Raw genomic sequence first — 230686 nt, 5'->3', positions numbered from 1 at the left:
CAAGATAAAAATGCTCCTGCCCACCCAGCTCAATCGCTCCTGAAAGTTGATGGGCTGCGTTTTGAAATGCCTGCTCAACTTCACCATGGCTAAATTCAACAGGCGGTAACACCCACGATTCTTTTTCAATTGCATCTTGAATCGTTAAAATTGGGGTTTCGGGCACATACTCAATTTTTGCTAAGCGAACTGCCTTACGAGCTTGCTGATAACTCTCGGCCACAACCACAAATAAAGCTTGTCCATAAAATTCGACCTGCTCCTCTGCAAAAATTGGGTCATCTTTAACAATTGGTCCCCAATTATTTTCAACCTCAATATCTTTTGCCGAAAAAACTGCATAAACACCTTCAGCCTGACGTACGGCATCCAAATCAAACTTACTGATTTTGCCTTTGGCACAATTTGAAAATCCGACTGCCAAATGCATGGTATTTTCAAGCTCGGGTAAATCATCAATATAAGTTGCCTGCCCAGTCACATGTAAATGTGCACTTTCGTGTGGAATCGAGTCGCCTGCTTTAGCTGATTTTTTAGAAATATTTAAGTCAATGGTTTGATTCATATTAGATCTCCACCATAGCAATCAGGTCATTCACACGAGTGAGTGTTTGAGACAGAATTTTTTCTACATAAAAACGCTGTAAACAGTTTTTCGCGACGTGTAGACGATATGCCGAGCTAGCACGTCCATCATCTAAAGGCTGATAGTCTTTTGACAAGGCCTCTTGTGCCAGAACGATCAATTCTGCTGTAAGTTGCTGACCTTCCAATATGGCTTCTGCATATTTTGCACGTTTAGGAATAGCTGCCATACCACCAAAAGCAATTCTTACATTGTGAGCGACATCATAATTATCTAAATCGCATGAAATAGCTGCACATACCGCAGAAATATCTTGCTCAAAACGTTTGGCAATTTTATAGCTGGCAAATTTAAAACGTGTCTGCCCTTCGCGAAGCGGAATAACAATCGCCTCAACAAACTCACCAAGTCGTAATGCTGTTTTTTGATAGTCTAAATAAAAGTCTTCCAAAGCAATTTCACGGGTCTGCTCACCTACACGCAAAATCAATCGTGTACCTAGCGTAATTAATGCCGGCATTGAATCACCAATAGGCGAACCATTAGCAATATTTCCACCTAGTGTTCCTGCATTTTTAATCGGCATGGAAGCAAAACGGCGCTGTAATTCTTGAAAGTCAGGATAAACATCTGAAATTTTGATGAGTGCATCACTCAAACTTACATTTGCCCCAATAGTTAAAGCATGATCTGTGACTACAATTTTTTTGAGTTCTTCAACCTGACCGATATAAAGCATATCTCCTAAATTACGGCCTTGCTTTGTGACCCACAAACCAACATCTGTGCTACCAGCAACAATACGTACCTGCGGCAACTGTGACCGTAAAGCGGCAAAATCCTGCAAAGTCTTTGGTGCAAAAAATTGCTGACCATGATCATTCAAATGCAATGCAGGTAATGCTTTGATCTCTTTTAATACTTCAATTACTTTTTGACGTTTTAATAAAATACGTGGATAGTCATATGCTTTTTGTGCTGCATCGAAAATAGGGCGATAGCCTGTACAGCGGCACAAATTTCCAGAAAGATAATTACTGACTTGATCTTTGCTTGGACAGTGTTGTTCATTTTCATACATTGCCCATAACGACATGATAAAACCAGGAGTACAAAACCCGCATTGTGAACCATGCATATCGACCATCGCCTGTTGAACCGGATGAAGTGCCCCATCCTTTTTAGGCAATAATGTATGAAGATCTTCTACTGTAAATAAAGCCTTACCATCTAAAGTAGGTAAAAACTGAATGCAAGCATTCACACTGCGTAATTGCAAGTTTTCATTGACCAACTCACCAATCACTACCGTACATGCACCACAATCGCCCTCAGCACATCCCTCTTTTGTACCAGTCTGCCTAGTCTTACCAGTTTGGGTATATTCTCGTAGAAATTGTAAAACCGTCATTGTAGGTACTACATTTTCTACTTGCTGCTGACCACCACGGAAAAAGAAGGTGATTGGACGTTCTAACATGTTTTATCCTTATGCTTTATAATAATGCTTCTGTGCAAATATGATGCCATTACGCGATCATTTAGAACTTACCAATATTAAGCGCACATTTCATGTCCAAACACTTGACTATTAACGATAAAAAACATGAAATTTATTCATCTTTTATTAAGCTTGCGCAAAACCAAAATAAATATAGTGCGAGGATTTATGAACATCAGGTCATGTTTCTGATACAATGCCGAGCTTGTCTAATAGAGTAAATTTATACGTCTTATGTCAATGCAGCAATCGTACGCAAATATCCTGACTGCCGTCGGTGAAGATCTTGATCGTCCCGGCCTTAAAGATACGCCTGTGCGTGCGGCTAAAGCTTTTTCATATTTAACTTCTGGCTATAGTAAAACTTTAGAAGAAGTCACCAATAATGCTGTTTTCCCATCAGATAACCATGAAATGGTATTGGTGAAGAATATTGAATTCTATTCGCTTTGCGAACATCATCTCCTCCCATTCTACGGTCGTGTTCATGTTGCCTATTTACCGGAAGGCAAAGTTCTCGGTCTATCTAAATTTGCACGAATTACCGAGATGTTTGCTCGCCGTTTGCAAATTCAGGAAAATCTGACTCAACAAATCGCAGAAGCTGTCGCAGAAGTGACTGGTGCTCGCGGTGTTGCTGTAGTCATCGATTCAGCACATATGTGTATGATGATGCGTGGTGTAGGTAAACAAGAGTCTACAACCCGTACAGTTTCATTTGTCGGCGATTTTAAAACCGACAAAGAAGCACGTCGTGAATTTTTAAGTGCAGTACCAGAAAGCTATTAATCCGGTTTTACTGCCAAAATAAAAGCCCGACGAAGTTGGGCTTTTTTTATATCTATTTAAAGCACTTAACCAATAAAACATAACAATTAAATTTGGTGATTTTTGTTATAAAAGTACGCATCTTTATTTTTAAACGATTTAGAGTTAATCATGCGATTTAAAAAAATTTCTTGTCTACTTTTATCCCCGCTTTTTATTTTTAGTACCTCAATTTATGCGGGCAATACACCAAAAGACCAAGAAATTAAAAAACTGGTAGATCAAAATTTTAAACCTTTATTAGATAAATTTGATGTGCCGGGTATGGCCGTGGGTGTTATTCAGAATAATAAAAAGTATGAAATGTATTATGGTCTACAATCTGTTCAAGATAAAAAAGCCGTAAGTAGCAGTACCATTTTTGAGTTAGGTTCAGTTAGTAAATTATTTACCGCGACAGCAGGTGGATATGCAAAAAATAAAGGAAAAATCTCTTTTGATGATACGCCTGGTAAATATTGGAAAGAACTAAAAAACACACCGATTGACCAAGTTAACTTACTTCAACTTGGTACCTATACAAGTGGCAACCTTGCTTTGCAATTTCCAGATGAAGTACAAACAGACCAACAAGTTTTAACTTTTTTCAAAGACTGGAAACCTAAAAACCCAATCGGTGAATACAGACAATATTCAAATCCAAGTATTGGCCTATTTGGAAAAGTTGTAGCTTTGTCTATGGATAAGCCTTTTGACCAAGTCTTGGAAAAAACAATTTTTCCAGAGCTTGGCTTAAAACATAGTTATGTAAATGTTCCTAAAACTCAGATGCAAAACTATGCATTTGGCTATAACCAAGAAAATCAGCCAATTCGAGTTAATCCTGGTCCACTCGATGCACCAGCATACGGCGTTAAATCTAACTTACCCGATATGCTTAAGTTTATTAATGCCAATCTAAATCCACAAAAATATCCAGCAGATATTCAACGTGCAATTAATGAAACACATCAAGGTTTCTATCAAGTCGGCACCATGCATCAAGCACTTGGTTGGGAAGAATTTTCTTATCCAGCGCCTTTACAAACTTTATTAGACAGTAATTCAGAACAAATTGTGATGAAGCCTAATAAAGTGGCTGCCATTTCCAAAGAACCTTCAGTTAAGATGTTCCACAAAACTGGTTCGACCAACGGTTTTGGAACATATGTCGTGTTCATTCCTAAAGAAAATATTGGCTTAGTCATGTTGACCAATAAACGTATTCCGAATGAAGAACGCATTAAAGCAGCTTATGCCGTGTTAAATGCAATAAAGAAATAATCACATTAGCTAAACACAAAAAAAGAGAAATGAATAATCTCATTTCTCTTTTTTATACACTTATTCTTTAAAAGAACCAAATATATCCTAGACTTGATTTCATCCAGTCTTGATGATTTTGTTGTTCATAATCCCAGTTTAATCGAACAGCATTATTGCGATTAATCAGATATTGCCACTGCGTATTGACTCTCAAATTCCATTGATTTTGGTCTTCCCAATAGGGCAATTCGATTTGCACGACAGAGTTGAAACGCTCAAACCATTGGTTCATACAACCTAAAGTCGGACCCATTCCCACACGCCATCCTTTATCTAGATTTGAACCTGTTTGTACGTAGGTCTGTAGTTGCCCATAGCAAATATGTTTGCGCTCATAGTCAGCAAGGCTGTAACCAACTTGTGCATTAAAGCTTGCGACGCCGTGTTGTTTGTCTTCACTAAAACGTCCATCATGAATGGCTTCCTGACGCCAACCTAAATTAAATCCCCAACTCAGCGGTATTTTAAAAGGTTGAATCGGGTTATAAGAGTTCACTTCTAACAAATCAAGACGTTCTAGTTTTAAATGATCATCTCGCCACTGTGCATTACCATTTAAAAATAGTAATTGAGTACCTGCACGATATCCGCCTTGAGGATCTATTAAGTCATGGTAGGCTTGCCGATGACCAAGTTCGATAAACTTATCACCTTGCACCTCACCAGCTTTCACGGAAAAGTTACGCGCGTTATGGCCTTGAGTCGGTTCCTTTGTTGGTCTTTTGGGTTCTTGACGCTGTTTGTCTAAATCAATCTGACTTCTGAGCGCTAAAAGCTGACGTAACTGCGGCTGAGCAACACTTTCTTCTATTTTTCGGCTAATAAATTGGAGGTATAAATCATCGTAAGCCATCTCTAAAATCTTAGCCTGATCTTGCTCACTAAATGATTTTAAAATCTGAGAAGACTGCTGTGTCGGCATCATCGTAATTTGATGAGCCACCTTCGCCAGTGAAGCACCATGCTGATGAGCTTGTGCCAATAATTGAGTTTCTAAAGCAGGTCGATACACAGGAGCTTTGGTAAGTCCCTCCTGCTGGATTGATTTAATAGTTTCCATTGGAATGGATGCATAGGTGAATTTTTCTTGCAAGTTAGACTCAGGTTTTACTAAATCCACTAATCCCAACAATCGATAGGCACAGTTATCACTCACAAAGTAATATGGGAAACTCACATGTTGCATTTCCCAAATGTGAGACACCAAGAAACGTGTTTCCTCAGGAGTTAAATTTAGCTCATATTCCCATAAATCACGGCTTTCAAAATCGCCATATTCTTTTACTTTACGGTAATAAGGCATTAGTGAATATTCACCCGGATACTGCCCTGTTAAACCTTTCCATGCATATGACCAGTTGTCGTTGCCTGCCACCGTTGCTGCATAATTTACAGCATAGGAAACTAAATTTAATTGTTGCTGATCTTTTGGGTCTAAACGCAATAAAGTATGGCCAAACATCGAGCTTGGATTGCCCATAAAATCGGTCGCATAAATTAATGTCGCTTTGTAGGGCTTAATTTGCCCAATCCAGTTTTCAAATTCGGTACACTTTACTTGAGGCAATTCATTTTCTTGAATGCCTACTTTTTGTATGAGCCATTGGCTACGTGCAGGGAACTTACAACGAATCGACTGATTATCTTGAGCCGGCATAAATAATGCCGAGATATCCGCTTTCAGTTCTTCTTTTAAATTATTTTTCCCATTTTCCGACATGAAATAGCCACCGTAAGTGACATCACTTTTATGGTTTTTATTGGCATACATGAGCCTTTGCCATGTAATGTTTTGATCTAGATTTTGTTGTTCTGCGATTGACCAATATTTTTGAATAGATAGATTTATATCTGCTGAATACGCAATATTCACTGCCAAAGAGGCAAAAACTAAAACAACTGACTTCATTAAGCTCATCAATTTTTATCATTAAATATAAGAAAAACCCTGCCATACGACAGGGTTCTCAGTTTCAAACTTATACGTAAGCTTTTAAAACGTCGTCTTTAGCCATTACAGTTTGTAATGATGCTAAAACTTGAAGCGTATTTTGGTTATTTGCAGAATAGATTTCACCAAAGTTTGCTTTTGAAACTTTAAAGAAACGGTCTTTGTCTTGAGGTTTAATTTGCATTAACTCAGCAAGTACGTTCAGGCTTTCACCTTGGCCTACTGCCATATCACGTGCTAAAGCTTCAGCATTTTCATTTGTGAATGTAACCACTTGAGCAGTTACTGTTCCGCCTTGACGGCAGCCTAAAGTACCGAAAGTGATCCCTAATAATTGGTTAGTAAAAATACCGTTTGTTGTTGCAGCAAGAATTTTAGGCGCTACTCCTTTTTTACCAGCCCATACTTGTGTACCCACACCACAACCTACGTCGTTGTCAGCCATTGCAACACTTGAACCAGCCGCTAATAACGCAGCTAAAGCTAATTTTTTTAACATAGATGTAAATCTCCAAAATCATTATTGATTGTTTCTTATGTGTTGTATTGTTATGTGTAATTTTTATTACACGCTATTAAAGATAGCGAGATGATTGTGAATTAGCAATTAAAAAATAAACAATATGATAAAAAGTGCAAAAGAAAAATTTATCTTAAATTCCAGTTACCTTGATTATCTCGATGACCCAATATTTTAAGTACCAGTACTAAACTTAAGAGTAATAATAAATACCATGACCCCAGTTTACCCCAACCCACCATATGCCAAGCATCTACCTGACTTGGATAGAGCCAGATTTTATAAAAAGTACTAATATTTTCAGCAATCCAGATGAGAAAAGCGAGGGTAAATAATACAGGTAACATCGGAATTTTAAATTTATATTCATTTAACTGAAAATAAAGTTTGGTATTCCAAAAAATAAAAATACTGATCGCAAATAAAATATATCGGATATCAGGTACAAAAAATTTACTCATAAAGTTTATATATGAGAAAAATGCCAGTAAAAGCATACTTCTAAAACTAGGAAGCTTTTCAAAAGAAACTTGAAACAGTCGGATTGACCGTGCAAAAAAACTACCGACAGCCGAATACATAAAGCCTGCAAATAAAGGCACAGTTAAGATTTTAAATACCGCAGGCTGAGGATATTGCCATGACGCAATCGCGGGATGCGTTAAAAATATTTCCATGACCATCGCCATGACATGAAATAAAGCAATAACTTTGGCTTCTGCCCATGATTCAAGCTTTAAATAAAGTAAGCAGATCTGGATTAACAATGCATAGATAAGTAAATAATCATAGCGATAAAAACCCATATATTCATGGCTTCCCATCGGCGCTGTTAAAGCAAAAGCAATTAAAAGCAGAATACCAAACAAGGCTGCCGAAACAGCCTTGCCGATAAAATGAATGGGTAAAATCAGATGGCGCACAAAAACTATCCTAGATATTTAGCACTATACTCATGCACTGTATCTACAAAGATTTTTGGTTGCGCAGGGTCTACCCACTGGGTAATACCGTGGCCTAAGTTAGCAACGTAACCTGTTTTTTCGCCGTTTGCGTAGGCATCGTCTAACATTGCTTTTACTGCTTTTTCAATTGAAGCAGCCGAGCCATATAAAACAGCAGGATCAAGATTGCCTTGTAACGCTACACGCCCAGACACAATATTTCGAGCTGTATTAAGCGGAGTAGTCCAGTCCAAACCTAATGCATCCGCACCAGTGGTAATCATTGGTTCTAACCATTGACCGCCACCTTTCGTGAACACAATAACAGGAATACGGCGGCCATCTTTCTCACGCTGTAAACCAGCAATGATTTTATTCATGTAGTTTAAAGAGAATTCGACGTATTCGCGGTGTGCTAATGCCCCGCCCCAGCTATCAAAGATCTGGATGGCCTGAGCACCTGCATCAATTTGAGCATTTAGATAGTCAATCACTGAATCTGCTAAATGATCAAGTAAGGCATGCAAAACTTCTGGTTGTGCATACATCATCTGCTTGGTAAAACGGAATTCTTTACTTGAACCACCTTCAACCATATAAGTTGCTAGCGTCCAAGGGCTACCAGAGAAACCAATCAGTGGAACTTGACCACCTAAAGCTGAGCGAATTGTACTTACCGCATTCATTACATAATCAAGGTCTGATTTTGCATTTAACTTAGGTAAATTCGCGACATCTTGTTCAGTACGTACCGTTTTTTGAAACTTAGGACCTTCTCCTGTTTCAAAATAAAGCCCTAAACCTAATGCATCAGGAATTGTTAAAATATCTGAAAATAAAATCGCTGCATCTAAGTCGTAGCGGCGTAAAGGCTGCAAAGTCACTTCGCAAGCAAATTCTGTATTTTTACATAGAGATAGAAAGTCGCCTGCTTTTGAACGTGTTTCACGATATTCAGGCAAATAACGTCCCGCTTGACGCATCATCCATACCGGTGTGGTATCTACAGGTTCGCGTAACAAAGCTCGTAGGAAACGATCATTTTTCAAAGTCGTCATTACCAATCTCTATATTCTTTATGTGGCAGCATCATATCAAAAACATAAAGATTTTTATAATTTCAATTTCACACAAAAAACTCGTCAATCTACTAAAAAATGCATATTTACACAAAAGTCTACTGCAAGCAGCAAGGTTTTCTGCAATACTTGCAACATGTTACATCGGGTCTATTGATATTCTTTTAACCACTAAATTGCCAATCTTGAACTCATAGAGATGAGTTATTGGTAGTTTTATGCACTTTTAGATTAGATCAAGCCCCTATTGCTTATATGAAAATTCTTAAGGTTGAATTACATGTTTGTTCGCTCATTACTCGCTATGAGTTTAAGTTGTATTATTGCTAATGTTGCTTTTGCTGCTTCAACAACTGAGCAACCCCTGAACCCTAAAAAGGTATCAGCTCCTGTAGAAGATCCGATTGATCCTTTAGCAGTAGATGCAGCTTCAACTGTAAAAGCTCAAGCTTCGACACAAATTACCGCTCAAGAACAAAATGACCTAAATCGAGCGTCAACAACATTACAAAATTTGCAAAAAACTGAAGACCCAAATGCCGAGTCTGGTATTGCTACATCTACACCAGTAGCAGCTAAAACCACAACTGCCTCTGCTACAGCACAAGTACCTGCTGCATCATGGACTTTAGATAGCTTAAACTCGGCTGAATGGTCTGAAAATATTGGTAAAGGCCAGCTTCCAGTTTACGCACGTGCGCATGTTATGCTCAATAATGCACATGCATCGCCAGGTGCGATTGACGGCATGAGCGGTAAAAACACATTAAAAGCGATTTCTTCATTCCAACAAATGAATGGTTTATCACCTACTGGTGAACTGACTAAAGAAACTTGGGATGCATTAGTTGCTAAACAAACAAAACCAGCATTTATTGAATACACAATTTCTGATGCTGATTTAAAAGGTCCATATGCTGAGTCAATTCCTTCTGACTACGCATTACAGGCCAAAATGAAAGGTTTGTACTACACTCGTGTTAGCGAAATGTTGGGTGAGAAGTTTCACATTGATGAAGCTTTCTTAAAGAAAATTAACCCAACTTCGACATTCAAAAAAGCGGGTGAAAAAATCATTGTTCCAAACGTACGCAATGATTTACCAGAAGACATTCATTTGATTATTGCGCATAAAGGTGCAAAACAACTGTACCTCTTCAATAGTCGTAACCAAATGATTGCGTCATTTCCTGCAACAATTGGCAGTACTGATACGCCTTCTCCGACCGGTACTTACAAGGTAGTTGGTGTAGCACGTAACCCTTGGTATAGCTACTCACCTTCTAACTTCGTCCAAGGTAAAAACTTAAAACCGCTTTCTTTACCACCTGGCCCAAATGCTCCTGTAGGTAATATCTGGATCGGTTTAAGTAAAAAATCATTTGGTATTCACGGTACACCAAACCCGTCTTTAATTTCTAAAACTGCATCACATGGTTGTATCCGTTTAACTAACTGGGATGCTAACGATTTAGGTAATAAAGTACGTTCAGGCGTAACTGTTAAATTCTTAGAATAATCCTCTTAAATAAAAGAGCCTGCTTTATGCAGGCTTTTTTTATTAAATTTTTAATATATCTCAGTGGAATATTTAGTTATTGTTTTGACTATAAACATAACACCAGCCTAAGTTTAATAATTACACAGCAATTTTTGTATTTAGAATATTCAACATGGTTTGCATTTTAGCTTCTGTTTCTAGCCATTCAGCTTCAGCATCTGACCCTTCAACAATTCCAGCACCAGCATATAAGCGCATTTTATTTTCACTGAGTAGACCACAGCGAATCGTTACTACCCATTCTCCATTACCCTCGGCATCCATCCAGCCTACTAACCCCGTGTAATAATGTCGGTCATAACCTTCATGATCTAAAATAAACTGCTTAGCAACATGAGTTGGTGAGCCACAAACCGCTGGTGTTGGATGTAATTCTAATGCAAGGTTTAATGCATTCGGTGCCTGTTGTTTGAGCACACCTTGGAACTCTGATGATAAATGCAACATTGTTGATGTTTCTAAAATATCTGGAAATTCAGAAACCTTAAGCTCTACACAATGAGTGGCTAAATTTCTAATAATATTTTCAACCACAATTCGATGTTCATGCTGGTCTTTCTCAGAATGATTTAATTCTTGTTGGCTGACGAAATTTTTTTCAGAAATTTGAGATTTGGGTCTAGAACCGGCCAAAGGATTACTGGTTACAATACGACCTTGTTTTGATAAAAGCAGTTCTGGGCTTGCGCCTAGAATATAATCATTATGTTCTACTGGAATCACAAAATTATAAGCATTTGGATTTTGTTTTAATAAAGCAGCCAATAAATTTTCTGGCTCTTGATGATGGTTAAACTCATATTCAACAGCCTGAGAAAGAACAACTTTTTCTACCTTCTTTTTCTCAAAAGCATCTAAAGCTAACTGCACTGTACCTTCAAATTTTTGGCGTTGAATAAGTAATGATTTATTAATTACCTCAATGTTATTACGTTTTTTTAATGAGTTAATCGTAGAAGATGCTTGTGTTATTTTTTTATGATCAGCATAAAAATTTAAGCTACTTTTCTTTGTAATATCAAAAGGTATAGCACCAATTAAAACTGGATTTTGATGGCCTTGCTTTTTAATTTCTTCAAAACATTTTGCAATCCCCTCATTAAATAGTGCGGTATTTGCTGCAGGTGTATTTAGCGTTTTAACGAATTCGTTCACTTCGAGATAATAATTTTTCGTAGAGAAACATGAAAATTTCTTTTGACCGATATGATCTAAATTTTGCTCTACTGATATTTGAGTCTGCATCATCTGTATATCACCTCTCACATTGATTTTTTTCAAGCAAATTCTGTAGTACTTCTTTTTAAATATAGGAGTATAAAAATACTGAAACACACATTAATGCAAATGATTATTATTATCAATAATAAAATTAGTTTTCAATGCAAGAAATTGTAATTATCTCGTTATTTGTATAAAAAAATTGAACTTTAATCTCTAGATTTATCCCGATTGAACTTTCTTGACTAAGATAAAAATAAAGAAACTCGCCATCTAGTTGTTTAAAATTTATATTTTTAAAATCAATAATTTGCTTATATTTTAAATAAATTACTTTAATGATACTTTCTTTAGCAGAGAATATTACCAAATATAAATATGCTTGTTTTTTTTGCAGCTTTTCAATTTCTGCTTGTTCATTTTTATTTAGAAAAACATCATAAAACTCATCTTTCTTTTGAAAAAAAATATGATGTTTTTGAGACTCTATATCGATTCCAAATATTTTTTCTCTAGGGGTATTATTTCTAGCATATGCGATGGCATGACATGATTTTTTTGATCCAACATGACTAATCCCACCCTTCACTCCTTCGGGCCATAGGGGTTCCCCATGTCTACCTTGATGGACAATAGAATGTTGTAAATTGAGGCTTTGTAATGCATGTTTTGCTGCTAAGCGCCCCGTCAAGAACTCTAATTGACGAATGAAGCGTGAGCTTTTTATCTTCGGTGGAAGAAATATATTCAGCTCCTGATAGATATGATCAAGCTGAGATATTTCTTTGATTTCACTGAGCTGGATTTTATGTATCTCTAGCCCGAAAGCTGTTAGCTTTTCATATTGAATATTTATTTCATCCAGACATGAGTTAGCCCTTCTACTTAACTGCTTCTCCGTATTCATAGCCCGCACTTTATTCAATATTCACGGTCAATGTTTCAACGATGGCAGCAATGTTTTTAAGCATCTTTACTCGGGTCTCGGGATTGAGAAAGTAGAAATGGTCCCCTTCAAACTCAATACTTCCTAACCAATTTTCTGTGTGTTGTTGCCATGCATCCATCATTCTTTTGTTAGGAATATCAGGATCCTGTTTGCCATAAAATGCAACAATCGGAACCTCAGTCTTGTGTATGTTCTCCCTTAGTAATTGATCACTAAGATAGAAGTCGTTACGAATGATTTTGAGAAAGAATGTGAGTGCATCCTGATTATTTAAAATTTCGTCAGGAAAGTTATTGTATCGCTTTAATTCATCAATAATTTTTTCATCAGTTAGCTCATGCTTATACCGCATATGTTGAATATAGTGATGCTCAGGTCGGCTACTTATAACGATTAATCTCAACTGATCAATTATGGTTTTTTCATTCAAATAATTGAGTACTTTCCAAATCAAGCCACCTCCTACACTATGTCCAAATAAAATAAACGGTGTGTCTGAATAAGCTTGTATTTCATTGGCAATTTGCATAGCCAATAGATCAGTATCATCGATCAGTGGTTCATTTATTTTTATACCATGCCCCGAATATTCAATGGGAATAATACGAATATTGTCAGAGATCTGCTTTTTCCATGGATGATAAATACTCGCGCTACTCCCCGCAGGCGGTAAACAGAACATATTATATTGAGGTTTATTCATTTAAGAATTCTCCAAATATTAAGCATTTTTCTTTTATAAAAAATGCTTAAATCAGGTTTCTGCGCTATTTTTTAAACAGAGGTTGAAGCTAAATTTATAGTTTGAGTCGGTTGCCAAATGGCTGAATCACGATGTGTGACAAAAATAACCGTAGAAGAAAGAGCACGTATCGTTGCAACAATTTCCTGCTCAGTCTCTTCATCCAAGGCAGAAGTGGCTTCATCAAGTATTAAAATCGGCGCATTTTTGAGTAATGCTCGCGCAATTGCGACTCGCTGACGTTCACCACCGGACAATGCGGTGCCTTGTTTACCAACCGACTGATTAATTCCTTCTGAACTGCGGTCAATCATTGCCCCTAATGCGGCATCTCTTGCAGCTTTTTCTAATTCATCATCAGTTGCATCAGGTTTTCCTAAACGGATATTTTCAGCCAGTGTTCCTGTGAACAAAATAGGTTCTTGTGTGACATAAGCAATATTCGAGACCAAATCTTCATATTTCATTTGATCAAGAGCTATGTCACCTAGGGTAATTTTTCCTCTTTGTGGATCATCAAACCGTGTAAGCAATTCAAGTAAAGTGCTCTTACCACTACCGCTTGGTCCGGTAACCCATACTCTGCTCCCCAATGCGATGTCGAGAGTCATATTTTCAAGTGCTGGCGCATAGCTAACGCCTTGTACCGAAATATGATGGCCAGTAGGAATTTGAGGATGTAATGGCTCAGGCAACTCAGGTGGATGTGTGATCTGATTAAAGTTGCGCAGTGCAGCAAACAAATCATTGATATGTAATCCAGCGGTAGCAAGTTCACCTAATGGCGCTGCTGCACGTCCAATTAAGACGAGTAATGCCAACACCAAAGCAGCATGATTGACACCAGCAAGTACCAGATAAGTTGCCATCCCAGCAATCGGTAAAACACTTGCCAAGGTTGCAACAAAACTTGCAAATGCAGCAGCACGGTTGATCCGTACTAATGTCTCTTCTTGCTCTTCCCAACGATGTTCTAGCCTTTGGACCGCACGTTCTGGTCCCGCGGCTGTGCGTAATAACTCAACATGATCAACCAATTCCAACGTTGCTTGTGAAGCAGCTAAATCGGCAGTATTACGTTTTTTATCAATATGCATGAGTGCACGTTGTGCTAGGGATTGAGCAAATAAAGAGAGTAAAAGTAAGCCTAAAGCGACAAATGCTACGCCTGCTCCAGCAAGCAGGCCTATTCCTATTGTTAGAAATAAAGGCATAAAAGGCGCATGTAAAAAGGTTTGCAATTGATGAGCAGGAATACTCATAAACCCAGGAATTCCCTGTCCAGCAATTGTCTTAATCTGAGCACGCTGTTCATTGGTAAACCAAGAGAGCTTGGCACGAGCTAAAGATTTGCCTAACTCAGCAAATAGGTCGCCTGCTAAACGCACACCAGTAAGGAAGCCAGCACGAGTGACCACCACTGTCACTAATATTGCTGCAATTGCACTGATGAGAACCCAGCTTGGTGACCATTGATTGACAATTGCAAATGCCAATACGGTATATGCGATTGCTTCAATTGCTGCAACAATGATCCATCCGATACCAACAATAATTAATTTTTGCTTGGCTGCACGAGGAAGCATCGAAAAAATCTGATCTTTATTTAATTTAGCAGGAGTATTCATAAAGATTTCCCTGAGTCAGTTGGGCCTTTAAGCACTAACCTGTTGTCGGCATGAGCAGCTAAGGCAAGATCATGAGTGACCATGACGATGGTTTTATTCTGGTTTTTAGCTAAGTGGCTTAATTCCAATATTATTTTTGTCGCATTGGTCTGGTCGAGTGCGCTCGTTGGCTCATCTAATAAAATAATAGGAGCTGAGGATAAAAAAGCACGCGCTATACCTATGCGCTGTTTTTCACCGCCTGAAAGTAAAGTTGCATCTGCATTTAAATCTACTTTTAATTGGGCCTTGAGTAATGCCTGCTCAAGTTGTTCATCATTTGCATTAATGGCAGATAAGGACAAGTTTTCTCTTACTGTGGCCGGTAATACATCTCCACCTTGTGGAATAAACAAAACCTTTTCATGTCTTAGTTTTTCATGTAATTGCAAAATATCTGTTTTTGCTAATTGAATAACACCTTCTTGCAATACGGCGAACCCAGCAAGGGCTCGCAGTAAGGTTGTTTTGCCAACTCCACTTGGCCCTGTAATTGCAGTCATTGAATTTTTTGGAAATGCATAACTTAATCGATCCAATACTTTTTGATTTTCGATTGCAAAGCTTGCATTAACTATTTCAAGTGTTACATCTTGCTCAATCTGTTGTAGATTGCCCGATGAGAGTACTGGCTCTTTTAAGAATGCAGATAAACGACTAGCTGCAGCTCGCCCAGCAGCGACATAATCAAGACCATGCCCTAAACGTAGTGAAGGTGTCACGATGGCCAAACTAAAGAAAAGTGTTGCAGCCAAGGTCATGCTGTCGTATTGATAAGCCACGAGATAGGCTATGGCAAAGGTTGCAACAGCTTGTAGTAATGCAGTGGCAACAGCAGCGAGTGTTGCGACTTTACTCACCCAAGACACCATATTTTGAGTGAAATTTTGTGCTGATTGAGTATAGGCTGTTAAAGCGCCAGATTGTTGCCCATATATTCGGTTATCACGAATGCCGCGTGCATAATCATCAGCAGAACCAATAATATCTAACATGACCTGCATACGTGCAACGCCATCCCGTTTTGATACATGGGGAACAATAATTAAATAATAAAGTGAAGCAATTGCCCCAGGTAATAATACCCAAAGGGCCATCGGGCCAACCAACACAATTAATAAAACAATAGAAACTAAAGGGATTACAGCAAAAATCGCAATTTCCGACGGTAAATGTGCCACCATATGATGTAAGGTTGCGATATCATCTGAAACCAGTCGTTTTAAGCTTTGGTCACCCTGTTTTGATAGGGTTGTGGTCGGTAACCGAATTAAATGATGAGCAATTTGACGACGTAATCGTGCCGAAAATCCAGCCTCTGCATCATGCACTAACCATGAAGCCAGTGCTGCCAATGCCGCCCCGACTATCCAAAAAACCGCTGAAAAGATCACCCAATAAGAAGATAAATAACCAATCAACTGAATCATGCCCCACAGGGCAGTTAAAATGGCTAAACCCGAAAATACGGCAGCAAACGTTCCTGCAAATAATTTAGGAAATGCTGGCTTGAGTGCAGGTGCCAAGGAAGAGTCTGTCATCAGATGAGATAACTTTAAATCAGACATGCTTATCTCTCTTTATATTCATAGAAAAAGCGGTACTTAAAATAAAATCTCGCTTCAATTGACCAGCAAGAATTGCCATTTCTGGCTTTAAAAAAGCATGAATAAGAAAATCATATAAAAAGTATTTTTTAAAAAACTTTAATTGCATCAAAAACTTCCCAACCGCCCTATCAAAATATTTTTAGATCATTTTCTAGACTGTAAAATTAATATGGATTTGTCTAAATCATTTTGGTTGATATGACTAAAAACCAACTGTACGTTTAGAGGCACCTTGTAAATCAAAAATAACGTCATCAATTAAGCTATCAATCTGACGTGTATCTCGGTGATGTGCCGTAGTAATTAAATGAGCCATATTTCCAGAGGTTGCCAGATAATGCTTTTTCCAGATGTGCTCTGAAGGACACGGAAATACCACAGTGATTGAATTTGGATTCCGCCAAGCAGGAATGCCCACTGCTTGAAAGCGATCAACCGCGTACTGGGCCATTTTTAGACAATGTTGAATTCTCTGCCGTCTTTGTAAATTGGTTTGGCTACGTATTGCCGCCCACATCAACAAGACAGTATGGCCATTGCGAGAACCACTAATGGTTTGATCACGTGTAGAGATATAGTCAACATCTACTGATATACGCTCTACATTTTGGCGTTTGGCCACAACAATGCCACACGGAATCGGTGAGCCAATCATTTTATGACCAGACACACAGATTGAGTCGATACCATGAGCAAAGGAAAACGCTTGAGGATGATCAACAAAAGGTAAAATCATGCCACTTAAGGCAGCGTCGGCATGAATATAATAATCTCGGCGCATGATTCCGATTTGCGCTAAGCGCTCTTGAATCATTTCAATATCATCAATTGCGCCGGTCATGGTCGTACCAATATTTGCAAAAATAATGGGGTGACTTTCTTTATTGGTTTTTATTTTATGGATTAAATCATCATAGTCGATTTCACCATTATCCAATGATTCAACCACGCAAGATTTCATCTGCAATAATTTGGCGATTTTTCCCACCGAATAATGCGTATCTTTTGAATAATATAATGTTGAATCTGGAAATAGCTCACGCGCCAGATAGCAGCCAAACATATTACCTTCTGTGCCACCATTAGTTACGTATCCCCAGCTTTCTTCAAAAGGAATTTGAAAAATTTCAGCAAAATACGCCATCACATCTTTTTCAAAATCAAAAGAATTCAATGCGTAATTGCTATAGTCTTTCCAATCACCACAATTATTAATAGAGAATTTGAAAAAACGGAATAAAGCGGAATAATCAAAATCTGCAGACTCAGGATATCCAATATTGAAATATTGATGTTTTAAACAGTAATTCCAGAATGTCTCTATTTTCTCTTGATCAGCAGGCGATAAAATCATTTTTTGCTCCGTTAATATGACGATTACAAGTCGTCTAAGGAGTCGCTATCAAAGATATAAATTTTATGTATAAATTTAGCGACCAGGATTTGTCGTATGCCTTATGATGGCAACCCTCTACCCTGCAATCCTTTGCCGTGCATCCACCAATGACCACCAATTTGATAAAGTGGGTGTACGTCCTAATTCTTCAAAACTAATATTGATTCCCTGCGCTTTGAGTTCCGAAGAAAACTGCATAATTCGTAATGAGTCCAGTCCATAAAGAATCAGGTTTTCTTCTGGATCTAATTCATCTTCTTCAATAAGCTGCTGGACCTTTTGCTCTAACCAAGGTCGTGTAATGCCTGTTGCTACCTGCCCCACTACAGATTCGGTATCAATGACTTGACCGCAACGTGAAGACACATATTTCAAAGCTAAGCGATGTTCTTCTTCTGAAAAATCGGCAACTGCATCCCCAACCAGAAAGGATTGTATGTCACTCATAAAGGCTTCAATTGCCGTAACCATACAACCGATATGGGCATAGACACCGCCAATAATGAGCTGATCACGATTCCAGCTTTGCATTCTTTCAAGCAAATCCGAACGTTTAAACGCGCTATAACGCCATTTCGTTAAGACAATGTCATGTTCAGCAGGAGAAAGTTGATCAATAATTTTTTGCTGATCGATTGTTGAGGCTGGCAAACCCGGTCCCCACATCGCATTCAGTAATGCTCGATCTGCCGCTGGTTGTTCATAAGGCTGTGCTGTATAAACAACCGGAACATTGTTCTGATGTGCCCAAGTTCTTAGTTGAACTAAATGATTAACAACCGTTTTAATTAATTCACTTTCAGCATCGTAAAAATTTAAAAAGTAGCGTTGCATATCATGAATTAACAAAACTGCTCGAGAAGGATCTAACTGCCAGTCTGTTTTGTTCTTTGGATAACTCTCTCTTTTGGGCATGAGATAAGTAGAAATTTTTGAAATGGCCATATGCTGCTCAATATTTATTAAGATGTTGTAGATATATTTAAAATGCTGCGAAGTTGTTTTTTGTCCACCTTACCGACTGCAGTCAGTGGCAAACTTTCGATTAATTTGATCTGATCTGGAAGTTTGTATTGTGCAATACCCAATTCCATGAGATGGCGTCTGAGCACAACAGCCTTAAGTTCAGGATTCCGAGAAACAATAAAGGCACAACTCTTTTCACCAAACTGTTCATCAACAATTGCGACCAAAGCTGCGTGCATAACTTCCGGATGTAGAAGAATAAGTTTTTCTATTTCTTCCGAAGCAATCTTTTCACCACCACGGTTAATCTGGTCTTTAATTCTTCCTACTACACGTAAATTACCATCCGAAGTACGCTGCACGAGATCGCCCGAATAGTAATAGTTGTCCTCATCAAAGACCTGTGAATTATGTTCAGGGCTTTGGTAATAACCACAAAAGGTATAAGGCCCCCGAGTCGCAAGCATCCCTATTTCGCCTTCTGGGACTTCTTTATACTGCTCATCTACAATTTTGATTTCATCATCAGAACTGATAGGACGCCCTTGGGTGGTAAAAATTTGCTCATCGGAGTCATCGAGTCTGGTGTAATTGACCAAGCCTTCGGCCATTCCAAATACTTGTTGTAATTTACAATTGAGGACTTCAGGAACTTCACGCGCTAAAGATTCAGGAAAACTTGCCCCCCCCACTTGAAGCAACTTTAAAGACTGGATTTGATCTTTATATTGAGCTGCTTTTTCTAGCCACATAATGACAGCACTCGGCACTAAAGATGCCATATTGACTTGATGTCTTTGAATAATAGAGAAGCAATTGAGCGGTTCAGGATTTGGTGCCATCACAACACATCCACCTGCATGTAAAACGCCTAATGCACCGGGTGAACTCAACATAAAGTTATGCGGAGCTGGCAGAGCGCACAATAACCGGGTATTTGAGTTTAAACCGCAAATCTCGGCACTGGCCCGCACACTATAGTCGTAGTCATTATGCGTTCTTGGAATAAGTTTTGGTGTTCCCGTACTTCCACCTGACAACTGAAAGAAAGCAACTTCATCAGCAGGTGTAGATGAAAAATCGACTAAGGTCTCTGCTGGTGTTTCAATCCAGTCTAATAGTCCGAAATCGGTAGCTTGATGATTGAGCATCAAAATAATTTCAGGACTTAAATTTATATCATGAAGTGAGTCAATGAACTGATTATTGCTAAAGACTTCATGCTGACGCGAACCAATTAAAAGCTTAGGTTGAATCTGTTTAATAAAGGCATTTAGTTCATATTGGCGATGGCTATATAGCGCATTGAGTACGACCACACCAGCCTTAAGCAAGGCAAAAAAGACAATATAAAACTCTGCAACATTGGGAAGTTGTACTAAAGCAGTATCACCCTTGCCCAAGCCTTTCTCAGCTAGTCGAGAAGCTAAATTTGTTGATAGCTGGTCCAGCTCGATATAACTCAACTGACGCTCACCACAAATAATTGCCGGCGAATGCGGATGCGATTGAACCCCTACCGTTAAAATGCGCGTCAAAGGTTGGTCAATCCAATAACCTTTATTTCGATAGTGTTGCGCTCTCTCTGGAGACCAGCGAACAAACTCAATCAACTGTTTTTTCATGACATTCTAAATATTCAATTTAATTTAATGGTTATCAAGCTATTGATTCTTCGTAAATTTTCTTACATATCGGCATAAATATTTAATTTGAATACCGACAAAAGAAAACTCTTAAGACGGACAAGCTATATATTCACAGCAAAATTGGAAATGATTAACAAATGCAACTGGTAATCATTTTCATTTGTTTGTATGATGCTGAAACAAGATTAATTTGTCAACCGAGTTATCGTTCAATGTGTGAATTAACTTCGATGCAAGCGGCCTGCTGGTTTGGTCGCTCTGGCAACGCAACTTTAGGTGGGGTTGCTGCCCACCTCTATGCAGAATTTGACGGTCAATTTATTGATCTACAAAAATTACATTTAGCACTTCAACGACTTTATAAAGAACACGCTATTTTGAGATTAAGTTTGAGTGCCGATGGCATCGCAAACATCATGGCTGAGAAGGCTCAACAGATATTAGAAGTCGATGATTTTTCAAAGCTTAGCGATCATCAAATTGAGCAAATGCTCATGCAAAAACGGGAGCAATGGACCCATCAAAAACTTGATTTAAGTCAGGGCCAGACTGTAAGATTTTCTGTAAGTGTTCTTAAAAAGAATATTTTTCGTTTTCATATAGATACGGACATGATTGCTATAGATCCGTCCAGCTTCTTGAATTTAATGGAAGATCTTTCTTTGTTTTATGAAGACCTAGAAATATCATTCTCCCGTCCGCCTAATTTTTTTGACTGGTATCAAAAAATACGGACAGACCCTAACCTAAAAAAATTAAACCAACGAGACCGCTTATGGTGGAAACAACGTCTGCCTCATATTAGCCCTGCTCCGTCTCTACCTTTCATTCATCAAGAATTCAAAACAGCAAAAAGTGATCGTTTAAGTACGTGGTTATCGCCGGAAGAACGAAAAGCATTACAACAACTTGCTAGAGAACAACACATTACTGTGACTAACCTGATATTAGGTTTATTTGCCTATACGCTTGGTCATGCAACCAAAGATCACAGCTTCCGATTGAATATTCCTACTTTTTGGCGTGAGCCGGTTTTAAAAAATGTCGAAGGCACTATTGGCGATTTTGCTAATTTAGTCATCCTTGATGTCGATATGAAAGGGACAACAACCTTAGCCGCATTCTGCAAACAAATAGCAAATCAAATGCTTGAGTTATTAGAGCATTCACATTATTCGGGTGTGAATGTTCTACGTGACCTATCCCGTTATCATGGTAGTGCACAGATTGCTCCTGTGGTATTTACAGCGGCACTCGACTTAGAAAACGATAATTTGCTTTCCGAACGTGTCCGCCGTGTTTTTGGCTCAATGAATTGGGTCATTTCACAAGGGCCACAAGTTGCACTTGATGCACAAGTTGCTCATGTAGATGACGGTATTTTAGTTAACTGGGACATCCGTTTAGATGCTCTACCCAAAGAATGGATCACGAATTTATTTAAATCTTTCATTCATTTACTTAAAAATCTTGCAGCGCACCCTGAACAACTTAATACACAAATTATAAGCCCAGCCCAAAATACTCCATCAGATCGTACATCCCAAAAATCATTAAACGCGTTACAGCAAGCCTACCTATTAGGCCGAACTCAAGCCCTTCCTTTAGGTGGTGTTGCCATGCAAGAGTTTAGGCAGTATCACGGCGAAATGGATATTGTTTTATTAAAACAACGATTGACAGAAATGGTACGGCGGCATGACAGCTTACGAACATATATTGATAAAAATAGGTTAGTACAATATGTAAGCAATCAAGTGAGTATCAATTTAAAAGAAATAGACCTAACTACATGGGAACCTGAACGTGCTTCTCACCACATCGAGTCCTATAAAAATAGTTATACGCATGAGCTATTTGATTTAAATCAGTCGCCTTGGAATATCACCGTCTTTTTATTAAAAAATAATCTACTAACGATTTTTGTCCGCTTTGATGCATTGATTTTAGATGGCCGATCTATAGCTTCACTAATGTTAGAGCTATTCGATGGACAACAACATGATATCCAAACGCAAATAGAAGAAAATGAAGTTGAAAATAGCTTGTCTGTTCATCAGGCAGATATGGCTTACTGGGAAAGAAAATTTTCTAAATTATCTGCTATTCCTGCGCTTCCGTGGAAAACACCCTTACAGCATTTATCGACTTCACATTACCAACGTAACAGTCTGGTTATAGAAAAAGATCAATTTAAACAGTTGTCTAAAATTGGAGCGAAACATTCACTGTTTAAAAACTCAGTCATCATGGCGATTATTTTGGAAGTGCTATCTCATTGGAACACTGACAAATCTCTATGTGTTGCTGTTCCTACACTTCCCCTCTATGCCGGACCATTTTCCAATAGTTCTACGTTTATTGCTGTTGAGTGGAAAACTGCAGATCAATTTGCTGAACAAGCAAACCGTTTGCAAACTGAAGTTTTAGAGGGTTTACAGCATCTTTCATTTTCAGGCGTTGATCTCGCTCGACTATTATTTGAAAAAGTTGGCACTGCTCCAGTATTACCGATTGTAATTACAAATGGTTTGTCATGGCCTGTATTATCTGAATCTCATCCTATTCAGCAACAAGATGGACTAACCCAAACTCCTCAAGTTGCAATTGATATTCGCTTTAGCACAAGAAATGACGGCGCTTTAATTTTCGATATTGATTATGCCCAAGAAGCATTCCCCCCCCACATGATTGACGATTTCTTGGATGCGCTACAATTGGCAATCAAGCAAATTATTGGTTCAGAAATATTCAGTTTTGATCTCAGTAATTTTTTCAGTGAGCTTCAAAATAAACGACCATATTTTAAGAATAATGAGTCCGATCATTCGTCTATTCCACTTGATAATAATGCTAAACAGCAAAATCAACTACTCGACATTTATTTAGAAGTAATAGGTCATACGCCAAATAAGGAAGTGGACAACTCAACTCATTTTACTCATCTCGGGCTACGTCCACATCATTTAAAGGTTGTCTCAAAACGTATTAATGAAACATACGCGATTCAGCTCTCACCGGTTCAACTTATTCAATGTCGCAATATTGCTGATGTAGAGAAACTACTAACACCACATTAATTCGTATTTTGAACTTTCATCATTTTGGAAACAGATAAAGTATAAACATGAAAAAAATAGATATTACCGGAATTGGTATTGGGCCATTCAACTTAGGTTTAGCTGCTCTTTTGTCTCATCATCCCGAAATCAAAAGCGTATTTTTAGAACGTAAACCAGAATTTCGATGGCATGAAGGGTTGCTATTGCAAGGCACAACATTACAAGTTCCTTTCTTTGCCGACTTGGTTACTATGGCCAACCCTTGCCATCCTTTAGGCTATATTAATTATTTACATCAACATGATCGCTTACATCAGTTTTATTATTACGACAGTTTTTTAATTCCACGCCGTGAATATGATCATTATTGCCGTTGGGCTTCAAAACAATTACCCGATTGTCGATTTGGAGAAAACGTAAGTCATGTGGAATATGACGCCAAACTCGATAAATTTATTATAGAAAGTGAATCAGCTTCGGGCGAAAAACAAAAATATATAAGCCAAAATCTGGCGATTGGTATTGGGACTAAACCTCGAATTCCTACGTGGCTTGAAACATGCAAACACCCTTTAGTAAAACATTCTGCGGAGTTTGCGAAAATTCAGGAACAACTCAAACAATGTAAACAAGTCACGGTTATTGGCTCGGGCCAGAGTGCGGCAGAATGTGTACTTGCTTTATTTAATTCACTTACCCCAGAACAAGTAAAAGCAGGTGCATCTATTCGTTGGATCACACGTTCTGCCGGCTTTCACCCAATGGAATATTCTAAACTTGGACAAGAGTGCTTTACCCCTGCATATATGCAATATTTCCAAAGCCTGCCTAGAGATAAACGTCGTGACATTGCTGCTAGTCAGGGCCTGATCTATAAAGGAATTAGCTTCTCAACCATTGGCGATATATATGATGTACTTTATGAGCGTTCAGTGGCTGGTGAAAAATCCGGTTTAAGCCTATACACAAGTTGTGAGGTTGAATCGGTTGAAGAACTTGAATCGGGTTCTCTGCGTTTAACCTGTTTGCATACTCAACTCGATCAACGTTGCGAATTAGAAACTGATGCCCTTGTTGCAGCTACAGGCTATGTTCATGATTGGCCTGAATGGTTCCAAAATATGAAAGGTTCTATTTTAGCGGTTGATGATAAAAATGATTGTATTGTTCAAGAAGACTTTACCGCTTTACGTTGTGATCAGGGACAAGGTCGTATTTTTATTCAAAATGCCGAGATTTTTCAGCAAGGTGTAGGTTCTCCTGACTTAGGGATCGGAGCAACCCGAAACTCAGTAATTATTAATCAATTACTAGGGCGTAATGCTTATCGAATTCCTAAACAGTCTTCTTTCCAGCACTATGGTTTACCAGAATAAAATATGAATATCATAAAAAAACCCGCGATTGCGGGTTTTTTATTCGGTTGAAGATTACAACAAATTAAAAGTCATATGATACAGATAGCATATACGTTCTTGGTGCGCCTAAAGCCAAATTCGTCAATTGTGGCTGTGCCCAATACGCTTTGTTGGTTAAGTTGTAGATATTGGCACGGAAAGTAACTGGGTGGTTCTCAACTTTCGTGCTATAGCGTGCGCCAACATCTAAGAGCGTACGCCCTGGTACGGACAAGGTATTTTCTGCATTAATATATTGCTTGGAAACTGCATTGATATTTCCTGATAAGGTTAAAGTCCCTTGTGCTACTTGAGTATCCCACTCTGCTCCAAGCTTAGCCTGATTTTTTGGCACAGCAACTGCTGTATGACCATCGTTTTTTCCACTCTTAGTCTTGGTAAGTTCAGGATCAAGATAGGTAAAGCCACCCATTAAACGCACATGTTCAATTGGTGAACCAAAGAATGACCATTCAATACCACGATTTCGTTGTTCTCCATCCGAAACAAAGGTAGATAAGTTATTCACAAGCTTTGAAGGATCTAAATAACTATTTGGTTTGGTAATTTCAAATGCACTCAATGTATGCGCAAATGTCCCCAAATCAACCTTCAAACCAAGTTCCTGTTGTTTGGTTTTTTGAGGCGGAAATATTTCCCCTCGATTTGATGCATTTGCAGGCGCCTGATCACCCTTTGTCAAACCTTCAATATAGTTTGCATAAACAGAAATTTTATCATTCGCTTTAATCAGTAAGGCGACACCAGGCGTAGTTGCTGATTTAGCATTTTCAGGTAATGTATTAACAGAACTTGTTGCTTTTACATTCTGATGACGAAGTCCTAAAGTCAACTGTACTTTATCTTGAGCAAACGACAATGTATCGGCTAAACCGAAGCTAGAGGTAGAGAGTGTCGAATGCAATAGAAACGGCGGTGTAAATTCCGGTTTAGGCCCCCAATTTGGATTGGGATCATAAATATTCGTAAAAACAGGATCACCAAAACCTGGGATAATTCTATAACCATAATCATCTTGTGCATGATTATAGTAGGTTGCGTTGGCGACCCATTGATGTTTCACAGGCCCTGTCTCAAACTTGCCTTTAAAACCTGCATCTGCTGATTTTTTATCGACTTCAAAAGCAAGTTGTCCAAGTATTGAACTCAGTGTTCCAGTGCTACTCGTAATCGTCCCTGCACTTGCCCCATTATATTTATATTTGGTTGTACTTTGTCCATAAGCCGCATATGCCATCAACTGATCAGAAAAATCATATTCGCCACGAATCATGGCACCTTTATCTTTGGTTTCCACAGAGCCCCAATCCGGACTAAGCAAGGTATCCGCTTTCGGTGGTTTCGGAATTCCAACTGCTGTAGAGACGTTAACACCACGTGTCACACCATCAACATGATCTAAGGCATCGTAAGCATCAACAAAAACACGTGCTTTTTCACCTTGCCAATCTAAGCCAAGCGAAAATAAACGACTTTCTTTCGATTGATCATTAACTGCTGCATCTCCATTTCTATACATCCCATTGATACGAACGCCGAATTCTTTATTTTCACCAAATCTTCTTCCAACATCGACATGTCCACCAAACTGAGCATCCGACATATATGTCGTAGTCAATCGTGCAAACGGTTCATCAGCCGCATATTTGGTCACTAGATTTACCGTTCCACCCACCGATCCTGCTGGCGGCATCCCATTTAACAAAGCGGAAGGACCTTTCAACACCTCAACGCGGCTAAACATTTCCGGAGAAGTTCGATAAAATGGTGTGATACCGAAAAGTCCGTTCATTGACATATCATTCGTGCTCGAAGCATATCCACGAATATAATAGTTTTCACTCCAACCACCACTTGCACCGTTGGTATATATCGATGGATCAGTTGCTGCAATCACTTCTGTAATATCTTTTGCCTGTTTATCTTCGATATATTTATCTGTATAACTAATCGTATTAAATGGCGTATCTAGAAATTTTTTACTACCGAGAAATCCAACATTGCTCGATGTTGCAACTTGTCCACCTGCATAAGTATCGTCTTGTTCAGCTTTTACGGTAATTGCTGGTAAAGCTGCTACATTTGTTTGAGCAGCTTGTTGTTCTAGAGTTTTTGTTGAATTATTAATAACAGCAGCATAGGTATTTGATGCACATAGTACAAATACAGTGCCTAATGCATAGCCTAATCGAAGGGCCATTTGTGCAGATGCAATACCATTTAATACAAAAGAACAGTGATTAATTCTTTGATCATTCCCACTTTTAAAATTACGGTTATCGCTAACGTTGTTCATTGAAAGACCTTTAATGTTGTGATTCATTTTTTATTAACTATCTGCTTAAAATACAAAGCAAAATAGTGAAAATTTATGCTGTAAAATTTGATTAAGTGATGTACCTAAAAATTTATTGGTAGCCTTTTTTTACATCTTCCATCACTATTTTGAGCGAGGTTGGGCTTGCAGCCGTGGTGTACCACGCATCGGCATCGACAAAAATGACACGACCGTTTTTCCACGCTTTGGTTTGACGTAATAATGGATTTTCAACACTGGCGGCATTAATTTTTGAGCGATGTTCCATCACAGCAGTTCGGTCCACGATATAGAGAATATCTGGGTCCGCTTTTTTGATGAATTCACTCGAAATAGGTTGCCCATGTAGACTTGTATCCATCACACCACTTGCAGGCTTTACCCCAAAGGCATTAAAAATAAAGCCATAGCGTGACTGAATACCAAAATTACTAAATGCCCCATTGTTATGAAGAACAACTAACGCTCTTTCTGGGCGATTGGCCGTTACGGCTTGTACTTGCTTCACCTGTTCATCAAGTTCAGAAACTTTCTGGCGGGCTAAATCTTCTTTATTAAATATTTTTCCTAAGGTCATCATATGGTCTTTAACCAAACCAATATGATTACTCGCGCTATTGTTGAAGTTAATATCGTAGTGAATGGTCGGGGCAATTTTTGACAGTTCCTGATACTGATTAACGTGTAATGGCGTCATCAAAATCAAGTCTGGTTTTAATGCATATATCCGTTCCATATTGGGTTGTACAATTGCACCCAAATCCTGAATCTGTGCATCTTTTTTATATTTTTCCAAAAAGTGTGGAACATAATCTTTTGGCATTCCCATAATCGGGACATTGAGTTGATCTAGAAAGTCAGCTTCATTCATATCAAGTACGGCAACGCGTTGCGGTAGATGATCTATCACCGTAGTTCCAAGCGCATGTTTTACCGTAATCGGTTCTGCTAGCTTCTGAGAAGCTTGAGTGGTGTCTGCAACTTTTTGGTCACATGCTTGTAGAGTAACAGCTGCCGCTATGATGAGGGCTACTCCCCCATACTTTTTCTTCCAGTTCATATGTATTCAAGCTCCAGATGAGTTGAAGTAATTACACATACAGCCACGCTCACTGTATGTAATTTCAAAATCAAGCTCGTACAGATCATTTAATTGCGTCTCTGTAATCACTTGTTCGGTTAACCCACTGAAATGAAGCTTGCCGTTCTTGAGCGCGACAATATGGTCCGAATAATTCGTGGCAAAATTGATGTCATGAATGACTAAAATCACAGTGCGCCCTTGTTCATCACATAAGCGCCTGAGTGCGCGCATAATTTGAACGGCATGTTTCATATCAAGGTTATTTAAGGGTTCGTCTAATAAAAGTACGTCTGTTTGCTGTGCGATCGTCATCGCCAAAAAGGCCATTTGCCTTTGACCACCACTAATTTCATCTATGTAAGATTTGCGCAGTGGTTCTAAAGAAAGAAACTCAATAGCCTCATCAACCACCTGACGATCTTGCTCGGTTAAAACACCACGGCTATAGGGAAAGCGTCCAAATGAAACCAGCTCTTCTACGGTTAAGCGCAAATTAAAGCCGGGTGCTTGACGTAAAGTCGCGACATGCTTGGCGTAAACAGCGGTTTTAATATCCGCAATATTTTGATGATTAAGAAAAATCTCGCCTTTATCCGGCTCAATTAAACGTGCCATCATCATGAGCAAAGTCGATTTTCCGGCTCCATTTGGACCAATGAGTGACGTCACCTGACCTGTAGGAAATTCAACATTTACGTCAGTCAGTACTGGCTTATTTCCATATGACTTATTGATATTCTTGACATGAATCATGCAACACCTCGGGTACGAACCGTCAGCGCAAGGAAATAAATGCCACATACCAGATTGACCAAAATGCTGACGGTCGTTTTGTAATTAAAAACGTGCTCAACTAGAATTTGAGCAGCAATAAATATGGCAATCGTGATGGCACAACCCATGGGCAGCGTTAATTTATGCTTATAACTTCTTGCTAGTGCATAAGTAATGTTGGCAATGAATACGCCCATAAATACTGTCGGGCCAATCAGACTGGTAGATACCGCAACCAAAATAGCGATTAGGGCTAAATAGAAACTGACATAGCGGTGATGATGAATGCCTAATGAAATGGCTTGCTCACGCCCTAAAACCAGAACATCCAAAACAGGAAGTGCTTTCCTACCGAGGAATAGAACAATGACTACAGCTAAGCTGGCATAAAATAAAGTTTCTGGTTGAGAGCGATTAAAAGAAGCATAGCTAAGGCCTTGGAAAACAGAAAATTCACCAGGATTAATTTTGAGTTGAATAAATTGAGTAACCGTCCCGACGACCATCGTAAGGACTAAACCTAAAAGCAACAGGAGAAAGACATCATTTCTGCCATATGGCAATAACCACTTATGGATTACCCACGAATAAAGCAGCATTAAAACGATAGAGATAAAGAAATTGCCGTTTACCCCTAACTGACTTAATCCATGTGTTCCCCAAAAAAACAACAACAAAACTTGCCATAAGAGATAAATCGCTTCATAGCCCATAATTGAGGGAGTCAAAATACGATTACCGACCAGTGTCTGAAAAACAATCGAGGAAAAAGCAACGCAAATACCGGCTATCACAATCGTGGCAAGACGCAGAAGTCGGTTAGGAATGACGTAATCAAAATCTAGTCCTGAGTTTAAAAATAAAAAACCTACTGCTAGACAGATGACAATCAGATAAATCGTCCATAGCTTTGTAATACGCATTATCTAAACTCCCTCAAAATGAGGATGAGGAAAATAATTCCCCCCACACCACCTGCGGTAAGTCCGATTGGCACTTCAAATGGATAAATAATCGAGCGACCAAGAATGTCGCAAACCAGTAATAGAGACGCCCCACCCAAAGCCACAATGGGCAAGGTTTTAGCTAAGTTTTCTCCGTATTTCAGTGCGACCAAATTGGGGACCACGAGCCCGACAAAAGGAATGGCACCAACAGTAATTACTGTGGTTGAAACTGTAATGGCAACCAGTATTAAACCAATGGCGGCTATAGCTGCATAACGAAGTCCCAAGCTAGAAGCCATCTCTTCACCCATACCAATCACGGTAAAGCGATGTGCGAAAAAATAAGTCAGGACAACAATCGGAAAAATAATGTAAATAACTTCATAGTGACCTTGGACAATTTTTGAAAAATCTCCTAAAAGCCACCCTTGCATACTTTGTAAAATATTAAAGCGATAGGCATAAAACTCAGCTAAGGCACTCAGTACACTGCCGTACATCAAGCCAATAACCGGTACTAAAACCGTATTTCTAAAACGGATTCGACGGATAATTGCGATATAAATTAAGCTGGCAATAAAACAAAAAATGATCGCAAATATCATTTTACTCAGCGTGCTGGTTACCGGAACTAAAGTTAACGACACTAAAATTCCCAGTTTGGCAGCATCTAAACCGCCCGAAGTTTCCGGTTCAACAAACTTGTTACGCACAATATGCTGCAAGATGACACCACAGACCGCCAACCCGATTCCGGTGAGCACAATGGTAATTAAACGAGGGATACGGCTGGCTGTAAGAGTGAGCCAACTCTCATGAGAAAAAGAAAATAAGGTAGACCACTGTATTTGCTCAGCCCCGAGCAATAATGAACAAATACATAAAATGATAAAAATACAGAATAAGCCAAATCGCATCAGTGGCGTGCCCCACTTGAGCGCAATAAAGCCAATGCAAATTGCAAATTTAGTCCCATCAAACCAAAGCGAGGGAAAATTTGTTCAACATTTGATGGGCTTATTAACCTTTCATGATTGAATATTCTCATGAAAATTCCTCAATTTTATCGAGACAACAGAATCATTTCCTTTTGAATAGGCAAAATCACAGCCCTATTCTTAGGATCGTTTTTTTCATCTTTAAATTATTCTTGCTGAACCAATTTCGAATTAAATAAATATTAATCAATCACTTATTATTTATTTTCTATTTTAAAAATTCGTCATTCTCAATTGGCACCATCTTCTTGCAAATAATAATCTTGATGTAAATGAGAATCAATTATAGTATGTTTAAAGGTAAAATGTAACCCTACTGTTACATCAGTACAGTTCATGTGGACATCAACTCATTAGAAAAAGGTCAATTTTTGCAAACAAGCAAATCTATAACATTATGAATTATATGAAATTTAATCTAATGTAAAAAATTTGCGAAATAAAAATTGATGAAAATAGCCATTTGATAAACCAGGATTCATTTATGTTGGAACAATTTTCCAAATCGCCCTCTCTCCTTTCGGTTACTGATTACGAAGAACATATCTGGATGTTGCAATTACAGCAGCCTGAACAAGTTAATCGACGTTTTAATCTGTGGAAAGTTAATCAAGGTTTAGATATTCAACTGCTGATTAAAGCAATTCAAGACATTATTAAAACTACGCCTGACTTAAATGTCCGCTATACATTTAGTGACGAAGGCGATTTATACAAATATCCATTTGATGATCATTCAGCTTGCCTAGAATTAAAAAAGAGCAATACAGAACAAGTATTTGAGCAGATAGCTAACTTAAAAGCGCAACCATGGAATGCAGAATTTCATCCCCCTTTTTTTACAAGTCTGGTAGAAACTGAACAAGACTATTTCCTGATTTTAGCGCTCCACCCGATTCTTGATGAAAGCTATCAAAAGTCAGATTTCATTCAGGCCATACAAAATCGCTATCGACAATATTCACCCAATAATATGCCATTGGTACTGACGGAAATTGATATCTCACATCATCTAGATACAAGTTTCACAAAAGCGTCAGAACAACCTAACCAAGCTTATGTTTCGGAAATTATTTTAGAAGAGTTCCGAAATACTCTCGCTGAGCCAGAAATGAGCCAACATGATGACTTTTTTGATTTTGGCGGCCATTCACTATTAGCAACACGAATTATTGGAAATCTACTCAATAAACATGGAATTGAGATTCAATTTAATGATTTCTTTAAATCTCCATCTGCTGCTGACTTAGCCCAATATGCTTTCGTTAAATCTGCAAAAACTGAAAAATCCACCTTACAAAGTGTCGATAAAGCCCCACTTACTTTAGCTCAAGATTTCCTGTGGCAAGCTTATTCTGCGTTCGATTTTAGCCCAATTTATAACTTGCCATTTGCCGTAGAATTCCTTGAAGAAATTAATGAAGATATTTTCTTTCAAGCCTTTACAGATATTGTTGAGCGCCATGCAGGTTTACGCACAATTTTTAATAGCGCCAATGGTCAAACCTATCAACAGGTGGTTCCTACGTCTGAACTTCAACAATTCAAATGGTTTTGGAACAGTGCCGAAAGTAAAGATGCAACGCTTGCCAGTGAAGCTTCATATAAATTTGATTTAACCCGTGAACTTCCCTTAAGAATTCGTTTAATTCGAAATGCCAAAGGTCGCCAAACTCTATCGTTCTTAGTTCACCACATGGTGATTGATGAATGGTCTTTAAATACCATTATGGCTGACCTTGCGCATGCTTATCTTGCTCGCTCAAATGCTCAAGCACCAAACTGGAAGGCACCTGCCCAATCTATTCTTGATTTTTCTTTACTCCAGCAAAAGCAAGGCATCAACCAAGACCATCTAAATTATTGGACTAACCTGCTAACAGGAGCAACCAAAGGTCTAAGTCTCCCTGTTTCAGAACATGAATTAAATGCTGAAAAGGAAAAACCTCCAGTCCAATGGCTCGAACTTAAATTTGCACCAGAAATGTATGAAAAGCTCCTCGCATTTTCGAGACAACACAGCTCTTCTATTTTCGCAGTTCTCTATACTGCTATCGCCAATGCGTTACAGCAACAAGGCGATTTAAAAGATATTGTGATTGGTACTTCTGCATCTGGACGAACTGATCCTGAGTTTTTTGATACGGTGGGTTACTTTACGACCATGGTTGCGCATCGCACACAGTTTAGCAATTCAGATTCATTCCAATCGTTGCTCCATAATATCAGCACAATGATTAATACTTCGATGGCCTATGCAGATATTCCAATCAACCATATTCAAAATGCATTAGGGATGAGCGCCGATGAAGGACTGTTATTTGATGTGTTTGTTCATATCCATTCAAATAACGCTTTAAACGGCGCGCTCAAAACACATCAGGGACAAGACCTTCCTTATCGCCAGATCTTGCCGGAACGTGATGAATCGATGTTCGGATTGCATTTTGAAATTATGGAAAATGTGATTAATGGACAACATCAGTTAAGCATGATCATTACTTATCAAGCCCACCGCTTCCCGACTGCAATAGTGGAAAATATCTGTGAAAAAATTAAGGCAACCTTAGCTCAAATCTAGTTGCCCTAAAACCAACCATGTGCTTAAAAGCCAACATCTCGGCTCTGCTTTTAAGCACATTCCAATTTTTCTATTTTATTTGCTGCTCTACTTTATTCACCACATCCTGAATTGTTTTGCAGCTAATAAGTGTATAAAAATCAATTTCTGTATTGAGCTTCTGAGAAAGTTTCTGAGCAATACTCATGAGTTGTTTCGGACGAATTCCTATCGCTAATATTTCACTTCTATAAAAAATATCCATTCTTTCAGCTTGGCTGTCAGCTATGCATTCACGGAAAACCGATAAAACCGAGTCTCCCACCTCAGCGATTGATGACTGTGTTTTAGTGGAATTTGTAGCCAACGTAGAAGATACATAAATTTTCCCCTGAGCGATTTCTTGCACAGCTTTACGATCAATTTTTCCATTTCGGGTCAAAGGTATGGTTTCGATGCTCAAATATTTCGAAGGAATATGTGAACTCGGCAAATGCACTTTTAAAAAGTTCTTTAATTCGGGGCTATTTAAGCGAGTAGTTTTGTATTTATTTTCTAGGTTATAAACGGCGACTAACTCTTGAGTTTCAGTCGTTGGATGTACACAACTTACCACCACACAATTATGAATATACGGGTTCTTGGTTAAAGCATTTTCAACCTCGGCCGCAGAGATTCTCACGCCTTTTATTTTTAAATAACCTTCCTCACGTCCAGCAAAAATAATATTTCCATCTTCCCTAAAATATCCTTGATCACTCATGCGAAAAGCAGTTTGAGTTTCATTTTCGCTCACTTGAATTTCAACGAAATCTTTATAATAAATCTCCCCATCAAGTAAATAACCATTTGATAAATTCAGGCCGGTCATATACATCGTACCGACCTCGCCCATTTGGCAAGGTTTTAGATTTTCATCCAAAATATAATAACGGTTATTTTCTAAAGCTTTTCCATACGGAATAATTTCCTGATCTTGCTCATTTATTTCATGCCATATACTCCAAATCGTGGTCTCAGTAGGCCCACCTAATGAAAATAAACGAGCGTTAGGCAATTGTTCTCTTAACTTCGAAATGAGTGAAGGTTTGATATAGTCGCCGCCTTGGGCAATTAAACGCAAAGACTGTAATTGTTCTTTTTGAGCTACACTGAACAGCATATCGACAATGGCAGGCACACTGCTCCAAAGCGTAACCTTGTAACGATCTACTAAATTGGCCCAGACAACAGCATTTTTACTTTGCTCAAAGGATGGCACCACCAAAGTTGCACCCACTGCCATTGAAGCAAAAACATCAAATACCGACATATCATGATGAAACGGTGTTACCGCCATAATCACATCATCCGCAGTAATTCGCCATTCCGAGATCGTCTGTTGTATCGTGTTTTCAGTGGCTTGGTTATTTAAGACCACACATTTCGGAGTTCCTGTACTTCCCGAAGTATATAAATAATATGCTGGAAGTCGGTTAATTTCGGCGTTAAAGCTCGGTTCAAACTCAGTTGTAGCCGATAAAATTTCATTAATATTTAGGTTTTGAACACCTGCAATGGATGAGTCACTCACCACAACATCTGCCCGGCTATTCGTCAATAAATAGTTCAGTCTCGACGGCGGTGAATCCATATCTACAGGTAGCAAAATGATGCCTGTGAGCGCACATGCCAAGGCTGTATAAATATGCTCAGGACTTTTTCTCAAGCAAATTGCAACCACAGACCCTGTCGCCAAATCTTGCTTTTTTAGCGCATACATAACTTTGGCGACCTGAGTCCCTACCTCAGCATAACTAATGCTACGGTCTTCAAAAATGAGTGCTGTTCGATTGGAATTTTGTTCAAAAATATTTTCATAAATTCGCTTTAAGAAATTTTCTACGTTGTTATTTTTATCATTCGTTTGCCCTAAATTTTGACTCAAATCTTTTAGCATTTATGTTGGTCCTCACCCTATTCTTTATGCAATACCACCCAACCTAATATTCAAAACAAAGTTATAAAATGTCGTCTTTATCGCTGTTTGTTCGAATAATAGATATCCCAGCACAATAATACAAATGATAATCATTTACAATTAATATTGTGAGAAATATCTATTTTCCTCCTTTAAAAGCACTTTATAAAAAATAATAAATATCAAAACAATAAGATAATTTTTAACCTTAGGCCTAATCATTTAAAGGGCTATATTTATGAACTAAAAACCACAATTAATAATGATTATTATTTACATTTAGAGCTAATTTAGTTATCGTAATGAATAGAGAGACTACATCTATATCAATTATTACGCTCTATAGTAATCATGAAGCTTGGGTTATATGTATGACAAAAATTGCAGAAAAATCGAAACAAGAATATGGCGACTTACTAAAAGAAAAAGACCATTTACAAGATATGGAACAACTTGAGATGACCATCGTCTCGATCCATACGCCATACCCATCCATTGTAAGAATTCAAGGAAAAATCAACACATTACAACCAGAGCTTTGGCAAGCTCCCAATTTGGCAATTCGGTTAATTGTGAGCAATCCGCCAGAGGGACAACCCATCTCACGCGTCTATACGGTCCGTTCGTTCAATCCTGTAAATGCTCAAATCGAAATTGATTTTGTTAAACATGAAGATTTAAGCCCAGCAATGGAATGGCTTAATTCGGCTCAAGTGGGTACAAAAATCGGGCTTATTGGCCCCCGCCCTCATTTCATTCCCAATTTCATACATAAAAAACATGTGGTCATGTTTGCCGACGATACGGCTGTACCTGCGTTATATTCAATATTGAATGAATGGGAAAATGGCGTAAGTGCTGATATTTTTATTGAAAGTTTTGAAAAAGATATTGCTAGCCAATTACCCCATCATGACCATGTCAAAATTCATTCGTTCCATAAAGAACATCACACGCCACAAAAAGGTCTTCTTTTAAAAGCAGCATTTGCACTAAAAACTTATGACAATATTACGATTTGGGCGGCCTGCGAACGCAAAGAAGCCAGAGCTTTACGCCAGTTTTTTCTAGAAGACAAACAATTTAATAAAAATGACGTGCGTATTGCTGGCTATTGGAGAGATGGCGTATCAAGTTCAGAACTAGACATACTCCGTGCTCAACATTATCAAAAACATATTCAGCAAGGTAAGACGTTGAATGAATATGATGACCTTGATCTAGCGAATTAAGATCAGCAATCATTTGAATAAAACCTGCTTCGTGCAGGTTTTTTTATGGGTCAACCTACATCTATAAATATAAAGCTATACGACCATATCAATTATGCAACGACATGTTGCAGTTAACCTATTTTTTAACCTCACATAGAACATTACTATATTTCTCAAGAGATAAATAAAAATTTGGGAGATTAGATCATGAATGCTTATCTACATCGTAGTGAAGATCGAGGTCATGTAAAAGCAGGCTGGTTAGAGTCTTATCATAGCTTTTCATTTGGTAGTTGGTACGACCCTAAATATATGGGTGTAAGCGCTCTACGCGTAATTAATGACGACCAGATTGATGCGCATAATGGTTTTGGTACGCACTCCCATGACAACATGGAAATCTTAACTTGTGTGTTAGATGGTGCAATTTCACATCGCGACACCATGGGAAATGAAGGCCAGATTAAGGCGGGTGAATGGCAACTCATGAGTGCTGGCACAGGTGTTGCCCACAGTGAAATCAACAACACTGACACGCCTGTACATTTACTACAAATCTGGATTATTCCTGATGAAAGAGATGCAGAGCCAAATTACCAGCAAATTAATCTTGACCCGCGTAAAGATCCAAACAAATGGCATTTAATTGCAGGTCCTGATGCAAATGCACCAATGCATATTCGCCAAAATGCAGAAGTAAAATCTGCCGTATTGGAAAAAGGACATGAGTTAACGGTTGATACGGTTAAAAAAGTGAACTATGTGCACGTAATTTCAGGTGTAGTCCGCATTGGCGATCAAGAAGTTAAAGCAGGCGATGCTTTAGTTTTTGAAGATAAAGCGACAATTCACGCAACTGAAGACAGTCAATTTATCTGGTTCGATTTACCTTAAATCATCAAAAGCCCTTTGCATAAAAGGGCTTTTTTTAATCTCCCCCGCCACCGCCGCCATCACATCCACCTGAATCTGAAGATGATGATGAACAGTCATTTGAGTAACTAGAGCTATGATGATGACTCGGACTATTATCGTGAAAATGATGTGTTGAAGCAGGTGAATGATCATGCTCACCAGATGGTGAATAATTTTTTAAATTTCTGAGTAGTGCGATTAAACAAATGAGCCCAATACTAGAAAAAATGACTATGAATATAATAATAAATAACTTCAAATAACGACCTCCTAGATCAAGCTATAGAGATGCTTGTTGTGTTCCCATTTATTATATGAGTCATGTTTAATAAACAAGTTGTTTTTTGATAAGTTGAAATATTAGCTATAAAAAATTTTAGAAAAAGACTTTATATATTGCTCGGCCTTCGCATCATAATTTTGAAAACCCGCATCAAAAACCCATCTTTCAATTTCAGATTTTTTGACTAAATTTTGCAAATGAAGCTGATGATGTCGGTCTAGTTCCTCTTTGAGAGCTTGCAGCATTACTTCATTTAAACCAGAGGGAGGATTCAGACCTGTATCTAAAATACTAGGGGCAAATGCCACACTTTTCAGTTCCAGTTGATGCGTTGTCTTTACAACAGTTTTTATCGCGGTCTTGATTCTCTCTAACGTAAACTCTTCTGGAGCGCCCATTCCTATCAGTAAAACTTTAGAGGCTTGTATGGTCGATGGCGTTTGATTTATTAAAAGAGTATCGTTCAATTTCGCACTGAACCAATTATTTTTCCGTATTTCATTTAACCTTCCATTTAGTGCTTCATCTAAATGTGCTAAACCGCCAGAAAAAGAACGGTTATTCATTTCATGTTCAAAAATACAAGCACAGGAAAGTTCAACCTCAGCCGAGGTGCAGTCCCAAGTCACCAGTTCAATATCTAGATTTTGATAATAGCCAATTTTTGTTTGCTTTAAATCTGTGCCCATATTTTTTCTCTTCTCGATTTACCATCCATATTTAAGTTCAACACCCAGATAATTTGAGTCTTTACCTCCAGCTCTCTTAATCGTGTCTCCGACTTCAAAGTGTACTCCTTCGGCAGCAACAGACAGATTAGAATTTATTTTTTGATCTGCTCTTAGTTGAATATATGCTCCCGTCCAGCTTGAACCTTGTCCTGCTGTGTTCGCCATGCTGTTATTGCCTTGGAAATAAACTGCATCATTGGTGGTTTCACGCCATTGAAAACCTAATGCGGTTAATAGGGTGAGTTTATCGGAAGGCTTAAGTGTAAGAGATGGTTTGATGTGAATGATATTGCTGTAGCCACTATAACCCGCCAAAGTAAAATATGAGCCGTTTGCAAAGAGCTGGTTAAAAGTATTGAGTTCATTATCGTTGGCGCTTTTATCGCCTGTGGCTATATCAAACTGGACGCCTAAACGTGGTGACCAAGCTTGTTCAGCAAACGTATATCCCGTAATGCTACTGAGTCCCCATGCCTGAATAGTTTGTCCACCAATCTTTCCACGCTGAAGCATACCTTCAACATCCCAATCAATATTATTCTTTTTACCCATATGACGAGCATCATATAAGTCTCGAATCTCATTTCCCTTAACGCTTGTAAAAGATGCGTTATCGCGTTCATAACGAGAGTAATAACCAGATAACTCGCCTCCCCACACATTTTGTTTATCTACACGGAAGCCGCTAAAACTTAAATCGCTTTTCGAGTGGTCATTAAAAGTTGAATCTTTTTCAATCTGAACAGGTCTAGTGAGATAGCCTAAAACTCTCCAATCGCCATATTCATAACCAGACCAAATACCATCAAAAGCTTGTCTAACGTTTGGCCCTTCGCGATTCGAAATAAAGCGCTGCAAGTCAAAAGCCATCTCTTGACGCCCAACTCTAAACTTAAAAGTTCCATTATTTAAAGGACTCACCCACGCAATAAAGGCTTGTTCTATATCAAGTCTATTTTGATCGGTACTGCTAATATTCTTTTTATCAAACGCTCGCGCATCACTGAGCTGAGTAAATAATTGTAAATGATCACCTATACGTGCATCGGCATGAACTTGTAATCTTTGAATTAAATAGCGATCGGCTTGATTATTTCCGCTACCAAATCTCGCATTATTATTGACTTCAAAACGCTCGCGAATATTTGCCCCTAGTGATAAATAATTATTATCGCCAAAAGGTATATATTTAAAATCATCACCTATTTTCTTTGGCACACATGGATTTTTTAAAACATCCCAATTTTCCTGCCAGCGATTCGTTGAGATTTTTGGACGAGTTGGACATGCATTTGTATTTGAAGCTTCATTTTCCGCATGAGTAACTTCATAAAAAAATAAACTCCCCGTCAGCAATAAACTTATTTTAATTATTTTACGGTAAGTTTCTGAGCACTTAATTCGATATTTTCTATCTTTAGAAATATGCTGGGCCATCTAGTTTTCCACGGTAATCAATAGATCATTGCAAAGACTTAGTCGTTTACACCCACATTGCCCTTAAGCAATATGAGTGTTGTTTTATCAATCATTAAGGCAATAAATTACTTTGTAGCGGCATGAATTTCAGCAATATAACCACCCGGGAACTGTACCATCGCGGCTTCTCGACCATCTGTTTTATAGGCATTCACCAAGACTGTCGCACCAGATTTTGTCGCTTTATCTAAAGTCTCAGATAAGTTTTTGACTTCATAACCCGTCATATCATGCCCATATGGGTAAGGAAGATGACCATCGGTAACCAACACTGTCATTTTGCCGAAATCAGATTCCACGCGAATACGTCTATAGGTTTCATTTGGACGTCCAATTTCTACACCAGCCGCTTTAGGGTTGTCTGAAACCACTTTACCGTGTGAGAAATTGACGAATTTTTTAACAAAAGAATCCGCACTTTGTTTTGAAATATAAATACGATTTTCTGGCACAGTTTCTAGTTTGTTATAGCTCGGTTTAGTGGTGTGCCAATAAAGTTGCATATTCACGCCACCCGGCCATTGAATGACTGAATCACGCCCGATCGGATCTGGAAATGTCTCAACAATGACATCAGCGCCATTTGCTTTAGCAGACTGCACTGCCGCATCCATATCTTTGACTAAATAGCCTGTTCTTTCCAAGCCAAAAGGATGTGGGACTGGAGTTTTAAAACCGAATACAGACAATGTTCCTACTGGGGTCAATACAAGTTGGGAAATGGTCTGGCTTGGTGTTGGAGTGACCTGAAAAATGCCTTGTTTAGATTTAGTTCCCCCAAATGTTGCCACTAAGCTATCGGTAAATTTATCGAAGTCTTCGGGGTTAACATACACATGTGTTGTATCGTATTGAGGAGCTACGCCGGGTGCTTCACTTTTTACACTCGTTGTTGTCTTGGCTAAAACCTGAGGAACAATGGCAACATTGGTGCCCACTAGCATTGTGCTTAAAAGCAAAGCTGATAATGATTTACGCATAAAAGACTCCTATTAGAATTAGATGCTGTAGCTTATTGTTTGTTTGGTTGTTGATTAGAAAGAATAGTGACCATCACCAGAGCAGCGATAAGACCGAGGTGTTCGAAAAAACTATTAAACGTACTAAAAAATGCAGGACCTGTATGATTCCAAAAGTCGTTGGCAACTAGCATCGCTATTGCGGTTAAGCAGCCTAAAGCCCCTGCTCCTAACCAGACAAAACGATTAAAAATAACCAAGAGCGAACCCACAATTTCAATCACAATCGCTGCGGCTGCCCAGAGCCAAGCCGGTTGCAAACCAAAACTTGCTTGCTCCTCAATAGCCGCATGAAAACCGATGAACTTATTAATTCCACCAACCAAATAGGCTGAAACTAATGCAACTCGAAGAAGTGGAAGCAATCCATGAATTGATAAAATCTTTTTAACCCATACTGGATTATTATTAATCAAGCCACTCATTTCTTTACCTCATTGATATTCTTTATTTCTAATCATTTATAAACACCCATCGCAGTATTAATAAAACGATGTATTTAATATAAAACCAGTCTCTTAAAAATAATTTTTTAAAGCCAGATAAAATTTTTTAATTTTAAAATACTACCTATATATTTTTATAAACCACCGAGTAAATCCAAATAAAAGACAATATATATAAAATCAAAAATAAACGTAAACTACTAGATACCTATTTAAATACAAACTGTATCCTCAAAAGATACAATGATTGATAAGTAAAAGATGATAATATAGTTTAGCGACACGCCAAGTTAGCCTTTCAAAATTTAATGGATAAACTAGACTGTATTTATACTTTCATTAGTGTCGTAGAGAATGGAAATTTTAGTAATGCCTCTAGAAATTTAGGTATTACTCGAGATCAAGTCTCTAAAAGAATTTTTTATCTAGAAAGTTTATTCAGTACATCATTGTTTACGCGCAACACCCGAAAGATGGACCTCACCCGCTCAGGAGAGAAGTTTTATCAGCGCTGTAAAGCTATTGTTAAAGAATTAGATTTGGCTGCCAATGACTTCATCTATGATCAAAAGTACCCAGAGGGCATATTAAAAATTAGTGCTCCACATGCTTTTATTCAAACTTGCTTTTCAGATATTATTTCTAATTTCTTAATTCAATATCCTAATATCGAGATTGATTTATTATTTTCTGAAAAAACATCGGAAATAAATGAACATAAATTCGACATTATTTTAAAAATTGAAGAGGAAGTTAGAGAAGAAAATATTTTTATTCTAAATAGCTATAAAAGAAACTTCTATGTAACAGCTGCCTTTTTAAACAAATATGGAAAACCTAAAAGTATAGAAGAATTAAGAAAACACAATATATTCTTATATTCAAGAGCCGACTTAGAAAATAAAACTATTAATTCGCCCCCTCAACTAATCTGCAACAATATAGAAATACTTTTAGATCTATGTAAGAAAAACAAGGGCATTTTATATATTCCTGATTTTTTGGCTAAAAAATATGAAGATGAGGGAGCGATTATTAATTGCTCTCAAGACATATTTTCTACAAAACTTCATTTTTATGCTACCACGCCCTATGGATCAAAAATTCCAAAAAAGGTTCAGCTTTTCTTAAACACGTTAAAACAACATTTTCAATCTATTACTGAAGCTTTATAGCTTAGGACTTTTCGATCTCATAGAGCTATTGGTTTTCATTAGCCACAAACCAACCCCGCCAAAAAACAATCCAACACCTTTTCCCGCTCAATTGCCACATCCGAACTTAAAAGCTGAATAATTGCGCCTTCGATCATATATAAAAATAATTTGGCATCCTGAAAAGTTGCATCGTTTTTAAGTGCTCTAAGCTGGCTATAAATTTCATTGATGAGCCATGTTCTATATCTCACTGCGGTGATATAGGCTTTTGGGTAGGTGAGTTTCGTTTCAAAAATTGCTTTAAATAATAAATAGTACGGCCCTTCTACATCGCTATGTAAGAAATAAAGTTTCTTAAGTTTATCCTTCACGTTTGTACTTTGATCGTACTCAACAATTGCATCCACTTTTTCTTTTAAGCATTCTTTTTGCACGATCAAACAGATTTCAATAAATCGCTCTTTAGAATGAAAGTAGTTATAAAAAGTTGCTTTTGGAGTGTGAGACTCTTTCACGATTCGGTCGATGCCCACTGTGTGAAATCCGTGATGGTGAAACAAATGAATCGATGTATTAATGATTTGGATTGCACGTGTTGAGAGAACTAAATTTGGCATATTTTTACCGTTATAAATTCTTGTTGTTTCTAAACGAGATACTTTTTTGGGAGAAAAAAGGCATAGCAAAGCCGTAAGACTGTGCTTGGCACATCTCAAGTTTTATTGTTAATGCAAGTTTTTTTGAGCCGTAATGACTTAAAGCCTGAAAACCCTAAAGGGCATCAAGCTGCTTTAAATTTTTAAGTTGTGTCGTTATAGCTTTTGGCAGTCGCTGCCAAGAAATTAAGAATGTGCAAAGCCAACTCCTTTTTATTGGGAGTTCTGCCAGACATTTATAGAATTATGGTGGCAGAACGGAAGAAGGTTGACAGACTAGTAATAACTCAAACTAGCACACCCGAAGGTGTCCCTCTCCCGTCCTACCGCTACGGGAGGGAACGAGTGGTCCACCACACACAAAACTATTCCTCAGAAAGAAAAGCTCTGATGCGGGAGTTATTATTCAGCCTGTCAAAGCCGGCTGGCAATGTGGCCAGCAGGCAAAGGATAGTGCTCTGCCCTTTAGCAGTCAAGCACACAAAATGACATTTGTTTTAAATTAGATCATTAAAAAGTAAGGATAAATAATGAGATAGTTATTGTTAAAGTGGGGTTTATAAAGGTGAGGTTTTGGCAGCTATAACTTTATAGGTTGTAACCTTTTAACAAGTTTAAAGGTTACACCGCTCAATTAAATTATAAATAGAAATTAGACTTAACCTATTTTCATAAAATATAAATCAGTGCCTTTTGCAATTGTCTGCTCTTGAAAAGGTACTATCACAATACAATTCGCTTTAACAAATGGCTCTATCTGATATGACTGTTGTTGCTCAATAATTTCCAATACATATTCCCCATTTTCTTGAGCCTTATAACACCCCCATAACAACTTTCTATTTGTCACATCAGGAACAATTTCTATGTCAGTTTTACCTTTAAAGTAAGCATGATCAAAAAAGTCTGAGATGTGCTTATTCAAAATATATTTCACAAAAGCATGCATCAGAATCGCAATATCTTGAATGTCACCCGGTAAATTAATAATAGTCGCTTTGTCTTCTGTAACGACTACACGCATACCTTTATGATTACCGCTTTCATCATATATCTGCACAGTCTCACGGCTAGGTGGAGTCCTATCTTGGCCTTTAAGAATTTTAATTTCATTAGCTGGTATACAACGTGTATTCAAGGCCGATGACATGCTGCTTTGATCAAAGATTGGAAGTTTTTCAAGCTGGAATAAAGAAGAACGATTATTTTGATATGTGCAGCAAAGAATGACATCAAAGTTTGAGTTTTGTTCTTCAAAGAACTTTATATAATCGTCCCTGCTCGTCGTTAATGAGTCATCTAAAGCTGGGTCATTATCTTTTTTAAGATTATTAAATGCAGCATCAAAACGTTCAGGTTTGAGTGATTTGATTTCTACCTGCTCGTAGCCCCATGTTTTCAAGACATCTTTAACATACAGACTTTCCTCACTCATTTCTTCTTTATCAAAAGAATGCATACTTATAATGAGAATTTTGGGGTTTTTATATATAGATAATTCTTTGATTCCCGCTCGTCTTAAAACAATTAATTTTTCAGGAGTCAGTTTCTCATCTTTTTTTAGAATCACATCGCCTTGTTTAAATATACTGCCCTTTGGGATAACACCATGCATGGCAGGAATAGAACCAGTAATTTTTTTAGCATCGGTATCAGAGAGATCTAATCTTTCATCTTGTTCAGCAATCACTGAATCTAAAGACTCTGGTAATTTTGTATAGGCAGGAATTTCTAACAAACTTGGAGTTTTTAGATCTAATTTATACGGATTAATAGATCTATAAAGCTGTTGTCCCCAATAATAGCAATGAGTAATTAATAAAGGGCTATCTTTACTTACAGATTGAGTTGTTTCTGAGTTAAGAGCCCAACCCGCATATTCAGATAAATTATGCAGAGGATAATCCCGTAAAGCATATACATCACTTGCGTTAACTTGATTTACAGCTTCATCTAATTTTACAGTTTCTTTTAAATCACCTTTAGGCAAATTTATATTGATATGATAAAAAATGTCCGTTAAATGATTTGGTAAGTTATCTGGTATTGGAAGTTTTTTTTGCATAAATATAGATCCTAGAAGTACCTCAAATAGGAGGTACTTCGCTAGTTTTATTTATTAATAAAGAATTTATCGTTATCTAAAACATTCGGTATTAAATAAGCTCCAAACTGCTTCAGCCTTTTAGGGAATGAATTGCTCTTTTAGGCGAATATAGAAAATGAAATTAATTTATAAAACCAATAAAAAAGCCCTAAACCATTATAATTTAGGGCTTTTTTAGTCATGTAAAGCTATTCGAGTTTATATGACTTTAATATTTTGGTAGGTATATCCAGACTCGAACTGGAGACCTCTACGATGTCAAGGACTATCTAATATTTTTTAAATCATAAACTTAACATCGATTTGACGCAGTTTTGTCGCAGAATTACTAGTTGGTTTAATAATAAAATAGATCTGATTTTAAAATTTACATCAATGGTCTATGTTGTTTAGGGCCTTTCCATTTAAAAGAATTCAGAACACCGACTAAAATTTCTAGTAATTTGCTTAATGATTCACAAGAAATTTCCACTCTCCCTATCTCTCCATTTGCCATTGTTGATTCAAAGTTTGAACCATTAAGCGTATCTAAGACCAGGACTCCACCATTAGGCGCATTTATATAATCATTGTCTATTGGCTTTAAATCCATTTGTTTATTATATGCCCCTTTGCCTCTTGAGCGATCTTCTAAATGCTGCATAGTATTCCGAACAGGACGTAAATCTGGGAAATACTTTGATATTTTCTCATATTGCTGTACAACTCCAGATGGAATTCCTTTCTCCTCAGTCAATCTTTGAAGCACTCTATCAAACAAATCAAGTGCATTGATAAATGCTCTAGCATAGATCCTTTGGCAACTTATTTCGAAACCTATTGGCTTTTTTCCATTACTCCATTGTTCTTTTTTAAATTGAATGTCTGTTTGTAAACTAAGCTCTAATTGATAGTCGTACTCACTCATTCCTTCTCTTGGTATTTTCTTTTCAAGAAAATTTCTAATTTCATATTTTTTTGAAGAATCTTCAGCAAATTTTTCTCTCGAAAATGGATATAATTTTGAAGCATCAAGTGTGCTAAACATATCTAAAGCAACATTTGCATCCTGAAATTGCGATTCAAGCATTAAAATTTGTTTAAAAATTCGTATTGACCACTCTTCATCGTCATAATCTATCCAAGTGCCTGGAATAACATAATCAAAGAAAACCATATTCCCCTCTCTAATTTTTTCGAAATCTTAATATTAAGTATATTTACTTATAGTTTGTTAAGTTGTAAAAAAATACAAAAATTATTGGAAAAAAATGAAATACATCTATTTAAAAAAGATGGGAAGTCTCTTCATATTGTTCAAAATGAACATGAAGATTTTCAAGACAATAGCCACATCAGCCCAATGTACACAAAACAGTACGTGCTGAAGAGCAGAAGGAAGGAGCAATAAAATTTCAAGAACCAGTGATTGAGTACGTACCACCCAGCTTTCTTGGTTTTGGTATTTTCATCTTGTTGCAGATTTGTCGCAGAATTCTTGGAAATATTGCCATTTTTAGCCGTAAATTCAAATGGACAACGTTGTTAAATTAATTACATCTTTTTTACATAATTTGTTTTTTTATAGCACTATTCTTTAATTCAGAAGAATTATTAAACTTCTCAAAAAAGGCTAATTATGTGCTCAAACTATGAACCTATCGCCAAAGATAGAATACACTTACTTGATCTTTTTGAACCGACATTTGAATATAAAAATCATATTTACCCTAATTATGAAGCACCTCTTTTATTCTCTAAAAAAGTACAAATGGAATGGCGATTGGCGCGTTTCGGTTTAGTAGCACCATGGGTAAAGGAACTAAAAAAAGTCCATAATACATATAACGCAAGAACTGAGACCGTTCACGAAAAACCAAGCTTCAGAAATGCATGGAAGAAAAACCAATTTTGTTTAATTCCTGCTGATGTAATTTTTGAACCAAAGTACATTGATAACAAGCCTGAATGGTGGGGAATTTATCGTAAAGATAATATGCCTTTTACCGTGGCTGGTATTTATGAATATGCGGTTGTTGATGGTGAAGAGATCAGATCAATGAGCATGCTTACCATAAATTCTGATCACCACCCTTTCATGAAACAATTCCACGCTCCTACCGACGAAAAGCGATCAATTATTGTTATCCCACCAGATTTAAGAGATGACTGGTTACATTGCAGGCATGAGGATGCTAAGGATTTTTTCTTAGATATGCCGATTGATGAGTTCACTGCCCAACCAAGATCAGAGATGAAGAATTTCCGACCAAATGCACAATAACAGACGTCAGCTTTTGACTTCTATTTGTTTATCCACAATTTTTTTTATTTGAATTTCAACCTAGCTCTAGCATATCATCTTGATTATGTAACGAAATCAAGGAGTAACTATGAGCACTATCGAACCTTTTATTATTGAAATTAAGCCGCATCTTAATCAGTGTAAGGCTTTGACAGATATTGCCTCAATAAAATTAGTCACTCCATCAACACATATATCAATACCATTAGCTATTGAAAAGGTATCTGCTGGCTTTCCCTCCCCCGCTCAAGATTACATTGATCGATCACTCGATATGAATGAGCATCTCATTAAGAATGAAGAGGCAACATTTATCGTAAGGGTTGCTTCATTATCAATGTTAAATGCAGGCATTGATATAGATGACGAACTAATTGTTGATCGGAGTCTGGATGCTAAACATAACGATATTGTAGTTGCTCTTATAGATAATGATTTTACTGTTAAACGTTTAATGATTGATGAGACAGGCAAATGGCTAAAGGCAGAAAATCCTGATTATCAAAATATTTATTTGTCGGATGGTCAAGAGTTAATAATTTGGGGTGTTGTAACTTACATTTTAAAAAATACAAGAAAAAGATCATGAAACACGAGGAGAAAGTCTTTTTTCTCATAGACGTTAATAATATGTATGTCTCATGCGAGAGAGTCTTTAACCCTAGTTTGAATAACCAACCTGTCATTGTCTTATCAAACAACGATGGGTGTGCCGTGGCGCGCAGCAACGAATCCAAGGCTCTAAATATTAAGATGGGTGTGCCACTATTCCAGATCAAAGATATAGTTAAACAGCATAAGGTGATTGTTTTATCTAGTAATTATGCTCTTTATGCCGAAATGTCTAGACGCTTTCATAAGATACTTGGTTCATATGTCACAGAGGAAGAAGTAGAAGGTTATTCAATTGATGAGTGTTTTGTAGATTTTACTGCCTATGAAAAGAATTTTGATCTAGAAAAAGTTGGTCAAGATATGCGGGCTAAGGTATTGAAATGGATTGGTTTGCCTGTGTGCGTGGGAATAGGTCGCAGCAAGACAGAAGCAAAAATATCCAACCATATAGCTAAAAAAAATGCTGGTTTTAATGGAGTTTGCGACCTAGTCAACATGGATCCATGCAATAAGGAATATTACTTTTCACAAATAGATGTAAGTGAAGTTTGGGGTGTTGGTCGTAAGCACGCAAAAAAACTTCATAGTATGGGCATTAGGAGTGTTTTAGATTTAGCATGTACTGAAGCAAGGGAAATGCAACGACTGTTTTCTATCGTCATGGCTCGTACTATTAATGAACTACAGGGCATCTCATGCATTGAAATTGAAGACACCCCGTCATCAAAAAAACAAATTATTAAATCTTGTTCCTTTGGGGCAAAAGTAACTGAGCTAGATGATTTGAAGGAAGCTATAGCAATGCATGCACAAGAGGCATGCAAGCGGTTACGTGACGAAGAATCACTATGCGGATGCCTACTTGTATTTGTTCAATCTAGCCCATTTGATGAAAGTGCACCTTTCTACAACAAGTCTATTACTGGCTCCTTTTCAGAACCTACGGATTGTGCGATAGACTTCGTAAAAGCAGCAGTGAAAATGGTATCTCATATTTATAAAGAAGGTATTAAATATAAAAAGTGTGGAGTAATACTAACTGGTTTAGAGCCAAAGTCTGGCCACACTTATGACTTACTCACAGATTTTGAAGAGATAGATAAAAAAGAACAACTAATGATAGCTATGGAAAACGTCCACACTAAATTTGGAAAGAAAAAATTAGGGGTCGGACCCTGCTTTATAGCCAATCGGAACTGGTCAATGAGCAGGGATAAATTAAGTAAGAATCCTTTTAGATGGGATGAGTTATTAACTATCAATAACTAATATTTTTTCATAAAAAAGGGTCTTATGGTCAAATATAGATTACGTACTAACTTAATTTTTTTCTAAAACTAAATAAATTCTATTAGTTAGTAAGTAAATATTATTTATACACTTATCTAGAAATGGTAACAAATCTAGAAGTTCATCACCAATTAGAATTTTCTTATCCTTTGTAATCTTAAAGTTAATAGGAATATCCCCCTTTCTTGTAATTTCTATCTTACCTTTATCGTAAATAAAGTCATCTATACGCTTTCCATCCACAAAAAAATCCCTTACTTTTATATTTGAACTACTCCCTCCGATACTTATTAAACCCATATTATTTACTTCAGCAATTACTGAATTCACCGTCTCACTACTATGTCTTATATCAAGTGGATTGTTATGCTTAACTTCATTTGTTAAAGAGCATAGTTTAGGCAACCAATCATCTCTACTTTGAAAGGATTGTATATTTAACAACTCTTCATAAATTTCACTAATTTCACTTTGTAGTGAGGGGAAATTTCTTTTTATTGACTTATAGAAGGCTTCCTCATTAGCACCGTACGGAAAATATAGTTTTATTTTACTAGGTACTTTCAAGTTATCATTAATATCTTTCGCCAAATAATCAAGTGAACTTCTAAGATGCTCAAATATTGTTTTCACCTTAGGTTTAGAAATATTCCGATGGGAATTAATTATTGAGTAAATTTCTCTTGCTTCTTCAATTAATTCCAAAATTGATTCTTTTCTCATATAAACTCATTTATTTAAATTTTGATTACTACAATATAGAATATAAATGTTCCATAAAGATCATTATGCAAGAACCCTGTTAATTATAAAACCCTAAACATCGATCGGTACCATAGCGACCGTTTTACCAGCCAATTCATGATGACAGTCAGATAAAAATTGAATCTTTCCTTCAGTCAAAAATAGATGGCATCGCTTTGTAGGGTAATGATCATTAATCAGTAAAGATGGTGTAAATGTTGGCTTATCTACATTGCCGTTAAAATCCCAAGTACTTCCATTGTGGCGTACGCTTGCTTTTACATAGAATGGATGTAAATACTTACACCCTGGGCACTTAAACATATAGATGCCACTGCTCCAAAATTCTAAGTATGGAGTGAGCTCAGTTATTGTTTCTGCTTGAATCATTTAAACCCCCACACGATTGTTGATCCAGCCATAGAAAAATTGTTCTTGCTTAGGATTACGTTCACAGATTTCAATGTAGCGCTGGCCCTGCATAATATTTAGAACTCGCACAAGGACTTTCTCGCCTTCATTTCCACGTTTAGACAAATAGGTTTTTAGAGCGTTTAGGGTAGCTGGACCATAAATTCCGTCTGGCATAAGATCTGGCCAACCACCTTTGCCTTGATTATTCAGCAAATTCAAAGCCCGTTGTAAAAGTGGCTTTGCAAATCCAGTACCGCAATTCACACCAGTATCTAAAAGCTCTTCAGCAACAGCTGAGCTAATAGCATTCACTTGATCAAATCGTGGAGCTGTCCAATACTGCTTTTTATAAATGGCTTTGGCCACATCAAGCGGTAAATCTTTCATGTTGCCCTTAAAACCGTTTGTACGTGCTACTGCTTCAGTAATACCGTACTTAGTTGCACCACCACGGTCAGCAGGGTTATTTACATAACCACCTTCTCGTTTAATTAATTCATCAAGATATTGTTCAATATTCATTTCATTTCCTTTAAATATAAAAAAACCACCCGAAGGCGGCATTAACTGTTTTCGAAGTCTTTTTTGGATTTCTTTACCTCTTGGATAACTTCAATAATAGTTTTTCCCTCCTGTTTATCAATGAAGTTGAAAATCCACCTCACTAGAGCCCAACCTGGAATTCCGCAAATAAAGAAGAAGCCACCTAGCGCAATCATTCCCCAAATATCCGTAATCCATTCGTGAAGTCCCCATTTCACAATAATGAATGAGCCACCAGCTAGACTTGATACGACCGTACAAATCAGTCCTACAGCCCATTCTTGAGGTGAGCGTGGCATACGGGTCATTAATACAACTGCTGCAACTAATGCGACTGCTAAAGTCACCATAATTGCTGCGCTATAGAATTTTAATAGTGCGGTTAAACCGCTTGTAGAAACTGGTTCCATGCCTTTTACTCCAGTAGTAGGCAAAAAAAAGCTCTAACTTATTAAAGGTTAGAGCTATCCATAGGTTATTTTATTTTGCTTGACGAGTATTGGTAATTTTTACATTGTCCTCTGAATAATATGCCCCCTTATTAACAACAGGAGTTTCAGAAATAGTGTTTTGAACAATATTATTAATCCAAGTATCCTTTAATGGCCCATCAAGCTTCACAACATCTTTAGTTGTAAAGTTAGAAATAACTTTATTGATCGTAATATTATTTGAATCTCCTCTAATAGCTGGCACACCATACTGCCCCGTATGGACAAGAACCACATAATATTTGAAACCAACCTGATCATCAGCAATATCATCAACACTAATGAACTGCATTTTTGAACCACCAGTCCATAATAAACGTATACCGCCATTTGAATTTTTCCCGCGAACATTCCAGATGCGCCCATTTTTAATATCGATACCAAGGCCACGGTCCTCATATCCACCGACTTGAATTGGATACACATATTCATACCATGGGTGCTGTACTGCATATCTATGGATTGCAGTCAACGCAATCATGTCATCCGAAGTAGTACCTGAAATATTGTAAATTTCAAAATCCTGACATCCCATACGTACATCAACACCGTCACCATTTTTAACTGTTGTATCAAAGTACAAATCATGGAATTTAAAGTCTTCACAGCCATGTTCATTTGAGTTTGCCCAACAAGTAGTTTTTTTAAAGGATAAATTAAAGACTCTATGCCCTTTTGTATTCGCAAATAGAAAAGATAATGTCCTCCATCCAAAAAGATCACCGATGAAAGGAATAGGATTTCCTCCCTTTACTGGATGAACTGCGGTGTAAGGAGCATCAATATTACCCTCTACAACAGATAGCATTTTGTCGTTACCAAAAATCCAAATATTTTCATTTGGATATAATTCTAAGGCTGGCTCAAAAGGATTTGGACTAGGTACGATTCCCTCATTACGAATCATTGTGTCAAAAACCCCAGCAGCCTTCTTAAGCGTAGAGTTATTAATGTAAATCCAGCAGTTATCTGGTAACAGGAGTGATTCTGTAATAGTCCAAATGTTGGTGTTATCTCTTGAATCCTGAGCTAACTCAATAATTCCATAACCTTGCGTTTTCACAAAAGAAATTGAACTCTTCAATCGGTCCATCTGAGTCAAATCAGCAAAGTCATTCGGAGAGATGAACTTTTTAAGATTAAACATATCTAGCATTTTCTCAATCATTGCTCTTCTACGAATTCTCGCAGAGTCACTTTCACGACCTACACCAGATATTGATTCAAGGACACCTACTCGACTATTTAACTGATTGGATAAAGTTTCTAAGTTTAAAAATCTCTGCTCAGTAGGTTTAACTCTCAAAGCTCCAGAAATAGTTAAGCCATTATTTATGTCATCATACTTCACCGTTCCTTTTTCATAATATACAGTTCGATAAGCTTTTACTGCGCTAACTGGAATATCAAAACTTCCATCAAGCTTATATTCTGAAAGAATTTTTTGACCATTAGCTGTGACAAATACCCACAACCAGGAAGCAACATTTAATGAATTTTTTACTTTTAAAACCGAATAGCGACTTACATCAATCTCTATATATTTTCGAATATCACCATTCTGCGCTGTTAGTAGATTAAGACTTCCTGGTGTTGTATCAACTGCATAACCGGAGCGGACTGCATTAGTGGCATTTATATCTTCATCACCGTCAATTACATCCTTCACATAGGTCTTTAATTGAGACATTAATAAGATATTATTTTCAGAAATTGCAGCATTAACTTCATTGCGAATTCTAAATTTAATAATTGCCTTGATAATGATTGTCGCGTTTTCGTATGCATTAGAGTCACCTACTTGGTAAGTTCTATAGGCCCATTTTGCACCGCTTGGTACTTCATAAGTGCCACTTCCCCAAGTCGTACTAGTTGAAATGTAAACTCCATTTTTATCGCAAAAAACCCATTTCCAAGCCGAAAAATTTGATGTTGCATTGTTAACTTCAAGCCTGACTATATTTGATACATCAATCTGGAGGTATGCACGTGTCTGGTTTTGTACAGAAGAAAATAAATTATCTTGAGGTGTAGAAGTATTAATAGCTTTACCAAAAATTGGTGCTAGAACAAGTTGTTTAGGATACTCATTAAATAACCCCTCAATAGATGATTTAGTAAAATCATTAGCTTGTTCTAAGGGACTTTTACCCCCAACTATCCACTTAGTACCATCCCAAAAATACAATTTCATTGTATCGTAGGCATAACCCATTGATGGAGTGACAAGAGGAACAGTCGATAATAAGGCAGCTTCTGTAAGATACGGTTTCCACCCACCATTTTCCATCATTATGCGAATCGCACGTGGAAAAGAGTTAAATGGGGCACCATATCGCGGGTTAATTAGTTTATCCTCATTTATAGCCTCACCCGCATGCTTGATATCAGTATCCAGATTTTTAAACTTTTCTTCAGTGAGAATCGCCATAAAATTTTCTCCAAAAAAAAGCCCCACATAATGCAGGGCTTTAATTTCATTCCGGGGTTAAATTAGGTTATTGATGATGTCTTTATCATTTTGATAATAACGTTCATCTAAATTGGTTGCTGATACGGAATTTTCAAAAACTCCATTTCGATTTTTGGTAGACACCAGGAATAACTCTTCCTCTTGCCGATCGTCCACAGTGATTGAATAAACGGTTTTTACTTCACCCTCTGTTACAAGGGCCTCAAGCGGTGGACGTGCTAAAACAAGATCATATTCACTTGCGCCCTGGCTAATTGGGATTTGATCAGTAAAGCCGCTTTTCATTTGAAGGTGAATCATATAGTCATGACCCGCTGTTAAAGTACATGGTTGACTTACTTCAATGTTTAAGCCATTCCAGACTAAAACCTCACCAGACGTTACTGATCCATCACCAAACACAACCAAAGGTAAACGAGTATCGTCAACCACAATGATTGGGTCACCACGTTCTGTTAGTTCACCTTCAGCGTAACAACTGAACTTGCAATTGACTCGCTGATACTTCAGTTTGTTCCAGGCACGCCAGCCGATGATATGTGCTTGCTCGCTATAAGCAATTCCATAGCCATCGATCTTTTTAGGATTGGTGATTTGGTCATTCGGGATTTTTAAAGTCTTTTCAACCCAACCCGCTTCGCTATCAACATACGTTATTTCAACACCGTCATAATTATTCTCAGGTTTAAAGTTATAAGTTCTAACTTCAGATTGAGACTTCTTATTCTTGTGATTAAATAACAATATTGGTTGTCGATTTTCCTTTTCAAAATCGAAATAAAGCGCTCGATTTAAGCGACGTTCATTACACCCAGATACACCCGCCATCATTCGGCAAATTTCTTCAAAAGACTGATTTGCATTATCAAGCGTGTAATTAAACTCAGCCATTTTTTCAGAGCCAAAATATTCAACTACATCATCAAATACTTGATAAATCTCTTCAGTATTGATTTCATTTAACGTGCGACGGCCAATAAGCTTGTTTAGACCTAAATCAATTATTAGATCAGCTATATTTCGCGATGGGATTAGCTCAGCAGAACGTACACCACCACGGAATGAATAAACTAGACTTTCAGCAATACAGTTTGTTTGTCGTGTATCAACAGCAGTTGCAGCACGTGTTGCTTGTGTGCGTTGGCGTATTAAAACCCTATTTGCATATACAAGTTTGGCTAAATAGCGAATTGCATAAGCTGTATAGAATTTAACTTCATCCGACAAATCGACTGCATCACCGTTGTCATTAACTCGTCTTGCACGGAAACGCACAGCTCCCGAAAACGGCAAGTCAATCCACATTGAGCCACCAACGCTATCACGGTTATTTGCTTTACCATTTAATCGTATAGTTTGGTTAAAAACGGCTCCAGTTGGGTTATCAGAAACGACTTGTTGATATTCAACATAGATATCCACATATTTAGCATCTGAACCTTGATAAATTCCATTTAAAGCTTGGAAATTTAGCAATAGCCCGGTTGCTTTCGGTGAATTAATCGTAAACCAGCCAATCCAGTTATCCTGTCCACCCCGCAATTTAATATTGCCTGTGCTGGTCTTCTGATCTTCTAAATCTGCAAGTTTATCCCAATCAGAATTTACCCCGCTTGGCGTTGCTAGTGTGAGCTGCTTATTAACGGTATCAACACCCGTTACAACATATTCGCCATCTAAAAAGATGTTTGCTGTGTTGGCTGTTAAATTGGCCGAAATATTTGAAGTTAGTACTTCAGTCACTTTTGAAAAATTTGTGTTTGTAGCCACTGGGTTTTTCAAATGAATTGTATAGACATTTGATACATACGTTACCGAGTCAATATCATACAGACCAGCTAAATCAAGCTGCCCATTTACTGGATCGGTCACCAGCAAAGAAGTCACATTAATTTTTCGGTAATTCTGATAATCCAAAACATTTTGAGTTGATTCAATTGCAAACGTTTTATTTACCGGGTCGACACTAACTTGGCCTGTTATTGATAAATCACCAACACCAAAATTTGCACCGCTAATAATTAAAGTCTCATTAATATTGAATGAGTTAAAACGATCTGCCGTGCCCTGGTCGTTGGCTTTTATCATATTTGGATATTGAAAATAAATATCTCCAGCTTCTACCCGCGTACTGTTTGGCGGCAAAGCTGTTTGACCATTAATCGAGTCACACTGCCGAGCAATTACTGGAGGCTCGGTAAAAGTATCACCCCATTTAAAAATCGTTTCTGTACCAACCAGACTTTGATTTAAGCCATAAGCCGATAAACTTGTTCCTGGTATTTCCTGAATCGGAGTATCACCGGTCTTAAACTCAGACAGCCGTACAGCGTTTTCACATACTGACAATAAAAGCTCTTCAACCTCTACCCCGTCTTTAAAATAACGATATGGAGGGGCAAACAAATCAGGTATAGCTTTAGGTGCACCAAGAATGTAAGGAACACGTTGTTTAATTCGTTGACGGTTTTCAGGATTCGATAAATTGTTATTACTCGAACCTGTCATTGTGCTGTTATTCGTTGGAGCTTTTGGCACCTTTACCAAAGCCGATACAGCTTGACCAAGCAACTTTGAAGCAATCCAAGTTACGGTAGAAGCCAATTCACCAGGATAACGAACAATCGTACATTCATCATCCATTTCCATAAGACGGGCAATAGATGCACGGTCATCACGTGTTGGTGTTATATCGTTTTCAGGACATGGATTACCTTTATAAATTTTCGCCTGGGGATGTTTGGTTTTTTCTTGCAAAAATGTATAAAGAATATTTTCAGACTCAACCGTAATTTTCTCGTGTTGGTCTAATGCATTCTTAATGATGTAAATTCGGCTCATAGTATCGAATCCGTTTAAACCAAATTTTGGCTTGTTCAACAGTGATGCGCTGAACACCGCATTCACTTAAATGAAAAATCTTGCCCTGAAAAAAAAGCCCCACATGGGAGCTTTCATTCATATATGTCATCAGGACTATGCAACCTTCTTTGGGCCTATCAATTCGCTTGTTTTGATGCACCGTTTCCCGTGAAGTTTTGATAGTTTCACTTAATGAACCAGCCAAGCCGACAAAACATGGTGAATAATCTAGTTCATAAATATGTTTAGCTGCTTCAATAACGAAATGGACACAATGAAATTTTTCTGGATCATATTTGCAGTAAAACAGCTTGATAATATTCATGAATAAAACCCTTCTAGACTTTCATCAGTACTTGCAGAATATATCTCGCCATTTCCTGAATCATTTAAACCAGGTGCTTGGGCCTCAAAACTAGATCCGCGATAATCACGGGTAACAGTTACAACCTCTAAATCTTTCACAACATAAGCAGGCACGTCATAACGACCAATGATGTAAGCTCGATAATTGAGAATTGGAGTTGTAATTTCATCATCCTGAAGCACAAGTTTAATCAGATCGGGAATAATGGTTCCAACATCGCCAATGACTGCCGATAGCTTTTGATCAAGGTTATCTTCATCGCCACCGCGGTTAATCGTTAAAGGCACATAAACATATTCAAACGTTTGACCGTCTTCATGAGTTAGTGAAATTGGTTCACTAGAATTGACCACATAGCGCAAAACTTGCGGCCAATTTGGATGTGAGATTTCCACACTCTCAAGCCAACCAACAGGACCCGTTGATTGATCAAGAACGGCCAGCATTTCTTCAGTAAGTTCAATCATTGATTTACCCCTAAAGCACCAGGTAACCATTCATTTGGCACTTTTTCGATATCGTCAATTACTTCGCTTGACTCAACACCTTGGCGTGTATTAACGATATTTCGATCTAAATCAGCACTACGTTTGATTGGTTTAACAATCACTTGAAAGCTAACCATGACTACAACGCCATTTCGCTTTGTTTCACCAGGTAATGATTCAGAAGTGAAGCGACATTCACACTCTTCAATTATCCCGTGGTCTAATGATAGCTCCCATTTCCAATTTTCTGGTTTACGCTGTTTTGTTCTCCAAAAAGCCCAAAAATATTGGCGGTCTGCATCGTCTTTTAATAAGACAGAGACATTAACCGAGTGCGGGGAGCCAACAAAAAAGGGGGCTTGCCTTGGCATGCCCCCTTCTGTTTTTTGTTCACGAATATCATTACCTGGTGTAAAGCCATACCCTTCTTGCAAGGGGCAAAGCATGAAAGTATCCAAAATTACCCCCTATTTCGTTCGACCATAAAACCTTGTTGCATCATTTGTGACTCATGACTATTTGCCTGGGTTCCTAACCGGGTAAAAGCTTGTTCAACTTCTTGTCTCACAACATCAATTGTCACGTCACCATTTGATGATCTGCGCTCTCTAGCCGTATAGCCTGGAGGAACATTAATATTTACATTAACCCCACCGCCACGCTGTTTTTGACCCGCTAAATAATTAGTCAAATCCTGGTTTAATCGTGGACCAACAACACGCTCCTTTTTATTTAATAGCCAAGTACCTTCTTTAGGTACTGAATCAATACCATCATGAGCCATACCTGTTAAATTTACGGATTTAATCTGCGCTGCTTGAGCTACCTGTATGCCCACTGCACCAGCAGCTAGTACTGGAGCAATATAAGGACCAATCATAGGAATTAATGAAGCAGATGTATAAACGTTTGAATATGTCTGTGGTGCATTCATAATAGCTTGTGCCACTGCAAATGCCTTAGACATTGCAAACATCGCTTTATATGCTCCAGATTGCTCACCAAGCATAGAACCCATTAAATCGGTCATTCCACTTAATGTTTCAGTAGCTGTTTGAAGACTTAATGCATTCTTATCACGACTATATGTTTCATCAATCAAAAGCATCCGCTGGTTATGCTCTTGCCAAAGCGCTTCACGCTCAACAGCCAAAGCCTTTAAATCTGCATTTGGGTCTTGCTCTTGAGCTTCAATATCTGCAAGTTTTGAATCAAAAACTTTCTGAGAAGCATCATAACGACTAAAGCGTTCTTGCTCTAAATTGTACTGATCACCACCGCCATTAATTTGGGTATAAATACCCGCCCAGGCTTGTTGTGCTTGCTGAATCTCCTTCATTCTATTTTCACTTAACTTATTCATCTCATAACGATAAACAGAATCAATTGATTGAATTCGGAGATCACGTTCAACTTGAGTCATACCACGTGTTGCTTGAATACGGGCCTTATCAATTTCAGCACTCTTCGCTAGCTTTTCTTCTTCAGTCCATAACCAAGAATTTTTAGTTTTATCGAACTCCAGTAAAAACACTTTTTTACGGGCTTCGCTTAGTGATTTTGCCTCTGTGATTAGTTTTTCCTTTTCACTTTCACTTATTGCGAAACCAGTACCAGCACTATTTCTTGCTAAAGATGCTTCATTTATACGCTCTAATTCTTTGGTTAGATCAGCAGAAATACGGGTTATTTCAGTACCATAGTCATACAATACATCCTTAGCTAATTTACCCCGCGCTTCCTCCAAACGTTCTGCTTCTTTTCTTAAACGTTCAGCTTCTGCTTCAGCTTTAGATTTAGTATTTGATTTAGGTTTTTTAGCATCCGGGTTAAGGGTCTTATTCTGATCCACACCAGAAGTAATACCTTTACCTTGATTGTTTTTAGCCCAAGCCTGTTGCGCTCTTTGATTATTCAAAATACTTTGAGTCAAAGCATCGTATTTACCAGTTTGAGCAGTAACCACATTTGAAATTGTGCCATATGTATTTTTACTGGTATCAACAACTTGTTTTGCCGTATTAACAAGAATTTTGCCATTATTGACAAAACCATCGACCAGAGCCATACCTTTATCTTTAAAAGTCGGAGCTGTCCAAAAGTTAACAACGGTCTCACCTAAGTTACCCAAAACTTTTAAAGCTCCAGAAACAACCGTAACAATATTTTTGATGCCACCAGCCAAACCAACAATTAAAATTGCAGCACCCTTAGCTGCAATTCCTACAGCATCAACAATGCCCGCAAATTGTCCACCTTTTCCAGAACCATCAAGAAAGTAACCTATTACACTGCTTAACGCAGGCATGACCGCTTGAGCTAATTGATTTTTCAAAGCCCCAAATTGTAGTTGTAATGATTCAGTTTGAGCTGCCAATGCCATAGATTGCTCCATAGCAGCTTGACCAGTGATAACTCCAGCATCTTCTAAAGCAGTTTGGTATTCATTCCAGAGCTTTCCACCGTCTACCAATAAAGGAGCAATTTTTGTTAAGTCACTGCCCATACTTTCTAAATAGAAAGACATTTGTTGCTGATTGACACCAGCCTCTTCAAGCTTATCAACATATAGTTGTAAAGCTTCAACGCCATCAAGCTTTGACATTTCTACAGCAAGTTTTTTTGCTCCTTCAGCTCCGCCTTCCGTTTTAACGGCAATTTGCTCGAAAAAGTCCATTGCTCCGCCAGACCCAACACTAGCAAACTCACCAATTTTTTCATTAAAATCTTTTAATTGGTCTGAAAGTTGTTCTTGAGTAACCCCAAAAGTTTTTGCTGCTCCAGCCAAACCTTGAAATGATTCAATTGAAGTATTCGCAACAGTTGCAAATTGCATCATTTCAACATTGCTTTTTGCAACTTCAATCGCCATTGCAGATAAACCCGCAACCGCAACAACCGATCCACCAACTGCCATACCCGCAACCGCAGCAGTTGCAGTTAATACACCACCGCGAAGAACACCTAGTTTCCCCGTTATACCTTCAATCGCAGAGCCTATTTGTGAACCGCTTAAAGATTCATTCATTTGATCTTTAAAACTTGAGAAAGCTTTTCCCATTTTGTCTGTAGACTCTTTGGCTTTTCTTTCAGCTTGAGTCATTGGCCCAATGAATTGACCAATCTGAGCAACCAAATCCAAAGTTAAACGCCCAAGTGATGCAGATGCCATAATTTTCTCCAGACAATAAAAAACCCCGCTTAAAGCAGGGTTTCAACTCTATATAGCTTACCAATCTGTACTAGATGACTCGCTTTGAATACCTTTTTTAAAATCTTGAACAATACCTTTCAGACCTGTCTGAATAATTTCATTATCCTTTTCTGTAACTGTCTGAATTTCCTGACCAGTAGGAACAAACTTTGTAGCCCCTTTTGTATTAATTTTTACAGTCATATCATTAAACGAAATTCGAGCTTTATTATCTTTAGTATCCACTTTAATTGTGAAGGCTAATAAATCATCCTTTCTAGCCATGCAATTCCAAGTACCTTGACAAGGAAATTGCATATTCCCTTTACCGACAATAGTGCCTGTTGCCGCATCTTCATATTGAACAACTGAGTTCGATGATTTGAATGATTTCGCAATCCAAATTTTTGATGAATTAAAAATCTGGTTTTTATTCATATTAGGTAATTCAACCACTTCAACATATTCACTGATAGGAACCTGTTGAGCCGAGACTGTCATACTAAAAACGCTTAAAGCAGCAAAAATAATTTTTTTCATGTGGTCACCAACTTTTTAAGTAAACACAATCTAACAAACAGCTTACTTTTTGTCACATCAAAATATCCGCCTTGAAGGCGGATAATCTAACTAATCACCGCTATACATATGCATTGCTTCTTCAAAACCAATATCAGGCGCATCATGATATGGCATGAAATCATATTCATCTGAAACTTCGAAGGAATTGGCTTTTGCAAACATATATTTTAATGTTGCTAAGCTCTCATCAAGTCTCAAGCCAAAGTTTAAGCTTCCTCTTGTTTCAATGTACTGTCTCCAGAAGCAGAACTCTCTGTGGCTAAGGTTTCTTTTTGCTTCAGCGATCGTTTTGCCCGCGATGCCGTTGATGACGAGCTCCGCCCAGATTTCTTCTTCTCTGAAAGCTTCTTCGTCGCAATCACCTTTCCCAAGAGATTTTTCTGAACTATTTTTTCCCAAATAGCATCAATTAATGGCTTATTAAAAAGTTTTCGAATTTGCTCTTCTGTAAATTCTGGCTCACCGTTTTCCTTAACAATACAGTCAGCCAAAATACTAGCCAAGCCCTCACGCCCAGCTTTATTTGCTGCCATTTGGGCAATAGCTGTCGTGTAATCCATAATTTTAATAAAAGTTTCAATGGTACGGGGTTGACCCTTAACCATAATTTCTACTTCAATTTTTTCAGGTACGTCTACCAATGCACCAGATTTAATATCATCTAAAGTTAGTATGGTCATTTTATAAATCCAAAAAATAAGCCCCGTTTGGGGCTATTTGTTAAGGGGTCGTTGTTTCAGGAATCCATTCAACTGAAGTATTTCGTTGAATAGTAACAGTACTTTTAACAACAGTATTAGCATCAACATCCATAGGGAATGTATCTACATAGCCTTTAAACTTATTCCAGCTTCGACCTGTTGGTAATGTTATTTCACCAGTACTTGCATCAACGGTAGGAACAATATTTTTAACACTACCTTTAGTCTTACCCGCCCATCCGACAACCCATTGAACTTCTTTACCAGATAAAGATAGATTATATAAACGTATATGTGATGGCTTTTGCGGGTCAGCATTTACATCAAAGGTTGCTTGCCCAGGGTCTTTTAGACCACCATCTTCCAAATAAGTTTTATTTTCCTCTTGTTTTAAACATGTTGTTTCAATTCGATCTTTTGAATCTGTGCCTGGTTTAAAGTTTAAAGGACAGTCAACTTCAACCAATTCAAAAGTACCAGGTGTTGCAGGGACTTCATCCACAAACCAAACACCAGTGCCTTGCGTACGACGCGCCATAATATTTTCTCCATAAAAAAACCGCCTTTCGGCGGTCTTTAAAATTTAAGGTTCTTCATACCATCGGCTATCTATCCGAATACGGTATAAGTTGGTTTCGGAATCGCGCACGACTCCGGTGTAATCTTCGATATAGCAATACTCTTCAATGTTTTTTCTTAACAGTCGTGCGATATGTCTTGATGAGGCTTTGGTATCAGCATAAACATCAATTTGCACATATATTGAATCCATATCTGAAGCTTCAGATAAATATTGCTCAGGATTTGCATCAATGATTTGCCAGCATATATATGGAGCACCATTTGTATTATTGGCATCAAACTCACTGACCTTTAAACCAGTACTATCAGTTAAAAGCCCTGACAACTCAGTGTTTTGTTCACAAAGCTCATATAAAGGGATAATTAACATTAATTTATATCCCCCAAAATGTCTTTTTTAAGCTTAGCTGCCACTGCTTGAGTTGCATTTTCAATATTTGACTCTAATGCCGGACGCATAAATGGCTGTGCTTTTGCTTTAGCTGTGCCAAACTCAACTAACCAAAAGTGACGGGTATCATTAACTAATGGTGTGTAATGAGGATTGGCCTGTCTTTTTTTTCCTTTGCGCTGAACATTTTTATTACTGCGCCAAAACTCACCTCCATCTTTGACACCCACACGAACCTTTACAGAGTTTTTATCGGCTGTTTTTCCAGCGCGGATAACAATATTTTTTGCAATATCAGCACTGGTTTTAGGATCATTAATTTTTTGAGCGTTTTCTTTAGCTGATTTTTGAACAATCTTTGCGCCTTCACGCAAGGCTTTCTTTAAATGCTTTTTTTGGACGTTTTTAGTCATTTCATCCATTTTTTTAAGAACTTCTTCAAGCCCTTCTAGTTGGAATCCTGCCATTTATAGACCCCTTGCTCACACGCTAAAGTCAAATATTCATTGCCTGTTTTATTGTCACGCAATGGACGGATAATTCGGTAATAAAGCCCATCACAAACTAAGCGGCATAGTGTCCAGTCTGTACCTGGTAAAACATCGGATTGACGAATCAGAATGCGACAAGCTACAGCAGATTGTTCTTTACTCGCTGCAATCAGATCACGTACAGATGAATCAGTAATATGGCCGTAAATGGGAAAAATATTTACCCAAACCTCCTCACGATCACCAGATTTATCTTGTGCCTGTTCAACCATTTTTTGCTGAACTTCAATATATTGATTTAGATTGCCTGATTGCATGAATCACCCCCTTGCACCAACCAAGCTTGATAGGCAACTTCCATTGCAAAAACTTGATATTCACCATTGTCATGGATAAAAAGGCGTTCACCGTGAATGTAAATCAACTTGATATAAAACGGCTGGGCTTTAATCCAAGCTTCAAATTTTTCATGCATGGTTAAACCCCCATCTTTCGATAAGGAAACATCAACCGCTCACATGCAATATTCACGTATAGAGCTGCATCTGTTTGAGCTGCACGGTTTTGATACATATCACCAATGATCAGAAAGGCTGCATAAACCAAATCTTCAGGTAAAGAGCCATCTTCTTGCTGAACTTCAGTAAATTCTTTATCAATAAAGTTTTTTACCGCTTTTAAAGCCGCTTTGATCAGTAACTCAATGTATGCATCATCACGCACATGCAAAACACGTAAATGAGATTTGGCTAACTCTAGCGAAATGTAGTCACTCATAAAAACGTCCTAAAAATGAAGAAAAATGCAGATTTTTGAATAAAACCTCCAAAAATCTACATAAAACATGAAAAAAAGCAGCTCGAAAGCTGCTTTTAATGAATATTAACCACCTGCTGGAGGGGCCATAATTTCTGAAAACTTACCTTTAACAAATGCTTGCGGGCGTTTAACTGCTAAAGCAAGACGCTCTTCACAACGACCCGTTAACATATTCAACTCAAAGTCATTGCTGTTTTCACTCGCAATTACAATATGAGCATCTTCACGGTCAAAAATTTGAGCACCAAATTTAAATGAACCAGTTAAGAAGTTATCTACAAACTCTGGAATTGTTGTCTCAACAACAGGCAATGTCCATAAAGAACCTAATGAACCTCCACTTGGAGAACCAACAATATGACGCCCAGTAGTATCTTTTTCTAATTCAATACCTGCCCAATCAATTGCATGTAAAACATGCCCTGTTGCTGGAACTTTAGCAACTAACGCTTGTAACATTGCTAAACGCAAAATATCAATCTTTGTAGGGTTTTGATAATCCAACAAATTATCGAAAACTGTTGCTTGCGGCATAATCCCGTGTAGGTTTGCACCTGTGCCATCACCAAAGAGTATTTGGAACTCTTCAACCAGTTTCAAACCAAAACTCATTTCCAACTCAAAATCAGAAGCCAATTGAGGTAAATCATCTAATGATTGTTTTGAGAATTTAAAGAGATGAGCAATAGTTTGTACTGGGGTTAGTTTCGGTTCATATTGCATTGTACTTACTGGCTTTTGAGTACCTTCTGGAACCGGAGCAGCTTTATTATCAAATCCAGTAATCTGAACCCAGCTAATCGCATTAGAGCTTGTACGGCCTGGTGCAATTAAGTCACGGATAACTAGCTTCCGTTTATCCAAACCAACTGTTTCACTTAAGCGGTCTGGTGCAACCACGCCCCCCAAATCTTTTAATGCATCTTGGATTTTAATTCGATGACGCATACCAACTTGCACATGATCTCGGAAATCAGTAAGCGCTTTGCTATCAGCAATAATTAAATCACTAATCGTTGCTTTCCCGTTACTAGACTGTGATGGTAACTGAGCAAATTTTTGTTCAGCGTCACCTAAACGAGTTTCTAAATCATTTTTGGCAATTTCAAGAGCGTTAAATTTAGAAGCCAAATTATCTACAGCTTCTTTGGTTTCATTTGAAAGTGTGCCCGTTTTTTTGGCTTCATTTAAAGCTTCTTCAGCTTTTTTATTAAAGCCTTCAGTCGCATTTTTAAGCTCTTTTTTAACATCTGCTAAGATTTCAGCAGCAGATTTATTTTGATCAGTCATATAAGACTCCAAAAAAAAATCCGCATAATGCGGATATTTATATTGATAAATAGGATTTAGACGGATTGGTTTAATTGCCGAGCCATCTGTTGAAGTTCAAGTAAATCCGAGGTGGATAACTCTTCTTTATCAGTAGCGTTATGCGTACCTTTATGGATAGCGTTATGCGTACCCGTTTTTAAATCTTTTATTAGTGATCGCCGATCGGTACGGGACACACCAACTTGAGCTAAAAGCATATCAATTTTTTTAGCTGCTTCATTCGATGGACTATGTTCATCATTATTTTCAAGTAATAAATCAGAATCTAGCAGGGAATCTGCAAAACCTTTTTCAACTGAATTTTTCCCATTAATCCAACTTTCAGCATCCATCATCTTTCCAAGCTCAGTAGCATCTAAACCTGTCCGAATATGGTAAATATCTGCAATCGTTTCATCGATCTGACCAAGTAACTCGGCAGTATCAAGCAAATCATGACGATTTCCCCATGAAACTGTCCAAGCATTATGAATCATAAAGAAGCCTGCCCGTGCAATCTGAATTTCATCAGCAGCCATAGCTATAAATGATGCTGCTGAAGCAGCTAAACCAAGTACCCGCACCGTTACTTTACCTTTATGGGCACGTAACAAGTTATAAATTGCCAAACCTTCAAAAACATCACCACCAGGTGAATTAATGTTTACAACTACATCAGCATCAGCGCCCATTGATCGTAAGGCAGCACTTATCCGTTTTGCTGTTACCCCACTATCTGACCAATAGTCATAACCAATAGGATCATAAATACCAATTGTGTTATCTGCATCTTCATCGGCTGCTTTTAATGACTGATTCCAACGGTTTAAAACATCGGGAGAAAATTTATTCGATAGCTTGCCACGCAAACTAAAATCTGGCGCGGTTGGCATCTGTTCTTTGCGTGACATTAGATGTTTTCCTCATTATTACTTGTTGGTTTAACCTGTCCAGATTTATCAATAGGCAGGATATTCGCAGGAACAAAAAGCGTATCTCCAAATGGTTTTGGTTCATCACCGTTTTCAAGCCTAATTTCATTTGGTGTTTTTTGCCCTGTTTGAATTTTCTTAGAATTAATATCTGTACGATCTTTCTCACTGGCTCTTAATAACGCACCAAAATCAAACTCAAACTCATATTTTTTCCAATCTTGCCGAGGCATGAGATTAACCAAAATAGAAAGCTCAATTTTTTCTAAATAAGGTCTGAAGTTAAATTTATAACTAGCTTGAATAAGCGAATCTATACCACTTCCCCAAACTGTCGATGCTGATTGATCATTAATAAGAACACTTGGAACACCATAAATACGGGCAATATCTTCAAGCCCATAACGTAAGGTAGTTATTAACTCCAATTCTGCAGGGGTCATTTTGAGTTCTTTAAAATCCATTCCATCAGGAAAAACGGGAATTTCATCACCGTTAATCATTTTTTTGACTTCTTGACGTAATGTATTTCTTTGATCTTCTTTAGGGAAACGACCCTCTTTTAAAAATAATCCTCCGGCTGGTGCCTCTTTACCCATTAAATCACTTGCCCGATCACTGGCAGCCAAGGCTAAACCAACTGATTTTGAAGCCGCCATTAAAGGTGATAGGCCCTTTATACCAGTACCAAAAAGCTTGATATGCCATACATCTTTTTCATTCAAAACAACTTTTTCAGTCGGCGTTTTCTGCCATACAAATGACATCGTACCGTCATCATTTAATATTGGATTCATTGACCCAGAGTTTATGACTTGGAGACTAACTAAACGTGTTTTAGCAACATCACCATATCCACGATAACAATAAGCATTGCCATCATTAATCAGGTTAAGCATCAGAGTTTCAAAAAACTCAATCCGTGTTTGTCGATAATTTGGTTTATAAGAAAGCAAGTCAATCAAAGGGTGGTTTTTTACAAGAACCCTAGACCCATCTGGGTTAAGCAGATACATCTTCAACGGTAAAGTTGAAACAGTCTCTGCAATAAGTCTAGTTGCTGCAAACACCGCCCCGACTGTCATCGCTGTATTGAATGTGACTGGTCTTGCCGTATTCTGAGACATGACCACATTGTTCTGACTCCCTGCTACGGGATCAACTGGCGCAAACCCAAAAAAGCCAGCAAGACTTTGCCAAAAATTCATCGTGAGAAACTCATAAAATTATTCATGTAATCATCAAAGGATTGTGAATCCTCACCAGGTACAAGTTCAAAAACCTCCTCACTATCCCAATGTCGGGCGCGAGATGCCGCATTAATTACACCAACCATAGCGTCAATCTTTTTACCCGCTGACGCTTTCCGAGGAAAAATATTGTCTTTGCCATCTGGCTTGACTAGGACATTTAACGCACACCATTGAAAAAGAGGGTCACCGTTGTGGTGGAAACGACCTTCAGCAAGCAAAACTTCAATCCAACGCATAGCAGGGTTTAAATATTCTGTTGTTTGGGGAATCTCGACGACATGTAATCCTTCATTTAATAAATTGGCTGTTACTTGTTCCGCGTGATAACGGTCATGACCAATTTCATAAAAAGGATTTTTTATATGTGCATCTTCAATATCTCGTTGAATTTGCTTGTAATCAGTAGATTCACCAGGTGTTACTTTTAAAACCCCTTGTTCACGCCAAACAGGATATTCATCAGGACGTTTTTCACCATTAATTGCCGTTTTTGTCTCAATCACGTGCTCATTAATGTATGAGTGAACAAATGCATACCAATGAATTTTTCCATCAGGTTCCATACGAGGTATTAATTCAGCCCAGCAAGCTAAATCCAGACGACTAGCTAAGTCATAGCCACCAAAGCGGATTTGACCATTTAAGTCTTCATATTTAACTTCTGAGTAGCATTTTTCCCAGATTGATGGAGCAATCCAGCCATCTACAGCACCAACCCATTCATTTAAATGTTTTTGGCGTGTAATACCTTCTTGCTTCGGGCTTACCTTCACTTTTTCAAAAACTGAAAAAAGGTATTTTTCATTGACCGAAACCCCATAATTTGGATTTGCTTTAGGCCATACCTTTGGATCCTGCCAATCGTCACCACGGTCTAAGCAGAAAACCATGCCAAAATATTGCTCGTGCGTGGCCTTCCCTTTTAGAACATCAACAACAATTTGACGCTCTTGATAACATTTGCTTGTTGTATCATCGCCAGCCGTAGTAATGGCTAAAATCAGAGGCTCTTCACGAGCTGCTGTACCATTTGCAACGATGTCATACATGTCGGCAGTTTTATGAGCATGCAATTCATCAATAATTGCGGCATGAACGTTTAAACCGTCTTTTGTGCCGCCCCGATCTTGTGATAGCGCTTTAAGCATGCTGTTTGTTTCGGTCTGAAACACTGAATATTGTGAATATTCAATACCGAACTTCGAACACATGCGTGGTGAAAACTCCACCATTTTTTTCGCATCTTCAAATACGATTTTTGCCTGGTCTCTTGATGTTGCTGCTGTATAAACTTCAGCACCCATTTCACCGTCAAGAAATGCCAAGTACAAGGCAACGGCAGCCAGCCAAGTTGATTTACCATTTTTCTTAGCTACCTCAATATAGACATATAAAAAGCGTCGTTTATTGTCTGAATCAATCCAGCCGAAAATATTAACCATGGCGAAAATTTGCCACGGCTCTAATATCAAACGATGTCTTGTTCCATCAGGTTTTATTTTTGCCAACTTCCCTTTTACGTGCGGGCAAGCTTCAACAAATTTACAGGCATGGTCTACACGCCCAAGATTTAATTCATAATCAAAATCAACATCAGGACTAGGTTTAAATTTCAGTTGATTTAATAATTCTTGTGTTTCGTCATCGACTGACTCAACATTGAAATTTGATCTTTTTAAATCTGATAAAAATCTTTTTATGGTAAGTTTTTCAAGTTGCCCAGATACACGCACTCCAGAGCGAACATCAAGGCAATACTGGAGCGCGATTTTAAAATAATCACGCATAAATTTTCCTAACTTGAACGGATATTCATACCCGCAAATTCATCATCTTCAGTGGCCGCTGCAGCGCCCAATAAATCAAGCTGCTGCTGTTTATTCACTTTGACATTTGAACGAGCTGCTGGAGTCAAACCAAACTCACGTGCAGTTTTAATAATTAATTCTTGTAACTTGTTTCGGATTTGCAGCCAGGCAGATTGGACTTCAAATTTATTTGGAGTTGTTGCCACCCAAGAATTTATATCCTGTAATTTTTCCTGAACTTCTTCATAGGCGGCCATGTTGTCACAGTGCAGCAAGAACACATCGCCATCAACAACACTAAGCAAACCAGCTTGGACTAACTTTGGTCCTAACGTATCCCAATGTTTTCGAGCTTTTTTATTTAGCCATGTTGGGCATGGCGGCATTCCAAGATCGACAGCGGCATTCGCAACTTGTGCATCTTCATCGCGATCTTCCCGGAGACGCCCACCACTTAAAACTTTTTCTTGTAAAGACTTTCTAGGTCTTCCCATGTTAGACATAAGGACCTCCAAAAATTTAAAACTGATTAAATATTAGAGGTATACCCCCCTATGGACTTTTGACCACACAAAAATTTGATGGGGGGGCGGTCTTTTCTGAGAGGGCCTTTTTGACTTTTGACCCCCTATCCCCTAACGGTGATGATTTTCTTGATTTCTTCAAACTCAAATGAATAACCGTCGCAAAAGACTGCATCACGATAAACCTCTTCAACGACTCCTTTAAAACCTAATGGAACCGCATCAGAACAAAGAATATTTTTAACAAAGATAAATCGATCACCAACTTCCCATTTGATTTGATTGTTCTGAGCCATCGATCAATCCTCCCGAACCGTTCGTTGACCTGCATCAACTTCATCAAGCCGAGCACCGCGTAATCGTTCATAGATTTCAATGCTTGGTGTGGTTTCATTACTCCAAAGCACATACAAACTTGAGTTCGCTTGAACCACAACGCCAACATCATCAAAGCCCTTGATGTCATCACGATAGACAACATGATCACCAAGCAATATAACTTCACGTTCGCTCATACTGTCACCGCCTTAAAGTGTGAATGGTGCAAGCGATGAACAAAGCCGTCAGCATCACTAACTTCAACCATGTTTGCAGCTACTGCCGTAACCATGAATTGGTCAGTGAATTTACAATCAAGTGAATCAATTGCATAACCAGTAGCTGCACAAACAAAATCACCAGTATTGAATTCATTCTTGCTATCTCGATTCGCTTTGCTTGGTGATTGAACTGGTGACCAACTGCCTTTGTCTTCGGTTGCTGTCTTGCGGTCATGGCATGACTTGCAAAGCGGTTGCCAGTTGTTCTTATCCCAAAACAATACTTGGTCGCCTTTATGCGGGATGATATGGTCAACAACTGTTGCAGCTTCAACCATTCCGCGCTTTCGATGGTCCGCACATAGCGGGTTCTCATCTAAGAATTTTGTTCTGTCTTTTTCCCAACGGGCATCATAGCCGCGCTGGTGTGCTGTGCCCCGCTCCCGATCTTTCTTTTTGATACGGTCTTGATGCTGGTCACAGTAACCTTTGTTCGATGCAAAATCTTTACAACTGCCCACAAGACATGGGCGCTTAGCTCTTTGTGGTGGACGGCTGGTCATGGTTCCTAATCTCAAAAAAGAAGCCCGCATGTCCAAGGAAGTCATGCGGGCTTTGAAAGAGAGCTTTACAGCTCTGAAGGAAAACTACAGCGTTTAATACAGTTATCCATTGTGTGAAAAACTAACTTAACTTTGCTTTTGTGTCAATAACTAATTTTAATTAGTTTTATTGATCTGCCAAAAAATCTTTTCTTCACCAAGTTCACATGCTTCTTTTAGATCAGTTAAAACATTGTCAATGTGGCGTTTCATGTGGTTGCGTACAGTTGTATCACTGAATCCAGAAATAATTTCACGGTTGCGCTCAGTAGGTTTGTAGTCAGCAGATACTAAACAGAACTCAACCAAGGCAACTCGAACGATTGGCAAGTGATAAGTCATATTCACACCAGCTTGAATAAATTTGTCTTGGTACTTTGCAAGCAACAGCTTACTAAACAATTCAACGTTTTCGATGTTGTTTGCTCCAAGATACTTCAAGCGGAATAAGTTATCCTGCAATGGAGTTAATTTTGCATAGCTCATAGCAATACAAACATCAGCAGCAGTCAATGCACCATGATTACCAGAAGGGATAGCTTCATAATTGGTTGTTTTGGGATTTAGCAAACGCAAATATTTTTCCATTTTTTTAATCCTCAAAATTCCATGTGAATGATGTGAATGGTTGTGTGAATGATTTTGACCAATGGTTCACATAGAAACATGAGTAAAAACAATAAATTGTATTACATGTGAATGATGTGAATGATTTATGTATATTTCCTCGCGTGAGAGTGTTTTTGCTTATGTTTAATTTATGAACAATATTTAAATTAAATTGATTTAATTTAAGTAATAAGTGATTTTTTCTCTCACGTGCGCGCGCGAAAAAATGGTTCACATCATTCACATGGTTGTTGTATGCATTGGTAGATAAGGCTTTGAGCGTGTGAATGATTTGCTGAAATGGTTCACATGACCATTCACATCGTTCACATGAGAAGCTCTTATTGTGCGTATTTTGCTTCAGGAACATCATTCACCCCGTCTAAGCTATCTTGAAATTGTTCGATTTGCAACCCCAGCCAAAGCTGTTCTTGCTCACCTTCTGGCTTTTCACCAATTACAATGACTTTGTTTTGTCCACTACTTCGGGAACCTTTCCAATGTTTAGCTCTATCACTTGGAACTACACCATGCTTTTTACCTTCAATAATGAACCTCTTCATGCTGATCTGGTGCTCACCTGTTGACCTAGACCAAAGACCAAAGGCTTTATAAAGTTGCTCAGATTTACATGAGACGTAAGGGTATTTAGTGTCACCGTTTTTCCACTCATGATAAAACGTATCAAAGCCAGCCCTTGAATAATCAATCATCGTCTTTTTAGCTATGGTCATTGGCGGTTTTACATGTTCATGAAAGTCAGTTAAATCAAGACCCATCAAAAAGGTGTAAAAAGCCTGTACACCATTAGTCTTTAGCTCTTGCATTACCCTTTCATGCAAAGCACCGTCTAAATCCTTACAGGGGTTAAGCACTAAAAACCGACGATCTTTTTCTTCAATTGGTAACGGTTGAGTATTGTTAGATAAAAACACCGTATTTAGATGGTTATTCATTTCCCAGCCAGAAACGAATTTCTTACTTACATAGAGCGTTTCACCAGTGATGAGATGCTTAATCATCCCCATAACGTTATGTTTTTTCTTATTGTCTACAATCTCCTCAAATACACCGAAAAGCTTATTTTCAATCCATTCGTTATATTGGTTATCAAGTTGGGCTTGACCGACGGTAGTATGATATTCACCGTAAATCTTCTTCATGATGGTGCCGAACATTAAGGATTTACCAGAGCCATGAATATGACCATGCATAAGCACACATGTAGCCATCTTTGCCCCAATATTTTGAAGAGGGAAAGCTAACCATTTAAGCAAAAAATCAACAGCTTCTTTTTCACGGTCACAAAGATCATTGATCAAAGTCATGATGCCCTTACAATCTTCCCAAACTTCAGGCCGTGATAGTTGCTGATCATATTGATCACGCATGACTTCAATGTTTAAGCCGCGATATATATTGATATAATTTTCATCATGATCATGCTCTTGTTTAGGATCAAAAATAAGGTTTTGACGTGGAATAATTTTACGAGCTGGAGACTTAAACCAAAGATCAAAAATATTTGGATAAGCAATACGAATATGCTTGATTAGCCAAGGTTTACGTTCAACTAAATTCCAAGCTTCTTCGGAGTTTGCTAGAACAACAAAATTATCTAATAACTCCTGAATAGTTATGTTATTAGCTGTATTTACATTGTGCTCAAAATCTGATTTTGTAATAACTTTTTTATGATCAAGCCATAACTTGTACTGTTTTTGACCCAGCAAAGCAGTAAACGCATTTTTCTTGATTACGATTTTATCGTAGTTATCCCAAACATCTGTTTTTGCTTCAATTAAATAATAACGATCAATGAATTTTTGAATAGATTCAGGGACAGCATCATTTTCTGTCGAAATGTCGCCCCCTTGCCCCGATTCACCAGCCACAAGATTTTTCTCAACCACAGGAACATGAGAATTTTTCTCAATTTGACCCTCAATATGGATGGGCTTGTTGGGTTTAGGGGGTTCGGGGGAAAGGGAAATAGACGTATTAATAGCCCGGACGATCTGAGCCTTCACCGCTTCCAACCCAAACATCAAATGCATGTCATTAAAGTCAGATGGGATGAAAGTTGATTGTGGCTGTCCCGCTTGTTGATTTTGATTCACTTATGCCACCTTATTAAATTCAGGGAGTACTATGATGCCGCCAGTGACAGCCACAGCTTGTTGAGCGTATTTCAGACCAGTATCGTCTTTTGCACTATCATCATCAGCACAATAAACAAGCGTTGCATGAGGGTATTTTTCTCTTAAAGCTGCACCAACTTTAGGAATATTGTTTGCAACAAAAGCCAATGCAACAGGATAATCAGTTGCCAGGTGTATGCTTGCTCCAGTTGCATAACCTTCAGCTATACAAATGATGATTGGGTCAACTAGCTCAATGGTTCCCAATAGAAAGAAACAACCGCCAGTACGTCCACCCTTTTTATTACCTGTTGGATCCTCTTTGTCTGAAACAAAAAATTTATCCCCATTTGGGTAAATGGTTTGCATATTCCACATAAAGCCTTCGCTGTCATATGCTGGAATAAGAACATTTCCCTTATGGTCAATTTTTACACCTGTTAAAGCAGGAACTTGTTTACGTTCAAGATATGGGCTTGAATCACCAGGATAAGGATTGCGGTATAAACCTGCCGCTTGGCGTGCTACCTGTTGCTGTTTTTTAAGCTCAATTTCCTGATTTATACGATCACGTACTTTTTTCTCTTCAGCCCACTGTTTACGCATTTCAGGAGTAATTGTACTTGTAGCCTCCAAACCAACTATTGAAGCGACCTCTTCAATAACTTGGGAAAATGAAAGACCCGTTACTTTACATACAAGGTCTAAACCGTCTCTATTTTTACTTTCAGAGCAAACATTGCAGAGCCAATCTCCATTTTCATATTTATCATCAAATCGAAAGCGATCTTCACCACCACAATAAGGACATGGCCCATGAGAGTCTTTTTTAGGAACAGTGATATTAAAACGTGCAAAAATATCTTCCCATTGACCACGTGCAGCCTGTTTGACATCGGTTAGCTCAAAGCCTTTCTTTTTTTTAGTCATGATCATCTCCTAAAATTCTGAATGCGCTTCTTGCCACTTCTGGAAACTGTCCGTTGCTAATGGCTTTAAGTCTGTCCACCCGATGGGCCACCCCATTAGCCACTCTACCCAATTGGGATTTAATGCCCCAGATGTGTCCGACACACTCATAGAAAGTCCGATCTGTTTGCCCTTCTGGATTCTCCGCTGGATCGCTGGTGAACCAAGATTCCCCCGGTCGCGACAATCTGAAGCTTGTGGAGTAGGCCAACTTTTTACTACGGACTCCAAACAAGGACTTTTCCTGTTGCGTTCCGATGGACAATCCATTCGTTTCGCATCCGATGCTTTGGGAGTTGGCCAACGTTCGGGGGTTTTTATTTGTTGAGCTAGTGAAACGCCTGTCATATTGGTTGTTATTTTCCCGCCCCGTGTTGAGTCGCTCGCTGCGGGAGTAGCCCACAATCCAGAGTCGGTCACGGATATGGGGCGCTCCAAAGTTGGATGCTGATAAACGTGCCCATTGAGCGTCATACCCCATTTCGGCAAGATCACTAATGACTCTGGTAAGTCCTCTGGAAATAAGCAATGGTGAGTTTTCCACGAATACGTAACAAGGTCGTACTTCACCAATAATTCGTGCCATTTCTGACCAAAGACCAGAACGCTCCCCATTGATCCCTGCACCTTTGCCTGCGCTGCTAATGTCTTGGCATGGAAATCCGCCAGATATAACGTCAACAATTCCTTTCCATGGTTTTCCGTCAAAAGTTGTAATGTCAGACCAAATCGGGAAAGGTTTGAGAAATCCATCATTTTGTCGTTGCGCCAAAACTTGGCTTGCGTAGGCATCACGTTCAACTGCGCAAACTGTGCGCCATCCCAGCAAATGCGATCCGAGTATTCCGCCACCAGCGCCTGCGAATAAAGCCAACTCATTCATGCTTCCCCCTTGTGCTGGACCTCAGCCATAGCCAAAATGGTTGAAACAACGCGAATGAGTTCAAAAGCATCTTTACGAATGGTCGCTAACTCATCTTCGCTAATGCGGCCATCACCTATAGCTTTCGCTACCGATTGAGATAAATCACCCTGCTCTTGAGCCAATTTCCCAATTTTCATAACAAAATCAGACGTATTTAAATTTTCTGTTTTAGGCAATTCAAACCAGGCTGCATTGCCATGTGTTGCACAAATAGAATCCATGATTCGAGGGTCTTGGGTTTCAGAAAGAATGGCTTCAAAGTGATAAATATTTGCCTTATGTGTTGGCGTTGTTGGATTTAATGAACTGCGGAAAGTATTGATATTCCATCCATTATTTTCAGCAATTTTCGCCATTAGATATTCATCACCAGGACGATAAACAGCGGCTTTTAAAGCCTGCTCTAATGACATAACCGTTTTTTCTCGACGTTCAGTTAAAGTTAAAACCATGTTTAAAATCTCCTATTTCATTCATTTTTTTAGTTATTTGCATGGGATAAATTTGGCGCTTCAGTAGTTAACCCAATGGGAATTCGGCCTGCTGCCAGCTCTCTAATTTGATATTCACGGAAAGCTGGGATTTTGTTTTTATTCCACTTTGCAACAGCAGCAGTGGTGATCTGCAACTTATCTGCCATTTCACATAATTGGCAATCTAGTAACTTTATAGCTTCATCTCTAGTCATGACTCATCCAAAACTAACTTTAATTAGTTTTATTTAATACGAGTTTAGTTTGTCGGTCAATAGCTAAGATAAGTTAGTTTTCTTAAGAGGCTTAAACCTTGAGCACCATCGGCATTAGAATTAAGAAATTGCGTAAAGATAAAAAACTGACGCAAAAAGAACTTGCTAAAATTGCAGGTGTATCTGATGCAGCTGTTACACTTTGGGAAAAAGATGTAAATATCCCAAAACTTGAAAGCTTAAATATTATTGCTACTGCATTAGATACGACTATTGACTATATTATGTATGGTAAATCAGATACTTCTGATACAGTAAAGGACTATAGACCCATTACAAGGATGTTACCTGTTTTGACATACATACAATGCGGATTAATGACTAACGTTCGCTCAATCTCACCTCATGAAATTGAACAATGGCTTCCAGCTCCTCCTGATACTGGAAAGAATAGCTTTTACCTTATTGCCCAAGGTGTAAGTAATTCTCCTGAGTTCAATAATGGTGACTTTATTTGTATAGATCCAGATGTACCTTTAGATTGTGTACAAACAGGTGAAATGATTGTTGTTTTTCAGGATGATGAAGCAACTTTTAAAGCCCTGGTTAGAGATGGGAAAAAACTATATTTACAAGCTCTAAACAAAAACTTTCACCCTAATATCATTCCACTAAAAGAAAATGCCCTTTACCGTGGTAAATACACTGGCAAATTTACCCCGAGTAAAAAATTTCTATAAAATCAATAAAATTAAGGCCCACTTAGTTGGGCTTTTTTTATTACTTAAAATAAAAATACTTAAATAACAATATAATTAGAATTACAAACTAATTTAAATTAATTTTTTTCTTGACCATTTAACTAAGTAAAGTTAGTTTATTTATACAAACTAACTTTACTTAGGTGTTCGTAATGAAAAAACCAAACCCTTCAAAAACTCAATTCGACATCATTGTTGATGCTCGTCTATTCGCCTCTGATTTTGGCCAACCAAAGCGTGATTTTGATTTCTATCGTGAAAGATCGATTGATCAGATCGAATGCGCTATTTCCAACATTTCTAAAGCCTCAAATTGCAATGAACTCGTTATTGCGATTGCCCAGGCTAATGCCTTCATTGATTCAGCTTATAACCTTGAATTTATTAACCTTGTTGAAAAGGTTAAATGGACTGACGAACTAAGTTCTGCTTTTCATGGTTCGGTTTTGGAGGCTTGATCATGCATTGGTTCGATGCGGTTTTAAAAGTACGCCAGGTAATTACCGATAAGCATGGAGTAGAACGCCCTGCTGAAACCATTAACGGCACATTAGATTGCCCGATCTGTGAAGAAGGCGAAGTGTTTTATTCAATTAGCTCTCATAACGGACATATTTCTGGTCAATGTGACACAGCTAATTGCGTTACATGGAAGGAATGAAAATGGAAAAGTTACTTGGTTTTATAATACTTGGCCTACTTGGTTCTGGCTATCTCTTGGTTAGTTGCTTGGAGAAAATCTAATGTTATACGTAAAAGATAATCTTAACTATCAGCATTTTATTAACCTTGATTTGGTCACAAATGTAATTGTGACTGATCTTGAAGATGGTTCACAACGTTTTTCGATTCATTATACCGGGCATTCTGCTACACAAATTATTGTGGCCGATCCAGAACAGCAAGAGGATTTGTTGCTTTCCCTAAGTCTTCACAATAAGCCATGTTTTGAAGATGCAATTATTCCCCCTGCCGTCTGGCAAAAAGATAAGGAGGGAACATGAGTAATTTAATGAACCCTGCACATATCGAAATTTTTAAACGATTTATGGCTGTGATAAAAGCTGTAAACACTTTACGTGTCGCAACAAGATCTGAAATACATAAAATTGCATTACCAAACTTATCTAGTCGTTCTGCACAACGTTATTTATCTGAGCTTGTTGATGAAGGATATTTACGATATGTAGGTAATCCACGTTCAGAATATCGTTATTTTATAACTGATAAAGTAAGGGAACTATTCCAAAGTTTATTAAAAAGCGGAGGAAATGATGCCTGAATTTATCGTAACGATTGAAGCAGATTCAGCCCCTCAAATCGTTCTCGGTCAAATGCTTTTAGGCGGTACAGTTACCGCCCTAAAGCTTGAAAAACGAAAACTTGTTTCAGTGACCGAGTTGGTTGCTAAATATGGCCTTTCTGATGAAACCATACGCACTAAATGCATTTCGATTAATATAGGAACCAACGGCAAGCATATGTACGATCCAGATGCAGCCGATGCTATATTAAAAAATCAAAAGGTCCGACGTGGACCTAAAAGAAAAAATTAATTATATGCCCGCTATATGCGGGCTTAGTTTTATCCGTTAAATGCTTCAATCAAGTCATTTGCATCAGGGTTATAGTAAGTATTAACCAATACATCAATTTTCTTATGGCCTGTAATTTTTGCTAAAACTTCAACTGGCATTTTTCTAATTCTCACCATTCGAGTGATTGCTTCATGTCGAGTGTCGTGAAAGTGAAGATCATTAAGCCCTATAAGTATTTTACGTCTTTCCCACATAAGTCGGAATGCATTAAGAGACTGAGGGATAACTTTTCGTCCATCATGTTTTATTAAATCAAGTAAGGCTTTAGCCTCTTCTGATAATGGTACATTTCTAGCTTCACCATTTTTTGAAGCTGGAATATGGACATGACCGTCATAAATTTCATTCTTTTGCATTGATAGAAGTTCACTTTTCCGCATTGCTGTCTCAATCGCAAATAAGAACCCCCAAGCCACATAATGTTCAGACAAAACTGGTGTAGTACCCCTTTCATATTCTAATACTTTTAAAACTAAATCTATTTCGGATGGATGAATACGTCTATCACGTGCCTTTGGTTTTTTTGGCTTTGTGATTTGCATCCACGGATTTTCGTTAATTAAAAATAGCTCTTTATGTGCATAAGTAAACATAGCACTGTAATGAGATATTTCTTTTAAGACGGTATTTGCACCAACTTCCGTCATTCGTCTATTACGCCAATTAGTTAAATCTTTTGGAGTAATTTCATATATAGATTTTTGAGCCAGCGCTCCAAATTTCATTTCAAAATTTTTATACTGTCCTTTAAGCCAATCTCTTGATGATTTAGAAGGATTTAATATTCCGACTTCCTGATAGTATTTATTATTCAAATCACGAAAAAGAAATTTTGGTTTTTCTTCACCAGTCTCAATTTTTCTTTGAGCTTTTAATTCAAGCAGCTTTAAAGCCGCCCATTGTTCACATTCTTTTGCAGTATCACGTGTACAATAATAACGCTTTCCTTGGTGAGAAACGGTAATTGTATATGTCTCACCTCTTTTTCGCGGTGTTGGTAGCTTCATGTTGTCGCAGATTTGTCGCAAATGGCGTGGAAATATTGCCATTTTTTACCAAAATTTCCAATACTGCCAAGTGGTAAGTGCGACAAACAAGCATAAAAAAAGACTTATAAGCTACTGAATTGCTTATAAGTCCTTGAAATATCTTGGTAGGTATATCCAGACTCGAACTGGAGACCTCTACGATGTCAACGTAGCGCTCTAACCAACTGAGCTATACACCTAGAATGGAAAGCATAATATTCATTTTTCAAAAGCAAAACAAGTGATTTACCATCGAAAAAATACAAATGAGCAGACTTTAAGCAAACTCTTTTTCATTTTCCAAAAAAGAAAAACGGTACATGGTTTAACCACATACCGTTTCTTTAGTTGACTATTAATCTCAACTTAACAAGGGCATTTCTTTAAGTTACCACCTGCCGATGGATATCTCGAATCAACACAATGACGGTAGAAAGTCGTCGCATCCATTGGGGTTAAATCAGGATGATGAGCTTTCATGTGCTCCAGATAAGTTTGATAGTCTGGAACCCCAACCATCAGTCGAAAGCTTTGCTGCAAACGCTGCCACAAGGTTGCAATACGTGACCAATTCTTTGGAGAAAGTAATAGCTCTTTTTGCGAGAGCACTGTCATTTTGATGATTTTCGCAATAATGACAGTTCCATTTTTTGCAAATTTAAAATTCATCATTACTCTCCTCGTGGGGTGACCACTTTCGGATCAGCATATACAGCTGGTGCTTCATGAGCAGTTGGTGTCGGGCTTGCTAACGCACGGCGCACAATACCAATTGCAGCAATTACCATCACAATCGCAACGATCATAAAGAAGCCACAAAGTGCAGCATTGATTTGATTTGACATCACAATCGTTTGCATTTCTTCAAGTGTTTTTGCTGGTTTAAGAATTTCACCACGCGCAATCGCATCTGAAAATCTATTCGCTTGCGCCAAGAAACCGATCTTTGGATTTTCGTGGAAAATCTTTTGCCAGCCCGCAGTCATACAGGTAATGAACAAGAAAATTGTTGGGAAAATCGTTACCCATACATATTTTTCTTTTTTCATTTTAAACAGAATAACTGTACCCAAAATGAGTGCCATTGAAGCCAACATCTGGTTACCCACACCAAATAAAGGCCAGAGTGAATTGACACCACCTAATGGATCAATCACACCTTGATAGACGAAGAAGCCCCATCCACCTACCGCAACAGCAGTACCTAGCAAGTTACCAAAGAATGAGCTTGAAGATTTAACCGCAGGAATAACAATACCCACAGTGTCTTGCACCATGAAACGACAAGCACGAGTACCCGCATCGACAGCAGTTAAAATGAATAATGCTTCGAATAAAATCGCAAAGTGGTACCAGAATGCCATCATTGAACGGCTGTTAAAAATTTCAGAAATGATATGTGCCATACCAATCGCAAAGGTAGGCGCACCACCTGTACGTGAAAGAATCGAGCTTTCACCTACTTCTTGAGCCAATACGGTTAGCATTTCAGGCGTAACGACAAAGCCTAAATTACGCACGGCTTCTGCCGCAGATTCTACAGTTGTACCGAGTACAGCCGCAGGCGCATTAATTGCAAAGTACACACCTGGGTCTAAGACAGTTGCACAGATCATCGCCATAATACCGACGAAAGATTCCATGAGCATGCCGCCGTAGCCAATCACACGAATGTCAGCTTCGTTATCAACAAGTTTTGGTGTTGTACCACTTGATACAAGCGCATGGAAACCAGAAATAGCACCACAGGCAATAGTAATAAATAGGAATGGAAATAAACTACCTGAGAATACAGGACCAGTACCATCAATAAAATGAGTCACTGCCGGCATTTTCAATTCAGGTAATGCAATCACAATACCAACGGCCAAGCCAAGAATGACACCAATTTTAAGGAATGTTGATAGATAATCACGTGGTGCTAACAACAACCAGACTGGTAAAACTGATGCGATAAATCCATAGATGATTAAGCACCATGTGAGCTGTGTTCCTGTTAAAGTGAAAAATTCACCCCAGTATGGATCTGCTGCAACCTGTCCACCATAAACGATGGCAAGCATCATTAAAACGAAGCCGATAATAGAAACTTCGGCAATACGTCCCGGGCGAATAAAACGCATGTAAACGCCCATAAACAATGCAATTGGAATCGTAGCTGCAATACTGAAAACACCCCATGGACTATGGGCAAGTGCTTTCACCACAACTAATGCCAGTACCGCAAGGATAATAATCATTACCCCAAGCGCACCAAGCATGACCACAATACCGGCAAAAGAACCGAGTTCTTGTTTTGCCATTTCACCAAGTGAGCGACCGTCTCGACGTGTTGAAATAAATAAAACTAAAAAGTCTTGTACCGCACCTGCCAAAACCACACCGACCAATAACCAGATCGTTCCTGGTAAAAAGCCCATTTGCGCGGCCAAAATTGGTCCGACTAATGGCCCCGCTCCTGCAATTGCAGCAAAGTGGTGACCGAAAAGCACATATTTATTGGTGGGAACATAATCCAGACCATCGGCCAAGCGATGTGCTGGGGTTAAACGTCTCGGGTTTAATTCAAATACTTTAGTTGCAATAAATAGACTATAAAATCGATATGCGATGCTATATACACATGCTGCAGCAAGTACAAGCCAAACCGCATTGACATGTTCACCGCGACTGAGTGCTAGCATCCCAAAAGAAATTGCACCGATTATTGCCACTAGGCTCCAGACCAGCTTGGAGGGAAGCGTAGATTTCGCTTGCATTGTGTCCATTCTTAACCTCTCAATAAATAACTACAGCATTTTTATATTGTTATGTACTGTTCTCTACCAAATCCTTGTGACTGTACTCCTCCTTTTTCTTTTTTCCTCTTATACTTTCGCATAAAAAAAGGGATGATTTACATCATCCCTTCGATAATAGTTTATTTTTTAACTATTATGCACGCTCTAAATAATCGCCAGTACGAGTATCTACACGAACGCTTTCTTCTTGCTGAACAAATAACGGAACACGAACAACCGCACCTGTTTCAAGCTTAGCTGGTTTACCGCCACCGCCAGATGTATCACCACGTACGCCCGGATCAGTTTCAACAATTTTCAATACAACGAAGTTCGGTGGGCTTACTGTTAAAGGTACGCCGTTGAACAACATAATTGTACATTTTTCATTTGAATCATCTTTTAACCATTTAGCAGCATCGCCCATTGCGATTTTGTCTGCCGCGATTTGCTCAAAAGATACAGGATCCATGAAGTTCCACATTTCACCATCGTTGTATAGGTATTCCATTTCAACTTCAACGATGTCAGCTGCTTCTAAAGAGTCACCTGATTTGAAAGTTTTTTCTAATACTTTACCGGTTTTAAGGTTACGTAATTTTACACGGTTGAACGCTTGACCTTTACCTGGTTTTACATATTCGTTTTCCATGATTGAACATGGGTTACCATCAAGCATAACCTTAAGGCCTGCTTTGAAATCATTTGTAGAATAATAGGCCATGAAAGGCACACTCCAAACTTAACAAGTCAACTATGCGATATAATGCGTTGTTGCATTATCTTAATCGTGTCAAATGATAAACTATTTATACCAAGAGCAAAACTGGCAATCACAACTGAGTGACCTTATTACTGATCCTTCAGAGTTGCTAAGCCTACTCGAGTTATCCTCAGAACAGCTATTATCGGGTGCGATTCTGGCTTCTGAAAAGTTTAAATTGCGTGTTCCTCGTGCGTTCGTCGGAAAAATGAACGCTAAAAACCCGCTTGACCCGCTTTTGCTACAAGTATTACCTCATCATTTAGAACTCGAAGAACATCCTGAGTTTGTCACTGACCCATTAGGCGAAGAAGCAGCAAATCAATTACCGGGTGTATTACATAAATATAAATCACGTTTTTTATTAACCTTGACGGGTGCTTGCGCCGTTCATTGCCGTTATTGCTTCCGTCGTCATTTCCCCTATCAAGAAAATTTGCCAAAGAATGAAGATTGGCTAAATATTAAAAATTATATCGAAGCAAACCCAAACATTAACGAGGTTATTTTGAGTGGTGGTGACCCGCTTACGCTTTCTAACCGTAAATTAGCACTTTGGTTAGAACGCCTATCATCTCTCAAACAAATCCAGATTCTGAGAATTCACTCACGAGTCCCAATTGTTATTCCTAACCGGATCGACGAAGAGCTAATTTCTTTATTAAAAAACAGTAGGCTGCGTATAGTTCTGGTGGTACACTCAAACCATGCTTCTGAACTCGATGACTTTACTTGTTCAAAATTGTTGCAGTTATCTGACCATCACATTACTGTACTAAATCAGGCAGTATTGCTTAATGGTGTCAATGACTCTGCACAGACGTTAATTGATTTAAGTTATCGTTTATTTGAAGCTCGCGTTATGCCTTATTACTTACATGTTTTAGATAAAGTAAAAGGTGCACAACATTTTGATTTAGAATCATCCGAGATAGATGATATCTATCGTGACGTGTTAGCGAACCTACCGGGGTATTTGGTTCCTAAACTCGTCAGGGAAATTGCGGGCGAAAAGAATAAAACACCGCTTTTTGGGGCTACAACTTTTTGAGTTATATAATAAGTGATGATGAATAATGCGCTGTCGGACATTTTTCACAATCAAACCGAACTCTCTCGTGAACGGTTAAGCTTTTGTGAAGCCAATATTAAAGATCTTAATGAATGGGTCACTACCCTTTCTATTATGCAACTCGGTGATACGTCAAAAGCATTATTCACAGCTATTTTAGAGCTCAATGAATTAAAATGTAGTGAAACCTTACGATTCGACCTCATACAAACGCTTCATCCGACCATTAACAATGTACTCGCCAGCCTAGAGAAAAACTTCTTTAACCAAGGCGTGATTAGTACAGATCGTAATGAGCACATTATTGAATTAGCGATGTTGCTCCGCTGCTATTTCGCCAGTATTTATTTAAATATTGCGCAAAATAGTCATGAGCAACTACAGCATCAAAAGTTTTCACTCTTTGCCTATAAGCAAAAAAAGAATTTGCAAACGGCACGGATCTTATCGACTTTTCATGCCCTGCAACAATTAACCAATCTCCTCTATCAGCAGCATATGCTTTATAGCGAGCCTCTTAAAGGTCAATGGTTAATAGCGCATCAGCTGTATGAAACCGCAGTTCAATACAAATACCATCTCATCAATATCAATCATATTCAGGGCATACAACACCCTTTAGCGAATATTACACAAGCTTATGCTCAGTTGATTTTGCTGGATATTTTAAATACGAACCAGATTCGTCAGTCAGAAATTCAGGCATTATTTCAATGTAGTTTTGACTGGGCAAGAATGATTCATATTTTGCCGAAAGATACCGCATTAACGAAATATGTGGTCGATCCAAATAAAGATCATCCACCTGTTTATAATACAAAGCGTAGCTCTAACTTTAACCCAAGCATCTTCATCGGTACGCAAGCTTTACTTGAGCATGTCACTGCAACCATGCATAAAAATGCTCAATATATTTCTAAGAATGAAAAGTTCTATTTAAGCCCAGCTTTAAAGTTTCATGTTCAAACGATTTTAGGAACCACGGCTCAACGTCGTCATGAACGTTATGAGTACAATGCAGAGCTCCAAATTTGTTTTGGTTTAAGCACTGCCCATTTCTATCTCTCGAAAGCAAAAAACTTCGAAGAAACGCTACAGCTTAACCATAACTATAATTTACAAAGCGAAGCTAAAGTTTTATCCAACTTAGAGAAAAAAGAACAACAAACCAGCTCTTATCAACGCTTGAGTCGTGAAAGTAAAACCATTTATCAAACCACTGTTCTTGATATTAGTGTCAATGGATATCGTATTAAATGGTCTGGCGAAGCACCGAAAAACTTAAGAACTGGTGAATACATTTTAGTTAAAGAAACTTTGCATGGACAATGGCGTGGCGGTGTAATTCGCTGGATTAAACAATCGACCGAAAAATCCCTAGAGTTAGGTTTAGAGATTTTGTCACAAGCCATGTTCCCTTGTTCAGTGCATATTCAAGCTGAGCGCCATACTCGCAATTATCATCCCGCACTATTACTACAAACACAAAATCTAGAAGAAATACAAAATACGCTTATTTTACCGGGCTCTCAAATTTTTAGAGAGCAACAAACAATTCATTTACGATTGGGGACAGAAGAAATCAAAGTGTATCTACTCAAAGCACAACTCATTACGCAAAGTTTTATTCAATTTCATTTCGAACTTTTAAATGAGCAGCAACAAGGTCTGCTTGATCAGTTCATGATGAAAAAGGGTAATAACTCTAGCACTCAAGATTTATGGGAAGCACTAAAGTGAGAAACTCTTTATTATCTAAAAAGTTAAAACGTACTGAAACACGTTTACTCATTATTGATGACAACCAGCTACGTTATAACCAGATTTTAAATTTATTATTGGGGAATGATTATCAAGTTCAGGCATTATTACTTGATGATTTAAAAAGTTTTGAAAAACAGTTAAATACGCCGTGGGATGCTATTATTTTTGGTCGTGCTTATGACCTAAAAATTGAACAAACTCTCTCCCTCATTCAAGCATCTGAGCAGCCAAATTTACCTGTTTTATTATTACAACCTGAAGATTATCAGCCTCAGCAATATCAGACTTATATTCAAAAAGGTATCTATGATGTAGTTCCATTAGAACCATTAGATTATTTTTATATCACTCTTATTCGGACCTTGTCGTATAGCCACTTATTGCAGACTGAACAACGCCTGACAAATGAGTTAGAAACAATTCACTCCCATACACAAACATTGGTCAACAATAGCCATAAAGCTGTTGCCCTTTTTCAAGAAGGGATGCATGTTAAGGCAAATACAGAATACCTCAATCTTTTTGGATTTAAGCAAGAAGACGAGATTCTTGGTCTACCGATTTTAGATGTTTTACAACCTGATGATTTAAATGTTTTTAAACAAAGATTTAAGAAAATTTCATTAGGCCAATTTGATCAGGCACGTTTTGAAATTCAGAGTCAACATGCAGCAATCGCAGGTAACAACGCTCTAAAACTAGAGTTTATTCCTAGTCAGGAAGAAGATGCCGTACAGCTAACTATTGACTATCAACTAGATTTAAAAACACCTGCAAACACACTTTTTTCAGAAAAGAGTTATGGTGTACAAACGCCTTGGCAACAAATTAATCGACAACTATCGACCTACCCTGCTCAAGTCAATGCGTTAATTTTATTTAAATTAAATCAGTGCCCAGAGCGAGTATTTCAACAAGATTGGCAAACTCCTGCACAATATTTTAATCAGCTGCAAAGTTTCTTAAAAGAACACTCGCAAATGCCGATTTTTAATATCGAACTTGGTGCATATGTTGGCGTTTTACAAGCTGAAAACAGCACAGTCCTTAACTCCCAACTGACTAGTCTGCAAAGTTTGCAAAAAGAGCATTTATTAAAGATTAATGAGCTTAATTACTCGATCCAATTTAAGCTGAGCTATGCCCCAATTACTGAACCTTTAAATGAAGATAGCTTTACAAGCTTACTTGCTCAAACAAGTCAGCAAGAGTTACCTAAGGCGCAGGCAGAAATTGAGTTAGCTCCAACCATCGAGACTATCGCTCCTGAGCCTGTCAAAACTTCTATATCGCTTGATCTTAGCCTTGAGCAAGTCGATACTCCTTTGCAATCTTCGTTATTACAGCAATTAAAGCAACAACTAGCTCGAAGTGAAATTCATTTAAAATATCAGCAGATCTACGATAAACATGATCAAGAAACCCATAACTATGAGGTGACGAGCGGTTTTATTAGCGATGAACAATGGTATGACATAAATGACTTGGCTGAATTAAGAGAAGACAGTGAACTTTCTATTCAATTAGATCGCTGGATTTTGGTTGAGGCATGTAAGCAACTACATAACTTTATTACTCAGTACCCGAAAGCTAAACTGATTATTAACCTGAATATTGATATCTTGCTCAAAGATAAATCCTTCCCTGAGCTGATTTCAAAACTACTCACCATTATTGGTAGCAAGCTTGAAAGCCCATTGGTTTTACAATTTTCAGAACAAGCGATTCAACCTCATCTTGCAATTGCTCAGCAACACATAACTCGCCTGCGTCAATACGGCGCAGAAATTTCGATTCGGGATTTCAGCTCTTCTATGTATAGCGAATCAATATTGCAACAACTTGATATTCAATATTTAAAACTGCAATCGAAGAAAACAGAGCTGTTAAACTCAGATGATGGTCTAGCTCGCTTACAAGAAAAGGTTTTGAACTATTTGACTGTAAAACCAGTCGGGATTTTACTGAGTGAACTTAATGACATGAACTCATTTGCAAATGCTTGGAATGTAGAAGCTCGTTTCTTGCAAGGTCAATATTTTCAGAAAAAACTTGATCGATTAACAGACGTACAAGACCAATAATGGTCTTGTACTGAAAAACAAAAAACGGGCATAAAGCCCGTTTTTTGTTTCGTGTTGCAGTATTAACGCTTGATAGAGCGAGACATACCAGCAAAACGTTGTTTGAATTTGTCGATACGACCACCAGTGTCTACATTCTTTTGCTTACCAGTGTAGAATGGGTGGCAAGCTGAACATACGTCAAGGTAGATAGTTTCTTTACCTAAAGCAGAACGAGTTTCGATTACGTTACCGCAAGAACAAGTTGCAACTAATTTTTCATATTTTGGGTGAATATCGGCGCGCATCGTCGATTACTCCTAATTGGAAGAAAGGCTTAAGCTGTCATCGCAATTGATCACTCTCAACTAAGTTGAGGACAGGCTCAAAATGAGCAGATCAACACCACAACAGACCATTCTTTTGGCCCACCGAAACCTCTAGGGTTAGAGCTAAGCACAACAAGTGGGCAGCATTATACGTCAAATAATTTTCTTTTGCGAATTAATCTTTCGATTTAGCCCAGTAATTTGCAATCACGCCACACACCATTAATTGGATTTGGTGAAAGATCATAATAGGCAAAACGATCATGCCTAATGGTTGGCCAATAAATAAGATTTGCGCCATCGGAACACCACTTGCCAAGGTCTTTTTAGAGCTACAAAAGAAAACCGTAACTTGATCTGCTCGGTTAAAACCTAAAGCACGTGGTAGGTAAAGTGCTAATAGCATAATGACTGTTAAGAGCACTGAACACGCAATTGTTAGAATGAGTAAAGTTTTCCAACTTACTTGATGCCAAAGTCCTGCAACTACTGCTCCACTAAATGCGCCATACACCACCATCAAAATCGAGCCTTGATCGAATGCTTTAACAATACTCGGAACTTTTGCCATATAAGGGAAAATATAAGGACGTAATAATTGACCTAAAATAAATGGCACTAACAGTAATAATGTAATTTGTATAATTGAAGTCGTCGGGTCAAATCCATGTTGGCTTTGGCCTAAAATAAAGAAGCTCACCAATACTGGCGTAATAAACATACCAATCAAGTTTGAAAAAGATGCACTGCACACCGCTCCCGCCACGTTCCCTTTTGCAACCGACGTAAATGCAATAGAGGATTGAACTGTAGAGGGTAAAAAGCACATAAATAAAAAACCCCAGTAGAGCTGTTGACCTAACAGAGGTAATAAAATTGGCTTAGCCAACAGACCAATCACAGGGAAAATAAAGAAAGTAAATGCGAAGACCAGTAAATGCATTTTCCAATGCAAAATACCTTCAATTACAGCCTCACGTGATAGTTTCGCACCATGCAAAAAGAATAAGATTGCAATTGCGACTGTGGTCAGTGTATTGAAATATTGCGCTGCTTGACCACTGACTGGAAAGAATGTTGCGAGTAGTACCATTCCAACCAATAAAATTGTAAATCGATCAAGCGCCAATAACTTCAGCATAGCCATATCCTATGATTATTTTAGATAAATAAAAAACCCAGTTGATAAATTGACCATTTGGTCAAGCCTTCATCATACTGGGCTAAAAAAATAAAGCTAGACTTTTAAGAACTAATTCTTAAAGCATCACAGTCAATTTTTAATTATTTGTCGCATTAGCATCTTGTTGAATCAATTCGACTTTATAGCCGTCTGGATCTTCAACAAATGCGATCACGGTAACACCACCTTTCATTGGACCCGCTTCGCGAACAACTTTCCCACCACGTGCTTTAATTTCTGCACACGCTTTGTAGGCATCGTCAACACCAATCGCAATGTGACCATAGGCATTGCCTAAATCATAACTTGATGTATCCCAGTTATGGGTAAGCTCAAGCACGGTATTGGTTTCTTCATCACCGTAACCAACAAATGCTAGTGTAAAGCGCCCTTCTTCATAATCACGCTTACGAAGTAACTTCATCCCTAATACTTCGGTATAGAACTTTAAAGATTGTTCTAAATTGCCTACTCGCAACATTGTATGAAGCATTCGCATGTTTATTCACCTGCCTTTTCTGATTCATGTGTTTGATGATCTCTTAGCAATTTTCCAACCCAAACCACTAAGATCAAGATTGGAATACCAATAAGAGTTGTCATCAAAAAGAACTTTGGGTAACCAATATTACTGACTATGGTACCTGAATATCCACCCAAAAGTTTTGGAGTAAGTGTCATGAGTGAACTAAAGATTGCATATTGAACAGCTGTAAATGAGACACTCGTTAAACTTGAAAGGAATGCAATAAATGCCGCACCAGCCAAACCAGAAGCTAAATTATCGACAATAATGGCAAAATAAAGCCATAAAGAACTATATGGTTTAATGACCTTACCGCTGACTTCAACAGATTGACCAGAAAGCGGATCAATATAAGCTACCGGTTCAATATTCACATCAAGTTCACTTGCCGCTTCTTGATTTGAGCTAACAGCATATGAATGAGATGCAGAAAGTATTTTTTGTTCGCCATCCATTACAGCTACGTTAAGCTCTTTACTTGTCGATGCCACTAGTTTTTTTGCATCAATGGCTGTACTAAAAACACCTTTTTGATCAGTCATTTTTGCATCAAAATTTTGCCCATCAAGGCTAATAATAATTTTTTGGGTAGGAGTTAATGCTTGTCCAAAGTATTGCCCTCGAACCACAACACTTCCCTCACCATCTTTAAGTGAGACCTGATCATTGCCCATAACGGGTAAAATTTGTAGAGGCGATTTAGCTGACTCAGTTGTCAGTAATGGCTGAGTACGTGTAACAGGCGCTACATCATTTGAAGCATAAGCAGCTTTTACTTCAATTTGTTTTGTTCCACTAAAAGCAGAACTTGGTACTTCTAACTTCCATAACCCGACTTCATCTGGCTTGACTTGATAGCTATGTTCACCAACTTTTACGTCTACCATATCTAATGGCTGACCAGATTTTACTAGTCCAATAAAAATTAAATTGGTAGAGCTAGCCAAAACAGCACCGACAAACATCAGTTTCATAATGTTGATGCGCTGTGCTAAAAGACCACCTAAGAAACCGCCGACTAAACTAAATAGTACCCCATAGATTTTAACTGCTTCTGCAATTTGCTCTTTACTGAAGTTAAGATCTTGGTAGAACACATTAGAAATAACACCAGCAATAATGTCTGAAATACGGAAGAAACCAATAAGTAGCAACAACACTAATGCGAGTTTGGCACCATAGCGTTTAAAGAAATCTAGAATTGGTGCAATCCATGTCTCTTTCGCCATTTGCTGGTTAACCACACCAATTTTAACGAGTAGATAACCTACAAAAATCGCAGCAGCAGTTGCAGTTAAAAATCTTAAAGCTTCCAAACCAAATAACGCAGCACTGTCTTTAATATTACCAGCTTGTGAAATGGCCTCGGTAACTTGCCCAGAATAAATATAAGTGACTACGAATGAAATAACTGCAATAAAAAATACGAGAACCAAACGGTAGTAATCACTACTCTTATAATTTTTATAAACTCGATTTACAACAGGCTCACGCACAAGTAGGGTCGTGACAATACCCACTAACATAACGCCTGCCATGGTTAAATAAGTCGTTTTCCAAGCTTCGTAAATGTAATTACCTTTAGCAGTTCCCAAGTGGGCAGCTAGAAATAATGCACCCGCTCCAGCCACAATCATGCCAATTCGGTAACCCGCATTATAGGTAGAGGCCAAAACCGTTTGCATTTCTGTTTCTGCTAATTCAATACGGTAAGCATCAATCACAATATCTTGGGTGGCTGCCGAGAAGCCGAGTAATACAGCACCTACCGCCATTTGAATAAGATAACTTTGACCTAAAGCAGGATCAGAGAAAGCCATAATACAAATAGCAAGAACGATCAAACACTGTGCAATTAACAACCAAGCTCGTCTTCGGCCTAAGGTTTTAGTTAAGACAGGCACAGGTAACTCATCGATAAGAGGAGCCCAAACGAACTTAAAAGAGTAACCTAGGGCAGCCCAACTAAAAAAAGTGACTGCACTTTTATCAATGCCCGCCTCTCCAAGCCATAAAGAGAGACTAGAGAAAATTAATAAAATCGGAATTCCGGCAGAAAAACCTAGAAACAGCATAATTAATGCACGGCGATCTAAAAATGCTTTAAAAGCCGAGACCCAACCCGAAGCTTGTGTGGTCATTCGTTTTTTATTTTCCATAAATTATAAATGTGCCTATTCAAACCCTTCTTACAATTCCTTTCAAGATTCTTTATGCAATCAATTTTGTTTTGGCGATAAAAACGGCAAGTTTGCTTGATATTTTATGCTAAACCTGTATACCTTTAAGCTTCAACCTTCGTTTTCTTTTGCTGGATATCAACAGTGACACAAAAACTTGATCAAGTGACCATCTCAACTTTATCACTCGCTAAAACAAACACCACAAACGTCACAATAAATGCATTTCCTTCAGCTTTTGAGCAACCTGATATAAAAATGACTTTGGATAAAACAGCCTTAAAACCCGAACAACTTACACATATTCCAGATTTTGAAAAAATTCCAGCTTCTACAAAACGTATAAAACCGCTTAATAACTTTTTAGGGCAAGACCGTGCCAAAGCATCGGTAGAAGCAGGGATTTCTTTACCCTACTCTGGCTATAACATTTTTGCAGTAGGAACAGCAGGTTTGGGTAAACGCACCATGATTAAGCGTTTACTCCAACAACATGCGAAAACAATGCCTACTCCAGATGACTGGGTATATGTCTATAATTTTAAACAAGCACGCCAACCACTTGCTCTACGCTTCCCTGCTGGACAAGGAATCAAGTTTCAACATGCCCTTCATCAAACTTGGCAAATTATTTTAAAACAGCTTGAACGCCGTTTTAGTGCCGAGACCTATCATAACCGTATTGAGCGTATCCGTGAGGAAACTGGAGATGAGCAGCAACAAGCGCTTGTCGAGTTAACCAAAGAAGGCGAAGAGCTCGACTTAAAACTCATCTCCCGCAATGAAAAGCATGGCTTTGTACCTGTACAAGTAAAAGATGATCAGGTGCAAGAACTGACTCAAACAGAAATTGAAGCTTTAAATACTAAGCAACGTGCTGAAATTGCAGCGAATGTTCGCTACATGGATAAAAAGCTCGAGCGTCTTGGTTTGCATTTAGGTGATTTAGAAGATGACGCACGTGACAAAGTTTCTGTGTTGAATCGAGACATCGCGACTCAAGTGGTTAAGCCACGCATGGATTTGATTTTAAATAAATATGGTCAAGTCAAAGGCCTTGAAGATTATTTAAAACAATATGCTCAAGATGTAATTGATAATGTTGAACTCATTTTAGAGCAAGAAGAAGATGACTTTGCTCCGGCAATGTTCAATCGTGTGCCTGCACGTTATCAGGCTAATGTAATTGTCTCAAACAAACCAAACAGTGGTGCACCGGTTATTTTTGAAGATTTCCCAACGCACTACAACTTGCTTGGTCATGTTGAACAACTTACTCACAACGGCACAATTACCACAGATTTCACTCTCATTCGTCCAGGTGCCCTACATCAAGCGAATGGTGGCTTTTTAATGCTTGAGGCCGAGCAATTACTCGAACAGCCCTATGCATGGCAAGGTTTAAAGCGCGCCTTAAAATCAGGCCAACTCAAGCTTTCTTCTCTTGAACATATGCTGACGTTAACAGGCTCTATCTCGATTGAACCTGCTGCTGTTCCACTTGATATTAAAGTGGTTCTTATGGCAGAGCCTGAGATTTATTATGAAATTTTAGAAGTAGAACCAGAGCTTGGTAGTGTCTTTAAAATTCGTGCAGATTTTACCGATACATTACAACGTAATGACGAGAATGAACAAGCCTACATGCAGCTAATTGCTGATTATGTACAAGCGGATAAATTACTTCCGTTTGATCGTAGTGCTTTAGCAGCTTTACTTACCGACTCTAGTCGTCAGGCAGAAGACCAAAGCTCACTGTCGTTACATGCTTCAACGTTGGGCGACCTCATTCGCGAAGCACATCACCATGCTTTTAAAGCTAATGAAAAGCTTGTAACTGACCAGCACATTAACTTGGCACTACAACACAGACAGTATCGCTTAGGCTATTTAAGAGAGCTTTACTGGCAAGATTTATCGCGTGGAACTCAGTTAATCGAAACTTCCGGTCATCGTTTAGGTCAAATTAATGCCCTCTCTGTTATTCACTATGCAGATGTTGAGTTTGGTTTACCTTCACGTTTGACTGCATCAGTCTATCAAGGTGGCGGCGATATTCTTGATATTGAACGTAGTGTAGAGCTTGGTGGTTCACTACATGCCAAAGGCGTATTACTTATGTCGAGCTTCTTAAAAGCTCACTTTGGTCGTGAACAGATTTTACATTTCTCTGCTGCGCTTGCATTTGAACAAAGTTATGGGCAAGTAGATGGCGACAGTGCAACAGTTGCCGAGCTTTCTGCATTAATTTCTGCAATTAGCCAAATACCAATTGATCAATCATGGGCAATTACAGGTTCTATGAACCAGTTAGGCCAAGTTCAACCAATTGGTGGTGTAAATGCAAAAATTGAAGGCTTCTATGATGCTTGTAAATTACAAGGTTTAACTGGCAAACAAGGTGTCATTATTCCTCGTCAAAACATGCAGCATTTGATGTTACGCCAAGATGTAATTGATGCAGTACAAAGTGGTCAATTCCATATCCATGCGATTGATACCATTGATCAAGCGCTTGAGATTTTAATGGCCCGCCCTGTCGGTACACTCGACAAAAAAGGTAAGTACAGTAAACACTCTATTTATGCTGCTGTAATGGAGCAACTCGAATATTGGCAAGCCATTGAAGATGGCGCAGAAATTGAAGAGGAGCCAAAGAAGAAAAAGAAAAATAAGAAAAAAATTAAGAAGCATGAAGAGCTTACGGCGGAAGATCTGCCGCAAGAAAGTGTAGAAGAAGTTGCAACCTTAAAACAGAAATAATAAAAAAAGGGCCTGTCAAATACAGGCCCTTTTTACTTTTAGAGTGGCAAAATTAGCGAACGATTTGGATCGCTCGTCCTCCTGCTAACTGACTAAAATATTGTTTAAGTGCTTCAACACAGCGCTGAATTTTCATTGGTTGTTGATCATGTTTGGCAACTTCTGCATACAAAGTAAATGTTGGTAATTTCCAATCTGGCATGAGTTCAATCAAAGAACCATTTTTTAACTCTTTTTGAGCATCTAAATATAGAATTCGTGCAATACCATGCCCTTGCTGACATAACGCCTTTGCAACTTGTAAATTATTGCTCTGCAAACGGCTCTGCATTTCAACATTAAGTGTTTCACCTGTTTTTACATGGTGAAAATGGAAATGATGTGCGTCATTCATGACATTGATCGACAATAACTCATGATCTCTTAAATCATTAGGATGCACAATTGGACTAGACTGATTTAGATAACTTGGAGAAGCTACTAAAATTTGATCTACAAAAGCCATTGGAATGACAGAGCTACTCTCTTCTACTGGAGTAGAGCTCATACGTACTGCAATATCTATTCGCTCTTCAATCAAATCGATATAACGATGTCCAACCTCAAAATGCACAGATAAACCGCGATGAGCTGACATCCAGTGAGATAATGCAGGAATAATGTGCTGAACTGCTAAATCAGGAGTTGTTGCTATACGCAAATCCCCAATTAAGTCATCCCTCAACTCATTAATTCTGATTTTTCCCCTTTCAGCCGCCGCCAACATCTCTTGACAGCTTGAAAAAAAAGCCTGTCCGGCTTCTGTCAAACTAAGTTTACGAGTGGAGCGATGTAATAGAATTACATCCATTTCATGCTCGAGGGAGCGAATCTGCTGGCTCACTGCACTTGTTGTAATTCCTAATTCACGTGCCGCACCACTGAATGAACTTTTTTCAACCACACAAGCAAAAACACCCATCGCACGAAGCTGATCTAACATAGGTTTCCTCAAATCTAATTCTAAATTTATAAAAAAATGCTTATTGTTGTAATGAAAGCAACCAATTATATTATACGAGGAAACCTAAGTTTTATGCATTAGCTATTTTGGTAAAAGATTTACAGGATTAATTGGTTTGCCATCCAAACGGATCTGGAACTCAAGCATAACCTGAGATGCTCCTGTAGAGCCCATTTCGGCAATTTTTTGTCCAGCAGTTACATTGTCACCGCTTTTCACCAACATCTTGCTATTGTGGGCATAGGCACTGATATAACCGTCAATATGCTTAATTAAAACCAAATTGCCGTATTCTTTTAAGCCATCTGCCGCGTAAACAACTTGACCATCTGCTGCAGCATAAATAGGGTCACCCTGATTTCCACCATAACGGATTCCTTTGACATTATTTGCCAAATTAAACCCTTGAATCACTGGCCCATTGTTCGGTTTTATCCAACGTAGGCTAGAATTCGGTGCAACTGAAGTCACTGTCGTATTCGTTGACGGTGCGGTCGTTGTAGGCTGAGTTACTGGGGTAACAGGTTGTGTGGTTGGTAGAGCAATGGTTTGACGTTTGATTTGCTCAGGTTGAGTCATGACTTGCGTAGATACAGTTCTTGGTGAAGAACCTTTCTTCAAACGCAAAGACTGATTAACATAAATACGATATGGCGGAGCAATATCATTCATTTCGGCAATACTAATATAGTCGAGGCCATAACGCATTGCGATACCACTTAAAGTATCACCTGAACGAACTGTGTAATAGTTAGGAGCCATTGCATAGCGAGAACTATTATTAATTTGTGGTTTAGAAGCACACCCTGCCATAGCAACGGTAAAACCTACAGCCACAGACAACAACATAATTTTCATTATTTTGTCTTTTTGGATATGCACTCTGCTTTGTTGCCCAATTAAATGCATTGATCTCCCTCACTAAATGCTACAAATCATTTCGGCTAAGAGTACCAAAAAAGTAAGAGGAAACACGTTCCTCTTTTTCTTTATTCACAAAGTTATAACATTCGAGGCAAATTATTGACTCAAACTGAGCTGCAAATCTTCTAAAACAGCATAATTTGTTGCATCCATTTGAATAGGCGTAACACTTACATAACCGTTTGCAACGGCAAAGAAATCAGATTGAATCTGGCTAGAAACACGTTGCGGATCTGTAACCGCCTCACCGGCTAAGCCAATCCAATAAACTTGACGGCCTCGTGGATCGACATGACTAGTAATAGGCTTAGATTGAGCACGGCGCCCTTGATAAGTAATCTGTGCTCCTTTTAACTGCGGCACATCAGGAATATTGATATTAAAGATATGTCGTGGAGGCAAAGATGGTAATCCGCTTGCAATAAAATCATGTACCCATTTAGCAGCCTGAGCATAATCTTCTTTATTGTTATAAGCGCGCACATCAGGGCCAGCTAAAGATACGGCAATTGCCGGCTGTTTCATTAAGCGGCCTTCAAAAGCGGCCCCTACCGTTCCCGAATATAAAACGTCATCTCCCAAGTTTGCACCACTATTGATTCCGCTCACGACCAAGTCAAACTCAAAATCAAACAAACCATTCATGGATAAATAAACACAATCTGCTGGTGTACCATTCACCGCCCAGACATCTTCGGCAATTTGAATGGGGCGTAATGGTCGATCCAATGTTAATGCACTTGAGAAACCACTTCTTTCACTTTCTGGTGCAACCACAACCACGCGTCCAAGTGGTCTTAATGCTTCAGCTAAAGCCTGTATACCTGGCGCAAAAACACCGTCATCATTCGCAATTAAAATATTCACTAAAATCTTTCTCTACAAATAAACCTAAAGGTTTTCACAATTGAATTATTTGTTGAATTATATATATTTATGCCTCCATAGCATTATAAAATTGTGAAAAAATGAAAACTTTCGCTCCTTTTTTTCAGGTATTGGGGATCAGTATCACATTGTGTACGCAAGCGGTTTTTGCAGATGAGGATATCTCAACACAAGAGGCTGATAGCTTAATTAAAGATGACATTGCCGCAACGCAAGTTTTGCAGGAAATCTGCCCAGCTTTTGTCGGAACAAATAAAAAACTTGAGTCAAACACTCAAAAGATTATTGCGATGTATTTAAGTGGTTATTCAAATAAATCAATGACCTTAGCGACTCTACAAAATGATGCTGAATTTAAAACTTTATTAAATGAAGCACGTCTTGCGGCAAAACAAATGGATCATCATGAGCAACATGAGCTCTGTGAAGAGATCGTTAATTATAAAGAATAGATCTTACTCTTTTGTGATATAGAAACTTATTCATTTTGGGTTTTCTGTTCGCCATTAAGCAGAAAACCAACATAACAATACATTTTTTCCATTTTTTTAAATTCTAAATTGGTTAAGCTAACGGCATATTTAGAAATTTTATTTTGGGTTATCGATGTTTATGAAGAAAAGCTTAGTTCAATCGCTCTCTTTGGTTTTACTTATGAGCATGGCAACAGCTGGTTTTGCTGCTGATAAGAAGAAAACAACTGAAAAGAAAACCGAAAATGAAAACGTTGTTGAAGTGACTCCACAACAAGGCACGACTCCTGAAGAATTAGCTGCAATTCAAGTGCTTTCTGAAATTTGTCCAAGTTTGATTGGTAAAAAAGACGCTGATTTTGCTCAAGGCTATGAACGTTTAGTTAAAGACTACCTACCAAATGAAACTGATGCTGTTTCTGCATTAGAAAAACGTAGTAAAGACAAAGCTTTCAAGAAATACTTAAAAGAAGCACGTAGCGATGCGAAAGCTGCCGGTGATGAACAAAACACATTAGTTTGCCAAGACGTGAAAGCATATCAATCGCAAAACTAAATTAGTAAAAAACTCTTGAGTTACAATACTGTTTGAAAAAGCCGACTTCTCCCGTAGAAGTCGGCTTTGCTTTATCCTAAAATGCTAGGCTCTTCTGCTTCATACAAGATATTGGAATTACCTAGAATGACTCGAAAAAGCGCTATTGCTGCACTACTCCTCTTACCAAGTTTTTCTTATGCAGCAACTGTCTTATCAGCTCCGCCAGAATTAAATAATAAGTCTTATGTATTAATGGATTATGAGACAGGCCAAATTCTCGCTTCTAAAAATGAAAACGAAAAGCTTGCACCTGCGTCTATGACAAAAATGATGACCAGTTACATCATTGAACAAAAATTATTAAAAGGTGAACTGACTGAAAATGAGCAGGTTCGTATGAACGAGTCTGCATGGTGTAAAGGAAGTAGCTCTGAATCATGTATGTATGTTCCTTTAAACGGTACAGCGACTGTTCTAGAAATGCTCCGCGGTATTATTATCCAGTCAGGTAATGATGCATCAAAAGCAATGGCTGAACATATTGCCGGAAATGAAGGCACGTTTGCTCATATGATGAATCAGGAAGCAAAACGTATCGGCATGGTGAACACCCAGTTTATTAACTCGACCGGTATGCCTGCTGAAGGCCACTATTCAACTGCAAAAGATATGGCTGTGTTAGCACAACATATTATTAAAGACAGCTCAAAATACTACCCAATTTACTCTGAAAAAGAATTTACTTTTAATGGTATTAAACAAGGTAACCGTAATGCCTTGCTTTACACCGACCCAAGTGTAGATGGTTTAAAAACAGGTCATACAGATGAAGCTGGTTACTGCTTAACTACTTCAAGTAAACGCGGTCCAATGCGTTTAATTTCAGTGATTTTTGGTACTCCAAGCATGTCTGAACGTGCAGACCAAACGCGTACGTTACTGGCTTGGGGCTTTGCAAACTTTGAAACTGCAAATGTTCAACCAGCCAATCAAGTTCTTGCAAAAGCAAAAGTTTGGTTTGGTAAAGAAGATGAAGTTCAAGTCGGTTTGGCTGAAAACTTTAGTGTGACTATGCCTAAAGGTAAAGCTGATGGCATTAAAACTCAGTTAGTGGTTCAACCTAACTTAAATGCACCACTTCAAAAGGGTCAAGTTGTGGGTAAACTTGTTGCTAGCCTAGATGGCAAAGTAATTGCTGAAAAGCCGTTAGTTGCATTAAAGCCAGTTGAAGAAGCAGGTTTCTTTGCTCGTTTAATCGACCATATCAAGCAATTCTTCAGCAACTTATTCTAATTTTAGAATAGTTGAATTAAGCACTCATGCTATTTAGCTTGAGTGCTTTTTTATTTTATAATTCGACTAAATTTTATTTTGATACTACTTATGGCAAAGAACATTCGTCCTTATCTTGAACACCACCCTCAAGTAGATACAACCTGTTATATCGATGAAATGGCTGTTGTGGTTGGTGACGTTAGCTTAGCTGAAAATGTTTCTGTCTGGCCTTTTGCAGTCATCCGTGGTGACGTAAATAGTATTCAAATTGGCAAAAACAGTAACGTACAAGACCATTGTATGTTGCATGTAAGCCATAAAAATGATGCCAAACCGAATGGCTCACCTCTGATTATTGGTGAAGATGTAACGGTTGGACATCATGTGACTTTGCATGGCTGTACCATTGGCAACCGTGTTTTAGTCGGAATCAACACCGTTATTCTAGATGACGTAATTATTGAAGATGATGTGATGATTGGTGCAGGAAGTTTAGTTCCGCCTCGCAAAGTCTTAAAAAGCGGTTATCTCTATGTAGGAAGCCCCGTACAACAAGTGCGGCCATTGACTGAAAAAGAACTGGCGTTCCTTCCTTATTCAGCAAGACATTATGTAAAAGTGCAAAATAATCATAAAGCTGCACAAGCAAATCAGGATTAATTATCTATCTTGATCGTAAGTAATAAAAATGCTGATTTTTAAACGATATGGTTTTGTCGTATTGCTCATATCGTTTAGCAGATCACCGTAGCCAAAAACCCCTAAATTTCGTATTATACGTCTTTTAAATCATGGTGCTTTTTTATGACCGCATGGACTCCTCATGTCACTGTTGCTACAGTCGTAGAAAAAGACGGACGCTATCTGTTTGTAGAAGAGCATAGCGAAGGTTTTGTACACACAGTATTTAACCAACCTGCTGGTCATGTGGAATGTGGTGAGTCATTAACAGAAGCTGCCATTCGAGAAACACTTGAAGAGACAGGCCATCATGTTGAAATTGATGCCTTGCTTGGTATTTATACTTATACCCCACCAATGTTTCCCGATCGCACCTATTACCGTTTCTGTTTTCTAGCGCATGTAACTCAGGTTGAAATTGATCCTCAACTCGACACAGGTATTATCGCTGCTGTGTGGATGACACCGGATGAACTCAAAGAATCTGCCCGTGCTCGCAGTCCTCTTGTGCTAAAAGCAGTTGAAGATGCTATGAAAGGCCACCATTATCCTCTATCGCTTATCTATGAGCACCCCTTCTCTCCCTCATTAACTTCTCATTTGGATGCTTAGTCCTATGCAACAACGTGTCATCGTCGGTATGTCTGGTGGTGTAGACTCTTCTGTTTCTGCAGCACTTTTACTTCAACAGGGTTATCAAGTTGAAGGTCTTTTCATGAAGAACTGGGAGGAAGACGACGGCACGGAATACTGTACGGCAATGGAAGACTTAGCCGATGCCCAAGCAGTAGCTGATAAAATCGGTATTAAGCTGCATACAGCAAACTTTGCGATGGAATATTGGGATCGAGTGTTTGAACTTTTCCTAGCTGAATATGCTGCGGGTCGCACACCAAACCCAGATATTTTATGTAATAAAGAAATTAAATTCCGCGCATTTTTAGATCATGCTATGACTTTAGGTGCAGACTTCATCGCAACGGGTCATTATGCACGCCGTGGTGAAACCGCATATAACTCTAAAGGCGAAGCATACGCACCATTATTACGTGGTGTAGATAACAATAAAGACCAAACCTATTTCTTACATGCCGTTCATGGTAGAGAAATTAATAAAACATTATTCCCAGTAGGCGAAATCGAAAAACCTGAAGTTCGCAGAATTGCTGAAGAACTTGATCTTGCTACAGCCAAGAAAAAGGACTCAACAGGAATCTGTTTTATTGGAGAACGTCGTTTTAATGACTTCCTTAAACAATATTTACCCGCTCAGCCTGGGAAAATTGTACTTGATACAGGTAAAGAAGTTGGTGAACATCACGGTCTGATGTACTATACGCTCGGTCAACGCGGTGGAATTGGTCTAGGTGGTTTGAAGGGTGCAGCTGAAGGTGCATGGTTCGTACTACATAAAGATCTGGCAAATAATCGCCTCGTTGTTGGTCAGGGACATGAACACCCACTCATGCAAAGTACTCAACTGTGGAGTGAGTCAATTGACTGGGTAGCTGGTGAACAGAATATTCCAGTTGAAGGATTACGCTGTACAGCTAAAACGCGTTATCGCCAACCTGATCAGGCATGTACAATTTTTATTGATGAAAACACTGAACACGGTGTTCGCGTTGAGTTCGATGAACCTCAGCGTGCTGTTACACCGGGTCAAAGCGTTGTATTTTATTCAGATGAAGTTTGCTTAGGCGGGGGTGTCATTCACCATACAAATGCCCCTACACCAAATTTTATTTAAGGGAATGAATGGCATGGTGGAGTTACCATTTCAACAATCACAAGCCTTGAATGTTCGCCAAAACCGTGCCCTTGCCTTGGCTGGGGTATTTCAGGCCACTCAGCTCACCCATATGACAGCCATGACGGGTCAGCAAAGTATTGGTGAAAGTGGTAACTTCTATTTTGAACTATTAATCAAAGCAAGTTTAAATATACGCCCTACAGCCAACAATGGTGTTCAAACCTTAGATTTTTTTAATCAGTTGGCAGATATTTCTTTAGGGCTTAAAACACTCGAAAATTGTATTACTCAACCTTTTTCAAACATGCCTAAGTCTCGCCTTCCAAAAATGGGCACGGCCAAATTGCCAATGTCCTATGCGATGTCGCTCTTACAGCTAGAAAAAAAGGTTTATAGCAATCCTGAATATGTCGCAATCATTGAAAAAGCTCAGCAGAAAATTTTAAAACAGCTGTCTTTTTTTGATAATAACTACTTACACCCAAGCATTTTAGCCAATTTGGCGCAAACTTATGTTGATACGGCTGGCCAGATTAACCCACGCATTTTAGTTCGTGGTAATGCAGAAGCATTTAAAGATACCAATCATACTAACCGCATCCGTGCTTGTCTGTTTACTGGCTTGCAAATGGCCCATTTATGGCGACAACTCGGCGGTAGTTCGTGGAACATGATTTTTAGCAAACGTAAATTGCTACAGGATATTCAAGCACTTGCTCGTTTACAGTACCAAGTCATTTAAGACTATAAACGAGATTTTTTTAGTTTTATGTTTATTCCAACATTAAGGAATCGTTATGAACGCTTTAACCGCACTATCACCATTAGATGGACGTTATGCCAGCAAATGTGATGCGCTACGCCCTTTTCTTTCTGAGTTTGGTTTAATCCATGCTCGTGTCACTGTAGAAGTGCGTTGGTTACAAGCACTTTCTAACCGTCCGGAAATTGTTGAAGTTGCACCTTTTTCAAACGAAACAAATGCAGCTTTAGATGCAATTGTTAGCAACTTCTCTGAAGAAGATGCAAATCGCATTAAAGAGATTGAACGTACGACTAACCATGACGTTAAAGCAGTTGAGTATTTCTTAAAAGAGAAAATTGCTGGTATCACTGAATTACAAAATGCGGGTGAATTCATTCACTTTGCATGTACTTCTGAAGACATCAACAATTTATCTCACGCGCTTATGCTTAAAAACGGTCGTGAAGTTTTAGTATCAAGCATGAAGCAAATCCTTAATGCGATCTCTGCTTTGGCAACGACTCACGCTGAACAACCAATGTTGTCTCGTACACACGGTCAAACTGCTAGCCCAACAACTTTGGGTAAAGAAATGGCGAACGTCGCATACCGTTTAGCTCGTCAAATCAAACAATTTGAAAACGTTGAGTTACTTGGCAAAATCAATGGTGCTGTAGGTAACTACAATGCTCACCTTTCTGCTTATCCAGATGTTGATTGGGCTGCTCACGCACAAGCTTTTGTTGAATCTTTAGGTTTAACATTCAACCCTTATACAACTCAAATCGAACCACATGATTACATGGCAGAGTTGTTTGATGCGTTACGTCGTTTCAATACGATTTTAATCGACTTTAACCGCGACGTATGGGGTTACATCTCTTTAGGTTATTTCAAACAAAAATTGAAAGAAGGCGAAGTTGGTTCATCAACAATGCCACACAAAGTTAACCCAATTGACTTTGAAAACTCTGAAGGTAACTTAGGTATTGCAAATGCAGTATTGGCTCACTTAGGTGAAAAATTACCAATTTCTCGCTGGCAGCGTGACTTAACTGACTCAACTGTATTACGTAATATGGGTGTTGGTTTTGCGCAAAGCTTAATTGCTTTCGATGCGTGCTTAAAAGGTGTTGGTAAACTTGAGTTAAATGCAAACCGTTTAAATGAAGATTTAGACCAAGCTCAAGAAGTTTTAGCTGAACCAATTCAAACTGTAATGCGTCGCTACAACATTGAAAAACCATACGAAAAATTAAAAGCATTAACTCGTGGTCAAGCAATGACTCGTGACATGATGGTTAATTTCGTAAATGGTGATGAGCTTTCTCAAGTACCAAACGAAGAACGTGCGCGCTTAGCTGAACTTACGCCTGCAACTTACACAGGTAATGCAGCTGAACAAGCGAAACAAATTAATGATCTAATTAGCAAAATCTAATTAAAAAGTTTACAAAAAGCGGAGCTTAGGCTTCGCTTTTTTATTACACTCATATAAATCACAATAAAGACTTCATAAAATGATCGAAAAACAATTCAAACTTAAACACTATATTGCTCTTGGCTTGCTTTTGATTGCGATTGTTATTTCAGCTATTCAGCCTCTTGAATTTGAAGCCTATTTACTTCACCAAGCTGGCACTGTGTTTATGTTGATTTTGCTCTTTGTTATTTTTAAGAAGATTGGACTCGATTTTTTAAGTTTTACTTTCTATCTGCTGTTTTTGCTCATCCATATTGTTGGCGCACATTACCTGTATTCATACGTTCCATACAATGATTGGATACAACAAGCATTCCATTTTAACTTAGATCAATATATGGGTTGGTCCCGTAATATGTATGATCGTTTGGTTCATCTTGCCTATGGTATTTTTCTTTACCCTCTTACTTATCGCGTGTTTCAAGTGTGGTTACCATCCATAAAGCCATTCAGTCTTTTTTTGCTAGTGGTTCAATTTGTAATGGCATCAAGTGTTTTATATGAACTTATTGAATGGGCAATTGCTATTGGATTATCTCCCGAAGAAGCCGAAAATTATAATGGGCAACAAGGCGATATGTGGGATGCCCATAAAGATATGCTGTTAGCAACTATTGGGGCAATTTTCTATGGACTTCTTGCACTGATGCTTCCATCTAAAACAAATAACTCATAAATAAAAAAGCGCTCAATGAGCGCTTTTTTTAAGATCACTTTAGACAACAGGATAGGTTTGTTCTAAAAGGCTTTGTAAAACCGAAGAAGTCGTATCAGGTAAAACATGCTCAAGATTGCCTGTGATATTACTAGCGTTCGTAGTTATATCACTCTGATCATTTACCTGAGTAGGCTTTAATGCCGCTGAAGATAAAAGAGTTTCAATTGGGTCTGGTTCACTAGACGTAGAGCTTTTTAACAAATCATCTAATGGCACAGATTTCTGCTCTTGGCTATCCGTTTCATTTGTTGTGCTTTGTACTAACTTTAATGTATTTAACCCAACACTATCAGCAACAGATACAGTTTCTGTATGAGCAGTATCAACAGCTACATCACTTAAACTGGCAGCTTTTGGAGCGACCACATAAAACGTAAATGGTGAACTCACTTCACTTGTAAGGCCTGCTGCATCTGTTTGAGTTAAAGTAATCGTATGTTTACCAATTGCTAAGTCTTTATCGAGCGTAAAGCTCCATGATCGACTACTACTTACATTTACAATCCCAATAGCAACACCATTATCATAAATGGTTAAAGTTGCATTTGCCTCACCTGAACCTGTGAGCTTTGGTCTTGCATCGTCAGTTTCTGAACCAGCAGTAATCGCACCTTTTAGAGCACCGACATCATCATCCACACTGTTTAAAACAGGTTTTGCAGGTGGTGTTGTGTCCTTAGTACCAATAATATCAAGAGCCTCAGATTTATTTCCTGCACTATCAGTAGCCGAAACTGAAGCATGTTTGTTATCAGTTAAAGCAGGCGAAATCGTAATTGTAAATTTTCCATTTGCATCTGCTGTTCCCGTGCCAATGACCTTACCTGTCGTATCTTTAATTTCAACTTTTGCATTTGCTTCGGTTGTACCTGTTACGGTTGTTCCATCAGCATTAATTTGAGCAACAGGTTTATCAGGTGCAATAGAGTCATAACTTGGAGAAACTTCTAAAGGTTTAGAGGTATTACCTGCTGCATCTTCAACAACAACTGTTGCCTTTTGTGACTCTTTTAATGCCGGAGAAAGCGTAATTTGAAATTCGCCTTGAGCGTTTGCGGTACCCGTACCAATCACTTTACCATCAGCATCTTTTATCTGAACTTTCGCATTAGGCTCAGTTTGTCCTTCAACCGTGGTACCTTCTTTATTGACTTCAACTAAAGGAACATCTGGAGCGAAAGTATCCTTTCCAGCAATAATTTTAGTTGGTTCAGATTTATTGCCTGCAGCATCTTCAGCTATAACTTTTCCACCCGCGTCACTCGTCAATGGAGGAGTAAGCTTTAAAGAAAAAATACCATCTTTATTTGCAGTTACAGTGCCTAATACATTACCACTAGCATCATAAACCGTGATTTTTGCATTTGCTTCAGTTTTACCAGTTACCAATGAGCCGTCATCACTCAGCTGAGTTTGGGGAGCATCTGGAGCAATTGTGTCTTTACTACCAGTCACAACTCCTGGTTTAGAAATATTACCAGCAGCATCTTCAGCTAAAACATTTAATTTATTCCCGTTTGCTAAAGGCTTATCAAGTTTAATTGTAAAATTTCCACTTGCATCTGCAACACCCGTTGCAACCGTATTACCAGCAGCATCTTGAATATAAATTTTTGCATTCGCTTCTGCTTTACCAGTAACCGTAACGGTATCATCCGCAACAGTAGCAGTCGGTGCAGCAGGAGCTAAGATATCTACAGGTCCTGAAGAATCATCGTTGTCATCATTATCAAAAGCCCAAAGATATAAACCTTCAGCAGCTAAAACAGCCAAACCTGCTTTTAGCACGTTACCCATCGAAAAAGTTGGGGAATCATCAACCGCCATTGTCGAGGCTGGCTGGCTCGTGCTGGTATAGGCTAAATCTGTGACATGGTTTAAACCTGTATAGTCGATTACCTTACCCTGAGCATCAAATTGTGCTTCAACAAATTTTCCATGTTCAGTCGGAAGAACAAGTGAATGTTCTGTTGTATTCGTTACTTCATTAAAGAAATTTTCTAAGACAATAGTCTCTCCATTTTTTAAATGGACGACTAGATTTCCACCTTGTTTTTCCACCGATGCTATATCTTTTTGACTTACGCCAATTTGAATAATAGAAGGTTTACTTAACACGACCTTATTGAGCTGACCATCTTGCAGAACGTCCAAACCCTCTTTGGATGCTACAATTATTCTTGTCATTATTTCCTGTCCTAAATTTCAGTTATATTTTTAAATGTCTAACTTTTTAAATATTTCATTTAAAAGCTATTTTATTGCTGTTTAAAATATCAAAACCATGTGGTTATCACAATTCAAAAATTATATTTATCAACATTTATTTTTTACTTTCCATTAAAAACCTAAGCATATTTAATTAGACAATTTTGAATATTAACTTTATAAAAAAACCAGCATTTAAGCTGGTCTTTTATAACATTTGAATTATATAAACTTATAGTTTTGGATCACGTACCTGCACAAGCGTCGTGTTCGCTTTTGCTAGGCTTTCCATGACTTTGCTCATTACAGTAGGAATCAAACTATCTGCCATTTGCGCTGCTTGTAAACCCAACTTTTCACCTAAGGTCGCTTTCTTACGTGTATTAATGACATACACATCATGTTGCGGCAATAAAGCTAATAAGTACTCATCAGATGTTTTTAATTTATCCACAAGGTTCAAATCTAGAGCATCTTCACCATACCAATGCTCACCTGTCGCTACCTTATCAACATTAAGCTGTGGGCGATATTTTTCAACAAAGTGCTTAAATAAAACATGAGTTTGTTGCAGTTCTTCTTCGAACTTCGCTTTACCTTCAGGCGTATTTTCACCAAACATAGTTACAGTACGCTTATACTGCCCTGCTGTGTAAAGCTCAAAATCCACATTGTGTTCTTTTAAAAGACGATTAAAGTTTGGAACTTGAGCAACCACACCTATTGAACCAACAATAGCAAACGGCGCTGCAATAATTTCATTTGCAATACATGCCATCATATAGCCGCCACTTGCAGCGACTTTATCAACACAAATTGTTAAATGAAAACCAGCATCACGCAAACGCACCAACTGAGCTGCTGCCAGACCATAGCCATGAACCATACCGCCTGGGCTTTCGAGACGAACTACAATACGGTCACGTCCTGCTTTAGCAGTTGCTAAAATCAGAGTAATTTCTTCACGCAAGTTTTCAACTGCCGAAGCTTGAATATCACCTTTGAAATCTAAAACAAAAATCTTCTGATTATTTTTACGGCGAATTTTAGCTTCTTTAGCAAGTTGTTGAGCTAATTGTAAAAGTTCTAAACGGCTTGCCGTAGTTTGCGCAATTTTTTTTCTCTGTTCATTGACACGTGCATTTAAATGGCTGACACGTATTTCCGCAGGGAGTTTAGGCAAATGGAATAACATAAAATTCTAAGCTCATAAGTTTATCTTTATAGCCTTAAGATGTGGTCCTTTTGACTAAAATTCAATAGCGATTTTGCAAAATAGAGTCATTTTCATTTATAAAATAAAAAAAAGAGCACGTGGCTCTTTTTCTTTTATTGTTTATTAATCAACCGAAGCGACCAGTAATATACGCTTCCGTTAACTGATGGTCAGGTTGAGTAAAGACTTTTTCAGTTGAGTTGACTTCAATTAAATCACCTAAATGGAAATAAGCAGTACGATCAGAAACACGTGCCGCTTGTTGCATTGAGTGAGTCACAATCACAATTGTGTATTGATTAGACAATTCAGAAATAAGTTCTTCTACTTTTGCTGTTGCAATTGGATCGAGTGCCGAACACGGCTCATCCATTAAAATCACTTCAGGACTAACAGCAATGGTACGTGCAATACATAAACGTTGTTGCTGACCACCTGATAAACCTGTACCTGGCTGGTTCAAACGGTCTTTAACCTCATCCCACAAACCAGCTTTGCGTAAACTATTTTCAACAATTTCTTCTAGGTCATATTTATCACGCGCTAATCCGTGAAGTTTAGGACCATAAGCCACGTTGTCAAAAATAGATTTAGGGAATGGGTTTGGCTTTTGGAACACCATACCAACCTGAGCACGCAATAATACAACGTCTAGATTTGGATCATAAATATTGTGGTTATCGAGGGTAATTTTACCTGTTACGCGGCAACCATCAATCGTATCGTTCATACGGTTTAACGTACGAAGAAACGTTGATTTACCACAACCTGAAGGACCAATAAATGCGATCACTTCATTTTGGTAAATATCTAGGTCAATACCCTTGATAGCTTCAAAATCACCATAATAAACATGGGCATCTTGTGCACTAATTTTGATTTCGTTTGAGTTCTGCTTTTTTGAAGTATGTGGTTCAAAATGCGAAACATACGAAGTGCCATGATTCAGCGATTTATTTGTAAATTGAGATTGTTCAGTATTCACTAACTTATCCTTTTCTAAGGAATTCGTAATATCAATAGTATTCATGATTTATCCTCTATTACCAACGCACTTCGAACTTTTTACGTAACCAAATTGCAAGACTGTTTAAACCAATCATTAATGCAAGTAGTACGATAATCGCAGCAGCAGTACGGCCTTCGAAGAAGTTACGCAACTCATTACCCTGCCATAAGTAGACCTGTACAGGTAAAGCAGTTGCTTGATCAAATGGAGTTGCTGGAATACTTGCAACGAATGCACTCATTCCAATTAAAAGTAAAGGTGCTGTTTCACCAAGCGCATGTGCAACACCAATAATTGCACCTGTCATAATGCCCGGTAATGCCAACGGTAAAACGTGATGGAAAATCGTTTGGAACTTAGAAGCTCCCAAACCAAGTGCCGCTTGTCGAATAGAAGGTGGCACTGCTTTTAATGAAGCACGCGTGGTAATGATGACTGTTGGTAGTGTCATTAAGCTTAAAACCAAACCACCCACCAACGGAGCTGATAAAGGCAAATGCATCCAGCCAATGAAAATTGCAGCACCCAGTAGACCAAATACAATTGAAGGAACAGCAGCAAGGTTATTGATGTTAACTTCAATAATGTCGGTCAGAACATTTTTTGGAGCAAACTCTTCGAGATAGATTGCGCTGGCAACACCAATTGGGATCGCAATGATGATCACGATGAGCATCATGAATAATGAACCCATGAATGCACCTGCAAGACCACTAATTGCTGGAGAACTACGAGAGTCAGGATTCTTAAATAAGTTCAAGTTAAATGTACTTTCAAGAACCCCTTTCGCCTTTAACTCATCTGCAAGCTTACGCACTTCTGGATCGAGTTGTTGCTGATCATCTGGTAATGAACGATCAATATTACCTTTTAACCAAACATCGACGTTCGCATCACCTAAGAAGGTAATGTTTTCTTTTTTACCAATGAGTGATGGATCTGCAAAAACCATATCACGAAGACGATAAGCTTCCGAGCTTGCATACAAGCTGCTTAGGTAGTCACGTTGTGATGCAAGTGCAGGATCTTTAGCAATCATTCCATTTACAATAATGCCATCCCAATCGACCATACCCATTTTAGTTTGCCAATCAACATAACGTTCTTGGTAATGTGCAGGTGTTTCACCTTGAGTACGTACAGGTACTGGCCCTGCATCAATCACTTTAGGGTCAAAGTAAATTGGAACATTCATACTGGTTTGCCAAAAAGCAGGTAAACCTTTTGCCAAAATACTACCGAACAAGAGAGCAACGAATGCAAGACCAATAATGACTGCCGAGAAACCCGCAAAACGGAAAGCTTTTTCTTTACGATGACGTTTAGCCAAAGATTTTTCAATAACCTGTTTACGTCGTTCACGTGTTTCGGCAGCAGTTTTCGGATCAAATACGTTCTGATCCATAGGAGACGATGTATTTGATGTACTCATTCGTATTGCTCACGGTATTTACGCACAATGTACAGTGCTACAATATTTAATCCCAAGGTAATAACAAATAGTGTTAAACCTAGCGCGAATGCAACCAATGCTTGTGGACTTGAGAAGTCTGTATCTCCAGTCAACTGTTTTACAATAGTTACTGTCACTGTCGAAACAGCTTCAAATGGATTTGCGTGTAAAAGTGGACTGTTCCCTGCTGCTAAAACCACAATCATGGTTTCCCCAACAGCACGAGAGACTGCCAATAAGAAAGCGCCTGTAATACCCGGTAAAGCTGCTGGTAATACAACTTGACGAATTGTCTCAGACTTAGTCGCACCAAGTCCTAAAGAACCGTCACGTAGTGCACGCGGGACTTGAGTAATAATGTCATCAGACAAAGATGACACAAACGGGATAATCATAATTCCCATTACAAAGCCAGCAGTTAAAGCACTCGTCGCATTAATCTCTAAACCAACATATGCACCCGCTGCTTTAAAGAATGGTCCAATAATCATCATGGCAAATACACCATAAACAATTGTTGGAATACCAGCTAAGACTTCAATTGTTGGTTTTGCCCATGAGCGGAACCATGGTGAAGCATATTCAGCTAAATAAATTGCGATCATTAATCCAACTGGTACAGCAACGAGTAGAGCGATACCACTGACCATGAGCGTCCCCCATAGCAATGGTAATAAACCATAACTGCCTTCAGCATTACCAGAAGTACTAAAGCCCGGATTCCATTCTGTACCAAAGAAAAAGTCCATTGGACTGACAAAACGGAAGAAGTGCATTGCTTCGCCAAACATCGACATTACGATACCGATGGTTGTTAAAATCGCAACACCAGAACATAAAATCAAACCAACATTAATGGCACGTTCAACTTGGTTACGAGCACGATATTGTTGGCTGATTTTTTTCTTTGCCCAAACCAATCCCAATAAAGCAGCACAAATTACAACAGCAAATTTGGCAAAAGAGCCAATGGTTTGAAATTTTGCAAACTGTTGAGCAGCAGCTAATTCGTAGGCTGCCGGTTTATCGCTCACCCCAAAACCTGAAGCAATTGATTGAACACGATCAACCAATACACTTCTACCCGCTTCATCAAGAGAAGCACTTACAGACGCCGGAATATTATTAAAAATAATATGATTTAAAATACTTGGTTCAACCAAGTTCCAAATGATCAAAATTAAAAAAGCAGGGATACCGCACCAAAGACCAACCAGTGCGCCATAATAACCAGGACGAGAATGTAACGTCGCCGAGTTGCTTCCCTTACCTGCTATGTTACGGCTCTTTCTCAGCCCAAGTTGATATGCAATTGCCACGAGGGCTAACAACACACCGATAAGTAGCAGATTCATGTACTCTCCACTGTTTTCTCAATTGTCATAATTTGGAAAAACAAGTTAGACAAAAAGGCTGATGAACTCTTAAGATCACCAGCCTTCATTCAAACTAACTTATTTAACAGTTTTACCTGCTTTAAAGTCAGCCAAAACTTTTGCACGTTCAGCATCAGACATCGCGATTAAACCATCACGCTCAGCTTTAGAACCTTTACCAGTTGCTTTCTTGCTTACGAAATATTCTACATATTGCGGTAAGCCTTTAACTGATTTTAAGTGTTCGCCTTTCACGTAGAAGTACAATGGGCGAGATACAGGGTATGTACCATTCAATACTGTCTTCTCAGATGGAACAACGTTGTTTACTGTTGCTACACGTAACTTGTCACGGTTCATGTCATAGAAACTTAAACCAAACACGCCTACAGCACTTGGAGAAGTTTTTAAGCGCGCTAATGTTTCTGTATAGTCGCCAGCGATTTCAATTACACGGCCATCTTTACGGAAAGTAGAACATGCTTTCTTCTGAGCATCTTTGTCTAAGCTCTTGAAGTATTCATATGCTTCACAACCAGCTTCAACCATTTTCTCTTGGAAAACTTCACGAGTACCGTGGTTAGATGCAGGGATTACAAGAGTAATAGGTTCATTTGGAAGTGTTTTATCAATTTGATTCCAGTTTGTATATGGGTTTGGAACCAATTTACCTTTTGAAGGTAACTGTGCAGCTAAAGCAGCAAACACATGGTAAGGTTTTAATTTATAAGCTGCTTTGTGTGAGTTAGACGCGAATACAATACCGTCATAACCAATTTTGATTTCTTGAATTTGTTTTACACCAGCTTTGTTACAAGCTTCGATTTCAGTGCTTTTAATTTTACGAGAAGCGTTAGCAACGTCGATCGTGTTATCGCCAACACCTTGACAGAATTGTTTCAAACCAGCAGAAGAACCGCCAGAACCAACTACAGGAGTTTTAAATTGAGGGAAAGTATTACCAAACTCTTCAGCTACAACGCTGGCAAATGGTAATACAGTTGAAGAACCAGCAATTTGAATCGTATCACGAGCTGCATTTGCAGTCGTTGTTACAGCTGCCCCAGTTACTGCTAACGCAATTGCGATTTGACGTGGATTTAAGCGCATTCTGTTCTCTCTCATTAATGCAATAGGTTGTACGTCACTTTTTGTTGAGTGCTTGTACGCTCTTCGATAGCTGCATTGTGAATAGAAAATATGACAATTAAGTTACAGTATGATGACGCTTTAATGATTTCGATATTGTTAACTGTCACATTAATATTTTTTATGTACTATCAATTAGTTATTTTAAATATAGAGATTATTTTATCCTCTCTATCAATCTATATTATGAAATTAACTAAAAATATTAAATTTTTATTTTTTATAAAATATAAAAACAAAAGGTATTATAAATATATTAAAAAACGGTAATTTAGTGATTTATTAATTTTATTATTTAAATATTTTCTGTCATTAAAATTATTATTAAAAATTTCTAGAAAAAAACAATTTCTTTGTAACATGAAAATAATATGACAAGAGATAAAGGGTTACCAACCTTAAGGCTGATAACCGCAATATCATTGTCAATTTAAAGGATCAATTCGATTGTACTTCTGGCAGAACAACCATTTTTTTACGATATTTTAAGAAGTACATCACAGCTAAAACAGCAAGCCAGATTGGTCCTAAAATAACTGCCAATCTCATATCTGGAGTCATTGCCATAATAATAAGAATAAAGCATACAAAGCTAATGGTTAAATAATTACTCCAAGGACTCATAATGCTTTGGAACTTAGTTTGGCGTCTTTGCAATTTCATTGCTTTAGTAAATTTCAAATGCGTCACTGAAATCATGAGCCAGTTAATGACAAGTGCAGCCACCACAAGCATCATGAAGAGCTGAAAAGCTTGACCAGGAATCAGATAATTCACGACCACACATATTGCTGTAATAGATGCAGAAACAACTGCTGCTGGAACCGGAATACCGCGACTGTTTACTTTTTTCAAAATTGCAGGAGCATTACCCTGCTCTGCCAAACCATGTAACATACGACTATTACAATAGATACAGCTGTTATAAACTGAAATAGCAGCAATCAAGACCACAAAGTTCAGAACGTTCGCAACACCGTTACTATTGAGTGACTGGAAAATCATAACAAATGGACTGCCGCCTTCTGCCACCATGTTCCATGGATAAAGACATAAAAGAATACCGATTGCACCGATATAAAAAATTAAAATACGGTACACAATCTGATTTACTGCTTTAGGAATAGTCGTTTCAGGTTTCTTCGTTTCAGCTGCAGCAATACCAATTAATTCCAATCCGCCAAATGCAAACATAATGACAGCTAAAGCCATGACAAAACCGTGAATCCCGTGCGGGAAGAAACCACCGTGTTGCCATAAATTTGCAACACCCGCTTGCGGACCTGCTGAGCCTGAAAGTAAAAGATAAGCACCGAAACCAATCATGCTTAAAATGGCAACAATTTTAATGCAGGAAAATAAGAACTCGGATTCCCCAAAAAAGCGAACATTTACCAAGTTAATGCCGTTAATTAAAATAAAGAAAAATAAAGCAGTCAGCCATGTCGGAATTTCAGGCCACCAAAACTGTATAAATGTCCCAATCGCACTCAATTCAGCCATACTGACGAGTACATACAATACCCAATAGTTCCAGCCAGACATAAAACCCGCCATTTTGCCCCAATACTTGTTCGCAAAATAACTAAAAGAACCACTGACCGGCTCTTCAACAACCATTTCACCTAAATGGCGCATAATTAAAAAGGCAATAATTCCTGCAATTGCATATCCTAATAAAATTGAAGGACCAGCCAATTTAATTGTTTGTGAAAGACCTAAGAATAATCCTGTACCTATCGCCCCTCCGAGTGCGATGAGTTGAATATGCCGATTGGATAAGCCTTGTTTTAACTCGTGCTTATTGTTTGCATCCATAACATTATCTCCAATGTTGGTGTCACTTCCTGTACACCTTTATTCAGCACCATATCCGAAGGCCAGAACCCGACCTTCGGAAATAAGTAGCTTTAATATGAGTCCATTTAATTTTTGAGAAGACTTGTCCTGTCTTCTATTTAAAAAGAGATTGCATCCTTACATTTAATCGGTTGGGAACGCTCCTTTAAAATTTCGTAACCGCGATCACCGTAGTCAAAACGAGCAATCACAGAAGCAAATTTTTTCAAACTTACCGGCGCATCCATTGCTGGTAGTTTTAATTCAATGAAAGTTAACTGATCATTTTGCTGAACGTTGTCTAAAACACTCTTAAGCTGTCCAGCGGTTTCAACAACATAAGTTGTATGGCCTTTTTTACCGTTAAATACCGCAGGAATTTCAGTGTATTTCCAGTTTTGCACGTCGTTATAGGCCGCGTTTTCACCCATAATTAAGCGCTCAATGGTGTAGCCACCGTTGTTCAGCAAGAAAATGATTGGTTTTAAACCATGACGAATAATCGTAGAAAGCTCTTGTACCGTAAGCTGGAATGAACCATCACCAATAAATAGAATTTGACGACGCTCAGGAGCAGCCAACAAACTACCAAGCAAAGCCGGTAAGGTGTAACCAATAGAACCCCAAAGCGGCTGAGCAATATATTTAGCTGTGGCAGGAAGTTTTATTCCTGACAAAGCAGAGTTTGATGTCCCCACTTCACCAATAATCACATCATCTTCTTTTAAGAACCCTGAAATGTAATTCCAAAGCACATCTTGGCTTAGCTTTTGCTGAGCTGGAGCTTCAATTACTTTCTGTGGTTGTTTTTCAAGAAGAGGTATTGTCGATTTACGTGGCGCAACTTTTTTATTTAGCTCGACAAGTAATTGTCCAATTTCAATACCCGGAAAATCCTGACCAAAAATATTCAAGCCATAAGATTTAATTTCGATGTAGTTCTTGGTCTCAATTTGATGCGTAAATACAGCTGAGCCTACATCGGTAAAGCGCGCGCCAACACCAATTAAACAGTCAGATTGTTCAATGATATTTTTTACATGCGGTTGGCTTGCCCCACCCACATAAGTTCCGATGTAACGAGGTGAGCCTTCATCCATAATATTTTTTGCAGTATTCATGCCTGCAAATGGAATTGAGCATTTTTGAGACAAATCATTTAAAAGTGAAGTTACACCAAAAACTGAAGCTTCATTATCAATAAGAAGTGCAGGACTTTGAGCATTCTCAATAATGTCACAAAGTTTGCTTACCACACTCTGCAATAATTCAGGTTCAACAGCTGGGTAGCTTAAGTCGAGCGGACGCTCAGATACTTCAATTTTAACGTGAGTAATATCGCCTGGTAGTTGAATGTGCACAGGACGGCGTTCAAGGAAACACTGACGTAATACACGGTCAATTTCAAAGGCTGCATTTGCTGGAGTTAAACGTGTTTGGGCAACTGTGAACTCTTTCATACAGTTCATAATATTGTCGTAGTTACCATCGACAAGCGTGTGATGTATTAGTGTGCCCTTTTGAACTGCATGTAAAGGCGGAATACCTGAGATATGAATAAGAGGTACATTTTCTGCATAGGCACCTGCAATACCATTAATCGCACTTAAGTCACCTACACCATAAGTGGTTGCCAACGCAGAAAAACCGTTAATTCGTGCATAACCGTCTGCTGCATAGGCAGCATTTAATTCATTACAATTTCCAATAAATTCGAGTTGTGGGTCTGCTTCAACTTGTTCTAGATATGAGAGGTTAAAATCACCAGGTACACCAAAAAGATGTTGGATACCCATTTGTTTTAAACGAAGATTTAAAAAGTCACCGATTTCTATGAACATTGCTCTATATCCTTTGAGACCAATTTTTATTCCATAGAAAAATAATATTTCATCTATCTTTTAGATTTCGTGCATAATGAAAACGCATTTTAATAAAAATACATGATTTGTGTATCATAAAAGGATTTTATGCAATGGATAAGTTCGACTGGCAAATCATTCAGGCACTACAAAAGAATGGACGGCTCACCAATCAGGAAATAGGAGATTTAATTGGTTTATCTGCTTCACAATGTTCAAGAAGAAGGCAGCTACTTGAGCAAAAGGGCATCATTCTAGGCTACACGGCACGCATCCAGCAGCAGGCGCTAGGACTGGAAGTTACAGCGATGATACATATTAATCTAAGAACACACGAGGCAAAATCACAGCAGGCTTTTCAAGAGCTCATTGAAGCTGAAGACAACATTCAGGACGCATTTTCAATTAGTGGTGATGCAGATTTTATTTTAAAAGTCGTTGCAGAAAACTTAGAACAGCTTTCTCAATTTGTGACTGAAAGATTACTTTCCTATAATTTTATTGGGCACATAAAGTCTTACATCGTTCTTAAAAAAATTAAAGAACAGAATCATTTTTTAATCAAACCTAAAAGCATGATCTATCATCACTCTCAATAAAATAACTCAGCTTTTCACTCTTAAAAGTGAAAATAAAAAGGCGGATACTAGATCCGCCTTAAAATTAATATTTAGACTTTACTGATATGAACCGTTTGCCCAATCGTATTTTCAAGCAAGCCTTCCAGACCAAACTCAGCACCTAAGCCTGACATTTTCCAGCCACCAAAAGGTGCATGAGGCAGGACTTCTGCATGGGTATTAATCCAAACAGTTCCGCATTGAAGCTGACTAGCATAAATCTGCGCTGCTTTAAGATCAGAAGACCAAATTGAGCCACCTAAACCAAATTCACTATCATTGGCACGAGCAATAGCATCGTTGATATCGGTATATTTTAAAACAGGTAACACTGGGCCAAATTGCTCTTCTTGTACCACACGACAAGAGTCAGAAACTTCAGTCAAAATAGTTGGTGCAATAAAGTAGCCCTGCTCTAATAGCTGCTGTTGCCCAGAAAGTGCTTTTGCTCCTTGAGAAATGGCATCGGCAATAAGTGCTTTCACTTTGTTATATTGCATTTGGTTTTGTACTGGACCAAATGTCGTAGAAGACGCCATTCCGTCACCCACAACTTGGGCATTGGCAATATCAGCTAACTTTTGAGTTAAAGCTTCATATTGGCTTTCATGCACATATAAGCGTTTTAATGCTGCGCATGTTTGGCCTGCATTTAAGAAAGCCATATTAAAAATCTTAGCTGCAATTTCATCGATATTTGCATCTGGTAATACAATACCTGCATCATTACCACCCAACTCTAAAGTTAAGTGTTTTAGCTGCTGAGCTGCACCAGCCATAATGTGTTGACCAGTTCGAGTTGAACCCGTAAATACAACTTTTTGCACATCTGGATGAGAAGATAATGCTTCGCCAATCTCACCAGCACCAACCACAATCGAAATTACACCAGCAGGAACTTCTTGCTGAATGATTTCACATAAACGCAAAGTTGAGAGTGGCGTGTATTCAGAAGGTTTACTAATGACCACGTTGCCCGCACGTAATGCAGGCATGATATGCCAAACCGCAATCATCAGTGGCCAGTTCCAAGGAGTAATTGAAGCTACTACTCCTAATGGTTGGCGATGGCGTTCAATGCGCTTGGTTTCACTGTCTTCAATTACTTCTACAGGCAAATCCATAGCAGCCGCGTAACGCGTCCAGCCAATTGCGCCCTGCACTTCCATTTGTGCAAGCGCGAGTGGCTTACCTTGTTCAAGCACAACCAGCTCCGCGAGCATTTCAGCATGCTTTTCAATGCCATCCGCAATCTTGTTTAAGATCGACTTACGTTCATCATGAGAAACTTGCTGCCAAGCTTTAGATGCTTGTTTAGCTGCACTCACTGCCTGATTTACCTGCGCAACCGAAGCTTTTGCACAACGTGCAGCAGTTAAACCTGTAGCGGGGTTAAGAATTTCTAGCTCGCCTTGCTCACCTGAACAAAGTTGACCGCCAATAATGAGTTTAAATTCATTGAGCATATTCGCTTGTTGCATTTCTTCTTCCTTGTCTTAATTGTAATTACAGCCACTTACTTTTTTTCAGTTAAAACGGGATTATTAAAGTAAGTACGATATTGATATATCAATGTGACCAAAAATATTGGGGACATACTAATACAATAAGAAATTTGCTCCCCATAAATCATGCATAATTATTTTTGTTTTGTGTAAATATGCATGATTTGTGCATGTATTCTTTTCTTCATACACAATTCAAATAAAAACAATCTGCAATAAAAAAGCCCGGTAATAAACCGAGCTTTTTTTGTTATCAACTCAATTAGTCGATTGGTGGTACATAGTTACCAGAAGCAATTGCATCTTTAATGCGGTCAGCTTCAGCCAATACTTGACCTAAAAGGTTTTTAACGTTTTCGAATGTCACAACAGGGCTTAATGTTGTCATTTTCAATGACTGTACATTACCAACTTTTGTTACACCGATATTTGCCTCACCACGTGCAAACAATTCGTCCGCTACGTTTTGGTTCAAGCTATCGATAAACTCAACTGGGTAGCCTTGTGGAACAACACGGAATAATACCGAAGCAAACTGAGGCTCAACTAAAAGTTCTAAACCATCAGTTGCCTTGATGTAATCTGCAACTTCACGAGTTAGTTTTACACCATGGTCAATCATTGAACCATAAAGGTCTTCACCTAGTGATTCAATTGTCATCCACAATTTCAATGCATCAAAACGACGAGTCGTTTGTAATGACTTAGACACAAGGTTTGGTACACCGTGCTCTTCGTCATAAGCAGAGTTCAAGTATTCAGCTTCGTAGTGCATGAAACGATAGTTCGCTTCATCTTTCAACAAGAACGCGCCACAGCTAATGCTTTGGAAATAATGCTTATGGAAGTCGAGAGTAATTGAGTCAGACAACTCAATACCATCAAGCATTGCACGGTAGTCATTTGACAGAATTAATGCACCGCCCCATGCCGCATCAATATGCATCCATGAACCATATTTATTGGTAATTTCACGGATTTTCTTCAATGGGTCAATTGCACCGGCATCAGTCGTACCTGCTGTCGCAACGACACAAGCAACAACTTTACCTTCAGACTGAAGATGCGCCATCGTTTTTTCGAGAGCATCTACATCCATCTGTGCATTTTCATTCACAGGAACAGTCACAACTGACTGGAAGCCCATGCCCATCATTGCCATGTTCTTTTGCACAGAGAAATGTGCATTTTCAGAACAAATGACTTTGACGTTTTTCATTGCATCGGCAGGAATACCATCACGCTGTACAGACCATGGATTACCATTTTCGTCTTTCCAGTTTTTCGAGATGCACCAGTCACGAGCAAGCAATACACCCATCAAGTTAGATTGAGTACCGCCAGAAGTGAAAACACCAGCCTGACCAGAACCATAACCTACTTTTTGACGCAACCAATCAATGAGCTGAACTTCCATTAATGAACCCGCCGGGCTTTGATCCCATGAGTCCATAGACTGGTTAGTTGCATTGATTAACACTTCCGCGATCTGGCTCATCACCATGGTTGGGCAGTGTAAATGTGCTAATGAATGTGGATGATGTACTTTCAAGCTTTTATTCAAGAAAAGCTCAATCATACGTTGAAGAGATTCTTGTACACCCATACCTTCTTTTGAAGGTTGGAAAGAAATTGCTGAACGCAATTCTTTAATGCTACCACCAGTGTACATCTTTTCATTTTGCAACCATGCTGAAACGGCTTTTACCGCTTCGCCCATTGCTGACTCATAGTCAGCAATGGATTGTGCATCATTGCAGAGTAACGCTTTACGATGTTCTGCAAAATCCACCATACTTATGCGCCTCGTACTGCAACCAATGCTTCTGCAATTGCTTTCTTAAAGCGAGCAACTACTTCAACACACTCGTCTTGAGTGATGATAAGCGGGCAAAGTAAACGAATTACTGTACCGTTACGACCACCTTTTTCAAGCAATAATTTATTGTTGAAACAAGCAGTTTGAATTGCAGCAGCTAATTGTGAGTCAGCAGGATGCGAACCAATACGATCAGCTGGTTTACGCTCGTCAACGATCTCAACACCGATCATTAAACCGCGACCACGTACGTTACCGATACATGGGAATTCTTGAGCTAATTTTTTAAATTCAGCTTGTAAGAAGTCACCACGCTCTTGCGCATTTTGAGCAAGATTTTGTTCGCTAATCGTTTTTAATACGACAAGACCAGTACCCATAGCAAGTTGGTTACCACGGAAAGTACCCGTGTGACCAGCAGGCTGCCAAGCATCAAATTTACGTTTAATACCTAATACTGCAAGTGGTAAACCACCACCTACTGCTTTAGACATTACAACAACATCAGGTTCAATACCTGCATGTTCAAATGCAAACATTTTGCCCGAACGTGCAAAGCCAGCTTGAACTTCATCTAAAATTAAAACGATGTTGTGCTTTTCAGTCACTTCACGGATTTTTTGCAACCATTTTACTGGAGCTGTAACTACGCCGCCTTCACCTTGAATCGCTTCAAGAATAACAGCAGCCGGTTTTGTTACACCGCTTTCTACATCTTCAATAAAGTTTTCAAAGTAGTAAGTTAAAGCGTCAACACCAGCTTCACCACCTAAACCAAGTGGGCAACGGTATTCATGCGGATATGGCATGAATTGTACGCCTGGCATTAAACCGTTAACTGCATTTTTTGCACTTAAGTTACCAGTCATAGCAAGCGCACCATGGGTCATACCATGATAACCGCCTGAGAAACTGATCACTGAGCTACGGCCAGTGTAAGTCTTAGCAAGTTTGATTGCTGCTTCAGTTGCGTCTGCACCTGCAGGACCACAAAACTGCAAGCAGTATTCTTCTTTACCACCAGGTAAATATGCTAACAATGCTTCAGTGAATGCATCTTTTAAAGGTGTGGTTAAGTCTAAAGTATGCAATGGCAAACCACTTGCCAATGTATCTTGAATACTTTGAATCACCGCAGGATGATTATGACCTAAAGCCAATGTACCTGCCCCAGCTAAACAATCAAGGTACTGTGTACCTTCAACATCAGTAACCCAGCATCCTTGTGCTTTCGCTATCGCTAACGGTAATTTACGTGGATAGCTACGAACATTTGATTCCATTTGACTTTGGCGAGTCAAATAATATTCGTTAGTAGCATTAGTGGCAGGGTTAACGGAAGTAACGCTCATATCGGATTACCATCTCTGATAGGGGTAGAAAGAAATAAGTCTGGTGACGATTGGTCCTTTGACTCGGTGCTTTATAGAACTAGTAAAGACACTTATTTTATATCTTGTAACTAGGAGCGCGATGATACCTAATTTTACAAGAAAAAAAACGTCTTTTATGTACTTTACTCATCTAATCTTATTGAAAAAATGTATCATCCCAATAGTTATGATGAATTATCATCATACTATGTGACAACCTAAAGAAAATATTCTTTTTTTATATTACTTTGATTTTTTAAGTTACATTGAAACACTTTAATTTTAAGTTTCTAATTTTTAAAGACTTTATATTTACCAAAATTTAAAAAAACCTGATCTGAATATTACAAATACGCCACAAAATCTGCAAAAGTTATGCATAAGTTATGTTTAACATTTCCTAATGAAAAAAATTAAATTTATATTAATTTTTAAAGGAAAAATTTATGCGTACTTTAGCCGTATCCACCCTTCTTTTAGGTTCTCTCCTTAGCCCTTTAGTTTTTGCTCAGGATGACAATGCTTTGAACTACAATATTGTAAATGTACAAGCGGAAGCTTCTCGCCAAGTTTCAAACGATGAAATGCATGCAACTTTATATATTGAAAAAAGTAACAAACAACCAGCCGAGCTTTCAAACCAAATTAATCAATTGATGAATCAAGCGCTTAGCGTTTCTCGCAAATATCCTCAAGTAAAAGTGGAAACTGGTGCTCAAAGTACTTACCCAATTTACGATAACGATAGCAATAAGTTAAAAGAATGGCGTGGCCGTGCTGAAATCCGTCTTGAAAGTAAAGACTTTAAAGCCGCTAGCCAGTTAGTAAACGAGTTACAGCAAAACTTCCAAACTCAATCAATTAACTTTACGGTTTCTGATGAGCAACGTAAAAAAGTTGAAAATGAGTTGATGGTAGAAGCCTCTAAAAACTTCCAACAACGTGCTCAAATGTTGACCCAAGCTTGGAATAAAAACCAATATACTTTGGTCACTCTAAACTTGAACACGAATAACTATTTCCCTCAACCTGTAATGCGTGCCAGCATGGCTAAATATGCTATGGCCGAAGCTGCACCAGCTCAAGACATGGCAGCTGGTGAGTCTAAAATTACTGTGAATGCAAACGGTTCAATTCAGTTTAAATAATTTGTTTCTCTAAAAAAAAAGCCCTGAACTCATCAGGGCTTTTTTTGACTTATTTTTTAAAAGGTAAAGCATATTTAAAGATACGGCCTACCACCTGTCCAAACTGTTTAGCCAGACTCGCGTTGTTATAATTTAGACCATATTTTTTACATACAGCTTCAACTTTTGGAGCCATTTGGCGATAACGGCGCGCTGGGATATCAGGGAATAAATGGTGCTCAATCTGATGGCTCAAATGTCCGCTTAAAATATGTAATGCTTCTGAACCTTTCAAATTAGAAGAACCACGAATCTGGCGCATATACCAGTGACCACGGCTTTCTTCTTGTAAAACAGACTTTGGAAATACTTCTGCATCTTTTGTGAAGTGACCACAGAAAATAATCGTAAACGTCCAGATATTACGAAGACCATTTGCAACCAAATTACCAGTGAATACAGGTAAAGCTGCTGGACCTGCAATTAAAGGGAAGAAAACATAGTCTTTAAAAAGTTGTTTTCCAATCTTTTTATTAACAGGTTTTAACTCTTCCAAGAATTTTGCCATGCTCTTACGTTTATAAAGGACACGTCCAATTTCAAGATTCTGAATAGCTACGCCCCATTGGAACAATAAACAGAATGGGATGCTATAAACAGGTTGAAGTAAGAAACCCGGCTTCCAGCGTTGCTCTGGGAATAAACGAAGTAAACCGTAACCGATGTCATCATCAATACCTTTAATGTTGGTATAGGTGTGATGTTTATAGTTATGAGTTTGGCGCCAGTTATCAGAAGTACCGACAGTATCCCACTCGTAAGTTTGACCATTAAATTTAGGATCGTTCATCCAGTCATATTGACCGTGCATTACGTTATGACCGAGTTCCATGTTTTCCATAATTTTAGAGAAGCCTAATAGGCCTGTTCCTAAAATCCACGCTGGTGGGAACCAGCCTGCAAACAAACATGCACGACCTAAAAAGCTACTATAACGAATCGCAGCATAAACACGGCGGATATATTTAGCATCTTTCTCACCCAAATCATCCAATACCTCTTGCTTGATCTGATCGAGCTCTTTTGCAAATGCATCAAGTTCTGCTGGAGTCAAATCTCGATTTTTAGGATTTTTAAAATATTCGACTTTCACTGGCATATTCATAAGAGTTCTCTCTTAAAGATCAATAACTAGATCGGATTTTGCTGAGTTCACACAAATTTTGAGTAATTGGCTTGGTTCAGTGTTTTCACTACCGTTAAGTAAATTACGTGTTGAACCTTGTGATTTATTACAAACACATTTATTACAAATTCCCATACGGCAACCATGAGTTGGTTTAAGACCTTCATGTTCAAGGCTAACCAGAATTGACTGGCCTTTAGGAATTGCAATTACCTTATTAGACTGGGTTAATGTGACATTCACATAACCAATATCATCAGCAGAGCTTTCATTTGTTAAGCTAAATGCTTCTGTTAAAACGGCTGGAGCTTTTTCAAAAAGTTGCTCAACAGTCGCCACAAAACCAGAAGGTCCACACGCATAAATTGTGCTGTTTTCTACATCATCAACTAAAGCTAAATGCTCTGCATTTAAACGTTCATCATTTGGGGTTTCTTTTGTATAGAAAACCTGATAATTAAAGTTCGGATATTGCTGCGCAACTTTTTCAAAGTATTCAACAAAAGCTGCATCTGAACGTTGTTTCACCCAATATAAAAGTTGCACCTGAACTTTATCTAACTGCTGGCTTTGTTTAATCGCAGTAATCAAGCTCAACATTGGGGTAATACCACTACCCGCAGCCAACATAATTAAATTCGGTGTTTTGATGTTTTGTTGCATGTCACCATAAGGTTGACCAAGCTCAAAAACATCACCGATTTTGCTTTCAGAAATAAACCAATTACTCACGATACCATCAGCAACTTTTTTAACTGTTAAACATAAGTGCTGAGCATCAATTTGCGTCAAACTATAAGTACGTTCATAGCGACGACCAGCAATTTCTACAATCACAGGATGATGCTGGCCTGCAACGCCCATTTTTACTAAGCGGTTGCATTTTAGCGTCAGGCTCACCATGTCATGAGCGACAAATTCTTTTTTTACAATTTGAACAAGTCCGTGCTTTACAGACCATAAAGGATTAACTTTTTGTAGCCAGAAATTAGCCATTTCTTTATCAAAGATGGCTTGTGTCAATGAATTGAATAGAGAATTTCTCTTTTCGATTGCTTGCATAATTGAAGGCTCTGTCGCTCTTTTTTAATTATTATACACATGTATATATATTTGTATATACACCCGTACTTTTAATTACAATTTCACAAGTTCAGCTTCTAAGGCTATAATCCTGAGAGTTTACAAATATATTGAACAGCATGATCCAATCTTCACTTTCTCAGAACCTGAATGACACACCTCAACAACAAGATGTCATTGAAATTAAAACAGCTACGCGTTCTGTTGGAAGAAAAGCGACAATTACTAAAGAAGAACTTTTTCAGGCCGCTTTAAACCTTATTGGTCCGCAAAAAAGTATTGCTTCATTGAGTTTACGAGAAGTAGCTCGAGAAGCAGGAATTGCGCCAAATAGTTTCTATCGACATTTTAAAGATATTGATGAATTAGCAATTTCTCTAATTGACCGCGCAGGTATCGTTTTACGTAAAATTATCCGTCAGGCTCGCCTACGTGCTTCTTTACAAGAAAGTATTATTCGTAGTTCTGTCGATATTTTCCTTCAACAACTCGATGCCGATGAAGGTAATTTAAGTTTATTACTACGTGAAAGTTTTACAGGTTCTGCTTCTTATAAGGCTGCCGTAGACCGCCAGCTCAACTTTTTTCAGCAAGAGCTACAAGAAGATTTAATTCGTCTTGAACGGTTAAATAACAATCACCTGTATCACCCAGACCTTGTTGCAAAAGCAATTACTCAACTTGTGTTTCACATGGGTGCTAAAGTGATTGATTTACCGATCAATCAACGTGCAGAAGTTGCTGAACAAACCATGATTATGATTCGGATGATTTTAGAAGGCGCACGTCATTTAGATGAAGCAAAAATTCGCTAAAATGATCTAATAAATGGCTTGTTGATGAACAGGCCATTTTTATATCTAACTCCCCTATTTTCCAATAAAAATATAATTCACTGATTGAAGCGAATAGCTTGCCAGAGTATAAATAATCATTCCGTTTGCTCTTTCTCCTATATTCCCAACGATCTCAGGGATCAACATGCAAAATTTGAATAATCGTCAAAGTCTGATTGCAAGCTACATTCTTATGGGCATCTTTTTGCTTTCGGTTATCCCATTACATTTATTAGCAAGTTTTTTTGCAGGCTTTCTCATTTATGAAATTATTATTAGCTTAAGTTCAGTTGTAGAACGTTATATTGACGGCCAAAGAGCCCGTATTTTTATTAGTATTTTACTCAGTATTGTCACCATTTCACTTATTGGGTTTTTCATAACGAGTCTAATTAGTTTCGTTGTATACGATCTAAAAGGTGTCGGATTACATAGTATTAATAGCAAGGTTGATCAAACCTTACTTCATTTGCAAGCAGAGATCACAAAATATCTTCCAGGTTATATTCCTGATAGCGTGACAGATCTAAAAGACGAAATCTTTGCATTTATGAAAGATAACGTGACTACTCTAAAAAACACCAGTTCCGATATTTTGCATAACTTCGTGACTATGGTCATGGGATTAATTATTGGTATTTTGGTGGCAATACATGGTTTTCATCGCCGTACGCCTCAGCCTGTTTTTAAGTCACTGCTTATCCAGCGTATTCAAAAATTATCAATTTCATTTAAAAATGTTGTTTTTGCCCAAATAAAAATTTCAGCGATTAACACCCTGCTCTTTATTTTATTCGCCTTTATTTTGTTGCCGCTTTGGGGAGTTCACCTTCCTTTTGCCAAAACATTAACTATTTTGACCTTTATGTTTGGTCTCATTCCAATTTTGGGGAACCTACTTTCAAACACTTTAACGTTTATTGCAGCTCTTACCATTTCCCTAGGACTAGCAGGAGCAGCATTACTTTATCTCGTTTTGGTTCATAAACTTGAATATTTTATTAATGCTAAAATTATTGGGCATAAAATCAATGCAAATGCATGGGAGATTTTATTAGCAATGCTAGTATTTGAGTCAATTTTTGGCTTAGGCGGTTTAATCGCAGCTCCAATTTTTTATGCTTATTTAAAACTAGAATTAAAAGACGCTGGTCTTATCTAACTCAAAATCGATGTATAAAAAAAGCGCCCTCTCGGCGCTTTTTTTATTTTGGGTAAGTTACGGCTTAACCACAACTAACACTTGAATTGCTTCTGGTGTAACAGTTAAACCATCAAGTAAGCTCAAGCCTTCTTTTTGCAGCTTTTGTAAACGTTCAATTTCGTCTTGACGAATACTTGGGTTGAACTGTTTGAGATAAGTTAAACGGTCAATTTCATATTGCCATTTATTGCCATAATGTTCTTTTGCTTGTTGCTGAAGCTGCGGTAAATCAACTTTCGCAATTTCTAACGCTTGTTTATAGCGCTGCTCAATGATATCACGACGAGCTTTAACCACCTGACGACAGCTATTACCATCTAAGTGATGTAAATAAGGTTTTAAAATTGTTGGATCAATCTTTTCAGATAAATCCTGACCATTTTCACTTAACAACACGCGAATGAGCTGTTTCGGTAAACTTGATGGCAAGTTCAGTGACTTCGGAGCAACAACATCCACTTTAAACCAGACTTCAATTAATACTGAGCCCTGCTTTAAAGCGTTGGATTTGAGTACAGCAACATTGGTACTACCAAATGATTGCGTACGGATCATTTCCATAACACTTTCAATGAATGGATGCTCTAAAGTTAAATATTGAGCATCTTCACGAAGCTGAGCTTGATCGCGATAGAAAGTTGCTGTCATACCTTCTTCGTCTAAAGCCAAACCTTGCACTTGCATTTGATCGGTCGGTTTAATAATCACCGTACCATTACTTTGCTCATCAAAATCGATATTGGTTGATGACATGAAACGCTTCACAAACATTGGTAGCGTGGTATTGTCATCATAGTCTTCAAGAGCTTGAACAATTTCTTGTGCCACAATAGGACGACATGAATTATATTCAAGTAAACGATCTCGGCCAGCTTGAAGTTCAGCTTCTAAGGCTTGACGTTGAACATTGACCTCTTCAAGCAAATCTTCAAATGTTTGACCTTGGTCTGCAAGTAAACAGTCTTTTAATTCAACAATAAAATTCTCTTGCAGCGTTTGTGCTGTTGGAGAAATATTGCTGAAAATATTTAGTGCTTCGTTATACCAACGGAACATACGCTCTTGAGCTGTTCCTACAAGGTATGGCACATGAATTTGGATACGGTTTTCTTGCCCAATACGGTCTAGACGCCCAATACGTTGCTCTAAAACATCTGGGTTAGCTGGTAGATCAAATAAAATTAGATCACTGGCGAATTGGAAATTACGGCCTTCCGAACCAATTTCTGAACACAGTAAAATCTGCGCGCCATAGCTTTCTTCAGCAAAATAAGCAGCAGCTTGGTCACGTTCAAGTAAGCTCATGCCTTCATGGAACATTGCAGTACGAATACCTGCATGCAAACGCAATACATTTTCTAAAGACTCAACCACTGGTCCGCTACGCGCAATTAAAAGCACTTTTTTATGCTTAAGATCTTTGCGTAAAATTTCCATTAACCATGGCACACGCGGATCATTTTGCATCCATGAACCATCAATTTGTGCTTCTTCAGGCCACATCTGCTCACGCAGTTTGCCATCTTTTGACCAATCTTCTGGTGCTGGTAATGGTGCTGGCTGACAATCACGCCCTGGGAAGCCCTGAATAGCTTCACGTGTATTACGGAATAAAATACGTCCAGTACCATGACGGTCTAATAATTCGTGAATTGCTCTAAAGCGTTGGTCAGGCTGGTCTTCAATACTGTGGCCTAATAAGCCTTCTAAAGCAGATAAATGCTCTGGGGTTAAAGCTTGATCCGACATCAGCACTTCAGCAATTTTTGCAGTCTGCTGATATTGAGTCTCTTCATCTAAGAAGCGCTCTAAACTACTAAAACGCTGTGGATCAAGTAAACGTAAACGTGCGAAATGACTTTCTACACCTAATTGTTCAGGTGTTGCAGTGAGTAATAGTACCCCTGCTGTATTTTCAGCGAGCTCTTCAATTAAATCGTAGCGATCATTACCGCCTTCTTCTTCGCTCCACATCAAATGATGTGCTTCATCGACGACGAGCAAATCAAAACCAGCTTCTATGGCTTGCTCACGCAAATCATCATGGTCAACCATTAAGTCAACGCTGGCAATAATGCATTGCTCAGTCAAGAACGGGTTAAGCTCTGGATCATGTTCTTTAATAGATGCGGTACGCGTTAAATCAAACAGAGAGAATTGCAAGTTAAAACGGCGACGCATTTCAATCATCCACTGATACTGAAGAGAATCAGGGACTAAAATCAGAATACGTTCTGAACGACCAGTTTTAAGCTGTTGGTGGATAATTAAACCAGCTTCAATTGTTTTACCTAAACCAACTTCATCGGCAAGTAAAACACGAGGAGCAAAACGTTTACCAACTTCATGTGCGATATAAAGCTGATGAGGAATCAGGCCAACACGTGCACCGACCATCCCACGTAGAGGACTGGTCTGCATTTGTGCTTGCATCAACATCGCTTCAATACGCAGGTCATACCACTCTTTATAGTCAACTTGACTTGCAAGCAAACGGTCTAAAGGTTTAGATAATTGAATTTGCGCACCAATACGTGTTTCATTGAGTGCTTTACGCTCTTGCCCGCCATTTTCTAAAGTACGAACAACGTTGTAACGCAAAACGCCGTGACGATCTTCAACAGACTCAACGATCCACTTCTGGCCTTCTTGATCTTGAACTTCATCATTCGTATTGAAGATGATACGAGATAGTGGAGCATTGTTACGTGCATATACACGTGTCTCATCACTTTTGGGGAATAAAATGCTGACAGATCTTTCATCTACATCAATAAGAACACCTAAACCGAGCTCAGTTTCTGTGTCTGATAGCCAACGTTGACCAATAGCATACTGCTGCAATTTTTCCACCTTTCTCTCAAGTTCGCACTACATATTGTACGATGCAAATTAGCTTATTTTTGCATCTTTTTATGTAGTCTTTAAAGCAAAATTTTGAAGCAAAAACCAATTAAATCGCTTTGCTACAAAAAATCACGCATTAAAATTTTTACATTAAAACGGTACAGGACAGTCAAAAGTTAATGTTTCTGCTGTGACAGGATGATTAAAACTTAACTGTTTGGCATGCAAACATAAACGCGGAACAAGTTGCTGCTCCGGTGTTGCATACAGCGTGTCACCTACAATTGGATGCCCAAGATATTGCATGTGTACACGGAGTTGATGAGATCGACCCGTAATTGGTGTTAATTTCACACGAGTTACAGGCTGTCCCTGAATCTGAAAATGTTCTATGGCCTGCCAATGTGTTAAAGCAGGCTTGTTGTGAGAAGCGTCGACAATATGTAAAGGCGGTCGGCTTGGGTCATAGATGACAGGAATATCTACAGTCCCCTCACCCTCTAAATGACCTGCGACAAGCGCTTCATATATTTTTGAAGTCTGACGATCTTGAAATTGACGTGCAATCGCACTTTGACCGCGCTTCGATAAACCAAATACTAAAATACCTGAAGTATCTCGGTCTAGTCGATGAATGAGCAAAGTTTTAGGTTCAATCGCAACCAACCTTGTCAAAACGCTATCATGTAAATCACCTTTACCAGGAACACTCAAGATGTCCGAAGGTTTATGAATCACCATAAAATCATCATCACGATAGATCAGATGTTCACTTAGAAAATCACTCAAAGTTGTATTCCCAAGGTAAGATGAAAAACAAGCGGGCAATAATAAAAAGCTTACGTCCGAATTACAATGCCGTTCGGGTAAATTAACAGCAGAATTTGCAAATATTATGGATCACTTGAGGTCTATAGTCAGTTAAGGCTTCAATAACTGCATAATATGTTGCAATGTCGGTGTTTGCATTATCTCTTCAACGCTTAAGCTCGCACCATTTGCACGCCATAGATCGACTAGATAATTCACAGCAGGCTGATCTAGACCGTAATTTCTTAAATCAATTTCAGGATGGATCTCCATAGGATGTCGCCCCACCTGTTCAGCAATTGCCAATAAAATTCCTTTATCTGACAAGATATAGGAGGAAGATGCACTTAAAGACCATAAACGTATTAAGCTGTACGTATTTAAATGTTTTATATGGTCAAAACTGATCTTTTCAATCCATTGGATATGCTGCTCTAGATTAGCCGCCAAGATCGCATCATTTACAACACTGACCTGATCTGTAATCGATAAAACAAGCTGCATGACTTGTTTAAACAGAGGAGATAAATCACCTGCCATCATAACTTGAGCTTTAGTATTTGATGACAAACGCTGACCAAGCTCCAACATCGTTTGTTGAAGCTGAGATGTATCAATAAAAATAATTGGAATTTCGAGTGATTGAGCGCGCTTACTCAACAATTCCAAATGGTTCGCCAATGGTTGCTCAGACCAATCTGGTCGTAGTTTAAGCTCATTGAGCCCAACCATGAGCAAAATACTTTGCGCTGACTCAATTGACCAATTTGAAGTACTTGCGGCTAACTGGATTTTTCGAGGTAAGGGATAAAACATTGTTCTCTATAAATATAAAAATAGCTCAAATTAAAAAGCCCGTTTAATACGGGCTTTTTTGCTTACTTCATTTCGGCGAATGTTTCTTTTGCAGCCTGAATCGTAAATTCTATATCTTCATCAGAGTGTGCAGATGAAATAAAGCCTGCTTCAAATGCTGAAGGTGCCAAGTTTACGCCACGTTTTAACATACCATGGAAGAACTTTTTGAAAGCTTCAATATCACATGCCAACATAGAGTCAAAGCTTGTAATGTCTTCTTGGTCGGTAAAGTAAAGTCCGAACATTGCGCCAGCTTGCTGAGTCTTAAATGGAATACCCGCTTCATCAGCTGCAGCTTGTAAGCCTGCAAGTAACTTTTCAAGTTGAGCAGATAATTTGCTGTAAAAGTCAGGTTGGCGTAAATGTTTAAACATTTCAATACCAGCACGCATAGCAAGTGGATTACCAGATAATGTACCTGCTTGGTATACACCGCCTAAAGGTGCGATGCATTCCATGATTTCACGCTTACCACCAAATGCACCAACAGGCAGACCTGCACCAATAATTTTACCTAAAGTCGTTAAATCAGGTTTAACGTTATAAACTGATTGCGCACCGCCTAAAGCAACACGGAAGCCTGTCATCACTTCATCAATAATGAATACAGATTTATATTCATCACAAATATCACGAATGGCTTGTAAGAAACCGTCAATTGGTTTCACCATATTCATGTTGCCCGCGACTGGTTCAATAATAACACCCGCAATTTCATGGCCGAACTTAGCAAAGCATTCTTTTAATGCTGCAATATCGTTGTAAGGTAGTGTTAAAGTGTGTTTAGCAAAATCAACAGGAACACCTTTCGAAGTCGGTTCACCCTCACCTAAAGTAAGTAAGCCCGAACCTGCTTTTACTAAAAGTGAGTCTGAGTGGCCGTGGTAACAACCTTCAAACTTCACGATTTTGTCACGGCCAGTATAACCACGCGCTAAACGAATAGCGGTCATGGTCGCTTCTGTACCCGAGTTAGTCATACGCACCAATTCAATGGATGGCATGATTTCACAGATAATATCTGCCAGTGTTGTTTCGTGTACGGTTGGTGCACCAAAACTTAAGCCATCTTCTGCTGCTGTTTGTACAGCCTTAATAATCTCTGGATGAGCATGACCTAAAATCATTGGTCCCCAAGAACCAACATAGTCAACATAACGCTTGCCATCGACATCCCACAAATACGCACCTTTAGCTTTCTCGATGAAAACAGGTGTTCCTCCAACGCCATTAAAGGCACGTACCGGAGAGTTCACACCACCTGGAATGTGTTTGCTGGCTTGTTTAAATAACTGTTCTTGCTTTGGAGATAAACTCATGGAAATGCTCGTCTTAAATATCTAAAAAATAATTTTGAAAGCTTAAGAAAATAATTGTGCCCACTCCTGTACACGGGCAGGAATTTCAGCAGTTGATCGGCCTAATATATCACTAATGACTGCACAGAGGTCAGCCCCAGCCTCAATCACAGGTTTTGAGTTTTCAACAGTTAAACCACCAATCGCACAAATTGGTAAATCATATTGGGCTGCTGCTTGCTTAATCACTTCGATCCCCACATTACCTGCTTCAGGTTTTGTAGAGGTCGCATAGACTGCACCAAATGCAATATAAGTCGCGCCATCTGCAATTGCTTTTTGCGCAAGTTCTAATGAGTTCAGGCAAGTACGACCAATAATGACGCCTTCTGGTAATTGCGATTTTGCATCGGTAATTTCACCGTCATTTTGACCTAAATGCACACCTAAACCAAACTGAGCGGCAAGTTTTAAGTCATCATTAATGACAAAAGGAACCTGATATTTTTCACACAATAATTTGATTTGTTCGACTTCTGCGGGTTGGTCTGCTTTGTCTATTTTCTTACGGCGGTACTGTAAAATTGCGACCTGACGAGTTGCGAGTGCGGCATCTAGTTTTTCTAATAATAGTTGGATTGGGTCATCGTTGGTAATGAGGTATAAACCGCGCATACTCTACTCTCGCTTTAAAAAACTTCGCTAGTATAACGGATTTATAGGACATCATAAGTACCGATTGATATAGGCTTACCAGTACCAATCGGTATATTTAGAATAGAAAGTAAAATTAACTTGGTATTTTGTCATGCTTACGGTCAATCAAACTTAATCGACCAGTCGCAACGTCAGACAACATTCGCCAATCAGAAATAAAGCTATAGAAAGGCTGTTTAAAACTGGCAGGCTTATTTTTTTCAAACACAAAATGCCCAACCCAAGCATTTGCATAACCCGCTACCAAACCATACAGTACATATTTGGCTTGCTTCTTACGGACTGCTTTTGAAAAAAAGTATAGACCAATGCTACTGCCCACCACGTGTAAGCGTCTGCTCATAATGTTACGGTGTTCAGTTAAATAAAAACGATAAAATTCCTGATAGTTTTTAATCGGCAATTCAAACTCTGGCTGAGCTTCATGGCTAAAGTTTATTGGTGCATTCACGATCATCTTCCTGATTTTTATTTGATCAAAACGTCACCTGATTGTACACCTAAATAAAAGTGTAGCGTCATATGTTTGATTGTAACTTTCTCTATCAAAACCATTATTTTTAACGCTAAGCTATTATACTTATTCAAGATAGTCTAAATACCTGATTCAGGGAGATATATTATGGTCGAAGTCGAACTAAAGTTTCAGTTACCTGAATCGAAGAAAAAAACTGTCCAGCAATACTTAAAAAAACACAAAGCAAAGAACATTCACTTACAGGCAAAGTATTACGACACTCCTGATCGATTACTTGCAAAAAATGGCATGGCCTTACGTTTACGTAAAGAAGATGATCAATGGGTACAAACATTTAAAGCCGCAGGTCAAAGCCATCTCCACCGTGTTGAAGAAGAAACTCATTTAGGCGTTTGTGATCAAGAACCTGTCTTAAACCTTGAGTTATATCAAGATAATAAAGTGGTAACTGATTTAATTAATGCGGCCTTAGGAACGCAAGCTGAAAAACTAAGTTTGCAGTTTGAGACTGATGTACAGCGCACCTATCATGTGTTTGAAGCAGATAATACAGCGATTGAAGTTTGCTTAGATGATGGGGTCGTAAAAACAGCGGATGCACAAAGTGTAATTTGTGAAGTCGAATTTGAACTCAAACAAGGGGCTGTGAAAACGCTCATTCAGTTTGCGCAGCAATGGATTAATCGTTACGCACTTTGGCTTGATGTAAGAAGCAAAGCCGAACGTGGCAATTTATTAGCATTAGGACAAGCCGCCTCACCTGCTGTTCATGCTAAAAGTCTGACATTAAATAAAGATATTACTGCTGAACAGGCTCTAAAAAAGATTGTCGAAAACTGTTTAGGGCAATTCTTACCAAATATGGCTGTCATTGCCGATGGGGTTGCTGAAGCTGAGCATATCCATCAGGCACGTGTAAGCTTACGTCGTTTACGTAGTGCCCTTAAGCATTTTGCAAGTTGGTCAAGCGAGCTAAATCCTGTTTGGGAAGAACAAATTGCCGAGCTTTTCCGTAAGCTTGGAGACACTCGTGATGAAGATGCTATTCGCACCGAGGTGTTACCTATTATTCAACAACACGGTTCACCTGAACTTTTACTACCCGTTTCAGTTCAACCCTTAAAAGAACTCTCAACCATCTTTACCTCTGCGGACACGATTAAGCTGTTACTCGATTTATTAACATTTGCTTATTCAGAAGAAGATTCAGACAGCAAAACAGGTGGATTAAAAAAACACATTAAAAAGAGTTTAGATAAGTTACATCATAAAGTGATTAGTAATGCTGAACACTTCTCTGAGCTTGAAGTGACTGCACAACACAAAATAAGAAAGCAAGCTAAGCAGTTACGTTATTGTGTTGAGTTTATTTCGAGTCTTTATCCAAATAAAAAAGTACAGCAATATTTAAAACAGCTACAACCTGTGCAAAATACTCTAGGTCAATATAACGATTTGTTTATTGCAGAAGGTATTTTTAACAATGTGGTGGCACAAGATCCATCTTTCTGGTTTGCTCTAGGCTGGGTCAAAGCCAAACAGCCACAATTACAAAAGCGCTCAGCAAAAGCTTTACAAACTTTTAGTCAGGCTGAAACTTTCTGGTAATTTATAAAAAGTCGCTGTAAACAAGCAGCGACTTTTTATCGGTATTTACCAAATACTTTCCATACGCCGTTATCTGCTAAGGGATCACTATAGCTATCGCTGCGTTGCTTTCTTGGCTTATCACGAGCATCGACCAGTTTAAAATGCGGCTCAACCCCTAGCACAATCCCATTGGTATAAAACCGTGAACGTGTATATTCGCTTTGCCCATGTTGAAACACATAGGTTCTTAAATCGATGAATTCACGGTGAGCAACCAAAGCCGCGGTATCATCACTTTGCAACCATTCTTGCATGGTAAAAATTTGGTCTGTTTCAAACTGCCCGCATTTTTCAATAAGACTCGCAACACCGCGAAAAGTTTTAGATTCTTTTGCACGTGTTTTATTAATCCGAATTCGGTCTACGTGAAAAAAGAATAGCGGTAAATTTAAATGGCTTGGCAAATGAATCGCATCTGGTAATTTATCTTCCATAAATGGCTGAAAAAGCTCTTGTGCTCTTTCAATTAACCCCTGCCATTGTTGGTAATAATTTTCGACTTCTTCTTGCAAGCCATAATAAATCGGCAATCCTTCAACATGCTCTAAATATTGGGGTGGGAAAACATGCTGGCGTAATAAAGCAATATCTGTCTTTAAACTTTGAATAGCAATTGCATCTTGCATATTAGTCTCTCCTACCAATACTTAGGCTATTTACAGACTAAGTCAAAGGTTTTGTTTCCGCAAGCGTTTGCCTATAATAAGCAGCTCTATTTTTGCGGGAATAAGTCATGTCTCAAAAGATTAATGCAACAGATATTACTGAAGAAGAAGCGTTAAATGCGGTTTTCTTTGAGCGTGCGGATGAATTTATTAAACAAGCTAATGATTTTTGTCGCCCGCCAAAAGATAAAAAAGTTGATCCAGCTGAGCTACGTGGTCAAGTGAGTGCTGCAATGTTATTTGCTACTGCCCGCTTCAATACATGGGTAGCAGCAAATAACTTTAAAGATGGTAATGAAATGCGTGATGCGAAAGATCAGGTCATGTCTTATCTTCTTCAGCAATTTCAGATGATGCTTGAAGATAACTTCGATGAATATTGTGAACAATTCGAAAATTATTTACGTTTCCGTAAAAATGAAGATTTTCACGCGCACAAACATGATCATTAATATGATTTAAAGACCCAAATAAAAAGCCACATTTGAGTGGCTTTTTATTTGCGAGAAGACTTTATTTCTTTGCGGCCTGACCATATTGATCAGCCATCACTTCGACCAAATGTTCAGGTTTAATATACTTCTTAATTACTCTGTTAACGTCAGCAACAGTCAATTTAGTTAACTCTTGATCATGACGAATTCGGTCTTGCAATGTTTTGTTTGTTTCAAGCTGTAGATTTAACATGCCATGAATATTACGCTCATCTTCTAATGCCGTAACTCGTTTCTTCATGATATCTGCTTTAGCAGCTTCAAGCTCTTGCTCAGTTACCCCATTTTTAACCAAGTCATTTAACACTTTGTGTATTGATGCAGACACTTGTGCTGAGCGACCCGAAGTATAATTTGCACTAATACTCAAAGCTCCTACATTCGTGTCACGATCAAGTTGCAGCCCACTTCCAAAACCATAGACTAGCGCATTTTTCTCACGAAGCTCTTGAGCCAAACGTGATGAAATTTGAGACTCACCTAAAATATAGTTCATTAAAATGAGAGCAGATGCATCTGGATGGTTTTTCCCAACTGGAATTGAAAGCACACTTTGGTAGCTACCAAATTCACGCTGCTCAGAAAGAACATGAACTTGTTGTGCTGGAAAATCTACGTGATCAATCAAGATTTTTTGATATGGCTGCTTACCGTTCCAACGACCAAATTCCTGATTCAGTAATTTCTGCATCTTTTTCGCATCAAATTCGCCTGTAATGGCAATTTGAGCATGGTTCATTGCAAAGAAACGCTCATATAACTCTTTCACTTGCTCTTGAGTTGCGTTTTTCAACTGCTGTTTTGCCAATTCAGGTTCGAAGTGATAACGCAAATCACCTGGTTGATATTCTTCAAGTAAACGTGAAAGTGTTAAACCCGCCACCACATCTGGCTCGGTATAAGGACGATCTAGGCTTGATAAGCTTTGCGATTTAATTAAATCAAATTGAGATTGTTCAAATTTCGGATTTTTCATCACATCAAGAACAAACTTGAAAAACTCATCAAATTTTTCTGATTTAGACTGAATATTAATGGTCATGCCATTGCCGTCAGCACTTGCATAAGCCGCGCCGCCTGCATCAATTGATTTATCGGCAATATCTTGCAAACTGTATTTATCAGAACCACGGAGCAATAAGTATGAGGTTAGATCAACTACTGTACCTTTATTAAATAAAGATTTTTCTGTTCCGAAGTCCATCGTAATCGTTGCATAAGTACGATCATCGCGTGTTTCAACTGGGAATAAAGCATACTTCATTCCATTTTTTAGTTTTCCACGGATAATCTTTTTCTCATTGCTTTCAACATATTGCTTTGAAGTTTTTAAAAACTCAGCAACTTCTTGTTGATATACTTTCGGATCTTTTAAAGGCTCAGCCTTTGCTTCCACCTGATCTAGAGTTTTAGGCGACTCTTTTGAATTTTGCTGTTGAGCTTTTTTCTGGTCTTCGGGGGTTGGCAAAATATCGCCATCAATACGATGCTCAGCCACAAGGAACTGCTTTAAAGTTTGATTCACTTCATCTAGCTTAACTTTTTCTACTGAATCCAAATCTTTAAAATATTGATCCCATTGCCCGCCAGCGACGGTGTAATCACTTAACCGTGACCCAAGTGCTACCGCATCTTTAGTGATTAAGTCACCTTGAGTTTTCATTAAACTTTTAACACGATTTAATTCAACCTCAGTAAAAGGCTTCCCTTTTTCAATGCCCGCTAACAAAGAGCTTTCAACTTTTTTTGGGTCATTACTAGGTGAATAAATGGCACCAAGAAACACCACATTAAAATCTTGATCTAGCCAAGTACTCGCATCAACATTTGTGGTAATACCTGTTTCAACCATGTTCTGATATAAATGACCACTTGGCTGCATTGTATATAACAAAGGCGCTAAAGCGAGCGTGGGCTGAATTTTGGTATTTTTACCATTCATATAGATATGGAATTTAGCGAGATCGCTCCCCTTTTTCACCATAAACTGACGATTTTTTATTTTTGTAGAGTCGAGCACAGGAATCTGTACAGGCTTAGGAACAGCTCTTGCCGCGATTGGGCTAAAATATTGATCTATTGTTTTTAAGACATCTGTCTTATCGAACTTACCTGAAATCACCATGACTGCATTATTAGGTGCATACCAGCTACGATAGAACTGGTTTAATTCAGGCATTTTAATCGATTTAAGCTCAGGTAAATCGCCAATCGGTAAACGACCTAAATATTGGTTACCATAAGCTGACTTCCACATTTGATCCATCAGCACAGCAAAAGGCTGATCCATACGGACTTCACGTTCGCGTTTTACGATTTCAATTTCAGAAGGAACAAACTTTTCTTGAAGAACTAATTTATCCATACGCTCAGATTCAAGATACAGCACCTGATCAAGCGCAGTTTTTTCTGGACGAACGATATTGGTATATTTGGTCGAGTAATAATCGGTACTAGCGTTTGTCATCAATGTATATTGATCTAAACGACGCTGGAATTCTTCCCCTTTAACATTTTGTGTCCCCTTAAAAGCCAAGTGCTCAAGCAAATGAGCTAAGCCACTTTTACCTTGCGGGTCATTTAATGAGCCTGTTAAATAAATGGTATTAATAAAGATTTTATTTTCTTTGTCATTCGGTGCAAGCACAATCCGAAAACCATTATCTAATTTATATTCCTCAATATTTTGCTTACTTTTTACTAGTGTAGTTTGTGCCCAAGACGCAGCACTTAAACCAAGAATACATAGGGAGAGTGTCAGTTGTTTAAACTGCATAAACATATAAATACCAATTAATTTGAATAATAAAAAATCAATAGTTGTGGGACTATAGTAGGAAATTTGAACTAACTTTCATAGTAAAGTTTTGAAAAAAAAGCCGTTTATTTAAACGGCCTTATATTTTAAGGAAAAATTTCAGCTTGCATATAAAGCTTCCCATACCCTGAAACTTCAATACGCTCCTGATTCAGAACATTGCAATACAAAACGCCTCCACGGCTAGAAGCCTGATAAGCAATAATATTATTTTTAGCAAGTTTCTCTGCCCATAATGGCGCTATTGCTGTATGAATTGAACCCGTAACTGGATCTTCTTCAATGCCCGCGACAGGTGCAAAATAACGCGATACACAATCATATTGTTGATCGGCTTTTGAGGTGATTGCAACATCCATCCCTGCAGTAGTAATCGCAGTCCGTTTACCTAAGGCTTTAAGTAAGTTCATGTCAGGCTGCTCATCTAATACGTCCTGCACTGATTCATACTCAACAATGTAGGCTTGAACATTTTGATAAACTGCTTTAAAAGGTTTTGTTAAAGCTTGACGTAAAATAGCTGGATAATCTTCAACTTGATGAGCTTTGCGAATTGGAAAATCCATTCTGATTTTACCGTCTTCATCTTGGTGAACTACAAAAAGACCTAAGTTTCGAACATGGAAATTAATGGTCTTTTTGTCGGTAAAATCTTTAAATAATACGAAAGCGCTGGCAAGCGTGGCATGCCCACAGAAATCAACTTCAACCGTTGGCGTGAACCAACGGATTTCATAGTTTTCAGAGTCTATAATTTTTACAAAAGCAGTTTCAGACAAATTATTTTCAAGTGCTATCTTCTGCATTAAATCTACATCTAACCACTCTTTTTCAACAACGACAGCGGCTGGATTTCCACGAAATAACTCTTTTGTAAAAGCATCGACTTGATACATTTTCATGATAGTGCTCTCTTTTGTAATAGGCCTATTTTCGAAAATTATTTAAAAGAAAAACAGATACAGTTTTTTTAAAATTAACATCACAGTAGCAATTTATACATATAAAAAAACGGCTCATCCAGAGTGGAGAGCCGTTTAATACTCATTCTTAATGATGTTGAGTTAACTCAATTTCATCTTCATTGTTTAATATTTCTTTATCAGTCTGACCCATCAATTGGCTCGTAACAACACCAGCAGTCATTGAACCATTTACGTTTAATGCAGTACGCCCCATATCAATGAGTGGCTCGATTGAAATAAGAAGTGCAACCAACGTTACAGGTAAACCCATTGCAGGAAGCACAATCAACGCAGCAAAAGTCGCACCACCACCTACTCCTGCAACCCCAATTGAACTTAAGGTCACAATACCGACTAACGATGCAATCCACATTGGGTCTAAGGTGTTAATACCCATGGTAGGTGCAACCATCACTGCCAACATTGCAGGGTACAAACCCGCACACCCATTTTGACCAATAGTGGCACCAAAAGAAGCAGAGAAACTTGCAATTGATTCAGGCACACCTAAACGACGAGTTTGTGTTTCAATGCTCAGTGGAATACTTGCTGCACTTGAACGGCTAGTGAATGCAAACGTTAAAACTGGAGCAACTTTCTTAAAGAATTTAAGAGGAGAAACACCCGTCATAGTCAAAATAATGGCATGTACGACAAACATAATCGCCAAGCCTAAATAAGATGCAACCAAGAAACCGCCTAGATTTAAAATATCTGCGACGTTTGAACTTGCCACGACTTTGGTCATGAGGGCAAAAACACCATACGGCGTAAGTGTCATCACTAAGCGCACAAGCTTCATTACCCATGACTGCAACGTCTGAATCGCAGTCAGAATACGTTGACCTTTTTCTGCGTCGTCCTTCATTAGGTTAAGCGCTGCTATACCTAAAAAGACGGCGAAAATAACTACACTAATAATTGATGTTGGGTTTGCACCAGTCAATTCAGCAAATGGGTTACTTGGAATAAAGGAAAGAATAAACTGCGGCACACTTAAATCGGTAACTTTGCCTACATAGTCTGTATTAATCGCAGTTAAGCGTGCAGTTTCAGCAGCACCTTGCACCAAACCTTTTGCAGTTAAGCCAAACAGGTTTGTAACAAATACCCCTACCAGTGCAGCAATCAGCGTTGTAAAGAGTAAAGTACCGATCGTATAAAAACTGATTTTGCCTAAAGAAGATGCTTGGTGTAATTTTGCCACCGCTCCCAAAATAGACACAAATACCAAAGGCATCACGACCATTTGTAAAAGTTTTACATAGCCGTTTCCAACGATATTAAACCAGCTAATAGATTCAGCAAGAATCGGATGGCCACCGCCATAAATCAAATGTAGTCCTAAACCAAACACTACACCTAGAACTAAGCCAGCCAGAACTTTTTTCGATAAGCTCCAGTCTGTTTTACGTGTTTGGGCGAGTAAAAATATTAACCCGACAAAAACCACAATATTGATGATTAAGGGTATATTCATTCCCAAACTCCAAATTATTGCTTGTGTCATCTTTCAAGGGGGCATATTTGACCATAGCCAGCCTATATAAACTACCCTTTTCCACAATTTTATAGCATCAAGATGATTACAAACCTCTGTGAGAATTTAAAATGACTTTTTCATACATATATATCACTTTTAATTTATAAATTAAGTTGGATATTTACGTATGAAAATCAATCACAACCTAAGCAACCTTTAATTCAAATTGTTGCTCAATAAAATGAATAAACTGCTTTAAATTGGTTCCCCATGTTTCAGGCGACTGGGCAACTAAGTAGGTAGTAAAATGAGCGGATTCAGTATTAAGTTCAAAACAACTTAATGACACTTTCTCGACTACTTTGTTTAGATATGACTTTGGCAATAAAGCAAAACCAACGCCTAATTCCACACAGCTTACAATCCCGTCCAGACTGCCCATTTCCATAATTTGTGAAGGCGGAACACTGTGATCATTTAAAAATAACTCGATTGCATGACGATAAGAACAACCTTGTCGAAACGCAATAAATCGGGTCTTTGCAAGCTTGGCAACATCTGGAAAGTGAGTTTGCTGTTTCGGACAAACCAAAACCAATTGTTCTTGCCAAACAGGTAAACTATACAACTCTGGAATTAAATATTTAGAAGCAACAAAAGCACAATCAACCTCTCCTTGCTGCACAGCACTTAACAAATATCGTGTCGGGTGAGTTTGCAGCTCGATCGGCAAATTCGGATATTGCTGCATACATTGATTGAGTAATTGAGGTAGACGTATTGCTGCTGTCGTTTCCATACTGCCCAAACGAATGGTTTCGTTCGGGTCAATATCACCCTCTTGAAAGATTTTTTTCGCTTTATTATGTAGAGCAATCATTTGAACAGCATAACTATGCAGCTGTTGTCCGGCATTCGTTAAGGTCACTGGGTTATTACGATTGAATAAAATAACCCCTAACTCTTCTTCAAGCTTTTTCACATGGCTCGTGATATTCGATTGAACCGTATACATTTTTTGTGCAGCCAAGGAAAAACTTCCACTCTCTGCAACAGCTAAAAAAAACTCTAGAGACTTAAGCAACATATCACTATCTCAAAATAAGATAATTACCATCATATTAAATCATTTTTAAAGATTTAAAAACTTGCTTTTAATAATAAAAAAATTGAGCATCCTCTCATGTCTACGTTTTATCGAATGAGCTTAATTGTCTTTTTGGCAACTTGTTTGGGAATTGGTATTTTTAGATTTTCCTATACTGCGCTTATGCCCATCATCATCGAGCAATACCATTGGACCCATGATTTTGCCAGTTTCTTGGGCAGCGCAAATTTATTGGGATATCTCATTGGTGCTTTATTCGCCCTATTGAGTATTAAGGAAAAGTACATCCCACCCATGATTGTCTTATCGGCTATAGCTGGTAGCCTCAGCCTACTAGGCTGTTCATTCATGGATATGCCTTTGGTGTGGTTCATTTTTTGTCGTACGATTTCAGGTATTGCTGGCGGCTTACTAATGATTTTGGCACCTAGCTTTGCGATGAAATACATTTCCACCACGCAAAGATTAAAAGTTAACTTTTTAGGATTTAGCGGAATTGGTGTGGGGGTGTTATCCGCCACCATTATTATTCCCCTACTTCAAAATATGCCTGTTCATTATGTTTGGAATATTTTTGCAGGTCTTTCGCTATTAGGAAGCTTAACTCTTTATCGATTATTAAGTCGTAATACTGCCCAGATTATTAAACCGCAATCTAGCGCTCTTCAAGCCTCACAAAAATCACATTTAGGCCTTGTCATTATTATTGCCTATATGTGTAGTGCCTTTGCCTATATTCCACATTCTTTGTTTTGGATGGATTATTTATCTGGAACTCTGCATTTTCCCCTACAGCAAAGAAATTTATTCTGGGTTCTCTATGGAGCGGGAAGCTGCATTGGTGCACTTATTGCTTATTGCTTAAGCAGACTAATCGGATATCTACAGGCTATTAAATGGTTATATACCATTTACTGCTTAGCCGTTGTTTTGCCGTTCCTTTCACATACCGCATCTTTACTAGCTTTGTCTTCGTTTCTGACAGGCTTACTGACTCCCGCAACCGTATTTATTAGTTCTTATAGCCTGCTACAGATTTATGAGCAACGTTATCAAATGCTTTGGAGCCTTGCCACTATTGGGTTTGCCAGCACTCAACTTTTGGGTGGTGTTGTCATTAGCACTTTGCATCATTTGCATTGGTCTTATGCACATCTCTTTCTTTTAGGTGGAACCGTTCTTCTCTTTGCGGTTTGCCTTTTAATTCCCCTACGCCCTTCTTTCACCTCAACTCTCGGAGAAACCAAATCATGAAAACTCTGCTCTTTCCGTTATTTCTAGTTGCTTTCGTTCTTATTATTCAAGCCCTAGACCAGAGTTATCAAAAGAAAACTGGTTTTATTAAAACTCCGAAACATCCCGAATTTATGCAATAAAAAAAGCCCTCAACCGAGGGCTTTCTAATAGAAGATTACTCTCCCATATGTTTGATAATCGCATCACCAAACTCAGAACAACGTAACAAGGTTGCTCCCGGCATTAGTCGTTCAAAATCGTAAGTTACGGTTTTGGCTGCAATTGCTCCAGAAATTCCTTTAATGATCAGATCAGCAGCCTCTGTCCACCCCATATCACGCAGCATCATTTCCGCAGAAAGAATAATAGAACCAGGGTTTACTTTATCCTGTCCCGCATATTTAGGTGCAGTACCATGAGTTGCTTCATACACTGCAATAGCACCACCAATATTTGCACCTGGTGCAATACCAATGCCGCCAACCTCTGCTGCCAAAGCATCAGAAATATAATCACCGTTTAAATTTAGCGTGGCAATCACAGAGTAATCGGCTGGACGCATGAGGATCTGTTGTAAAAACGCGTCTGCAATGACATCTTTGATAATGATGTCTTTACCAGTTCTAGGGTTTTTAATTTTAACCCATGGGCCACCATCAATTAGCTCTCCACCGAAACGATCAAGAGCCAATTCATAGCCCCATTCTTTAAATGCGCCTTCGGTGTATTTCATGATATTACCCTTGTGAACCAGCGTCACAGAAGGCTTATCATTTTCGATTGCAAACTGAATGGCTTTACGGACTAAACGCTGTGTTCCTTCTTTTGAAACAGGTTTAATTCCAATACCACATCCTTCAGGGAAACGGATTTTTGTGACACCCATTTCTTCTTGAAGGAACTTAATGACTTTTTTGGCCTCTTCAGAATCAGCTTTCCATTCAATACCTGCATAGATATCTTCCGAGTTCTCACGGAAAATCACCATGTCAGTTAATTCGGGGTGTTGAACGGGTGAAGGAACGCCTTCAAACCAGCGTACTGGTCGTACGCAAACATATAGATCTAATTCTTGGCGCAAAGCAACGTTGAGTGAACGAATGCCTCCACCTACTGGTGTGGTTAAAGGACCTTTGATTGATACAACAAACTCGCGAAGTGCTTCAAAAGTTTCTTCTGGCATATAGTTGCCATAAATTTTATTGGCTTTTTCGCCGCAATACACTTCCATCCATTCGATTGAGCGTTTGCCACCGTAAGCTTTTAAAATCGCAGCATCTACGACTGCTTTCATTGTTGGTGTAATATCCACACCAATACCGTCGCCTTCAATGAAAGGAATAATTGGATGATTTGGTACGTTCAGTGACAGGTCTGCATTTACTTTGATTTTGTCGCCGTCGGCAGGAACCACGATCTTCTGATAACCCATTGTGTAGATTCTCCCTTTTATAATACTTAATTAACTAAAAATAATTATCGATAAACAATACTTTCAACTTTTATTAACGCATAATAGCTTAATCGAATTTAATTCTTTTTGAGATTTATGTGGGAAATAAGCAAATTTCGCACTTAAATATAGCTCAATGTTTTCACTAGTTATTTGAAAGAAGAAGCCATTTTTTATGAAAATTGTGATTCTCAACAAGCCTTATGACGTTCTCTCCCAGTTTCGTAAAGACGAAGCGCACATGACCGTCTCTGACTTTGTTGATGACCCGACTTTGCGCTTGGCAGGCCGTCTTGATATGGACTCTGAGGGTTTAGTTTTTTTAACCGATCATGGTGGTCTGAATCAGTTCATTACCAACCCTGCAAATAAAAAATACAAAACGTATTTAGTTCAAGTTGATGGCGATGTAACCGAAGAGGCGCTTGAGCAACTTCGTAAAGGTGTAGAACTGAATGATGGTATGACGCTTCCTGCCAAAGCCATTAAAGTCAGTGAACCTGAATGGTTATGGGAACGCAATCCACCCGTACGTTACCGTGCGAATATTCCAACTTCTTGGATTGAGATTTCAATTTGCGAAGGCCGTAACCGTCAAGTTCGTCGTATGACTTCTGCGGTAGGTTTTCCAACTTTACGTCTCATTCGTACTAAAATTGGCTCAATTGACTTAGTTCAACTTGGCTTAAGACCGGGTGATGTAAAAGAAATTGAACCATTACTCTACCCTGACTTTAAAGATGTGCCAGCTGAACAGCCTTATCGCTCGCGTTCATACGTGAAAAAGCCAGGCGGTACGGGTGGCAAACCAATGGTTCGCAAGAACAAAGATGGTTCTGCTAAAAAGTCTGGGACAAAACGTATTTGGCAAATGGATGAAAGCGAGAAACCACGTCGTAAGACCAATGGTACAACTCGTCCAAATACCAAAGCACCACGTGGTCGTGGCCGCAATGGTCGATAAGATTTAATCTTTTAAAAGCTCACATCAGTGGGCTTTTTTAATGTCTTTTATTTTAGGCAATAAAAAACCGGTGCATATGCACCGGCTCTTAAGCTAATTACTAACGAGTTAGTAATTAAGCCTCAACTGTTGCAAGAGCTGCATTAAATGTAGCACTTGGACGCATTACAGCATTTACTTTAGTTGGGTCGATAGCGTAGTAACCGCCGATGTCCGCTGGTTTACCTTGTACTTGAGCAAGTTCAGCAACAATCTTCTCTTCATTTTCAGCTAAAGCTTTAGCAAGAGGAGCAAATTTAGCTTTCAACTCAGCATCTTCGTTCTGAGCAGCAAGCGCTTCAGCCCAGTAAAGTGACAAGTAGAAGTGGCTGCCACGGTTATCGATTTCACCAGTACGACGTGATGGAGACTTGTCATTGTCAAGCAATTTACCAGTCGCTTCATCAAGTGTCTTCGCAAGTAACTTAGCACGAGCATTATTTTCTTTAATGCCCATTTCTTCTAAAGATACTGCAAGCGCAAGGAACTCACCAAGTGAATCCCAACGTAAGTGGTTTTCTTCAACAAGTTGTTGTACGTGTTTTGGCGCTGAACCACCTGCACCAGTTTCGTACATACCACCACCCGCCATTAGCGGAACGATAGACAACATTTTTGCAGAAGTACCAAGTTCCATAATTGGGAACAAGTCAGTTAAGTAGTCACGTAAGATGTTACCAGTCACAGAAATCGTGTCTAGGCCACGTACTACGCGCTCAAGTGTGTAACGCATTGCACGTACTTGAGACATGATTTGGATATCAAGACCAGTCGTATCATGATCTTTTAAGTACTTTTGTACTTTCTTGATCAATTCATTTTCGTGTGGACGGTACGGGTCAAGCCAGAAGATTGCAGGCATGCCTGAGTTACGTGCACGAGTTACTGCAAGTTTAACCCAGTCACGAATCGGAGCATCTTTAACCTGACACATACGCCAGATATCGCCTTCTTCAACATTTTGAGTCAATAACACTTCACCAGTGTCAAGATCGGTAATGTTTGCAATACCAGCTTCTGAAATCTCAAAAGTCTTATCGTGAGAACCGTATTCTTCAGCTTTTTGAGCCATCAAACCAACGTTTGGTACTGTACCCATAGTCTTCGGATCGAAGTTACCATGCCACTTACAGAAGTTGATCATTTCTTGGTAAATACGGGCAAATGTTGATTCTGGCATAACAGCTTTAGCATCATACTGCTTACCATCAGCACCCCACATTTTACCACCGGCACGGATCATTGCTGGCATAGAAGCATCAACGATGATGTCGTTTGGTGAGTGGAAGTTTGTGATGCCTTTTGCTGAGTCAACCATTGCAAGTGCAGGACGGTGTTCTTGACAAGCATGCAAGTCTTCAATGATTTCTTCACGCAACGAAGTTGGAAGAGTTTCGATTTTCTCGTACAACCCAGCCATACCGTTATTAACGTTAATGCCTAATTCGTCAAATAACTTACCGTGCTTTTCAAAAGCTTCTTTATAGTAAATTTTCACACAGTGACCGAAAACGATCGGGTGTGAAACTTTCATCATTGTCGCTTTTACGTGTAAAGAGAATAAAATTCCCGCTTCTTTACAATCATCAAGTTCTTTTTCATAGAAATCACAAAGTGCTTTCTTGCTCATGAACATTGAATCAATGATTTCACCTTCTTGAAGCGCAACTTTTGGCTTAAGAACAATGCTCTTACCACTATTCGTGATAAGTTCCATTTTCACATTACGTGCGCGATCAAGTGTCATTGATTTTTCACCATGGTAGAAGTCACCTTCTTCCATATGTGAAACGTGAGTTTGTGACCACTGTTTCCACTCGCTCATTGAATGAGGGTGTTTTTTCGCATAGTTTTTAACTGCTGCTGGAGCACGGCGGTCAGAGTTACCTTCACGAAGGACAGGGTTTACTGCTGAACCAAGGCACTTACCATAACGAGCTTTGATTGATTTTTCTTCTTCAGTCGTTGGATTTTCCGGATAATCAGGAATTGCGTAACCTTTTGATTGAAGCTCTTTAATACATGCAGTTAATTGCGCAACAGACGCACTAATGTTCGGGAGTTTGATAATGTTTGTATCTGGATCTTGTGTAAGACGACCTAGCTCTGCAAGGTTGTCGGATACCTTTTGCTCTTCACTTAGGTAATCAGCGAATTCTGCGAGCACACGTGCAGCTACAGAGATGTCACTTTTAATAATCTCGATGCCAGCTGGCTTGGTAAAGGTCTCAATGATCGGCAGTAGCGAATAGGTCGCCAATAATGGCGCCTCATCAGTCAGTGTGTAAATAATAGTTGACTTTTCACCAGCCATATATAGCCCCTTCCGTTTGATTGAGTGTTGAGGACCGAGCTTGTGGCCCAGTGCCTACGAACCGATATGCTTAAATAAAACCCTGAGAGTATCGGCTCTCATTGTCTTCCAGTCAACGAAATATCCAGTGATAACGACATTTCGCAGCGAAATAATACATAATTTAAATCTATTGATAATATTCCTATACCCAACTTTAAGTAATACATAATTCATCATTACTTTTTTATGGACTGAATACGATTAAATTACATGAGATATCTTTCAGAGTTCTGACAATTATTATACTTTTCATTCAAAACAAACTCAAAGATAAAACGGATTTCATCTTTTAGTAGCACTTAAAAATAAAAAACCGATGTACAAAACATCGGTTTTTTATAAACTATTTAACTGTTATTTAAGCTTTTAACCATTTTTCAATTTTAGCCTGATCTTCAATAATAAGTTCAACTTCAGTTAAATCAGATGTAGCACACTCAACCTCAAAAGATAGTAACTCATCGCGACGGAAAGCAAACACGGTATAAATACCGCCCTGCTTTGCATACTTCTCAACAAGTTTAGTGGTCGCTTTTAAACCATCAATTGCAATAATTACATCATTGGCAGAAATACCTGCTTTAACTGCTGCGCTATCACGGCGAGTACTTTGCACGAGTACACCTTCAGGCTTATCAACAAGTTTCAAACCAAGTGGCAAAGATTTGTCAGTTTTAACTCTATAACTTAAGCCAAACTCAGGGAACAGTTGATCAAGTGGCAATTCATCAGTGGTATTAATCAAATGATTAATTTGTTCAATCCAGCTATCACCCGTCAGTTCTTTACATAAATCAAAAATGGTTCTTTCGTTTACTTGCATACCATTTTGAGTGTTTTCATATAACCGACGCATTAAAGCATCAAGACTAGAACCCCGTAGACGTAAACCTAAATCTAGACATAATGCTACAAGCGAACCTTTATTGTAGTAACTAGTGCCCGCATTATTCGAGTTTTCATCTTGGCGATAAAATTTAATCCACGCGTCAAAACTTGACTCTGCAACTGTTTGAACAAAACGACCTGGGTTTTGCAAATAACGGTCAATTTGTGCTTTGAGTAAATCAAGATAAGACTTCTGAGAAATTACGCCACTACGTAATAAAATCAGGTCATCGTAATATGAAGTAAAGCCTTCAAATATCCAAAGTAAAGAAGTATAGCCTTCTTGATGCAAATTATAGTTTGCAAAGTTTTCTGGGCGGATAAACTTGACTAACCATGAATGAAAATATTCATGACTACATAAGCCTAAAAAGCGTTGATAATCTTTAGAAGGTTCAGTTGGTTCATTCGACTTTGGCAAATCATCACGCGGTGTAATCAAGCTTGTGCTATTGCAATGCTCTAATCCACCATAACTATTACCTGTTGCCATGGTCATAAAGGTATAGTTTTTAAATGGTGCCGAACCGAACATATTTATTTCAGCTGCACAAATCTTTTCAATATCGGCTTTTAGGCGATCAATATTGGTATTGTGCGAGCCAGAAATTACGAACTCATGTTCAATGCCGTTCGTCTCAAAACTAAAGCGTGTTTGATCAGCCAATTCAAATGGACTATCAATGAGTTGATCATAATTATCTGCTTTTAAAGTAAATCGACCTTTAACTAAGCTTTTTGAAGCTAAGCCTGTTGCTAACTGAAAATGCTTTAATTCATCTGGCAAGAAAACTTCGACTTCACAAGCGGACTGCTCCTGCCCCTCTAAAGCCAAACATACACACGCAGGATTAATATATAGACGAGTCTGGTCTACATACGCACCACGGACAGACAAATCATATGCATATACATCATATTCAATCGTCATTAATTCGTGGTCTGTATTAAATAAACGCCAGCGATTCTTGCTCGTTTTTTTAATGTCCAGTAGACGTCCAGCTTCATCATAAGCTTTAACGGATTCAATATGTTTTGAGAACTCTCGAATTAGATAACTACCCGGAATCCACGTTGGTAACCAAAGTTCCTGATTCGGGTTGGCTAAAAAACGAATTGTCACGTGAACGAGGTGCTGTTTGTAATCATCGAACTCAATTTGATAATGCAACATAAATTCTTCAATTTAAAAATAAGAACGGCTTCACATTAGATTATCACTTTTTTGTATCGTCTTGCGTAGATGTATTTTTTGGCAACAATTCCCACTAGCCTTCCACGAAAAAAAGGCATAGCATGCTGTGCATCTGTGTCCCGTATTTGCCAGTGAAAGTTAAGGTCATCCGTGAAATTTTTTCTATCTCTTTTTACCCTCTTTAGTATTTTTTGTACTACCCTAACCAATGCTGCATTACTCAATATTGCACCTGAAAGTGTTGAAGCTGCTGCATGGACTATTGTAGATACTCAATCGGGTCAAATCATTGCTGAGCATAATAGCCATGTTCAACGTGCACCAGCATCTTTAACCAAAATGATGGTTGCATACATTGCCCTAAAAGAGATTAAAGCTGGAAAACTGAAAAAAGAAGAAATCATTACTGCAACTCCAGTGGTTAGTGTTGTGCAATGGGATGAATCACAAATGTATCTTAAAGCTGGTGAACAGATTTCAATTGATCAGTTATTGGCAGGTTTAATCGTAATGTCTGCTAATGATGCAGCCGTGACTTTAGCTGAAAAAATCTCTGGTGATGTTCCTCACTTCGTGCAACGTATGAATCAGGAAGCTCAAGCTTTGGGTATGAAAGATACTCATTTTAGTAATCCTGCCGGAATTACGATGCCTGATCATTTCACTACAGCACACGACCTTAGCCTATTAAGTCAGGCGTTAATTAAACAAACTCCTGAATATTTGCATTATTCAAAAATGCCAAGCTTTAGCTATAACCAACGCTTCCATCATGCGACAAACCTTGCGCTCAAATATGATCCATATGTAGATGGCCTTAAAACGGGATATACCAAAGCAGCAGGTTATAACTTGGCACTCACAGCTTCACGTCCTTCATTCTCATCTGACTTAACTCAAAGACGTTTATTAGTCATTGTTTTAGGTACACCGAGTGCTGTAAAACGCGCTGAGATTGCGGATAAATTAATGAATCTTGCTTACGCCTATACACGTGATGAAGTGATTATTCCTGAGCAGAAATTAATTGCTGAACTACCTGTTGTAAAGTCGACTTTAAAAATGTTTAAGGTTGAAACAAAGCAACCAACAATTGTAACGACATCTTTATATGCAGACCCCGCACCAATTGACCTAAATACTTTTGATAATGCAACCCAACGCGTTCAAGTACTCGATAGTAACCAACAGCTCAAGGTGATTGCTCCACTTGAAACGACTCAAACACATGTAAACATTGAGCTCAATGAAAAACAATTAACTGCGCCATTAATGAAAGTCGTAAGTTTGGCAACAGTATCGATTTATCAAAATAATCAACTGATCCGTAGTCTTCAAATCGAAGATAACGTACATATTGAAGAAGCCAATATTTTCCAAAAAATCGCAATGTGGTTTTCTAGCCTCTTCTCTATTTTTTCATCAAGTGAACATAGTGCTGCAAAACTCTACCCTGTAGATTCGCACTAAAAACATCAAATTGTGCACAGACGCACAATAAATTTTATAAATAAAAGATGGCATAATTTAGCCATCTTTTTTTATAGAAAAATAATTAGGTGAAAAAATGACCCAAAATTTACATCATATTGTAATTGTTGGTGGTGGTGCTGGCGGCTTAGAACTGGCCACACAACTCGGTGAAACTTTTGGGAAAAATCGTAAAGCAAAGATTACATTGGTTGACCAAAACCTTACCCATATTTGGAAACCATTGCTTCACGAAATTGCTGCTGGTTCTTTAAATCCCCACGAAGAACAAACTAACTATTTTGCGCACTCAGAAAAACATCATTACGAATTTGTGCTTGGAACATTAGTTGGGGTTAATAAAGATAAAAAATTAATTGAATTAATGCCCCCTCAAGTGTCTAAGGATCAACAGAATCATTCGCAAGAACTAAGTTATGACACACTTATTTTAGCGCTTGGTTCTGTATCAAATGACTTTAATACAGCAGGTGTGCGTGAAAACTGCCATTTCCTTGATAGCAGAAAGCAAGCCGATATTTTCCAGCAAGATTTATTACATCTTTATATTGAAGCTCAAAATCAACCCAATCAACGAACTCTAAATATTGGAATTGTTGGTGCGGGAGCAACAGGTGTGGAGCTGGCAGCTGAGTTAATTGAAACAACTAAAAACTTTTATCGATATGGTTTAAAGAAGATTCATCCAAACCAAGTCAAAATTACACTAATTGAAGCTTCTGAGCGTATTTTACCTGCTCTAAGCGATAAAACTGCTGAACACAGTGCTGGACAACTCAAAAAAATGGGTGTTGAAATTTTAACTCAACACCGCGTTGAAAAAATTGATGAACATTGCATCTACTTTAGCAATGGCAACCAACTCAAAAGTGATATTACCGTTTGGGCCGCAGGCGTAAAAGCACCGAAGATATTAGAAAGTTTTACCGATTTTAAACGCGATAATATTAACCGCCTGATGGTCTATGCAACCTTGCAAACCTATTCTGATCCAAATGTATTTGCGTTTGGTGACTGTGCTCATTGTCAACTTGATGCAAGACATCCTCCACTTGGTCCACGTGCTCAAGTTGCAAGCCAACAGGCCAGCTTCTTAGTCGATGCTATGGCTGCTCGACTAAATGGCCGATCACAGCCGATGTTTACATTTAACGACAAAGGTTCTCTCGTGTCTTTAAGTCGTCATAAAGCCGTTGGAGAATTACTTGGTGATGTCAGCGTACAAGGCTATATTGCGAAAACAATGTATGTCTCTTTATATCGTTTACATCAAGCAACGATTCACGGATATACTCAGGCTGGACTACTCACAATGAAAGATTTACTTACAAGACGTGTACGTCCAAAAATTAAGCTGTATTAAGTTGAATTTTTTAAGTTCGTCCCTATTTATATAAAAACGCATCAGAAAAAGTGCCAAAGATTAAGATTTTGTAGTCTACAAAATTTATTTTTCACTTTATGATGTACGCTTCAATTGATTGAATGGATCAAAAACATGACTGCTATTGCAAATAACCACGTGGTTTCATTCCACTACAAATTAACAAACGCTGAGGGTGAAACACTTGATCAATCTCAAGGTGAACCACTTGCCTATTTGCACGGTGCAGGCAATATCATTCCTGGTTTAGAAAATGCATTAACAGGTAAAACTGTTGGTGAAAAATTCACTGTTAACGTTCCAGCTGCTGAAGGTTATGGCGAATACAACCCAGACCTAGTACAAGAAGTTCCAGCTCAAATGTTCCAAGGTGTTGAGAACATTCAACCTGGTATGCAATTCCAAGCTCAAACAGATGACGGCGTACAGATCGTTACTGTTAAAGCGGTTGAAGGCGACAACGTTGTTGTTGATGCTAACTTCCCACTTGCTGGTCAAGATTTAACTTTTGAAGTTGAAATCGTAGAAATCCGTGATGCTTCTCAAGAAGAATTAGATCACGGTCACGTACACGGTGCTGGTGGTCATCACCACTAATTCATCTTTAAAGATGATAAGAGCAAAGCTTCGGCTTTGCTTTTTTTATGTATTTATTTTTATATAATATTTTGATAATAATTCTTTAACTCACCTCACTCTATAAGGGCCAATTTTCATGTCAAACGTAAATCAGCTAATTTGGTTTCGTCAAGATTTGAGAGTTCGAGACCATGCTGCTTTATGGCATGCCTCTCAACAAGGGCCTTGTATTGGGTTAATTATTTTATCGCCTGAACAATGGCAAACACACCACGACGCACCTATAAAAATTAATTTCTATTTACGTCAGCTTCAACAGCTCAAAAAAGAATTAGAACAGCTTAACATTCCACTTATTATCCAAGTCATTCCTTACTGGAAAGATATCGCTGATTATATTGGTGAACTTAGCACTCAACTTAATATTGAAAATGTCTATTCAAATATAGAGATCGGCGTTAATGAACTAAAAAGAGATAAAACTGTACAAGATTTTTTAAATCAACAAGGTAAAGAGCTCTTTTTATTCCATGACCGTACGATTTTTCCTTTATGCTCTATTCGCAATCAGTCACAGCAGCCCTATCAGGTTTTCGGTGCATTCAAAAAAGCATGTTATTCAAAATTGGATATCAGTGGTTTACCTCAATGCTATCCAATTCCTGAAAAGCAAAGTAGCTATCCAGCGTCTTTTTCAAAAATAAACAGCTTAACTCTAGAAGATATTGAAGCTTTTTTTGATCCTTCTGTTTCTAAAGAGCAACAAGGCTTATGGCCAGCTGGAGAAAATTTTGCTCTAGAGCAGCTCGACATATTTATTAAAGATCGTTTATCTGATTATAAATTAGAACGTGACTTTCCCAATGTAAGAGGAACTAGCCAACTTTCCCCCTACTTAAACATTGGGATTTTGTCTATCCGCCAGTGCCTGCAAGCTCTTTTTAGGGCTGAACATGGCAACTTTCATTTGACAAATGAAGGCCAGCAGACTTGGTTAGATGAACTCATTTGGCGAGAATTTTATCAACATATTTTATTTGATTTCCCCCATGTTTCAAAACATATTCCGTTTAAAAAAGACACTCAGAAAATTAAGTGGAGTCACAATCCAGAGCACCTAACCGCATGGCAAACGGGCCAGACAGGTATACCAATTATTGATGCTGGAATGCGTCAACTTTTAAAAACTGGCTGGATGCATAATCGTGTACGCATGATTACAGCCATGTTTTTATGTAAAAACTTGCTCATCGATTGGCGAGTAGGTGAACAATGGTTTATGGAGCATTTAATCGATGGGGATTTAGCAGCAAATAATGGGGGTTGGCAATGGTGTGCTTCTACTGGAACTGATGCTGTACCTTACTTTAGAATTTTTAACCCTATTGCTCAATCAAAGAAATTTGATCCAAATGGAGATTATATTCGTCAATGGGTAGATGAATTAGCTCATCTAGACAATAAAGCTATTCATGAGCCCTACTCGACTACAACGAATATTCAGTTAAATTATCCAAAACCAATAGTTGATTTAAAGGAAACCCGCCTTAAAGCAATTGAAACTTTCAAGAGTATTTAGATAAGAGTTACGTCTTATCTGTTTATTTTTAATTAAAAAATAAGAACAATATTTGACTAAATAGTGACATTGATCTACAAATAAACATAATAGTTACTTAAAAAGGCCATAAACAACAATAACTTCGCAATGTCTCACGTTTAGTAATAAAAGTATAAAAAAATTAACATTACAAGAAGGTAGCCATAGCTCGCATGCAACAGCAACAAAAGAACCCTGGAAGAACACTCGTCTTATGGATTATCGCAGCTCATCTATTTATGGGCATAGTGGCGTATGAGTGGTTGCCTGTAAGTTTTAGAGGAAGCTGGATCTTTATTCTTATTCTTTTAATTTCTGGAGCTTTTTTACAAGTTGGCGCATCTTTAATTGTGGGCTTAGTCGCTTTTATCGGTGTTGCAGTATATTTTCTACTCGACTTAGGAGCTCAGACACATATTGAACGTCAGCTTCTTTTACTTTTTATTATTCCCCTCATTCCTCTTTTTCTGAGTGCTGTTCGCCATAATATTGAAATTAACGTTCAAAAATACCGCGATATTCAAAGTTATGACCGTAATTATCGCCGTGATATTTTCCCGCTTAGTGCACTCAAGTATTTCCAACGTAGTTTCTTTAAGCTTCTTGATCATCATCACATACAAGACTATGAAGTCTTTGAAATTAGAATTCTCAACCGAAGCTTAATTAAAGAAATGTTAGGCGACGATGTGTGGAAAACCACTCAAAATGAGATGATCAAAATTTTGAGTCAGCATCATCCACAAGAAATCGTTTTCCAGTTTGCTGATGATGATCTCGAAACTATATACAGTATTGTAATTCGCAAGCAAAAAATGGATGAAGAGCCTGATTTCATTAAAAAGCTTAGAGAAATTATGACCTTGCGGCTTGAAGTGGAATATAAAATTATTCAAATTCCACCTGAAGAGGAGACGACTTAATGTCTAATCTTCTTAATATTTGTGGAATTATTATTGCCTCTAGCCAATATCCCGATGCTACGTTACAACAGTTTTATCGGCAATATTATCATTGTGAAATTAAAAGGGAATACACCAAAACAGAAGTTCAAAGCACAGACGATCTTTCCATGTTTTTCCCTTATCAAGACACATGGTGGCCTGTCTTTACAATTGACCAGATCAGTTCAGATAGTTTTCAAGAGCTGATTCATAAAGGAATAAAACCCGGCATTATATTGCCAGATGAAGTTTTCAGTTTTTCTCATTATTTCTTGCTCAAAGAGGCAGTCAGCCAAGGTGCGATTCCAATTGCACTTTATAAATCAGAGCAGCCTCAATATTTTGCGGCTAAAGCCACATTTTCGACCGCAATTGGTTTACGGCCTATGGCTGCATTTGTCTCAACAGGTTGGGATGAAAACTTAATTTCACAGACCCCTGGTAGCTATATTATTCAATTTAATCCGTCACAGCTTCCTCTCCCCTCTAGAGAGATTAAGCAAAAACAGCATTTATTTTATTCGGCTAAACCTTTTAATAGTCATATTTCTGGCTATGAAATTATTATTAATCCTCCTGCCGATCTACCCACAACAAATATTCGGTATCCTCAACTGGGAATATCATGGAAATTTAATAAGATTAATTACATAAGTACGCCTGAAGAAGTAGAGACTAGTCTTATTGGCTATATTTTCATTGGGTTAAGTACCGTTGTAGTTCCACTCGATCTAATTCTCACGAGTACCTACCCAGACCTCCTTGGTACGTTTGGTAGCTATATTTCATGGATCTCCTTAGTAGTTGGGTTGATTTTATTGGTATTGCTCATCTCGTCTATTATTAGGAGGGTTAAATCAAATGGCTCCCATTGATATTCTCTTCTTATTTGGCTTTTTAGGGATTTGGATTCCACAAGCATTTTGGGCGTGGTTAAGTTATCAAGCTTGGAAATATTCAAAAACAGCTGAAAAAGAGCTACAAAACCTTCCTATACCAGAAAGATGGCCTGTTTTGAGTGTCTTGATCCCTGCCTATAATGAAGGGGTTGTGATTGAAGATACTTTGCATGCAATTGCTCAACAAGATTACCCAGCCGAAGCATATGAAGTTTTACTTATTAATGATGGTTCAAAGGATAACACCTTAGAAATCGCCGAAAATTTGGCAAAAATTTATCCTTGCATAAAGATTGTTAATGTTCCTAAAGGAATGGGTGGTAAAGGTAAATCTAGAACGCTTAATAATGGCCTCCCCCATGCTAGAGGCGAATTGATTGTTGTTTATGATGCAGATAGTACGCCTGAACCCGACTGTGTCCGCTTGCTAGCTCAAACTCTGCTTGCCGATAAAAAATTAGTAGCCGTTAATGGAAAAGTAAGAACACGTAATTGGCAAGATAGTATTTTGACCCGATTTATCGCAATTGAGTTCATCTTTTTCCAATGGATTTTCCAAGGCGGTCGTTGGCAACGTTTTGAATTATCAACATTGATGGGTACTAACTATGTGATTTGGCGTGATGCTTTAGAAACCTTAGGTGGTTTCGATGAAAAGTCATTGGTCGATGACACTGAAATGAGTTTTAGGATTTTTATCGGCCAAAAACGAATTAAATGGGTGCCCTATGCGATTGGTTGGCAGCAAGACCCCCCATCTCTGAGTGTATTTGTGAAACAGCGCTCACGTTGGACACAAGGTAATTTTTATGTAACTCGTAAATATTTGCCCGTAGCATTAAGAACGCCTTTTCCTATAGGAATTGAAATTCTAAATAACATTATGTGCTACATACTTTTTGTACCCGCTTTATTCTGGAGTCATATCACGTTAACCCTTGGGTTGCTTGATATAGCAGGTATTTCAGTTCCGGGTCCATTTACCACGTTGTGGGGACTCTCATTTTGCTTATATGTTGCACAAATGTGGTTTACCCTTTCACTCGAAAAAGTAAAACCAGAACTCTACTTTTATTCAGTTCTATCTTACGTAAGTTACTCACAAGTTTTTCTATTCATTGTATTTAAAGCCGCATATGACATGCTTAAAAATAAAATACAGGGTAATTCCCTTCAATGGTACAAAACGGAACGTAGCAAGGAGAAAAAATAAATGAAAAAGACTTTTGATCTCTACAACACAGCTCAAGTGCTCCTTGCCAGCACCAGTCTTATGCTCGCCATGTCTGCTCATGCTTACACATGGAAATTGGACGACATTAGTACTTCTACTAAATACACAGTCGAGCCTCATTTTTTCTATATTGGCAAAGGTGCCCAGTGGCAAAACATTCAATTTTCAAGTGATTATTCCACTGAAAGTGATACAACTTTACTTGTAAAATATGATGATAAACTCATTTATAACACTACGCTAAGTGGTGATGGTCAATTCAAATTTGATATTCCAGTAAGTCAAAGTGGTTTCCACCGTTTAGATTTTATTATTCAACAATATGCAAAACCGACTACGCTTAATCAAACCAAAGAAACCTTTTGTACAGAAGATATTGATCACCTAACGTATTTAAGCAATTCCCAACTCGACTTTACGCCTGTTCGTAATGAGTATCGCTTAAAAGATTTGCCAGATGCTTTATATAACCCACAAGCGAGACGACCTACTCCATTTGTTGGCATTTTAAAATATAATCGTAAAGAGATTATAGAAGCGTCTATGCTCGCTAGATTAGCAAGTTCATGGACTTCAATAACACCCGTTGAATGGGTTGATTCAGGACAAACCAATTTAAATCCTGAAACAAACTTTATTATTGAAGTTATTCACTCACCAACACCATTAAAAGGCGGAGCATTAGTACAAATCGCGAAACCTGTAGAAGGTGTGCCGACTCTAACAATTACCTATCACACTCAACAAGATTTAACGAGCGCAGTAAACGGGCTAATTAATCCTTCTTATGTGCAACAACTTAGTACAGGAAGCGCAATTTTTCCAAATGCGATATCTAACCCGACCTGGGCTCAATTTAAAAAAATAGATACTCTTGCTGATTTGGGAATTGAAGATTTCAGATTAAATCATGCTGAAAAAAACTTATTCCTTGACTTCCCTTCAGTATGGCAACCAACAGATATCTTGCAAGGGCAAATTGCACTTCGTATTCAAAGTGGTTTATTACAAGGTTCCAATATTACAGCTTGGATTGATGGTGGGCTCGCAGGAAGTATGAAAACGGCGGATCTTGCTTCAGACCCAGTAAACCGTCAATTCAATATTTTTGCAAAAGCCATTTCTAATACGACAAATTTTAGTCTAAAGCTTGAAAACTCAGTAATTGCCAATTCCCAATGTTTACCTAACGCGCATGGTTCACTCTGGATTGATACAGCCAAGTCTACTGTAAAGCTTCCCCACAAACTTAAAAATGGTGTAGCTGCAATTTCAATGACTTTAGCAACGACTCCTACAATTGCGATTGATGATCAATCTGGTGCATTAAATATTGCTATTGTCTTAGGTCAAACCGCGAAAAAAATGCTTTTAACACCAGCACCCATGCCTCTCAACCTAGTCCGTTATTCACCGAGTGCGCCTCAATCCATAAATGTCCGTGTGAATAAAGATATTTATCAACAACAGGTGTTAATGCATCAGGATATTATCTATGCACCTGCTGCGCAGAATGGTTTCATTGTTAGTTATAACAATAATCGCTTTGATGTAATTACCGACTCAGAGGGTGGCGCACAAACTTTTATGCATCTTTGGGAAAAGATCCAACATAAGATTCCAAACAACGTAACAAAAATGCTGGTTTCAGAAAATGGGAATATTTATGTTTTACAAAAACTCATTGTCGGAAATCAAAAGGCTCCTTTAATCCAGCAGTCTTCTTTCTTCTTACTAGTTGTGATTATCTCTGCAATTATGATAATAATTATCTTCTTGTGGTACTGGTTAAGACGAAATAATGAGAAAACAGATACCAATTAAAATAGTTGCATTTATTATTTTAATTATATGTAGTGTCATTGGATATGCGGGGCTTTTCAAACATCAAGGTCAAGCCCCTCATATTGAAGGCATTTTCTGGCAACCTGACAATAACACGACTCCTCCAGAAGGAAATTGGCACTACTTAGGTGTCGATACATTTGTTCCTCAATGGTCTGTTGTTGAATCTAAATCTTGGTGGAAAGAATCAAATTTTCCTCAATGGGAAAAAGCCATTAATTTAGAAAAGATTAAACAAGAACCTTGGGCAAAAAATCTCATATTGGGCTTAGCAGGTGAATATAATGAACCTAAAGCTCGGGCTAATGTCATTGAATTAGGCGAAAAATCTGCCCAAATTATAAAAGAGCAAAAAACAGCGTTTAAAGGCTATTACTTTCCAGTAGAAGCAGATCCAACTTGGCTACGAGTCAGTGCTTTAGGTCATGTGTTATCGAAGCTTCCTTCACCAGTCTGGGTGAGTATTTATAGTGGCGAAACTGAGCCTGAAAATTATGATTTATGGGTTAAAAGCTGGCTGCCTGACCATACGGGAGTTTTTTTCCAAGATGGTGTTGGCGTAGGCGTTCGATCACCTAAACAGGCCAAACATATTTTAGATCAGCTTGAACATAAACTTGGAAAAGACAAAGTAATTATAGTATTAGAAGCTTTTAGAGTGAAAAAGAATGGGCAATTTAGAGCCGCGTATCCTTGGGAAATTATTTCTCAGCTAAAAGCATATGAAGGTAAAACTGTTTATATTTTTGATGGCCCTCATTACATGAGCCGCTGGTGCGTCAATATTGTGAGCGTGTGGTATCGCCTCACTTATGGTGGTATTCCTACCACCATAAATCGAATCAAACACTAACCTTAATTCTTAGAAATCCTTATAAAAAACGAGTTCTACTCGAGTATTGTTGTAATGATCTTTCGTATTTACTGGCACATCTTTAAAGTAATTGCCATATAGTCGTTCAACACGTAGTTTTATTGGTTGATAATTAAAAGGCTGCCATGAAATACCTGGGCCATATTCAAATAAATTATTGTAATATTCATCTTTACTGTCAGCTAAGCCATGCAATTTCATATACGCCTGTACAGTGCCCGTTTTCCCCTTATAGACATTCAAACCCGTACGTAATCGCAAGTCACCAATAACGTTATAATCTTCTCTAGAATAAGTTGCTGCGTTGCCATATAAATCAGTGAAGTAATCATTAAAACAAAGTGACTGATTACAACTATTTTGAGAGTACCACTCTTGATAACCTGCTACCCCACCCACAACACTTTCACGAAATTTATCTCTATTTCGATCAATCAGATCATAGCTTCCACCTACTTCTAAATACATGCGCACAGGTATAAACGTCCAAGGTTGATAATTAGCGCCTACACCTAGAGTTACTGCATTTTCATCAATAATTTCAGGTCGCACACCACCTTGAGATTGAGTATCGCGGTTTAGATTTAAAAAGCCATACACCTGCGCTCGACCATTATCGAGGTTCTTGCCATAACGAGCTTTAAGTGGGAAAATTACATCGTCGTAACGTGATTCATATGAAGGTGCAAAATACACATCACGGAAATAAGTTTTGACCTCTCCTCCACTCAGATTTTTTACAGCCTGTGTCGCTTTATTGGCAATATCCGCATCTTTAGATTGCGTAAGTTCCTTAAAAACCACCAAAGCCTCTTTGTTATTTTTTTGAGAATTCAGTAGATAAGCTTCTTGGAGTTTTAAATTATCATCTGCTGGATCTAATGCCTCTGCTTTTCTTAGACTTTGCAAAGCAGCATCTTGTTTCCCTAACCTAATCTGTAAATAAGTTAAGCTTTTCCAAACTTTAATATCTTGTGGCGTCATCTCTCCAAGTTCTAATAATAACTTCTCGGCATTTTCAGGTTGAGTCTTTTCAATTTTATAAAATTGATCCCACTTATCATAAATTGGATTGCCTGGTTTATATTCTTGATTAACAATCTCTTGCGCAAAACTAGTCTCAATACTTAAGAGGCCTAAAGCTGGACAGATTGAACCAATAACGATAAAGGAACGGGTTATAGATTTTATTGTTTTGCTATTCATTGGGACCTCTAGAGTAAAATAGATAGAATGCTTGCGTAGCAATCAAATTAAAATTTAATCAATAAGTATGATAATTAAACCCATAAATGATACTGTTTATATAAGTAGATGAGTTCTTTAAATTGTTCATTTTATCTCCTTTAATATTATGTTTTAAAAAAGTTCTTATCTGTTTGTTTTTCCTATAATGACACATTTTTTAATCGTATTATTGTAAATAATCTTATAGGATAAGATAAAAATTTATAACTACAAATAGGGGAAAACATGTCCTTTTCTCAGCATCCAGAACATCATTTTATTCACCGCTCAGGTTGGTTAAGGGCGGCCGTTTTAGGGGCAAATGATGGAATTATTTCTGTTACCAGTCTAATCATGGGAATGGCTGCAAGTGGAGCCTCTGCTCATACACTTCTTATTGCATGTATTGCTGGTTTAATTTCCGGTGCAACCTCTATGGCTGCAGGAGAATATATTTCAGTAAAATCACAAGAAGATATTGAAAAAGCCGACTTAAAATTTGAAGAACAAGAACTTAAAAAGCATCCGCAGCGTGAACTGGACGAACTCACCCAAATTTATATATCCAGAGGCTTAGCACCTGACTTAGCCCTACAAGTTGCTACTGAACTTACAAATCATGATGCATTAGGGGCTCACGCGCGTGATGAAATAGGTATTCATGAAAATACCGCAGCAAATCCTATTCAAGCCGCATTAGCTTCAGCTGGCTCATTTTCATTTGGGGCATTGTTTCCTATGCTGGCTATTTTACTCAGTCCAGATATATGGATCGAAAAAACAGTCTTAATATTTGGCATTATTTCATTAGCCTTTTTAGGAGCACTATCAAGTCATTTCGCAGGTACTTCCAAGCTTAAAGGGAGTCTACGTATTACCTTGTGGGGAATTTTAGCGATGGGTTTTTCAAGCTGGATCGGCTCTTTATTTCATGTTGCTCCACTTTAAAAAATCAGAACTTGTCAATGTTTAAGAACTAAATATTTAAAAACTAAATGCCCAATATTATTTGCTCTTGGTTCGGTTTTCACGCTATGGTGAATAGAAAGAAATGAGGTGAATAAAATGGACCTATTACAACAACTTGAAATTAAACATCCAATTTTTCTTGCCCCTATGGCAGGTGTATCTACACCTGAACTTGCAGCAGAAGTTTCTAATCAGGGTGGTATTGGGTCCTTAGGTCTGGGTGCAAATACGGCGCAAAGTGCACGTGAACAGATTTTAAAAACCCAAACACTTACAGAAAAATCATTTCAGGTTAATTTTTTCTGTCATCAACCCGAACAACTTAACCTTCAAACTTCTGCTCAGTGGATTGAATATTTACGCCCACAATTTGAAAAGTTCGGAGAACAGCCTCCTCAAAACTTAAACTGTATTTATCCAAGTTTTCTTGATAACGATGATTTTCTAAATGTCGTATTAGAAACCAAACCTAAAGCGGTCAGTTTTCATTTTGGCATTCCCCATCGCCATCAAATTCAAGCATTAAAAGATGCCGGAATTATTACGATGGTGTCTGCTACCAATTTAGTTGAAGCACAAGCCATTGAAGCGGCTGGTATAGATATTATTATTGCTCAAGGGATTGAAGCAGGCGGACATCGTGGAATCTTTAATAAAACCTTTGATGCAGCAATTAAAACGAGCGATTTAGTACACCTTATTGTCAAGCATTGCAAACAGCCTGTGGTAGCCGCAGGCGGTATTATGAATGGAGCTCAGGCACGACATATGTTGAGCTTAGGAGCTGCTGCTGTTCAACTCGGAACAGCATTTGTTCAATGCCATACATCAAATGCATCTGCCGAGTATCGTAAAGCTTTATTTAATGAACCTGTAACACAAATCAGCGCCAGTCTTTCTGGGCGTCCAGCCCGTGGCCTGCTCAACCATTGGCACACACAAATTGATTTACCCAATCGCCCTCCTCAACCCGAATATCCATATGCATACGATCTAGCCAAGCAATTAAATGCCATTGCAAGCAAGAATAAAGACTATGGCTTCGGTGCTTTTTGGGCGGGTAGTAATGTCTCTCAAATACGAGAGCTAGATGCTGCTGATCTGGTTAACCAGTTAGTTGTAGAAATGCTAGAAGATGAGTAAATCTTAAAAAGCCAGTAATCATATACTGGCTTTCTATTTAATGGGTTTCTAGTAAGTTAACCTGCTCAACCTGAACATCACTCATCAAATTGCCTTCAGCTAATAACTGATTAAAATAGTTTTCGACCACTAATGCTTGTTCAGCAGTGCTTTCAACTTTATACATATTTTGGCGAAATTCGTTACTTGAGCGTAAACCTTTTGTGTACCAAGCAATGTGTTTGCGGGCAATACGGCAGCCAGAGTATTCACCATAAAATTGATAAAGTTCTGATAAATGTCCTAGTAACACCTGCTTTACCTCTTCAATATTAGGTGCAGCCAAATGTTCACCAGTTTTTAAATAATGAGCAATTTCACGAAAAATCCATGGTCGACCTTGAGCAGCTCGACCAATCATAATTGCATCTGCCCCTGTATAGTCGAGTACATATTTTGCTTTTTCAGGACTATCAATATCACCGTTCGCAATAAGTGGAATATTGATTAATTCTTTAACATGTTTGATCAAATCATAACGTGCTGTATTTAGATACATGTCTTCGCGAGTACGGCCATGTAAAGCTAGCGCGGCAATCCCCGCTTCTTCTGCCCTTTTTGCTACTCTTAAAATATTTTCCTGACCATTTAAAAAGCCTAAACGGGTTTTCAAAGTCACGGGAACATCAACAGCAGCGACAACTGCATCAAGTATTCGCGCTACCAAGTCCTCATCTTGCAATAACGCTGAACCAGCGAGCTTATTACATACTTTCTTGGCAGGACATCCCATATTGATATCAACAATTTGTGCGCCATTTGCTACTTGATAGCGTGCAGCCTCTGCCAATTGCTCAGGATCAGAGCCTGCAATTTGAGCAGAGATTGGAGCGAGTTCACCATCAAAGTTCGCACGGTAGAGGCTCTTTTTGCTCATCCGCAAAGTTTTATCAGCAGTCATCATTTCACTGACTGCATGGCCTGCGCCAAAATACTTGCAGAGTGTTCTAAATGGACGGTCAGTTACTCCCGCCATAGGAGCAACAATTAAATTATTTGACAGTTGATAGGGACCAATATACATATATATTCATACAATTGATGATCAACATAGTATACTTCATCCGCTTAATCGGCTCATCTTTTTATGCAGGTGCTTTCCTCGCCATGAACAAACCGTTGTCTTCCCGTTTTTTATTAAAATCATTCGGCATGGCTGCCGTATGCATGAGTTTAGCTGCTTGTGGTGATAAAGCTTGGTGGTCAAACAATGATGAGCCTGAACTAGAAAGCCAACAGATTAAACGTCTAATTCCATCACGCGTGCATGACCGTGAGTCATGGGCTAAAGATATTGATGACATTATGGAAGACTTGGATATTCCTAAAACTAAGAAAAATGTCTGTAGTATTGTGGCTGTAGTGGATCAGGAATCTAACTTTGTTGCCAACCCTCAAGTGCCTGGGTTAGGACAAAAGGCAGTTGAAGAAGTTAGTACACGTTTAAATGAAAAATTTGAAGATAAGCTTGGCAAAACCGTTGGTGGAACAATTGCTGGTTACTTTGAAGAAGTTCTAAGAACTCAGCCCTCTCCTGATAACAACTATATGAGTCAAATGCGTAAAGTTAAAACCGAGAAAGAACTCGACTTACTTTACCGAGAAATTTTCGACTTCATGGCTAAACACTATCATGTGAGTGCCTTAACTGGTGCAGCCAAATTGGTTGGTCAAGATATTGGCGAGAAAATGAACCCTATTACGACTTTGGGCTCAATGCAAGTTCATATTAATTATGCGAAAGCCAATAAGCGTTCGAGTATGAGTACTGCTGCGCTCCGCGATGACCTATATACTGAATACGGTGGTTTATATTACGGCATACATCGTTTAATGGTTTATCCGGCAGACTACGATAAAGCCATTTATCGTTTTGCGGATTATAACTCTGGTATGTACTCTAGCCGTAATGCAGCTTTTCAAAAAATGCTAAAAGAACTTACTGATACAGATATAAGCCTTGATGGCGATCTACTTCTTTATACAAAAGATGGCGATCCACGCGCAGCTCAAAGCGAGTCAGAAAAAGAGCTGATTACGGTATTTGCAAAAAATAATGTATTGGTTACACCAAGACAAATTCGTGATGATCTTAAATTAGAAAAAGAGAAAAAGTTTGAAAGTACTCAAACTTATATTGCGCTGACTAAACTTTATAAATCAAAAACTGGCAAAGAACCACTCTATGCAATTATGCCTCAAGTAGTGATTTCTGGGCCTAAATTAAGTCGTGATTATAATACCAATTGGTATGCAACCCGCGTAAACGGACGATATGAAACATGTATGCAACGAGCGAAACGAATAAGACTATAAAAAGTCTCGCCCTGTTCGATTTTGATGGAACCTTGTGTAGTAAAGATAGTTTTACAGGGTTCATCTTTTATGCTTTATCTAAGCGCCACATTGTTAAGCAAGGCTTGAAAATTCTGCCATGGATTCAAGCCTACTATCTTAACTTTTATCCTGCCCATGCTATGCGTGCCAAGTTATTCCGTAGCATGTTTAAAAATACGCCTGCAATTGAATTACAAAAATTAGGTGAAGAATACGCACAAGAGTTAGTCTCTGCGCTTTCGCCTGAAATTTTTGATCAGTTACAACACCATCAATTGCGTGGTGATCAGGTCGTATTAGTTTCAGCTTCAATTGATGTCTATCTTGCTCCACTTTGCAAGTTACTAGATATCGAATTAATTTGTACTGAAACTCAAATTAAAAACGGCATGATGACGGGTTACTATTCCACTCCAGACTGTAGTAGTGAACAAAAGAAGTTAAGAATACATCAGCAATATACGCTACAGCATTACCACCAGATTTATGCTTATGGTAATAGCTCGGAAGACTTAGACATGCTTAGTCTCGCCACACATCCCTATATGGTTGGTGAAGACCGTGTTTTACCTCGTTTAACACCAGAAAAAAAGCTCGCTTAAAGCGAGCTTTTTTATTTGAGTAAAACTTAATAAATTGCCATATGATCACGGTGAATCATTTCAAGTGAACGAGCTTCACCAAGCACTTGATAAACCTTATCTGAGGCTAAGCCTTTAATAATTTCGGCTGATCGTGAGCTAAAGTTCACTCGACCTACCGCAATACGTTTACCTTGTTTATCGACACATTCAACCACATCACCACGATCAAAATGTCCTTCAACATTTTTAACTCCAACAGGGAGCAAACTGCGATGCTTCAATTTAATCGCTTCAACAGCACCATCATCAATCACAAGACGACCTGCTGTTTGTAAATGAGCAGCAAGCCACTGTTGATGAGCAGTCATGCGGTCTTTATCTGTAGTAAACAAAGTGCCTAGCATCTCACCTGCCATCGCACGTGACAGCACATTATCACTTTCGCCACTCGCGATGAGGGTTGGGCAGCCAGATTTAGCAGCTAAACGTGCAGCACGAACTTTAGTGACCATGCCACCTCGCCCGAGCACACCGCCACCGCCGGCCATATCGAATAAATCATCATCCATGGCACGAACAGTAGAGAGTAATTTAGCATCAGGGTTATGACGCGGATCTGAGTCAAACATACCTTGCTGATCGGTTAAAATGATCAGCAATTCTGCGTGAACCTGACCTGCCACCATAGCAGCTAAAGTATCATTATCACCAAAACGGATCTCATCGGTAGACACCGTGTCATTTTCATTAATAACAGGAATCACACGCCAATCAATCAAGTTTTGCAAAGCATCACACGAGTTCAGATAACGACGGCGATCTGCCAAATCATCATGAGTCAATAAAACCTGAGCAGTACGAATACCATGGTTTTCCAGCACACTAGACCAAGTATGAATTAAGCCCATCTGCCCAATTGCTGCACAGGCTTGTAGACTGGGTAGATCGGTGGGTCGACTCGCAAGCTTCATACGGACCATACCTTCTGCTACAGCTCCTGATGACACTAAAATAATCTCGTGTCCGGCATTGTGCAGATCTGCAATCTGTTTCGCCCAATGCGAAATAGCATCTAGATCTAGACCTTGCCCATTAGCTGTAAGTAAAGATGATCCGATTTTAACAACGATTCGTTTACACTCACTGAGCTGACGTTGCCCATCGACCACTTCTATCATGTTTCCCTCGGTTTTCTAGTCACGAACGTAGATGACTTCTACATCATTGTCGTCTTCATCATCGTCAAAATCATCATCATCGTCCATCATGCTTTCGAGACGTTGTGCTCGACGCATTGCACGATATGCTTCTTTTGCCGCAATGGTTTGTTCACGTGTTTCAACTTCTAGTTGTTCACGGAAAGCTCTTACTTCTGCTGCGTATTCAGGATCTTCAACTTCGCGTTCACGTTGTTGTTCAATCTGATCCATCAAGTAATACACAACTTCTTTTGTACCTTCGCTTAATAAGCCCGATGTCTTAAAGACCGGTCCAGTCCACTCTAGTTCATCTAGAATGTGTTGACACCACTCTTCGCGGCTTTCTTCAGCAATCTGATCAAGTTTGTTGAGTACTAAAACAACTGGTAATTTAGCCAAAGTTGGAGAGAACTTAGCCAACTCATTCATAATCGCTTTTGCATTATGTGCTGGATCTGAACCATCAATTGGTTGTACATCAATAATGTGTAAAAGAATACGAGTACGTGCCAAATGTTTAAGGAAGCGAATTCCTAAACCAGCACCTTCTGCTGCACCCTCGATTAACCCAGGAATATCGGCCATTACAAATGAACGATGGCGGTCAGCATCGACCACACCCAAGTTTGGAACCATGGTTGTAAATGGATAATCTGCCACTTTTGGTTTTGCAGCACTTACAGCACGAATGAAAGTAGATTTACCGGCATTTGGCATACCCAGCAAACCAACATCTGCCAATACTTTTAATTCAAGACGAATTTCGCGGAACTCACCTTTTGTACCAGTCGTACATTTACGCGGTGCACGGTTAGTTGATGATTTAAAGTGAGTGTTACCTAAACCACCTTCACCACCACCAGCAACCAGAATTCTTTGGCCGTCTTCAACCAAATCGCCAATAATATCGCCTGAATCTGTATCAACAATTGTTGTACCAACGGGTACTTTTAAAACCACATCTTCACCACCACGTCCAGTACAGTTCGCACCTGCACCGTTTTTTCCACGCTCAGCACGGAATTTACGTGTGTAACGGTAATCGACTAGCGTACTTGTATCATCATCAGCTTGAATATAGATACTTCCACCACGTCCGCCATCACCACCATCTGGGCCACCAAATGGTACAAATTTTTCACGGCGAAAACTGGCTACGCCATTGCCACCGTCGCCAGCCTCTACGGTAATGACTGCTTCATCAACAAAGCGCATCTGCCAATCCTCTAAAAACTCTAAAACCGCCTATTCTGCCATATTTTCATAAAATTCTCGAATAGAAAATGGAACAAATCCATTTATAACGATCTGTTTTATCTTTAATCCAGCAGATGCTTTTAGTTTTGCAAATAAGATCCTTATAAAAAATAAAATTTAGCCAATTTATTTAATTATCAAGGATGAACATTGCGCAGAGGTAAGGTCATTTGCATATCAAGATTTGCTTTTGTTTTTGGCACAGAATTATACATGATGGCATTAAATGAAGAGACATTCCCCATTTCCATAGGATCATTTACGTTTAGGCTTGGTTTAAACTGATGCTTCACCGATAAATTTACAGGTTCATCGAATTCGAAATAAACTGGACCATCAAAAACAATTTTAACGGGAACGGTATAACTACGTTTTAAATTAAAAGGCACATCCAATTTAATAGGGATATCTAATTTAAGTGGAAATTTTGGTAAAAACTTACTTTGATAAACCAAATCTGTGGTGGTTTCTAAAGGCATAACCTGATCAATTTTTAAAGTTGTCGAATAGTCAACACTCACTGTAATTGGTGTTTCTACAGCAAAATTTAAATCTGCCAAATATTTCCCTTTTAGGGGTAAAGTTAATTGGCGATCTATATCTAAAGTTGTATCAAGTTTACCAATAGACTGAACCTGCAAAGTATTACCAACTTGAATTTTTGTTTCTAAAGAGTCAGGTAAACTAATATCGGCATTATGAGCCGAAACGACTAAATTTGCTTGAATATTGAGATACACCCAAAACATAATAGCGGCAAGTATCATCATTAAAAAGAAACTGATTAACATACTCTTGAGTGAACGGAACATTAGCATCCACCCTATTGATCAGCTGTCTTTTGTGATGTTTCTGAACCTAATACTCGATTTAATCGCATAGTGGACAGAGGAATCTTTAACTCACCATTTGCAATCTTAACAGGCAAAGTATTTTTCACATCAACCGAAGCATTTAATGCAGTTTTAACAGGTACATTTAAATTCCCTTCGATTGGGATATTCGTGTCTAATCTTGCTTTTAAAGGAATATGTAGATTTTCTTTTAATACCGTGCGTACTGGGGCATCAAATTTTAAATGAACTTTTTGCTCAAGCGGGACATTAATATCAATTGGCACATCAAGTTTTAATGGAATCGTTCCTTTTAATGGTAACGTAATATCACGCCCCAAAACACGCACCTGAACCTTGGTATCAATTGGTAGATTTTGCTCAACTTTTAATGTTTCTTTGACTGGAATGGTTGTACTAATCGGCACCATATTATCGAAGTAAACACGCGGAGTTAATGTTTGTGTTAAAGGAATATTCAGTTTCTCATCAATTGGAATACTGGCATTTACGCGCCCCTTTACATCCACATTTAAAGCATCTTGTACTTTAACCTTAACCTGTAGAGGCTCTTGTAAATCAATAGCAACTGCCTGATTTTTCAGTGGAATATAAATATTAAAGTGCTTAAATACCCATATTGCAATGAGTACACCACATAAATTGGCAATAATGATGAATACAAAAACGACCAACAAACGTTTAAACTGCGACAATTCCTATCCCTTACTATTTTCTTTTTTTCCTTAATTTGTATTCTCATTTATTTACAAAAAATAGTCAGCATATATTTTGTACGGTTGTAAAAAAACCCAGTCTAAACTGGGTCTTTTTGTGAAAATATTTTATAGATCGTTAAATGATCTTAAGCATTCAATTCTGCTGGGATTTTTTTGTAGCTTACGCCGCACATTTGTTCAGCAATACGTAATACCTGACAGCTATAACCAACTTCGTTATCGTACCAAACGTAAGCAGTTAAACGGTTACCAGAAGTAATCGTTGCTTGAGCATCGTATACACCTGCTGTACGAGAACCGATAAAGTCACTCGATACAACTTCAGTCGAGTTGGTATAACCAATTTGACCTTGAAGGTTAGAGTTAATCGAAATTTGACGAATGTATTCGTTCACTTCTTCACGATCAACTTCTTTATCAAGTGTTAAGTTCAAGATTGCAAGAGATACGTTTGGTGTAGGAACACGTACAGAGTTACCAGTTAATTTACCTTTCAATGCAGGTAATGCTTTAGCAACTGCTTTAGCTGCGCCAGTCTCTGTAATTACCATGTTCAAAGTAGCAGCACGGCCACGACGATCTGCTTTATGGTAGTTATCGATTAAGTTCTGGTCATTTGTAAATGAGTGAACAGTTTCAACATGACCGTTAAGAACTTTATATTTGTCATCCAATACTTTAAGAATTGGAGTGATTGCGTTTGTTGTACAACTTGCAGCAGAGATGATTTTGTCTTCATCTAAGATATCTGTGTTGTTTACACCAAATACAACGTTTTTCATTTCGCCTTTACTTGGTGCAGTCAATACAACACGTGCAACGCCTGGGCATTTCAAGTGTTGGCTTAGACCTTCAGCATCACGCCATTTACCAGTGTTGTCGATTAAAAGTGCGTTTTCAATACCGTATTCAGTATAGTCAACTTCACTTGGGCTAGACGCATAAATCACTTTAATGAAGTTACCGTTAGCAATGATTGCTTCGTTTTCTTCATCAACAGAAATTGTACCAGCGAAAGTACCGTGAATAGAGTCACGACGAAGTAAAGAAGCACGTTTTGCTAAGTCACCATCAGAAGACTTACGTACAACGATTGCTTTAAGGCTTAAACCACGACCTAAACCTGATTGGCTAATGATTAAACGAGCCAAGATACGACCAATACGACCAAAACCGTAAAGAACTACATCTTTAGGTTGTTCAGAAGTTGCGCTACCTTTGATTGACTCAACTGATTGAGCAACAAAAGCATCAACATCACCGCCTTTTTCTTTATATTCAACAGCAAGTTTACCGATGTCAACTTCTGCAGAACCAATATTTTCAACTTTTGCTAAAGCTTCTAAAATTGGGAATGTATTTACAACAGAAAGTTCAACGTCTACAACACGTGTACGACGGTGAGTTTTCAAAATTTGGATAACAGAACGGTTAATTAAAGAGCGACCGTAAACAGATACGACAATATTTTTTTCACGGTATAATTGACCGATTAATGCAATCATACGTTCCGCGATTTCTTCACGGTTTTTCCAACGGCCTTGGTGTTCAGCGTGCAGGGCGATGATAGTGTCTTTGCTCACAGATACGTCCTCTAATTAATTATATCTAGGCGTGATTTTTAAAACCCCGTAATTGTAATGGAATTATTGGCAAGAATGAATCAAAAGCTGACGTTAGTGACTAGATTTTCCTAAAATTCATCATAAATTCATAAAATACCTATAATTATTTTTTATTATCTTATTGTTTAAAGCAGCTAAATTTTTGCTTTTTCTTACTTTTTAGGTTCTGACGACCTACTCGAGCTCATCATTTTTTAATCTTTTTTGATATTTCGTGATATTAAGTTGCAGATTCTGGGCTTTTTGCCGTTGTTGATAAAGATGAATAGCTCCTTCTAAAACGAGTACCAAAACAGCACACCAAATCGGAATATAAGTGAACCATTCTTCTTGGCCAATGCTCTCCCCTAAAACTAAAGAAGCTAAAGCCAGTAATACAGGTTCCAAATATCCTAAGAGTCCAAATACAACTAAAGGTAAAAAGCGACTTGCCAGAATATAACTTCCCAGACCAATAGCACTTAAAATTCCAAGCCCAATAATGATCAAAGAAAGACTCGGTTGGTCTATAAATTTACTGTATGGCAGCAAACCTGTATGAGTTAAATAAATCGCAACGGGCATAATAATGACCAAATCCCACCAAAAGCCCCCTAAATTATCTGTTTTAATTTTTTTACGTAATAAAAAGTAGGCAGAATATCCAACTGCTACCAATGCAGTTTCCCACGCAATACTTCCCAAACGCCATATCTCATGGCTAACGCCAATGACTGCAAGAATAATTGCTACCCATTGAAATTTTGATATTTTTTCGCCATACAACACACTTCCAGCTAAGACAAGAACCAGCGGTAACAGGAAATATCCCAAAGAGACTTGTAACCCACGCCCATGCATCGGCCCCCACAAAAAAAGCCAAAGTTGTACTGAGGTTAAAATAGAGGTTGTGATTAATAATAATAGTAAAGAAGGCTTAGCCAAAATACGTTGATATATATTTTTAATATGGCTTAAATCACCACTCCACCACATAAATAAAGTTAAAAATGGCAAAGTTGCAATAATGCGCCATCCAAAAGTTTGTTCACTATCGAGCTGGCTTAATAATTGAGTATAAAAATAAAGTACACCAAAAGTGAATGATGCCATGACAGACAAGATCACGCCCTTAAACATCATCAACCTCTTAGACTTTAGTAAAAATAACTCACTACAATACTTGATTTATCCACTATAAAAAAGAAAAAACCATGTAAACATGGTTTTTTCTTAAACAGACATAAAACACTATTCTTTATGTTCTGTACGAATAACATCTCGAATATCAAAACCTAATGTTTTTGCATAATTTAAATATTCATCCACCACTTCTTGCTCTGGATGAGGGTTTCTTGATAGCACCCAAAGGTATTTACGTGAAGGCTCCCCGACTAAAACAGTCTGATAGTCTTCATCTAGCTTTAAAATCCAGTAATCCCCACGAATTACCGGAATCCATCTTACAGCTTCCGGTAAAAAACTTACCTTCAATTTGGTGTTATATGGTGGGTTAACCACAAAGGCCTCCCCGATAGATTGCTGTAATTGTTTTCTATTATCGTAGCAGCGATTATCTACTACTACATTTCCATTTTCGTTTAAGGTGTAAGTTGCAGATACGTTATAAGCACACTTTTTCTGGAAAAATGCAGGCTTACGCGCGACTTCATACCAAACACCTAGATATCGGTCCAGTTCAACTTTATAGACAGTTTGCAAAGGTTTCGGCTGGGCATAGACATAGGTTCCAACAGCCAAACCAGCCAAAACGACACCGCCCAACGCAATTTTAGCCAAACGCCAGCTGGCTTGCGGAACATTATTTCGAAATGCCATTGTTGCCCTCAACGATTAGTTGTGAATACAAAAGAACTCAAATATCTACAGTAGCTTGTTTTTTAAACACATTATGTAGCGTTATGTATTCGTTTATTGCAACATTTGCGCTTTCAGTCGAATGATTTCATCACGTATCCGTGCTGCCTGTTCAAACTGCAAATCTTTCGAAGCTTTTAACATCTCTTTTTCAAGCTTAGTAATATGCTTACTGAACAATTTTGGATCAGAGAGAATATGTCTTTCGTCAGCACTTAAAGCTTGTGCTTGTTCAAGCACCTTCTCATCAATTTCGTCGTCTGAAAGCACTTCGCCTGAATCAATTTCTTTGATGACCTGACGAACAGCACTACGTGGCGTAATACCATGCAACTCGTTGAACTCAATTTGTTTAGCTCTACGGCGTTCAGTCTCATCTATTGCTTTTTGCATAGAATCAGTAATTCGGTCAGCATATAAAATTGCTTTACCTTTCACGTTACGCGCGGCACGACCAATTGTCTGAATGAGTGAGCGTTCTGAACGTAAAAAACCTTCTTTATCTGCATCTAAAATAGCAACTAAAGAAACTTCTGGCATGTCGAGACCTTCACGCAACAAGTTAATACCGACTAAAACGTCGAATACACCTGTACGTAACTCATGAATAATTTTGACACGTTCAACCGTATCAATATCAGAGTGTAAATAAGCGACTTTAACCCCATATTCTTTTAAATAAGAAGTCAGATCTTCCGCCATACGCTTTGTTAAAGTGGTCACCAACACACGTTCATTTAGGTTCTTACGAATATTAATTTCAGAAAGAACATCATCAACCTGAGTTAATACAGGACGAACTTCAATTTCAGGATCAATTAGTCCTGTTGGACGTACCACCTGTTCAACCACTTGGTCAGACTTTTCTAACTCATATTTAGCAGGTGTTGCACTGACAAAAATGGTCGTCGGCACAATGCGTTCCCACTCTTCAAATTTCATTGGTCGATTATCAAGTGCACTTGGTAAACGGAACCCGTAATTTACTAAATTTTCTTTACGTGATCGGTCACCTTTATACATCGCTCCAATTTGCGGAACTGTAACGTGTGACTCATCAATAATCAGCAACGCATCTTCTGGTACATAATCAAATAAAGTTGGAGGCGCTTCACCAGCTGGACGGCCAGATAAATGACGTGAATAGTTTTCAATACCATTGGTATAGCCCAACTGTTGCATCATCTCTAAATCATAACGGGTACGCTGCTCAATACGCTGGGCTTCCAGCAATTTGTCATGTTCACGGAAGAATTTAAGTTGATCTTGTAATTCATCTTTAATTGTATCAATAGCACGAGTCAGATGATCTTTCGGTGTTACATAGTGGCTTTTTGGATAAATCGTAACACGTGGAACTTTACGAACCATTTTACCCGTTAACGGGTCAAACCAACGGATCGAATCGACCTCGTCATCAAATAGTTCAATACGAATCGCATGTTGATCAGATTCGGCAGGGAAAATATCAATAATTTCGCCGCGAATTCGATATGTACCACGTAAGAACTCAAGTTCATTACGCGTATATTGCATTTCAACCAAACGTCGGATAATTTCATCACGACTTACGCGGTCGCCCTCAACCACATGCAGTAACATTTGCATATAAGCATTTGGATCACCCAAACCATAAATTGCAGAAACCGATGCCACAATAATTGCATCACGACGCTCTAATAGAGCACGTGTTGCTGATAGTCGCATCTGGTCAATGTGATCGTTAATAGCGGCATCTTTTTCAATAAAAGTATCTGAGGATGGAACATAAGCCTCGGGTTGATAGTAATCATAGTAACTTACGAAATACTCAACCGCATTATTAGGGAAGAACGCTTTAAACTCTCCATAAAGCTGGGCAGCCAAAGTTTTGTTATGAGCCATCACAATTGTAGGTCGCTGTGTTTGAGCGATCACATTCGCCATGGTATAGGTTTTACCCGAGCCAGTTACACCCAGCAATAACTGATTACGAAAACCATGCTCGATACCATTTACCAGCTTTTCAATGGCCTGTGGCTGATCACCTGCTGGCTGATAATGAGTGACCAAATCAAAAGGTTGATTTTCGTTCAAAGTTATCTCTCTTTATGAAAAATTGAATTTAACGTCTCCCCTTTTAATGGGGATTTTTATCTTAATTTAAAGTCTAAATTGAGCTTGAAATTCAATGTAAAAGATTAAGCATCTTAACACTTGACCAATACCCTAATCGGTTGCAACATGAAGCTATCCATTAAACAAAAAGTATAACCATGACCTATCAATATCATGATGAAAGTATTGTAACCGAACTTCCCGAAGATACAGTTTTTGTATTTGGAAGTAATCTTGCTGGACAACACGGTAGTGGTGCAGCGCGCGTTGCAAGTCAGCACTTCGGAGCAGTTGAAGGTGTAGGTCGTGGCTGGGCTGGTCAAAGCTTTGCAATTCCAACTTTAAATGAACACATTCAACAAATGCCACTTTCACAAATTCAGCATTATGTTGAAGACTTTAAGATATACACAAAAAATCACCCTAAAATGAAATATTTCATTACTGCATTAGGTTGTGGTATTGCGGGTTATAAAGTTTCTGAAATCGCTCCTCTTTTTAAAGGTATTTATCACAACGTTATCTTTCCGGAATCTTTTAAACCCTATGTAGAAGATAATGCAGTATCTCAATTTCCGACTTTAACTCAAAAGATGGTACAAAGTTTCATTAACGATGAAGTTATTTTTTACTTTAATCATGGCAGTGAATCATTTGAAGAAGCTTTAGATAAAACTGATTTATCAGATGCTGAAAAAGCCATAGCTCTTATTGTTTTAAATGAGGAGTTGTATCCACGAGATCGTTATGGACGAGGCCGTGATCATGAGCTTAGTGATATTTTAGGGAAGTTAAACGGTAAAATTTTCAATCTTCATGGAAACTCTGAAGGTGCCATGATTTTTGTGAGTGCTGTTGTTGCACTGATGGAACTTTACGATTTTGATGAGCAAGATTTTATTAAGTTATGGCGTGGTGAAAAAAACATTGATCACCCTATTAATCGTTAAGTTTTCTTATGAATTTATGAGTTAAGCAGATAATCTCTGCTTTCTCATTATTTTATTTTTAATTACATTTAATCCTTTTATTTTTAATTATTCTAATATATTTAAACTCTTTATCCTCCCAAATCTTAATTTTTCTCATTATACTTTAAGACAAACTGAATACTTAAAGAAACATATGGAAACTTTAGATTCTTCGATTTTTGACCTTAGCCCAATTCCGATGTGGATTGAGGATTTCAGTGAAGTTAAACAACAATTTGATTTATGGAGAAAGCAAGGAATTGAAAACCTTCATGAATTTTTAAATCAAAATAAACACTTAGTTATCGAATGCGCTCATAAAATTAAAATTATTCGTGTTAACCAAAAAACTTTAGAACTTTTTGAAGCAACAACACACGAAGAACTATATTCAAATTTGAATCTCATTTTTAAAAAGGAAATGTTCGAATCACATATTTATGAGCTTGAAGCGTTATGGAATGGTAAAACCCATTTTTCAAGCACTACTGTGAATTACACCTTATCAGGCAAACGTATTGATGTTCAGTTAAGAGGGTCTATTTTACCTGGTTCTGAATCTAATTTTGAGCGGGTACTAATTACTACCGAAGATATTACCCCCTATCAAAATGCACTCCGTCAGGAAGAAAAAAATCGTCGACTGGCTGAATCTATGTTTATCTACTCGCCTACTTCGTTGTGGGTCGAGGATTTCAGCCGTATAAAAAATAGAATTGATCAACTTAGGCTATTGGGAATTGAAGATTTTAGAACTTTTCTAGATGTTCATCCTGAGTTTGTCCGCCAGTGTGTAGAGGATATTTTAATTTTAGATGTTAATCAGGCCACGATAGATTTATTTAAAGCTCCTGATAAGTCGACACTTTTAAGAAATACACACAAGATTTTTGCTGAAGAAATGGTTGAAACCTTTCGAGAACAACTCATCGAGTTATGGCAAGGTAATATCCATCATAAACGTGAAGCCGTTAACTACGCTTTAGATGGCCAAATAAGAAATGTCTTGCTTCAATTTACCGTTTTTCCGGGATATGAAGATACTTGGGGATTAGTGCAAGTTGCGCTGACAGATATTACTGCCCGGAAAAAAGCGGAAAACTATCTTGAATATTTAGGGCAACACGATGTTCTGACTAAACTATATAACCGTGCTTTTTTTACAGAGGAACTTAATCGCTTAAACCGAAGTATTATTCGACCAGTTTCTTCAATTTTTTTAGATATGAACGGTTTAAAAGAAACAAATGACCAGTTTGGGCATGATATTGGAGATGGTTTATTACGCCGTGTTGGAAATATTTTAAGTCAGGCTATTTCAAATACAGCATATACTGCATCCAGAATCGGTGGTGATGAATTCGTGATCTTAATGCCAGGCGCAGATGAAGCGAACGTTCAAATTATGCTTCAAACGATTCAGGAGCTTTTTAATATCGACAATCAATACTATTCAAGCCATCCAGTAAGTATTGCAATTGGACATGCAACCACTCAAACAAATGAACAAATTGAGGACATGTTAAAACGAGCAGACCATCACATGTACCAAAAGAAAAAAAGTTATTATCAAGAAATTTTATTCAATCAATAAAAAACAGGCATATTGCCTGTTTTTCAAAATTAGCGTTTTCCCATAGAACGACGTGTGCCACGTGGAGGCATCCATGTTCTATCCGCGTATTGCTCTGGTTTTGGACGCACTTGGTTGTGTACCGCATCATCTGCTTGATTGCTTTCATTCGGCATTGGGAATGGCAATTTCACCAAAGCCTTTTTCTGTTTTGGCTGTTGCTCAGTCATGATTCATTCTCGAAATTTCGATTGCGACCTATTATAAATGATTTTTATCATTTCTTTTCAAAAAAGCTTCAATTGAGTAAAACAGCAACAAGAATCTTCTTAAATTAAACTTTTTTACATCTAAAAATACCCGTATCCGCAAATTGCTTAATTTTTGCGATAAGATAGTATGCTTTTTATTTTTTAATCCCATAAGAGGAATATTGCCGTGGACGTACGTCTTTCTGATCGTGTCAATGCTATCAAACCGTCCCCTACACTTGCTGTAACAAACAAAGCTGCTGAACTTAAAGCTGCTGGCAAGAACGTGATTGGTTTAGGTGCTGGCGAGCCAGATTTTGATACCCCTCAACACATCAAAGATGCTGCAATTGAAGCGATTAATAATGGTTTCACCAAATATACGGCTGTAGATGGTACTCCTGGGTTAAAAAAAGCAATTATTGCTAAGTTTAAGCGTGATAATAATCTTGATTATCAAGCGAACCAGATTTTGGTTTCTTGTGGTGGTAAGCAAAGCTTCTTTAACTTGGCACTTGCTCTATTAAACAAAGGCGATGAAGTTATCATTCCAGCACCTTTCTGGGTAAGCTATCCAGATATGGTCATTATTGCTGAAGGTACTCCAGTCATTGTGAAATGTGGCGAAGACCAACGCTTCAAAATCACTCCTGAACAATTAGAAGCTGCAATTACACCTAACACTCGTTTAGTTGTATTAAACAGTCCATCTAACCCAACAGGTATGATTTATAGCAAAGCTGAATTAGAAGCTTTAGCTGAAGTATTACGTCGTCATCCACAAGTATTTGTTGCATCTGACGATATGTATGAACCGATTCGTTGGGAAGACGAGTTCTACAACATCGCAACTGTTGCTCCAGATTTATATGACCGCACAATTGTTCTAAACGGTGTTTCTAAAGCATATGCAATGACAGGTTGGCGTATTGGCTATGCAGCTGGTCCAGCAAAAATCATTGGTGCAATGAAAAAGATCCAATCACAGTCAACTTCTAACCCAACTTCTATTTCGCAAGTTGCTGCTGAAGCTGCATTGAATGGTCCACAAGACGTTTTACAACCTATGATTGAAGCGTTTAAACGCCGTCATGACTTAGTTGTAAATGGCTTAAATGATATTAAAGGTATCTCTTGCTTACCTGCTGATGGCGCTTTCTATGCCTATGCAAACATTCGTCCTCTTATTCGTGCAAAAGGCTTAAAATCTTGCACAGAGTTCTCTGAATGGTTACTAGAAGAAACTGGCGTAGCAGTTGTTCCTGGTGATGCATTTGGTTTAGGCGGTTTTATGCGTATTTCATATGCAACAGCTGACGAAGTACTCGTTGATGCGTTAGCTCGTATCAAAAAAGCTGCTGACTCAATTGAAGGTGTAGACGCTGCTATCGCTTCAATTGAAGCTGAAAAAGCTGCGAAATAATCTGCATTTTGCATAAAAGGGGTTCTCTTGAGAGAACCCTTTTTTTTCATTCACTTATGCATTTTTAGCTTTTTGAGGTCTTACATAAATAACTAATAAAATTCCAAATAAAACCATAAAACTCGATAAAATCACTCGCCCTGTCACACTCTCATTTACAAATAGGCTTCCACCTATAATCGCCAAACATGGCACACTTAGCTGTACTGTACTCGCTGTCACTCTATCAATATGCTTCAAAATCGCATACCAGAGTACATAAGCCCCGCTTGAAGTGACACCACCCGACAAAATCGCTAAGATCCATCCTTGCACGTCAATGTAGCGATCTTGGGCAAGTAATACATTCGCTAACAAAACCATTGGCACAGCTAGCGTAAAATTTGCCAACGTACTACCAATAGGCTGCGTCATATTGCGACCCGCGATGCTGTATCCCGCCCATGCCAAACCAGATATCACCATAATTAGAGCATATCCCCAATCAGGCGCATGAGTACCGGGTAATAACAAAACACTGATTCCAGCTAAAGCAATACATAGACCTATACCACGGTATATGCCAATCTGATCACCCTGCCAATAGCCATAAAGCATCATAATCAGCTGTACAGCCCCAAACAATAACAGAGCACCAATACCAGCGTCGATCTGAAGATAAGCATACGAAAATGCCAAAATATAAACCGCTAGAAAAAATGCGTTTTTTAAACTCCATTGGACTTTGATTTGAGACGATTTTGAATATAAAAACAGCCCGAATAAAACAACCGCACCACTTGCTACTCGTATGAGGCTAAAAGTCATTGGGTCAATATGTCGGCTAACCAAAGCCAAACGACACAATACAGAATTTGCTGCAAAAGCCGCCATTATGAGTGCAATTTTAAAAAGCATTGTCCTTATGCTCCTGTTATTTCTTATAGTGTAAAAGAAGTCTTTCTTATCTATCTAATTCATTATGCAACTCATTTAATTCAATTTTTATAATAAAGGAATTTTATATTAAATGGACAAGTTTTTAAGATTCAACTTATCAGTTCAATCTTTAACTCTAGAATTGACTTATCGATGACTTAATAATAGGCTAATATCAAGTTCTATTTTAGAACCTAAAGAATTAAAGGACCCAAAAATGAAAAATCCGATGGAAATGACTGGCCTTGAATTTTTACAAGCAATGATAGAAGGCCATATTCCACCTGCCAGCATTAGTAAAACAATACCTATGCAACCTACTGAAATTTCAGAAGGATTTGTTACTTTTAAAGCTCAAGCAGATCATAACCATTTAAATCCACTCGGTGGCGTACATGGTGGTTTTGCTGCCACCGTCCTAGATTCAGTGACTGGCTGTGCAGTACATACGATGTTACCTGCGGGTGTAGGTTACGGCACAATCGACCTTAACGTAAAAATGTGCCGCCCTATTCCCCAAAATCAGGCTTTAATTGCAACAGGCAAGGTTATTAATTTAAGTAAAAATTTAGGTATTTCTGAAGGAAAGATTATTGATGAGGAAGGTAAACTGTATGCCTATGCAACAGCAACCTGCATGATTATTCGTCCATAATCATTAAAGGCAGCCTTAAACCGCTGCCTTTTTTATTAAGTCATCTGAATTATCTGGACGTTCACAAGTTTGTGCAATCACATACGGCGCCCAAATATTTTTAAGTTGAAGTTCTATAATTTCTTGATGCTCTACAGACCAAGCTAAAACTTTATTTTTACCCAACAATAACTCCCCTTCTAATTGAAAAATATATAAAGATTCAGAAGAGTTTAGTAGTTTCGAGCTTTTTAAAATCTTAAGTGAATTATGCACATTCCATTTAGCGCTAAACCAAAGCTGCAATAAATCGCCTAAATATAAATCCTGCTTTTTGAAAGGATAAGCATTAATCCATGCACCTTCTACAAGTGTGTAATAAGATTCTGATTGATTTAAGATATTGAGATAATTGTGTTGATAGAAATCAAAATTAGAAAAAATAGAAGCAATCGTAAGCGTTTTCATACTTATCTCCGATTTAGCCATTTTAGTGCTGGCAAGTTGGTTTAAATCCACACTGTTTGGATTTCTCCAAACGCTTGTTCTTTTTTGAATCTATCAATTGATTTTTTAAAGTGCAAGTAATTTCTTAACCCATCACTCAACTGATCAAATAAAAAGCATATGACACAAAAATGAAGTAAACATGACAATTTAGACTTGACCCTTCTCAAAATCTCCTTATAATCGCATGCAGATTCTCCCATAGCTCAGTCGGTAGAGCGACGGACTGTTAATCCGCAGGTCCCTGGTTCGAGCCCAGGTGGGAGAGCCAAATACTAAAAAGCCCGCAGCATTAAAGCGGGCTTTTTTTTGCCATAAATTTATCAATAATTATAAAAAATCCCCTATCAGCACATAGAGGATTTAATTTTTCTTAGAGTCTTTATTAAGTTTGACGCTCTAACCTAACTCTAAAGAATATATTTTCTTCTCAAATTATTATTCCACTTCAACCACTTTTAAAGGATTAAAAGATTGAGTGGTCGGCATCATTTCAATACGATTAATATTAATGTGTGGCGGTTGTGAAGCAATCCAAGCTACCGTATTTGCAATATCTTCAGGCAAAAGTGGATTCTTTTTATCATATAGACTGTTTACTTTATTCTCATCACCTTTAAAACGCACAAGAGAAAATTCAGTACCTCCACACAACCCTGGTTCAATGTTAGTTACGCGCACACCTGTACCAGCCAAATCAGCACGAAGATTTAGACTAAATTGCTCCACAAATGCTTTGGTTGCCCCATACACATTACCCCCTGGGTATGGGTATGTACCTGCAATAGAACCCATATTAATAATCAAACCTGATTTTTTCTTTACCATACTTGGCAAAATTAATCGGGTAATCGTAACAAGCCCCTTAACATTGGTATCAATCATCGTGTACCAATCATCCAATTCTGCTTTATCTGCGGGTTCCAATCCTAATGCCAATCCAGCATTATTCACCAATAAATCAATTTGACCGATTTGAAATTCGGCTGGTAAATCAACCAATACTTTATTTATATTTTCTGCGGTATCTGTCATGTCAAATACTAATGGGTAGAATTTTTCACCAAGTTCTTGTTTTAGTTCTTCTAGTTTTTCTGCTCGTCTTCCGCAACCAATAACGTTATATCCTAACTCAATCAGCTTTTTTGAAATGCTATAACCAAAGCCCGCTGAGGCACCTGTAACTAATGCTAACATTCTTATATCCTTAGAAATGATCAACTATTTCAGTTGAACTCATGATGAACATATCAGCCTTTATATTTACACAATATTTATTATTAGCCTAAAAAAATAAAAGTTTTTTTAAAAATTTTAAGAGAAATTAAAATCTAGAAAAAATATATTTATTAAATAATTATATGCATTAAAAAACTAAAAGCAGAACATGCTTACTGCCGAAGAGATAATGTGCACCTAATAAAAAAGTTTACCGTGAAAGGTAAACTTTTTTTATTTTAGACATCCAAGACTAAGCAGGAATACCACTATGAAAACGGAAAGTATCATCTGGTGTTAAAATCAGATTCTTTTCAACTTCACGGATATGATTTATTCGCTGTTGAATATCCTCTTTAGGATCTTTCATTTTTGCAGTTTTCGCCACATCAAGCGCAAGTGCAAGATAGTCTTCAAAATGACGAGATTCTGACTTAAGCAAGTATCGATAATAACGTCCTAACTCATCATCTACACGCGGTGCAAGTGCATAAAAACGCTCACATGAACGAGCCTCTACGAATGCACCAATCACCAGCACATCAATTAAAGCTTCTGGCTCATACGTACGAATCTCTTTACGCAACCCACCTGCATAACGCCCAGCACTTAAACCAGTCCACTCTTGACCGCGCTTAGCCATAAGCTCAAGTACTTGTTCATAGTGAAGCATTTCTTCTCGTACAAGTTGAGCAAGTTTTACTTGTAAGTCAGGAAAGAAGCTATAGCGGAACATTAAGTTCATTGCTGTACTAGCAGCTTTCTTTTCACAATTAGCATGATCTTGCATCAAGATATCTAAATTATTGATTGCCTCATCCAACCATGCATTTGGTGTTTGACATCCTAAAAAGGCCACCACAGGTTGCATTAATTCATCGTAATTGACACTCGACATAACCAACTATCCTGCTGCCTGAATCGCTGTTTTCATATCTTTAACAGCTTTAACCAGACCTACAAAAACACTTTCAGCAATAATTGAATGACCAATGTTTAATTCATGAATTTGTGGAATAGCTGCAATTGGCGCAATATTTTTAAGGTTAAGGCCATGACCTGCATTTACAACCAAACCTTTTGAAGCTGCATACTCAACACCTTTGATAATGCGCTCTAACTCGGCTTGTTGATCTTGCTCCGTTTCCGCATCTGCATATGCACCCGTGTGCAACTCAATCGTAGGTGCGCCACACGCAACTGCTGCATCAATTTGGGCTAAATCAGCATCAATAAATAATGATACGTCGCAACCAATGGCCGCTAAAGTTTGAGTTGCAGCTTTAACTTTTTCAAAGTTACCCACTACATCCAAACCACCTTCAGTTGTTACTTCTTGGCGTCTTTCTGGAACAAAACATACGTGCTGCGGCTGAATTTCTTTCGCAAACTCGACCATTTCATCAGTAACAGCTAACTCTAGGTTCATACGCGTTTTTAATAATGGACGCATGCGACGTACATCGTCATCTTGAATATGGCGACGATCTTCACGCAAATGCAAAGTAATCCCCTCTGCACCAGCTTGTTCACAAATAAGAGCAGCTTCCACAGGGTCTGGATAAGTAGTACCGCGCGCCTGTCTCAAAGTAGCAACATGGTCTATGTTTACACCAAGCAATGCAGCCATAAATAAATCCTAATTACGATTGAGTTTGAGTATTTTGAATCCACAATTGTCGACTTTTTAGGGGACGATCTCCTAAAAGCGATGTAATCATTTGACGGTATAGTTTACCTAATAATTGCAATTGTTCGTGAGAAAAATCCTGACCTTGCTCATAATCCAACATAGATAAAATTGCTTTACCTGACAATGAAGAACGGCTTGCCTGAACAACGGGCGCAAAACCTTCAGTCACCTGAAATTGATAAAACTGGTGAGCCTGTATTGGCTGTTGTTGAGTATCAATTGAGAAATCAATCGCGTAACCCAGCTCAGGAAGCAAAACATGTTCGAACTGGCGCAAAATCTGTCTCAGAAAAAGATCAGGATTTTCGTGGGAAGATAATTGCTGTAATTGAAGCAAAGTTAATTGATATTGCTCAAAAGTTTGTGGCATTGCCTCTTCTAATGGGCAAAGTCGAAGAACAATTTCATTTAAATAAAATCCGGCAAAAAAAGCATCACCAAAAAAGAAAACAGGCTGATTTAATATTTCCAGCTTAGTAAAATTTTTGAGTTCACTTTTACCTGTGGCTTGCAGTCGAATAGGTTGATATTGAGGGGGCGGAGTCTGTCTTAAAATACCATCAACTCGCCCATATTCCTGAGTAAAAAGATGCACAATATGACTTTTTTCACGGTACTTACGGTGATGAATCATATATCCATGGAGGACTTCATTGCGCATCATAAAAAGAATCTATTCCTCAGATTCTTTTTCTTTTTTATCATCCTCATCACCGTCAGGAATAACAGCACCTACAACAGCTGCTGTACCTTTAACTACACCTTTAGTAGTTTTATAGGCGATACCTACTGGTACGGTTACAAGCTTATATACACAACCTTGTAACATCAATGTACATCCAACTATAGCGATTAATGATGTAATTGTTTTCATACCAGCATCCTTATCCTTTAGATATCACTATATCCTAAGCTTTTCAGAGCACGCTCATCATCAGACCAGCCACCCTTCACTTTTACCCAAAGTGTGAGCATAATTTTTTGCTCAAACATTTTTTCCATGTCTTTACGAGCATCCATACCAATCGTTTTAAGCTTGGCACCTTTTTCACCAATCACAATGGCTTTTTGACCAGCGCGGTCTACAAAAATCGTTGCATCGATATAGGTACAAGCTGGTTTTAAACGACCAGTTTTTTCATTAACAGTTGCTTCTTCTGTTTTGAAAGATTCAATTTGTACTGTTAAATCATAAGGAAGCTCTTCACCCAACTGACGCATGATTTTTTCGCGAATAATTTCACTTGCCAGGAAGCGTTCAGAGCGGTCAGTAATCTGATCAAATGAATACAATGGTGGTTGATAAGGAAGGTATTTCTCAATCGTTTCACTCAAGTGTTCTAAGTTTGCACCACGCAAAGCAGAAACAGGAACAATCTCAGCAAAATTCATAAGTTTGGCACGTTCTTGAATGAGAGGAAGAATCTCTCTTTTATCTTCAAAAGTGTCCGCCTTATTAATGACCAAAATAACCGGCATTTCAGCGTTCTTGAGTTTTTCAAGCACTAAATCGTCGTTTTGAGTCCACTTATAAGCATCGATAACGAATAAAACTAAGTTAACGTCACGTAATGCAGAATGAGCAGCACGGTTCATCATTTTATTAATAGCACGCACTTCTTTTTTATGCATACCTGGGGTATCTACATATACCGCCTGCATCTTTTCGCGCGAATCAATACCAATAATTTTATGACGTGTTGTTTGAGGTTTACGCGAGGTAATAGAAAGTTTTTGACCCAATAAATGGTTCATGAGGGTAGATTTACCCACATTTGGACGTCCCACAATTGCCACAAATCCGCTCTTAAAATCCGAAGGGATTGTTACGCCTTTGGAACTAAAAAATTGATCAATCAGATTATTAGGATCTTGGTTTTCATTTGAATCTGGATTGATTTGATCAGAATGCATCGACATGCAGGTTATTGCTCCAATAACTTTAAAATTTCCGCCGCTGCTGCCTGCTCGGCAAAACGACGACTTGAACCCTCACCATAAATCTTCGGTAAACCATCTACCACACATTCCACTTTAAAGTGCTGATGAGGTGCATCACCCTGAATATCTACAACCTCGTAAACAGGGAGAGGTTTTTTACGTGCTTGTAGATACTCTTGTAAACGTGATTTCGGATCTTTGAGTTGATCCGTAGGTTCTATATGGTCTAAATAGGGTATGTACCATTTTAGCACAATATCTTTAAGTAAGTTGAGATCACCACTATCAAGATAAATTGCACCAATAATCGCTTCTACCGTATCGGCTAATATTGACTCACGATGATGACCACCAGATTTCAACTCGCCTGTACTTAATATTAAACACCGACTAAGTTGCAAATCGGTTGCAATCTTACCTAGCGCTTCTTGGCGAACTAAGGTCGCACGCATACGCGTGAGACGACCTTCATTTTCATTTGGATAGGCATGATATAGATAATTGGCGATTATCATACCTAATAATGAATCGCCGAGAAACTCTAAGCGCTCGTAATTGTATTTGTGACTCACAGAACGATGAGTCAAAGCTAACTGTAACAATTCAAGCTGCTTAAATTGATATCCGATTCGACTCAGTAAGCGAGGATCACTTAGTTTGAACTGATGTTTTATCAAAACTCTTCTCAAATGTTAAAACTAAATCAATATTAAATAAGAAAGGTTTTCTTACTTCATATTTCTTTTTGACCGTTAGACCTGACTGATTAAACACTTGAGCGATCTCTTTAAAATGGAGATCACGAATATTGTTCATTTCGAGTCGCTGATCCATTTGTGCTACAAACTTTTGTGGTGTGATCTCAGAAGAGCTTTCTTGTAAAAGCTCTTCTATCTGATTATTAATCAGCCGATCATCCCAATATGCTGGCCAAACTGCAAGTACAGCTTTTACTGCAATCGCAAATATAACCACCCCAAATAAAATTGCTAAATACGAAGTACCCTGTTGTGCCTTACGCATTTCTTTTTTTCCTAATGGTTGTTTTTAATCTATTTTTCCATTTCGGCTAAAGTTAGGAAGGTGTAAACCCGGTTCTTTATGCATCCACACGTAGAATGCTCGTCCTGTTAAGTTTTCTTCAGGAACGAAACCCCAGAAACGACTGTCTGCACTTTGATCTCGGTTATCCCCCATTGCAAAGTAATGTCCTTTTGGTACAGTCACTTCCCAATATAAACCGTCTTGGTTCGCATATTTACCATTTTCAACATAGTTGATAAACGGTGCTTGGCGCGCCACATTTACGCCTTCAAGCTCACGCATCGTAAAGGTATGCTCACCAATCGTCTCTTTATGATAAATAGACGTTGGTGTATCCATCACATCTTTTTCACGACTGAACTGTGTTAATACTTTCGGTACTTTTTGCCCATTAATAATCAATTGCCCATGGTCATAAACAATATGATCACCAGGTAAACCAATTACACGTTTAATATAGCTAATTGTTGGTTGAGGTGGATAACGGAATACAATTACATCACCACGCTTTGGTTCACCAACATCAATAATTTTTTTATTAACAATAGGTAAACGTACACCATAATCAAATTTATTCACCAAAATAAAATCACCAGTTTCTAGAGTTGGCACCATAGAATCCGACGGAATATTAAATGGTTCATAAAGAAATGAACGAAGTACAAGTACTACAGCTAAAACTGGCCAAAAGTCATAGGCCCATGTAATGACAAAATTTTCGTTCCCGCGTCCTTTATTTGCACGCTGTTTTAATACAAGTTTATCTAACAACCACACTGCAAATAGAATCAGCGTAACTGGAACAAGAATTAAATTAAAATCAAAATCCACATGACCTCACTCGCAGCCTCGCTGCTTGTATTACAGTGGGGAAAGGAAATTATTCACTTTCCCCACCCTCATTTCTTATCTTTCTACTTTCAATACAGCCAAGAACGCTTCTTGTGGAATTTCAACGCTTCCCACTTGTTTCATACGTTTCTTACCTTCTTTTTGTTTAGAAAGTAGTTTTTTCTTACGCGAAACGTCACCACCATAACATTTTGCCAATACGTTTTTACGCATCGCTTTTACGGTAGAACGGGCAATAATTTGCGCACCGATTGCTGCCTGAATAGCAACATCGAACATTTGGCGAGGAATTAAGTCTTTCATTTTCTCAACCAATGCAATACCACGATGGCGTGCATCATTACGGTGACAAATCATAGCCAAGGCATCAACCTTTTCGCTATTAATTAACACATCAACCTTAACTAAAGCTGAACTTTCAAAACGTACAAAGTTATAGTCTAAAGATGCAAAGCCACGAGAGCATGACTTTAATCTGTCAAAGAAATCCATAACGACTTCAGCCATCGGGATTTCAAAAGTAATAGAAACTTGGTTACCCAAGAATTTCATATCTTTTTGTACACCACGACGTTCGATACAGAGCGTCATTACGTTCCCTAAGTATTCTTGAGGAACAAGGATATGACATTCAGCAATTGGTTCACGCAAATCTTCTACAGTCGATCCATCCGGCATTTTTGATGGACTATCGATGTAAATCGTTTCGCCTTTCTTGGTTAATGCTTCATAAATTACAGTAGGTGCAGAACTGATGAGGTCAAGATCGTATTCACGCTCTAAACGCTCTTGTACAATTTCCATATGTAGCATACCTAAGAAGCCACAACGGAAACCGAAGCCTAAAGCATCTGAACTTTCTGGTTCAAAGAATAAAGCCGAGTCATTGATCTGTAATTTTTGTAGTGCTTCACGGAATGGTTCGAAGTCACTCGCATCAATCGGGAAAAGACCAGCATATACCTGCGGTTTAACCTTTTTGAAACCAGGTAAAGTTGTGACTTCCGGTGTAGACGCAAGTGTAATAGTGTCACCTACTGGCGCGCCAAAAATATCTTTAATACCCGCGATAACAAAACCTACTTCACCAGCTTCAAGAATATCTGTTTCAGTATGCTTAGGATTAAATACACCTACAGAAGTGACCGGATGAGTTTGTCCTGTCGATTTAACCAACATTTTGTCGCCCTTGCGGATACGACCTTGTTTAATACGAACAAGAGAAACTACGCCTAAGTAGTTATCAAACCATGAGTCGATAATTAATGCTTGTAATGGTGCTTCACGATCACCTTCTGGCGCCGGAATAACATCGACTAAACGCTCGAGTACACCTTCAACACCTAAACCAGTTTTTGCTGAACAGGTTGGTGCATCTGTCGCTTCAATCCCGATAATTTCTTCAATTTCATGAATTACACGTTCAGGTTCAGCCTGTGGTAAATCAATTTTATTTAGAATAGGAAGAACTTCTAGACCTTGTTCAATTGCTGTATAACAGTTTGCAACTGATTGAGCTTCAACGCCTTGTGCAGCATCTACAACCAGTAGCGCACCTTCACATGCAGCTAATGAACGAGAAACTTCATAGGAGAAGTCAACGTGCCCTGGCGTATCAATAAAGTTAAGTTGGTATTCCTGACCATTTGGATGGGTGTAATACAGCGTGACAGAAGCGGCTTTAATGGTAATCCCACGTTCACGCTCAAGCTCCATTGAGTCTAAGACTTGAGCTTGCATTTCACGATCTTGTAGACCACCACACATCTGAATAAAACGGTCAGCCAATGTAGACTTACCATGGTCAATGTGGGCAATAATCGAGAAATTTCGTATATTTTTGATATCGACGGATTTTTTAGCTTGCGCCATGGGTTACCTTGAGAAAATATAGAGTGCTATGTAGCTTGTTTTAATACACAGCCAAAGCGGTTAAATAAATTGCGTGAGATTATAACAGATTGCCGATATGAAAAAGATATAAATTCTTTCTTTTAAAAAAGCTTTTTAAACTTCTCAATATAACAAACTATTTCTCGTTGAAAAGCCTCTAAATCAGAACAGTTTTAACTCGAACTTAATTAGGCTTGCAGATAAATTATTGCCAGTTTCATTAGCTATAACCCCAATTAACTCAAATCCAAGTTTCTGCACGACCTGTTGAGATCTAATGTTCTGTTCAAATATTTCAGCCCAAACATATTTTATTTGTTTTTGGAATAATCTGCTTTGTTTCAAATACTGAATGAGCCCTACAAGAGCCTCTTGCATATATCCCTTACCCCATGCATTAGGATGAAGTTCATAACCAATGACAACCGCAAAATCATCACCAATTTGTTTGATAGTATTTACCCCACATGTTCCCAACATAGTTCCATCTTTTTTAAGACGAATAGCATGCCTAAAACCTAGCTGTTGATTCCATTTTTTATGCATTTTTTCAATTAAAGCCTCAGCTTCTTCCAATAAAGTAAAGGCTTTTAAATCATAAAATTTGAGTACGCTTGAATTTGAAAAATAATTCAAAGATAAAATTTTTATCAGCTTCTGTAAGGTCACTTAAGATTAATCGATCGGTTTCTATGGAAAATAAGTTCTTCAAATTCCAGCCTCTCTTTTTTACTTACTTATCATACGAAACGGTAAAATCGTAAGGGTTTATGCTTGAGTCAAGCGGCTTATATGCATGGGTAAAAGTTGGTGACATTCGTTTTGGACGTCCTGTAGCAATTTCAATACATGCCCATTTGGTATTTCCAACAAATAATACGGCCTGATCTGATGGACGAAAAAACACATATTGGCGGAATGAATAAAGTGCATTAATGTCATCTAACCATGTACGTAACACAATTTGTTCGCCTTCAAATGCAGCTTTACGATATTGCACATGATGCTCAACCGCGACCATTGCGTGTTTTAACTCAAGATACTTCGTTACCCCTACTCCCAAAGTTTCAACATGAGCAGCAGCTACATCCTGCATCCATTGAACATACATTACGTTATTTACATGCCCTAACGCATCAATGTGATGTGGCTGCACCTGAATATGTAAATCAAAAATACTACTCACAAATGAACACTCTTATTTTATTAACCTTAAAACTGAAATAAGTGTAGGTAGATATCGCTAAACGCTCAAGATAAATAACAAAAACCACCCATTTTCAGGGTGGTTTATTGATTGGATTGAGTATTATTGAATACGCAAACCAAGCATCGCACGCTGTCCCTGACGAATAATAGCAACACGTGCTACGGTATTTTTCGGCAAGTTAGAAACAACTTTTGCAAAATCCTGACTATTTAAAATCTGGTTATTATTGACTTGAGTAATCACATCACCCGGAATGATATTTGACAGTGACGCTAAACCACCACGGCGAACATCTTGTACATAAATACCGCCTTTCACGCTCAACGCATTTTTTTCCGGTTCAGCTAAATCACGAATACTCATGCCTAGAACTGGCCCTTTAGATGCAGCACCTTTTGTACCAGTGGCAGGCGTTTCATCTGGTGCAGTTGTTAAGGTCGCTGAAATATTGCGTGTTTTATCATCACGTAATACTTCAAACTGAACGGTTTGATTTGGCTGTACTTTGTTTAATGCATACAGTAAATCACTCGTACGAAGTACAGGCGCACCATTTAATTTTAAAATCACGTCGCCCGCTCTTAGCCCTGCTTTTTGTGCAGGTGAGTTCGGAGAAATTTGAGTAATTAAAGCACCTTCAGGTTTTGGTAATTTGTACGCATCAGCAAGGTTTCGGTCAATATCTTGCATCATCACCCCTAGGTAGGAGCGTGTTACTTTACCTTTTGTTTTGAGCTGGTCTGCAACATCCATAGCTACGTCAATCGGAATAGAGAAAGACAAGCCCATATAACCGCCAGTACCACTAAATATTCGAGAATTTACCCCGACCACTTCACCATTTTGATTAAATAATGGACCACCAGAGTTACCTGGGTTTAAAGCCACATCAGTTTGAATAAACGGCACCGAAGTTTCACCGCTCATGTTTCGTGATTTTGCACTCACAATACCGGCCGACGCAGAGTAGTCAAAGCCAAACGGCGAACCAATAGCTAAAACAGGTTCTCCGACACGTAAACGGTCAACATTTCCTACTCGTAAAGCTGGATAGTTAGTTCCATTTACTTTTAACAAAGCAACGTCTGTACGCTCATCACTACCCACCACGGTTGCATCAATTTCACGGCGGTCATTTAGAGTGATGCTGATACGAGAGGCATTTTCAATCACATGGTGGTTAGTAAGTAGGTAACCATCTTTACTAATGAAAAATGCACTTCCGTAAGCTGTCTTTTCTTGTGGACCTTGTTGCTGTGGAATGATGACCTGATTGCCAAAGAAACGTTTTAAAATTTCAGGAACTTGCTGCTGCAACAGTTCATCCTGAGTCATTTTTTTTACGACATTTACACTCACGACTGCTGGACTAACTTGTTCAACAAGATTTGAAAAATCAACAGCAGCATTTGCTTGAACAGCAGCAACTGTAAATACCGCTGCATACATTCCTTGTTGTAAATAGCGAGATTTCATTCGGTGCTCACCCACAATTGGTCTACGAGAATAAGAATAAAACTGTTGTATCACAACGCTTTGAGGTTGTGCGTAACAATATGTTTATTTGTAATACGTCATCACAAGGATTATTTTACGCATTGCAACTTTTTAAGCCAATTGCAATTTTTCTCTGAGTTAGAGCGCTTAAGCTCTTGCCTTTTTAGGTAAAAAGGGGTGTCATTAGCGGACGTTTTAAATTGATGCGAATGGACATGCCTAATTTACAGACAATTCACCACTTTGACGTGATTATTGTGGGCAGCGGCGGCGCTGGTTTAAGTCTGGCTTTATCGTTACCAAATCATTTTAATATTGCAGTTTTAGCCAAAGCTGCTCTAACCGAAGCAAGTACCTTCTATGCTCAAGGTGGCGTTGCTGCTGTTCTGGATGAGACTGACTCTATTCAACAGCATATTAATGACACTATGATTGCAGGCGCTCATTTATGTGAAATGGGCGCGGTACAACATACCGTAGAAGGCGGCCGCCCTTCTGTTGATTTTCTTTTAAAGCAAGGCGTGCAATTTACTCTCGATGAAGATGAACAGCTTCATTTGACTCGTGAGGGTGGCCATTCGCAGCGTCGCATTATCCATTCTGCTGATGCAACAGGCAAAGCCATTTCAACCACTTTGGTTGAACGTGCCAAAGAACGTAAAAATATTACTATTTTTGAAAATTATATTGCGATTGATTTAATCACCTCGCATAAATTAGGCCATACCGACCAAGCGAATCGTGCTATTGGTTTATATGCATTAGATGAAAATACTGAAAAGGTTCATACCTTCCTTGCGCCATTCACTGCGCTGGCTTGCGGTGGTGCGATGAAGGCTTATCTGTATACATCTAATCCAGATATTGCTACGGGTGATGGTATTGCAATGGCTTATCGTGCAGGTTGTCGTGTAGCGAATATGGAATTTAATCAGTTCCACCCAACTTGTCTGTATCATCCTCAAGCACGCTCTTTCTTAATTACTGAAGCTATGCGTGGTGAAGGCGCTTACTTACGTTTGCCGGATGGCGAACGTTTTATGCTACGTTTTGATGATCGTGCAGAACTGGCTCCTCGCGATATTGTGGCACGTACCATTGACCATGAAATCAAGCGTCTCGGTATTCGTCACGTGTGGTTAGACATTACCCATAAATCACCTGAGTTTATTAAAGAGCACTTCCCTACACTTTATGCAAGATTGCTTGAGTTAGGTATCGACATTACGAAAGACATGATTCCAGTGGTACCAGCAGCTCACTATACATGTGGTGGTGTTGTGGTTGACTCAAATAGCCAAACGGATATTGAAGGTCTATATGCCATTGGTGAAACGTCTTATACAGGCTTACATGGTGCAAACCGTATGGCAAGTAACTCATTACTTGAGTGCTTCGTTTACGGTATGAGTGCGGCAAAAGATATCGAAAATAAATTTGATGAAAACTTCAAATTACCTGAAGTACCAACTTGGGATGACTCACAAGTAACCAATCCAGATGAAGATGTTGTAATTTTACAAAACTGGGATGAGTTACGTTCGACCATGTGGAACTACGTTGGTATTGTAAGGACTACTAAACGTTTAGAACGTGCTTTACACCGTATTGAAATGTTAAAACGTGAAATCACCGAATATTATCAAGACTACCGTGTTAGCAAAAACCTGATTGAGCTGCGTAACCTTGTTTTAGTATCGGAAATGATTGTTCGCTGTGCTATGCAACGTAAAGAATCACGTGGTTTACATTACACACTCGATTATCCGGAAACTTCCAGCGAGATTCGTAAAACTGTTTTAACTCCTCCAAATTTTGCAGTAGAACAGCCATTGGTTAATACCGACATTTAAGCTGTTCTTCTACAAAAAAGCACAGCTCTGGCTGTGCTTTTTATTTGGTTTGATATTTATGGTCTAGGTGGGATTGAATAAGTCGCGGTCACATGCGCAACAGGTTCATCCAAACCGACCGAATAAATCCAAACCTCACCCACCACTAAACTCTTTCCTACTTTCATGAGTTTACATTCACTACGTAAGTCTTGATCACCCGCAGGTTTTCTTAAAAAATTAATATTAAAGTTGGTGGTTACGGCTAAACCAACAATACCGATCTCACCTAATATCGCAATATATAAAGCAAAGTCTGCCAAAGTCATCATGGTTGGGCCAGATATGGTGCCACCAGGGCGTTGATGCCTTTGATCAACATGATAATAAACAACCGCTGCTTTGGGTGTGACTGATTCAATCGTGCAGTGTTCAAGACTTGGTGGAAATTCCTTTTCAAGAAATGCCACGATTTCTTCTTTTGAGCTTTTCATCCTTGTTATTCTTCAATCTACAAATCATATGTAAGATAGCATAAGAAAATAGCAGATATTTTCTATGACGATTTAAATCAGAATTAACGTCATTTTTCACCACTCCCATATTTTTATAAGAGTGGCTCATCCACTTGCTTAACCTAAATATTGCAAAGCCTGTTCGAATACCTGATCAGGACTTTGGGTTGCATCTATTCGCTTAATCCGTTCCGGTTCAGCTTTCCATAAGGTTTCATAACCTTCACGAACCTTAGTAAAGAAGCTTAACTTTTCTTGTTCAAAACGGTCTAAAGCTCCACGTTCACGTGCACGGTTCATACCAAGTTCAATCGGTGCATCTAACCAGAAAGTCACCTCCGGCATGCGTGAAACGAAGTTCTGATTTAAAAGTTGTAATTTATCTTGGCTTAAACCACGACCAGAACATTGATAAGCAAAACTCGCATCGGTAAAGCGATCACTTAATACAATTTTGTTAGCTTCTAAAGCAGGCAAAATAACTTGTTGTAAGTGTTGAGCACGTGCTGCATAAATGAGTAATAACTCGGTATCATGACTCATATTTTCATCATGATTCACCGCCAAAAGCATAGAACGAATTTGCTCAGCTAACGGTGTGCCCCCCGGCTCTCGAGTTAAAATAACTTGTTTGCCTTGCTCTTCAAAATGCTGATGAATTTTTCGAATGAGTGTAGTTTTACCTACCCCTTCCGTGCCTTCAAAGCTGATAAACATCTCTTTTCCTTATTTCTTCGATCTCAACACGGATAAATATTCTTGCACAGCTTGATTATGAGCTTGCAAGTCTGCCGTAAATTTATGTCCACCATTACCAGTCGCTACGAAATAGATGTTATTTGAATCATCTGGATGTAATGCTGCTTCAATTGCTTTTTGGCTTGGCAAAGCAATTGGAGTAGGCGGTAAACCATTAATGGTATAAGTATTATATGGTGTTGGAGTACGGAGGTCTTCTCGGGTAATGTTGCCTTTATAGTTATTACCCATTCCGTAAATAACAGTTGGATCCGTTTGTAAACGCATACCGAGTTTTAAACGGCGGACAAAAACTCCAGAAACTTGTGTAAGTTCACTGTCTAAACTTGTTTCTTTCTCAACAATAGAAGCCATAATTAATGCTTCATATTTATCTTTATAAGGTAAATTCGGAGCACGATTTGCCCAAGCTGTATCTAAAGCTTTTTTTTGGCGATGATATAAATCGGTAAGAATTTTCTTGTCAGTCTCGCCTTTGGCAAAGAAATAAGTATTCGGCGCGAATAAGCCCTCTGGATGATCGTAAGGAATCCCAAGCGCTTTCATAAGCTGATCATTAGGTAAATCCAATATTGTATTTTTTACATTTTTATCATTTTTGAGTGCAGTAATAAGCTGCTTAAAAGTTGTACCTTCAATCACCAAAACACGATTCATCTGAGCATTATCAGCATCAGATAACATCTCTAACACTTGTCTTACACTCATCCCTTGTTCAATTTCATACACACCAGCTTTCATGCTGTCATGAATCATAAACTTTTGATAAAGCTTTAATACGATAGGAAAGCTAATTTTGTCTTCTTTTGCTAAACGATCAATAAAACCAGAATAAGTTTCCCCAGATGTAATAGATAACATCTGTTTTTTGCCTTCGATAGGATAAGCCTTAAACAAACTTGACCATAAAATGGCAAAAGTAGAAATTAAAACAATAAAAAGGCCAATTAGAACCAATCGCTTAGAAAATTTTGGAGCTTGTTTTTTGTTATTTTTCTTGGCGTTTTTTGCTTTCGCATTCACAGGTGGCTTCGGCATATTAATGAATCTGATTTAAGTTAAGGATATGAAATAAATCTATGCATGCCTGTGTTTCTAGCGTTTTCTCACCTAAATGAGTGACTACTCGCATAGGGTTTAAAGCATTACAAAAGAATAGACTTTGTATTTCAGATACTTCATCTAATTCAATCACACGTACTTCACAGGCAATACCATGGTGCTGCATACGCGCCAGAATTTCTGCCCGCATTACACCGTGGACGCCATTATAGCGAAGTTCAGGAGTAATCCATCTATCATTTAAACGAATAAAACAATTACTACTGACCCCTTCAACAATATAACCTTGTACATCAGTAACTAATGCTTCAGCCCACCCAAGTTGATCTGCTTCTTTTTTTAGCAATACTTGTTCAAGGCGGTTTAAAGATTTAAGCCCAACTAAGCTCGGCATGGTTAAACCTAGGGCCTGATTTAAAACACCACATTGGATAAAATCAGGCACAAACGGCTCTAAAGCTTTTGGATAAAACCAGATATAAATATCTGCTTCATGTTTCGGCAAACTATAACCGCGGTCACCTTCACCACGACTAATCACAATTTTTAAAGTGCCGTTGAGTACGAGGTTTTGCTTTTGGAGTTGCTGTACACTCTGTTCGATTAATTCAAAATTTGCAGTTAAAAACAGTTTTTGACATGCGAGTTTCAGACGTTGCCAGTGCCTTTCTTTAAGCTCAATCTGATTTTGAAAAACACGAATTGTGGTAAAGCATCCATCTCCATAATGAAAGGCTCGATCTAATAAAGGGATAGTCTCAACGGGTTGGCCATTTTTAAAACACCACATGTTTGCTCCATCCTTTGCTAAAAGCCGCACAACAATACAACACCTTTCATTTAAATAATAAATGATTGATTTTAAAAAATTATACCGATTTCGTATCTGCTTTTGAAACTTGTTATATATCAAGATTTAAGAATAGTTTATCTCTTTTTATTATTTCTATTTTTTTCATATTAAATTCGTTTTTTATTATTTTTTTAGAATAAAGACTAGCGCTATTCTGCGTTCATGTTTTGAACATTTCATATTTTTTGAGGACTTATCTCATGCGTTTTTCTCAATTAAAAGTCGGGGTTATCGCTGCGCTTCTTTCTGTTTCGTCATTTGCAGCCCAAGAATTTTTAAACGTTTCTTACGATCCTACTCGTGAGCTATATACAGATTTCAACAAACAGTTCGGTACTTACTGGAAACAACGTACTGGTCAAGATATCGAGTTTAAACAATCACACGGCGGCTCTGGTAAACAGGCTCGTGCGGTTATCGATGGTTTAAATGCAGATGTGGTGACATTAGCACTTGCAGCAGATATTGATGAAATTGCTGAAAAAGCAAAATTACTTCCAACCAACTGGCAGAAAAAACTGCCACAAAACTCAACGCCATATACATCAACCATTGTATTTTTGGTGCGTAAAGGCAACCCGAAGCAAATTAAAGACTGGGCTGATTTAATCAAACCAGGTGTAGAAATCATTACACCAAACCCGAAAACCTCTGGTGGTGCTCGTTGGAACTATCTCGCAGCTTGGGCTTGGGCAAAACATCAACCAGGCGGCAATGATGCAAAAGCACAAGAATACGTTCGCCAAATTTATAAACATACTAAAGTTCTAGACTCTGGTGCTCGCGGTGCGACGACTACTTTCGCTGAGCGTGGCATTGGTGATGTATTACTGGCTTGGGAAAATGAAGCTCATTTAGCTATTCGTGAACAGCCAGGCAAATTTGAAATTATTACTCCGTCTCTTTCGATCTTAGCTGAGCCTCCAGTTGCAATTGTGGAGAAGAATGCAGCTAAAAAAGGCAACTTAACTATTGCTAAAGGTTATCTCAACTATTTGTACTCACCTGCTGGTCAAGAAATTGCAGCACGTAACTTCTACCGTCCGCGTAACGCAGCTGTTCTTAAAAAATACAGCAATGTATTTAAGCCATTGAAGCTTGTAACAATCGACAAAGAGTTTGGTGGTTGGACAAAAGTACAAAAACAACACTTCGATAATGGTGGTGTTTTCGATCAAATCGTGAAAATCAATAGTGCAGAGAAGTAATTCTTTGCACTAAAGGTAAGGAGAACAGACATGATTCACACTGTAATTGTTCCAGGTGTAGGTGGCAGTGAACATCAGCATTGGCAATCTTGGTTGCAGCGTCAACTCGTGTCTAGTTCTCGTGTTGAGCAAAAAAACTGGGATAGACCTGTATTAAGCGAATGGGTTGAGCAATTCGTTAAAACAGTTCAAGCAGCTCAAGCTCCTGTTCAAATTGTTGCACATAGTTTTGGATGCTTAACGAGTGTAGCTGCTTTGGCTGAGCATCCAGAATTAAGAAGCCAAGTTAAGAAACTAATTTTAGTCGCTCCAGCGAATCCGGCACGCTTTGGGGAAGCAGGGTTTGCTCGCCATAGCTTGACCGACTACAAAGATTATTTTCATCAATTAAAAATTGATGTGCCTGCAACGCTACTCATTAGTGAAAATGATCCATGGCTCGGCTTTTTTGATGCGTTACAACTTGCGAAATCATGGAAGTTAAATCCCGTTAATCTTGGTGAAGTGGGCCATATTAATGTTGCCTCAGGTTTTGGGCCATTCCCAGATTTGCTGAACTATTTGATCCCAGAAGATTCGATGTGTAGTCACTCATCTATCGACCCGGTAAAAACACATTTCTCTCTGAAATTTGCTTAATACCAATCTTTATACCGCACTGTTTATCTTTTTTTATTCGCTTACTGGTTTCAGCAGGCTTTTCTCTTTGAGGAAATATCATGTCGCAGCGATCCCGAGTGCTGCCTGGGTTTGGTCTATCTTTGGGCTTCACCCTCGCCTACGTTTCTTTTATTGTGCTTATTCCATTAGCCGCAGTCTTTATCAAATCATTTGGAATCGGATGGGACGGATTATGGGAAATTTTAACGTCTGAGCGTATTTTGAAATCGCTTCAACTCAGCTTTAGTTCAGCTTTAATCGCAGCATTTATTAATGTTGTGTTTGGTCTACTTCTGGCTTGGTGTCTCATTCGCTATAACTTTCCCGGAAAGCGTCTAGTTGATGCATTGGTCGATTTACCATTTGCTCTTCCGACCGCAGTTGCAGGTATTGCACTGACTTCACTCTATGCACCTACTGGTTGGTTAGGTCAATATCTGGAACCACTTGGTATTCAGGTTGCCTATACACCTATCGGGATTACGTTAGCATTGGTCTTTATTGGTATTCCATTTATTGTTCGAACCGTTCAGCCAGTACTCAGCGATATTGAAACCGAACTTGAAGAGGCTGCTTCAGCACTTGGTGCAAATCGCTGGCAAACCATTACTAAAATTATTTTACCCATCTTACTACCTGCTCTATTTACAGGCTTTGCTTTAGCGTTTGCTCGCGGCGTGGGTGAGTATGGTTCTGTTATTTTTATTGCAGGTAACCAGCCGTTTAAAACAGAAATCGCACCGCTGATGATTATTTCTCGTCTTGAAGAATATGATTATGCAGGTGCAACGACCATTGCAGCGGTCATGTTAGTTCTCTCTTTTATCATCCTATTTGTCATTAACTTACTTCAAGCATGGGCAAACCGTCGTACAGGGAGAAACATCACATGAATTTACATACCGACAGCAATGCACTTGCCTTGAAGTTACAGTCTCGTGATGCAACACGTGAGCCAACTTGGGTACGTTATACCCTCATTACAATCGCACTGATTTTTTTCATCAGTTGCCTCATGCTGCCACTCATTTTGGTTTTCGTAGAAGCATTTAAACAGGGACTTGAAGTCTATGTTCAGGCTTTGATTGATCCAGATACCTTATCAGCAGTGAAATTAACATTACTCACCGCAGCAATTGCAGTTCCAATTAATGTGATATTTGGTGTTGCTGCAGCTTGGGCTGTTTCCAAGTTTCAGTTTAAAGGCAAGGCTATTTTAACAACTATCATTGATATGCCTTTTTCGGTTTCACCTGTTATTGCAGGTTTAATGATTGTTCTAATTTTTGGTGCGCAAGGTTGGTTCGGCGGCTGGTTAATGGATCATGACATCAAGATTTTATATGCCGTACCTGGAATTGTTTTAGCAACTATTTTTATTACAGTTCCATTTGTAGCACGTGAGTTAATTCCACTCATGGAAGCTCAGGGAACAGAGGAAGAAGAAGCAGCAATTGTACTCGGTGCATCAGGTTGGCAAACCTTTTGGAAAGTCACACTCCCTAACATTAAATGGGGTCTGATTTACGGCGTGATTTTGTGTAATGCCCGTGCAATGGGTGAGTTTGGCGCAGTATCAGTGGTTTCTGGTCATATCCGTGGTGAAACCAATACCCTGCCACTTCATGTCGAAATTTTATATAACGAGTACACCTTTAGCGCAGCCTTTGCCGTGTCCTCACTGCTTGCCTTCTTAGCTCTTTTAACACTGATTTTAAAAACCTGGTTAGAGCTACATCAAGATAAACCAGAACCGCATTCAACTGATTCGTAAGGAATGAAATCATGAGTATTCAAGTTAAAAATATTGAAAAACACTTTGGTGCATTCCATGCGCTTAAAAATATTTCCCTAGACTTTCCAGAAGGTGAACTGGTTGCGCTACTCGGACCATCTGGTTGTGGCAAGACGACTCTGCTTCGTATTATTGCAGGTCTAGAATCAGCCGATGGCGGTCAGGTTTTACTTGAAGGTGAAGATGCGACTAATGTACATGTGCGTGAGCGTCAGGTCGGCTTTGTATTTCAGCACTATGCTTTATTCCGTCACATGACTGTATTTGACAATATTGCCTTTGGTTTACGCGTTCGCCCTCGTGCAACCCGTCCTTCGGAAGCTGAAATTAAAAAACGTGTCACTCGTTTACTTGATCTTGTTCAACTAGGCTTTTTAGCAGACCGATACCCTGCTCAACTTTCTGGCGGACAACGTCAGCGTATTGCTTTAGCCCGTGCTTTGGCAGTAGAACCTCGTGTGTTATTACTTGATGAACCATTTGGCGCTCTGGATGCCAAAGTACGCAAAGAATTACGCCGCTGGTTACGCAACTTACATGATGAATTGCATATCACTTCAATTTTCGTGACTCACGATCAAGAAGAAGCACTTGAGGTTGCAGACCAGATTATTGTCATGAATAAAGGTAATGTTGAGCAAATCGGTTCACCTCGTGAAGTTTATGAAAAACCTGCAACGCCATTTGTGTTTGATTTCTTGGGTCAGGCAAATCGATTTGAAGGTGAACATACGGAAGGTATTATCCGTATCGGTAATGACCGTATTCAATTACCAACAGCAGTTGAGGCACCTCAAGGAAAAGTGATTGCTTTTGCCCGTCCAGATGAGTTACATATTCACTCGCAACCGCAAGCGAATACCATTGAAGCGACTTTTGTACGTGAAATCTGGATTGCTGGAAAAGTAGTGGCCGAATTACAAGACCGTAATGGACGTTTAATTGAAATTGCTCTGAGCATTGAAGCTGCAAAATTACATGCATTTAAACCTAATCAAACTGTTTGGGTGAGCGCATCTCAATTGCACTTATTTGCAGACCAAGTTGCTTAAGAAATATATTTGGTGAGGAAATATCTTGCGGATCTTTAGACGCTCCTCACCTCTTTTGAGGAAAAGTGTAAATGAACTTTCAACAATTAAGAATTATCCGAGAAACAGTACGCCAAAACTTTAACTTGACGGAAGCATCGGCTGCACTCTACACATCTCAATCGGGTGTAAGTAAACACATCAAAGATTTAGAAGATGAATTAGGTGTTCAACTTTTCGTTCGTAAAGGTAAACGCCTTTTAGGTTTAACTGAACCAGGCCAGTCACTTCTTAGCATTGTTGAACGCATGTTAGTGGATGCTGAAAATATTAAACGACTTGCTGAAGATTTTAATAAGGTTGACGAAGGAACATTAACAATCGCAACTACGCATACTCAAGCGCGTTATGTATTGCCTCCAATCGTTAATCAATTTAAGAAATTATTTCCAAAAGTTCATTTGATTTTACAACAAGCTAGCCCTGTCGAAATTTCAGAAATGCTTTTACAAGGCGAAGCGGATATTGGAATTGCAACTGAGTCTTTAACAACTGAAGAAAATCTGGCTAGCATTCCTTACTATCAATGGCAGCACAGTATTATTACCCCGCAAAATCATCCTTTAGTGCAGGCGGATAAGATTACTCTAGAACTTTTAGCAGAATATCCGCTTATTACTTATCATGGTGGTTTTACAGGCCGATCTAAAATTGATAAAGCCTTTGAAGAAGCTCACCTAGATGCAGATATCGTAATGTCAGCTCTTGATGCCGATGTTATCAAAACCTATGTGGAACTTGGCATGGGTGTGGGTATTGTCAATGACGTGGCTTATGATACAGAACGTGATTATCGTTTAAAGCAAACCAAAACTGATATTTTTGGTGTTAATACGACATGGATTGCGGTTCGCAAAGGCCATCTATTACGCGGTTATGGTTACGAATTTATTTCTTTATGCTCACCTGATGCGGATATTAAAGCGCTTAAGAAAATTGCTTACCCAGACGAATAAAAATTAAAAATAAATAAAAGAGCTTTTTAGCTCTTTTATTTATTTTATTAAAAGTACAAAAAAACGAGCCGTAGCTCGTTTTTTCTTTTTGATCTTACCAGTAGAAGTTCACACCAACCTTACCAACTGGTAACCATTTGTATTTATCGTCATTACGAATTTCATTTTCTTCCTTATCTACTGCATCTTGAGCAGACGTTGGGTTACCATTCACAGGAGCAAGATTATATTGAGTTAACTGAACTTTTGGATTACCTGTATAGTAAGCACCTACCTCACCAAATACACCCCAATTTTTATTAAATTTCGGTGCAAAACCAAAGCCTACATAAGGGGCGATATTATTTTCATAATTCATCTTACCTCTTACACCACCTTCTTGGCCAGCAACTGCTTGTTGATAGTTTTTACCATCAATTGATAATGTTTCGCCATTACCAATACGTTTAGCTAGGTCATAATCATTATCTAAATAAGCAGCACCCGCAGCTACATATAAGCCTTGAGCCCATGGATTAGAACTAGCGCCCCAAGGACGTATTTCAGCATTTAGATAAATATTATTGTTATCCATATCTAGGTCATATTTAGTACCATTTACAGAGACGTCATCTGTCCACGAAATGTCACCACCGTTATAACCCAGAGCCAAACCTACATATGGGTTGGCTTGCCATAATAAAGCACCACCGTAACCAGTTGTACCTACCTCAGCACGCACCCCTACAGGAAGTAATTGTTTTTGGTCAAATGCATAGCTGTCATGAACAACAGCTTCATCTGCCATTGCAGCACCAGCAGCGAATAAAGCTGTTGTTGTAACTAACACACGTAATGCTTTCATAGTTTTCTCCTCAAAAAGGCTTTGTTTTTAATTTATTCATCTTGTGACTGAAATCATAATAATGATAGCTTAGATTCTTTTTTATGCAAAAAATGCTAGATTTCTGTTATTTTTTGATACAAATTGAGTTAAATTTTTATTTTCAAATCATTTTTGTGTAAAAACACTTGATTATCTAATAAGCTTATTTCGATTTACCTCATTTATATCATCAATTAAACGTAACACGTTTTTTGAAAGATTCTTGTCACAAATTAGTGTAAAATCTTTAAAATTTTTTATGGAAGGAAGATCATGTCTCAGCTTTCTACGATCATTGAGCAAGCATTTGAAGACCGCGCCAATTTTACTGCAGCAGATTGTCCAAGCGAAATTCGCCAAGCTGTTGAAGAAGCAATTGCTGGTTTAGATAACGGTACACTTCGAGTTGCTGAAAAAATCAATGGTGAATGGGTTGTTCATCAATGGTTAAAAAAAGCTGTTTTATTATCATTTAAACTTAATGACAATAAACCAATTGAGTCATGTGATCTTCGTTTCTATGACAAAGTTGAAACTAAATTCTCTGGTTGGACTGAAGAGCAATTTAAAGCTGCAGGTGTTCGTGTTGTTCCTCCTGCTGTAGCACGTCGTGGTAGCTTCCAAGCTAAAAACGTGGTGTTAATGCCATCTTATGTCAACATTGGCGCTTATGTAGATGAAGGCACAATGGTTGATACATGGGCAACTGTAGGTTCATGTGCTCAAATCGGTAAAAATGTTCACTTATCTGGTGGTGTAGGTATTGGTGGTGTTTTAGAACCATTACAAGCTAACCCAACCATTATTGAAGACAACTGCTTTATCGGTGCACGTTCAGAAATCGTTGAAGGCGTTATCGTTGAAGAAGGCTCAGTCATTTCAATGGGCGTTTTCATTGGTCAATCAACTAAAATTTATGACCGTGAAACTGGCGAAATCCATTATGGTCGTGTACCAGCAGGTTCAGTTGTAGTTTCAGGCAGCTTGCCATCTAAATGTGGTACTTACAGCTTATATGCTGCAATTATCGTGAAAAAAGTTGATGCGCAAACACGCTCAAAAACAAGCTTGAACGATTTGTTACGCGCTGACTAATTTGTTATAACTCTCTTGCGGAGCTTTAATCGCTCCTCATCTCTACGATCAAACTGATCGTAGAGATTTTATTTTTTATATAGTGTGGTATTTCTAGAATGGCTTCCTTACGTTCCTCTGCAATTCCTGTCTCAGACCCTGCGTCCGGTTTACGCATTACCGAGATTTTTTACTCGTTGCAGGGTGAAGCAAATGCCTCTGGCCTACCGACTGTATTTATTCGTCTAACAGGCTGTCCATTACGTTGTAGCTATTGCGATACCACCTATTCTTTTGAGGGTGGCGAACGTTTTTCACTTGAACATATCATTGAAACAGCTACACAATTTCAAACACCTTATATTTGTGTAACAGGTGGTGAACCTCTTGCTCAGCCAAACTGTTTGATTTTATTACAACGTTTATGTGAGGCAGGTTTTGACGTCTCTTTAGAAACCAGTGGTGCTCTTGATGTATCAAGAGTAGATCCCCGTGTTTCAAAAGTCCTCGATTTAAAGACTCCAACTTCTGGTGAAGAACATCGTAATCTCATCAGTAATCTTGACCATTTAGCATCACGTGACCAAATCAAATTTGTGATTTGTAATCGTGAAGACTATGAATGGTCAAAGCAACAAGTTGAAAAATATCAACTGCAAACCAAAGTCAGTACCGTTTGGTTCTCCCCTGCCTTTGCGGTTGAAAAAGGTGCTGTAGGCCTGCCACGTCTAGCACGTGATCTGGCACAGTGGATACTTGATGATAAATTACCTGTTCGTTTCCAACTTCAGTTACATAAACTGCTTTGGAACGATGAATCAGGTCGTTAATCACTCAATAAAATAAATCATTCCGGATATGGAGAAAAATATGCGCTCTCGTGCCATTGTTTTACTTTCAGGCGGCTTAGACTCAACCACTTGCCTAGCTTGGGCACAAGCGCGCTATGAATGTATTGCTATTAGTTTTATGTATGGTCAACGCTCAACCACTGAACTTGATGCTGCAAAAGCATTAGCTCAGCGTTCAGGTGTTGAACATCGTGTAATTAATATTGATCTAGCAAATTTAGGTGGATCAGCACTTACAGATCACAACATTGCAGTACCAGAACAGTTACAAGAAGGTATTCCTGTAACTTATGTACCAGCGCGTAACACTATTTTCCTCTCATATGCTCTAGCAGCAGCTGAAGTATTTAATGCTGAAGCTATTGTTATTGGTATCAATGCTGTTGATTATTCAGGATATCCTGATTGTCGCCCTGAATTTATTGATGCTTTTGCAAATATGGCCCGTTTAGCAACTAAAGCTGGCGTAGAAGGAAAACCACTTAAATTTGAAACACCCCTGTTACATTTATCCAAAGCGAATATCATACGTTTAGGGATTGAACATGGCGTAGACTATAGTCAAACGGTATCTTGCTACCAAGCAGATGCTCAAGGACGTGCGTGTGGTAAATGTGACAGTTGCCGTTTGCGTAAAGAAGGCTTTATCGATGCTGGTGTTACCGATCCAACACGCTATATACCGTAATAAGTAGGTAAAATTTATGAAGTTGTTAAAATCAAATCTTATTCTTTCATCTTTATTCTCAGCAGCTGCACTTATGGCTGGTTCAGCTCAAGCAGCTGAAAACCCAGTTCAAGCGGCATATAAAAGCACTAACGTTAAAGGTGCATTAGTTAACGTTTGTAAAGAACAAACTGCTAAAGGCGGCAAGTTAAGTTCATCTGAAGTTAGCAAATTCTGTAGCTGCCAAGTTGAAGCACAAGGTAAAGTGACTGAAGCACAAAAATGGGAAATCCAAAGCGCAATCAATGCGAAGAAAAGCCCAAGTTCTCTAGGATTTGTACAACAACAAAACCGTGATCTTAAAGCATGTTTCGGTCCTCAGTTAACAACTAAGCTTGAAAAGTTAACTGAAGATGCAATGAAGGCAGCTCAACAACAAGCTCCTAAAAAATAAGATTTTAATGTTCCAAATTAAGCCTGCATTTATGCAGGCTTTTTTTATAGCTCTGTTAAAATAACAGCACTTTTGACCAATTCATTTGATGTAAGCCATGCAAGAACAATGGAAAACTAATGCTAACCATAAAAGGTCTATTGTCTCATTTAGTGGAGGCAAAGATAGTTCTCTAGCACTCTACCATGCAATGCAGACAGGCGAAGTGATTGGATTGATCGTAATGCTAGAAGGACAAGGCCAACGTTCTCGCTCACATGCCATGCCTCTTGATATTATTCAAGCGCAAGCTAAAGCAATCGACTTGCCCGTGTTTATGGCTTCATCAAGTTGGAATGAATATGAGGTAAAGTTTATTGAATTACTCAATCAAGCAAAGCAACAAGGAGCCGAGGTACTGGTTACAGGTGATCTTGATATGCCTGAACACGGCTGTTGGCATGATCGAGTAACGCAACAAGTGGGGCTTCAATTAGGAATGCCTCTTTGGTTACGTCCGCATCGTGAAGTTGTTGAAGAATTTATTCAACTTGGATTCAAAAGTGTCATTGTTACTGTGAATCTAAAACTCGGAATGAAGGAGGAGGATTTAGGTAAAACCTTAACTTTAGAATACATCCAAGAGCTTGAGAACCGTGGCATTGATCCATGTGGTGAGGGCGGTGAATTTCATACGACTGTGATTGATGGACCAATTTTTAACAAAGCAATCCCTGTAAGAAAACTCAATATTGTTTATCATGAGGAATACGCTTTTTTACCACTTGAATTAGATCAAATTTAACTTTTAAAGGATAAGAAATGTCTGAGAATATTCAACTGCCAAATCAGGTGTTCCCTACTACACACGGCGAAGTGAACTTGACCGAAGTCGAAAATGAATGGCTAATCATTTACTTCTATCCTAAAGATTCAACACCAGGGTGTACAACACAAGCAGTGGGTTTTTCTTGTTTGAAAGATCAGTTTGATGCTTTAGGTGCCCGTATTTTCGGTATTTCACGTGACTCGGTAAAAGCCCATCAAAATTTTACAGAGAAGCAAGCACTTACTATTGATCTGATCAGTGATAAAGAAGAAATTCTTTGTAATCACTTTGATGTGATTAAAGAAAAGAATATGTATGGAAAGAAAGTAATGGGTATTGAACGTTCTACTTTTATTTTCCATAACAAAACTTTAGTTAAAAGCTATCGCAAAGTTAAAGCAGCTGGGCATGCAGAGCAAGTTCTAGAAGACTTAAAAGCTCTACAAACAGCTTAATAAACTTAAGAAACAAAAAGCGGGCATGATGCTCGTTTTTTGTATATGAACAAATTACTTACTCCTTTACTTTGGCGTATGATAAAGACATTAGAATAATTCACGCTAAGGTATTTACATGAGTCTGCTCAAAGTTTGTAATTTACTGTCTAGTGGTCTTGTTATCTCTGCTTGCTCCGTTAGTTCATCCAGTATGCCGCCCTCAATTACACCATCTACCACACAAGTTGAAACTCCACCTATAAAAATAAGTTGCCAAGATTTACAAAACCCTACCCATCAACAAACCGTACTTAAAATAATTAATCAGATTCGCCAGCAATCACGCCAATGTGGACAACAATATTTCGCTGCAACCAGACCATTAAGTTGGAGTAATAATTTATATAAAGGTGCACTTTCTCATAGTGAAGATATGGCAACACACAACTTTCTCGGACATGTTGGCTCCACGGGACTAGATTTAAAATCACGTTTGAAAATTTATAATACACTCGGTAAAGCCAATGGTGAAAATGTCGCAAGTGGACAGAAAACATTAGATGAAGTGATGTCTAGATGGCTGTCGAGTCCCCTACATTGTAGTAACCTAATGAACCCTAAATTTACAACTTACGCAATTGCTTGTGCTTCTGATCAATCTGTAAAACAAAAGAGCTATTGGACTCAACAATTTGGTACACGTTAAAAGGAAAAAAGATGCAATCAGGTTCGATCACCCCTATTTTAAGAATTTTTGATGTCGAGTTAGCTCAATCATTTTATTTTGAGTTCTTAGGTTTTCAGCTTGATTGGCAACACCAATTTGAAGACAACTTTCCGTTATATTTACAAATTTCTAAAGATGATTGCATTATTCATTTATCCGAGCATTTTGGAGATGCGAGTCCTCATAGTGCGATCCGTATTTATTGGGAACATATTTATGAGTTGCATAGTGAACTAAGCAAAAAAGATTATAAATTTTCTAAGCCTCAGGTTGAAAAAACAGATTGGGAGACACTTGAACTCAGCATCACCGATCCTTTTTCAAACCGAATTATCTTTTGGGCAGATGCTTAATTTATATGCACTTACTCAAAATCATCTAAATTAGAGCGATCATCTTCTTCAAAGCGTTGTTGCAACTGTTGATAAGTGCGTGTTTTTTTAAATTCATCTAAAAATTGAATAGTTCCTACAGGGAAAAATTCGGTCTGGATTTCACCACGATAATAAGCTTCACGCATTGGTGTTGCCGAGATAGAGTCTTTTAAACTATCAAGTTCAACCATAATCCACTCAGGAAATAGTCGTAAATAATATGAAGACTCATCCTTAAAGTGTCCAATCAAACCAACTTTTGAGTTCGGTTCAATTACGCCATTCACTAAAGATTTGACTTGTTTTACCCATTTTTCGTCATTATAAACATCTACTACATGTACAAAACAAATGCGTTTTTGCTCTTCTAACGAGAAATTTGACAAGATCATTTGCTCGCGCTCTACTGCTAAGAACGGATTTTTAATATTACGTTCCATTTGAGCAGAACCTAATGCCAAAACGACATAGTGGCTTTGTTGTAAGGCAATTTCAATTGTCTGCATATGAGCTAAATGAAATGGTTGAAAACGACCTATAAAAACGAGATAGTCAAATTTATACATAATTAGATTTTCACTTTTTATGAACTCACCAGTTAACCGCATTACAAAAAATATGCGCCATAATGAGAACCTAAAAATTAACAACGTGGTTTAAAGCAAGGATAGTACGATGACACTTAGCTGTATTCAACAACCTCATCAACATTTACACGCAAATTTAGAAGGTGGCGTACTCACCTTAGCCATAAATCGTCCAGAAGCAAAAAATGCACTGTATGGCGAGCTTTACTTATGGATTGCCAAAGCACTTGATGAAGCTGACCAAGACAAAGATGTACGAGTAATCGTTCTACGTGGTGTAGAGCAAGATTTTACCGCTGGTAATGACATGAAAGATTTTATGGGTTTTGTACAAAATCCTAATCTAGGCCCAGCAGGTCAAGTTCCTCCGTTTGTACTCCTTAAATCTGCTGCTAGATTATCGAAGCCGCTTATTATTGCAGTAAAAGGTGTGGCTATTGGTATTGGTGTTACGATTTTATTACATGCAGATTTAGTTTTTGCTGACAATACCGCCCTTTTCCAAATTCCATTTGTAAGTCTTGGCCTTTCTCCAGAAGGCGGTGCAAGCCAACTATTGGTTAAACAAGCGGGTTATCACAAAGCAGCTGAACTTCTATTTACTGCGAAAAAATTTAATGCAGAAACCGCAGTACAAGCAAGCTTAGTGAATGAAGTTGTTGAAGATGCTTATGCATCTGCTCAGGCAACCGCTCAACATTTAGCAGCTTTACCACTTGCTTCATTAAAACAAACCAAAGCATTGATGAAACATGATTTAAATCAAATTATTGAATGTATTGACCATGAAGCTGAAATCTTTATGCAACGCGTTCAATCTCCAGAAATGCTAGAAGCTGTACAAGCATTTATGCAGAAACGTAAACCAGATTTCTCGCAGTTTAATTAAAAATCAATTTCTATGATTTGAATAAACTCAAAGGCGGGCTCTTCATAAGGATGGCTTGCCTTTAATGCTTTTGCTACAGCCTTTGCATTTGCTTCAATTACAATTGTTTCAACGCGCCACTCATCAACTTGTTCAAGTTCACCCAGCTCTCCGATATAAGGATCTGCACCTTTGACGGGTTTAAATTGCCCTATTCCTTTCACTTGCCATGCGCAGTGTTCGTAATTACCGATACCACCCGCACCAGCAGAAAAAATAGCTTGTTTAGTCGACTCAAGATGTGAATCAGGCACGTAATAAATCAGCTTTAACATAAGTAGAATGACTCAAAACTAGTAAACTTGCTTTAAATCATACCGTTAAAAAAGCTTCTAAATCAAAGTCAGCTCATCATTACCAAATAATTTGCTCCAATAAAGAGGATTTGAATGGCAAGCGCCAAGCCAAACAAGCGCCAGCCCTTATCTTTGGTATACATTGTTCTTATGTGATACTTATTTTTCATCATTTTGATCTCCGATTTTTATCGTTGTTACAGAGAAAGCAAAAATTGATCCAATTTTAAACAAACTATAAAGTGTTAAATAGCCGAATGTCTATAGGCTTATAATTTTTCTAAAATGCTTAAAAGAGCTACACTCATTTTTATGTAGCTCTTATTCTGAACAAAATTTTAAATTTCAGTGTGCTAGCTGCATCTTTATAATTTTAAGCATTCGATTTCTTTAAATATCTGTTCTCATATATTGTCATCATAAATGCTAAACCACATAAAATGACGAAGCCGCCAGTCATTGGTATTAATGTACCGTCATATAATTGCCCAATAATAGATGCAAGAATAAGTGACAAAACAGAAGATGCTGCACCAATAATGGCCGATGCCATACCAGCAACATGTCCCATCGGTTCCATTGCAATTGCGTTTAAATTTCCAAATAAAGTTCCAAATAATAAAAATAAAATGCAGGCATAAAGCATAAACATCCAGAATGAAACAGCCACACCTAAAAGTTGAATTCCTAAGAAAACTAAAGAAATTAAGCACAAACCTAGAAAGCCATAAATACAGATTGGACGCATACCAAACTTCATAACAATTTTAGAGTTTGTAAATGAAGCGACTCCCATTACACCTGCAAGCACAGCAAAATAAGCACTAAACTCTTGCCCTGTTTTCCCAAACTGCTGCATAAAAATTTGCTGAGAAGTACCTAAGTAACCAATGAATCCACCAAAGCAAAAACCTGCACATAGCAAATAGCTCATGGTGGTTTTATTACTTACAACTTCTTTAAAACCTTCCCGAAATGCTTGTAGACGCATAGGTAAACGATTTTCGGAAAGCAACGTCTCTTCCAAACGTAAAGCAACCCATGCCCCCACAACTGTGGCATAGACCATATATAAAACAAAGATCTCACGCCAACCAAAGAAATGGATAATGAGCTGTCCCAAACTTGGTGCAATTGCTGGGGCAACCATAAACACCATCATAATTAAAGACATGATGCGGGCCATTTGAGCCCCACTGTATTTATCCCTAACAATTGAAATAGAAGCCACGTAAGGACCTGATACACCAACCCCTTGAATAAAACGTCCAACTAAAAACCATTCAAAACTTTGTGTGGTAAAGCACAACAAACTTCCAAGAAAGTAAATAACAATTCCTGTGAATAAAATACGTTTACGGCCAATCGCATCGGATAGAGGGCCAGCAATCAATTGACCAATCGTCATACCAGAAAAAATACCGATAATGACCCACTGTGTCTGATTATTATTTTTTAAATCAAAAACTCGTCCGATTTCGCCCAAAGCAGGTAGGACTGCATCTATTGAAAAAGAAACAATAGACATGAGCAATGCCATTAGTAATGCAAATTCATGGAAATGGATTTTTGATTTCATTTTTCTTCTCTGCTATTTATTAATATCGTACTACATACAAATAAGCCACCTTACGGTGGCTTATTTCAACTTTTATATTAACCGATAAACTTACGTGCATTACGGAACATACGTAACCATGCACCATCTTCAGTCCATTCTTCTGGACTCCAAGAGTGTTGAATTGCACGGAATGTACGCTCTGGGTGCGGCATCATGATCGTTGCACGACCATCTTTAGATGTTACACCAGTAATCGCTTCCGGCGAACCATTCGGGTTCAATGGATAATGTTGAGTCGGGTTACCATGGCTATCAACATAACGCAAAGCCACTTGGTTAGCTGCATTCAAGCCTGCAATATCAGCTTCACTCGCAACTGCACGACCTTCACCGTGTGCTACAGCAATCGGTAAAATCGAACCTTCCATTCCATTAAGCAATACAGAAACAGATTTTTCAACACGAACGTTTACACTACGAGCTTCAAAAACCTCTGACATATTGCGGTGGAAACGTGGCCAATGTTCAGCACCTGGAATAAGTGGCGCTAATTGTGACAACATTTGGCAACCATTACAGATACCTAAGCTGAACGTATCTTCACGATGGAAGAACTGTTCAAACTGATCACGTAATTTCGCATTGAACAATACAGATTTTGCCCAACCACCACCAGCACCCATTACGTCACCGTAAGAGAAACCACCACAAGTTACTAAACCTTCAAAATCACTTAGACTAACGCGACCAGCAAGTAAATCACTCATGTGCACGTCAACGGTATTGAAACCAACCTTATCAAAGGCTGCTGCCATTTCAATATGACCGTTTACACCTTGCTCACGCAAGATCGCCATATTAGGACGACGTGTGTTAATGAACGGTGCTTCAATAGGTTCATTCAAGTCAAATGTTGGTTTAGCAATTAAGCCTTGATGTGATTTATCTGCAATTAAAGCAAATTCTTGGTCAGCAGTTTCTACGTTATCACGTAAACGTTGGATCTGATGAGATACCTCAGACCAAGCTTGTTGCAATTCTGCACGCTCTAAAGTCAAACCATTTACAGATAATTGATCTGTGTTGTTTACACGACCAACTACAGCAATTGCATCTTTCAAGCTAGATGCAGCAACTTCTGCTTGTAAAGCGTTCCAATCAGTTGCCTTAATTTGAAGAACTGCACCAATTTCTTCAGCAAATAAACTTGCTGGAGTTTGGTCTTCTAATGCAACACCTAAACGTGCAGCGAACATCATTTCAGCAACAGTTGCGAGTAAACCACCATCACCGATGTCATGGTAAGCTTGAATCAAGCCACGGTTGTTCCAATCTTGAATTAAAGCAAAGAACGCTTTGAAATCATCAAAACTATCAACGTCTGGAGTGATTGAACCGATTGCTTTATATACTTGCGCAAGAATCGAACCACCTAAACGGAACTGGCCTTTAGACAAATCAATACGTACAAGTACTGAATCTTCTAAATTCTTAAGTTCAGGTGTTAAAGTTTTACGAACATCTGTTACTGGAGCAAATGCAGTAATTACACCTGTCATTGGAGATGTTACAGCTTTGTCTTCACCGTTTTCGTTCCAAGTAGTACGCATTGAAAGCGAGTCTTTACCTACAGGAATCGCAATTCCTAAAGCAGGACACATTTCCATACCAATCGCTTTCACACCTTCAAACAATGCTTGGTCTTCACCTTTTTGACCAGCAGCAGCCATCCAGTTTGCAGAAAGTTTGATATCGCTAATTTGTTCAATGTTTGCACATGCAATATTAGTAATTGCTTCAGCAACTGCCAAACGAGCAGATGCTGCTGGATTTAACAATGCTACTGGCGGACGTTCACCCATCGCCATTGCTTCACCAGTGAAGCCTTGTAAGCTTGTCGTCGTTACTGCTGCATCCGCAACAGGAATCTGCCAACGACCAACCATTTGATCACGTGCAACCATACCTGTAATTGAGCGGTCACCAATGGTGATCAAGAATGATTTAGAAGCAACTGTAGGATTTTTCAATACACGGAAAATCGCATCTTTCAAATCAACTTTTGAAGCGTCAAACTCGTTACCTTTACGCTCAATTGTTTCATAAGAACGTTGCATGCGCGGTGTACCACCAAGCATTACTTGCATTGGGATATCAACTGCATTGTTCTGGAACAATGGATCTTCAACAGTTAAATGACGAGCTTCAGTTGCTTCACCTAACACGGCAAATGGACAACGTTCACGAGCACAGATTGATTCGAACTGTTCTAAAGACTCTGGACGAATTGCAAGAACATAACGCTCTTGTGCTTCATTTGACCAGATTTCCATTGGGCTCATGCCCGGTTCTAATGAAGGAATCTTACGAAGGTTAAGAACTGCACCCAACTCATGGTCATTCACAAGTTCAGGCATAGCATTTGATAGACCACCCGCACCAACGTCGTGTACAGAAACGATTGGGTTGAAGTCTTCTAAGCGCCAGCATGTATCGATCACTTCTTGACAACGGCGTTCCATTTCTGGGTTTTCACGTTGTACAGAAGCGAAATCAAGGCTTTCACCCATTGTACCGCTGTCTACAGAAGATGCTGCACCGCCGCCAAGACCGATTAACATTGCAGGGCCACCCAATACAATGAGCAAGTCACCTGGTTGAATCGCATCTTTTTCTACATGGTCAGGACGAATGTTACCGTAACCACCAGCGATCATGATTGGCTTATGGAAGCCCTTCACTTCACCATTTACATTTTGTTCGAAAGTACGGAAATAACCATTTAATGCAGGACGACCGAATTCGTTGTTAAATGCCGCGCCACCTAATGGACCTTCAATCATGATTTGTAATGGCGATGCCATACGTGAAGGTTTACCGTAGTTTTCTTCCCACGGTTGTTCAAAACCAGGAATATTTAAGTTAGAAACTGTAAAGCCCGTTAAACCAGCTTTTGGTTTACCACCACGACCAGTTGCACCTTCATCACGGATTTCACCGCCTGAACCAGTTGCAGCACCAGCAAATGGAGAAATTGCTGTTGGGTGGTTATGAGTTTCAACCTTCATTAAAATATGAGCTGCTTGGCTCTTATATTTATAAACAAAGTGACCATTTTCATCCGCTTTTGGATAAAAACGCATCGTGTCATAACCCACAATTACAGAAGCATTATCTTTGTATGCAGATAAAACGTCAGTTGGTGATTCTTTGTAAGTGTTTTTAATCATCTGGAACAATGATAATGGTTGTTTTTCACCATCAATTGTCCATTCAGAACCGAAGATTTTATGACGACAGTGTTCAGAGTTCGCCTGTGCAAACATCATCAATTCGATATCATTTGGATTACGACCAAGCTTACCGAATGCTTCTGTTAAATAATCAATTTCTTGTTCAGATAACGCAAAACCGAACTCATTGTTCGCTTTAACCAAAGCTTCTTTGCCTTGGCCCAAGATATCAATTGAATTTAATGGTTTTGGAGCTGTTTCTGAAAATAATGCTTTTGCATCTTCAATTTGAGCAAAAACTGTTTCTGTCATACGGTCATGAAGTACTTGTTTAACTTCATGAGTAATTTCAGTAACACCCTTTAACGTGAATAAAAGACCACGTTCTAAACGGTGTACTGGTGTATTACAGTTTTTGAAAATATCAGTTGCTTTAGAAGACCAAGGTGAAATAGTACCCACACGTGGTGTAACTAAAATCTGAATCTCATCACTTGCAGATTGACGAAGTTCAAAAGACTCACCGTCATTCAATAATTGCAAAGCAGATTGATGTTGCTGCTCGTTGAGCGCTTGATCAAACAAATAGACCCATTGGCTGTCAAAAGATTGAACAGAACTAATTGACGATAAACGTGTTAATAGTTGAGCTTTCTTAAAAGAAGAATGTGCTGCTGCACCGGCCACGATAAACATGTTGATTTTGGCTCCACGGGCAGGTCTTGTGAACCTTACCGCAATGTGACTTTAGAGAGAGCGCATATTCTACTGCTTCTTGCTAAAATCAGCTAGATGTAGAATCAGTATTCTGTAACCTAATTCTGCAAGAAGTGATTTGTTTTTTGTTCAAAATCATTTTTTTAGTCATTCTTGCTAAAAATAAATTGTTGCATGTTTATTCAATAACATAATAAAACCCGAACTAAGACAAACTATGTCGCACCAAGCTAGTGCTTTTAAGTTTTTTTTGGCATGATCAGGTTTTATAGTTTTGAATAATGATAAATGGAACAAATGCGTTGGTTAGAACTGCTGTCTGCAGTTCGTTTAGGTAGCAAAAAAAGTAGTACAGAACTGGCTCGTAGCCCATTCCATAAAGATTATGACCGCATTATATTTTCTCAAAGTTTTCGTCAGTTAAACCGTAAGACGCAAGTTCACCCTCTAGCACAGCATGATGGCATTCATACCCGCTTAACTCACTCCCTTGAGGTTTCCTGCATTGGTCGCTCAATGGGCATGCTTGCCGCAGAAAAAATAAAAGACGAATTACCCGTTTGGATTTCACCTGCCGATGTCGGGGCAATTATTCAGGCAGCTTGTCTGGCCCACGATATAGGTAATCCCCCTTTCGGACATGCGGGTGAATACGCAATTCGCGAATGGTTCGATGATGCTTCACATGATGATTTTTTGAAAAAACTAAGCCCCGAAGAAGAAGCTGATGTTCGTCAGTTTGAAGGTAATGCTCAAGGATTACGTTTATTAAGTCGCATTGACTATCATCCAAATGATGGCGGTATGCGCTTAACCTATGCAACATTAGGTGCTTATTTAAAGTATCCATGGCTTTCAAAAACCATTGCATCACAAGGTGATCGCCCTTCTCATCAACGAGCAAAGTTTGGTTGTTATCAATCTGAAAAAGAAATTTTAAAACAGATTGCTGAACAGCTCGGCCTTATTCAGTTAGGCGAATATCATTATTGCCGTCACCCACTCACTTATTTGTTAGAAGCTGCGGATGACATTTGCTATGCCTTAATTGACTTAGAAGATGGCATTATCTTAAATATGCTGAGTTACCAAGAAGTTGAACCAATATTCCTAAATCTTATTGCCGACTATGGTCAACCTGAAGAGTTGTCTCATCCAAACAGTACATGGCAACAAAAGATCTCAGCATTACGTGGTCGAGTCATGAAACGTCTTGTTGATGAAGTCACTACGGCTTTTGCTAAAAATCACTATGAAATCATTACAGGTCAGCTTAAAGGCAATCTTTTGCAATATTGTTCGCCAGATATTGCGATTGGTATCGAAACTGCCAAAAATCTGGCACGTGATAAAATTTTTGAGCACCCACAAAAGTCGGGTTTAGAAATTATTGCACATCAGAGTTTACAAACGATTTTGGATGCATTTGTACCACTCACAACGCCGCATAAATCTTTAAGCTTTAAAGAACAACGTTTAATGTCTATCCTTAACCTATACGGCGCTAACTTTAGCAATAATCACTACAGCAATATCATGCAAGTCCTCGATATTATCAGTAAGTTCTCAGATCATCAGGCTTATAGCTTGGCGCAAGAGTTACAAGGCAATAAAATAGGTTTGTTTTAATGAATCGATTTATTGATGAAGGAATAAGTGGTTTATCTCTTCTCAAACCCGAAATTTGGGTGCATTGCCCAAAATGTCAAAAGCTCGCAAAAATTATCGAGATAAAGGAGCGGGAATTGGAAACTGTAAGGGTCTTTTGTACTCATTGTACATATCGTAAAACCTTACAGCATATTCACATCCAAACTTATGACTACATGAGTTATTACTTTAATTTAAATGAAAATATGGCTGAATGGAGTGGTGCATGTGAAGTCAAAATAAATGCGAAATGTATAATATGTAAGGAAGGAAAATACAAATATCTTAGGCAATATGCCCGTAAATCACTTATTCCAAGAGAAATAGTTATAAGCTGTAATTTCTGCTTACGAGAAAATAGGTTTGATGACTCTACCTATACTTTAAGAAAAATCAGTTACTCTAAAGTTGGCTTTGATCCCTATTATGCATATCGATTGTTTTTAAATATAGCCGTTCGACAAGGACAAATTTGTGTTTACAACCCCACTCATTTAGAAATATTAAAAAAATTTATTCAAGCCGATCTAAGAGAACGTAAATTTCCAAATTATAATCGTAGTTATTTTTCACGCTTACCAGCATGGATAAAATCCACACGAAATCGAAAAGAAATTTTAAAAGCCATTTTGCGTTTAGAACAAATGGCATCTACTATTCAACCATTAACAAATAAGTGAAAGATTCAATGATCGGATGTTTAATTGGCGAAGTGTTTGCCTTAGAAGCCCCTACTGTCTTACTAAATGTAAACGGTGTGGGTTATGAAATTGATACGCCACTTTCAACATTTTGCCAATTACAAAAGGGCCAGAAAGTTACGCTATGGACGCATTTGGTTGTTCGTGAAGATGCACAGCAGCTCTACGGTTTTAGCGATGCTCAAGAAAAAACAATTTTCCGTACCTTATTAAAAGTAAACGGTGTTGGTCCGAAAATGGCATTGGGTATTTTATCGACACTAAGCGTTGAGTTATTGGTTCACACCATTGAACATGATGATATAAATACGCTGGTCAAAGTTCCAGGTGTAGGCAAAAAAACGGCTGAACGTTTAATGATCGAACTTCGTGACCGTTTCAAAACATTAGCTCAAGGCACTTCAACTGCGGCGACCATACCTCAAATTCAATTTGCTGCAAACTCTCCTGTCGCAGAAGCAGAAGCTGCGTTGCAATCTTTAGGTTATAAGCCACTTGAAGCACAAAAAGCTGTTGCAGCGGTTAAAGCCGATTACACAGAATCAGCCGATATTATTCGCGCTGCTCTCAAATCCATGATGAAGTAAAACACTTATGCAAGACCGTCTAATCAGTGGAACAGAAAAACCTGAAGATCATTTTGATCGGGCTATTCGACCAACTTCTCTTGCCGACTATATTGGGCAACCAGTCGTACGCGAGCAAATGGAAATTTTCATTGGCGCTGCTCGTGGTCGTGGTGAAGCTCTCGACCACACACTGATTTTTGGTCCGCCCGGCTTAGGTAAAACCACACTAGCTAATATTATTGCACGTGAAATGGGTGGCAACCTCAAATCGACTTCAGGGCCTGTCTTGGAACGTGCAGGCGATTTAGCGGCAATGCTCACCAATCTTGAAGAAGGCGATGTTTTATTTATTGATGAAATTCATCGTCTTTCACCAGTGATTGAAGAAATTCTGTATCCAGCGATGGAAGATTACCAACTTGACATCATGATTGGTGAAGGCCCTGCTGCTCGTTCAATTAAACTCGATTTACCGCCTTTTACACTTGTCGCTGCCACCACACGTGCGGGCTTACTGACCTCACCACTACGTGATCGCTTCGGTATTGTGCAACGTCTTGAGTTTTACTCTGTAGAAGACTTGACTCACATTGTGTCGCGCTCTGCAAACTTAATGGATGTACCCATTACAGTTGAAGGCGCAGAAGAAGTAGCACGCCGATCACGCGGAACACCTCGTATCGCCAACCGTTTATTACGACGTGTTCGTGACTATGCCCAAGTGAAAGGCACAGGCGAAGTGACCCATGAAATGGCACAGCGTGCGCTTGATATGCTCAATGTTGATAAAGCTGGCCTAGATACCCTAGACCGACGTTATTTGAGCATGCTACTCGAGCGTTTTGATGGTGGCCCTGCTGGAGTTGAAGCGCTTGCAGCAGCGATGGCTGAAGACAGCGGTACGCTTGAAGACGTGATTGAACCTTATTTAATTCAACAAGGTTATGTCATGCGTACTGCACGAGGTCGGATTGCAACCAACCAATCTTATTTACAGTTTGGAATGACACCGCCTGAGCCTAAAAACTAATCAAAGGAAGAGAATTTTTCTCTTCCTTTTTTAATTTAATCTCTCTATCCAATTAAAATAATAATTGTCTTATCAATAAATTAGTCACTCTATACCTTTTAAGTCTTTCTTTATACCTTATTGATTTTTTAATATTTTTAAAAACTGAATTATAAGAAATCTAGATAGCAAATCTTATGAACAATAATATTTTTAGGATAAGGATATGTACAAAAAAGCCGCTTTGATTTTTCCACTCGCTTTAATGAGCCAGCTGAGCCTAGCAGATTGGGTAAAAGATGCTGCACAACAAAATGAAAATCAGGTGATTCAATTAAGACAACATATTCATGAGCATCCTGAACTTGGCAATATGGAATTTAAAACATCTGCACTAGTTCAAAAAGAATTAAAGTCCTATGGCATTCAAGTTAAAACAGGTTATGCGAAAACAGGCGTTATTGGTATTTTAAAAGGGAATAAACCCGGCCCTATTATTGCGCTTAGAGCCGACATGGATGCGCTACCTATGGAAGAAAAAAGTGGTGTTCCCTTTGCGAGTAAACAAAAAGCAATTTATCAAGGAAAAGAAACTTACGTAATGCATGCATGTGGACATGATGCACACACTGCAATGTTATTAGGTGCAGCAAAAATTCTGGCTGCGAATAAAGATAAAATATCGGGTACCGTTGTCTTTGTTTTTCAACCCGCTGAAGAAGGGGGAGCAGATATAGACAACTTTACGCAAGGTGATCAAATCGGCTCAAGAAAAATGATCGCAGATGGCGCATTTAGAGATTATAAACCCGAGGCTATTTTTGGAATGCATGTCATATCTGGTATGCAAAGTGGGCACCTTTATTATAAAGATGGTGCCATTTTAAATAGTGCAGATCACTTGCGTATTCAGGTCAACGGTAAGCAAGTTCACGGCTCAACCCCTTGGTTAGGTAGAGATCCGATTTATGCATCGGCACAAATGATTAATAATTTACAGAGCCTTATTAGCCGAAGAACTGATCTCACCCAAGGCATGGGCGTTGTCAGCATCGGTAACATTCAAGGTGGTACGGCAGGAAATGTGATTCCTGAACAGGTCAATATGATCGGTACTATTCGTTCTAATAACGAACAGATACGGGCAAATATCTTAAAAAGTTTACCTGCCATGATAGAGCATAACGCTCAAGCCAATGACGTCACCGCCAAAGTTGAAATTGCTCCTTACGCTCCAGTGACCATGAATGATAAAGCGCTCACTCAGTTTATTCAGCCAACCCTAGCCAAAGTTGTTGGCGATTCAAAACTCCATGTTTTAGATCATAATGCAAGCGCAAGTGAAGATTTTGCCTATTATGGCAAGTTAATGCCGTCATTCTTTGTTTTCTTGGGTGCAACACCAGAAAATCAAGACTTAACTCAGGCGGCACCAAATCATAGCCCTTATTTTATTGTAGATAACAAGGCCTTAAAAACTGGGACCGAGCTACATGTAAGATTCGTATTAGATTATCCGAATATATCAAAACAAGTTCAAACAGCATGGAAGCCCTCTTAACTTAAAAAGCTTGCTAGCCATAAGATATAGCGTTTTTAGATTAGAAATACAGCAACCGCAATTGAAAGGTTGTGCCATAGGACTTAGTATGCAATCTGCTAAACTGCCCCGTATTTAAAAGCAGATGTATGGCTGTTGAATAGAGCTGATGTTTTATTCAAAGCCATATTTTAAATATAAAGCTCTATAGTGAACTAAAACGGAATACTCTCATGGCGAATCATTTTGAATTCAACATTCGTGTTTATATTGAAGATACGGACGCAGGTGGTATTGTTTACCATGCCAACCATATTCGCTATATGGAACGTACCCGTACTGAATGGCTCCGTGCTTCTGGCGTTGATCATTACTGGCATCAAAAAGACTACAACTTTGTCGTACACAAAATTGACGTAAAATACATGCGTCCTATTTTAATGGATGATTTAATTACTGTTACAGCACGTGTAGTTTCATGTAAAGCTGCGTCATTTGTGTTGCAACAAAATATTTATCGTGGTGAAATCTTGCTTGCTTCTGGTGAGGTTGAGTTGGCATGTTTAAGTAAAGAACTTGTAGCTCGTCGTCTTCCAGAAGAAATACGTGATCTTATTCGTAAAGAATTGGAACAAGACTAAAAAAACAACCGGCATATGTAACCTATGGCAACAAACATTGAATCAACCCTGCATATTTCTGACCTTATTTTACAAGCAAGTCCAGTCGTTCAGTTGGTCATGCTAATTTTATTGTTAGCATCGATCTTTAGTTGGTATCTGATTGCCAAGTTACATATGAGTTATAAAAAAGCACATCAAGACGATGAACATTTCCAAAAAATGTTCTGGTCTGGTGCTGAACTCAATACACTTTATAACAATGCCCAACTCAACTCAAAGCGCTCTGGGCTTGAAGATATTTTTTATCAAGGGTTGAGCGAATTTTTTAAACTCAAAAAGCGTCAGGCTCCTGTTTCACAAACAATTGAAGGCACTGAACGTATTTTGCGTGTAGGTTTGAGTCGTGATCAGAGCCATTTAGAATACGGCTTAGGTACTTTAGCAAGTATCGGTTCTGTAGCACCGTACATCGGTCTATTCGGTACTGTTTGGGGTATTATGAATGCCTTTATCGGTTTAGCTGCGGTTGATCAGGTAACTCTAGCAACTGTTGCACCGGGTATTGCCGAAGCACTTATTGCAACTGCAATTGGTTTGTTTGCCGCAATTCCTGCTGTATTAGCTTTTAACCACTTCACTGCTAAAAGTGAAAGTGTTTATTCTGATCGCGCTTTATTTGCTGAAGAGATGATTGCTTTATTGCAACGTCAATCTGTGGGTTCATCACAGGAAGATGCATAATGGCAATTCAGCGTTCAGGGCGCTTTGAGCGCATAAAAAAACCATTAAAAAGTGATATGAACGTCGTACCTTATATTGACGTTATGCTCGTGCTTTTGGTTATTTTTATGGTAACCGCCCCTATGATTACCAGTGGTATCAAGGTCGATTTACCTCAAGCAAATAACCATCCAATCGAATCAAAAGATATGCCAGCCATGGTAACAATTGGCAAAGATGGCAATATTTATCTTCAGTATGAAGATTACAAAGATAATGAACCATTATCTCGTGAAAAGCTTGAAGAAGTTTTAAGCGATGCTCAAAAACAAGCTGAACAAGAAAATAAACAACTCACAGTTTTAGTCAATGGTGATAAGTCTCGTCCTTATGGGGAAGTCGTATCATTGATGGCGAGTTTACAAGAAGCAGGTTTAACTCAAGTTGGCCTTCTGACAGAGCCTTTAAAATAAGCTATGAACAAAAATCAAAAGCCGCCCTTTAAACAAAATGCGATTGCATTGAGCTTTACACTCGGAGTTCATGCAATTGCCATTGTTGGCTTGCTTTTTTTAGGCTTGAGTAAACCACCTGAACAGCCAAAAAAGCTAACAACTATTTTAGTTAAGCCAGAAGATTTACCTCCTCCTTTAGCAAAAGAAGTTGAACAAGAGACTACAGCTACCAATGAAGCAAAAGAGGTATTAGCCCCTATTGTGGATGAAACGCTTCCTCAAAATCTTCCGACTACGCCACCTCCTCCAACAGCTCAACAACTTGCTGCCCAACAGCAAAAAGCAGAACAGGCACAACAAGCTAAGTTAGCTGAGCAAAAACGTAAAGCTGAAGAAGCTGCAAAAGTGAAACAGGCAGCGGAACAGCAACGTAAAGAGGAAATACAAAAACAGCAAGCTGAAGCTAAAGCAAAATCAGAAGCCGAACAAAAGCGTAAGGCCGAACAAACGGCAAAAGCTGATGCTGAAGCTAAAGCCAGCCAAAAAGCTGCTGAAGACGCTAAACGTAAAAAAGCTGAAGCAGATGCAAAATTAAAACGTGAAGCTCAAAAGGCTGAAAACGCTAAACTTCAAGCACAACAAGAAGCTAAGCGAAAAGCCGAAGCTGATGCTAAGGCTAAGGCTAAGCAACAAAAAGCTGCTGACGATGCTAAACGTAAAGCTGAAGCAGATGCTAGAGCGAAACAGCAAAAAGCTGCCGATGACGCTAAACGCAAAGCTGAAGCTGCTGCTAGAGCTAAGCAGCAAAAGTCTGCTGATGATGCTAAACGTAAAGCGGAAGCCGATGCGAAAGCTAAACAGCAAAAAGCTGATGATGCTAAGCGTAAAGCTGAGGCCGATGCAAAAGCTAAGCAACAAAAAGCTGATGATGCTAAACGTAAAGCTGAGGCTGATGCTAAAGCTAAGCAACAAAAAGCTGCTGACGATGCTAAACGCAAAGCTGAGGCTGATGCTAA

Annotated in this window: 219 protein-coding genes and 2 tRNA genes (1 of these 221 cut by a window edge); 83 read left to right on the top strand and 138 right to left on the bottom strand. The window is 38.5% G+C overall.

Annotation, left to right across the window (positions count from 1 at the left end):
- On the bottom strand, window positions 1-565 hold the 5' portion of the coding sequence (xdhB, locus tag RMB06_RS05810; RefSeq protein WP_311078760.1) for a xanthine dehydrogenase molybdopterin binding subunit. It extends 1811 nt beyond the left edge of the window; only the first 565 of its 2376 coding nucleotides appear in the window; its start codon is at window positions 563-565; its stop codon lies off the left edge, out of view.
- 1 nt (window position 566) lies between these two features.
- A complete protein-coding gene (gene xdhA / locus RMB06_RS05805; RefSeq protein ID WP_311078759.1) occupies window positions 567-2066 on the bottom strand; it encodes a xanthine dehydrogenase small subunit in 1500 nt (499 codons plus the stop codon).
- 261 nt (window positions 2067-2327) lie between these two features.
- On the opposite strand from xdhA, the gene folE reads away from it, so the two are divergent.
- Window positions 2328-2876, top strand: coding sequence for a GTP cyclohydrolase I FolE (gene folE / locus RMB06_RS05800; RefSeq protein ID WP_002118643.1), 549 nt, complete (start codon window positions 2328-2330; stop codon window positions 2874-2876).
- A gap of 150 nt (window positions 2877-3026) precedes the next feature.
- A complete protein-coding gene (gene blaADC / locus RMB06_RS05795) occupies window positions 3027-4178 on the top strand; it encodes an ADC family extended-spectrum class C beta-lactamase (protein ID WP_311078758.1) in 1152 nt (383 codons plus the stop codon).
- A 67-nt stretch (window positions 4179-4245) separates the two neighbouring features.
- Here blaADC and RMB06_RS05790 read toward each other — a convergent pair whose 3' ends face one another.
- The 4 genes from RMB06_RS05790 to hemE form a co-directional block, all read right to left on the bottom strand.
- Entirely contained in the window at window positions 4246-6138 is a 1893-nt protein-coding gene (locus RMB06_RS05790; protein ID WP_311078757.1) for a DUF4105 domain-containing protein, read from the bottom strand.
- 61 nt (window positions 6139-6199) lie between these two features.
- Entirely contained in the window at window positions 6200-6670 is a 471-nt protein-coding gene (locus RMB06_RS05785) for a DUF3015 family protein (RefSeq protein WP_003650547.1), read from the bottom strand.
- A gap of 149 nt (window positions 6671-6819) precedes the next feature.
- Window positions 6820-7614 carry a DUF817 family protein gene (locus RMB06_RS05780; protein WP_086394242.1) on the bottom strand — a complete coding sequence of 265 codons (795 nt, stop codon included), beginning with the start codon at window positions 7612-7614 and terminating at the stop codon, window positions 6820-6822.
- Window positions 7615-7619: 5 nt separating this feature from the next.
- Window positions 7620-8693, bottom strand: coding sequence for a uroporphyrinogen decarboxylase (hemE, locus tag RMB06_RS05775; RefSeq protein WP_017398630.1), 1074 nt, complete (start codon window positions 8691-8693; stop codon window positions 7620-7622).
- A 301-nt stretch (window positions 8694-8994) separates the two neighbouring features.
- Between hemE and RMB06_RS05770 the strand changes: the two genes are divergently transcribed.
- Window positions 8995-10233, top strand: a complete 1239-nt coding sequence (locus RMB06_RS05770; RefSeq protein WP_311078756.1) for a L,D-transpeptidase — start codon at window positions 8995-8997, stop codon at window positions 10231-10233.
- A gap of 120 nt (window positions 10234-10353) precedes the next feature.
- Here RMB06_RS05770 and basJ read toward each other — a convergent pair whose 3' ends face one another.
- The 9 genes from basJ to basE form a co-directional block, all read right to left on the bottom strand.
- The gene (gene basJ / locus RMB06_RS05765) at window positions 10354-11523 is read right to left on the bottom strand and encodes an acinetobactin biosynthesis isochorismate synthase BasJ (protein WP_276124830.1); all 1170 of its coding nucleotides are present in this window, start codon (window positions 11521-11523) and stop codon (window positions 10354-10356) included.
- 124 nt (window positions 11524-11647) lie between these two features.
- Window positions 11648-12403 (bottom strand): 4'-phosphopantetheinyl transferase superfamily protein, encoded by a 756-nt coding sequence (locus RMB06_RS05760; protein WP_311078755.1) that lies wholly within the window; start codon window positions 12401-12403, stop codon window positions 11648-11650.
- Window positions 12404-12413: 10 nt separating this feature from the next.
- Window positions 12414-13148, bottom strand: a complete 735-nt coding sequence (basH, locus tag RMB06_RS05755; protein WP_311078754.1) for an acinetobactin biosynthesis thioesterase BasH — start codon at window positions 13146-13148, stop codon at window positions 12414-12416.
- Window positions 13149-13219: 71 nt separating this feature from the next.
- Window positions 13220-14815: an acinetobactin export ABC transporter permease/ATP-binding subunit BarB gene (gene barB / locus RMB06_RS05750; protein WP_311078753.1), complete on the bottom strand. Its 1596-nt coding sequence runs from the start codon at window positions 14813-14815 to the stop codon at window positions 13220-13222.
- Window positions 14812-16422, bottom strand: a complete 1611-nt coding sequence (barA, locus tag RMB06_RS05745; RefSeq protein ID WP_311078752.1) for an acinetobactin export ABC transporter permease/ATP-binding subunit BarA — start codon at window positions 16420-16422, stop codon at window positions 14812-14814. The genes barB and barA overlap by 4 nt, the downstream gene beginning before the upstream one ends.
- Window positions 16415-16570, bottom strand: coding sequence for a hypothetical protein (locus RMB06_RS05740; RefSeq protein ID WP_206241282.1), 156 nt, complete (start codon window positions 16568-16570; stop codon window positions 16415-16417). The genes barA and RMB06_RS05740 overlap by 8 nt, the downstream gene beginning before the upstream one ends.
- A gap of 96 nt (window positions 16571-16666) precedes the next feature.
- The gene (gene basG / locus RMB06_RS05735) at window positions 16667-17818 is read right to left on the bottom strand and encodes an acinetobactin biosynthesis histidine decarboxylase BasG (RefSeq protein WP_101663056.1); all 1152 of its coding nucleotides are present in this window, start codon (window positions 17816-17818) and stop codon (window positions 16667-16669) included.
- A 117-nt stretch (window positions 17819-17935) separates the two neighbouring features.
- Window positions 17936-18805, bottom strand: coding sequence for an acinetobactin biosynthesis bifunctional isochorismatase/aryl carrier protein BasF (basF, locus tag RMB06_RS05730; protein WP_311078751.1), 870 nt, complete (start codon window positions 18803-18805; stop codon window positions 17936-17938).
- Window positions 18806-18822: 17 nt separating this feature from the next.
- The gene (gene basE / locus RMB06_RS05725; protein ID WP_311078750.1) at window positions 18823-20451 is read right to left on the bottom strand and encodes a (2,3-dihydroxybenzoyl)adenylate synthase BasE; all 1629 of its coding nucleotides are present in this window, start codon (window positions 20449-20451) and stop codon (window positions 18823-18825) included.
- Window positions 20452-20612: 161 nt separating this feature from the next.
- Between basE and basD the strand changes: the two genes are divergently transcribed.
- Window positions 20613-23555, top strand: coding sequence for an acinetobactin non-ribosomal peptide synthetase subunit BasD (gene basD, locus RMB06_RS05720; protein ID WP_311078749.1), 2943 nt, complete (start codon window positions 20613-20615; stop codon window positions 23553-23555).
- Between the two features lie 47 nt (window positions 23556-23602).
- Window positions 23603-24913, top strand: coding sequence for a putative histamine N-monooxygenase (gene basC, locus RMB06_RS05715; RefSeq protein ID WP_202744599.1), 1311 nt, complete (start codon window positions 23603-23605; stop codon window positions 24911-24913).
- A 64-nt stretch (window positions 24914-24977) separates the two neighbouring features.
- Here basC and bauA read toward each other — a convergent pair whose 3' ends face one another.
- The 6 genes from bauA to RMB06_RS05685 all read right to left on the bottom strand — a co-directional run bounded on the left by bauA (window position 24978) and on the right by RMB06_RS05685 (window position 31125).
- Window positions 24978-27278, bottom strand: coding sequence for a TonB-dependent ferric acinetobactin receptor BauA (gene bauA / locus RMB06_RS05710; protein WP_311078748.1), 2301 nt, complete (start codon window positions 27276-27278; stop codon window positions 24978-24980).
- An 85-nt stretch (window positions 27279-27363) separates the two neighbouring features.
- On the bottom strand, window positions 27364-28332 hold the full coding sequence (gene bauB, locus RMB06_RS05705; RefSeq protein WP_075383568.1) for a siderophore-binding periplasmic lipoprotein BauB: 969 nt from the start codon (window positions 28330-28332) through the stop codon (window positions 27364-27366).
- Between the two features lie 6 nt (window positions 28333-28338).
- Window positions 28339-29109, bottom strand: a complete 771-nt coding sequence (gene bauE, locus RMB06_RS05700) for a ferric acinetobactin ABC transporter ATP-binding protein BauE (protein WP_202732149.1) — start codon at window positions 29107-29109, stop codon at window positions 28339-28341.
- Window positions 29106-30053 carry a ferric acinetobactin ABC transporter permease subunit BauC gene (bauC, locus tag RMB06_RS05695; protein WP_014207288.1) on the bottom strand — a complete coding sequence of 316 codons (948 nt, stop codon included), beginning with the start codon at window positions 30051-30053 and terminating at the stop codon, window positions 29106-29108. Before bauC ends, bauE begins: the two co-directional genes overlap by 4 nt.
- Entirely contained in the window at window positions 30053-30994 is a 942-nt protein-coding gene (bauD, locus tag RMB06_RS05690) for a ferric acinetobactin ABC transporter permease subunit BauD (protein WP_202732148.1), read from the bottom strand. Before bauD ends, bauC begins: the two co-directional genes overlap by 1 nt.
- Window positions 30994-31125, bottom strand: a complete 132-nt coding sequence (locus RMB06_RS05685; RefSeq protein ID WP_255787958.1) for a hypothetical protein — start codon at window positions 31123-31125, stop codon at window positions 30994-30996. The genes bauD and RMB06_RS05685 overlap by 1 nt, the downstream gene beginning before the upstream one ends.
- Window positions 31126-31625: 500 nt before the next feature.
- Between RMB06_RS05685 and basB the strand changes: the two genes are divergently transcribed.
- On the top strand, window positions 31626-33656 hold the full coding sequence (gene basB, locus RMB06_RS05680; protein ID WP_202732900.1) for an acinetobactin non-ribosomal peptide synthetase subunit BasB: 2031 nt from the start codon (window positions 31626-31628) through the stop codon (window positions 33654-33656).
- Between the two features lie 70 nt (window positions 33657-33726).
- Here the strand turns inward: basB and RMB06_RS05675 are convergent, their stop codons facing one another.
- Window positions 33727-35574, bottom strand: coding sequence for an AMP-binding protein (locus tag RMB06_RS05675; protein ID WP_311078745.1), 1848 nt, complete (start codon window positions 35572-35574; stop codon window positions 33727-33729).
- A gap of 392 nt (window positions 35575-35966) precedes the next feature.
- Here RMB06_RS05675 and RMB06_RS05670 point away from each other — a divergent pair, with 392 nt between their 5' ends.
- Window positions 35967-36827 carry a siderophore-interacting protein gene (locus tag RMB06_RS05670; RefSeq protein ID WP_086399834.1) on the top strand — a complete coding sequence of 287 codons (861 nt, stop codon included), beginning with the start codon at window positions 35967-35969 and terminating at the stop codon, window positions 36825-36827.
- Between the two features lie 189 nt (window positions 36828-37016).
- Entirely contained in the window at window positions 37017-37703 is a 687-nt protein-coding gene (locus RMB06_RS05665; RefSeq protein WP_005068005.1) for a pirin-like bicupin family protein, read from the top strand.
- Window positions 37704-37737: 34 nt separating this feature from the next.
- Here RMB06_RS05665 and RMB06_RS18260 read toward each other — a convergent pair whose 3' ends face one another.
- The 5 genes from RMB06_RS18260 to RMB06_RS05640 all read right to left on the bottom strand — a co-directional run bounded on the left by RMB06_RS18260 (window position 37738) and on the right by RMB06_RS05640 (window position 41661).
- Window positions 37738-37983, bottom strand: coding sequence for a hypothetical protein (locus tag RMB06_RS18260; RefSeq protein WP_081037798.1), 246 nt, complete (start codon window positions 37981-37983; stop codon window positions 37738-37740).
- A gap of 101 nt (window positions 37984-38084) precedes the next feature.
- Complete coding sequence (locus RMB06_RS05655) at window positions 38085-38696, bottom strand: M17 family peptidase N-terminal domain-containing protein (RefSeq protein WP_032038764.1); 612 nt, start codon at window positions 38694-38696, stop codon at window positions 38085-38087.
- A gap of 18 nt (window positions 38697-38714) precedes the next feature.
- Complete coding sequence (locus RMB06_RS05650; RefSeq protein ID WP_086355053.1) at window positions 38715-40175, bottom strand: alginate export family protein; 1461 nt, start codon at window positions 40173-40175, stop codon at window positions 38715-38717.
- Window positions 40176-40282: 107 nt separating this feature from the next.
- Window positions 40283-41197 (bottom strand): hypothetical protein, encoded by a 915-nt coding sequence (locus RMB06_RS05645; RefSeq protein WP_032038768.1) that lies wholly within the window; start codon window positions 41195-41197, stop codon window positions 40283-40285.
- A gap of 32 nt (window positions 41198-41229) precedes the next feature.
- Window positions 41230-41661, bottom strand: coding sequence for a DoxX family protein (locus RMB06_RS05640; protein WP_032038770.1), 432 nt, complete (start codon window positions 41659-41661; stop codon window positions 41230-41232).
- Between the two features lie 329 nt (window positions 41662-41990).
- On the opposite strand from RMB06_RS05640, the gene RMB06_RS05635 reads away from it, so the two are divergent.
- The gene (locus RMB06_RS05635; RefSeq protein ID WP_032038772.1) at window positions 41991-42857 is read left to right on the top strand and encodes a LysR family transcriptional regulator; all 867 of its coding nucleotides are present in this window, start codon (window positions 41991-41993) and stop codon (window positions 42855-42857) included.
- Between the two features lie 38 nt (window positions 42858-42895).
- Here RMB06_RS05635 and RMB06_RS05630 read toward each other — a convergent pair whose 3' ends face one another.
- The 3 genes from RMB06_RS05630 to RMB06_RS05620 form a co-directional block, all read right to left on the bottom strand.
- On the bottom strand, window positions 42896-43456 hold the full coding sequence (locus RMB06_RS05630; protein WP_311078740.1) for a TetR/AcrR family transcriptional regulator: 561 nt from the start codon (window positions 43454-43456) through the stop codon (window positions 42896-42898).
- A 697-nt stretch (window positions 43457-44153) separates the two neighbouring features.
- On the bottom strand, window positions 44154-45560 hold the full coding sequence (locus tag RMB06_RS05625; RefSeq protein WP_130036781.1) for a molybdenum cofactor biosysnthesis protein MoeA: 1407 nt from the start codon (window positions 45558-45560) through the stop codon (window positions 44154-44156).
- Window positions 45561-45969: 409 nt separating this feature from the next.
- On the bottom strand, window positions 45970-46758 hold the full coding sequence (locus RMB06_RS05620; RefSeq protein WP_311078738.1) for a hypothetical protein: 789 nt from the start codon (window positions 46756-46758) through the stop codon (window positions 45970-45972).
- 462 nt (window positions 46759-47220) lie between these two features.
- On the opposite strand from RMB06_RS05620, the gene RMB06_RS05615 reads away from it, so the two are divergent.
- The 3 genes from RMB06_RS05615 to RMB06_RS05605 all read left to right on the top strand — a co-directional run bounded on the left by RMB06_RS05615 (window position 47221) and on the right by RMB06_RS05605 (window position 49770).
- Window positions 47221-47865, top strand: coding sequence for an SOS response-associated peptidase family protein (locus tag RMB06_RS05615; RefSeq protein WP_311078736.1), 645 nt, complete (start codon window positions 47221-47223; stop codon window positions 47863-47865).
- Window positions 47866-47974: 109 nt separating this feature from the next.
- Window positions 47975-48475: a translesion error-prone DNA polymerase V autoproteolytic subunit gene (locus RMB06_RS05610; protein WP_311078734.1), complete on the top strand. Its 501-nt coding sequence runs from the start codon at window positions 47975-47977 to the stop codon at window positions 48473-48475.
- Window positions 48472-49770 carry a DUF4113 domain-containing protein gene (locus tag RMB06_RS05605; RefSeq protein ID WP_311078732.1) on the top strand — a complete coding sequence of 433 codons (1299 nt, stop codon included), beginning with the start codon at window positions 48472-48474 and terminating at the stop codon, window positions 49768-49770. Before RMB06_RS05610 ends, RMB06_RS05605 begins: the two co-directional genes overlap by 4 nt.
- A 51-nt stretch (window positions 49771-49821) precedes the next feature.
- On the opposite strand, the gene RMB06_RS05600 is transcribed toward RMB06_RS05605, so the two are convergent.
- From RMB06_RS05600 to RMB06_RS05445, 32 genes are all read right to left on the bottom strand, one after another.
- Window positions 49822-50514 (bottom strand): hypothetical protein, encoded by a 693-nt coding sequence (locus RMB06_RS05600; protein WP_311078731.1) that lies wholly within the window; start codon window positions 50512-50514, stop codon window positions 49822-49824.
- A gap of 93 nt (window positions 50515-50607) precedes the next feature.
- On the bottom strand, window positions 50608-50925 hold the full coding sequence (locus RMB06_RS05595; protein ID WP_311078730.1) for a DUF6527 family protein: 318 nt from the start codon (window positions 50923-50925) through the stop codon (window positions 50608-50610).
- Window positions 50926-51471, bottom strand: coding sequence for a glycosyl hydrolase 108 family protein (locus RMB06_RS05590; protein WP_311078729.1), 546 nt, complete (start codon window positions 51469-51471; stop codon window positions 50926-50928). It lies immediately after the preceding gene.
- A 41-nt stretch (window positions 51472-51512) separates the two neighbouring features.
- The gene (locus tag RMB06_RS05585; RefSeq protein WP_311078728.1) at window positions 51513-51902 is read right to left on the bottom strand and encodes a hypothetical protein; all 390 of its coding nucleotides are present in this window, start codon (window positions 51900-51902) and stop codon (window positions 51513-51515) included.
- 70 nt (window positions 51903-51972) lie between these two features.
- The gene (locus RMB06_RS05580; RefSeq protein ID WP_311078727.1) at window positions 51973-54414 is read right to left on the bottom strand and encodes a hypothetical protein; all 2442 of its coding nucleotides are present in this window, start codon (window positions 54412-54414) and stop codon (window positions 51973-51975) included.
- 57 nt (window positions 54415-54471) lie between these two features.
- Entirely contained in the window at window positions 54472-57297 is a 2826-nt protein-coding gene (locus RMB06_RS05575; protein ID WP_311078726.1) for a host specificity factor TipJ family phage tail protein, read from the bottom strand.
- Window positions 57275-57643 (bottom strand): hypothetical protein, encoded by a 369-nt coding sequence (locus tag RMB06_RS05570; protein WP_311078725.1) that lies wholly within the window; start codon window positions 57641-57643, stop codon window positions 57275-57277. The genes RMB06_RS05575 and RMB06_RS05570 overlap by 23 nt, the downstream gene beginning before the upstream one ends.
- Window positions 57640-58152 carry a DUF1833 family protein gene (locus RMB06_RS05565; protein ID WP_086378619.1) on the bottom strand — a complete coding sequence of 171 codons (513 nt, stop codon included), beginning with the start codon at window positions 58150-58152 and terminating at the stop codon, window positions 57640-57642. Before RMB06_RS05565 ends, RMB06_RS05570 begins: the two co-directional genes overlap by 4 nt.
- A complete protein-coding gene (locus RMB06_RS05560) occupies window positions 58149-58619 on the bottom strand; it encodes a hypothetical protein (protein ID WP_311078724.1) in 471 nt (156 codons plus the stop codon). Before RMB06_RS05560 ends, RMB06_RS05565 begins: the two co-directional genes overlap by 4 nt.
- Window positions 58620-58633: 14 nt before the next feature.
- Window positions 58634-61345: a hypothetical protein gene (locus RMB06_RS05555; protein WP_016653732.1), complete on the bottom strand. Its 2712-nt coding sequence runs from the start codon at window positions 61343-61345 to the stop codon at window positions 58634-58636.
- Window positions 61346-61402: 57 nt separating this feature from the next.
- The gene (locus tag RMB06_RS05550; protein ID WP_016653731.1) at window positions 61403-61906 is read right to left on the bottom strand and encodes a DUF4468 domain-containing protein; all 504 of its coding nucleotides are present in this window, start codon (window positions 61904-61906) and stop codon (window positions 61403-61405) included.
- Window positions 61907-62154: 248 nt separating this feature from the next.
- Window positions 62155-62628: a phage tail assembly chaperone family protein, TAC gene (locus tag RMB06_RS05545; RefSeq protein ID WP_016653730.1), complete on the bottom strand. Its 474-nt coding sequence runs from the start codon at window positions 62626-62628 to the stop codon at window positions 62155-62157.
- A 40-nt stretch (window positions 62629-62668) separates the two neighbouring features.
- Entirely contained in the window at window positions 62669-63187 is a 519-nt protein-coding gene (locus RMB06_RS05540) for a phage tail tube protein (protein WP_016653729.1), read from the bottom strand.
- A 45-nt stretch (window positions 63188-63232) separates the two neighbouring features.
- Entirely contained in the window at window positions 63233-63601 is a 369-nt protein-coding gene (locus RMB06_RS05535; protein WP_311078720.1) for a DUF3168 domain-containing protein, read from the bottom strand.
- Window positions 63601-64089 carry an HK97-gp10 family putative phage morphogenesis protein gene (locus RMB06_RS05530; protein ID WP_311078718.1) on the bottom strand — a complete coding sequence of 163 codons (489 nt, stop codon included), beginning with the start codon at window positions 64087-64089 and terminating at the stop codon, window positions 63601-63603. The genes RMB06_RS05535 and RMB06_RS05530 overlap by 1 nt, the downstream gene beginning before the upstream one ends.
- Complete coding sequence (locus tag RMB06_RS05525; RefSeq protein ID WP_086379431.1) at window positions 64071-64430, bottom strand: head-tail adaptor protein; 360 nt, start codon at window positions 64428-64430, stop codon at window positions 64071-64073. The genes RMB06_RS05530 and RMB06_RS05525 overlap by 19 nt, the downstream gene beginning before the upstream one ends.
- Complete coding sequence (locus RMB06_RS05520) at window positions 64412-64588, bottom strand: hypothetical protein (RefSeq protein WP_311078715.1); 177 nt, start codon at window positions 64586-64588, stop codon at window positions 64412-64414. Before RMB06_RS05520 ends, RMB06_RS05525 begins: the two co-directional genes overlap by 19 nt.
- A gap of 2 nt (window positions 64589-64590) precedes the next feature.
- On the bottom strand, window positions 64591-64890 hold the full coding sequence (locus RMB06_RS05515) for a head-tail connector protein (protein ID WP_311078713.1): 300 nt from the start codon (window positions 64888-64890) through the stop codon (window positions 64591-64593).
- 105 nt (window positions 64891-64995) lie between these two features.
- Complete coding sequence (locus tag RMB06_RS05510) at window positions 64996-66222, bottom strand: phage major capsid protein (protein WP_311078711.1); 1227 nt, start codon at window positions 66220-66222, stop codon at window positions 64996-64998.
- A gap of 56 nt (window positions 66223-66278) precedes the next feature.
- Window positions 66279-67154 carry a head maturation protease, ClpP-related gene (locus RMB06_RS05505; protein ID WP_311078709.1) on the bottom strand — a complete coding sequence of 292 codons (876 nt, stop codon included), beginning with the start codon at window positions 67152-67154 and terminating at the stop codon, window positions 66279-66281.
- Window positions 67154-68383, bottom strand: coding sequence for a phage portal protein (locus RMB06_RS05500; protein WP_311078708.1), 1230 nt, complete (start codon window positions 68381-68383; stop codon window positions 67154-67156). The genes RMB06_RS05505 and RMB06_RS05500 overlap by 1 nt, the downstream gene beginning before the upstream one ends.
- Entirely contained in the window at window positions 68380-70215 is a 1836-nt protein-coding gene (locus RMB06_RS05495) for a terminase large subunit domain-containing protein (RefSeq protein ID WP_311078705.1), read from the bottom strand. Before RMB06_RS05495 ends, RMB06_RS05500 begins: the two co-directional genes overlap by 4 nt.
- Before the next feature lie 8 nt (window positions 70216-70223).
- Window positions 70224-70739: a phage terminase small subunit P27 family gene (locus RMB06_RS05490; protein ID WP_153567663.1), complete on the bottom strand. Its 516-nt coding sequence runs from the start codon at window positions 70737-70739 to the stop codon at window positions 70224-70226.
- A gap of 125 nt (window positions 70740-70864) precedes the next feature.
- Window positions 70865-71056: a hypothetical protein gene (locus RMB06_RS05485; protein ID WP_311078702.1), complete on the bottom strand. Its 192-nt coding sequence runs from the start codon at window positions 71054-71056 to the stop codon at window positions 70865-70867.
- A 3-nt stretch (window positions 71057-71059) separates the two neighbouring features.
- Window positions 71060-71275: a phosphohistidine phosphatase gene (locus RMB06_RS05480; RefSeq protein WP_311078701.1), complete on the bottom strand. Its 216-nt coding sequence runs from the start codon at window positions 71273-71275 to the stop codon at window positions 71060-71062.
- Window positions 71272-71862, bottom strand: coding sequence for an HNH endonuclease (locus tag RMB06_RS05475; RefSeq protein WP_311078699.1), 591 nt, complete (start codon window positions 71860-71862; stop codon window positions 71272-71274). The genes RMB06_RS05480 and RMB06_RS05475 overlap by 4 nt, the downstream gene beginning before the upstream one ends.
- A gap of 156 nt (window positions 71863-72018) precedes the next feature.
- A complete protein-coding gene (locus tag RMB06_RS05470) occupies window positions 72019-72489 on the bottom strand; it encodes a hypothetical protein (RefSeq protein ID WP_311078697.1) in 471 nt (156 codons plus the stop codon).
- A gap of 362 nt (window positions 72490-72851) precedes the next feature.
- Window positions 72852-74630, bottom strand: a complete 1779-nt coding sequence (locus RMB06_RS05465) for a primase-helicase family protein (protein ID WP_130136079.1) — start codon at window positions 74628-74630, stop codon at window positions 72852-72854.
- On the bottom strand, window positions 74631-75581 hold the full coding sequence (locus RMB06_RS05460; protein WP_311078695.1) for a primase-helicase zinc-binding domain-containing protein: 951 nt from the start codon (window positions 75579-75581) through the stop codon (window positions 74631-74633).
- Complete coding sequence (locus RMB06_RS05455; RefSeq protein WP_311078694.1) at window positions 75574-76503, bottom strand: DNA cytosine methyltransferase; 930 nt, start codon at window positions 76501-76503, stop codon at window positions 75574-75576. The genes RMB06_RS05460 and RMB06_RS05455 overlap by 8 nt, the downstream gene beginning before the upstream one ends.
- A complete protein-coding gene (locus RMB06_RS05450; RefSeq protein WP_311078692.1) occupies window positions 76500-76997 on the bottom strand; it encodes a phage regulatory CII family protein in 498 nt (165 codons plus the stop codon). The genes RMB06_RS05455 and RMB06_RS05450 overlap by 4 nt, the downstream gene beginning before the upstream one ends.
- Before the next feature lie 29 nt (window positions 76998-77026).
- Complete coding sequence (locus RMB06_RS05445) at window positions 77027-77233, bottom strand: ribonuclease D (protein ID WP_044101170.1); 207 nt, start codon at window positions 77231-77233, stop codon at window positions 77027-77029.
- Between the two features lie 98 nt (window positions 77234-77331).
- Here RMB06_RS05445 and RMB06_RS05440 point away from each other — a divergent pair, with 98 nt between their 5' ends.
- From RMB06_RS05440 to RMB06_RS05415, 6 genes are all read left to right on the top strand, one after another.
- On the top strand, window positions 77332-77973 hold the full coding sequence (locus RMB06_RS05440; protein ID WP_311078687.1) for an XRE family transcriptional regulator: 642 nt from the start codon (window positions 77332-77334) through the stop codon (window positions 77971-77973).
- A 173-nt stretch (window positions 77974-78146) separates the two neighbouring features.
- A complete protein-coding gene (locus RMB06_RS05435; protein WP_311078685.1) occupies window positions 78147-78452 on the top strand; it encodes a hypothetical protein in 306 nt (101 codons plus the stop codon).
- A gap of 2 nt (window positions 78453-78454) precedes the next feature.
- Window positions 78455-78655 carry a hypothetical protein gene (locus RMB06_RS05430; RefSeq protein ID WP_311078684.1) on the top strand — a complete coding sequence of 67 codons (201 nt, stop codon included), beginning with the start codon at window positions 78455-78457 and terminating at the stop codon, window positions 78653-78655.
- A gap of 82 nt (window positions 78656-78737) precedes the next feature.
- The gene (locus RMB06_RS05425) at window positions 78738-78998 is read left to right on the top strand and encodes a hypothetical protein (RefSeq protein WP_311078682.1); all 261 of its coding nucleotides are present in this window, start codon (window positions 78738-78740) and stop codon (window positions 78996-78998) included.
- Window positions 78995-79276, top strand: a complete 282-nt coding sequence (locus RMB06_RS05420; RefSeq protein WP_311078681.1) for a winged helix-turn-helix domain-containing protein — start codon at window positions 78995-78997, stop codon at window positions 79274-79276. The genes RMB06_RS05425 and RMB06_RS05420 overlap by 4 nt, the downstream gene beginning before the upstream one ends.
- Window positions 79269-79550, top strand: coding sequence for a DNA-binding protein (locus RMB06_RS05415; RefSeq protein ID WP_311078679.1), 282 nt, complete (start codon window positions 79269-79271; stop codon window positions 79548-79550). The genes RMB06_RS05420 and RMB06_RS05415 overlap by 8 nt, the downstream gene beginning before the upstream one ends.
- Window positions 79551-79579: 29 nt before the next feature.
- Here the strand turns inward: RMB06_RS05415 and RMB06_RS05410 are convergent, their stop codons facing one another.
- The 5 genes from RMB06_RS05410 to efp form a co-directional block, all read right to left on the bottom strand.
- Entirely contained in the window at window positions 79580-80599 is a 1020-nt protein-coding gene (locus RMB06_RS05410; protein ID WP_311078677.1) for a site-specific integrase, read from the bottom strand.
- Between the two features lie 144 nt (window positions 80600-80743).
- Window positions 80744-80820: transfer RNA gene (locus tag RMB06_RS05405), tRNA-Val, on the bottom strand.
- Window positions 80821-80986: 166 nt separating this feature from the next.
- A complete protein-coding gene (locus RMB06_RS05400; protein WP_000980869.1) occupies window positions 80987-81292 on the bottom strand; it encodes a YbdD/YjiX family protein in 306 nt (101 codons plus the stop codon).
- Window positions 81292-83388, bottom strand: coding sequence for a carbon starvation CstA family protein (locus RMB06_RS05395; protein ID WP_017399304.1), 2097 nt, complete (start codon window positions 83386-83388; stop codon window positions 81292-81294). Before RMB06_RS05395 ends, RMB06_RS05400 begins: the two co-directional genes overlap by 1 nt.
- A 166-nt stretch (window positions 83389-83554) precedes the next feature.
- Entirely contained in the window at window positions 83555-84124 is a 570-nt protein-coding gene (gene efp, locus RMB06_RS05390; RefSeq protein ID WP_002118666.1) for an elongation factor P, read from the bottom strand.
- Window positions 84125-84197: 73 nt separating this feature from the next.
- Between efp and epmB the strand changes: the two genes are divergently transcribed.
- The 3 genes from epmB to RMB06_RS05375 are packed head-to-tail and all read left to right on the top strand — an operon-like array spanning window position 84198 to window position 89083.
- Window positions 84198-85214 (top strand): EF-P beta-lysylation protein EpmB, encoded by a 1017-nt coding sequence (gene epmB, locus RMB06_RS05385; protein WP_311078675.1) that lies wholly within the window; start codon window positions 84198-84200, stop codon window positions 85212-85214.
- 15 nt (window positions 85215-85229) lie between these two features.
- A complete protein-coding gene (locus tag RMB06_RS05380; RefSeq protein WP_046812555.1) occupies window positions 85230-86975 on the top strand; it encodes a hypothetical protein in 1746 nt (581 codons plus the stop codon).
- Window positions 86972-89083: an EAL domain-containing protein gene (locus RMB06_RS05375; protein WP_311078673.1), complete on the top strand. Its 2112-nt coding sequence runs from the start codon at window positions 86972-86974 to the stop codon at window positions 89081-89083. The genes RMB06_RS05380 and RMB06_RS05375 overlap by 4 nt, the downstream gene beginning before the upstream one ends.
- Before the next feature lie 62 nt (window positions 89084-89145).
- Here the strand turns inward: RMB06_RS05375 and rpmE are convergent, their stop codons facing one another.
- From rpmE to RMB06_RS05355, 4 genes are all read right to left on the bottom strand, one after another.
- A complete protein-coding gene (gene rpmE, locus RMB06_RS05370) occupies window positions 89146-89370 on the bottom strand; it encodes a 50S ribosomal protein L31 (protein ID WP_001200845.1) in 225 nt (74 codons plus the stop codon).
- Window positions 89371-89566: 196 nt separating this feature from the next.
- Complete coding sequence (locus RMB06_RS05365) at window positions 89567-90538, bottom strand: bile acid:sodium symporter family protein (protein ID WP_081309613.1); 972 nt, start codon at window positions 90536-90538, stop codon at window positions 89567-89569.
- Between the two features lie 133 nt (window positions 90539-90671).
- A complete protein-coding gene (gloA, locus tag RMB06_RS05360) occupies window positions 90672-91073 on the bottom strand; it encodes a lactoylglutathione lyase (protein WP_032035854.1) in 402 nt (133 codons plus the stop codon).
- Between the two features lie 2 nt (window positions 91074-91075).
- Window positions 91076-93259, bottom strand: coding sequence for an AmpG family muropeptide MFS transporter (locus RMB06_RS05355; RefSeq protein WP_081405135.1), 2184 nt, complete (start codon window positions 93257-93259; stop codon window positions 91076-91078).
- Window positions 93260-93424: 165 nt separating this feature from the next.
- Between RMB06_RS05355 and RMB06_RS05350 the strand changes: the two genes are divergently transcribed.
- Window positions 93425-96043: an ATP-binding protein gene (locus RMB06_RS05350; protein ID WP_311078671.1), complete on the top strand. Its 2619-nt coding sequence runs from the start codon at window positions 93425-93427 to the stop codon at window positions 96041-96043.
- A gap of 52 nt (window positions 96044-96095) precedes the next feature.
- Here RMB06_RS05350 and RMB06_RS05345 read toward each other — a convergent pair whose 3' ends face one another.
- The 3 genes from RMB06_RS05345 to surE form a co-directional block, all read right to left on the bottom strand.
- Window positions 96096-97025, bottom strand: coding sequence for a LysR family transcriptional regulator (locus tag RMB06_RS05345; RefSeq protein ID WP_086265397.1), 930 nt, complete (start codon window positions 97023-97025; stop codon window positions 96096-96098).
- Window positions 97026-97127: 102 nt separating this feature from the next.
- On the bottom strand, window positions 97128-97955 hold the full coding sequence (locus RMB06_RS05340; protein ID WP_068563302.1) for a peptidoglycan DD-metalloendopeptidase family protein: 828 nt from the start codon (window positions 97953-97955) through the stop codon (window positions 97128-97130).
- 111 nt (window positions 97956-98066) lie between these two features.
- Window positions 98067-98837: a 5'/3'-nucleotidase SurE gene (surE, locus tag RMB06_RS05335; RefSeq protein WP_309165825.1), complete on the bottom strand. Its 771-nt coding sequence runs from the start codon at window positions 98835-98837 to the stop codon at window positions 98067-98069.
- Between the two features lie 101 nt (window positions 98838-98938).
- On the opposite strand from surE, the gene RMB06_RS05330 reads away from it, so the two are divergent.
- From RMB06_RS05330 to RMB06_RS05290, 9 genes are all read left to right on the top strand, one after another.
- Window positions 98939-99310, top strand: coding sequence for an MCR_0457 family protein (locus RMB06_RS05330; RefSeq protein WP_017480619.1), 372 nt, complete (start codon window positions 98939-98941; stop codon window positions 99308-99310).
- Between the two features lie 154 nt (window positions 99311-99464).
- Window positions 99465-99887, top strand: a complete 423-nt coding sequence (locus tag RMB06_RS05325) for an MCR_0457 family protein (protein ID WP_002118406.1) — start codon at window positions 99465-99467, stop codon at window positions 99885-99887.
- A gap of 126 nt (window positions 99888-100013) precedes the next feature.
- Window positions 100014-101162, top strand: a complete 1149-nt coding sequence (dacC, locus tag RMB06_RS05320; RefSeq protein ID WP_002118558.1) for a D-alanyl-D-alanine carboxypeptidase PBP5/6 — start codon at window positions 100014-100016, stop codon at window positions 101160-101162.
- Between the two features lie 90 nt (window positions 101163-101252).
- Window positions 101253-101804, top strand: coding sequence for a gamma carbonic anhydrase family protein (locus RMB06_RS05315; RefSeq protein ID WP_014207309.1), 552 nt, complete (start codon window positions 101253-101255; stop codon window positions 101802-101804).
- Window positions 101805-101948: 144 nt separating this feature from the next.
- Complete coding sequence (locus RMB06_RS05310) at window positions 101949-102437, top strand: NUDIX hydrolase (RefSeq protein WP_311078668.1); 489 nt, start codon at window positions 101949-101951, stop codon at window positions 102435-102437.
- Window positions 102438-102441: 4 nt separating this feature from the next.
- A complete protein-coding gene (mnmA, locus tag RMB06_RS05305; protein WP_005073282.1) occupies window positions 102442-103575 on the top strand; it encodes a tRNA 2-thiouridine(34) synthase MnmA in 1134 nt (377 codons plus the stop codon).
- 13 nt (window positions 103576-103588) lie between these two features.
- Window positions 103589-104320: a high frequency lysogenization protein HflD gene (gene hflD / locus RMB06_RS05300; protein ID WP_016140362.1), complete on the top strand. Its 732-nt coding sequence runs from the start codon at window positions 103589-103591 to the stop codon at window positions 104318-104320.
- A 55-nt stretch (window positions 104321-104375) separates the two neighbouring features.
- Window positions 104376-105764 (top strand): adenylosuccinate lyase, encoded by a 1389-nt coding sequence (gene purB, locus RMB06_RS05295; RefSeq protein ID WP_311078664.1) that lies wholly within the window; start codon window positions 104376-104378, stop codon window positions 105762-105764.
- A 79-nt stretch (window positions 105765-105843) separates the two neighbouring features.
- On the top strand, window positions 105844-106482 hold the full coding sequence (locus tag RMB06_RS05290; RefSeq protein WP_311078662.1) for a DUF2238 domain-containing protein: 639 nt from the start codon (window positions 105844-105846) through the stop codon (window positions 106480-106482).
- A 39-nt stretch (window positions 106483-106521) separates the two neighbouring features.
- On the opposite strand, the gene blp2 is transcribed toward RMB06_RS05290, so the two are convergent.
- The 8 genes from blp2 to RMB06_RS05250 form a co-directional block, all read right to left on the bottom strand.
- Window positions 106522-108711, bottom strand: a complete 2190-nt coding sequence (blp2, locus tag RMB06_RS05285) for an Ig-like repeat protein Blp2 (protein ID WP_311078660.1) — start codon at window positions 108709-108711, stop codon at window positions 106522-106524.
- Window positions 108712-108964: 253 nt separating this feature from the next.
- Window positions 108965-109927: a protease SohB gene (gene sohB / locus RMB06_RS05280; RefSeq protein ID WP_032035864.1), complete on the bottom strand. Its 963-nt coding sequence runs from the start codon at window positions 109925-109927 to the stop codon at window positions 108965-108967.
- A 148-nt stretch (window positions 109928-110075) separates the two neighbouring features.
- On the bottom strand, window positions 110076-110978 hold the full coding sequence (gene pstB / locus RMB06_RS05275) for a phosphate ABC transporter ATP-binding protein PstB (protein WP_233733077.1): 903 nt from the start codon (window positions 110976-110978) through the stop codon (window positions 110076-110078).
- 13 nt (window positions 110979-110991) lie between these two features.
- The gene (gene pstA, locus RMB06_RS05270) at window positions 110992-112389 is read right to left on the bottom strand and encodes a phosphate ABC transporter permease PstA (RefSeq protein ID WP_005073268.1); all 1398 of its coding nucleotides are present in this window, start codon (window positions 112387-112389) and stop codon (window positions 110992-110994) included.
- On the bottom strand, window positions 112386-113765 hold the full coding sequence (gene pstC, locus RMB06_RS05265; RefSeq protein ID WP_002119004.1) for a phosphate ABC transporter permease subunit PstC: 1380 nt from the start codon (window positions 113763-113765) through the stop codon (window positions 112386-112388). Before pstC ends, pstA begins: the two co-directional genes overlap by 4 nt.
- A 99-nt stretch (window positions 113766-113864) precedes the next feature.
- Complete coding sequence (locus RMB06_RS05260) at window positions 113865-114896, bottom strand: substrate-binding domain-containing protein (RefSeq protein ID WP_002118975.1); 1032 nt, start codon at window positions 114894-114896, stop codon at window positions 113865-113867.
- 477 nt (window positions 114897-115373) lie between these two features.
- Window positions 115374-116753 carry an amino acid permease gene (locus RMB06_RS05255; protein WP_014207315.1) on the bottom strand — a complete coding sequence of 460 codons (1380 nt, stop codon included), beginning with the start codon at window positions 116751-116753 and terminating at the stop codon, window positions 115374-115376.
- 140 nt (window positions 116754-116893) lie between these two features.
- Window positions 116894-118615, bottom strand: a complete 1722-nt coding sequence (locus RMB06_RS05250; RefSeq protein WP_311078656.1) for a thiamine pyrophosphate-binding protein — start codon at window positions 118613-118615, stop codon at window positions 116894-116896.
- A gap of 134 nt (window positions 118616-118749) precedes the next feature.
- Here RMB06_RS05250 and RMB06_RS05245 point away from each other — a divergent pair, with 134 nt between their 5' ends.
- On the top strand, window positions 118750-119235 hold the full coding sequence (locus tag RMB06_RS05245) for an Lrp/AsnC family transcriptional regulator (RefSeq protein WP_311078655.1): 486 nt from the start codon (window positions 118750-118752) through the stop codon (window positions 119233-119235).
- A gap of 71 nt (window positions 119236-119306) precedes the next feature.
- On the opposite strand, the gene RMB06_RS05240 is transcribed toward RMB06_RS05245, so the two are convergent.
- The 3 genes from RMB06_RS05240 to RMB06_RS05230 all read right to left on the bottom strand — a co-directional run bounded on the left by RMB06_RS05240 (window position 119307) and on the right by RMB06_RS05230 (window position 123932).
- Window positions 119307-120737 carry an aldehyde dehydrogenase family protein gene (locus tag RMB06_RS05240; RefSeq protein WP_311078654.1) on the bottom strand — a complete coding sequence of 477 codons (1431 nt, stop codon included), beginning with the start codon at window positions 120735-120737 and terminating at the stop codon, window positions 119307-119309.
- Between the two features lie 286 nt (window positions 120738-121023).
- The gene (locus RMB06_RS05235; RefSeq protein ID WP_002118849.1) at window positions 121024-122556 is read right to left on the bottom strand and encodes an aspartate aminotransferase family protein; all 1533 of its coding nucleotides are present in this window, start codon (window positions 122554-122556) and stop codon (window positions 121024-121026) included.
- A 2-nt stretch (window positions 122557-122558) separates the two neighbouring features.
- Window positions 122559-123932, bottom strand: a complete 1374-nt coding sequence (locus RMB06_RS05230; RefSeq protein WP_002118718.1) for a diaminobutyrate--2-oxoglutarate transaminase — start codon at window positions 123930-123932, stop codon at window positions 122559-122561.
- A 467-nt stretch (window positions 123933-124399) separates the two neighbouring features.
- Here RMB06_RS05230 and RMB06_RS05225 point away from each other — a divergent pair, with 467 nt between their 5' ends.
- Window positions 124400-125101 carry an SIMPL domain-containing protein gene (locus RMB06_RS05225; RefSeq protein WP_262460595.1) on the top strand — a complete coding sequence of 234 codons (702 nt, stop codon included), beginning with the start codon at window positions 124400-124402 and terminating at the stop codon, window positions 125099-125101.
- Between the two features lie 49 nt (window positions 125102-125150).
- On the opposite strand, the gene RMB06_RS05220 is transcribed toward RMB06_RS05225, so the two are convergent.
- Both RMB06_RS05220 and RMB06_RS05215 read right to left on the bottom strand, forming a co-directional pair.
- On the bottom strand, window positions 125151-126245 hold the full coding sequence (locus tag RMB06_RS05220) for an acyl-CoA desaturase (RefSeq protein ID WP_002118415.1): 1095 nt from the start codon (window positions 126243-126245) through the stop codon (window positions 125151-125153).
- A gap of 12 nt (window positions 126246-126257) precedes the next feature.
- Window positions 126258-127328 (bottom strand): ferredoxin reductase, encoded by a 1071-nt coding sequence (locus tag RMB06_RS05215; protein WP_311078652.1) that lies wholly within the window; start codon window positions 127326-127328, stop codon window positions 126258-126260.
- 140 nt (window positions 127329-127468) lie between these two features.
- Between RMB06_RS05215 and fabR the strand changes: the two genes are divergently transcribed.
- Both fabR and RMB06_RS05205 read left to right on the top strand, forming a co-directional pair.
- Complete coding sequence (gene fabR / locus RMB06_RS05210) at window positions 127469-128164, top strand: HTH-type transcriptional repressor FabR (protein ID WP_311078651.1); 696 nt, start codon at window positions 127469-127471, stop codon at window positions 128162-128164.
- Between the two features lie 166 nt (window positions 128165-128330).
- Entirely contained in the window at window positions 128331-129347 is a 1017-nt protein-coding gene (locus RMB06_RS05205) for an AI-2E family transporter (RefSeq protein ID WP_005067939.1), read from the top strand.
- Window positions 129348-129404: 57 nt separating this feature from the next.
- Here the strand turns inward: RMB06_RS05205 and rapA are convergent, their stop codons facing one another.
- The 6 genes from rapA to RMB06_RS05175 form a co-directional block, all read right to left on the bottom strand.
- On the bottom strand, window positions 129405-132242 hold the full coding sequence (gene rapA / locus RMB06_RS05200) for an RNA polymerase-associated protein RapA (protein ID WP_262728259.1): 2838 nt from the start codon (window positions 132240-132242) through the stop codon (window positions 129405-129407).
- 144 nt (window positions 132243-132386) lie between these two features.
- On the bottom strand, window positions 132387-133025 hold the full coding sequence (locus RMB06_RS05195) for an RluA family pseudouridine synthase (RefSeq protein ID WP_005307342.1): 639 nt from the start codon (window positions 133023-133025) through the stop codon (window positions 132387-132389).
- Window positions 133026-133157: 132 nt separating this feature from the next.
- Window positions 133158-133862: an acyl carrier protein gene (locus RMB06_RS05190; protein WP_202745123.1), complete on the bottom strand. Its 705-nt coding sequence runs from the start codon at window positions 133860-133862 to the stop codon at window positions 133158-133160.
- 62 nt (window positions 133863-133924) lie between these two features.
- Window positions 133925-135223 (bottom strand): glutamate-1-semialdehyde 2,1-aminomutase, encoded by a 1299-nt coding sequence (gene hemL, locus RMB06_RS05185; RefSeq protein WP_016146072.1) that lies wholly within the window; start codon window positions 135221-135223, stop codon window positions 133925-133927.
- A gap of 42 nt (window positions 135224-135265) precedes the next feature.
- Window positions 135266-135877, bottom strand: coding sequence for a thiamine phosphate synthase (gene thiE, locus RMB06_RS05180; protein ID WP_238516504.1), 612 nt, complete (start codon window positions 135875-135877; stop codon window positions 135266-135268).
- 115 nt (window positions 135878-135992) lie between these two features.
- The gene (locus RMB06_RS05175; RefSeq protein ID WP_075383512.1) at window positions 135993-136376 is read right to left on the bottom strand and encodes a DUF962 domain-containing protein; all 384 of its coding nucleotides are present in this window, start codon (window positions 136374-136376) and stop codon (window positions 135993-135995) included.
- A 165-nt stretch (window positions 136377-136541) separates the two neighbouring features.
- Here RMB06_RS05175 and RMB06_RS05160 point away from each other — a divergent pair, with 165 nt between their 5' ends.
- The gene (locus tag RMB06_RS05160) at window positions 136542-138005 is read left to right on the top strand and encodes a CHAD domain-containing protein (protein ID WP_404976472.1); all 1464 of its coding nucleotides are present in this window, start codon (window positions 136542-136544) and stop codon (window positions 138003-138005) included.
- Window positions 138006-138040: 35 nt separating this feature from the next.
- Here the strand turns inward: RMB06_RS05160 and RMB06_RS05155 are convergent, their stop codons facing one another.
- Entirely contained in the window at window positions 138041-138673 is a 633-nt protein-coding gene (locus RMB06_RS05155) for a hypothetical protein (RefSeq protein WP_311078647.1), read from the bottom strand.
- Between the two features lie 107 nt (window positions 138674-138780).
- On the opposite strand from RMB06_RS05155, the gene RMB06_RS05150 reads away from it, so the two are divergent.
- Window positions 138781-139164 (top strand): DUF3144 domain-containing protein, encoded by a 384-nt coding sequence (locus RMB06_RS05150; RefSeq protein WP_002118682.1) that lies wholly within the window; start codon window positions 138781-138783, stop codon window positions 139162-139164.
- Window positions 139165-139225: 61 nt separating this feature from the next.
- Here RMB06_RS05150 and RMB06_RS05145 read toward each other — a convergent pair whose 3' ends face one another.
- The 4 genes from RMB06_RS05145 to RMB06_RS05130 form a co-directional block, all read right to left on the bottom strand.
- Window positions 139226-141988 carry a pitrilysin family protein gene (locus tag RMB06_RS05145; RefSeq protein ID WP_108011376.1) on the bottom strand — a complete coding sequence of 921 codons (2763 nt, stop codon included), beginning with the start codon at window positions 141986-141988 and terminating at the stop codon, window positions 139226-139228.
- 122 nt (window positions 141989-142110) lie between these two features.
- Window positions 142111-142926, bottom strand: coding sequence for a PhzF family phenazine biosynthesis protein (locus tag RMB06_RS05140; protein WP_069123813.1), 816 nt, complete (start codon window positions 142924-142926; stop codon window positions 142111-142113).
- A gap of 148 nt (window positions 142927-143074) precedes the next feature.
- Window positions 143075-144469: an L-cystine transporter gene (locus tag RMB06_RS05135; protein WP_017480601.1), complete on the bottom strand. Its 1395-nt coding sequence runs from the start codon at window positions 144467-144469 to the stop codon at window positions 143075-143077.
- Window positions 144470-144677: 208 nt separating this feature from the next.
- Window positions 144678-145559 (bottom strand): LysR family transcriptional regulator, encoded by an 882-nt coding sequence (locus RMB06_RS05130; protein WP_002118709.1) that lies wholly within the window; start codon window positions 145557-145559, stop codon window positions 144678-144680.
- Between the two features lie 96 nt (window positions 145560-145655).
- On the opposite strand from RMB06_RS05130, the gene RMB06_RS05125 reads away from it, so the two are divergent.
- Together RMB06_RS05125 and RMB06_RS05120 are read left to right on the top strand one after the other, a co-directional pair.
- Window positions 145656-146834: a YbfB/YjiJ family MFS transporter gene (locus RMB06_RS05125; RefSeq protein WP_202732138.1), complete on the top strand. Its 1179-nt coding sequence runs from the start codon at window positions 145656-145658 to the stop codon at window positions 146832-146834.
- Window positions 146831-146956 carry a hypothetical protein gene (locus RMB06_RS05120; protein WP_075383506.1) on the top strand — a complete coding sequence of 42 codons (126 nt, stop codon included), beginning with the start codon at window positions 146831-146833 and terminating at the stop codon, window positions 146954-146956. Before RMB06_RS05125 ends, RMB06_RS05120 begins: the two co-directional genes overlap by 4 nt.
- Window positions 146957-146991: 35 nt before the next feature.
- Here the strand turns inward: RMB06_RS05120 and icd are convergent, their stop codons facing one another.
- Window positions 146992-148248 (bottom strand): NADP-dependent isocitrate dehydrogenase, encoded by a 1257-nt coding sequence (gene icd, locus RMB06_RS05115; RefSeq protein WP_005067916.1) that lies wholly within the window; start codon window positions 148246-148248, stop codon window positions 146992-146994.
- 196 nt (window positions 148249-148444) lie between these two features.
- Between icd and RMB06_RS05110 the strand changes: the two genes are divergently transcribed.
- Window positions 148445-149233: an rRNA large subunit pseudouridine synthase E gene (locus tag RMB06_RS05110; RefSeq protein WP_005067912.1), complete on the top strand. Its 789-nt coding sequence runs from the start codon at window positions 148445-148447 to the stop codon at window positions 149231-149233.
- Between the two features lie 115 nt (window positions 149234-149348).
- On the opposite strand, the gene RMB06_RS05105 is transcribed toward RMB06_RS05110, so the two are convergent.
- Both RMB06_RS05105 and RMB06_RS05100 read right to left on the bottom strand, forming a co-directional pair.
- The gene (locus RMB06_RS05105) at window positions 149349-151586 is read right to left on the bottom strand and encodes an NADP-dependent isocitrate dehydrogenase (protein WP_002118624.1); all 2238 of its coding nucleotides are present in this window, start codon (window positions 151584-151586) and stop codon (window positions 149349-149351) included.
- 400 nt (window positions 151587-151986) lie between these two features.
- Window positions 151987-153690, bottom strand: a complete 1704-nt coding sequence (locus RMB06_RS05100; RefSeq protein WP_311078645.1) for a PDZ domain-containing protein — start codon at window positions 153688-153690, stop codon at window positions 151987-151989.
- A 171-nt stretch (window positions 153691-153861) separates the two neighbouring features.
- On the opposite strand from RMB06_RS05100, the gene RMB06_RS05095 reads away from it, so the two are divergent.
- The 9 genes from RMB06_RS05095 (at window position 153862) to RMB06_RS05055 (ending at window position 164540) form a co-directional block, all read left to right on the top strand.
- Window positions 153862-155181, top strand: coding sequence for a D-alanyl-D-alanine carboxypeptidase PBP6B (locus tag RMB06_RS05095; protein WP_057070291.1), 1320 nt, complete (start codon window positions 153862-153864; stop codon window positions 155179-155181).
- A gap of 97 nt (window positions 155182-155278) precedes the next feature.
- On the top strand, window positions 155279-156565 hold the full coding sequence (locus RMB06_RS05090) for an NAD(P)/FAD-dependent oxidoreductase (protein ID WP_311078643.1): 1287 nt from the start codon (window positions 155279-155281) through the stop codon (window positions 156563-156565).
- A 135-nt stretch (window positions 156566-156700) separates the two neighbouring features.
- On the top strand, window positions 156701-157183 hold the full coding sequence (locus RMB06_RS05085; RefSeq protein ID WP_002118581.1) for a peptidylprolyl isomerase: 483 nt from the start codon (window positions 156701-156703) through the stop codon (window positions 157181-157183).
- 118 nt (window positions 157184-157301) lie between these two features.
- Window positions 157302-158744 carry a deoxyribodipyrimidine photo-lyase gene (locus RMB06_RS05080; protein ID WP_311078640.1) on the top strand — a complete coding sequence of 481 codons (1443 nt, stop codon included), beginning with the start codon at window positions 157302-157304 and terminating at the stop codon, window positions 158742-158744.
- A gap of 194 nt (window positions 158745-158938) precedes the next feature.
- Complete coding sequence (locus RMB06_RS05075; protein ID WP_311078638.1) at window positions 158939-159688, top strand: hypothetical protein; 750 nt, start codon at window positions 158939-158941, stop codon at window positions 159686-159688.
- Window positions 159688-160584, top strand: coding sequence for a hypothetical protein (locus RMB06_RS05070; RefSeq protein WP_063099368.1), 897 nt, complete (start codon window positions 159688-159690; stop codon window positions 160582-160584). Before RMB06_RS05075 ends, RMB06_RS05070 begins: the two co-directional genes overlap by 1 nt.
- A complete protein-coding gene (locus RMB06_RS05065; RefSeq protein WP_005067892.1) occupies window positions 160571-161821 on the top strand; it encodes a glycosyltransferase family 2 protein in 1251 nt (416 codons plus the stop codon). The genes RMB06_RS05070 and RMB06_RS05065 overlap by 14 nt, the downstream gene beginning before the upstream one ends.
- Entirely contained in the window at window positions 161822-163666 is a 1845-nt protein-coding gene (locus tag RMB06_RS05060; protein WP_014207346.1) for a hypothetical protein, read from the top strand.
- Window positions 163644-164540, top strand: a complete 897-nt coding sequence (locus RMB06_RS05055; protein WP_311078636.1) for a hypothetical protein — start codon at window positions 163644-163646, stop codon at window positions 164538-164540. Before RMB06_RS05060 ends, RMB06_RS05055 begins: the two co-directional genes overlap by 23 nt.
- A 9-nt stretch (window positions 164541-164549) precedes the next feature.
- Here the strand turns inward: RMB06_RS05055 and RMB06_RS05050 are convergent, their stop codons facing one another.
- Window positions 164550-165767 carry a hypothetical protein gene (locus RMB06_RS05050; protein ID WP_311078635.1) on the bottom strand — a complete coding sequence of 406 codons (1218 nt, stop codon included), beginning with the start codon at window positions 165765-165767 and terminating at the stop codon, window positions 164550-164552.
- Window positions 165768-166034: 267 nt separating this feature from the next.
- Between RMB06_RS05050 and RMB06_RS05045 the strand changes: the two genes are divergently transcribed.
- Together RMB06_RS05045 and RMB06_RS05040 are read left to right on the top strand one after the other, a co-directional pair.
- Window positions 166035-166736 (top strand): VIT family protein, encoded by a 702-nt coding sequence (locus RMB06_RS05045; RefSeq protein ID WP_311078634.1) that lies wholly within the window; start codon window positions 166035-166037, stop codon window positions 166734-166736.
- A gap of 117 nt (window positions 166737-166853) precedes the next feature.
- Window positions 166854-167900 carry a nitronate monooxygenase gene (locus RMB06_RS05040; RefSeq protein ID WP_311078633.1) on the top strand — a complete coding sequence of 349 codons (1047 nt, stop codon included), beginning with the start codon at window positions 166854-166856 and terminating at the stop codon, window positions 167898-167900.
- A 37-nt stretch (window positions 167901-167937) separates the two neighbouring features.
- On the opposite strand, the gene dusB is transcribed toward RMB06_RS05040, so the two are convergent.
- Entirely contained in the window at window positions 167938-168963 is a 1026-nt protein-coding gene (dusB, locus tag RMB06_RS05035; protein ID WP_039759557.1) for a tRNA dihydrouridine synthase DusB, read from the bottom strand.
- Window positions 168964-169046: 83 nt separating this feature from the next.
- Here dusB and RMB06_RS05030 point away from each other — a divergent pair, with 83 nt between their 5' ends.
- Window positions 169047-170255 (top strand): DUF1615 domain-containing protein, encoded by a 1209-nt coding sequence (locus tag RMB06_RS05030; RefSeq protein ID WP_311078630.1) that lies wholly within the window; start codon window positions 169047-169049, stop codon window positions 170253-170255.
- Window positions 170222-170878, top strand: a complete 657-nt coding sequence (locus RMB06_RS05025; RefSeq protein WP_311078628.1) for an HAD-IB family hydrolase — start codon at window positions 170222-170224, stop codon at window positions 170876-170878. Before RMB06_RS05030 ends, RMB06_RS05025 begins: the two co-directional genes overlap by 34 nt.
- Before the next feature lie 26 nt (window positions 170879-170904).
- On the opposite strand, the gene proB is transcribed toward RMB06_RS05025, so the two are convergent.
- From proB to uvrB, 8 genes are all read right to left on the bottom strand, one after another.
- The gene (gene proB, locus RMB06_RS05020) at window positions 170905-172038 is read right to left on the bottom strand and encodes a glutamate 5-kinase (protein WP_002118789.1); all 1134 of its coding nucleotides are present in this window, start codon (window positions 172036-172038) and stop codon (window positions 170905-170907) included.
- A 15-nt stretch (window positions 172039-172053) separates the two neighbouring features.
- Complete coding sequence (gene cgtA, locus RMB06_RS05015) at window positions 172054-173274, bottom strand: Obg family GTPase CgtA (RefSeq protein ID WP_002118576.1); 1221 nt, start codon at window positions 173272-173274, stop codon at window positions 172054-172056.
- A gap of 179 nt (window positions 173275-173453) precedes the next feature.
- The gene (locus tag RMB06_RS05010) at window positions 173454-174128 is read right to left on the bottom strand and encodes a hypothetical protein (RefSeq protein ID WP_005073191.1); all 675 of its coding nucleotides are present in this window, start codon (window positions 174126-174128) and stop codon (window positions 173454-173456) included.
- A gap of 11 nt (window positions 174129-174139) precedes the next feature.
- Window positions 174140-174865: a hypothetical protein gene (locus tag RMB06_RS05005; RefSeq protein ID WP_017399267.1), complete on the bottom strand. Its 726-nt coding sequence runs from the start codon at window positions 174863-174865 to the stop codon at window positions 174140-174142.
- 149 nt (window positions 174866-175014) lie between these two features.
- Window positions 175015-176472, bottom strand: coding sequence for a glyceraldehyde-3-phosphate dehydrogenase (locus RMB06_RS05000; protein ID WP_002118702.1), 1458 nt, complete (start codon window positions 176470-176472; stop codon window positions 175015-175017).
- Between the two features lie 216 nt (window positions 176473-176688).
- Window positions 176689-177636 (bottom strand): EamA family transporter RarD, encoded by a 948-nt coding sequence (gene rarD, locus RMB06_RS04995; protein ID WP_311078623.1) that lies wholly within the window; start codon window positions 177634-177636, stop codon window positions 176689-176691.
- A 108-nt stretch (window positions 177637-177744) separates the two neighbouring features.
- Entirely contained in the window at window positions 177745-178332 is a 588-nt protein-coding gene (locus RMB06_RS04990; RefSeq protein WP_032055225.1) for a lipocalin family protein, read from the bottom strand.
- A 93-nt stretch (window positions 178333-178425) separates the two neighbouring features.
- Window positions 178426-180447 (bottom strand): excinuclease ABC subunit UvrB, encoded by a 2022-nt coding sequence (gene uvrB, locus RMB06_RS04985; protein ID WP_002118463.1) that lies wholly within the window; start codon window positions 180445-180447, stop codon window positions 178426-178428.
- 179 nt (window positions 180448-180626) lie between these two features.
- On the opposite strand from uvrB, the gene RMB06_RS04980 reads away from it, so the two are divergent.
- Together RMB06_RS04980 and RMB06_RS04975 are read left to right on the top strand one after the other, a co-directional pair.
- Window positions 180627-181418, top strand: a complete 792-nt coding sequence (locus RMB06_RS04980; RefSeq protein ID WP_002118650.1) for a hypothetical protein — start codon at window positions 180627-180629, stop codon at window positions 181416-181418.
- A 175-nt stretch (window positions 181419-181593) separates the two neighbouring features.
- Window positions 181594-183033 carry a sensor domain-containing diguanylate cyclase gene (locus RMB06_RS04975; RefSeq protein WP_311078621.1) on the top strand — a complete coding sequence of 480 codons (1440 nt, stop codon included), beginning with the start codon at window positions 181594-181596 and terminating at the stop codon, window positions 183031-183033.
- A 29-nt stretch (window positions 183034-183062) separates the two neighbouring features.
- Here RMB06_RS04975 and RMB06_RS04970 read toward each other — a convergent pair whose 3' ends face one another.
- Complete coding sequence (locus RMB06_RS04970; protein WP_002118942.1) at window positions 183063-183242, bottom strand: hypothetical protein; 180 nt, start codon at window positions 183240-183242, stop codon at window positions 183063-183065.
- 208 nt (window positions 183243-183450) lie between these two features.
- On the opposite strand from RMB06_RS04970, the gene RMB06_RS04965 reads away from it, so the two are divergent.
- Entirely contained in the window at window positions 183451-184686 is a 1236-nt protein-coding gene (locus RMB06_RS04965) for a pyridoxal phosphate-dependent aminotransferase (protein WP_002118408.1), read from the top strand.
- A gap of 54 nt (window positions 184687-184740) precedes the next feature.
- Here RMB06_RS04965 and RMB06_RS04960 read toward each other — a convergent pair whose 3' ends face one another.
- Window positions 184741-185583 carry a DMT family transporter gene (locus tag RMB06_RS04960; RefSeq protein WP_311078619.1) on the bottom strand — a complete coding sequence of 281 codons (843 nt, stop codon included), beginning with the start codon at window positions 185581-185583 and terminating at the stop codon, window positions 184741-184743.
- Window positions 185584-185821: 238 nt separating this feature from the next.
- Here RMB06_RS04960 and RMB06_RS04955 point away from each other — a divergent pair, with 238 nt between their 5' ends.
- A complete protein-coding gene (locus tag RMB06_RS04955) occupies window positions 185822-186259 on the top strand; it encodes a PaaI family thioesterase (RefSeq protein WP_311078618.1) in 438 nt (145 codons plus the stop codon).
- 15 nt (window positions 186260-186274) lie between these two features.
- Here RMB06_RS04955 and RMB06_RS04950 read toward each other — a convergent pair whose 3' ends face one another.
- Both RMB06_RS04950 and RMB06_RS04945 read right to left on the bottom strand, forming a co-directional pair.
- Window positions 186275-186706, bottom strand: coding sequence for a hypothetical protein (locus RMB06_RS04950; protein ID WP_017386246.1), 432 nt, complete (start codon window positions 186704-186706; stop codon window positions 186275-186277).
- Window positions 186707-186747: 41 nt separating this feature from the next.
- On the bottom strand, window positions 186748-186894 hold the full coding sequence (locus RMB06_RS04945; protein ID WP_082188649.1) for a hypothetical protein: 147 nt from the start codon (window positions 186892-186894) through the stop codon (window positions 186748-186750).
- Window positions 186895-186940: 46 nt separating this feature from the next.
- Here RMB06_RS04945 and RMB06_RS04940 point away from each other — a divergent pair.
- Window positions 186941-187016, top strand: a tRNA-Asn gene (locus RMB06_RS04940).
- 167 nt (window positions 187017-187183) lie between these two features.
- On the opposite strand, the gene RMB06_RS04935 is transcribed toward RMB06_RS04940, so the two are convergent.
- The 13 genes from RMB06_RS04935 to RMB06_RS04875 form a co-directional block, all read right to left on the bottom strand.
- Window positions 187184-187942: an SDR family oxidoreductase gene (locus tag RMB06_RS04935; RefSeq protein ID WP_044100363.1), complete on the bottom strand. Its 759-nt coding sequence runs from the start codon at window positions 187940-187942 to the stop codon at window positions 187184-187186.
- Between the two features lie 274 nt (window positions 187943-188216).
- Window positions 188217-188861, bottom strand: coding sequence for a tRNA-(ms[2]io[6]A)-hydroxylase (locus tag RMB06_RS04930; protein WP_311078615.1), 645 nt, complete (start codon window positions 188859-188861; stop codon window positions 188217-188219).
- 6 nt (window positions 188862-188867) lie between these two features.
- Entirely contained in the window at window positions 188868-189593 is a 726-nt protein-coding gene (gene pdxJ, locus RMB06_RS04925; RefSeq protein WP_311078613.1) for a pyridoxine 5'-phosphate synthase, read from the bottom strand.
- A gap of 13 nt (window positions 189594-189606) precedes the next feature.
- A complete protein-coding gene (locus tag RMB06_RS04920; RefSeq protein ID WP_016140294.1) occupies window positions 189607-190320 on the bottom strand; it encodes a DNA repair protein RecO in 714 nt (237 codons plus the stop codon).
- Between the two features lie 9 nt (window positions 190321-190329).
- Window positions 190330-190530, bottom strand: a complete 201-nt coding sequence (locus RMB06_RS04915; protein WP_311078612.1) for an NF038104 family lipoprotein — start codon at window positions 190528-190530, stop codon at window positions 190330-190332.
- Between the two features lie 17 nt (window positions 190531-190547).
- Window positions 190548-191570 (bottom strand): GTPase Era, encoded by a 1023-nt coding sequence (gene era / locus RMB06_RS04910; protein WP_079381034.1) that lies wholly within the window; start codon window positions 191568-191570, stop codon window positions 190548-190550.
- A gap of 11 nt (window positions 191571-191581) precedes the next feature.
- Entirely contained in the window at window positions 191582-192274 is a 693-nt protein-coding gene (rnc, locus tag RMB06_RS04905) for a ribonuclease III (RefSeq protein ID WP_005067830.1), read from the bottom strand.
- Window positions 192246-192620 (bottom strand): DUF4845 domain-containing protein, encoded by a 375-nt coding sequence (locus RMB06_RS04900; RefSeq protein WP_017480576.1) that lies wholly within the window; start codon window positions 192618-192620, stop codon window positions 192246-192248. Before RMB06_RS04900 ends, rnc begins: the two co-directional genes overlap by 29 nt.
- A gap of 24 nt (window positions 192621-192644) precedes the next feature.
- Window positions 192645-193472 (bottom strand): signal peptidase I, encoded by an 828-nt coding sequence (gene lepB, locus RMB06_RS04895; protein WP_005067825.1) that lies wholly within the window; start codon window positions 193470-193472, stop codon window positions 192645-192647.
- Between the two features lie 75 nt (window positions 193473-193547).
- Window positions 193548-195365 carry a translation elongation factor 4 gene (lepA, locus tag RMB06_RS04890; protein ID WP_016140290.1) on the bottom strand — a complete coding sequence of 606 codons (1818 nt, stop codon included), beginning with the start codon at window positions 195363-195365 and terminating at the stop codon, window positions 193548-193550.
- Window positions 195366-195548: 183 nt separating this feature from the next.
- The gene (locus tag RMB06_RS04885) at window positions 195549-196055 is read right to left on the bottom strand and encodes a GNAT family N-acetyltransferase (protein WP_311078606.1); all 507 of its coding nucleotides are present in this window, start codon (window positions 196053-196055) and stop codon (window positions 195549-195551) included.
- A 64-nt stretch (window positions 196056-196119) separates the two neighbouring features.
- Window positions 196120-196572 carry a thioesterase family protein gene (locus RMB06_RS04880; protein WP_005073148.1) on the bottom strand — a complete coding sequence of 151 codons (453 nt, stop codon included), beginning with the start codon at window positions 196570-196572 and terminating at the stop codon, window positions 196120-196122.
- A gap of 123 nt (window positions 196573-196695) precedes the next feature.
- Window positions 196696-198072, bottom strand: coding sequence for a Do family serine endopeptidase (locus RMB06_RS04875; protein ID WP_017399257.1), 1377 nt, complete (start codon window positions 198070-198072; stop codon window positions 196696-196698).
- 230 nt (window positions 198073-198302) lie between these two features.
- Between RMB06_RS04875 and nadB the strand changes: the two genes are divergently transcribed.
- Window positions 198303-199946: an L-aspartate oxidase gene (gene nadB / locus RMB06_RS04870; RefSeq protein ID WP_104079151.1), complete on the top strand. Its 1644-nt coding sequence runs from the start codon at window positions 198303-198305 to the stop codon at window positions 199944-199946.
- Window positions 199947-200002: 56 nt separating this feature from the next.
- Here nadB and RMB06_RS04865 read toward each other — a convergent pair whose 3' ends face one another.
- From RMB06_RS04865 to pabC, 4 genes are all read right to left on the bottom strand, one after another.
- Complete coding sequence (locus tag RMB06_RS04865; RefSeq protein WP_009393656.1) at window positions 200003-200419, bottom strand: PaaI family thioesterase; 417 nt, start codon at window positions 200417-200419, stop codon at window positions 200003-200005.
- A 138-nt stretch (window positions 200420-200557) separates the two neighbouring features.
- A complete protein-coding gene (tmk, locus tag RMB06_RS04860) occupies window positions 200558-201157 on the bottom strand; it encodes a dTMP kinase (RefSeq protein ID WP_068556692.1) in 600 nt (199 codons plus the stop codon).
- Between the two features lie 9 nt (window positions 201158-201166).
- The gene (mltG, locus tag RMB06_RS04855) at window positions 201167-202237 is read right to left on the bottom strand and encodes an endolytic transglycosylase MltG (protein WP_005073139.1); all 1071 of its coding nucleotides are present in this window, start codon (window positions 202235-202237) and stop codon (window positions 201167-201169) included.
- 1 nt (window position 202238) lies between these two features.
- Complete coding sequence (gene pabC, locus RMB06_RS04850; RefSeq protein WP_311078600.1) at window positions 202239-203051, bottom strand: aminodeoxychorismate lyase; 813 nt, start codon at window positions 203049-203051, stop codon at window positions 202239-202241.
- 263 nt (window positions 203052-203314) lie between these two features.
- On the opposite strand from pabC, the gene RMB06_RS04845 reads away from it, so the two are divergent.
- From RMB06_RS04845 to RMB06_RS04820, 6 genes are all read left to right on the top strand, one after another.
- Window positions 203315-204322, top strand: a complete 1008-nt coding sequence (locus RMB06_RS04845) for a sulfate ABC transporter substrate-binding protein (RefSeq protein WP_001212602.1) — start codon at window positions 203315-203317, stop codon at window positions 204320-204322.
- Between the two features lie 30 nt (window positions 204323-204352).
- Entirely contained in the window at window positions 204353-204961 is a 609-nt protein-coding gene (locus RMB06_RS04840) for an alpha/beta hydrolase (protein WP_005073133.1), read from the top strand.
- A gap of 80 nt (window positions 204962-205041) precedes the next feature.
- Window positions 205042-205875 (top strand): sulfate ABC transporter permease subunit CysT, encoded by an 834-nt coding sequence (gene cysT, locus RMB06_RS04835; RefSeq protein ID WP_311078599.1) that lies wholly within the window; start codon window positions 205042-205044, stop codon window positions 205873-205875.
- Entirely contained in the window at window positions 205872-206756 is an 885-nt protein-coding gene (gene cysW, locus RMB06_RS04830; RefSeq protein ID WP_311078598.1) for a sulfate ABC transporter permease subunit CysW, read from the top strand. The genes cysT and cysW overlap by 4 nt, the downstream gene beginning before the upstream one ends.
- An 11-nt stretch (window positions 206757-206767) precedes the next feature.
- Window positions 206768-207829: a sulfate ABC transporter ATP-binding protein gene (locus RMB06_RS04825; RefSeq protein WP_311078597.1), complete on the top strand. Its 1062-nt coding sequence runs from the start codon at window positions 206768-206770 to the stop codon at window positions 207827-207829.
- A 71-nt stretch (window positions 207830-207900) separates the two neighbouring features.
- Complete coding sequence (locus RMB06_RS04820; protein WP_002118601.1) at window positions 207901-208824, top strand: CysB family HTH-type transcriptional regulator; 924 nt, start codon at window positions 207901-207903, stop codon at window positions 208822-208824.
- Between the two features lie 94 nt (window positions 208825-208918).
- Here the strand turns inward: RMB06_RS04820 and carO are convergent, their stop codons facing one another.
- Window positions 208919-209668, bottom strand: coding sequence for an ornithine uptake porin CarO type 1 (gene carO, locus RMB06_RS04815; RefSeq protein ID WP_014207379.1), 750 nt, complete (start codon window positions 209666-209668; stop codon window positions 208919-208921).
- Window positions 209669-209962: 294 nt separating this feature from the next.
- Here carO and dapD point away from each other — a divergent pair, with 294 nt between their 5' ends.
- From dapD to RMB06_RS04775, 8 genes are all read left to right on the top strand, one after another.
- On the top strand, window positions 209963-210784 hold the full coding sequence (dapD, locus tag RMB06_RS04810; RefSeq protein ID WP_046811724.1) for a 2,3,4,5-tetrahydropyridine-2,6-dicarboxylate N-succinyltransferase: 822 nt from the start codon (window positions 209963-209965) through the stop codon (window positions 210782-210784).
- Between the two features lie 98 nt (window positions 210785-210882).
- The gene (queE, locus tag RMB06_RS04805) at window positions 210883-211593 is read left to right on the top strand and encodes a 7-carboxy-7-deazaguanine synthase QueE (RefSeq protein WP_311078595.1); all 711 of its coding nucleotides are present in this window, start codon (window positions 210883-210885) and stop codon (window positions 211591-211593) included.
- 40 nt (window positions 211594-211633) lie between these two features.
- Window positions 211634-212302 (top strand): 7-cyano-7-deazaguanine synthase QueC, encoded by a 669-nt coding sequence (queC, locus tag RMB06_RS04800; protein WP_002118843.1) that lies wholly within the window; start codon window positions 211634-211636, stop codon window positions 212300-212302.
- A 16-nt stretch (window positions 212303-212318) separates the two neighbouring features.
- A complete protein-coding gene (locus RMB06_RS04795) occupies window positions 212319-212735 on the top strand; it encodes a hypothetical protein (RefSeq protein WP_005073124.1) in 417 nt (138 codons plus the stop codon).
- 97 nt (window positions 212736-212832) lie between these two features.
- Window positions 212833-213519, top strand: a complete 687-nt coding sequence (locus tag RMB06_RS04790) for a diphthine--ammonia ligase (protein ID WP_032006994.1) — start codon at window positions 212833-212835, stop codon at window positions 213517-213519.
- A 17-nt stretch (window positions 213520-213536) separates the two neighbouring features.
- Window positions 213537-213998 (top strand): peroxiredoxin, encoded by a 462-nt coding sequence (locus RMB06_RS04785; protein ID WP_002118936.1) that lies wholly within the window; start codon window positions 213537-213539, stop codon window positions 213996-213998.
- A 118-nt stretch (window positions 213999-214116) separates the two neighbouring features.
- Window positions 214117-214686: a CAP domain-containing protein gene (locus tag RMB06_RS04780; RefSeq protein ID WP_311078591.1), complete on the top strand. Its 570-nt coding sequence runs from the start codon at window positions 214117-214119 to the stop codon at window positions 214684-214686.
- 11 nt (window positions 214687-214697) lie between these two features.
- Window positions 214698-215060 (top strand): glyoxalase superfamily protein, encoded by a 363-nt coding sequence (locus tag RMB06_RS04775; RefSeq protein WP_311078590.1) that lies wholly within the window; start codon window positions 214698-214700, stop codon window positions 215058-215060.
- 11 nt (window positions 215061-215071) lie between these two features.
- Here RMB06_RS04775 and RMB06_RS04770 read toward each other — a convergent pair whose 3' ends face one another.
- Window positions 215072-215647 (bottom strand): nicotinate-nicotinamide nucleotide adenylyltransferase, encoded by a 576-nt coding sequence (locus RMB06_RS04770; protein ID WP_311078589.1) that lies wholly within the window; start codon window positions 215645-215647, stop codon window positions 215072-215074.
- Between the two features lie 109 nt (window positions 215648-215756).
- Between RMB06_RS04770 and RMB06_RS04765 the strand changes: the two genes are divergently transcribed.
- Window positions 215757-216557, top strand: coding sequence for an enoyl-CoA hydratase-related protein (locus RMB06_RS04765; protein WP_199983573.1), 801 nt, complete (start codon window positions 215757-215759; stop codon window positions 216555-216557).
- Here the strand turns inward: RMB06_RS04765 and RMB06_RS04760 are convergent.
- The 4 genes from RMB06_RS04760 to purL all read right to left on the bottom strand — a co-directional run bounded on the left by RMB06_RS04760 (window position 216554) and on the right by purL (window position 222382).
- Window positions 216554-216871, bottom strand: coding sequence for an NIF3 1 (locus RMB06_RS04760; RefSeq protein ID WP_002118807.1), 318 nt, complete (start codon window positions 216869-216871; stop codon window positions 216554-216556). The genes RMB06_RS04765 and RMB06_RS04760 overlap by 4 nt on opposite strands.
- A gap of 68 nt (window positions 216872-216939) precedes the next feature.
- Entirely contained in the window at window positions 216940-217065 is a 126-nt protein-coding gene (locus RMB06_RS04755; RefSeq protein ID WP_002118600.1) for a KGW motif small protein, read from the bottom strand.
- Window positions 217066-217265: 200 nt separating this feature from the next.
- Window positions 217266-218471, bottom strand: a complete 1206-nt coding sequence (locus RMB06_RS04750; protein WP_311078585.1) for a multidrug effflux MFS transporter — start codon at window positions 218469-218471, stop codon at window positions 217266-217268.
- Between the two features lie 77 nt (window positions 218472-218548).
- Window positions 218549-222382, bottom strand: a complete 3834-nt coding sequence (purL, locus tag RMB06_RS04745; protein WP_311078583.1) for a phosphoribosylformylglycinamidine synthase — start codon at window positions 222380-222382, stop codon at window positions 218549-218551.
- A gap of 309 nt (window positions 222383-222691) precedes the next feature.
- On the opposite strand from purL, the gene RMB06_RS04740 reads away from it, so the two are divergent.
- The 9 genes from RMB06_RS04740 to tolA all read left to right on the top strand — a co-directional run.
- Complete coding sequence (locus tag RMB06_RS04740) at window positions 222692-224032, top strand: deoxyguanosinetriphosphate triphosphohydrolase (RefSeq protein ID WP_233732999.1); 1341 nt, start codon at window positions 222692-222694, stop codon at window positions 224030-224032.
- On the top strand, window positions 224032-224733 hold the full coding sequence (locus RMB06_RS04735; protein WP_311078581.1) for a hypothetical protein: 702 nt from the start codon (window positions 224032-224034) through the stop codon (window positions 224731-224733). The genes RMB06_RS04740 and RMB06_RS04735 overlap by 1 nt, the downstream gene beginning before the upstream one ends.
- An 8-nt stretch (window positions 224734-224741) precedes the next feature.
- Complete coding sequence (ruvA, locus tag RMB06_RS04730) at window positions 224742-225341, top strand: Holliday junction branch migration protein RuvA (RefSeq protein WP_075383485.1); 600 nt, start codon at window positions 224742-224744, stop codon at window positions 225339-225341.
- Window positions 225342-225348: 7 nt separating this feature from the next.
- Window positions 225349-226353 (top strand): Holliday junction branch migration DNA helicase RuvB, encoded by a 1005-nt coding sequence (gene ruvB / locus RMB06_RS04725; RefSeq protein ID WP_002052424.1) that lies wholly within the window; start codon window positions 225349-225351, stop codon window positions 226351-226353.
- Window positions 226354-226558: 205 nt separating this feature from the next.
- Window positions 226559-227893 (top strand): M20 family metallopeptidase, encoded by a 1335-nt coding sequence (locus tag RMB06_RS04720; RefSeq protein ID WP_311078580.1) that lies wholly within the window; start codon window positions 226559-226561, stop codon window positions 227891-227893.
- 212 nt (window positions 227894-228105) lie between these two features.
- Entirely contained in the window at window positions 228106-228513 is a 408-nt protein-coding gene (gene ybgC / locus RMB06_RS04715; RefSeq protein WP_004699892.1) for a tol-pal system-associated acyl-CoA thioesterase, read from the top strand.
- Window positions 228514-228537: 24 nt separating this feature from the next.
- Window positions 228538-229236 carry a protein TolQ gene (gene tolQ, locus RMB06_RS04710; protein WP_016140259.1) on the top strand — a complete coding sequence of 233 codons (699 nt, stop codon included), beginning with the start codon at window positions 228538-228540 and terminating at the stop codon, window positions 229234-229236.
- Complete coding sequence (gene tolR, locus RMB06_RS04705; RefSeq protein ID WP_005067772.1) at window positions 229236-229688, top strand: protein TolR; 453 nt, start codon at window positions 229236-229238, stop codon at window positions 229686-229688. Before tolQ ends, tolR begins: the two co-directional genes overlap by 1 nt.
- Window positions 229689-229691: 3 nt before the next feature.
- On the top strand, window positions 229692-230686 hold a 995-nt coding region (tolA, locus tag RMB06_RS04700), incomplete at its 3' end, for a cell envelope integrity protein TolA (protein WP_311078577.1).

The sequence above is a fragment of the Acinetobacter sp. V104_13 genome (assembly GCF_031798995.1).
In the GTDB taxonomy this organism is placed as follows: Bacteria; Pseudomonadota; Gammaproteobacteria; order Pseudomonadales; family Moraxellaceae; genus Acinetobacter; species Acinetobacter pittii.
Note: the sequence above shows the minus strand (reverse complement) of the source record. Positions and strands in the feature narration are given on the sequence as shown.

Coding starts and splice junctions, on each gene's coding strand:
- xdhA (WP_311078759.1), bottom strand. CDS start 2,066: ATGTTAGAACGTCCAATCACCTTCTTTTTCCGTGGTGGTCAGCAGCAA.
- folE (WP_002118643.1), top strand. CDS start 2,328: ATGCAGCAATCGTACGCAAATATCCTGACTGCCGTCGGTGAAGATCTT.
- blaADC (WP_311078758.1), top strand. CDS start 3,027: ATGCGATTTAAAAAAATTTCTTGTCTACTTTTATCCCCGCTTTTTATT.
- RMB06_RS05790 (WP_311078757.1), bottom strand. CDS start 6,138: ATGAGCTTAATGAAGTCAGTTGTTTTAGTTTTTGCCTCTTTGGCAGTG.
- RMB06_RS05785 (WP_003650547.1), bottom strand. CDS start 6,670: ATGTTAAAAAAATTAGCTTTAGCTGCGTTATTAGCGGCTGGTTCAAGT.
- hemE (WP_017398630.1), bottom strand. CDS start 8,693: ATGACGACTTTGAAAAATGATCGTTTCCTACGAGCTTTGTTACGCGAA.
- RMB06_RS05770 (WP_311078756.1), top strand. CDS start 8,995: ATGTTTGTTCGCTCATTACTCGCTATGAGTTTAAGTTGTATTATTGCT.
- basJ (WP_276124830.1), bottom strand. CDS start 11,523: ATGATGCAGACTCAAATATCAGTAGAGCAAAATTTAGATCATATCGGT.
- RMB06_RS05760 (WP_311078755.1), bottom strand. CDS start 12,403: ATGAATACGGAGAAGCAGTTAAGTAGAAGGGCTAACTCATGTCTGGAT.
- basH (WP_311078754.1), bottom strand. CDS start 13,148: ATGAATAAACCTCAATATAATATGTTCTGTTTACCGCCTGCGGGGAGT.
- barB (WP_311078753.1), bottom strand. CDS start 14,815: ATGAATACTCCTGCTAAATTAAATAAAGATCAGATTTTTTCGATGCTT.
- barA (WP_311078752.1), bottom strand. CDS start 16,422: ATGTCTGATTTAAAGTTATCTCATCTGATGACAGACTCTTCCTTGGCA.
- RMB06_RS05740 (WP_206241282.1), bottom strand. CDS start 16,570: ATGCAATTAAAGTTTTTTAAAAAATACTTTTTATATGATTTTCTTATT.
- basG (WP_101663056.1), bottom strand. CDS start 17,818: ATGATTTTATCGCCTGCTGATCAAGAGAAAATAGAGACATTCTGGAAT.
- basF (WP_311078751.1), bottom strand. CDS start 18,805: ATGGCCATTTCAAAAATTTCTACTTATCTCATGCCCAAAAGAGAGAGT.
- basE (WP_311078750.1), bottom strand. CDS start 20,451: ATGAAAAAACAGTTGATTGAGTTTGTTCGCTGGTCTCCAGAGAGAGCG.
- basD (WP_311078749.1), top strand. CDS start 20,613: ATGCAACTGGTAATCATTTTCATTTGTTTGTATGATGCTGAAACAAGA.
- basC (WP_202744599.1), top strand. CDS start 23,603: ATGAAAAAAATAGATATTACCGGAATTGGTATTGGGCCATTCAACTTA.
- bauA (WP_311078748.1), bottom strand. CDS start 27,278: ATGAATCACAACATTAAAGGTCTTTCAATGAACAACGTTAGCGATAAC.
- bauB (WP_075383568.1), bottom strand. CDS start 28,332: ATGAACTGGAAGAAAAAGTATGGGGGAGTAGCCCTCATCATAGCGGCA.
- bauE (WP_202732149.1), bottom strand. CDS start 29,109: ATGATTCATGTCAAGAATATCAATAAGTCATATGGAAATAAGCCAGTA.
- bauC (WP_014207288.1), bottom strand. CDS start 30,053: ATGCGTATTACAAAGCTATGGACGATTTATCTGATTGTCATCTGTCTA.
- bauD (WP_202732148.1), bottom strand. CDS start 30,994: ATGCGATTTGGCTTATTCTGTATTTTTATCATTTTATGTATTTGTTCA.
- RMB06_RS05685 (WP_255787958.1), bottom strand. CDS start 31,125: ATGAGAATATTCAATCATGAAAGGTTAATAAGCCCATCAAATGTTGAA.
- basB (WP_202732900.1), top strand. CDS start 31,626: ATGTTGCAATTACAGCAGCCTGAACAAGTTAATCGACGTTTTAATCTG.
- RMB06_RS05675 (WP_311078745.1), bottom strand. CDS start 35,574: ATGCTAAAAGATTTGAGTCAAAATTTAGGGCAAACGAATGATAAAAAT.
- RMB06_RS05670 (WP_086399834.1), top strand. CDS start 35,967: ATGACAAAAATTGCAGAAAAATCGAAACAAGAATATGGCGACTTACTA.
- RMB06_RS05665 (WP_005068005.1), top strand. CDS start 37,017: ATGAATGCTTATCTACATCGTAGTGAAGATCGAGGTCATGTAAAAGCA.
- RMB06_RS05655 (WP_032038764.1), bottom strand. CDS start 38,696: ATGGGCACAGATTTAAAGCAAACAAAAATTGGCTATTATCAAAATCTA.
- RMB06_RS05650 (WP_086355053.1), bottom strand. CDS start 40,175: ATGGCCCAGCATATTTCTAAAGATAGAAAATATCGAATTAAGTGCTCA.
- RMB06_RS05645 (WP_032038768.1), bottom strand. CDS start 41,197: ATGCGTAAATCATTATCAGCTTTGCTTTTAAGCACAATGCTAGTGGGC.
- RMB06_RS05640 (WP_032038770.1), bottom strand. CDS start 41,661: ATGAGTGGCTTGATTAATAATAATCCAGTATGGGTTAAAAAGATTTTA.
- RMB06_RS05635 (WP_032038772.1), top strand. CDS start 41,991: ATGGATAAACTAGACTGTATTTATACTTTCATTAGTGTCGTAGAGAAT.
- RMB06_RS05630 (WP_311078740.1), bottom strand. CDS start 43,456: ATGCCAAATTTAGTTCTCTCAACACGTGCAATCCAAATCATTAATACA.
- RMB06_RS05625 (WP_130036781.1), bottom strand. CDS start 45,560: ATGCAAAAAAAACTTCCAATACCAGATAACTTACCAAATCATTTAACG.
- RMB06_RS05620 (WP_311078738.1), bottom strand. CDS start 46,758: ATGGTTTTCTTTGATTATGTTATTCCAGGCACTTGGATAGATTATGAC.
- RMB06_RS05615 (WP_311078736.1), top strand. CDS start 47,221: ATGTGCTCAAACTATGAACCTATCGCCAAAGATAGAATACACTTACTT.
- RMB06_RS05610 (WP_311078734.1), top strand. CDS start 47,975: ATGAGCACTATCGAACCTTTTATTATTGAAATTAAGCCGCATCTTAAT.
- RMB06_RS05605 (WP_311078732.1), top strand. CDS start 48,472: ATGAAACACGAGGAGAAAGTCTTTTTTCTCATAGACGTTAATAATATG.
- RMB06_RS05600 (WP_311078731.1), bottom strand. CDS start 50,514: ATGAGAAAAGAATCAATTTTGGAATTAATTGAAGAAGCAAGAGAAATT.
- RMB06_RS05595 (WP_311078730.1), bottom strand. CDS start 50,925: ATGATTCAAGCAGAAACAATAACTGAGCTCACTCCATACTTAGAATTT.
- RMB06_RS05590 (WP_311078729.1), bottom strand. CDS start 51,471: ATGAATATTGAACAATATCTTGATGAATTAATTAAACGAGAAGGTGGT.
- RMB06_RS05585 (WP_311078728.1), bottom strand. CDS start 51,902: ATGGAACCAGTTTCTACAAGCGGTTTAACCGCACTATTAAAATTCTAT.
- RMB06_RS05580 (WP_311078727.1), bottom strand. CDS start 54,414: ATGGCGATTCTCACTGAAGAAAAGTTTAAAAATCTGGATACTGATATC.
- RMB06_RS05575 (WP_311078726.1), bottom strand. CDS start 57,297: ATGAGCCGAATTTACATCATTAAGAATGCATTAGACCAACACGAGAAA.
- RMB06_RS05570 (WP_311078725.1), bottom strand. CDS start 57,643: ATGAATATTATCAAGCTGTTTTACTGCAAATATGATCCAGAAAAATTT.
- RMB06_RS05565 (WP_086378619.1), bottom strand. CDS start 58,152: ATGATTGAACTTACTGAAGAAATGCTGGCCGTTCTTGATCAATCAACG.
- RMB06_RS05560 (WP_311078724.1), bottom strand. CDS start 58,619: ATGCTTTGCCCCTTGCAAGAAGGGTATGGCTTTACACCAGGTAATGAT.
- RMB06_RS05555 (WP_016653732.1), bottom strand. CDS start 61,345: ATGGCATCTGCATCACTTGGGCGTTTAACTTTGGATTTGGTTGCTCAG.
- RMB06_RS05550 (WP_016653731.1), bottom strand. CDS start 61,906: ATGAAAAAAATTATTTTTGCTGCTTTAAGCGTTTTTAGTATGACAGTC.
- RMB06_RS05545 (WP_016653730.1), bottom strand. CDS start 62,628: ATGACCATACTAACTTTAGATGATATTAAATCTGGTGCATTGGTAGAC.
- RMB06_RS05540 (WP_016653729.1), bottom strand. CDS start 63,187: ATGGCGCGTCGTACGCAAGGCACTGGTGTTTGGTTTGTGGATGAAGTC.
- RMB06_RS05535 (WP_311078720.1), bottom strand. CDS start 63,601: ATGTTAATTATCCCTTTATATGAGCTTTGTGAACAAAACACTGAGTTG.
- RMB06_RS05530 (WP_311078718.1), bottom strand. CDS start 64,089: ATGGCAGGATTCCAACTAGAAGGGCTTGAAGAAGTTCTTAAAAAAATG.
- RMB06_RS05525 (WP_086379431.1), bottom strand. CDS start 64,430: ATGCAATCAGGCAATCTAAATCAATATATTGAAGTTCAGCAAAAAATG.
- RMB06_RS05520 (WP_311078715.1), bottom strand. CDS start 64,588: ATGCATGAAAAATTTGAAGCTTGGATTAAAGCCCAGCCGTTTTATATC.
- RMB06_RS05515 (WP_311078713.1), bottom strand. CDS start 64,890: ATGAGTGACTACATTTCGCTAGAGTTAGCCAAATCTCATTTACGTGTT.
- RMB06_RS05510 (WP_311078711.1), bottom strand. CDS start 66,222: ATGACTGATCAAAATAAATCTGCTGCTGAAATCTTAGCAGATGTTAAA.
- RMB06_RS05505 (WP_311078709.1), bottom strand. CDS start 67,154: ATGTCACGCAAAGAACAGATGCCAACCGCGCCAGATTTTAGTTTGCGT.
- RMB06_RS05500 (WP_311078708.1), bottom strand. CDS start 68,383: ATGAATTTTTGGCAAAGTCTTGCTGGCTTTTTTGGGTTTGCGCCAGTT.
- RMB06_RS05495 (WP_311078705.1), bottom strand. CDS start 70,215: ATGCGTGATTATTTTAAAATCGCGCTCCAGTATTGCCTTGATGTTCGC.
- RMB06_RS05490 (WP_153567663.1), bottom strand. CDS start 70,739: ATGTCTAACATGGGAAGACCTAGAAAGTCTTTACAAGAAAAAGTTTTA.
- RMB06_RS05485 (WP_311078702.1), bottom strand. CDS start 71,056: ATGGCTCAGAACAATCAAATCAAATGGGAAGTTGGTGATCGATTTATC.
- RMB06_RS05480 (WP_311078701.1), bottom strand. CDS start 71,275: ATGAGCGAACGTGAAGTTATATTGCTTGGTGATCATGTTGTCTATCGT.
- RMB06_RS05475 (WP_311078699.1), bottom strand. CDS start 71,862: ATGACCAGCCGTCCACCACAAAGAGCTAAGCGCCCATGTCTTGTGGGC.
- RMB06_RS05470 (WP_311078697.1), bottom strand. CDS start 72,489: ATGGAAAAATATTTGCGTTTGCTAAATCCCAAAACAACCAATTATGAA.
- RMB06_RS05460 (WP_311078695.1), bottom strand. CDS start 75,581: ATGACTAAAAAAAAGAAAGGCTTTGAGCTAACCGATGTCAAACAGGCT.
- RMB06_RS05455 (WP_311078694.1), bottom strand. CDS start 76,503: ATGAATGAGTTGGCTTTATTCGCAGGCGCTGGTGGCGGAATACTCGGA.
- RMB06_RS05450 (WP_311078692.1), bottom strand. CDS start 76,997: ATGGTTTTAACTTTAACTGAACGTCGAGAAAAAACGGTTATGTCATTA.
- RMB06_RS05445 (WP_044101170.1), bottom strand. CDS start 77,233: ATGACTAGAGATGAAGCTATAAAGTTACTAGATTGCCAATTATGTGAA.
- RMB06_RS05435 (WP_311078685.1), top strand. CDS start 78,147: ATGAAAAAACCAAACCCTTCAAAAACTCAATTCGACATCATTGTTGAT.
- RMB06_RS05430 (WP_311078684.1), top strand. CDS start 78,455: ATGCATTGGTTCGATGCGGTTTTAAAAGTACGCCAGGTAATTACCGAT.
- RMB06_RS05425 (WP_311078682.1), top strand. CDS start 78,738: ATGTTATACGTAAAAGATAATCTTAACTATCAGCATTTTATTAACCTT.
- RMB06_RS05420 (WP_311078681.1), top strand. CDS start 78,995: ATGAGTAATTTAATGAACCCTGCACATATCGAAATTTTTAAACGATTT.
- RMB06_RS05415 (WP_311078679.1), top strand. CDS start 79,269: ATGCCTGAATTTATCGTAACGATTGAAGCAGATTCAGCCCCTCAAATC.
- RMB06_RS05410 (WP_311078677.1), bottom strand. CDS start 80,599: ATGAAGCTACCAACACCGCGAAAAAGAGGTGAGACATATACAATTACC.
- RMB06_RS05400 (WP_000980869.1), bottom strand. CDS start 81,292: ATGATGAATTTTAAATTTGCAAAAAATGGAACTGTCATTATTGCGAAA.
- RMB06_RS05395 (WP_017399304.1), bottom strand. CDS start 83,388: ATGGACACAATGCAAGCGAAATCTACGCTTCCCTCCAAGCTGGTCTGG.
- efp (WP_002118666.1), bottom strand. CDS start 84,124: ATGGCCTATTATTCTACAAATGATTTCAAAGCAGGCCTTAAGGTTATG.
- epmB (WP_311078675.1), top strand. CDS start 84,198: ATGATAAACTATTTATACCAAGAGCAAAACTGGCAATCACAACTGAGT.
- RMB06_RS05380 (WP_046812555.1), top strand. CDS start 85,230: ATGATGAATAATGCGCTGTCGGACATTTTTCACAATCAAACCGAACTC.
- rpmE (WP_001200845.1), bottom strand. CDS start 89,370: ATGCGCGCCGATATTCACCCAAAATATGAAAAATTAGTTGCAACTTGT.
- RMB06_RS05365 (WP_081309613.1), bottom strand. CDS start 90,538: ATGGCTATGCTGAAGTTATTGGCGCTTGATCGATTTACAATTTTATTG.
- gloA (WP_032035854.1), bottom strand. CDS start 91,073: ATGCGAATGCTTCATACAATGTTGCGAGTAGGCAATTTAGAACAATCT.
- RMB06_RS05355 (WP_081405135.1), bottom strand. CDS start 93,259: ATGGAAAATAAAAAACGAATGACCACACAAGCTTCGGGTTGGGTCTCG.
- RMB06_RS05345 (WP_086265397.1), bottom strand. CDS start 97,025: ATGTTAGATCAGCTTCGTGCGATGGGTGTTTTTGCTTGTGTGGTTGAA.
- RMB06_RS05340 (WP_068563302.1), bottom strand. CDS start 97,955: ATGCATTTAATTGGGCAACAAAGCAGAGTGCATATCCAAAAAGACAAA.
- RMB06_RS05330 (WP_017480619.1), top strand. CDS start 98,939: ATGAAAACTTTCGCTCCTTTTTTTCAGGTATTGGGGATCAGTATCACA.
- RMB06_RS05325 (WP_002118406.1), top strand. CDS start 99,465: ATGTTTATGAAGAAAAGCTTAGTTCAATCGCTCTCTTTGGTTTTACTT.
- dacC (WP_002118558.1), top strand. CDS start 100,014: ATGACTCGAAAAAGCGCTATTGCTGCACTACTCCTCTTACCAAGTTTT.
- RMB06_RS05315 (WP_014207309.1), top strand. CDS start 101,253: ATGGCAAAGAACATTCGTCCTTATCTTGAACACCACCCTCAAGTAGAT.
- RMB06_RS05310 (WP_311078668.1), top strand. CDS start 101,949: ATGACCGCATGGACTCCTCATGTCACTGTTGCTACAGTCGTAGAAAAA.
- mnmA (WP_005073282.1), top strand. CDS start 102,442: ATGCAACAACGTGTCATCGTCGGTATGTCTGGTGGTGTAGACTCTTCT.
- hflD (WP_016140362.1), top strand. CDS start 103,589: ATGGTGGAGTTACCATTTCAACAATCACAAGCCTTGAATGTTCGCCAA.
- purB (WP_311078664.1), top strand. CDS start 104,376: ATGAACGCTTTAACCGCACTATCACCATTAGATGGACGTTATGCCAGC.
- RMB06_RS05290 (WP_311078662.1), top strand. CDS start 105,844: ATGATCGAAAAACAATTCAAACTTAAACACTATATTGCTCTTGGCTTG.
- blp2 (WP_311078660.1), bottom strand. CDS start 108,711: ATGACAAGAATAATTGTAGCATCCAAAGAGGGTTTGGACGTTCTGCAA.
- sohB (WP_032035864.1), bottom strand. CDS start 109,927: ATGTTATTCCATTTGCCTAAACTCCCTGCGGAAATACGTGTCAGCCAT.
- pstB (WP_233733077.1), bottom strand. CDS start 110,978: ATGAATACTATTGATATTACGAATTCCTTAGAAAAGGATAAGTTAGTG.
- pstA (WP_005073268.1), bottom strand. CDS start 112,389: ATGAGTACATCAAATACATCGTCTCCTATGGATCAGAACGTATTTGAT.
- pstC (WP_002119004.1), bottom strand. CDS start 113,765: ATGAATCTGCTACTTATCGGTGTGTTGTTAGCCCTCGTGGCAATTGCA.
- RMB06_RS05260 (WP_002118975.1), bottom strand. CDS start 114,896: ATGCGCTTAAATCCACGTCAAATCGCAATTGCGTTAGCAGTAACTGGG.
- RMB06_RS05255 (WP_014207315.1), bottom strand. CDS start 116,753: ATGGATGCAAACAATAAGCACGAGTTAAAACAAGGCTTATCCAATCGG.
- RMB06_RS05250 (WP_311078656.1), bottom strand. CDS start 118,615: ATGTTCATAGAAATCGGTGACTTTTTAAATCTTCGTTTAAAACAAATG.
- RMB06_RS05245 (WP_311078655.1), top strand. CDS start 118,750: ATGGATAAGTTCGACTGGCAAATCATTCAGGCACTACAAAAGAATGGA.
- RMB06_RS05240 (WP_311078654.1), bottom strand. CDS start 120,737: ATGCAACAAGCGAATATGCTCAATGAATTTAAACTCATTATTGGCGGT.
- RMB06_RS05235 (WP_002118849.1), bottom strand. CDS start 122,556: ATGGTGGATTTTGCAGAACATCGTAAAGCGTTACTCTGCAATGATGCA.
- RMB06_RS05230 (WP_002118718.1), bottom strand. CDS start 123,932: ATGAGCGTTACTTCCGTTAACCCTGCCACTAATGCTACTAACGAATAT.
- RMB06_RS05225 (WP_262460595.1), top strand. CDS start 124,400: ATGCGTACTTTAGCCGTATCCACCCTTCTTTTAGGTTCTCTCCTTAGC.
- RMB06_RS05220 (WP_002118415.1), bottom strand. CDS start 126,245: ATGAATATGCCAGTGAAAGTCGAATATTTTAAAAATCCTAAAAATCGA.
- RMB06_RS05215 (WP_311078652.1), bottom strand. CDS start 127,328: ATGCAAGCAATCGAAAAGAGAAATTCTCTATTCAATTCATTGACACAA.
- fabR (WP_311078651.1), top strand. CDS start 127,469: ATGATCCAATCTTCACTTTCTCAGAACCTGAATGACACACCTCAACAA.
- RMB06_RS05205 (WP_005067939.1), top strand. CDS start 128,331: ATGCAAAATTTGAATAATCGTCAAAGTCTGATTGCAAGCTACATTCTT.
- RMB06_RS05190 (WP_202745123.1), bottom strand. CDS start 133,862: ATGTTTTATCCCTTACCTCGAAAAATCCAGTTAGCCGCAAGTACTTCA.
- hemL (WP_016146072.1), bottom strand. CDS start 135,223: ATGAGTTTATCTCCAAAGCAAGAACAGTTATTTAAACAAGCCAGCAAA.
- thiE (WP_238516504.1), bottom strand. CDS start 135,877: ATGCGCGGTTTATACCTCATTACCAACGATGACCCAATCCAACTATTA.
- RMB06_RS05175 (WP_075383512.1), bottom strand. CDS start 136,376: ATGATCGTGAATGCACCAATAAACTTTAGCCATGAAGCTCAGCCAGAG.
- RMB06_RS05160 (WP_404976472.1), top strand. CDS start 136,542: ATGGTCGAAGTCGAACTAAAGTTTCAGTTACCTGAATCGAAGAAAAAA.
- RMB06_RS05155 (WP_311078647.1), bottom strand. CDS start 138,673: ATGCAAGATGCAATTGCTATTCAAAGTTTAAAGACAGATATTGCTTTA.
- RMB06_RS05150 (WP_002118682.1), top strand. CDS start 138,781: ATGTCTCAAAAGATTAATGCAACAGATATTACTGAAGAAGAAGCGTTA.
- RMB06_RS05145 (WP_108011376.1), bottom strand. CDS start 141,988: ATGTTTATGCAGTTTAAACAACTGACACTCTCCCTATGTATTCTTGGT.
- RMB06_RS05140 (WP_069123813.1), bottom strand. CDS start 142,926: ATGAAAATGTATCAAGTCGATGCTTTTACAAAAGAGTTATTTCGTGGA.
- RMB06_RS05135 (WP_017480601.1), bottom strand. CDS start 144,469: ATGAATATACCCTTAATCATCAATATTGTGGTTTTTGTCGGGTTAATA.
- RMB06_RS05130 (WP_002118709.1), bottom strand. CDS start 145,559: ATGTTGCTTAAGTCTCTAGAGTTTTTTTTAGCTGTTGCAGAGAGTGGA.
- RMB06_RS05125 (WP_202732138.1), top strand. CDS start 145,656: ATGTCTACGTTTTATCGAATGAGCTTAATTGTCTTTTTGGCAACTTGT.
- RMB06_RS05120 (WP_075383506.1), top strand. CDS start 146,831: ATGAAAACTCTGCTCTTTCCGTTATTTCTAGTTGCTTTCGTTCTTATT.
- icd (WP_005067916.1), bottom strand. CDS start 148,248: ATGGGTTATCAGAAGATCGTGGTTCCTGCCGACGGCGACAAAATCAAA.
- RMB06_RS05110 (WP_005067912.1), top strand. CDS start 148,445: ATGAAAATTGTGATTCTCAACAAGCCTTATGACGTTCTCTCCCAGTTT.
- RMB06_RS05105 (WP_002118624.1), bottom strand. CDS start 151,586: ATGGCTGGTGAAAAGTCAACTATTATTTACACACTGACTGATGAGGCG.
- RMB06_RS05100 (WP_311078645.1), bottom strand. CDS start 153,690: ATGTTGCATTATCAAATTGAGTTCGATGATTACAAACAGCACCTCGTT.
- RMB06_RS05090 (WP_311078643.1), top strand. CDS start 155,279: ATGACCCAAAATTTACATCATATTGTAATTGTTGGTGGTGGTGCTGGC.
- RMB06_RS05085 (WP_002118581.1), top strand. CDS start 156,701: ATGACTGCTATTGCAAATAACCACGTGGTTTCATTCCACTACAAATTA.
- RMB06_RS05080 (WP_311078640.1), top strand. CDS start 157,302: ATGTCAAACGTAAATCAGCTAATTTGGTTTCGTCAAGATTTGAGAGTT.
- RMB06_RS05075 (WP_311078638.1), top strand. CDS start 158,939: ATGCAACAGCAACAAAAGAACCCTGGAAGAACACTCGTCTTATGGATT.
- RMB06_RS05070 (WP_063099368.1), top strand. CDS start 159,688: ATGTCTAATCTTCTTAATATTTGTGGAATTATTATTGCCTCTAGCCAA.
- RMB06_RS05065 (WP_005067892.1), top strand. CDS start 160,571: ATGGCTCCCATTGATATTCTCTTCTTATTTGGCTTTTTAGGGATTTGG.
- RMB06_RS05060 (WP_014207346.1), top strand. CDS start 161,822: ATGAAAAAGACTTTTGATCTCTACAACACAGCTCAAGTGCTCCTTGCC.
- RMB06_RS05055 (WP_311078636.1), top strand. CDS start 163,644: ATGAGAAAACAGATACCAATTAAAATAGTTGCATTTATTATTTTAATT.
- RMB06_RS05050 (WP_311078635.1), bottom strand. CDS start 165,767: ATGAATAGCAAAACAATAAAATCTATAACCCGTTCCTTTATCGTTATT.
- RMB06_RS05045 (WP_311078634.1), top strand. CDS start 166,035: ATGTCCTTTTCTCAGCATCCAGAACATCATTTTATTCACCGCTCAGGT.
- RMB06_RS05040 (WP_311078633.1), top strand. CDS start 166,854: ATGGACCTATTACAACAACTTGAAATTAAACATCCAATTTTTCTTGCC.
- dusB (WP_039759557.1), bottom strand. CDS start 168,963: ATGTATATTGGTCCCTATCAACTGTCAAATAATTTAATTGTTGCTCCT.
- RMB06_RS05030 (WP_311078630.1), top strand. CDS start 169,047: ATGAACAAACCGTTGTCTTCCCGTTTTTTATTAAAATCATTCGGCATG.
- RMB06_RS05025 (WP_311078628.1), top strand. CDS start 170,222: ATGTATGCAACGAGCGAAACGAATAAGACTATAAAAAGTCTCGCCCTG.
- proB (WP_002118789.1), bottom strand. CDS start 172,038: ATGATAGAAGTGGTCGATGGGCAACGTCAGCTCAGTGAGTGTAAACGA.
- cgtA (WP_002118576.1), bottom strand. CDS start 173,274: ATGCGCTTTGTTGATGAAGCAGTCATTACCGTAGAGGCTGGCGACGGT.
- RMB06_RS05010 (WP_005073191.1), bottom strand. CDS start 174,128: ATGTTCCGTTCACTCAAGAGTATGTTAATCAGTTTCTTTTTAATGATG.
- rarD (WP_311078623.1), bottom strand. CDS start 177,636: ATGATGTTTAAGGGCGTGATCTTGTCTGTCATGGCATCATTCACTTTT.
- RMB06_RS04990 (WP_032055225.1), bottom strand. CDS start 178,332: ATGGCATTTCGAAATAATGTTCCGCAAGCCAGCTGGCGTTTGGCTAAA.
- RMB06_RS04980 (WP_002118650.1), top strand. CDS start 180,627: ATGACCTATCAATATCATGATGAAAGTATTGTAACCGAACTTCCCGAA.
- RMB06_RS04975 (WP_311078621.1), top strand. CDS start 181,594: ATGGAAACTTTAGATTCTTCGATTTTTGACCTTAGCCCAATTCCGATG.
- RMB06_RS04970 (WP_002118942.1), bottom strand. CDS start 183,242: ATGACTGAGCAACAGCCAAAACAGAAAAAGGCTTTGGTGAAATTGCCA.
- RMB06_RS04960 (WP_311078619.1), bottom strand. CDS start 185,583: ATGCTTTTTAAAATTGCACTCATAATGGCGGCTTTTGCAGCAAATTCT.
- RMB06_RS04955 (WP_311078618.1), top strand. CDS start 185,822: ATGAAAAATCCGATGGAAATGACTGGCCTTGAATTTTTACAAGCAATG.
- RMB06_RS04950 (WP_017386246.1), bottom strand. CDS start 186,706: ATGAAAACGCTTACGATTGCTTCTATTTTTTCTAATTTTGATTTCTAT.
- RMB06_RS04935 (WP_044100363.1), bottom strand. CDS start 187,942: ATGTTAGCATTAGTTACAGGTGCCTCAGCGGGCTTTGGTTATAGCATT.
- RMB06_RS04930 (WP_311078615.1), bottom strand. CDS start 188,861: ATGTCGAGTGTCAATTACGATGAATTAATGCAACCTGTGGTGGCCTTT.
- pdxJ (WP_311078613.1), bottom strand. CDS start 189,593: ATGGCTGCATTGCTTGGTGTAAACATAGACCATGTTGCTACTTTGAGA.
- RMB06_RS04920 (WP_016140294.1), bottom strand. CDS start 190,320: ATGATGCGCAATGAAGTCCTCCATGGATATATGATTCATCACCGTAAG.
- RMB06_RS04915 (WP_311078612.1), bottom strand. CDS start 190,530: ATGAAAACAATTACATCATTAATCGCTATAGTTGGATGTACATTGATG.
- era (WP_079381034.1), bottom strand. CDS start 191,570: ATGCATTCTGATCAAATCAATCCAGATTCAAATGAAAACCAAGATCCT.
- RMB06_RS04900 (WP_017480576.1), bottom strand. CDS start 192,620: ATGCGTAAGGCACAACAGGGTACTTCGTATTTAGCAATTTTATTTGGG.
- lepA (WP_016140290.1), bottom strand. CDS start 195,365: ATGGCGCAAGCTAAAAAATCCGTCGATATCAAAAATATACGAAATTTC.
- RMB06_RS04875 (WP_017399257.1), bottom strand. CDS start 198,072: ATGAAATCTCGCTATTTACAACAAGGAATGTATGCAGCGGTATTTACA.
- nadB (WP_104079151.1), top strand. CDS start 198,303: ATGGACATGCCTAATTTACAGACAATTCACCACTTTGACGTGATTATT.
- RMB06_RS04865 (WP_009393656.1), bottom strand. CDS start 200,419: ATGAAAAGCTCAAAAGAAGAAATCGTGGCATTTCTTGAAAAGGAATTT.
- tmk (WP_068556692.1), bottom strand. CDS start 201,157: ATGTTTATCAGCTTTGAAGGCACGGAAGGGGTAGGTAAAACTACACTC.
- mltG (WP_005073139.1), bottom strand. CDS start 202,237: ATGCCGAAGCCACCTGTGAATGCGAAAGCAAAAAACGCCAAGAAAAAT.
- pabC (WP_311078600.1), bottom strand. CDS start 203,051: ATGTGGTGTTTTAAAAATGGCCAACCCGTTGAGACTATCCCTTTATTA.
- RMB06_RS04845 (WP_001212602.1), top strand. CDS start 203,315: ATGCGTTTTTCTCAATTAAAAGTCGGGGTTATCGCTGCGCTTCTTTCT.
- RMB06_RS04840 (WP_005073133.1), top strand. CDS start 204,353: ATGATTCACACTGTAATTGTTCCAGGTGTAGGTGGCAGTGAACATCAG.
- cysT (WP_311078599.1), top strand. CDS start 205,042: ATGTCGCAGCGATCCCGAGTGCTGCCTGGGTTTGGTCTATCTTTGGGC.
- cysW (WP_311078598.1), top strand. CDS start 205,872: ATGAATTTACATACCGACAGCAATGCACTTGCCTTGAAGTTACAGTCT.
- RMB06_RS04825 (WP_311078597.1), top strand. CDS start 206,768: ATGAGTATTCAAGTTAAAAATATTGAAAAACACTTTGGTGCATTCCAT.
- RMB06_RS04820 (WP_002118601.1), top strand. CDS start 207,901: ATGAACTTTCAACAATTAAGAATTATCCGAGAAACAGTACGCCAAAAC.
- carO (WP_014207379.1), bottom strand. CDS start 209,668: ATGAAAGCATTACGTGTGTTAGTTACAACAACAGCTTTATTCGCTGCT.
- dapD (WP_046811724.1), top strand. CDS start 209,963: ATGTCTCAGCTTTCTACGATCATTGAGCAAGCATTTGAAGACCGCGCC.
- queE (WP_311078595.1), top strand. CDS start 210,883: ATGGCTTCCTTACGTTCCTCTGCAATTCCTGTCTCAGACCCTGCGTCC.
- queC (WP_002118843.1), top strand. CDS start 211,634: ATGCGCTCTCGTGCCATTGTTTTACTTTCAGGCGGCTTAGACTCAACC.
- RMB06_RS04795 (WP_005073124.1), top strand. CDS start 212,319: ATGAAGTTGTTAAAATCAAATCTTATTCTTTCATCTTTATTCTCAGCA.
- RMB06_RS04790 (WP_032006994.1), top strand. CDS start 212,833: ATGCAAGAACAATGGAAAACTAATGCTAACCATAAAAGGTCTATTGTC.
- RMB06_RS04785 (WP_002118936.1), top strand. CDS start 213,537: ATGTCTGAGAATATTCAACTGCCAAATCAGGTGTTCCCTACTACACAC.
- RMB06_RS04780 (WP_311078591.1), top strand. CDS start 214,117: ATGAGTCTGCTCAAAGTTTGTAATTTACTGTCTAGTGGTCTTGTTATC.
- RMB06_RS04775 (WP_311078590.1), top strand. CDS start 214,698: ATGCAATCAGGTTCGATCACCCCTATTTTAAGAATTTTTGATGTCGAG.
- RMB06_RS04770 (WP_311078589.1), bottom strand. CDS start 215,647: ATGTATAAATTTGACTATCTCGTTTTTATAGGTCGTTTTCAACCATTT.
- RMB06_RS04765 (WP_199983573.1), top strand. CDS start 215,757: ATGACACTTAGCTGTATTCAACAACCTCATCAACATTTACACGCAAAT.
- RMB06_RS04760 (WP_002118807.1), bottom strand. CDS start 216,871: ATGTTAAAGCTGATTTATTACGTGCCTGATTCACATCTTGAGTCGACT.
- RMB06_RS04755 (WP_002118600.1), bottom strand. CDS start 217,065: ATGATGAAAAATAAGTATCACATAAGAACAATGTATACCAAAGATAAG.
- RMB06_RS04750 (WP_311078585.1), bottom strand. CDS start 218,471: ATGAAATCAAAAATCCATTTCCATGAATTTGCATTACTAATGGCATTG.
- purL (WP_311078583.1), bottom strand. CDS start 222,382: ATGTTTATCGTGGCCGGTGCAGCAGCACATTCTTCTTTTAAGAAAGCT.
- RMB06_RS04740 (WP_233732999.1), top strand. CDS start 222,692: ATGGAACAAATGCGTTGGTTAGAACTGCTGTCTGCAGTTCGTTTAGGT.
- RMB06_RS04735 (WP_311078581.1), top strand. CDS start 224,032: ATGAATCGATTTATTGATGAAGGAATAAGTGGTTTATCTCTTCTCAAA.
- ruvA (WP_075383485.1), top strand. CDS start 224,742: ATGATCGGATGTTTAATTGGCGAAGTGTTTGCCTTAGAAGCCCCTACT.
- ruvB (WP_002052424.1), top strand. CDS start 225,349: ATGCAAGACCGTCTAATCAGTGGAACAGAAAAACCTGAAGATCATTTT.
- RMB06_RS04720 (WP_311078580.1), top strand. CDS start 226,559: ATGTACAAAAAAGCCGCTTTGATTTTTCCACTCGCTTTAATGAGCCAG.
- ybgC (WP_004699892.1), top strand. CDS start 228,106: ATGGCGAATCATTTTGAATTCAACATTCGTGTTTATATTGAAGATACG.
- tolQ (WP_016140259.1), top strand. CDS start 228,538: ATGGCAACAAACATTGAATCAACCCTGCATATTTCTGACCTTATTTTA.
- tolR (WP_005067772.1), top strand. CDS start 229,236: ATGGCAATTCAGCGTTCAGGGCGCTTTGAGCGCATAAAAAAACCATTA.